A 226338-nucleotide genomic window follows, 5' to 3' on the forward strand; every position below is an offset into this window, starting at 1 on the left:
ATGCGGAAAAGGCGCTGTTCGCCGCACTTGATACAGCCGAGGCCGCGATCAAACCCGCCATGGAGATTGAGGATTTCGCCGCCGCCATGTCCGCCATGGCCGCGATGCGTCCGGCGGTCGATGGGTTCTTTGAGGCGGTTCAGGTCAATGCAGACAATGACATTCTGCGCCGCAATCGCTTGAACCTTTTGGGTCGTATCCGCGACATCTGTCTTAAGGTCGCCGATCTGACCAAGCTAGAGGGCTAAGTCCCGGTTTTGACGCCATGGCTTTTGATGTGAGCGCAAACCTTTCAGTTGCGCTCACGCCCCTCCCAAGCGTACCCTGCGCCACAAAGGGAGTGCCGCAGTGCAGCAAGACAATGAAAACCTCGGGTTTACCCGCATCCGCCGTGTCGCACCGATTGCCGTGACCACCCATGGCGGGCGGGCGAAATGTCTTCAGCGCCTGATCCGGCTTGACCTCCCCGTGCCTGAAACCATTGCACTGAGCTTTGATGCGGTGCATCGGCTGGCCGAGGGGCAGACGTTCGACAAACATGCGCTGTTGCGGGTGTTTGGCGATGCGCCGCTGCTTTCTGTACGGCCCTCGTCTGAGGACCCCGATTGGGGCGGTCCCGGTGCCATTCTCAACATCGGGATGAATGATGCCCGCCACGCCGAACTGACCAAAACCCATGGTCCAGAGGCGGCGGATGCGCTTTATCTTCGATTTGTGCAATCTTATGCCGTGCATGTCGAACGTTTAGACCCGGAAGTGTTCGAATTTGACACATCGATGTCGGTGTCCGACGCTTTGAAATCGGCTTTGAGCGCCCATGAGGACGAAACCGGCGATCCGTTCCCGCAAGACCCGGCGTTTCAATTGGGACAGGTGCTGCGCTCGATGGCGCGCGCTTGGGAGGGCACGACCGCGCGGCTGTTGCGTCAGGCCAAAGGCGCGCCTGCGGATGCCGGACTTGGCTTGATCGTTCAGGCGATGTCCTTGGGCATTGGGCCGGGCGAATCCGGGGCAGGGGTGATGCAACTTGTCGATGCCACCACCGGCGCGCCGTTGATCAAAGGCCGCTACAAACGTCAGGCGCAGGGGCGCGAGGCGCTCTCGGCGCAGAGCAACGCGATGTATCTGACGCAGGACGTGCGTGGCCCGTCACTTGAAGAAGAACAGCCAAGACTCTTTGCCGAATTGGTTGAGATGAGCAAACTCTGCCGTCAACGGCTGCGCGAAGAGATGCAGGTGGAATTCACCATTTCGGGTGGGAAATTGAGCGTGCTGGATGCGGTGCGGGTGCCACGCAGTTCGCGGGCCGCGCTGCGCATCGCCGTACAATTGGCCGAAGACGGCATTATTTCACGCGAAGATGCGATTTTGCGGGTGCCGCCGCGCTCGCTGACCGAATTGCTCCACCCTCAGGTCGATCCAAACGCCCCGCGTGACGTGATTGCCAAAGGCATCGCGGCCTCGCCAGGCGGCGCGGTTGGTCGGATCGTGTTCAACTCCACGGTGGCGCAAACCTATGAGGCGCGCGGCGAACCCTGTATCCTTGTGCGGCGCGAAACCACGCCGGAAGACATCCGGGGGATGCATTCCTCGGTCGGGATTTTGACCGAACGTGGCGGAGTGACCTCGCACGCGGCGGTGATCGCGCGTGGCATGGGGGTGCCCTGTGTGGTTGGCGCGTCGATCCGCATCAACTCGCGCGAACGCACGCTGACCCTGGAGGACGGGCGCAAGCTGGCCGAGGGGGATATTTTAACGCTCGATGGCTCGGCAGGCGAGGCCCTGGTCGGGGAGGCACAAATGTTGCCGCCGGTGAAGGACCATTGGTATTTGCAATTGATGGAATGGGCCGACGCGATCCGCGATTTGGGTGTGCGCGCCAATGCCGACACGCCGGCAGATGCCGCCATGGCCCGCGACTTCAAAGCCGAGGGCATCGGGCTGTGCCGCACCGAACATATGTTCTTTGAGGCCGACCGTTTGACGGTGATGCGCGAAATGATTTTCGCCTCCGCGCACGAAGATCGGTCCGAAGCCATCGCCCGACTGTTGCCGATGCAACGATCTGATTTCATTGAGTTGTTTCGGATCATGGAGGGCTTGCCAGTGTGCATTCGGCTGTTTGATCCGCCGCTGCATGAATTTCTGCCCTCCGATCGCGAAGGGGCCAAGGAACTGGCCGAAGCGCTCGATTTGCCGCTCTCCGATGTGACGCGCCGGATCGAATGGCTGTCCGAGTTCAACCCGATGTTGGGGATGCGTGGTGTGCGTTTGGGCATCACCTTCCCCGAGATTTACGAAATGCAGGCGCGGGCGATTTTTGAGGCCACGGTTGAGGCGTCCAAACATGGCGCGCCTGTGGTGCCCGAGATCATGATCCCGCTGGTGTCGGCGCGCCGCGAGGTGGAGATTGTCAAAACCCAGATCGACGGGGTGGCGGCGGCCGTGAAAAACGAAACTGGTGCCGCCTTTACCTATCGGCTTGGGGTGATGGTTGAAACGCCGCGCGCCGCGTTGCGTGCCCATGACATCGCCCAACACGCCGATTTCCTGTCCTTTGGCACCAATGATTTGACACAGATGGCCTATGGCCTGTCGCGCGATGATGCGGGTCGGTTTATGAACGCCTATGTGCAACAGGGCGTGTTCCCCGAAGATCCGTTCCATACGCTCGATATCGAAGGGGTGGGGGAGTTGTTGCGGATTGGTACGGAGCGCGGGCGGGGTAGCCGCCCGGACCTCACCGTGGCGGTCTGTGGCGAACATGGCGGTAACCCCGAATCTATCGCCTTTTGTCGGGCCATTGGGTTGGACTATGTGTCCTGTTCACCGTTCCGAGTGCCGGTCGCGCGCCTTGCCGCTGCGCAACTTGTCGCCGAAGAGGCAAAGTGATCACACTCCCCTTTCAACCTGCTGAAAATAAAGGCTCTTACTGGCCGTTTTTTGAGAATTTTATGGGTTTTTGCAACTGTGTCTTGACTGTCCAGAAACCCCTTGGAACGCACTAGACTGGACCTTTGAGGAAAATTACCCTATCCCGCCGTTCGAATGACACCCCGTGAGGCCCAAAGGTTGGGCGCAATGGAGGGATAAATGAGATCCTTAAACAAGCTGACGGCGCTTGCGCTTGTGGCTACACTTGGCTTTTGCGCCCTTCCCGGTGCAGGCCAGGCTGACGTCAAACTCAGCTCGTCAAACGACCCAAGCCTCGCGCTTGGCCTGCCGCTGACGGCGCTTTTGGACCAAGAGCGCAACGGTTTGAAAAATGTCGATGCGGATGCGATCGAACGGTTGTTGGCCAGCTTCAAGCCGAAGCCAAAGCCGACGCCCCCCGTGAGCGTCGAGTATTCCGACGCGTTCTTGTTGCAACAGCCCGAAGCCACGGGCGGCGAGCAATGGCAGTGCCTGTCTGAGGCGCTGTATTTCGAGGCCCGCGGCGAAAGCGTCAAAGGTCAGTTTGCCGTGGCCGAAGTGATCCTCAATCGCGTGTCCTCCCCGGCCTTTCCGAACACCGTTTGTGGCGTCATCCATCAGGGCACCGGCAAAAAATACCAGTGCCAATTCACCTATACCTGTGATGGCCGCGCCGAAGTGATTGCAGAGCCGGCGGCATGGGATCGGGTCAGCAAGGTCGCCCGCCTGATGTTGGATGGTGCGCCGCGCCCGCTCACCGAAGGGGCCACATTTTATCACACCCGTGCCGTAACGCCGAGCTGGGCGCGCAAATTCGCCCGCACAGCGCAGATCGGGGTTCACTATTTCTATCGCAAACCCAAAGTCTAACAGCGCAGATCACGGATTTGTTTCAAACCCCGCCCGTAAAACGGCGGGGTTTTGCCGTTCGGAAGCGGGGTGGGGGGCGAAAGGGACATTGGCCTTGGACGCGCCGGGAAAATAATTGTAGCAAGGCGAAAATAACCACGAAAGACCCAAACGTGTCCGAGATCCGACAGGCCTTTGAACATCCCGAAGTGCGCGCCAGCGCCACCGCCGCAGAGGCTCCACATGACCGTATTTCCCTGCGCGACCATGTGGTCGAGGTCGAAATCGGTGCCTTTCAGGTCGAGCGCGGGGTGCGGCAACGGGTGGTCTTCAATGTCGTGGTCGAATTGACACCCTTGAGCGGTCCGGTCGATGACGATGTGGATCGCATCTTGTCCTATGATCGCCTGACCGAAGCCATTCAGATCGAATTGGCCGCCGAGCGTCTCAACCTGTTGGAAACTCTGGCCGAACGCATCGCCCTGCGCATCCTGTCCGAGCCGCGGGCGTTTCGGGTCTTTGTCCGCATCGAAAAGCTGGACCGGGGGCCGGGCGCTTTGGGCGTTGAGATCGTGCGCAGCGCCTATCCCGCCACGGATCACCCGATAAGCGCGCAGAGTGTGACACCCGTGCCGCATCCGGTGATTGTACATCTTTCGCCCGAGGCGCTGGCCCATCCAAATCTCACAGCCTGGATCGACGCGATGGATGCCGACCCGCGTCCGGTGATTGTCACTGTTGGCCTGCCGTTGAGCGAACGGCCGCAGTCGGAGGCAAAGCCTGCGCAACGGCGGATTGACCTTTTGGCGATAGAACAAAACGCATGGACGCTTGCGGGCCGTGATCCGCGCTGTGTGGTGCGCGCCTCGCGCACCGAACTTGATTGGGCGGCGCGCCAAGGCCATATCTCGGTTTGGGCCCCGTCCAAAATGGTGCTTGATGCGGTGCACGGGCCAAAGGGCGATGTTGCCGATCTGGTCATGTGGTTGGCGCAAGAGATGTCTGCCGTAGCGCTTTTGACCTTGGGGGAACCCCCGATTGACGGCGCGCATGCGCTTGATCTGGCTGGCCCCTGTCAGCTTCCTGCGGGTCAGTGAGCCTAGCTATGTCCTCGCTCTATTATCGCCCCATCTGTTCTATTGATCCTTCGCGCCCCTCAGGCGCTTTGTCGCTGGCGGGCGGCTGGGTCTGGTTTTCGCAGGTCGAGGTGTTGTCGCGCACAGCCCCGCCGCAGATCATACCCGCCGCTGATCTACCCGAGGAGGTCAAAATCCGCCTGACCGTCCCCCGTGCGCCTTTGGCTGGGCTGGATCTCACTCGGCCAAACCTGATGGGCATTCTCAATGTCACGCCCGATAGTTTCTCCGATGGCGGGCTGTTTGACGCCCCCGAAGCCGCTCTGGCACGGGCGCAAATGATGGTCTCTGAGGGCGCGGATATTCTTGATATCGGAGGCGAAAGCACCCGCCCCGGTGCGGATTATATTGCCCCCGAGGTCGAAATCACCCGCACCGCGCCGGTGATTGCCGCCATTCGGGCGGGCTCCACTGTGCCAATTTCCATCGACACGCGCAAAGCCCCTGTGGCGGCGGCGGCCCTCGCGGCGGGGGCGGATTTGGTCAACGATGTCTATGCGTTTTGCCATGACCCGGAGTTGGCGGCGGTGACAGCGCAATCGGGCGCGCCTGTGTGTTTGATGCATGCCCAAGGCGATCCAGAGGTGATGCAAGAGCATCCCGAGTATGAAAACGTGTTGTTGGATGTCTATGATTTTCTTGCGGCGCGGATTGCCGTGGCGGAGGCGGCGGGCATTGCCCGCACGCGCATTCTGGTCGATCCTGGCATCGGATTTGGCAAGTCTCAGGATCATAATCTTGCACTTTTACACCGAATTTCGCTGTTTCATGCGCTTGGATGCGGCGTGCTTTTGGGCGTTTCGCGCAAAGGCTTTATTGGTCGGATCGGTCAGGCACCTGCGCCGCGAGATCGCGCGCCGGGCTCAATCGCTGTGGCTTTGGCCGCCGTGGCACAGGGGGTTCAGGTGCTGCGGGTCCATGATATCAAAGAGACAAAACAAGCGCTTGCTCTGTGGCAGGCAGTGAGTGGCGAGGGAGGTCAGCATGACGCGTAAACTTTTTGGCACGGATGGCGTGCGTGGGCGGGCCAACTCCGCACCGATGACGGCGGAGATGGCGCTGAAACTCGGGGCCGCTGCTGGGCGTTATTTTCGCCGCGATGGTTCGCGCGAACATCGCGTGGTGATTGGCAAGGACACGCGCCTGTCGGGTTACATGTTTGAAACCGCGATGACGGCGGGGTTTACCTCGACGGGCATGAACGTGTTTCTGCTTGGTCCGGTGCCGACCCCCGCTGTGGGCATGTTGACCACCTCGATGCGCGCTGACGTGGGCGTGATGATTTCCGCCTCGCACAACCCGGCCGAGGACAATGGCATCAAATTTTTTGGCCCCGATGGGTTCAAATTGTCGGACGAGGCCGAGAGTGAAATTGAACGTCTGATGGAGACCGAAATTGAGCCAGCGCAGGCCGACAATATCGGCCGCGCCAAGCGGATCGATGATGGTCGGTTTCGCTACAACGAACGGGTCAAATCGACCCTGCCGCGTGGGATGACCCTTGCGGGTCTCAAGGTGGTGATTGATTGCGCCAATGGCGCGGCGTATCGCACCGCCCCCGAAGTGTTGTGGGAATTGGGTGCCGAGGTGATCCCCGTGGGCACCCATCCCAATGGTCGCAACATCAACGATCACTGTGGTTCGACCTATGTCCAAACCGCAGCCGAAGCTGTGGTGGCGCATGGCGCCGATGTGGGCATTTGTTTGGATGGCGATGCCGACCGGGTGATGATTTTGGACGAGACCGGGCAGGTGGCTGATGGCGATCAACTTATGGGTCTGATGGCCAAATCCTGGGCCGATCAGGGCCGTTTGGCGGGCGGTGCTTTGGTCGCAACGGTGATGTCGAACCTTGGGTTGGAGCGGTTTCTGGAGGCGGAGGGCCTGCGCTTGGAACGCACTGCGGTGGGCGACCGCTATGTGGTCGAACGGATGCGTCAGGGCGGGTTCAACCTTGGCGGCGAACAATCCGGCCATATCGTGATGACCGATTATGCCACCACGGGCGATGGGTTGTTGGCGGGTCTGCAATTTCTGGCTGCCATGGTCGAGACCGGCAAAAAAGCCTCTGAAATGTCACAGGTGTTCGAGCCGGTGCCGCAGCTTTTGAAAAACGTGCGCTATGCCGCAGGCCAGCTTCCGTTGGAGAACGGCGGCGTGAAGGCGGCGATCGCGGATGCGGAGGCCAAGCTTTTGGGCAATGGCCGGTTGTTGATCCGTAAATCCGGCACAGAACCGTTGATCCGGGTGATGGCCGAAAGCGTCAGCGAGACGGTGCTGACCGGGGCTGTAGATCAGGTGGTGGCCGCGGTGGAGGCCGCAACCCGGTAAGCCGATATGTTGGATAAAGATAAGAAAAGGCGGCTCAATGGGCCGCCTTTTTGATAATATATCGTATTTGTACAAGCTGTTCGTTTACTGGCCCGCCACAAAAGGGGAATAGACGAGGCACATGCCAGCGTTCATCAAAGTCCAGATCACACCGAAGATACGCAGGCCGATCCCAGAATTCCCTTTGGGTTGAGCAACCGCGACGGCGCGCGCGACGCCCAAAAGGTAGACGCCAAAGACGACGAACGACGCGCTCAACAGTGGCGACAAGAGCGGAACGAATGAGGCAAGCGCTAAAAAAACAACCATGACGGGCAAAAACAACAGGCCTGCCAAATAATTGCCCGCCCAAAACGTGTCGCCAAGGCCCTCACGCCCGGCCAAAAGGCTTTTCCAAAACCCAAAAGTAAACATCCGCGCCCGTTCGGCTTGGATCTCGCCCTCATTCTTGGGGGTCAGATCGGCGGGGATATGATCGTCATGTGGCGTCTTGGTCATGGGAAACTCCTTTGGCCCATCTGCACATGAAAAAGAGCGCCCCGCAAGGCGCTCTTTCGACGCATTTGGACGTCACATTTGGCTCATCCGCGCAATTTATGGTGCAGGATGATGGGCACCACGAGGTCTTCTTCGTCGCTTAGATGCCGCGCCAAAAGGGCGCTGATGTCGCGGGCGCGGCTTTCAACATCGCCCACCTCAGTGCGCATATCGACAGGCGACAAATGCGCCAGTTGTACCACGCGGTTGGCGCTGCGTTGGAACCGATCCAATGTGGCGTCCAGTGCCGCGTGATCGGCCTCCAACATCTCAAGCCCTGCCATCAGACGCCCCTCAGCGGCCCCCAATTCGGGAAAGAATTTGCGGTCTTCCCAGCTGTGATGCCCATGCAGATTGCGCAACAAAAGATCGCCGTATTTGGCAAGCTTTTGAGCATAGATCTGATCGTCCATCTCTTTGTCAATAAAGGCCTCGGTGTCCTCCAAAACATAGGAAGACAGCGCGCGAAACATGGTGTGAGCGCCCATCCAATTTTGGATGGAGCTGGCGAAATTCGGGTGATCCGGCCAGACATCGCGCGGATAGTCCCGAAGCAGAAACTGCATCTCATCTGGCAGCCCCTGTCTTTTGTCCACTGTGTGTATCATGGGAGGAATGTGGGGGGGCGCAGAATTGTTACAACATAACATTTGCGCAGGGCTGCTCTGTCATCCACGCACAAAGATGCGTTTCACTGAGGCCCATTGCGAAATCGCCACCCCGCCAAGGATCAGCCCCAGCGCGATCAAAAGTGTGGGCGGCAAAGGTTCACCCAAAACCTGCGCGCCCAAGACGACGGACCACACGGGCACCTGATAATTGACCAAAGTCATAAAGGTTGGCCCGGCGGAGCGGATCACCAAAACGCGCAACTGGTTCATCGCCGCAGTCGAGACCACGCCAAGAAAAATCAACGCAACAAAGGCCTTGAGCGGTGGCAGACCCGGCGCGCCTTCGGCCAGGATCGAAAACGGCAGGGTGATCACCGCGCCGGTCGCCATCATGATCGTGGTTAAGGCGGTCGAGTTGATTGGCGGGATGCGACGGATGGTGATGGAGTTGAGCGCATAGCAAAACGCCACGGTGAGACAGGCCATGCGACCCCAAAACTCCAAATCCGCGCCGGTGCTGTCCAACGCAGATTTGCCGATCAGAAGCGCCACACCGCAAAACCCAAGTGTCACGCCAATGATCGCGCGCAGTGACAGGCGCTCGCCCGCCACCATGAAATGCGCCATCGGCAAGACCACCAAAGGCACGGCGGCCATCGAGGTTCCGGCAAAGCCCGAGGTCACATATTGCTGCCCCCAGTTGAGCAATAAAAACGGCACGCCCGAGGAAATCGCCCCGGCCCAGATCAACGCCATGGGACGCGGCCTGTTGTCCGGGTCGGTGCCCATTTTAAACCCGTCTTTGCCCCAAAACACCGCCATCACCATCGCTGCAATGGTCAGCCGGAAGGTTGCCAACCAAAATGGCGTGATCCCGGTCAGGGCGATCTCGATCACCATGAAAGTTGAGCCCCAGACAAAGCCTAAAACGCCAACCATGATCCATGAGGCGCGGGTGATATTGGGGAGAGGCGACATGGTTAATCCTCGTAGGGGGACTGGGCGGGCTGGCCATCCAATGTGGTGTAGTGGCGTGTTTTCACCTCGGTGGCACCGGGATCGCGGGTAAAGGTCAGGATGCGGTCACGGTCAGGATAGGTCACCGTGTCGCCCATGGAGCGGGTGCCGATCACCAGATAGCGCGCCTCTTGATCGCTGACATTGGTCAGGTAATGGCCTTTGGCGACCCCGGCCTTAAAGGTCGCGGCCTCTCCAGCGCGCAAAACGTATGTCTCGGCCCCTTCGATCACTTGCACCTCGCCTGTGACCACAAAGACCATTTCGTCCTCGGTTTGATGCCAGTGTTTGATCGACGACGCAGATCCCGGCGGCAGGATTTCAAGAAAGGCGCCAAACTGGGTCAAGCCTCCGCTGTCGCTGAACAAAAGGGCTTCATAGGACCCGCAGGCGGAGGAGGTGCCGCTGTCTTTGAGCGCGGTGTCTGGTGTGAACTTTGGCATGATGATCCTCTCATGAAAAAGGCCCCGACGCATCCGCCGGGGCCCTTCGTCTTGGAGAGAGTGGCGCTTAGTTGCGCGATTTGTCGACCATTTTTCCGGCGGTGATCCACGGCATCATGCCGCGCAGTTTCGCACCGGTTTCTTCGATCATGTGCTCGTCGTTGGCGCGACGCGATGCTTTGATCGTCGGCTGGCCCACAGCGTTTTCCAACATGAAATCGCGGACGAATTTGCCCTGTTGGATGTCGGTCAAAACGGCTTTCATCGCGGCTTTGGTCTGTTCGTAGGGCAGGATGCGCGGGCCGGTGACGTATTGGCCGTATTCTGCGGTGTTGGAGATCGAGTAATCCATGTTGGCGATGCCGCCTTCGTAGATCAGGTCAACGATCAGCTTCACTTCGTGCAGACACTCGAAATAGGCCATTTCCGGCGCGTAGCCAGCTTCGACCAGCGTTTCAAAACCGCAACGGATCAGCTCAACGAGACCGCCACAGAGCACAGCCTGTTCACCGAACAGGTCGGTTTCACATTCTTCGCGGAAGTTGGTTTCGATGATGCCCGAACGACCGCCACCGATGGCGGAGCAATAGGACAGGCCGATTTCAAGCGCTTTGCCAGTGGCGTCGGTGTCCACAGCCACGAGGCAGGGCACGCCGCCGCCTTTGGTGTATTCGCCGCGTACGGTGTGCCCCGGACCTTTGGGCGCCATCATGATCACGTCAACGCCCGCTTTCGGCTCGATGAGGCCAAAATGTACGTTCAAACCGTGAGCAAAGGCAATGGCGGCGCCTTCGCGGATGTTGTCGTGGACGTATTTTTTGTAGGTTTCGGCCTGCAATTCGTCGGGCATGGTGAACATGATCACGTCACACCACGCGGCGGCCTCAGAAATGCCCATGACTTTGAGGCCTTCCGCTTCGGCTTTCTTGGCCGAGGCAGAGCCTTCGCGCAAAGCGACGACAAGGTTTTTCGCGCCGGAATCGCGCAGGTTGAGCGCGTGGGCGTGACCTTGCGAGCCGTAGCCCAGGATGGCGACTTTTTTGTCTTTGATGATGTTCACATCGCAATCGCGATCGTAATAAACGCGCATATGGGCGCTCCTTCATTCTTTGTCTGTGTGCAAGCCTCTTTCGAGTCTGCGGGCACTATCGTTCAAATCTAACCTCTGTCGCGTACAAAATTTGACCTCATTTCTGGTTTGTGAAATACGATCATTCGTATAATCTTAAATTTGTGAAAAAATCATGCAAGTAGACGACACAGACCGGCGCATCCTGCGTCAAATACAGGCCGATCCCGAAGCACCCGCCTCTGAATTGGCCGAACGCGCCGGGGTGACCCCGGTCACATTCGCCCGCCGATTGGAGCGGATGCGCGAGGCTGGTGTGGTCAAAGCGATCCGCGAACAGGTCGATTGGCGCGCTTTGGGCTATGAGGTTGAGGTGTCGTTGCGCGTCACCTTGGACAAAACCGAACCGCGCGCCTTTGACGAATTCATCATCGCCGCGCGTGCTGTCCCTGAGGTGATTTCCATCGGTACATTCCTGGGCCGGGTCGATGCGCGGCTTTTGGTGATTGCGCGCGATATGTCTGATTATCAACGGATTTATCGCGAACACATTCTGTCCCTGCCGCATATGACCGACATTGAGGCCTTGATGCAGGTGGCGACCATCAAAGATGCGCAATCGGTGCCGCTATGAGCCAGGACGCGATGGAATTGGACGACATCGACCGCCGGCTGATCCGCGCTTTATGCGAGGATGCGACACAATCGGCGGGGGCCTTGGGGCGCGAGATGGGGCTGAGTCAACCGGCGACGTGGCGGCGGATCAAGCGGCTGAAAGAGCTGGGCATTTTCGGCCCGCGCCGGGTGGATTTGGATCTTGAGGGTTTGGGATTTGGCGTCACGGTGTTTTTGGGCATCAAATTGGCGACCAAGGGTCGGGTGTCCTTGGAGGATTTCGAACGCGCCGTGCAGGCGATCCCGGAGGTGCAGACCGTGCAGCACGTTTTGGGCCTGTTCGATTATCGGCTGCGCGTGGTGGCGCAAGACCTGCCGGATTTTGAACGCGTGCTCAGGCGGCGGATCATGACGCTGCCCGGTGTGGGCAACGTCGAGGCCAATGTGCTGTTGTCCGAGGAACGCCGCCCCGGCCCGATTTAGCGCCTGATCAATGCGGGATTTTGTCGGAGGGCAGATCGACATAGCCGGTGATCATCGGCTTGACCAAATTCTCGCCCTTGCGCTTTTTATACCAAAAAATCGCGGCGATATGCCCCAGAACCATCAGCAAAAGCAGGGTTGAGAGCGGTTCATGCAGCGACAGCGCCTTGCGCGCCACATCGCTTGAGACATACTGTGCCAGCGGGCCGACATTGATGAAATCTTCCGGGTCGGCCAAGAGCCCAGACATCACCTGCATTGCCAAAACGACCAAAACCCCGACGACAAAAATCGCGCCGACCGGGTTGTGACCATAGGAGCGTGACGGGGTGTTCAAAGGGAGCGTCCGGGCATAGGCCATGACCTTGCCCGGACCTTTGACAAATGTGGCGAACCGCGCCGTTTTGGTGCCAAACAGCCCCCACAGCAGCCGCAACACCACGATCCCGGCCACGGTGTAGCCCGAATAGAAATGCAACGTCATGATGTTTGGGCCAAATTTGCCCAAACCCCATGAGGTGGCGAAAGCGATCACCAAAGCCCAATGGAGGATGCGGACAACGGGGTCCCAAACATAGGTTTTGTTCAGCGGTTCTGACATCGGTTCGCCTCAGTCTTAGCGCTTAAAAATCTTTGGCGCGGTAGTCGTCGTGGCAGGCTTTGCAGGTGCCGCCGAGTTTGCCGACGGCGGGCTGAAGTGCCTCAAGGCCGTTGCCGGCGACAGCGTTCAAATCGGCCACAGCTTGGTAAAAGGCCATGCCTTTGTCCTGAACGCCGGGCATATCGGCCCAGATTTTAGCCTCAGCGCGGGTTTCACCGGGCAGGTCGTCGTTCGAGGTGCCGGGTGCGAAAAGGTCGGACATGGTGTAGCCGGTGAGAGCCGCAAGATCCTTTGCCGCTTGGCTTGCCACATCGGCGTCATAGTCGATTTTACCCTGTGCCATGGCGCCCAATGTAGACATTTCAAAGCCCACAAGGGTGAAATACGCGCGGCGTGCTTTGGCCACGTCAGAGGGGGATTGGGCAAACGCTCCGGTCGCGGCAGTGGCGGCGATGACGGTCGAGATAATGAGTTTACGCATAGATGATGTTCCCTGTCAGGTGACGTAATGAATGACGAATGTGTCCGCACGATTGGCCAATCATGTCATGGTATTGTGCAAAGTGAATATGACAATCTGTCCCGCCCGGCGATGTAAGCCCCGGAACCGGTTCAACTTTTTGTTATGATGGCGCTAACCGGGCACGATGTCGCACCCGGCTGCATGTTGTGCTTTACATAATCCGAGCGTCAGGCGGACAGAATGCGAGTCACCATTTCGGTCGTGTCGCGCGACAGGGTCGGGGTGGCCAGTATCCGCTCCAACTGGTCGCGTATCATGTCTTGGCGATCCGCGTCATAGCGTTTCCAGGTTTCAAATGCGCCGGACATCCGTGCCGTGGTTTGCGGGTTGAGCGCATCCAGCGCAATGAGGTGATCGGCCAAAAGCGCATAGGCTTTGCCATCAGAGGTGTGGAAGCCCGCGTGATTGCCCGCCAATGCGCCAAACACGGACCGGAATCGGTTCGGGTTTTTCATAGTGAAATCAGGGTGTTGGGTGAGGGATTTGGCAATGTCCGCGGCCTGATCAGGGGCGGCGGAGGCGACTTGCATCATGAACCATTTGTCCATGACCAAACGGTCGTCTTGCCACTGTTTGGCAAAATCCGCCAATTCATCCTCGCCAAGTCCCGCCGACAACAAGGCCTGCAACGCCCCCGCCTGTTCGGTCATATTGTCCGCGCGTTTGTAAAGCGCGCGCGCCGTGGCCCCGCCATCACTGAGTGTCAAAAGCGAGAGGGCAGACAGGCGCAGGCTGCGTTTGCCTGAGCCATTTGCGTCGGGCGTAAAGGCGCCTGCATCGTTTTCCACATAGAGTGCGGGCAGCACCTCGCGCAGGTGCGCCGCCAAAATCCGCCGTACCTCTTCGCGGGCGGCATAGATTTTATCCGGGTCCGGCGTGACGCCCGCATCATAGAGCGTTTGTGCCAAATCGTCCTGTGACGGCAGCCCAAGCGTCAGCGCCCGGAAGGCGGGATCGAGACTGTCATCGGTGAGCACGGTTTTGATCGCGTCGAGATAGGCGTTTGCGGGCGGTGTGCCCTCCATGATCATCGCGATCAACGTCTCTTTCGCCAACATCCGCCCCATTTCCCATTTCTGAAACGGGTCGGTGTCATGGGCCAACAGGAAGGCGCGGGTCTTGGCGCTCATCTCGCGTTCAAGCACCACGGGTGCTGAGAAATCGCGCAGGATCGAGGCGGTCGGGCGCGCGCCCAAACCCTCAAAGACAAAGCTTTGGGTCGCTTTGGTCATCTCTAAAATGGTGGTTGGGATAACCTCGTCGCCGTTCGGTCCAATCAGACCGACGGCAATGGGCAGGACCATCGGCGTTTTCGTCGTCTGGCCCGGTGTGGCAGGGGTCGATTGGGTGAAGGTCAGGGTGAATGTGCCGTCCTGCCAGTCCTCTTCAACACTCAAGCGCGGCGTGCCCGCCTGAGAATACCATTGTTTGAATTGTGCAAGATCGCGCCCAGTCGTATCGGCAAAGGCGGCGAGCCAATCTTCGATGGTCACGGCCTGTCCATCATGGCGCTCAAAGTAGAGATCGCAGGATTTTTTATAGGCCTCATCGCCCACAAGCCGTTTGAGCATCCCGATGATTTCCGCGCCTTTTTCATAGACGGTTGCGGTGTAGAAATTGTTGATCTCGACAAAACTTTCGGGCCGCACCGGATGGGCCAGAGGGCCGTTGTCTTCGCGGAACTGACGGGCGCGCAGGGTGAGAACTTCTTCAATCCTTTTAACGGCATGGCTGCGCATGTCGCCGGAGAACATCTGATCGCGGTAGACGGTCAGGCCCTCTTTGAGGCAGAGTTGAAACCAATCGCGACAGGTGATGCGGTTGCCGGTCCAGTTGTGAAAATACTCATGAGCAATGATGCCTTCGATCCGTTCAAAATTCGCGTCCGTCGAGGTCTCTTTCGAGGCCAAAACACAGGACGAGTTGAACACGTTCAGCCCCTTGTTTTCCATTGCTCCCATGTTGAAGTCATCGACAGCGACAATGTTGAATATGTCTAAGTCGTATTCACGACCATAGACCCGCTCGTCCCATGCCATACTGTCTTTGAGCGCCTGCATGCCAAAGGCGCATTTGCCCTCGTCGCCGGGCCGCACCCAGATGTTCAGTTCGACCTTCTTGCCGGATTTTGTGGTGAAGCCGCCGGGATGATTGATCAGATTTCCGGCCACCAAAGCGAACAAATAGGAGGGTTTCGGCCAGGGGTCATGCCACTCGGCAAAGCCCGGTCCAGAGGCCCCGGGATTGCCATTGGACAACATCACCGGCATGTCGGATTCAACGCGCACGGAGAAGGGGGCCATCACATCGGGACGGTCCGGGTAATAGGTGATCTTGCGAAAACCTTCGGCCTCGCATTGGGTGCAATACATGGCATTTTGTGCGAGCTGACTTTCGCGTCCGCCCTCTTCGGAGGCTTCCACGTTCAGCGGGGACATATAGAGGCCTTCCAGCGCCGTGTTGGTTTTGGGGCTGATCTCCACCTCGGCTTCAAAGGTAAAGGGGGCGGCCGGAAGATCGCCGGATTTGATCACCAGATGGGTGTCCGCGACCTCATAGGGCACGATGGCCTCATTCACGGCCACGGCGATGAGCCTCAGGCCCTCGCCATCCAAAATCAGATCGCCGGGATTTTGCACATTCGGCACAAAGGTGATTTTGGACAGAACCCGCGTGGCCCGAGGGGCCAGTCGAAAGGTCAGATGCACATCGCGCACCCAATGGTGCGGCTCTTGGTAATCTTTCAGGTGAATCGTTTGGGGGGCGGCGTCTTTCATTCTCTGTCCTTTCGCGGGTAGCGCGTCTTGGGCACGTTAGAGCGAGGGACAGGGGGCTTCAACACCCTCAGGTCTCAATGTGATCTTCTTGTGATCACGCGTGCGATGGTGCGCGTGCCTGGCAAGAGGGACAGCCTGTGATAAGGTTATGCCGCACCGACAAAGGCCGCGAGTTTGCCCAAGGTTTGCATCCCGAGTTCGACCGCGCCAAAGCCCTTGGCCTCTTGGTATTCGGCATCGCTCGAAAAGATCATCCGCAATGTGATCCGCGATCCGTGGCCGGTGGGTTCGAAAATCGCCGATGCCTCAGCATGTTTGGGGCCGTTTTCGCCCCAGAGAAGCTCGTACTCAATCCGCTCCATGGGGATCACACGGGTGTAGCGGTGATGATTTGGAAAGACGGTCCCATCCGGGCCGATCATGTCGAACACCCATTCGCCACCGTCGCGCAGGTCAATGCGTGTGGTGCGGCAACTGAACCCATCGGGCCCCCACCATTTGGGGAGCGCCTCGGGGTCGGTCCATGCGCTCCAGATCACCGCGACGGGTGCGGCGATGTCGCGTGAGAGGGTCATGGTGCGGTTTTCGGCTGAGCGGTCCATCAGAGCAAGCCCTTGGCATAGGTGGCGAGTTGATCCGCCACTGTGCCCCAACCGTCAAAAAAGCCCATGTCTTTATGGGTTTGCGCCGCCTCTTGCGAGCGGTGTCGGGCGGTGGCTGTATAGATCGTGCCGCCATCTGGCGCATCCGCAAAGGTCAGGATTGCGGTCATGAACGGGTCCGGCGCGGGTTTCCATCCTTCGGAGTAGCCATCTGTAAAGACAAGCTTTTCACCGGGGATCAGTTCAAGGTAGACGCCGGTGTTGTCCATCACTGCGCCGTCTACGTCAAAAACGGTGTTGAACCGCCCGCCCACACGCAGATCAATGTCACAGGCGGTGACTTTATGTGGGGCGGGGATAAAGAAATGCGGGATGTGTTCGGGCTGCGTCCAACAGTCCCAGACCAAGGCGCGGGGCACGGCCAGAGTGCGGGTAAAGCTGAGGTCAGTCTTTGGATCGAGGGTCATCTGTTTGCTCCTGATTGGGTTGGGCGAGTTGGGTGACATAGGCATCAAAGCGGTCAAGGCGGCTGGTCCAAAGGCTGCGCTGCTCCTCAAGCCAGCTTTGCACCGGGGTAAAGGCACCGGGGGTGAGGCGACAGGTTCGGATGCGGCCTTGTTTTTCGGTGGAAATCAGCCCGGCGGTTTCAAGTTTCTTCACATGAGCCATGAGGGAGGGCAGGGCCATGTCATGGGGAGTGTGCAGATCCGACAGGGTTGCCGGCCCGCGCGCCAACCGGGTCAGGATTGCGCGGCGGGTTGGGTCACTGAGGGCTGAGAACAGCGTGTCGAGATCGTTTGAATGCTTAGTCATACGACTAAGTATTCGGATTTTGTCGCGTGATGCAAGAAAAACTTAGGACTTTGACTAAGTTTTTGTCGAGTGACGTGTTTGGGAACGGGCTGGCCGGTATCGTCGCCACGCTGAATCGAAAAACCGCGTATGGTTACGCGTCATGACACGATTCAGGACCACGATGCACAGCTCTCAAAGGCCAGGTGAAGACAAGCGCGTCATCTTCGCTCCTCCCCTGACCTCACAAATGTTTTGGCCCGGGCGAGGCCAATCGTGGGCCTTTGCGTGGTTCGATATGGGTGCTCAAAACTCAGTCGTGATGCCGGATGTGATCAATAAAGGGGCAGCGGGCGCGATTTGGTGAGTATGTGAACAGCGCAAAGGTGTATGTGCGCAGGGATGCAGAGGCCTTGCGCACCCATGCCCCTTTTCTCTGCTCGCAAAGCAGGTATCCTTGGCCAAAAGGAGAGGCATATCATGAGCAGACCCATCGTTGGCGTGATCGGAAATTCGGACCTGCTGAACGGGCAATACCCGGCCTTTACCGGCGGCAAGATGAACGCCGAGGCCGTCTCCGATGTTGCGGGCTGTATGCCGCTTTTGATACCGGCGCATCCCAATTTCGTCTCCTCCGAGGAGCTGATGGGCGTTTGTGACGGTTTTTTGTTCACCGGCGGTCGGCCCAATGTGCACCCAGAGGAATATGGCGAACCTGAGACCGAAGCCCATGGGGCGTTTGATCGCTGTCGCGATGCGGTGACATTGCCGCTTATTCGCGCCTGTGTTGAGGTGGGTCTGCCGTTCCTTGGCATTTGTCGCGGCTTTCAGGAGGTCAATGTCGCCATGGGGGGCACGCTTTATCCTGAAATTCGCGATCTGCCGGGGCGAATGAACCACCGGATGCCGCCAGATGGCACGATTGAGGAAAAATTCGCCCTGCGCCACCCGGTGCGTCTGAGCGAGGGTGGAGTGTTTCATCGCTTGTTTGGCACAGATGAGGTGATGACCAATACGCTGCATGGGCAGGGGATCAAAACCCCCGGTGCGCGCATCGTGATTGACGGCTACGCCCCCGATGGCACGCCTGAGGCGATTTATGTCAAAGATGCGCCGGGGTTCACACTTTCGGTGCAATGGCACCCGGAATGGAACGCCTGTCAGGACCCGGTGTCGCGGCCGTTGTTTGCCGCCTTTGGTGAGGCGGTTCATGCTTATGCCGCGGCGCGCACAGGTGTCGCGAGGCCGCTGTCGAAGGCCGTTTAAGCGGTCAAATCCCTTTCAAAGCGCCTTTTCCATCCGAAAATTTTCAATCCCGACACCGTCGCGGATCACTGTTTGCCGGGCTGTCACCCGCCAGCCGCGTTTTTCAAAGAAACGCCGGGCCAGATGCGAGGCCTCTGTGTCCATACAGGGCAGGCCAAGACGACGCGCCTCCGCCTCGCAGGCGTCATAGAGCTTGGCGGCGGTGCCTTTGCCCATCTCCTCCAAGGCGACATAGGCAAAATCGATATGGCCATCATGTCCCATGGTGAAAAAGCCTTTGAGCCGTCCCCATCGCGTGGCGCAGATCGCATAGCCCGCGGTCAGCCGCGCGGGCCAGGTTTCGGGGGCATGGTCGCGGTCCGGTGCCCAAGCGGCGCGTTGTGCCGCCGTATAAAACGCGCCCGTGCCGTCGCGCACCGTGCGGTGAAACAGGGCGTAACAGGCGTCGGCGTCTTTGACGGTGATCGGACGTACTGTGATCGGACGCAATGTGAGGGCGCGTATTTTCATGTCCGAACTTGTAGCGCGCGGGCAGTGTCTCGGCTAGAGTGGCCGCTATGAAATATCTCGATTATCCCCCGGTTTGGCTTTTGGCCTTTATGTGCGCCGCTTACGCCTTGGCCGGTGTTGGGCTCGGTTTTACCGTGCCGCCGCTGGTGGCTCTGGTCGGGTGGATTTTGATCGCGCTGGGCGTGGGGCTTATGGGTGTGGCCGCCTTCACGATGTGGCGACACAAAACCACAGTCATCCCCCACAAACAGCCCTCGGCCATCGTCACCAATGGCGTCTATGCCCTGTCGCGCAATCCAATTTATCTGGGCGACGTCTTTACACTCGCAGGCTTTGCTTTACTTTGCGGCAGTTCGATGGGGATCGTGTTGGTTCCGGCCTTTATGGCCGTGATACAAAAGCGATTTATCATTGAGGAGGAACAAAAGCTCCGGGCGGGATTCCCACAGGATTTCTCCGCTTGGGCCAAAAAAACGCGACGTTGGGTGTAGTCTGCCATCACGGGTCAAAAATGTTAGCGCAATAATGTTGCGAAACATCGGCAGGATTGGGTAAGGATGCACCAAGAATGCGAATAGGACTGGGGAAAAGGAAAATCTCGTGAAATTTGGGGTTCCAAAGGAAGTCTTTGAGGGGGAGGCGCGCGTCGCGTTGACTCCTGAGAGCGCCAAGCAGTTGCAAAAGCTTGGATATGACTGTGCGGTTGAAACCGGGGCCGGTGTGCTCGCCGGATTCTCCGATAAAGACTATGCGGAGGCGGGCGTTGAGGTCATCAAGACCGCCGCCGCGCTTTGGAAGGACTGCGACATCGTCGCCAAGGTCCGCCAGCCGTCCGAGACGGAGATGAAGCGGCTCAAATCGGGTCAGACTTTGATCTCTTTCTTCAACCCAGGTGCCAATGAGGCCGGGATGGAGATGGCCAAGTCCAAAGGCGCCAACGTGATCGCCATGGAAATGGTGCCCCGGATTTCGCGCGCCCAAAAAATGGATGCGCTCTCTTCCATGGCCAATATCGCGGGCTACCGCGCGGTCATCGAGGCCTCCAACAATTTCGGCCGTTTCTTCACCGGACAAATCACGGCGGCCGGTAAAGTGCCGCCCGCAAAAGTGTTGGTTGTCGGTGCCGGTGTGGCCGGTCTTGCCGCCATCGGGACGTCCACCTCGCTCGGTGCGATCACCTATGCGTTTGACGTGCGTCCCGAAGTGGCCGAACAGGTCGAATCCATGGGCGCTCAGTTTGTCTACCTCGATTTCGAGGAAGAACAACAAGATGGCGCGGCCACGGGCGGCTATGCCTCTGTGTCCTCGCCCGAGTTCCGCGAAGCGCAGCTTGCGAAATTCCGCGAATTGGCCCCCGAAGTGGACATCGTGATCACCACCGCGTTGATCCCGAACCGCGAAGCGCCCGAACTTTGGACCGAAGACATGGTCGCGGCGATGAAGCCGGGGTCCGTGATCGTCGATCTCGCGGCGGAAAAGGGCGGCAACTGCAAGCTGACCAAAATGGACGAGAAAATCGTCACCGAGAATGGCGTGACCATCATCGGGTACACCGATTTCCCGTCGCGCATGGCGGCTCAGGCCTCGACGCTTTACTCCACCAACATCCGTCACATGATGACCGATCTGACGCCGGAAAAAGACGGCCAGATCGTGCATAACATGGAAGATGACGTGATCCGTGGTGCGACGGTGACCTATGCGGGCGAGATCACATTCCCGCCGCCGCCGCCGAAAATCAAAGCCATCGCCGCCAAGCCGAAAGAAGCGGCTAAAGTGTTGACGGCAGAGGAAAAACGCGCCGCAGAAACCGCAGCTTTCAAAGCCCAGACCAAACAACAGGTCACTTTGATGGCCATCGGTGCGGTGCTTTTGCTGGGGGTTGGTCTTGTTGCACCTGCCTCCTTCATGCAGCACTTTATCGTCTTTGTTCTCTCCGTCTTCATTGGCTTCCAGGTCATTTGGAACGTGTCGCACTCGCTGCACACGCCTCTCATGGCTGTCACCAACGCCATTTCGTCGATCATCATTCTGGGCGCTCTGATGCAAATCGGGTCGGGTTCTTGGCTTGTGATTGTGCTCGGTGCTCTGTCGGTCTTCATGGCCGGGATCAACATCTTTGGCGGCTTTATGGTCACACGGCGCATGCTTGCCATGTTCCAGAAATCTTAAGGGGTAGGGATCATGGAATACGGATTTACGACAGCGGCCTATGTGGTCGCAGCGGTGCTCTTCATCCTCTCTCTCGGGGGATTGTCGGGCCAGGAAAGCGCAAAACGCGCGGTGTGGTATGGGATTGTCGGCATGGCCTTGGCCGTGTTCGCCACCCTGATCGGGCCGGGCTCTGGCCTGTGGCTTTTGTCGCTCGTGCTGATTGCGGGCGGCGGGATCATCGGCTGGATGGTCGCCACCAAGGTCGAAATGACCGAAATGCCGCAACTTGTGGCCGCGATGCACTCGCTCGTTGGTCTGGCTGCGGTCTTCGTGGGCTTTAACGCCCATTTCGAGGCTTCCAATGTGGCCGGTCTGGACGCGGCCGCGCGTGATGGTCTTGACGGGTTTGCCGCCCTTTTGGCCCATAAAACTCTGGTCGAGCTGAACATCCTCAAGGTTGAATTGTTCCTCGGCATCTTCATCGGGGCGGTGACCTTTACCGGGTCTATCGTCGCCTTTGGCAAACTCGCCGGCAAACTGAACTCGAAAGCCACCAAACTTCCGGGCGGTCACATGTTGAACGCGGCTGCGGCGGCGATCTCTGTGCTGTCGCTGATCTGGTACTTCAACACCGGTGGCTTTTTGCCGCTGGCGATCATGACGCTGATGGCGCTGTTCATCGGTTACCACCTGATCATGGGCATCGGCGGCGCCGATATGCCGGTGGTGGTCTCCATGCTCAACTCCTACTCGGGCTGGGCGGCTGCTGCGATTGGCTTCTCGCTTGGCAACGATCTGTTGATCGTGGTCGGTGCGCTGGTGGGTTCTTCGGGTGCGATCCTGTCTTACATCATGTGTAAGGCGATGAACCGCTCCTTTGTCTCGGTCATTCTGGGCGGCTTTGGCGGCACCACGGGGCCGGCGATGGAGGTCGAAGGCGAACAGATCGCCATTGATGCCGACGGTGTGGCCACTGCCCTCAATGAGGCCGATAGCGTGATCATCGTTCCGGGCTACGGCATGGCCGTGGCTCAGGCACAGGCGGCTGTGTCTGAGTTGACCAACAAGCTGCGCTCCAAAGGCAAAAACGTGCGTTTCGCCATTCACCCGGTTGCGGGGCGTTTGCCGGGCCACATGAACGTGCTCTTGGCCGAAGCCAAAGTGCCCTATGACATCGTGATGGAAATGGACGAGATCAACGAAGACTTCCCGGACACGGATGTGGTCATCGTCATCGGCTCCAACGACATCGTGAACCCGGCCGCCCAAGAAGATCCGAACTCCCCGATCGCCGGGATGCCGGTTCTGGAAGTGTGGAAAGCGAAACAAGTGTTCGTGTCAAAACGCGGTCAGGGCACCGGCTATTCGGGCATCGAAAACCCGCTGTTCTACAAAGAGAACACCCGCATGTTCTATGGCGATGCCAAAGACAGCATGAACGCGCTGCTGCCGAAGCTCGACTAAGTTTCATCGCAGGACAAATACTCACGTAAGGGCGGCCCTCATAAGGCCGCCCTTTTTCTTTGAGTATTTTCGTCGCGATAAAGACGGCAGGCAGTGCGCAAAGCCTCTACGTCAGAGGCGATAACCCAAAGATTTCAAAGCCTTTTGCGGCCCCGCATGGATCGCGCTGACATTCGTTCAGGGGTGGTGATGGGGCGCGCCTGATTTGCGACCATGGTCTTGTATACGGAAGTATTCTGGCAAGTTATTGATATTGCGACAATTTATCTCTTTCCAGATTGGGTTTTGCCGCTATGCTGCGCAAAAATCGCACCTGTTCCGTATCTATAAAGGCGTCCTATGGCTCCCCTGACTGATCACCCTCGCCGTTATGAATTGGCCAATGAATTACACGCACGGCCCTTTCCCGAAATGCCCGGACAGGCGCGCGCGGCCTATTTTGCGATCCGTGCGGCGGGGGATGCGGCACGGCGCGACCGGGATTTGGACCGCGCGCATCTCTTGGCGCTGCTGGATCGCTATGGTGCGGCGCATCCGGCGCCGGGGGCGACGCATTACACCGGGCCTATGGGCAAATACCGGCTGAAATGGGAAAGCCACACCGAATTCGTCACCTACACGATCTTTGCCGACGGTGTTTCTGAGCGCGCCTATGACAAGGGCACGTTTGAGTTGTTCCCCGAGGACTGGTTGACCGAAGCTCCGGGCCAAAGGATCACCTCGGCGTTGATCCGGGTGGAAGCGGTGGCGGATGACGCCGCCGTGTCTGAGCGGATTGACCAGTGGTTCGAGCGCGAGAGCCTTGCGGTGGCGCGGGTGTTGGACGGGGCCATGGTGGTTGCGGGCGATTTCCGCATTGATGAGGCGGGGCACATGCGCTTTGCGCTGTTCCCGCAAGAGGACTGTGGCCAACGCCGGATCGGGCGGGTGGTTCAGCGGCTTTGCGAGATCGAAACCTACAAAGCCATGTCGATGCTGGGTCTCGTTCAGGCGCGCAAAGTTGTTGGCGAACTGGCCGATATCGAAAAGGAACTGTCGGAACTGATGACGGCGTTGACCGAGCGCAATGGCACCTCGGTTGAGGAGGTGTTGGACGATATTCTGGGGCTTTCGACCCGGATCGAAAATCTGGTGACACGCAGCAACTTTCGCTTTGGCGCGACCGGGGCCTATGAGGCCATCGTCACACAGCGGGTCGAGGTGTTGCGCGAGACGCGGTTCCTGGGGCGGCAGTTGTTTTCGGAGTTCATGATGCGGCGCTATGATCCGGCGATGCGCACGGTCAAGGCCGCCGAACGGCAATTGGAAAGCCTTGCCGAACGGGCGGCGCGCGCGGCCAATCTGTTGCGCACCAAGGTCGATGTCGGGCGTCAGGCCCAAAACCAAGCGCTGCTTGAATCCATGGACAAACGCGCCGATTTGCAATTGCGGCTGCAAGAGACGGTGGAGGGCCTGTCCGTGGTGGCAATCAGCTATTATGCGGTCAGTCTCGTCGGCTATCTGATCTACCCGTTTTTGGAGCCGCTGGGCCTCTCGAAAGGCTTAGCCTTGGCGATGGTCACGCCGCTGGTTGTTGTTGCTGTGTGGCTTGGCTTGCGGCGGATAAAGAAGCATCACCTTGGATGACGCGGGCGGTCAATGCGCCGCCCACCGCAATCGAGATCAGCGCTAAAATCGCAGCCAAAGACAGGGTCGGCACCCCCGAAAGCCCCGCGCCCACGGTGCAGCCGCCGGCCAAAACACCACCGACGCCCATCAAAGCCGCGCCTGCCATGTAGCGTCCGGTTTGGCGCGGGGTTTCAAAGCTTTGCCACTGGAACCGGCGGGCGGAGAGTGATGAAATCAGCGCCCCCAAGATCACGCCGCCGATCAGGCCCGTGCCGAACCCAGCGGGGATAGAGGAGGCCGCGACGGTCCAAAACAGGGTCTCAGCGGAGGGCGAGGTAAAGGACAGGCTTTCCATTGCGATCGGGTCGAATTCGTCGAACAAGACATAGCCGGTGCCGATCCAGGCCAAGGGCACCAAGAGGCCGATCAAGGCCCCCAGTGCAAGGTCGCGACCACGCGCCGAGAACCGCCAGGCGGCCAAGGCGGCACCTCCGGCCAACACGGCCGTCCAGATCAGCGCAGAACCGGGCAGCGCGGCGGATTGGAGGGGGAGGGTGAGCGCGCCAAGCGTGGTGCGTAGCGGTGCCAAGATGCCTTTGAGCGTGGCGTGGGCGACCACGGCGAAAACCACCAAGACAAGGGCCGCGCGCAGGTTGCCGGTGCCCGTCAAGACGGTGAGCCGGGACACACAGCCGCGAGTCAGAACCATGCCCGCGCCAAACATCAATCCGCCCAAAAGGATCGCCAGCCACGGCAGATCGGTGGCGAGGAAGCGATGATCGTCGAAGCTGATAAGACCTTGAGTGACGGCGAGTTGGGTGCCGATGATGGCGGTCGCAAGACCCGCAAGCCAAACCCCGGCGGCGGCGCGACGTTCGCCTTTGGGGCCGGCCACCGCGCGGCGGAAGCAGAATTTTGACACTTCGGCCAAGACACCAAAGGCAAGGCCAAGGGCCAAGCCCAAAAGGATCGCCGCTTGGCGTGGCAGAATGTCTAGCCCGAGGGTCTCATACATGGGTCCGTCTCCGAGGTCTGCTGTGCGTGGAATATTTGTCTTGATAAAGGCCGATTGTGCGGCTTTGCAATCTTACGCCCGTTCCAAATGGACGCATTGTCAGGAACGTTGTTCCAGATCGGGCCAAATTCCCCGGCCTGTCATTTCGCGGTCCTGCAGTGATGTGGCACAAAAAAACGCGCAGGCGAGACCTGCGCGTTTTTCGTTTTTATTATCGGGTCGGCTTAGCGACCGCGAATGCGTGGGTCCAAAGCGTCGCGCAGCCCGTCACCGATGTAATTCACCGCCAGAACGGTCAGCGAGATCGCCAGACCCGGCCAAATCACCCGCTCGGGATATTGCTGGATCATGTCCTTGGCATCAAACAACAGCCGCCCCCACGTTGGGAAATCGGGCGGAAAACCGAGGCCGAGGAAAGACAGCGCGGATTCGGTGATGATCGCATTGGCGATGCCCAACGTGGCGGAGACCATGATCGGCGACATGATATTGGGCAGGATATGGCGCAACACGACGCGGCGGCTTGGCGTGCCGATGGAGCGGGCGGCCAGCACATATTCGCGCTCTTTGAGGGCCAAAACATCGCCGCGCACGATCCGCGCGGTCTGCATCCACGAGGTGATGCCGATCACGAACACGATCAGGACGAAAATCCCGGTCTCAAGCCCGAACATCGCCCGCAACGGATCGCGAAACAGCATGATGATCACCAGCAAAAGCGGCAACAGCGGCAGGGCCAAAAACAGATCGGTGAAGCGCATCAATAGGCCGTCGAGCCGTTTCCAATAGCCGGCCAGAACGCCGACGAAGGTGCCCAAAACCAAGGACAGCCCCATCGCGGTCAGACCAACGGAGATCGAGGTCTGCCCGCCTTTGAGCATCCGGGCCAAGATGTCGCGGCCCAATTGATCGGCACCAAACGGATGCGCCAAAGAGGGGCCTTTGTTGCGGGCGCGGATGTCGATGTAGGTCGGATCAATTTTCCACAGATAGGGGCCAAGGTAAACGGCGGCGATGATAAAGATGAAAAAGATCAGCCCGGCCATCGCGCCTTTGTGGGTTTTGAACTGGTCCCACACGTCCCACCATTGATTGCGGGGCGGACGGGCGGCCTGGGTCTGTGCGGTTGCGTCAGTCATATGATGGGCCTCAGTCGTAGCGGATGCGGGGATCGAGGATGCCGTACAGAATATCCGCGATAAGATTGAAAAGAACGATGAGCACGGCGAAGATGAAGGTCAGCGTTTGCACCATCGGCGCGTCAGAGGCGTAGATGGCGGTGATCAACATCTGTCCCAGACCATTCACCTGAAACACTTGTTCGGTGATGATCGCACCGCCAAAAATTGTCGGCACACCCAGCGCAATGACGGTGACCACGGGGATCATCGAATTGCGCAGCACATGCGAGAGCACGACGACTTTTTCCGACATGCCTTTGGCACGGGCGGTGCGAACGTAATCCTGATTGAGGTTGTCCAACATAGACGCGCGCATGAAACGCGAGATTTGCGCGGCGTTATACAGCGCCAAGACCGAGACCGGCATGATCATCTGTTTGACCTGATACCAGAAACTACCCCAATCGGTGACGGTGTGGGTGGTGTCATAGATCGACGGGAACCATTGCAAGATCACCGAGAAGACCACGATCAACAACACGCCGGAAAAGAAGGTGGGGATCGAAAACCCGATCATCGAAATGAACGTGCCGATCTGGTCGAACCACGAATATTGTTTGTAGGCGGAAATAATGCCGATCGGCAGGGCGATCAGGATGCCGATGACATAGGACAGGCCGACAACCCAAAGCGTTTGCGGCATGCGTTCGGCCACCACGGTCATCACCGGCGAGCGCGATTGGAATGAGATGATCCGCTGTTTTCCCTCGGCAAAATCGGTGCCGAACAGGTGATCCCACGCGACTTGCGGCTCAACGACGAAGAATTGGTAGAGCCAGTTCAAAAACCGAATGTGAACGGGTTCGCCAAGGCCCAAGGCCTCGCGCATTTTTTCTTTGACCTCGGGCGGCACGGTGAGCGGGATCGAAGACATCGGATCCCCCGGTGCCAAGTCGAGCAAAAGGAAGATCACCAAAGAGATGAACAGAAGCGTCGGGATGGAGATCAGCAATCGACGGATCGTGTAATTGAGCATGGGCGGCGCCTCGGTTCAGGTCTTTGTCTTGGATGAAATAAAAAGGTGCCCCGCCATGATGTGACGGGACACCCAAAGATCAGCGCATTACTTTTCGCGATACCAATCGGCGGCATTCCAAAGCTCGGAATCCCACGAGTTCATGATCACGCCGCCCAAAGTGTTGGAGGCCGCAGAGACACGACCGCGATAGACCAGCGGGATAATCGCATAGTCTTGCATCAACATGTCGTTCATCGCTTTGGCAAGTTCCGCACGTTTCTCAAGCTCGCCGGTTTTGGCCATTTCAGCCACCAGCGCGTCGAACTCAGGGGTGCAGTAGCGCGGCATGTTGTTGCCCTGCCATTGGGTTTCCGGACGCGGTGCCTGTTTGCATTCCCAGTTCGCCATATAGGCTTCCGGGTCAGTGCCATCAAAGTTGTTGGCGTACATTTCGACGTCAGCAAAGAACTTTTGGAACGTATCGGGCGACCCCGCATCGCCGCCAAAGAACACGGAGCTGTCGATATTGCGCAGCTCGGTTTGGACACCGATTTCTTCCCACCACTGTTTGATGATCGCCTGGAAATCCTGACGCACGGCGTTGGTCGAGGACTGGAACAACAGTGCCAGTTTCTTGCCGTCTTTTTCGCGGATGCCGTCGCCATCGGAGTCAACCCAGCCGTCAGCTTCCAAGAGCGCTTTCGCGCCTTCGATGTCCTGCGTCATGCAGCCGTCATTGGCGGTGGAGGCGTAGATTGCCGGAGCGGGCAGCACGTTACAGGTCACTTTACCCGCCGCGCCATAGCCGATTTCGACCAACAATTCGCGGTCAATCGCCATGGACAGCGCCTGACGCACGGCTTTGTCGGAGAGGATCGGGTGCGGATGCGCTGCGGTGGCGCGCTCCTCCCCAAGGGCCGGATCGGGGTCGGTGTAGTTGACCATGATGCGTTCCACCAGCGTGCCGAAGGAGACCTCCAAATGGCCTTTGCCTTTGGATTCCATATCGGCCAACACGTCAGGCGCAAGCTGAAGGTTCCATGCGTAGTCAAATTCACCGGTTTCCAAAACCGCACGACCAGCGGCTGCGGCATCGCCACCGCCTTTGACGGTCGCGGTCGCAAAGGCCGGTTTCATCGGATCGCGGTAATTCGGGTTGGCGGACATCGACACAACATCGTTGGTCTTGAACTCATCCACCACAAACGGGCCGGTGCCGACGGGGGCAAAGTTTTGATCGGTACAAGAGGCCATCGCCGGACCGGTACAATCGGCAAACTGCGCTTTTTGAATGATCGGGGCCTGTGCGCCGACGAAAGGCCCATAGGGGAAGGGTTTGGCGACCGCAAAATGCACCACAACGGTCAGATCATCCGGGGTCTCGACGCTTTCAACGTCATTGTATTTCTCGGACTGCGCACAACCGCCACCTTCCGAGGTGCAATATTCCCAAGAGAATTTCACATCTGCGGAGGTCAGATCGGAGCCATCGGACCATTTCAGGCCTTCTTTGAGCTTCCATGTGATCGTTTTGAGGTCTGCGGAGACGCCACCGTTTTCAACGGTCGGCACGCTTTCGGCCAAGAACGGCACCATCGCGCCGGTTTCGTCATAACGCGCCAGTGGTTCGAGGACGAGTGACGCGACTTCAAGCTCCTTGGTGCCGCCCGACAGATAGGGGTTCATTGTGGAAGGGGCTTGCCAATAGATGATATTGACGTGGCCGTCCGCACCGCGTTCTGCGAAAGCGGCGGGAGCCATGGCGATACCCGCCACTGCGCCCATTAAGACTGTTTTGAAGTTCATAATTAACCTCTCCTTGTTGGATGCTCTTTTTGTCCTCGGTGGACCGGCGCCTTAACTGACGCTCTCTGTGTTTGTTGCGGAATAAAGATGGCAGGCGGTCACATGGCCGGGTGCGATCTCAAATGTCGGTGGCTCGTCCGTTTTGCAAATCTCCATGACCTGCGGACAGCGCGTACAAAAATTACAGCCCTTCGGCGGGTTGGCGGGGGAGGGCACATCGCCCTGCAAAATCACCCGCTCGATTTTATCCTCGATCCACGGATCGGGTTCGGGCACGGCGGATAAAAGCGCTTGGGTGTAGGGGTGTTTGGGCGCCGCATATAATTGCTCGCGGCTGGCCAATTCGACCACCCGGCCCAGATACATCACCGCCACCCGGTCCGCGATATGGCGCACCATGGAGAGGTCATGCGAAATAAACAGGTAGGTCAAGCCATGTTCGCCCTGCAAATCCTCCAAAAGGTTTACCACCTGCGCCTGGATCGACACATCAAGTGCTGCGATCGGTTCGTCACAGACGATGAATTTCGGATTCAACGCCAAGGCGCGGGCGATGCCGATCCGTTGTCTTTGACCGCCGGAGAATTCATGCGGATAGCGATTGGCAAAATCGCGGTTCAGGCCGACCTGATCCATCAGATCCATCACCTTGGCGCGCTTCTCAGTTTTGCTCATCTTGGTGTGCTCGTCCAATGGCTCGCCAATGATGGCGGACACCGACATGCGCGGATTGAGCGAGGCTTGCGGGTCTTGGAACACCATTTGCATCGTCGGACGCATGGTGCGCAGATCGGGCTGCGGCGTATGACCGATCTCGATGCCGTCGATTTTGACCGAGCCTTCGGTGATGTCATAGAGCCGCAAAATCGCCCGGCCGACCGTGGATTTGCCACAACCGGATTCGCCTACAAGGCCAAGCGTTTCGCCCTCGTAAATGTCAAAGCTGATGCCATCGACCGCCTTCACCTCGCCGACGCGTTTTTTCAAAACACCGGCGTGGATTGGGAAATGCATCTTGAGATCGCGCACTTCGACCAGGATTTTCGACACTTTCGGATCATCCAACATGTCGCGGGCCTCCGGCATCGAAATCATAAAAACAGGCGGCGTCGTGACCGGGGCCGACCTCAAAGCGGGCCGGGTTTTCACGCAGGCAACGCTCAAAGGAAAAGGGACAGCGCGCCGCGAAAGAACAGCTTGAGGGGGCGGCATGCAGGATCGGCGGCTGGCCTTCGATCACTTCCAAACGCTCGGCGCGTTCACCCCGCACCCGCGGCACGGTTTGCAACAAAGCGCGGGTGTAGGGGTGGCGCGGCTGTTTGAACAGGTCGCGCACATCGGCGTGTTCAACAATCTGCCCGCCATACATCACCAAAACCCGGTCCGCGATGCCGGCAATCACGCCCAGATCATGGGTGATCCAAATCACCGCCATGCCCAATTTGGCCCGCAGCTCATGCATCAATTCCAAAATCTGCGCCTGAATGGTCACATCGAGCGCGGTGGTCGGTTCATCGGCGATCAACACTTCGGGATCACAGGCCAGCGCGATGGCGATCATCACACGTTGGCGCATGCCGCCGGAAAACTGGTGCGGATAGTCTTTCAACCGCCGCTCGGCATCAGGAATGCCGACCAATTCCAAAAGCGCCTGCGCCCGTGCGCGCGCCTCCGGTTTGGTCATCCCCATGTGCTTTCTGAGTGGCTCCATGATCTGATGGCCGATGGTGAACACCGGGTTCAGCGAGGTCATCGGATCCTGGAAGACAAAGCCGATGCGTGCGCCGCGAATGCGCCGCAGCTCATCGTCGGTTGCGGTCAGCAAATCTAGGCCGCCAAATTCAACCGCCTCGCCCGACACGATCGCAGGCGGAGCGGGGATCAGCCCAATGAGCGACATCATCGTCACGGATTTGCCCGAACCAGACTCGCCAACAATGCCTAATAATTCACCGGGCTTAAGCGAGAACGAAACGGAATTCACGGCATGAACGGCCCCGGACCGTGTTTTAAAAACAGTCGTCAGGTCCCGGACATTCAGAACGGGTGCGGCCCCATCGGCCATGCGCAGACCCCCAAGTTGTTGGTGTTGTTGACTTTTGTTATGTTTGCTCCGGCTGTCCGGTGCTTGAATTGGTCAAACGGTATCACCTCGGACCGAGGCCGCAAGACCCAACGTGACGTTTTTTGTAACTTTTTTTACCACGCGATAAATTTTGTGGCACATTCCCTTGACCTTCGCACAAAGCACGATCACTTTCGCTTTATTCAATCGCGAACAGGGGGGCTGTGCGAAATCGGCACTTGCCTCTGGCGCGTCGCCGCCGTCCCTTAAACGCGACCTCAGGCCAGATGCCCCATCGGGCGGCCTTTTCACATGACCCTCGGAGTCCAAAATGCCGATCAAAAACCGCCTCGCAGAAATGCTTCCCGAAATCACCGCATGGCGACGGGACATCCACGAAAACCCTGAGTTGCAATTTGACTTGCCGCGCACGTCGAAAAAGGTGGCGGATTTGTTGCGTGAGTTCGGGTGTGACGAGGTGGTCGAAGGCATGGCCAAAACCGGCGTCGTGGGGGTGATCAAAGGCAAAACCGACACCAAAGGCCGCACCATAGGGTTGCGCGCCGATATGGACGCGTTGCCGATCTTGGAGGAAACCGGGGCGGATTATGCCTCCAAAAATCCGGGCGTCATGCATGCCTGTGGCCATGATGGCCACACCTCGATGCTTTTGGGCGCGGCCAAATATCTGTGTGAAACCCGGAATTTCGATGGCACGGCCGTGGTGATTTTCCAGCCTGCCGAAGAGGGTGGCGGCGGTGGTCGGGTGATGTGCGAAGAGGGGTTGATGGACCGTTTCGGCATTGACGAAGTGTATGGCATGCACAATTGGCCGAACTTGGAGACCGGCACATTCGCGATCCGTCCGGGCCCGTTTTTTGCCGCAGCCGACGAGTTCGACCTCGTGGTGCGTGGCAAGGGGGGGCATGCCGCCAAGCCGCATGAAACCGTCGACAGCACGGTGACTGCCGCGCATCTTGTGCTGGCGCTGCAAACCATCGCCTCGCGCAATGTCGATCCGACCGAACAAATCGTGGTTTCCGTCTGCACCATCGAATCCTCATCAAAGGCCCACAACGTGCTGCCCGCCAGTGTGCTGTTGAAAGGCACCGTGCGCACGCTCGACGCAGGCATTCGCGATCAGGCCGAAGAGCGGATCAAAGCGATTTGTGCGGGCGTTGGCGCCACTTACGGGGCTGAGATCGAGGTCGACTACCACCGTGGTTACCCGGTGATGATCAACCATGATCAAGAAACCGAATATGCCATTGAAGCCGCCACCAAAGTGTCGGGCGGCTGCGGGGAATACCCGCTGGTCATGGGGGGCGAGGATTTTGCCTATATGCTTGAGGAACGTCCCGGCGCTTATATCATCGTCGGCAACGGCCCCGGTGCCTCGGTGCATCACCCGAAATACATGTTCAACGACGAGGTTCTGCCTGCGGGCTGTTCATGGTATGCGGAAATGGTGGAAAGCCGCCTGCCTGCGGCGTGATGTGAGTAGCTGATCAGCAAAGGAAACAGGCGGTCCCGATCGGGGCCGTCAAAATCGGTTTTCGGGAGTGCGCATGTCTTTTATCGCCATTTTTCTGGCCGCCTTGGTCGCCTTGTTGCATGTTTATATTTTCTACTTGGAAATGTTCGCGTGGGAGCGCCCGCGCACCCGAAAATCCTTTGGCACCAGCGAAGAGTTTGCCAAATCGACCAAGGCTCTGGCCGCGAACCAAGGGCTCTATAACGGCTTTCTGGCCGCGGGGTTGATTTGGGGGCTGGTGGCGGCCAAGGCCGATGTGGTGGTGTTTTTCCTGCTTTGTGTGGCCGTGGCAGGGATTTATGGCGCGATCAGTTCGTCGCGCAAAATCCTGTTTATTCAAACCATTCCGGCGTTGGTCGCACTTGTGGCTGTGGTTTGGGTCTGAGCTTTCAAAGCTCACCCACCCGTGTGCGACATGTGGCGCGAGACCTGACCATCCGCCTTTTGGCGTGAATAATCAAAGTCATGGCCTTTGGGTTTGCGCAGGATTGCGGCCTCGATAGCTTTGATCAAAGGCGCGTCATCTTCAGGCGAGGCGCGCAGAATGTCACGCAGAGAGGCGTTGTCCTCCTGGCCCAGACACATGTACAATTCGCCGGTGCAGGTCATTCGCACCCGGTTGCAGCTTTCGCAGAAATTATGGGTCAAAGGCGTGATCAACCCGATCTTTTGGCCAGTTTCCTCAAGCCGAATATAGCGCGCCGGCCCGCCCGTGCGTTCCGCCAGATCGGTGAGGGTAAACTTTGTTGCAAGCTGTGCGCGCAGATCGTCCAAGGCCCAATATTGGCCCACCCGATCCTCATTGCCCAAATCGCCCATCGGCATGACCTCGATAAAGGTCAGGTCCATGTCCTCGCGGGCGCACCAGTCGGTGAGGGCGAACAACTCGTCTTCGTTAAAGCCCTTGAGCGCCACGGTGTTGATCTTGACCCGTAGCCCCGCCTTGCGCGCGGCGTCGATGCCCGACAGCACTTTGTCGAGCTTGCCCCAGCGCGTCACGCGTTCAAATTTCGCCGCATCGAGTGTGTCGAGCGAAACATTTATGCGCCGCACGCCCGCCGCATAAAGATCGCTGGCAAAACGGTCGAGCTGTGAGCCGTTGGTGGTCACGGTCAGCTCTTTCAACGCGCCGCTGTCCAAATGCCGTGACATTGCGTCGAAAAACGTCATGATCCCGCGCCGCACCAAAGGTTCGCCGCCGGTGATCCGAAGTTTTTCGACCCCCAAGCCGATGAAGGTCGAACACATCCGGTCCAACTCTTCGAGCGTGAGCAATTCTTTTTTCGGCAGAAACGTCATGTTTTCCGACATGCAATAGACACAGCGGAAATCGCACCGATCCGTCACCGACACCCGCAGATAGGTGATCGCGCGGGCAAATGGGTCGATGAGGCGTGGGGCGAGGGCGTTGGACATGTCAGACTATTTAGGGCGCGTGCCGGGTTCTGCCAAGGGCATTAGCTGTCGCTCGCGCGGCTTTGAACCACACGCCGCACCATCTTCGCCCGTTTGACATCGTGTTTGCCAAGGCTTTTCAGCCATGTTTCGGCGGTGCGCGACACGTCTTTGTCGGCATCTTGCAGCGCATAGGTCAGCCAAAACAGCACGTCATCAATGGCCAGTTTTTCCGCATCCGTCGGGTGGGCCAGTTTCGCCAAGGGCATGGACAACATCAAAGCGGCGCGGCGATCCAGACCACGTTCGGATTGGACCAAGGCGTGCACCTTGTCCATTTTGGACAGATCCACCACGATGCGACGACCGCCGGCGGCGGACAGCGCGTCTATGATCGGCCATGTCGTAGCCTGATCCAGCCAGTCACATATCTGCGCCCAAATCTCGGCATCGTCTTTGATCCGAGCCTGTGTCAAAAGCTTGGCCGCCATCAGTTGTGCATCAAACACGCCCGTGGCCCAAAGCCCGCGCGTCAGATCAAGCCGCGCAGGAAACGCCACCGCCTGACGCCAGTCGCGCGCCATCTCTTCGAGGGCTGCGGGGGCAACGCCAAGGTACGTGCCCTCACCAAACCGCGTGACCAAATCGGCGGCGCGGGTGGGGTCTGCGGTGGCGTTCAGCGCGCTCATTGCGTCCTGTGGCGTCATTGATCTTCTCCCAAATTGAGGCGCAGGATGTCGGTGTCAAACCCGTCAATCGTTTGCGTGTTTTTGCGACGCCAATAGTCATGAATATAGTCTTTGCCCCGCGTCTGTCCCCATTGGCTGAGCACCGGGCGGTCTTTGTCAAATGTCATAAACGGCACGGCAAAGCCACAGGAGCTTTGCACCAAATCGACCGTCATGTCACAGAATTGCCGCGTATGCGGTTCCACCGTAAACAGCGCGGCCATTTCCTGCCAATCGGGGTCGGTCATATGCACCGCGCGGGCGGTGCCATAGGCGCGCAGGATCAGCGGTTTTTTCTCAAATGAACACCACATAAGCGTCATCCGGTCCGCCCGCACCAAATGCCCCGCCGTCTCATTGCCAGACCCGGTGTAATTCATCCAAACGATCCGGTTTGGTCCCATAACGCGCAGGCTGTCCATGCCCTTGGGCGAGACATTGACCCGACCCTCAGGCGCCGCTGTGCCGACGAAATACAGGTGCTGCGCTTCGATAAAGGCGCGGTGCTCGTCACTGATGGTGGGGAACTGATCCGACATTTTGCGGTTACTCCACGGTCACAGATTTCGCCAAATTGCGCGGTTGATCCACATCCGTGCCCTTGGCCACCGCCGTGTGATAGGCGATCAATTGCGCCGGGATGGCATAGAGGATCGGGGCAAAAATATCTGGCACTTCGGGCATTTGCACCGTTTGCCACACGCCCTCGCGCGCCACCTCAAGTCCCTTTTTGTCCGACACCAACAACACTTTGCCGCCGCGCGCCATGACCTCTTGCATGTTCGACACGGTCTTGTCGAACAAGGCGTCATGCGGGGCGAAGACGATCACCGGGGTGTGGCTGTCGATGAGCGCGATGGGGCCGTGTTTCAATTCGCCTGATGCGTAACCTTCAGCGTGAATGTAACTGATTTCTTTGAGTTTTAATGCACCCTCCAGAGCCAGAGGAAACATCATCCCGCGTCCCAGAAACAACACATCCTTCGCCTCGGACAGTTCGTTTGACACCGCGTTCAATGTCTCATCCAGATCCAAGGCACGGGTCAAAAGCCCCGGCAATGTGCGCAACTCAGACAGCCGTGCGGCCAGCGTGTCAGCACTCATTTCGCCGCGTGCGCGGGCCGCCTCAAGCGCCAAAAGTGCGAGGACCGTCAACTGGCAGGAAAACGCTTTGGTCGAGGCCACGCCGATCTCGACACCGGCCAGGATCGGCAGCGCCATATCGCTTTCGCGCGCAATCGAACTTTCCGCCACGTTGACCACCGATAGGATGGTTTTGGCCTTGCCCTTCATATAGCGCAGGGCCGCCAAAGTGTCGGCGGTTTCGCCCGATTGGCTGACGAAAATTGCCAAAGTGTTGGGGGAGACAGGCGGTTCGCGGTAGCGGAATTCCGACGCCACGTCGATCTCAACCGGCAGGCGCGCCACCTGTTCAAACCAATATTTCGCGGTGTAACAGGCGTAAAACGCAGTGCCGCAGGCGACCATCACAATGCGGTCATATTGGGCAAAATCAAGCCCCGGATTGGGGAGGGTGATGCCCGCCCCGTCTTGCGACAGGTAGTAGGACAGCGCCTCCGCGATCACGGTCGGTTGTTCGGCGATTTCTTTCGCCATGAAATGTTTGTGCCCGGCTTTCTCAATCCGTGCGGCGTCCATGGCGATGGTGCGGCGCTCACGTTGGACCTGTGCGCCGGTGGCGTCAAAAATCGACACGCTCTCGCGGGTGATCACCGCGCGGTCACCTTCGTCCAGATAGGTGATTTGATCGGTCATCTGGGCCAAGGCAATCGCGTCAGAGCCGACAAAATTTTCGCCTTTGCCGTGACCGATGGCCAAAGGCGAGCCCTTGCGCGCGGCAACCAAAAGATCCTCTTCGCCGTCAAACAGGAAACACAGCGCAAATGCGCCCTCAAGCGCGTCAATCGTCGCCATGGCGGCCTCTACGGGCGACAGGCCCGCCTCAACATGGCTTTGCGCCAAAAGGGCAACGGTTTCCGTGTCGGTCTGGGTGACGAAATCATAGCCCTTGGTGGCGAGTTCTGCACGCAACTCACGGAAATTTTCGATGATCCCGTTGTGCACCACCGCCACAGGCCCGGCTTTGTGCGGATGGGCATTGGTCACCGAGGGTGCGCCATGGGTGGCCCACCGCGTATGGCCGATCCCGGCCTTGCCCGCCAATGGTTCATGCACCAGCAAATCCGACAGGTTCACCAGCTTGCCCACCGCCCGCCGCCGATCAAGATGACCGTTGTGAACGGTGGCAATCCCGGCGCTGTCATAGCCGCGATATTCCAGCCGTTTGAGCGCCTCGACAAGGATCGGGGCGGCTTCGTGATTTCCCAAAATACCGACAATACCGCACATTTTACTGCCCTTTTTGCTTTTTAGCTTTGAGAGACTTTAACTTTTCGAACATTCGCACCGCCAACATCGGTTTGTTCACTTGCTTGGCGCGCCCAATTGCCAAGGCGCCGTTCGGCACGTCAGAGGTGATCACAGATCCGCTTGCCGTCATTGCCTCATGGCCCACGGTGACCGGGGCGACCAGCATGGTGTTGGAGCCGATAAAGGCGTCGCGCCCCACCGTGGTGCGGTGTTTGAACACGCCGTCATAGTTACAGGTGATCGTGCCAGCGCCGATGTTGGTGCCATCGCCGATGTCGGCATCACCAATGTAGCTGAGGTGATTGACCTTGGTGCCTTCGCCAATCTGGGCGTTTTTAATTTCAACGAAATTGCCGATATGGGCGTTGTTCGCCAGTTCCGCGCCGGGGCGCAGCCGGGCATAGGGGCCGACGGTGGCCCCCATCGACACATGACAGCCTTCAAGGTGGCTGAACGCCCGGATGCGCGCAGTGCTTTCGACCGTCACGCCGGGGCCAAAGATCACATTCGGTTCAATCACGGCGTCCCGACCCAGATAGGTGTCGAGTGAGAAAAACACCGTCTCAGGGGCCATCAAAGTGACGCCATTCTCCAGGGCCTCTGCGCGTTTGGCGGCTTGGAAAATGCCATCGGCGCGGGCCAGCTCAGTGCGGGTGTTGACGCCCAAGGTTTCGGTTTCGGCGCAAGAGACGGCGGTGGCTGTCCGCCCGGATTTCCAAGCGATTTCAATAATGTCGGGCAGGTAATATTCCCCCGCCGCATTGTCATTGCCGACCTGGTCCAACAGGTCAAACAACACGTTAGCGTCTGCGGCGAGCAGCCCGGAGTTGCACAGGGTGATCGCGCGCTCGGATTCTGTGGCGTCTTTATATTCAACAATGCGGGTCAGCTTGTCACCGACCATCACCAAGCGCCCATACCGACCCGGATCAGCGGCCTCAAAGCCCAGCACCACAACGTCATGGGTTCGGCGGGCTTCGGCCATGCGCAAGATCGTGTCTTCAGACACAAAAGGCGTGTCGCCATAGAGGATGAAGACGTCGCCCTCGAACCCATCCAAAGCCTCCTTTGCCTGCAAGACCGCATGGGCGGTGCCCTGTTGTTCGTCTTGGCGGGCGATGAGGATGTCCTCGTCAATCTTATGCGCTTCGCGGGCGACCTGATCACCGCCGTGCCCCACCACGACCACCGTGCGCGCGGGGTCCAATGCGGCACCAGAGGCCAGCGCATGGGCAAACATCGGCGCGTTGCCGATGGGGTGCAAGACCTTGGGGAGGTCGGAGTTCATCCGCGTGCCTTGGCCTGCGGCCAAAAGAATGAGGGCTGTGGCCATGTGATTTGGGTCCCGATCTGCTCTTTTCTTTATCTGTCTGTCGTTTTACCCATGGGAGAGAGGGCCGCAAGGCCAGTTGCGGTGAAACCGCTTCACTTATTTTGACGCCACATTACAGCGATGCGCGACAGTTTGCCAAAGCGGGGTGAACAGGTCGGAGTTGCGACAGCAAAAAGAGACACAGGGAGAGACCATGCGCACGGTGATTTTCGATCTCGACGGCACCTTGGCGGACACCTCCGCCGATCTGATCGCCTCCGCCAATGCCTGTTTTCGCGGGCTCGGTCATGGCGATGTGTTGGACCCTGTGGCGGATGCGTCCACCGCCTTTCACGGTGGCCGCGCGATGCTCACGCTTGGGTTCTCGCGGGTTCAGCCGGGATTTTCCGAGGCCGATGTGATGGCGCAATATCCGCTTTTGCTGGCGGCTTATGGCGAGGCGATTGATGTGCACACCATGCTTTATCCCGGCGCGGTTGCCGCGATTGAGGGTTTGAAATCAAAGGGCTACGCGGTGGGCATCTGTACCAACAAGCCCGAAGATCTGGCGGATCGTTTGCTCACACGTTTGGGGGTGCGCGATTTGTTTGCCTCGATGATTGGCGCCAAAACGGTGGGGGTCTCGAAACCCGATCCCAAACCGTATCTTGCCGCTGTGACAGAGGCGGGCGGGGTCTTGGCGCAGAGCTTTTTGGTGGGGGACACCGACACGGATCGCAAAACGGCGCGGGCCGCAGGCGTGCCCTGCGCGTTGGTGACCTTTGGCCCGGATGGGGAGGGGGTGCGCGAGTTGGCGCCTGAGGCGCTGTTGCATCACTATGATGATCTGGCCCGCGTGACACAGGAGTTGATCGGATGACATCTGAGGTCTTTACCGGAAATTTCACTCAACAAGAGCCGATCCCGGAGGCGGCGATTGAGGCCGCGGTGGCGGTGATGCGTTCGGGACGGCTGCATCGTTACAACACTTTGCCGGGGGAGACGGGCGAGGTGGCGCTTTTGGAGGCGGAGTTTGCCGCCTTCACCGGGGCAAGATACGCACTCGCCGTGGCCTCCGGCGGTTATGCTTTGGGCTGTGCCCTGCGCGCGCTTGAGGTGCAGCCGGGGGAGCCGGTTTTGACCAATGCGTTTACCTTGGCCCCCGTGCCCGGCGCGATTGCCTCTGTCGGGGCGCGTCCGGTGTTTGTCGGCGTCACCGAGGGGTTGGTGATTGATCTCGATGATCTTCAGGTGAAAATCTCGGAGAGCGGGGCCAAGGTTTTGATGCTGTCGCATATGCGCGGGCATATCGCGGATATGGATGCGCTGATGTATATCTGTAACGGCGCGGGCGTGGCGGTGATTGAAGATTGCGCGCATACGATGGGCGCGGCTTGGGATGGGGTGCCCTCGGGGCGGCACGGGATCATCGGTTGCTATTCGACCCAGACCTATAAACACATCAATTCGGGGGAGGGCGGGTTGCTCGTCACCGATGAGGATGAAATCGCGGCGCGCGCCATCATGTTGTCCGGTTCGTACATGTTGTACCCCAAACATACCGCCGCTCCGCCGGCTGAAATGTTCGAAAAGGTCAAATATGACACGCCGAATGTCTCGGGTCGAATGGACCATTTGCGGGCGGCGATATTGCGGGTGCAGTTGCGAAACCTGACCTCTCAGGTGGACAAGTGGAACGCGCGCTACCGGGTGGTTGAGGACGGGCTGGCGGATGTGCCGGGACTGACGCGAATTGTGCGGCCGCAACAAGAAAGCTTTGTCGGCTCGTCGATCCAATTCCTTTTGCTTGATTGGCCCGATGCCAAAATCGAAGCGGTGGTGGCGGGATGCGGCAGGCGCGGTGTGGATTTGAAATGGTTTGGCGCGGCGGAGCCGGTGGCCTTTACCTCGCGCTATGATTCATGGCGCTACGCTGATCCTCAGCCTTTGCCCGACAGTGATCGGGTGTTGCGGGCGATTGTGGATATGCGCCTGCCTTTGACCTTTTCGCTTGCGGATTGCGCGACACTGGCGCGGATCATTCGCGATGAGGTGGCGGCGGTCGCAGAGCGCACTTAGGCGGTCACATCATATAGAGGTGGGGCACTCTCTATCTTTCTGGAGGGGATGCGGCCTTTATGTCTGAGTAAAACGATAAGGTAAAGCGCTTCGAATCGCGCGCAAGCTGAATTTCCCGCCACAAATCGCCCCAAGCCGCATTTCGATCAAAAAAACTTGTCAGCGGCCTCGAAACAAAGGGCTTTCTCCACCTCGGTTCGGTTGACCCCTCTGCCACAGAGGGCTAAACCACGACAAGCTAGCATTGCCGCGCGCCCGAGGTCGCTCCACTTTCAGAGACCTGCAAGCGCGCCTATCAAGGAGCCGCACGTGGACGTTTTGCTTCGGGACTACCTCCCCATCGTCATCTTCCTTGGCCTCGCCATTGCGCTGGGTCTTGTGTTTATTTTCGCCGCCCTCATCATTGCCGTACGCAACCCGGACCCGGAAAAGGTGTCGGCCTATGAATGTGGCTTTAACGCCTTTGACGACGCGCGGATGAAGTTCGACGTCAGGTTCTACCTTGTGTCGATCCTGTTCATCATTTTTGACCTCGAAATCGCCTTTCTCTTTCCCTGGGCCGTCGCCTTTAAGGATCTGAGCATGACCGGCTTTTGGTCGATGATGGTGTTCTTGGGCGTTCTGACCGTGGGCTTTGCCTACGAATGGAAGAAAGGGGCGCTGGAATGGGCGTGATGACCTCTGCAAATACCGCGGGCGTGGACAAAGAGAATTCCACCCAAGTGCTGAACAAAGAGCTTCAGGACAAAGGCTTTCTGTTGACCTCGACCGAGGATCTCATCAACTGGGCGCGCACCGGTTCGCTACACTGGATGACCTTTGGTTTGGCCTGTTGCGCCGTTGAGATGATGCACACCTCAATGCCGCGCTATGACCTTGAGCGTTACGGCACAGCACCGCGCGCCTCTCCGCGTCAGTCTGATTTGATGATCGTTGCGGGCACCCTGACCAATAAAATGGCCCCGGCGCTGCGCAAGGTGTATGACCAGATGCCAGAGCCGCGCTATGTGATTTCCATGGGCTCCTGCGCCAATGGCGGCGGCTATTATCATTATAGCTATTCGGTTGTACGTGGCTGTGACCGCATTGTGCCCGTCGACATTTATGTCCCGGGCTGCCCGCCGACCGCTGAGGCGTTGATGTATGGCATCCTTCAGTTGCAACGCAAAATGCGCCGCACTGGCACGATTGCGCGCTAAGGAGATTGATGATGAGCGAAGCCCTTCAAGAACTCGGCGCCCATATTGAATTGAAACGCCCGGAGGATGTGCTCTCGACCGAGATCACCTTTGGCGAATTGACGATCACGGTGACACCGGCGGGGATTGTGGATTTCGTGGAGTTTTTGCAACTCGACGGCACCTGCAAATTCTCCTCGCTGGTGGACATCACCGCGGTGGATCACCCGAGCCGCGAGGCGCGGTTTGACGTGGTTTATCACTTCCTGTCGATGTACCAAAACCACCGCATCCGGATCAAAACGGCCGTGCGCGAAGATGAGACGATCCCCTCGATCATCTCCGTTCACCCTTCGGCAGGTTGGTTCGAGCGCGAAGTGTTCGACATGTTTGGGATCATTTTCTCCGGTCACCCGGATCTGCGTCGCATCCTGACGGACTACGGTTTCCGTGGTTACCCGCTGCGCAAGGATTTCCCAACCACCGGCTACACCGAAGTGCGCTATGACGATGAACTCAAGCGCGTGGTCTATGAGCCGGTGTCTCTGGTTCAGGAATATCGCCAGTTTGACAACCTTTCTCCGTGGGAAGGGGCCAAATACATCCTTCCCGGTGATGAGAAGGGAGCATGACGTGAGCGGCGATCCGGCGATTATGATATGTGCGGGAGCGACGAAAGCGGGCACCAGCTCGCTTTACCGCTATTTGCTCGATCACCCGGACGTCTATGCGCGGTCCATTAAAGAGATTCACTATTTCGACACGGTGGACTTTGATACTTATCAGTATCAGTTGAAAACCTTAGCTCGACGGCGGGCCGATCTCGAACGGCAACTGGCCGCGGCCGAAGCTGATCTGGATGTGTGGAAAAGCCTGAATATTCAACGCCAGATTGCCGATGTGGCCGCCGTGATGAGCATGTTGGAGCGTGGTGAAGACGGGGTGGAAGAGTATCTCGCTTACCTTCTGGAGGGACTCGACGAGCGCAAAGTTGCTTGTGACATCACGCCTGGCTATGCGCTTTTGTCCGAGGAGCGGCTGCGACGGATGGCGCAAATGGCGCCCGATGTTCGCTTTGTCTTTTTGATGCGTGACCCGGTGGGGCGGTTGTGGTCGCATGTGCGTATGCAGGCGATACACCAGCTACAGCCCGGTGAACAAATCTCAGATAAGGCGCACCGGATCATGAACCGCGTCGTGAAACAAGGGCTTGAAACCCAAATTACGTCACGTGGCGATTACGTGGCGATCGCGGAAAAGCTCAAACGCGCGGTCCCCGAAGACAAGCTTTTGGTGGGCTTTACCGAAGACCTTTTGACGGGCGAGGGGCTTAAGACGCTCTGCGCCTTTTTGGGGATTGCGGAGAAACCCGTGAAAAAAGAACTGCGTGCCCATCAGGGCGTGAAACTGCAACTGAGTGACAAGCAGCGGCGTGAAGCGGCGGAATTTCTGGCCCCGCAATACGCCTATGTGGAAAAGACATTTGGCCAGCTGCCTTCCCGGTGGCAGGCGAATATGGCGAGGATCTGAATGATGGACGGCGACATCCGGCAAAATACCTATGATGATGGTTCGCGGGACGCCCAACCGGGCGAACAAAAGATCCGCAATTTCAACATCAACTTTGGCCCCCAACACCCGGCTGCGCACGGCGTGTTGCGGATGGTGCTTGAGCTTGATGGTGAGATTGTGGAACGCGCCGACCCGCATATTGGGTTGTTGCACCGCGGCACCGAAAAGCTGATGGAAAGCCGCACCTATTTGCAAAACCTGCCGTATCTCGACCGCCTCGACTATGTGGCGCCGATGAATCAGGAACATGCATGGTGCTTGGCGATCGAGCGTCTCGCAGGTGTCGAAATCCCGCGACGCGCTTCGCTCATCCGGGTGCTTTATTCCGAGATTGGCCGCGTGCTCAACCACCTGTTGAACACCACCACCGGCGCGATGGATGTGGGCGCTTTGACGCCGCCGCTTTGGGGCTTTGAAGAGCGCGAAAAGCTGATGATCTTTTACGAGCGCGCCTGTGGTGCGCGTCTGCACTCCGCCTATTTCCGCCCCGGCGGCGTGCATCAGGACCTGCCGCCGGAGCTTTTGGTGGATATTGACGCCTGGGCCGATCACTTCCCGAAAATTTTGGACGACATCCATTACCTGCTGACGGAAAACCGGATTTTCAAACAGCGGACCGTGGATATTGGTGTGATCTGCGAACAAGAGGCGCTGGATTGGGGCTTTTCCGGTGTGATGGTGCGCGGCTCTGGCATGGCGTGGGATTTGCGCCGGGCACAGCCATACGAATGCTATGACGAATTCGATTTCCAAATTCCGGTCGGCACCAATGGCGATTGCTATGATCGTTACCTGTGCCGGATGCAGGAAATGTACGAGTCGACCAAGATCATCAAACAGGCAGTGGCCCTGCTGCAATTGCCGGAAAACCAAGGCGATGTTTTGGCGCGCGGCAAATTGACTCCACCAAAGCGGGCTGAGATGAAAACCTCGATGGAGGCGCTCATCCACCACTTCAAACTCTACACCGAGGGTTTCAAATTGCCCGAGGGCGAAGTGTATGCCGCCGTCGAAGCGCCCAAAGGCGAATTCGGGGTCTATATGGTCTCGGACGGCACCAACAAACCCTACCGCGCCAAACTGCGCGCGCCCGGCTATCTACATTTGCAGGCGATGGATCATATGGCGAAAGGTCACCAATTGGCTGACGTCTCCGCTCTCATCGCCACCATGGACATCGTGTTTGGGGAGGTCGACCGCTAATGCTGCGCCGTCTTTATCATGAACAACCGGCCTCTTTCGCATTCACCCCGGCAAACCTTGCCTGGGCCGAGGGCCAAATCGCGAAATATCCCGAAGGGCGTCAGGCCTCTGCGGTCATCCCGCTGTTGTGGCGGGCGCAGGAACAGACCGGTTGGTTGACCAAACCGGCGCTGGAAACGGTCGCGGATATGTTGGGCATGCCCTATATTCGCGTGCTCGAAGTCGCGACCTTCTATTTCATGTTCCAACTCGCGCCCGTGGGTTCGGTGGCGCATATTCAGGTCTGTGGCACCACCACCTGTATGATTTGTGGCTCTGGCGACATCATCTCTGTGTGCAAAGAAAAAATCTCTCCCAAACCGCACACGGTCTCTGCCGATGGCAAGTTTTCGTGGGAAGAGGTCGAATGTCTGGGCGCTTGCGCCAACGCGCCAATGGCTCAGATCGGCAAAGACTATTATGAAGACCTGACGGCGGAGAATTTCTCCAAACTCTTGGACGACATGGCCGCTGGCAACGTGCCGCTTCCCGGCTCTCAAACTGGCCGTTTCTCCTCTGAGCCTGCGGGTGAATTGGTGACTTTGGCCGAGTACAAAGGCACGGGCACACAGTACAACGGCTCCGTGCAGCGCGCAGTGGACATTGGCGACACGATCAAACGCATCGACGGCACAGAAGTGCCGCTGTTGACGCCGTGGATTTCCAAAGGCGGATCAAAACCGACCCCGCCGAAACCCGCAGCACCGGCGAAATCCGCCGTGCAACAGGTGGCCGAGGCGAAGAGGGCGGCCCCGAAAGCTGCGCCGAAAGACGTTGCGCCTAAGGTTGACGCCGCTGCGGCAGACGCGCCCGCGCAAAAGAAACCCCGCACCATGAAAGCCCCGCGCAAAGCCGGGGCCGATGATCTCAAGATGCTCAAAGGTGTGGGCCCGAAATTGGAAGAAACGTTGAATGCCATGGGATTCTGGCATTTCGACCAAATTGCCAAATGGACCGCTGAGGAAATTGAATGGGTCGATGAAAACCTGAAATTCAAAGGCCGCATTGCGCGCGACGGTTGGGTCGATCAAGCCAAGATTTTGGCGGCAGGCGGCAGCACCGAGTTTTCCAAACGCGCCAAATACGACTGACCTAAGAGGCCAAAAGGCCCGTATGGTATTGAACCAACAGGGATTAAAGGAGCGATGCGATGACTGAGACGACTTCGGGGAAAACCCTTAAGATTGGGCTGATTTCAGCCATCATAGGCGTTTTGGCCTTTATGGCGCTGTTGTGGATTGCGGGCTATTCCACGGCGGCCTCTTTGATCGTTGGCGTTCTTGTGGCGCTTTTGGTGGCGATCCTGTTGTGGATCGGCTGGTATGAGGACACGGAGACTGAGGACACGCAGACAATGCGTTCCGTGGACAACGGTCATCCTGAGGCGGATGTGACCACGGCTGGCCTGATGGCGGCGACTTCCGTGGGCGATGAACCGATGTCTGCGGCACCGGAGATTGCGGTGGAGCATCACGCGGCGGACACGCGCGAGGTCCGTTCAGCCGCGGCGGCCGCCTCGGAACGGGCAAGGCCTGTTGCGGATGAGCCTGCGGTTGAAACTGTGGCCGAAACGGTCGTTGAGCCAGTCGCAGAGACCGTGGCCGAGGTGGCTGTTGCTGGCGATGGTGCGGATGACCTGAAAGCGATCAAAGGCGTGGGGCCGAAGATCGAGGTGCAACTGCATGAACGTGGCATCGTGACCTTCGCCCAGGTTGCGGCCTTGAGTGCCGCCGAGATCGAAGAACTGGGGGCGGCACTCAAAGGCACCTCGGCGGCACAGCTGAGCAAATGGGCCGAACAGGCCAAAATCCTTGCCGCAGGCGGCGAGACAGAGTTTTCGAAACGCGTCCAAAAGGGCGACGTCTACTAAGGAAGAAATATGGCCCCCGATAAAGACCAAGCATTGGCGAAGAAGGCACGGATGGTCTCCGTGGTGATCGCCGTGACGATGCTGGTGTGGCTCGGGGCGCAATGGTTGGGTGGGAAATTCGCGATGCAAACGCGTTTCGTTTTTCTCCTCGATCTGGCAGCGCTCGCGGCATTTGTCTGGGCGTTTGTGGTGATTTATCAGATCTGGCGCGACCGGCGTCAGCAGGACTGAAGGGACGAGAGCTATGCTCAAGGATCAGGATCGGATCTTTACCAACCTCTACGGCATGAATGACCGTAGCCTTGCGGGCGCGCAAAAGCGTGGCCACTGGGATGGCACGGCTGGCATCATGGCCAATGGCCGGGATTGGATCATCGACCAGATGAAGGCCTCCGGCCTGCGGGGTCGTGGCGGTGCGGGTTTCCCGACGGGTCTCAAATGGTCGTTTATGCCGAAAGAGTCCGACGGGCGTCCGGCCTATTTGGTCATCAACGCCGATGAATCCGAACCCGCGACCTGTAAGGACCGCGAAATCATGCGTCACGACCCGCATACGCTGGTCGAAGGTGCGCTGATCGCCGGGTTCGCCATGGGCGCTTGTGCCGCGTATATCTACATTCGCGGCGAATATATCCGCGAACGTGAGGCGCTTCAGGCGGCGATTGATGAAGCCTATGATGCCGGTCTGATCGGTCGCAATGCCTGCAAATCCGGCTATGATTTCGACGTCTACCTGCACCACGGGGCAGGGGCCTATATCTGTGGTGAAGAAACCGCGTTGCTCGAAAGCCTTGAGGGCAAAAAGGGCATGCCGCGGATGAAACCGCCCTTCCCGGCGGGCGCGGGTCTTTATGGGTGCCCGACCACAGTGAACAACGTGGAATCAATTGCCGTTGTCCCGACCATTCTGCGGCGCGGCGCGGAGTGGTTCTCGTCCTTTGGACGTCCGAACAACGTTGGCACCAAATTGTTTGCCCTCACCGGCCACGTCAACACCCCTTGCGTGTTCGAGGACTCGATGTCCATGCCGGTGCGCGAGTTGATCGAACGCCACGGTGGTGGCATTCGCGGCGGTTGGGACAATCTCAAAGCCATCATTCCGGGTGGGGCGTCCTGCCCGATCTTGCCGAAAGATGCGCTTGACGGCGCGATCATGGATTTCGACTGGATGCGGGAGAATAAATCCTCTTTCGGCACCGGCTGTATGATCATCATGGACAACTCTGTCGATGTGATCAAAGCCGTGTGGCGCTTGGCGTCGTTTTTCAAACACGAGAGCTGTGGTCAATGTACGCCCTGCCGCGAAGGCACGGGTTGGATGATGCGCGTCATGGATCGTTTGGTGACGGGTGATGCGGAGATCGAAGAGATCGACATGTTGCTTGATGTCACGAAACAGGTCGAAGGCCACACCATTTGTGCGCTTGGCGACGCCGCCGCCTGGCCGATCCAAGGTCTCATCCGCCACTACCGCGAAGAGATCGAAGACCGGATTAAAGCCAAGAAAACCGGGCGCATGGGCGCCATGGCGGCGGAGTAAGTGACGTGATGAAACGCCTCGCCCTTCTTTCCCTTCTGACGCTCGGTCTCGCGGCGCCTGCTTTTGCGGAGCCGGTAACCTTGACCGTCGACTTCGGGCACTTCCCGAAAGGCACCACCTGTCAAGTCTTTGGCACCACGGGTCGCGTGTCGCTCAAGACCGGGAAAGAGATCGAATACAAGATCAAGGGGGACACCGGAAACGTCTCTTTCCGCTGCATGCAACCGGATGGACGTCGCTTCGATGTGGCGACCGGATCGCTTTTGCCGCAGGGCAATTTCAAACTGGTGGCGATGCAGATCAACCAAGACAATCATGCACATGTTTTCTGGGATCAGGGCGGGCTTCAACGCCGGACCATCCCGGGTATTCTGAACTGGAACTGAACCGACCATGACCTCGACCCACCATATCGGAGAACTCAACGTTGGGCGTCTTATCGCGCCCACCGATGATCCGCGCGTGGCGGAGTTCATGGGCGCGCTGGACCGGATCAACGGGCTTGGCAAACGGATGCCGGGTTTCGTGTGGATGATGGAGGGCTCGGGCGAACCGGGCACTGGAAACACCGAAACCGCCATCGGCGGAGATGCGCAATTCGTCTCCAACCTGACCGTGTGGGAAGATGTCCAATCTTTGGAAAACTTCGTCTTTAATACGGTCCACAAACAATTTTATGACCGCCGCCAAGAGTGGTTTGAGATCATGGGCAAACAGCATTTTGTGATGTGGTTTGTCGAGAAAGGGCACAAGCCCACATTGGACGAGGCGCTCGAACGCCTTGCCTACAAAGACACACATGGGGACAGCGACCATGCCTTTGGCTGGTCGTATCTGACGCAGGCCACGCTTTTCAAAACGAAAAGCTGTCGGCCCATAGCCGCGGAGTGACCCGATGACATCTTTCAAACATATCGCTTTTGCCTTTGCCTTGATCGCGGGGCCCATGATCGCTGGACCTGTGGCCGCAGCCGATCTGCCGCCTCTGCGCGAGGTCAAAGAGATTGACCAAAACATGCTTTGGGCAGGGCTCGCGATTGAGGTCGCGGATGAATGCCCGACCATCGACGTGAAGAAAATGAAAGGCCTGTCCTTTCTGTGGGGGCTGAAAAACAGAGCCTCCGCCCTGGGCTATTCGGACGATGAAATCCGCGCCTATGTCGATAGCGACGCCGAAGAGGCGCGCATTCGCGACCTTGGAACCGCCTATATTCGCGCCTCTGGCTTTGACCCGACCACATCGGAGGGGCTTTGTGCCTTTGGCGCATCGGAGATTGCACGCGGCTCGATCATTGGGTCATTTTTGAAGGACAAATCATGAGTGCGCGTTTGACATATCATGCTGCTTTGGTCGCGATGGCGCTTTTGGCCGCGCCCGCAGTGGCGCAGGCGCAAAAGCTGATCACCGAGGATGCCAAGGTCAAAGAGATCATGGTTCAGTCACTGATTTCGACCCGGTTGATTTCAGAGTGTGACACGATTGCGCCGCGCAAGGCGCAGCTTAAAAAACAGACGGCTGAGATGGTCGCCTATATCGACGAGACCGGGTATGGCTCGGCTCAAATCATTTTGCTGCGTGACGAATCCTATCTTGCGCAACTGGCACAAGCGGCGGACGACATGCTGTCGGCGCGCGGTGTCAATCCTAACAATACAAAGGCGCTCTGTGCCTTTGGAACAGCTGAGATTGCGGGCAAGACAGCGCTTGGCAAACTCATGAAAAACAGGTGATTAGAACATGGCAGATACGCGCAAAATCATCATTGACGGGACCGAGATCGAGGTCGATCCGCGCCTGACACTGCTTCAGGCCTGCGAACAGGCTGGTGTCGAAGTGCCGCGGTTTTGCTACCACGAACGGCTCTCTATTGCGGGCAACTGCCGCATGTGTCTGGTCGAAGTCGTCGGCGGCCCGCCGAAACCCGCCGCAAGCTGCGCGATGCAGGTCAAAGATTTGCGTCCGGGGCCGGAGGGCGCGCCGCCGGTGGTGAAAACCAATTCGCCGATGGTCAAAAAGGCCCGCGAAGGGGTGATGGAATTCCTGCTGATCAACCACCCGCTCGATTGTCCGATTTGCGACCAGGGTGGCGAATGCGATTTGCAGGACCAAGCCATGGCCTATGGTGTGGATTTCTCGCGCTACCGCGAACCGAAACGCGCGACCGAGGATCTTGATCTTGGCCCGCTCGTCGCGACCACGATGACGCGCTGCATTTCCTGCACCCGCTGTGTGCGCTTTACGACCGAGGTCGCGGGCATCACCCAGATGGGCCAGACCGGGCGCGGCGAAGATGCCGAAATCACCTCTTATCTGAACGAAACACTGGTTTCGAACCTTCAGGGCAACATCATTGATCTTTGCCCGGTCGGTGCGCTGACCTCGAAACCCTACGCCTTCACCGCCCGTCCGTGGGAATTGACCAAGACCGAATCCATCGACGTGATGGACGCGCTTGGGTCCAACATCCGCATTGACACCAAGGGGCGCGAAGTGATGCGCATCTTGCCGCGCAACCATGATGGCGTGAACGAAGAATGGATTTCCGACAAGACCCGTTTCGTTTGGGACGGTCTGCGTCGTCAGCGTTTGGACACGCCGTACATCCGCGAAAACGGTAAACTGCGCAAAGCCACCTGGGCTGAGGCGCTCTCCGCCGCCGCCGTTGGTCTCAAGGGCAAAAAAGTCACCGCTCTGGTGGGTGATTTGGCCCCGGTTGAGGCGGTTTTCGCGCTCAAACAGATGGTTGAAACTCTGGGGGGCTCGATTGAATGCCGCATTGATGGCGCGAAACTCCCTGCGGGCAACCGCGCCGCCTATGCCGGCACCGCGACGATCGCCGACATTGATGATGCGAAATTCATCCAACTCATCGGCACCAACCCGCGCGACGAAGCGCCGGTGTTGAACGCCCGTATCCGCCGTGCTTGGGCCAATGGCGCCAATATCGGTCTGGTCGGAGAAGCCGTTGACCTGACCTATAAATATGCCCATGTCGGCACCGACCGTGCGGCTTTGGACAGCCTTTTGAACAAAGACTATGGCGCGGTGTTGGAACAGCCTTCACTCGTGATCGTCGGCCAAGGCGCAATCAACGAAGCCGATGGCGAGGCCGTTTTGGCCGCCGCGATGAAACTGGCGGAAGCCACCAAATCCAAGCTGATGATCCTGCACACCGCCGCTTCGCGCGTCGGTGCGATGGATGTGAATGCCACCACCGAGGGCGGCCTTGCGGCGGCGCTCGACGGGGCCGAAGCGATCTACAACCTCGGCGCGGATGAGGTCGAAGTGGGCGAGGGCGCGTTTGTCATCTACCAAGGCAGCCACGGCGACCGCGGCGCGCACCGCGCTGACGTGATCCTGCCGGCTGCGGCCTATACCGAAGAAAACGGGGTGTTCGTCAACACCGAAGGCCGTCCGCAGCTTGCGCTGCGCGCCGCCTTCCCTCCGGGCGAGGCGAAAGAAAACTGGGCGATCATCCGGGCGTTGTCTGCGGAAGTCGGGGCCAAATTGGGCTACGACTCACTGGCGCAACTGCGTAACGCTTTGATCGCTGAGGTGCCGCATCTGGCGCGGATCGACGAGGTGGCTGAGAACGCATGGTCGGCGCTGGCCGCCAAAAAACTTGGCACCGCGACCTTCCGCAATGCGGTCAAGGATTTCTACCTGACCAACCCGATCGCACGGGCATCCGTATTGATGGCCGAACTGTCGGCGCAGGCGAAAGCCCGCAAAGACACAGCAATGGCTGCGGAATAATGACCGCACCCACCGCATATCCCACCGCCGTTCAGGCGCTGGCGCTGGCTGCGCTCATCCCGCTTGCGGGCTGTGCGATGGCGGCTCCTGCGACCCCGAACGCGCAGGTGGGCCGTGCGGCGCAGGCGCGTGAGTATCTTGGTGTTGAGACCCGGCTTTTGGACGGTGATCTGGTCAATTTTCTTGTGTCCTTTCGGGGCCATGAGGGCGAAAAAAATGTGGTGGCTTATGCAGAATGCGCCGCCGCGCAATATACGCTGATCCGTGGTTTCGGATTTGCACGACATGTGCGCACGAATGTCGCACAAGAGGCTGGAATTTGGCGCGCGGATGCTGTTTACACCATCTCGCCAGCGCTCCCCGATGGTGTAAGCAAACTCGACGCTGAGGTCGTGGTGGCAAACTGCCGGGAAAATAGAATACCGATGGTGTGAGAGGCTAAGACATGGTCGAATTTTTCACGACAACAAATCTGGGCATTGCGCTCCTGGTCCTCGGACAATGTCTGTTGGTCTTGGTGCCTTTGTTCGTCGCACTCGCCTTCTTGATGTATGGCGACCGTAAAATCTGGGCTGCGGTCCAGATGCGTAAAGGCCCCAATATCGTGGGCATCTTTGGTTTGTTGCAGTCCTTTGCGGACTTTATCAAATACATCGTGAAAGAGGTGGTTGTGCCTGCGGGGGCGGACAAATTTGTCTTTTACCTCGCGCCGATGATCACCTTTGTCACCGCCTGTATCGCCTGGGTTGCGATCCCATGGAACGAGGGTTGGGTGATTGCCGATTTGAACGTAGCGATCCTTTATATCTTCGCCATCTCCTCGCTTGAGGTTTACGGCGTGATCATGGGCGGTTGGGCGTCGAACTCGAAATACCCGTTCTTGGGCGCGCTGCGCTCTGCGGCGCAGATGATTTCCTATGAGGTCTCCATCGGCTTGATCATCATCGGTGTGGTCATCTCCACCGGCTCGATGAACTTTGGCGACATCGTCGCCGCGCAGGACGGGGCCGGGATTTTCTCTTGGTACTGGTTGCCGCATTTCCCGATGGTGGTGTTGTTCTTCGTCTCCGCCCTGGCCGAAACCAACCGCCCGCCGTTCGATTTGCCCGAAGCGGAATCGGAACTCGTCGCGGGCTATCAGGTTGAATATTCCTCCACGCCGTTTTTGTTGTTCATGATGGGCGAATTGATGGCCGTGGTGCTGATGTGCGCGCTTGTGTCGATCCTGTTCTTCGGCGGCTGGAACTCCCCGGTTGAATTCCTGCCGGACGGTATCCTCTGGCTCGTCGGCAAGATGTTGTTCTTCTTCTTTATCTTCTCGATGGTCAAAGCCATCGTGCCGCGCTACCGCTACGATCAATTGATGCGCATTGGTTGGAAAGTCTTCCTGCCGCTGTCGCTGTTCTGGGTCGTTCTGGTGGCATTCCTTGCAAAATTCGAAGTCTTCGGTGGGTTCTATGCCCGCTGGGCGATTGGAGGCTGATCATGGCTCAAACCGACACTCCCTTCGACTACAGCCGCGCTGTGAAATACTTCCTGATGACCGACATCATTGCCGGTTTCAAAATCGGGTTGCGGTATTTCTTTGCGCCGAAAGCGACGATCAACTACCCGCATGAAAAGGGGCCGTTGTCGCCTCGCTTCCGGGGGGAACATGCGTTGCGTCGCTATCCGAACGGCGAAGAGCGTTGCATTGCCTGTAAACTGTGCGAAGCGATTTGCCCGGCGCAGGCGATCACCATTGATGCCGAACCGCGCGAGGACGGCTCGCGCCGCACCACGCGCTATGACATCGACATGACGAAATGCATCTATTGCGGCTTCTGCCAAGAGGCCTGTCCGGTGGATGCCATCGTCGAAGGTCCAAATTTCGAATTCGCCACGGAGACCCGCGAAGAGCTGTTTTACGACAAGGAAAAACTGCTTGAAAACGGCGAGGTGTGGGAAGCGGAAATTGCCCGTAACCTCGAATTGGATGCACCGTATCGGTAAGGGATCCCCATGAATGATTTCACCAAACTTTTCGCAGAGATGATTGAGCAAAGCCAAAAGATGGCCGCCTCTTTCAATCCGGCTTTGGAAAATTTCCAGATGCCGGCGTTCGACAAACTGTTCCCGACCATGTCGAAGGAACAGTTGGAAATGTTTTGGGGAAATGCGTTCAACAAGGACGGCTTGGATGCCAAAACCCGCCTGCTCGTCGTGCTTGCCGGGCAAACGGTTTTGGGAGCTCAGGCCGAGGTTCCGTTTAAAATGACCGTGCGCCACGCGATACAAGCGGGGGCTACACAAAAGGAGATCGCGGAAGTGATCTATCAAATGTCGATGTTGGGCGGTGTGCCCGCAATGTCAAAGGCACTGGAGTTGGCGCAGGCCGTCTTCTCCGAGACGCAGGAGGGCAGTGAATGACTGTCGTAGATTTCGCTTTTTACACCTTCGCCATCGTGATGTTGGTGGCCGGGCTGTTCACCGTGGTTTCCAAAAACCCGGTGCATTCGGTGCTTTGGCTGATCCTGACCTTCCTTTCGGCCTCCGGGCTTTTCGTGCTGTTGGGCGCGGAATTCGTCGCGATGTTGTTGATCATCGTCTATGTCGGGGCCGTCATGGTTCTGTTCCTCTTCGTGGTGATGATGTTGGACGTGGACTTTGCCGAGTTGAAAGCCGGGATGGCGAAATACCTGCCGTTTGCTTTGCTGATCGGTGTGGTGTTGCTGTTGCAGATGGGCCTTGCCTTTGGTGACTGGACCACGGCCGAGGGCGCACAGGCGCTGCGCCAGTCGGTGACGCCGGACGCGGCAGAGATCCACAACACCGCCGCTTTGGGCCTGTTGATGTATGACCAATATCTGATGTTGTTCCAACTTGCGGGTCTGGTGCTTTTGGTCTCGATGATCGGTGCCATCGTATTGACGCTGCGCCACCGTTCGGACGTCAAACGCCAAAACGTGTTGCAACAGATGTACCGCGATCCGGGCAAAGCCATGGAACTCAAGGACGTCAAACCGGGGCAGGGGCTTTAAGCCTGCCTGACGAAATTACGAAGGGCGCGCCTGAGCGCAGCGCGCCCTGAACCAAAAGCCGCGATACGCGGCGTGAGAGAAAGAACTGAGGGACGGCATGGTCGGACTTGAACATTACCTGACAGTCGCAGCGGCGCTGTTTGTCATCGGCATTTTCGGGCTCTTTTTGAACCGAAAGAACGTCATCATCATTTTGATGTCCATCGAGATGATCCTGCTGTCGGTCAATATCAACCTTGTCGCTTTCTCCTCGTATCTCGGGGATTTGACGGGGCAGATTTTCACGATGCTGGTGCTCACCGTGGCCGCCGCTGAAGCGGCGATCGGGTTGGCCATTCTTGTGAGCTTCTTCCGCAACCGCGGCACGATCGACGTCGAAGACGTCAACGTGATGAAAGGGTAAAGTCCATGGAAACGATCATCCTTTTTGCGCCTCTTGTGGGCGCGATCATCGCGGGCTTTGGCTGGCGTGTGATTGGCGAAAAGAGCGCGCAATATCTGACCACGGGTCTTTTGTTCTTGGCGGCTTTGCTGTCTTGGGTCGTGTTCCTCGGCCATGACGGGCAAACGCATCACATCACCGTGCTGCGCTGGATTGAATCCGGGGCGCTGTCGGTTGATTGGGGCATCCGGGTCGACCGTCTCACCGCGATCATGTTGATTGTGGTCAACACGGTCTCCGCCCTCGTGCACCTCTACTCCTTCGGCTACATGGCCCATGACGAGAATTTCAAAGACAGCGAACCGTACCGCGCGCGCTTCTTTGCCTATCTCTCGCTCTTCACCTTCGCCATGTTGATGCTGGTCACCGCCGACAATCTCGCCCAAATGTTCTTTGGCTGGGAAGGCGTGGGGCTGGCCTCTTACCTGCTGATCGGCTTTTATTTCAAAAAGCCCTCTGCCGGGGCCGCCTCGATGAAAGCCTTTATCGTCAACCGTGTGGGTGACTTTGGCTTTTCTCTCGGCATCTTTGCATTGTTCTTCCTCACCGACAGCATTCGTTTGGACGATGTCTTTGCCGCGGGTCCGATGTTGGCCCAAACGCAATTGCATTTCCTCTGGACCGACTGGAACGCGGCCAATCTGATCGCATTCCTGTTGTTCGTCGGCGCGATGGGCAAATCGGCGCAGTTGTTCTTGCACACATGGTTGCCGGACGCGATGGAAGGCCCGACGCCTGTGTCCGCTCTCATCCACGCCGCGACCATGGTCACCGCCGGTGTGTTCCTGGTCTGCCGCATGTCGCCGATCTTTGAATACGCGCCGCAAGCGCAGATGTTCGTGATCTACATCGGGGCCACCACGGCGTTTTTTGCCGCCACCGTCGGCCTTGTGCAAAACGACATCAAACGCGTCATCGCCTATTCGACCTGTTCGCAACTCGGCTACATGTTCGTGGCCGCAGGTGTCGGCGCTTATGGTCCGGCGATGTTCCACCTTTTGACGCATGCCTTCTTTAAAGCCATGTTGTTCTTGTCGGCGGGGTCCGTGATCCACGCGATGCACCACGAACAAGACATGCGCAATTATGGCGCGCTGCGTAAGAAAATCCCGTTCACCTTCTGGATGATGATCATTGGTACGCTGGCGATCACCGGGGTCGGCATTCCGTTGACGCATTTTGGCTTCGCGGGCTTCCTGTCGAAAGACGCCATCATCGAAAGCGCTTATGCCTCCGGTGTGGGCTATGCCTTCTGGATGCTGGTCATCGCGGCGCTGTTCACGTCCTTCTACTCGTGGCGTCTGATTTTCATGACCTTCTACGGCAAAGCCCGTGGCGATCATCAGGCCCATGATCATGCCCATGAAAGCCCGCTTGTCATGCTGGTGCCGCTTGGCGTCTTGGCGCTGGGTGCGGTGTTCGGTGGGATGATCTGGTACAACAGCTTCTTTGGCGATCATGAGACATTCACCGAATTCTTCGGTCTTCCCATGCAACATGAAGTGGCCATGGCCGAGGGCGAAGCGGCTCCGGCGCATGGTGAAGCTGCCGCTCCTGCGGCACATGGCGAAGCGGTGGCCGCGACAGGCTCCGCCCCGCAGGGTGCGATCTTTGTTGGGCCAGAGAACACCGTGCTTGATGACGCGCACCACGCGCCGACCTGGGTCAAGGTCTCGCCCTTCATCGCGATGCTCATCGGCTTCATCACCGCTTGGATTTTCTACATCAAAAGCCCGAGCCTGCCGAAACGTCTGGCCGACAGCCAACCCGTCGCCTACCGGTTCTTGCTGAACAAATGGTATTTCGACGAGATCTATGATGCGCTCATCGTGCGCCCGTTTTTGGCGCTGGGTCGGTTCTTTTGGAAACGCGGCGACGAGGACACCATTGACGGTGCGATCAACGGCGTCGCCATGGGCATCGTGCCCTTCTTCACCCGCCTTGCTGGCCGGGCGCAGTCGGGCTTTATCTTTACCTATGCATTTAGCATGGTCTTGGGGATTGTGATCTTGATTACCTGGATGTCGATCAACGGGGGGACACACTAATGGATAACGTCCTCTCCTTTGTCACCTTCCTGCCCACTGTGGCGGCTCTTGTTCTCGCGCTGTTTTTGCGGGGCGATGATGCGGTGGCGCAACTGAACGCCAAACGGCTTGCGCTGTTTGCCACCGTCATCACCTTTGTGATCTCGCTCTTTATTCTCTTTGGCTTCGATGCGTCTGACACCGGCTTTCAGATGGTCGAAGAAGCTGAGTGGATCATGGGGATGAAGTACAAAATGGGCGTCGACGGGATTTCGGTCCTGTTCGTCATGCTCACCACAGCTTTGATGCCTTTGGCGATCTGGTCCGCGTGGGATGTGAAGCTGCGGGTCAAGGAATACATGATCGCGTTTCTGTTGTTGGAAACGCTTATGCTTGGCGTGTTCTGTGCGCTCGACCTGATGCTGTTCTACCTGTTCTTCGAAGGCGGCCTGATGCCGATGTTCCTGATCATCGGCATTTGGGGCGGCAAAAACCGCATCTACGCGGCGTTCAAATTCTTCCTCTACACCTTCTTGGGCTCGGTGCTCATGTTGGTGGCGATGGTTGCGATGTATATCGACGCAGGCACCACCGACATCGTGCAATTGCTGGCCCATGATTTCTCTTCCGAGACGATCAAGGTGCTGGGCTTTAACATCGTTGGCGGTTTCCAAACCCTCGCGTTCCTGGCCTTCTTCGCCTCTTTCGCGGTGAAAATGCCGATGTGGCCGGTGCACACCTGGTTGCCCGACGCCCACGTTCAGGCCCCGACGGCGGGCTCCGTGGTTCTGGCGGCGATCCTGTTGAAAATGGGCGGCTACGGCTTCCTGCGCTTCTCGATCCCGATGTTCCCGGTGGCCTCCGCCAATCTGGCCGATTTCGTCATGGTCCTCTCGGTGATCGCGATTGTCTACGCCTCGCTGGTGGCCTTGGTGCAAGAGGACATGAAAAAGCTCATCGCCTATTCCTCGGTCGCGCATATGGGCTATGTCACTGCCGGTATCTTTTCGCTGAACCAACAAGGCCTCGATGGTGCGATCTTTCAAATGATCTCGCACGGCTTTGTCTCTGGTGCGCTCTTCCTTTGCGTTGGCGTGATCTATGAGCGGATGCACACCCGTGAGATCGACGCCTTTGGCGGTCTGGTGAACCGGATGCCCGCCTACGCGCTGGTGTTCATGTTCTTCACCATGGCCAACGTCGGCCTGCCGGGCACCTCGGGCTTCGTCGGTGAATTCCTCACCCTCATCGGCATGTATCAGGCCAATACGTGGATCGCGCTGGTCGCGACCTCGGGCGTGATCTTCTCCGCCGCTTACGCGCTTTGGCTCTACCGCCGCGTGGTCTTGGGCGATCTGATCAAAGAAAGCCTCAAGGCGATCACCGATCTGAGCGCGCGCGAAAAATGGATCTTTGCGCCGCTGATTGCCATGACCCTTCTCCTGGGCGTTTACCCCGCGCTGGTGCTGGATATCATCAGCCCGTCGGTCACCGCCCTCATCGACAATTATCACGCAGCTCTGCCGGCCGATCTGGTCGTCGAAGCGGCAAGCCACTAAGGGATCAGGACCATGACCTCCAACGATTTCTCCATCGTCCTCCCAGAAACCTTGCTTGCCATTTACGGCATGCTCGCGCTCCTCTTCGCGGTCTACACCGGCAAAGACAAACTGGCGGGGCTGATCACCTGGGTGACGGCTGCGGTCTTTGTCATTGTTGCTTTGCTCATCGGTTTGGGCGGGGGCGGGGCCACCCCGGCCTTCCACGGCATGTTCATTGACGACGCCTTCTCGCGCTTTGGCAAGGTTGGCATCCTCTTGGCCGGGGCCGCCGTTTTGGTGATGTCTTATGACTTCCTCGACAAACGCGGCTTCGCCAAATTCGAATATCCGATCCTTGTGCTGTTCTCGACAATCGGCATGATGGTGATGGTCTCTGCAGGCGATTTGATGGCGCTCTACCTGGGCTTGGAGCTGATGTCGCTGTCCTTGTATGTCATCGCGTCCTTCCGCCGTGACAGCGTGAAATCGACCGAAGCGGGTCTGAAATATTTCGTGCTGGGCTCGCTCTCGTCCGGGCTTTTGCTCTACGGGTCGTCCTTGGTCTACGGCTTTGCCGGCACCACGTCTTTCGCCGGTATCCTCTCGGTCGTCTCTGTTGACGCGCCGCTCGGGGTGCTCTTTGGTCTCGTCTTCATCATGACCGGTCTGGCATTCAAAGTTTCCGCTGTGCCGTTCCACATGTGGACCCCGGACGTCTACGAGGGTGCTCCGACACCGACCACCGCCTTTTTCGCCACCGCGCCGAAATTGGCCGCGATGGCTCTTTTCGCCCGCGTGTTGCATGACGCCTTTGGTGGCATCACCGCCGACTGGCAACAGGTGCTTGCGGTCATCGCCGTGGCCTCGATGTTCTTGGGCGCGATTGCCGGGATCGGTCAGACCAACATCAAACGCCTGATGGCCTATTCCTCGATCTCCCACATGGGCTTTGCGCTTATGGGTCTGGCGGCGGGCAATGCCGAAGGTGTGCAATCGGCGCTGATCTACATGGCGATCTATGTCACCATGAACATCGGCACCTTCGCCTTTATCATGACCATGGAACGCGATGGCCAGCCGGTCACAGACATCGCCTCGCTGAACTTGTATTGGCGCAATTCCCCGGCCAAGGCTCTGGCTTTGCTGGTGCTGATGTTCTCGCTCGCCGGTGTGCCGCCGATGCTCGGGTTCTTCGGGAAACTGGCCGTGCTTCAGGCCGCTTGGGGGGCAGGTCTCATCTACCTCGCCATCTTCGGTGTGATCGCATCGGTGATCGGTGCCTTCTACTACCTGCGCATCGTCTATTACATGTATTTTGGCGTTGAGACCGATCCTTTGGACAAAGTGTCTTCGCCGGTGACCTTTGCGCTGTTGACCCTCTCTGCGCTGATCATGTTGGTCGGGATCGTCAATATGTTTGGCGTCGATGGCATGGCTGCGCTCGCGGCCGAAGCCCTTGTCAAATAATCTGTACAGATGGCCCGAAGGGGTAGGGCGCACCGTCCTGCCCTCCGTGGACAGCACCATGTCGGAGGCCGCGCGTGTCGCGGCCTCTTCCACATTTTCGCAATGGATTTTGGCCCTGTCGCAAACCGCCGCCCACGGTCGGCGCGGTCGGGCCTGGGCCATGCCCGAGGGCAATTTTGCCGCCACCTTGCTGATGTTTCCAACGGAACGGCCAGAATTGGTGGCTTTGCGCTCCTTCGTGGCCTCGCTTGCGCTTTATGACGCTTTCGTCGCCGCCACCGGGCGGACCGATCCGTTTTCACTGAAATGGCCCAATGACGTTTTGCTCAATGGCGGCAAGGTCGCGGGCATCCTTTTGGAACGTGGGCCCGTGCATTTGGCCATCGGCATTGGCATCAATCTTGTTGCGGCCCCTGTTCCGGCACAGCTTGAAGAGGGCGCGGTGGCCCCGGTCTCCTTGGCGGATGAAACCGGCGCTCTGGTTGTGCCCGAAGACTTTCTGGACCTGCTTGCCCCCGCTTACGCCCATTGGGAGGCGCAATTTGTCACCTATGGCTTTGCGCCGATCCGCACCGCCTGGCTCGCGCGGGCCGCGCGTTTGGGCCAACCGATCCGGGCGCGTACCATGCGCGAAGAGCATCATGGCACGTTTGAAACCGTCGATGCCTTTGGCAATCTTGTGCTCGCCACATCCAATGGCAAACTCACCATCCCCGCCGCTGAGGTTTATTTTTAAATGCTTCTCTGTATCGACACCGGCAACACCAACACCGTCTTTTCCATCTGGGACGGAACCGATTTCATCGCCACATGGCGCACCTCGACCGAACATCAACGCACGGCGGATCAATATTATGTCTGGCTGGCGACCTTGATGAATTTTCAAAAAATCGAGGCCGACATCACCGAGGTGATCATTTCCTCCACCGTGCCGCGGGTGGTGTTTAACCTGCGGGTTCTGGCCAATCGTTACTTCGATTGTCGTCCCCTTGTGGTCGGCAAACCCGAATGTCTTTTGCCCCATGCGCCGCGTGTGGACGAGGGGACAACGGTCGGCCCCGACCGTCTGGTCAACTCCGCCGCCGCGTTTGATACATTCGGTGGCGATCTGATCGTGGTTGATTTCGGCACGGCCACCACATTTGATGTCGTGGCCGAAGATGGCGCTTATGTCGGCGGCGTGATTTCGCCCGGCGTCAACACCTCGCTTGAATCCCTGCACCTCAAAGCCGCAGCATTGCCGCATGTGGACGTGACCATGCCGGATAAAGTGATTGGCACCAACACGGTGGCCTGTATGCAATCGGGGGTATTTTGGGGCTATGTCGGCCTCGTGCGCGAAACCTGTAACCGGATTAAGGTCGAATATGACCGCCCGATGCAAGTCATCGCCACCGGAGGCCTTGCGCCTTTGTTCAATCAGGGCCACAAACTCTTTGACGCATTTGACGAATTCCTGACCATTCGCGGCCTCGTGGTCATTCACCAATATAATAAGGATCAGGGCAACATATGAGCGATAGACTTCTTTACCTCCCGTTAGGCGGCGCCGGCGAAATCGGCATGAACTGTTATGTGTACGGCTATGGCCCGGCGGGCAGCGAACGCTATATCGTCGTCGATCTCGGCGTGACGTTCCCCTCGATGGATGGCACCCCCGGTGTCGATCTCATCTTTGCCGACATTGCGTGGCTGGTGGAGCGCAAGGACCGGATCGACGCTATTTTCATCACCCATGCGCATGAGGATCACGTTGGCGCGGTCGGTCATCTTTGGCCCCGTCTCGGCGCGCCGATCTATGCCCGTGCTTTCACCGCCCACCTCGCGCGGCTGAAATTCGAAGAGCACGGTCATGATGAGTTGATGATCAAAACCGTCTCGAAATGGCCGGACACAACGACCGTTGGGGCCTTTACCGTCGGCTTCCTGCCGATCTCGCATTCGATCCCCGAAAGCTCGGCCTTGGTCATCGACACGCCTGCGGGGCGGATCATCCACACTGGCGATTTCAAACTCGACGAGACCCCGGTGGTGGGCGAGGCCTTTGATCGCGCGCTTTGGGAAGAGGTGTCGAAAGACGGCATCAAAGCCATGGTGTGCGATTCCACCAACGTGTTTTCGCCCAATCCTGGCCGCTCTGAATCCGAAGTCATCGGCCCGCTCACCGAGCTGATCGCCGGACTTGACGGCATGGTCGCCGCCACGACATTTGCCTCCAACATCGCTCGGGTCAAAACCTTGGCTGTTGCGGGCGCGAAAGCGGGACGTTCCGTGGTGCTTTTGGGCCGCGCGATGCGCCGGATGATCACCGCCGCGATTGAAACCGGGATCATTTCCGATTTCCCCGCCACGGTGTCGCCGGAAAATGCCACCGATATTCCGCGCGAAAACCTGATGTTGCTGACCACCGGGTCGCAGGGCGAACATCGTGCGGCGACCGCACAATTGTCGCGTGGCAAATACCTCGGCCTGAAATTCGCCGCCGGTGACACGATGATTTTCTCCTCGAAAACCATCCCTGGCAACGAAGTTTCTGTCGGTCGGATCGTCAACGCGTTTTCCGAGATGGACGTCAATGTGATCTCTGACCAGGATGGCTTGTTCCACGTCTCAGGTCACGCCAATCGTCCCGATCTTGCGACCCTGCACGAGGTTGTTAAACCGCAGGTCGTCATCCCGATGCACGGCGAACACCGCCATCTGCGCGAACATGCGAAACTTGCGGAATCCAACGGGTTTCAGGCTGTGGTTGCGCCGAATGGTGTCTGTCTTGATCTGTCGGGCAATGCGCCGCGCGTGGTTGAATATGTCGAAACCGGGCGGACGTATCTTGATGGGTCAATCCAGATCGGCGCGATGGATGGCATTGTGCGCGACCGGATTCGCATGGCCATGAACGGGTTGATTGTTGCCACGGTGATCATTGAGGACAACGAGCCTTTGGGCGATTGCTGGTGCGAAGTGCGTGGCCTGCCCGAGGTCGGCCTGTCGCGTGCGCCGTTGGTGGATGTGTTGGAAGAGGATGTGAACCAATTCCTGATGCGCGCCAAGCCCAAGACCCTTTCGGATGACGGCAAACTCGAAGAAGAGATGCGTCGCATCATTCGCAAATCGACCCATGAAGAGACCGGCAAAAAGCCGGAGGTCCAAATCGTGATCTCCCGCCTGTCCAATTGAATTTTCCCCCGTAGCAGTTTTGGCTGCGGGGAGGTTTTGGGCCGAATCTGCAAATGCACAAAACAAAACCCGCGCCATGGCGCGGGTTTTTGAATTTTTGCAAAGGATGCTTTGGCTTTAACTGGCGCTGCGTTCGTCAAAGCTTAATGCAATGAAAGAGGGCAGGTGATCGCCCAGACCCACAACCTTTTTATCATCGTCGCGCCGACCGCGGCTGCGCGAACTGCTGTTGCGGTCCCGGTTCTCGGAGGATTTGCTATCAGAGGCGGCCTGTGATGTGCGCTGCTCGCGCTGCTCGCGGGGTTCACGCGGAGCGCGTTCTCTGGCGCGCGATTCCGGCTTTGCCTCCACAGTCTTTGCCGCCACAGTGGCCTCTTCTCGGGCCTCGGGGGCCTCTTGCGTCTGGCTCTCAGAGGCCTTCGCTTCTGTCGCCTCAACCGCCGTCTCCGGCTTGTCGGATTTGCGGCTTCTGCTGCTGCGCGAGCGGGTCCGTTTCGGTTTGTCCTCAGATTTGACCTCAACAGGGGCGTGATGCGAGGTCGTGCTCTCCGCCTCGGCAACGGTGCCCAAAGGATTGTCCAAACGCGGGATTTCTTTGCCAATCAGACGTTCCACATCCGCGAAATTCTTTTCGTCGCGCGGCTCACAGAGCATGATCGTTTTGCCATCTCGGCCTGCACGCCCCGTGCGCCCGATCCGGTGGACATAGTCCTCGGCGTGGCTTGGGACATCAAAGTTGAACACATGGGTCACAGACGGCACATCCAAACCGCGCGCGGCCACATCAGAGGCCACGAGGATTTTCAATTTGCCGTTGCGGAACCCGTCCAATGTTGCGTTGCGTTGACTTTGCTCCAGATCGCCATGGATTGGTGCCGCGTCATAGCCGTATTTTTTCAGGGATTGCGAGACGATATCGACATCGGTCTTGCGGTTACAAAACACGATTGCATTGTCGAGCTTTTCGCCCTCTAGGTCGATTAACGTACGCAAAAGATGACGTTTTTCCGAGGCCGCGCGGTCGCGACGCGAGGCTTTGAACATCACCACATGCTGTTCGATGTTTTCGCCAGAGGTGGCTTGGCGCGCCACTTCGATGCGAGCCGGGGCCGACAGGAAGGTGTTGGTGATCCGCTCGATTTCCGGTGCCATCGTGGCCGAGAAAAACAGCGTTTGGCGGGTGAACGGCGTGAGGCCAAAGATGCGTTCGATGTCGGGGATGAACCCCATGTCGAGCATCCGGTCGGCCTCGTCCACCACCATGACTTTGACGTCAGAGAGGATCAATTTGCCGCGTTCGAAATGATCGAGCAACCGGCCCGGTGTGGCGATCAAAACGTCCACGCCCTTGTCGATCAGGATATCCTGTTCTTTGAACGACACCCCCCCGATCAACAGAGCTTTGGTCAGCTTCATGTATTTGGTGTAGGTGTCAAAGTTCTCCGCCACCTGCGCCGCCAATTCGCGGGTCGGACAGAGTACGAGCGAGCGCGGCATCCGGGCGCGGGCGCGGCCACGGCTGAGCAGGGTGATCATCGGCAAAACGAAGGAGGCGGTTTTGCCGGTCCCGGTCTGGGCGATGCCCAAGACATCCCGGCCCTCAAGGGCGGGGGGAATCGCACCGGCCTGAATCGGGGTCGGAGATTCGTAGCCAGCGTCCTCGATGGCTTTGAGAACTTTGGGAGCAAGGTTTAAGTCGGAAAATTTGGTCAAGTCGTGCCTTTCGCGATATTGCGGCTGTTTTTTCGGCCGCAAATCCCGCGCGGCCCGTTCGGCCATATTGCCGATACGTCTGTGGAACGCCTCATACGCTTCAATCACGAAAAGGTCAAGGAATGCTGCGATTTGCGCACTGATTGCAACTGTGAATCTCTTTGTGCGTCTGGCACAGTGGGGTCAGAGGAAACCAAAGAGGAGACGCACGATGATTAAAAAACATGGATCCGCGACATGGAGTGGTGATCTGAAAGAGGGCAAAGGGCTTGTTTCGACGCAAAGCGGCGTGCTCTCAGACGCGCGCTATGGTTTCAACACCCGTTTCGAAGACGGCATGGGCACCAACCCCGAAGAGTTGATCGGTGCGGCCCATGCGGGCTGTTTCTCGATGGCGCTGTCCGGCCAATTGGCCGAACGTGGCATCACCGCCGATCAGATCGAAACCAAATCCACCATTCACTTGTCGATGGAGGGCGGGCCGAAGATTGTGAAAGCGCATTTGACGGTTTCGATCCGCGCAGAGGGCGACAAGGCGCTGATCGAAGAGGCGGCAAAGGCGGCTGAAACCGGCTGTCCCGTGTCCAAGGTTTTGGACTGTGAGATCAGCATGGATCTGACGATCGCATAAATCGGGTTTTGGACGAGAATGTTCGATTTCAAATGGTAAAGGCTGACCGCATTGCTGTGGTCAGCCTTTTTGGTTCGGTTTGTGCAATTTCAGAAACGGCGTCAAACCATCATTTCCTTGGTCGCCGACAGGGTCAGCGCCGGGTAGTCGCGCACGATTCGGTCAATGTCCCATTGTAGGCGGGTCAAGAACACCGGGTCGCCGTCGTGGTCATAGGAGATATGTTGTTTGTTGGTGTTGATGAACTTGTCCATCTCGGCTTTGGGCCCCGTGACCCAGCGCGCCGAGGTGAATTGCGACGCGTCAAACCGCACCGGCAGCCCGTATTCCAATTCAATCCGGCTGGCCAAAACCTCGAACTGCAAGGCACCGACCACGCCGACGATGAAACCGGACCCAATGGCGGGTTTGAACACTTTCGCGGCCCCTTCTTCGGCGAATTGCATCAAAGCCTTTTCCAAATGCTTGGCCTTCATCGGGTCGCCCGCGCGCACGGTTTGCAACAGCTCGGGTGCAAAGCTTGGGATGCCGGTGACGCGGATGTCCTCGCCTTCGGTCAAGGTGTCGCCGATGCGCAATTGGCCGTGGTTCGGGATGCCCATGATGTCGCCAGCCCAGGCTTCTTCGGCCAATTCGCGGTCAGAGGCCAAAAACAGCACCGGGTTGGAGATCGCCATCGGCTTTTTCGTGCGTACATGGGTGAGTTTCATACCGCGTTTGAAATGCCCCGAGGCCAAGCGCACAAAGGCCACGCGGTCGCGGTGTTTCGGGTCCATATTGGCCTGCACCTTGAACACATAGCCCATGACCTTGGTCTCATCCGGGCTGATCGGTCGTGGTGTGGCCTTTTGCACCTGCGGCTCGGGGCCAAATTTGGCGATCCCGGCCATCAATTCCTGGACGCCAAAGGAGTTGATCGCGGAGCCGAACCAGATCGGCGTCATGGTGCCGTCCAAGAACGCCTGACGGTCAAACGCGGGCAACAATGCGCGCGCCATTTCCAATTCTTCTTTAAGCTGCTCCAACAGATGCGCAGGCACATGTTCGGCCAGTTTCGGGTCATCGAGGCCCTTGATCTTAATGCTGCCTGCGACCTTGTTGCGGTCCGCCCGGTCCATCAGTTCAAGGCGATCATTGATCACATCGTAACAGCCAACAAACTCGCGGCCCACGCCAATGGGCCAGCTTGCCGGGGTCACGTCAATCGCCAGGTTCTCTTGAATTTCATCAATGATATCAAAAGTATCCCGGCTCTCACGGTCCATCTTGTTACAAAAGGTCAGGATCGGCAGGTCGCGCATCCGGCAGACTTCAAACAGCTTGCGTGTTTGGCTTTCAACACCCTTCGCCCCGTCGATTACCATCACAGCCGCATCCACCGCCGTCAGCGTGCGGTAAGTGTCTTCGGAGAAATCCGAGTGACCGGGCGTGTCGACAAGATTGAAGCGATAGCCATCAAAATCAAAGGACATGGCCGAGGCCGACACGGAAATCCCGCGGTCCTTTTCCATTTGCATAAAGTCCGAGCGCGTCCGCCGCGCTTCGCCTTTGGCCCGCACCTGACCTGCCATCTGGATCGCGCCCCCGTACAACAGGAACTTCTCCGTCAACGTCGTTTTACCGGCGTCCGGGTGAGAAATAATGGCAAAGGTGCGCCGACGCGCAATTTCGTCAGGCAGAACAAGGGCGGTATGTGTGGCGTTTGACATGAGGGCGGATATAGCGGGGCAGGGGCGAGGCGGCAATGGGGATATGCAGCCTGTTGCCGCCCACCGTCGCCAAAACGATCAGGGGCGTCCTCCCATTGGAATAGGCGGTGGTCTGTGGCGTTGGGGGGGATGGGGCATCTTCACGGCATTGGTCCTGTTTCAGGTCCCCTTGCCAAATTCTCCTTGCCAAACGAAAAACGCCCCCAAAAGGGAGCGCCATTTAGGTTTCATTGCAGCTTAAATACTCAATTACGCCGAGGCCGAGCGCAGCAGTTCCGCCGCAACAGAGGGCTCCAACATGCCATCATGCAATTCAAACGCGCGTGGCGACTCAGCGACGGCGTGGGTGGTTCTGATCCGGGCCTGTATGTCTGCGGGGAGGGCGGATCGCACCTGCCCATCAACAAACATGCTCTCGGCGGCGATGCCTTCGGCGTAGATGATTTCATGGCTGTCAAACAGCAATTGGAAGTAATCGACAAACCCACCCTCGGTCTGAACGACATTGACGCCATTGACCAAAAGTTTTGCCTTTACAAGAACTTCGGCACGTCCTGCGCGGGCATGGTCACGGCGTTGATAGATGAAAATCCGGTGGTTTGGCGAGACAATCAGATCATGTTCGTTGTTCAAAGCGCCCTGTTTGATCACAATGGGGGCAAAGGCACCGGTGGCGCGGACGGTTTGTTGACCGATCCAACGGATTTCACGCGGTCCATGGTCGCGGGTCAAAACACGGTCGCCCACGGCCAACTCTTCGATTGGTTTTTGTAGCCCATTGGCCAATGTGATCCGTGTGCCTCGGGTAAAGGCGACATAGGCGACCTCTGCCAGACGCGCCCGCGCGCTGTCTCGGTCGATTTTGACCAACACATATTCGATGTCGGGATCAATCGGGGCAAAAGGCAACAGATAGGTGTCTTCGATCAGGCCCGTTGCATCGGTCTCAATCAGAATCAGCGCCTCAACTGTCGCGCCTGAACCGGCCATAAACGTGGCCACACAATCGAGGTGAAGCGCGGCCCCGGTTTGGTGGCCCAATTGGGAGTTAGCCGCAATGCTCAAACCCGTTTCATCCACCACAATGGACAGGCGCTCACGCTTGGCGGTTTTTTTCAGGCAATAGGCATCGGCCAGTTCAATTTCATCAGCATGTCCAATGGGTTCGCCAAGGTTGATGCCATGTCTGACACAAAAATCAATGGCGCGGTACACCGGAAGTGTCTGCACGGGGCCGGTCGGGGCCATGTGGTTTTGTGTTTTGCCTCTCATCTGCGTGTTCATCACTCCCCCCGACCACATTCTTTGACAGTTGCACGGATGAAAGCGGTCACACAGGGCCTACTGTGCCGACGCATCTCGAATCCGTTCTGTTCCACCACCATCAGGCAGGTATTATGTCTGGAAAAGCCTTGTTTGTACACTGTTCTACTCCGCACCCTCGTGACACCAACACTCATCACAACGCATTCAAGCTATTTGGAACAAGCTATTTGGAAACAGTGGCAGGATTTTGTCAGGACTGGTTCAATGTTGGGGGAATTGGGCGGAAATCGTGCCATTTTGGTGAACGCGTGAGTGCCAATGTATCGGTCGCATATGACGGATATTCGACTCGGCCTCGTCGAGGCCTGTGGTCCGAAGAGAGTGATGAAAGGTGACATCCGACGGGGGTAGCCCTAAAACAAGGCGATATGCGACGACATCAACGCGACGATCACGAAGGGAAGATAAGGATGGATCTTGGGATCAGTGGAAAGCGGGCTTTGGTCTGTGCCTCCTCCAAAGGGCTTGGTCTGGGCTGTGCCCGTGCCTTGGCCGAGGCGGGGGTGGATTTGGTGATGAATGCGCGCGGAAGCGAGGCGTTGGAGCGTGCCGCCGCCGGGATTCGCCAAGATTTCGGCGTTTCGGTCACCACCGTTGCCGCCGATGTGACCTCGGACGATGGCCGCGCCGCCTTGCTCAAAGCTGCGGGAGAGGTCGATATTCTGGTCACCAATGCGGGTGGCCCGCCGCCGGGCATGTGGACCGATTGGGACCGCGAGGATTTCATAAAGGCGTTGGATGCCAATATGTTGACGCCGATTGCGTTGATCAAAGCGCTGGTGCCGGGGATGATGGACCGGGGCTGGGGCCGGGTGGTGAATATCACCTCCGTCTCCGTCAAGGCGCCGATTGCCGTTTTAGGCCTCTCGAATGCTGCGCGCACCGGGCTGACGGGGTATGTTGCCGGGACCTCACGGCAAGTGGCGGCCAAGGGCGTGATCATGAACAACCTGTTGCCGGGGCTTCATGCCACCGACCGTACGGTGTCCTTGGACAAGGCGGCCTCGGAGGCCTCTGGCAAACCCGCAGCAGAGATTCGCGCCGCAAAAGTAGCGGCCATTCCCGCCGGGCGTTACGGCACGGCTGAGGAGTTTGGCGCCACATGTGCGTTCATGTGTTCGCAATTTGCGGGCTTTATGGTCGGGCAAAACATCCTCTTGGATGGCGGGGCAACGACGACCACGATGTGATCCGCTCCGCCGCCCGCACTTTGGGCGGCGGGCATCACGGCTTTGGCATGTTTTGGCATGTGCGGTGTTTTTACTTGCGCTTGTTCCATGAGTCGCGAAATCTAAGACCGCGACAATGGGGGAGGCCAGCATGAGCCACGCAGATGTTCAGGACTATTACGGCAAGGTGCTTCAGGGCAGTTCGGATTTGAAAACCAACGCCTGCTGTACCGCTGGGGACATGCCTGATGCGCTCAAAAAGGCGCTCTCCAACATTCATGACGATGTGCTCACGCGCTATTATGGTTGCGGTCTGATTGCTCCCGATGTGCTTGAAGGCACACGGATTTTGGATCTTGGCTGCGGTGCCGGGCGCGATGTCTATGCGCTGGCGCAGATGGTGGGCGAGGCCGGGTTTGTCGCCGGTGTCGATATGACCGAAGAACAATTGGCCGTGGCGCGGGCCCATCAGGGCTATCACGCCGAAGCCTTTGGCTACGCCGCCTCAAACGTGGCGTTTCACGAGGGCTACATCGAAAAACTCGATGATTTGCCGCTGGATGCGGGGTCTTTTGACATCATCGTCTCCAATTGCGTTTTGAACCTCGCGATGGACAAACCTGCCGTGTTGCGTGAGGCCTATCGGTTGTTGAAGCCGGGCGGCGAGATGTATTTTTCCGACGTTTATGCCGACCGACGCGTGCCTGAGGCGCTGCGGGCCGATCCGGTGCTGTATGGTGAATGCCTCTCCGGCGCGCTGTATTGGAAGGATTTCGAACATATGGCGCGGGCGGCCGGGTTTGCCGATCCGCGCCGGGTCACCCATCGCGCTTTGACGGTGGAAAATGCGGAACTGGAGGCGAAGGTCGCGCCGATTTCGTTCATGTCCGCCACCTATCGCCTGTTCAAACTTGATCTTGAACCGGAGTGCGAAGACTATGGTCAGGCTGTGATGTACAAAGGCACCGTGCCCGGCGCGCCCCATGCCTTTGCTCTGGATGCGGGGCATGTGATGGACACGGGGCGGGTGTTTCCGCTCTGCGGCAACACGTTCAAAATGCTCAAAGATACGCGCTTTGCACCGCATTTCGCCTTCATCGGCGATTTTTCAACCCATTTTGGCCTGTTCACGGGCTGTGGTGGCACCAGCCCATTTGACAGTTTGATCGCAAGCACCGCGGACGCCCCCGCGTCCTCCTGTTGCTAAGGCGGGTTTGGACTGATAGGGAGCCTTAGAGTTTTCGTCAGACAAACCATATATGCGCAACCGATCCTGTGACTGATCCCGTGACCACCCCCCGGTTAGAAATCCGCAACATCACCCGCACCTTTGAGGGGCGCGAGGTGGTGTCTGATGTGTCGCTCACCGTCATGCCGGGGCAGGTGACCTGTCTTTTGGGGCCGTCTGGCTGTGGCAAATCGACGACGCTGCGGATCATCGCGGGCGTCGATATGCAGGATACGGGCGAGATTTATGTCGATGGGAGCCTGGTCTGTGACACCCAGTTTCGGGTGCCGCCGGAGCGCCGTTCGATTGGTTTGATGTTCCAAGACTTTGCACTTTTCCCGCATTTGTCGGTCGAAGACAACGTGGCCTTTGGGTTAAAAGGCGACAAATCGAACAAAAGAGCGCGAGTGCGTGAGTTGCTTGAAAAGGTCGATCTTTTGCGCGCGATTGACAAATACCCGCATGAATTGTCCGGCGGTGAACAGCAACGGATCGCGCTTGCACGCGCCTTGGCCCCGCGCCCGTCGATCATGTTGATGGACGAGCCGTTTTCAGGCCTTGATGAGCGCCTCAAAGATGACATTCGCGACAGCACTCTGGATGTGCTCAAGGCCGAAAACACCGCTGTTCTGCTGGTCACCCACGAGCCGCATGAGGCGATGCGGATGGCCGATGAGATCGCCCTGATGCGAGACGGCAAGATCGTCCAACAGGGCGCGCCCTATAATATTTACAACGCTCCGGTGGACCGTCAGGCCGCCGCGTTTTTCAGCGATATCAATGTGATCCGCGGCACGGTTCGCAATATGGCCGTGACCACCGCCTTTGGCGAATTCCTCTGTCCGCCGCGCCCGGATGGCACGGAGGTCGAGATTGTCATTCGGCCACAACATCTGCGCATCGACTTTGATCGTGACGGGCGCGGGCCCAATCCGACGCCGCAAGACGGCGCACCCGCGCGTGCCATTGTCGAACGCGCACGGTTCATGGGACGTGAGAGCCTTGTGGAATTTCGGATGGATTTTGACGGCTCGATGTTGAAAGCCACGGTGCCCTCGGTGTTTTTGCCCAAACCGGGCACGCCGATGTGGCTGATGATGCGCCGGGATCGGTGTTTCGTCTTTCCGGTCGCCTCCTGATACTTGGCTAACATTTGGCCTTTTGCAGGGCGATAAATTCCGCAAGCGTTTTCCCCGGCTCATCGACAAACTGCGCCCCGGTGTCGATCACCCGCTCGATCCGATCCACCCGGAACACCCGAAAGTCCTGCCGCGTTTCGCACCAGGCCGAGAGGGTCCAAACACGCCCCCAATATTCAAGCTGAAGCGGGCGGACAACGCGGGTGCTGATCTGATCGTCGAGCGCTTTATAGGTGATCCGCAGCCGCTTTTTCTCCCGCACCGCCTCGCGCAATCCGGGCATATGGCGAAATCCAGCGGCGGCATCGGCAAAGGGAAACACCGCAAACCCCCACCCGGCACTGGGCGGGCCGGAGTTTTCGGGCAGCACGGCGTCGATCTTGGCGGCAAGGCTTTGGGCGTTTTGCGCCAGTTCCGGGTCGGTCGCCTCGCTCAAAATCGCCACCGCCAAATGCAGCGCCTCCAATTCCCCCATACTCAGGTTCATTGGCGGCAAGGTGATCGGGGAGGTGACCATATAGCCGACGCCGCGCTCGCCCTCGACCGGCACACCAGAGGCGCGCAGCGTGGCCATATCGCGCCAAATCGTGCGTTCCGACACCTCAAGTTTTGCGGCCAGTTCATGGCCTTTGTGGAGCTTTCCATCCCGCAGGATTTGAATAAGATCAAACAGGCGGTCACTGCGCCGGATACCGGTTTGTTTGCGACCGCCTGCCATGGTTATGCCGCCTCAGGAGATATGATGCGCGCAAGGGTGATGGGGGCGTGGCCCATGCTCACCGTGTCGCGGTCCACCAGCGCCATGAACGCCTGCGCCTCAGGGGCGGCCATGAATCCGGCATCCGCCGCCTTGGCTGCGGCGTCATTGGCCCAGACATAGTGCTCATGCCAAAGCCCGCTTGCGTCCTTGTAAAGCGTGCGGGCGCGAAAGCCCTCGCACCGATCCAGATAGGCGTTCAGACCCTTGGCCACCGCAGTGAGGTCGCTGTCGCTCACCCCGGCAATGGTGCGGAAGGTAACAGTTTCAATGATTTGAATATCAGACATGATGTCTCCGATTCGAGTTTCAACACCGTCACCATGGGCAGTTTCAACTGACATAAACCTGTCAGTAGCGTTTTTCCACCCCTGCCCATCGCGCCAATGTTGTGCATCGGGGGAGAATCCGTCGTTTTGGCCTTTTCCTTGGTCTCAGAGCCGCCTAATCCTAATCCTCGCGAGATTTGATCACCGGGCGCATCGCCCGCACCGATGGAGAACCACATGCTCAACAATATCGGCCTTCCCGGCCTCCTGCTCATCGCTGTCGTCGTTTTGGTCCTGTTTGGCCGCGGCAAGATTTCCGGCCTCATGGGCGAAGTCGGCAAAGGCATCACCTCCTTCAAAAAAGGCGTCTCTGAGGGCTCCAAAGAGATCGAAGACGAGGCCGCACAGGTTGCCAAAGACGTCACCCCCGAAGAAGAAAAAGACAAGGTCTAAGACCTGTCTTTGGGCGGGACCTGTCTCGCCTTCGCCGGATCTGGGCCTCGTTTGGGGTCGGGATGATCCGCTTCTTTTGGGTTTTTGTGAAAAAGGCGTGTGCGCATGAGTGCTATCGTGATGCCGTCCATTCCGCTCTTCTTTGACATGGGCATGTCAGAACTTTTGGTCATCGGGGTCGTGGCGTTGATCGTCGTCGGCCCAAAGGACCTGCCGGGGATGTTCCGAACGCTGGGACGGTTCACGGCGCGGGCGAAATCCATGGCGCGGGAGTTTTCGCGGGCCATGGAAAGTGCTGCCGATGAGAGTGGGATCAAAGAGGCCACAGACGCCTTCAAAGGCGCGACAAACCCGAAGAAATTCGGGCTTGATAAGCTCAACGATGCGGCATCGACCTTTGAAAAATGGGACCCTCTGAAGTCTTCTGATGGCAAGGCTGCGCCGAAAACGACGGCGTTGCAAAAGGATGAGCTGAGCCCCGAGCGAGCTGAGGCGGCCAAGAAAATTTCAGAGAGTGCGGCAAAGAAAGCGGCCGAGCGCAAAGCGGCTGAGGCGGCTGAGGCAGAGGCCGCTGCGGCACCTGCGAAGGCGACTGCAAAGGCGACTGCCGCGAAGAAACCGGTGGCAAAAAAGCCTGCCGCGAAGAAGCCTGCACCTAAGACGACGGCGGCCAAAACAGCGGCCAAGCCGACAGCCAAGCCGACGGCGGCCAAACCTGTCGCTGCAAAAAAGGCAACGGCCCCGAAAGCCACGCCTAAAAAGGCGGTGGCCAAATCGACCAAGATGAGCACATCGAATGAGGGCGAGGCATGAGCCAAACTGACAGCGATATCGAAGACAGCTCCGCACCGTTGGTCGAACATCTGGCCGAGCTGCGGAGCCGGTTGATCCGGGCCGCTTTGGCCTTTGTCGTTGCCATGGTGATCTGTTTTACCGTGGCCAGTCCGATCCTTGATTTTCTGTTGATCCCGATCGAAAAATCCATGCGCGCCTTGGGCAACCCGAACCCGGTGATGCAATACACGGCACCGCAGGAATATTTCTTTACCCTGATCCGCATTTCGATGGTCGGCGGCTTGATGCTGTCCTTCCCTGTCGTCGGCTATCAGCTTTGGCGCTTTGTCGCGCCGGGGCTGTACCGCAATGAAAAGAATGCGTTTTTGCCGTTTCTCATCGCCTCACCGATGTTGTTCCTCGCGGGCGCGGCCTTTGCGCAATATGTGGTTGTGCCGCTGGCGATGACGTTCTTCTTGGGCTTTGCCGATCTGCCCTCTTTTGTCGGCGCACTTGTCGCCAATGGCGGCGATGTGGCAACCGCGACCCAGGACACGGGCATCAACATCGTGTTCAACGGGAAGGTGAATGAGAGCCTCGATATCACGTTGAAAATGATTGTGGCCTTCGGGCTGTGCTTTCAGCTTCCGGTGCTGTTGACCCTGATGGGCAAGGCCGGATTGGCCACGGCGCACGGGCTGCGCTCAACCCGTAAATATGCGGTTGTGGGCATCCTGACCGTCGCCGCCTTGGTCACGCCACCGGATGTGACGACCCAGTTGATCCTGTTTGTCGTGGTCTATGGCCTCTACGAAATCTCCATCTTCCTCGTCGCCCGCGTTGAAAAGAAACGCACCGAAGAACTGCGCGCCGCTGGCGTTTTGGACGAAGACGAAGACCTGTTCGGCGATTTTGACGACGATAAATAAGCGAGGTTGCCATGAGCAAAAAGACCCTCAAACGTATTGCGGAGGCCTTGGAACGCATGGCCCCCGCGCCTCTGGCCGCACCTGATTTTGACGGGGCAGATGCCTATGTCTGGCACACCGAACCGGACGCGCTTGTGCCGGTTCAAAACGTGTCGCGGGTCGATCTGTCGCTGCTTGTCGGTGTGGATCGCTCGCGTGACACGTTGCTTGAGAACACCCGCCAATTCGCGCGCGGCTTGTCGGCCAACAATGCGCTGTTGTGGGGGGCACGGGGGATGGGCAAATCATCCTTGGTGAAATCCGTTCATGCGGCTGTGGTGGCCGAGGGCTTGGACCTAAAGATTGTTGAAATGCAGCGCGAAGACCTTGGCTCTGTGTCGCGGCTTTTGGCGCTTTTGCGCGGCTCCGAGCATCGGTTTTTGCTATTCTGTGATGATCTGTCCTTCAGCCATGATGACGACCATTACAAATCCCTCAAAGCCGTGCTGGATGGCGGGATCGAAGGTCGGCCAGACAATGTTTTGTTCTATGCCACCTCAAATCGCCGCCACCTGATGCCTCGCGATATGATTGAAAACGAACGCTCTTCTGCGATCAATCCCTCGGAGGCGGTAGAGGAAAAAGTCTCGCTTTCGGATCGCTTCGGTCTATGGCTGGGCTTCCATCCCTGTTCGCAGGATGAGTATCTGACGATGATCCGCGGCTATTGTGACGCCTATGGGGTTCAGATCGACGCCGATACACTGCGTGCCGAGGCGGTGGAATGGCAAGCCACCCGCGGCTCGCGCTCTGGCCGGGTGGCGTGGCAATATTTCACCGATTTGGCTGGGCGCAAAGGTATCGCGCTCGGATAAGTGAGTATTTAAATCACGATAAAGCCAAATCACGGTAAAGCGGAAGGCCCGCAGGGCTGCATCCCGGCCGCCGATCCATAGCGCAGTGGCGTCTTCGGAAGGGTTTTGGTCCCACGGGCCGGGATGTCTTTACCGCGAACGGTCATCGGCGCTCCCGCCTGTACCGTGATTGAGATAGATCAGATCAAGGTTAAGACAGGGTTTCCAAACGCAAAGAGGCCGCGCCTTTTCGCGCGACCCCTTGTTTTTACCGTTGTGTCTTTACCGTGCTGTTTTTACCGTGAAAAAATACTCAAACCCGTCAGTTCAAATAGGGCGTCGGGTCCACGGTTTGTGTGCCTTTGAAGACCATGAACTGCAACGCGTTGAATTCGTTGGCTGTCACTTTTGCGATGGTCTGACCGCGTTTGACGCTGGCGCCCTTTTTCACCGAAATGCTGTCGATAAAGCTATAGGCGGTTTGCAGGCCGTCGCCGTGATCGACCACCATGATTTTCACCCCATCGGCGTTGGTCGAGATCAATTTGACCGTCCCGTCCTTGGCCGCTTTCACCGGCGTGCCTGCGGGGGCGGAAAACAGGATGAATTTCGATTTGGTCTTGTCGTAATCGCGGATGATCGCGCCGGAGACCGGTTTGGCCATCTCTGAGTTTGACGTCTGTGTCGCGCCAAGGTCGGCGGCCGGTTTGGTGACCGCAGGGGCCGGTTTGGCCAAGTCTGGATCGGGCAGGGGGGCCGCGGCAGAGGGCGGTGTGGGTGTGGCCGACCCTTTGCCCGGCTCGGTCGTGATGGCGGTCTCAGAGACGCCCTCGGATGTTTTCACCGGGATCAAAAGATAGCGGCCTTCGGTGACAGCAAGGTCAGATCCAAGCCCGTTCCAATCGGCCAAGGCGCGTACGGAGACACCGTATTTACGGGCGATGGAATAGGCGGTTTCGCCGCGCTGCACTTGGTGGCGGATCGGTTCCATGCCAGCCACCGGTTCGGACGGATTGCTCTGTGCAATCGTTGTGGTGGTTGTTTTGGTCTCAGCGTCGGTGATGGCCTCATCTGCCAGAGCCGCGATGTCGATACGTTCGCCCGTGGCAATGGTGCCGGTTGGGGTCACGGTGGATTGGCCGTCACCGATCCGGCGGGGCAGGGCGATCACTTCGCCGGGGCGCAGGGCCACGTCCACCGGGATGCCGTTGTAGCGGGCCAATTCCGTCACGGGAAGGCCGACACGCGCCGCGACAGAACCGATGGTGTCGCCACGTTTGGCCACAACCACTTGGTAATTCGGATAAGAAATCACACCCTGCGCATTGGGGATCGGCTTGGCGGCGGTTTTGGCCTCATTGGCGGCAGGTGCCGTCGAGAATGCATCGGTCAGACCGCGCATGTCAAAGTCGATCGGTTTGTCGCACGCACTCAGCGCCAAAAGCGCCGACCCCAGCAAAAGGGCGCGCCCCCGGTTTTGCGCATTTCCACGCCTTTGTACCAAAGATGAAATCGTCATGGCTCTATCCTCAAGTCCTTGGGCATTGCCCTGTGTTGGAGATTGGCCCCATGGCCGCCCCTGTCACCCCCTCTTGAACGGAGGGTTCGTTTACTCCTGACCCATCCCCTCGACGAGGGGCACGAAGCGCACGGAACGGAGTTCTTCGTAGTCAAACCCGGTCTCGGTGCGTGTCACTTTGATAAGGCTTTGGACCGCGTCCGACTGCCCCACTGGTAAAACCATGATACCGCCTGTTTTGAGCTGCGCCAAGAGCGGGCCGGGAGGGTCCTCTGCGGCGGCGGTCACAAGGATGCGATCAAACGGTGCCTGATCGGGCAGGCCATAGCTGCCATCAATCGCCATGGCGGTGATATTGACGATGCCGAGGCTGTCAAACACGACCTGAGCCTCGCGCACAAGGCGCAGGTAGCGATCCACGGTATAGACGCGGCGGGCCAGTTGGCTGAGGATCGCGGCCTGATAGCCGGAGCCGGTGCCAACCTCCAACACCTTATCGCGCGGCTGCACATTGAGCGCCTGTGTCATCAGCCCCACCACGGAGGGTTGAGAAATCGTTTGGCCACAGGCGATGGGCAGCGGCATATCCTCATAAGCGCGGGTGGCAAACAGGCCTTTGACAAAGCCGCCGCGGTCGATTTTTTCCATGGCCTGAAGCGTGCGCCCATCGGTCACCCCCTTGGATCGGAGGGTGTAGAGGAACTGCATCTGCGCTTCGGGGTTCATGGTCATCAGAGGGCTTTTTCCAAGGCGGAGAGGCCTTTGATCATGTCATGCGCGGTCAGATCGGCGCGCATCGGTGTGACCGAGATATGGCCGGCCAAATTGGCCGCCACATCAGTGCCGGGGCCGGTGTCGACCGATTGCTCGGACCCGCGCACCCACAAAAACCGTCGTCCGGTGGGCGAGACTTGGCCTTCGATGCCAAAGCCCGGCGTTTTACGTCGACCTTGGCGGCAAATGGCGAGACCTTTGGTCTCAGAGGCCGGAAGAGGTGGAAAATTCACGTTGTAAAACAAGGTGTAATCCGCGCCTTCGCCCCAGGGTGCTTGGGTCAGAAGCGTGTTGACGACATCGGCGCCATGCATGGCAGCGCTTTCAAACATATCCTCAAGTGTGGCGTTTTGCGGTCCGAAAAATTGCGACAGGGCGATGGCTTTCACGCCCTGCAATGCCGCTTCCATCGCGCCGCCGATCGTGCCGGAATACATCACGTTTTCGCCCGCGTTATTGCCCCGGTTGACGCCAGAGAGCACCAAATCCGGCCGCTCCGGCAATATGTCATGCAACCCGGCCAAAACGCAATCGGCGGGCGAGCCTTCGGCAGCCCAACGGCGCGGGGCAAGCTCGGTGATCATGGTCGGGTGAGAATAGGAAATGCAATGCGCAACGCCGGATTGTTCGAACGCGGGGGCGACGACCCAGACCTCACCTTCGGGACCGGCAACCGTATGGGCGATGGCCTCAAGCGTTTTGAGGCCCGGCGCATTGATGCCGTCATCGTTGGTGATCAGGATGCGCATGGAGGGGCCCTTTTGTCTGACTGGCACTTGTCTTCCTTTCCTCCTTAAAGCAGGCTCGGAATCGCGGCAAGGTCAGTGGCCCACCGCAGCCCTGATATTTATGGCGTTTCGGGAAAAACCTGAGGTCTAAAGGTGCCACGACACGCTTATCGTGAATTGGAGAGAGAGTATGTCTGTAACCGCCCCACGCCCCGTGCTCGACGCAATCGCCGTGACCGCCACTGACATGGCGCGGTCTGTGGCGTTTTATCGCCTATTGGGGTTTGATTTCGACGGGGTCGAGACCAATGCCGATCACGTCGAACCCAACACCGCGCCGGGGTCGGTGCGGTTGATGATCGACGCGGCGACATTGTCGGAAACACTGATTGGGGAAAAGCCGCGCCCCGCGAACCATTCCGCCTTTGCCATGCTCTGTGCCACGCCGACAGAGGTGGACCGGGTGGCGGGTGAGATTGCAAACGCCGGGTTCACCGTGGTGGACGCGCCTTGGGATGCGTTTTGGGGGCAACGTTATGCCACGGTGGTGGACCCGGATGGCTACAAGGTCGACCTGTTCGCGCCCTTGTAATCCGTGGCCGTCATCAGCGGCGCTCAGATCACCCCGATCTCTTTGAGCAAACGCGGCGCTTCGTCGCGCGGATGGGTCAGCGTGGCTTTGTCTTCGCCGGGAAAGAACCGCGCGCGGGTGCCTGTCGGCATCGGGCGCGGGGACAGCACATGAATGCGCGGCGCTTTTTCGACATGCGCGACCTCGGCCTGCCAACTTTTGGCCATGGCGATCTGCGCGGCTTTCGAGGCCCCGTAAGCGCCAAAGAATTTCTCGCCCGCATGCGGATCATCGAAAAACAGGACATCGGCGGGGGCGGCGGCCATGGTCAACAGCGGTGAAATCATCGGCATCAGCTTGCCGGTGGCGGTCACATTGGTGCCGATGGTGCGGTCGAAATCCTTGGGGTCGATGTGATCGGCGGGCGACAGGAGTTGCGCGTAGATCGCCGTGTGCGCCCAAAGGTCGAGATGCCCCCAACGGTCATAGATGCCGCGGCACAGATGCGCCATCGCGTCTGGGTTGGTCACGTCCATCGGGGCCAATGTGGCGTCGCCGCCCTTGGCTTTGATCCGGTCGTCCAACTCTTCGAGCGCGCCTGTGGTCTTGGCCACGGCGACGATGTGATAGGTCGGGGCCAACGCTTCGGCGAGGAAAAAGCCAAGGCCGCGCGATGCGCCGGTGATGAGGGCGACTTTTGTGTGGTCTGTCATGTTCTCTTCCCAGTCATCAGGGGCCGTGTTGCGGCCCATTTGGAGCGATGTGTGCGGGGAAAACGTGGTGCGGTCAAGGGGCGGTCAACTCGGCGCGCGCAAGTGTCCCACTGGCCTCATAGAGCGCCAGAAGATCGTCAAAGGACATATCCGCGATGCCCGTCAGGGTGACGCTGGGCCGCTCAGAGCCATCGCCAAAGCTCAGCGTCAGGGCGCTGTCTTGGGCGGCCAGAGGCGACAGATCATTGGCCAGACTGGCCAACGTGTCCTCGGGCAGGGGGCCGCCGTCAAGATGTTGAAGATAGGCGTAAAACACCGGATGCGGCACCTCGGCCCAAAGCGCGATCACCAACGCATCCTCCGCGCCGCGAATGGGCAGGGTGAGTGTGGCGCGCAGATAGCGCGCCTCACCCAAGCGACACAGTTCAGAGACCAATTGATCCGCGCCCTCTTTGACAAAGGCCAGATCGCCACGCGGCGCATGGGGCCACTCGGACGGATGATCAAAACCGATGTCGATCACCCCGCCGAATGGTCCGTTCGTGTCCATGAGCGCGCGCCAGCGGGGATCGAGATCGAGGATGGAGGCCACTTATTCGGCGGCCTTCAGTTGAAAGCCTTTGTCGATCATGTCGGAAGGCACCACCGGGTATTCGCCAGAGAAACAGGCGTCGCAATAGCGCGGGGCCTTGGCGTCGCGGCCTTCGGGGACGCCCGCAGCGCGATACAAGCCATCGAGCGAGATGAACTGAAGGCTATCAACGCCCAAATGCACGCGCATTTCTTCGACCGACATGTAAGCCGCCAGCAATTTATCGCGATCCGGCGTGTCGACGCCGTAGAAACAGGGCCACATGGTCGGCGGCGACGCAATGCGGAAATGGACCTCGGCCGCGCCCGCGTCCAACAGCATGTCTTTGATTTTTTGCGAGGTTGTGCCGCGCACCACCGAGTCATCGACCAGAATGATCCGCTTGTCACGGATCAGCGCCCGGTTGACGTTGAGTTTCAGACGCACACCCATGTTGCGGATTTGCTCTGAGGGTTCAATAAACGTCCGCCCCATATATTGGTTGCGGATGATGCCCATGCCGTAGGGGATGCCGGATTGGAACGCATAGCCGATGGCGGCGGGGGTGCCGGAGTCAGGCACCGGACAGACCAGATCGGCCTCCACAGGCGCTTCAATCGCCAATTCCACACCGATCTGACGGCGCGTCTCATAAACGGAACGGCCCCCTAAGATACTGTCAGGGCGAGAAAAATACACATGCTCAAAGATGCAAAAGCGCGAAGGCTTTGGTTCAAACGGTTTTGAACTTTGGACTTTGCCATCCGAGATCACGACCATTTCTCCGGGCTCAATTTCGCGCACAAATTCCGCACCGATGATGTCGAGCGCGCAGGTTTCGGACGAGAGAATATAGCCTTTGTCGCCAATCTTGCCCAATACGAGCGGACGCACACCGCGCGGATCGCGCACGCCGATCAGTTTGGTGCGGGTCATGGCAACGACGGAAAACGCGCCTTCCACCCGGCGCAGCGCATCTTTCATCCGCTCAGGGATGTTGCGTTGCAGCGAGCGCGCCATCAGGTGAATGATGCATTCCGAATCCGAGCTGGATTGGAAAATCGAACCGCGTTCAATCAATTCACGACGCAGGGCAATGGCATTGGTGATATTGCCGTTATGGGCAATCGCAGCTCCGCCCATGGCGAATTCGCCAAAGAACGGCTGCACGTCGCGGATCGCCGTGTTGCCTTTGGAGCCTGCCGTGGAATAGCGCACATGGCCGATGCCGATCGGGCCGGGCAGGGTTTCCATCACTTTTTGGCTGGTGAAATTGTCGCGGACATAGCCAAAGCGGCGTGCCGATTGAAATCCGGCCTCGGTATCATAGGTGACGATCCCGCCAGCTTCTTGGCCGCGATGCTGAAGCGCATGCAGACCAAGGGCGATAAAAGAGGCGGCATCGGCAACGCCAACGGCGCCGAAAACGCCGCATTCCTCTTTTAATTTGTCATCGTCAAAAGGGTGAGCGGGGGGCATTTCGAGCATCTCGGTCAAGCTCCGAATCCTACGCTGTGCGGTTCGTCCCACCCTTTAAGACCTAAGAGGCCCAGTGTCACGAAAGGATCACAAAAGATTTCATCACTTCTTGTGCTCCAGTCGTGAGACGGGCGGGTTTCGTGGCTCTTAAGGTGGGGTTTGTGAAAAGGGCGGCTGCTTTTGATCGGCGCCGCCCAAAGGGATGGTGATTTACTCAGTACAGGTCGAAACCAAGGATTGATAGCTCGAGGTGATCCAATCTGGCGCATCCTCGGGCAGGCTCTCGTCCAGCTTGTCTTGCGAGCGGGCAAAAACTTTGGCGGTGCGCGAGTTTTCCAACACCTCAATCGGATCGCCGGTGGAGACGCGGTCAACGATCACCAACGCGATGGCGACCAAAATGATGCCTCGGATCACGCCGAACAGGAAACCAAGCCCCTGATCCACCCCGCCCAAGGCGGAGCGTTGCACGGCGGAGGAAAACAGGGGCGAAAAGATCGACACGACGATCAATGCCACGGCAAAAACCGCAAAAAAACCGGTGATCACCGAGAGTTCGCAAGATCCAGAGATGTAATCTCCAAGATAGGGCACTTCTTTGACCAAAGGCACGGCCTTGGGGGCAAACATATAGCCCAGGATCGCGGCCACGATCCATCCGGCAATCGCCATGCCTTCGCGCACAAATCCGCGTGAATAGGCCAGGATCGCCGATACGACGATGACCAATGCGACGATGCCGTCGATGATTGTAAAGCCTTCCATGGCGCCTCTCTTTTGAACTCTGTGCGCGTTAGCCCGCGCCAAAAACCTCTCCGACAAACCCCACCAGATCGCTCATCTGCCGGACGTCCATGCCGCTTTTTTCCCCAGCCTTGGAACGGGCGGGGGCGATGGCCGATGAAAAACCAAGTTTTTTGGCTTCTTTCAACCTGTTTTCGGTCTGGCCGACGGGTCGCAAGCTCCCTGAGAGCGAAAGTTCCCCGAAAACCACACAATCTTTTGGCAAAGCCTGATCTTCGCGGGCCGAAATCAGCGCCGCCGCCACCGCCAGATCGGCGGCAGGTTCCGACACTTTCATCCCGCCCGCCACGTTCAGATAAACGTCCAGCCCGGCAAAGGGAATACCACATCGGCTTTCCAATACCGCGAGGATCATCGCCAAACGCGATCCGTCCCAGCCCACAACCGTGCGCCGGGCCTGGGCGTGGGGCGAGGGGGCGACGAGGGCTTGGAATTCGACCAACACCGGCCGCGTGCCTTCGATGCCGGCAAAAACCACCGATCCGGGCACAGGTTGATCGCGTTCCGAGAGAAAGAGCGCGGAGGGGTTGGTCACTTCGCGCAACCCGTCACCGGTCATTTCAAACACGCCGATTTCATGCGCCGGGCCAAACCGGTTTTTGACCGCGCGCAACAGGCGGAAATGATGTCCGCGCTCGCCCTCAAAATACAAAACCGTGTCGACCATATGTTCGACCACGCGGGGCCCCGCGAGTTGCCCGTCCTTGGTGACATGGCCGACCAAAACCACCGAGACGCCGCGCGATTTGGCGAAAGTCACCAATTCATGCGCCGCCGCGCGCACCTGCGACACCGATCCCGGCGCGCTTTCGACATTGTCGGCCCACATGGTTTGGATCGAGTCAATGATCACCAAATCGGGCATTTCCGCCTCAAGCGTCGTCAAAATATCGCGCAGGTTGGTTTCCGCCCCGAGCCGCACCGGTGCATTGCCAAGGCCCAGCCGTTGTGCCCGCATCCGCACTTGGGCGGCGGATTCTTCGCCGGAAATATAGATGACCTTCAGCCCGGCCATGGCAAATTTCGCCGCCGCTTGCAGCAAAAGCGTCGATTTGCCGATGCCCGGATCACCGCCGACCAAAATGGCCGACGACGGCACCAAGCCACCGCCCAAAACCCGGTCAAATTCGGTCAGCCCGCAGGAGGTGCGTTTGGGCGGGGCCTCTTTGTCGGACAGCGCCGAAAGTGGAATTTCCTTGCCGCGCAGCCCGCCCAGCGTCTTTTTCGCCGGACCCGAGGCCGACAACGGTTTTTCCTCGGAAATGGAGTTCCATTCACCACAGCCGTCACAGCGCCCGGACCATTTGGTCGTCACGGCGGCGCAATTGGAACAGACGAAATTCTTTTGTGCCTTGGCCATTCTGGCGCTCCCTGCTCGTTCTTGCTTCGTTCTAGTCCTTCAAGGGGCCGCTGCGCAAGCATTCGGTTTTTACCGTGGTGAAAATACTCACAGCCAGACTGAGCAACACACAAAACGTGAACAGGTAGAGCCCCCAACCGATCTCAAGCCGTCCAACGCCGATGCCTTTGATGACCGTGATGTAAATCGCGATCAAAAACACATCCGCCATGGCCAGCCGTCCAAGGTGAAACAGCCAGGGTTTGACCCGCGCGGGGAGGCGGTTCGAGATCAGCGCTTCGAGGGACAGCACCTTGGCGATGGGGGCGAGAATGGCGAAAAGCACAACGATGAGGGCAAGAAAGACGTCTGTCTGCCAAAGACCCGCAATGCCAGAGAGAACCGAAATTTCGGAAAGGCCAAACAGCGGCAAAAACCCCGCCCGCATCAGCGGCGCGACCCAAGCGATGGGAAACAGGACCAACAAGGTGAGATTGAGACGGCGGAGGGTAAGCTGGGTGCTGCGAGACAAGGGCAACCTCACCGAACCGTTTCAATCGGCCCATGCGCCGAGCCGGTGATGAATTGGGTGAGGTATGGGTCTTCTGCCACGTCCAGTTGCGCCACGGGGCCGTGCCAACGGATTTTGCCGCCGTGCAACATCGCCACCTTGTCGGCGATCGCGCGCACCGAGGTCATGTCATGGGTGATGGTCAGCGCCGTCGCGCCCATTTCCACCACGATCTCGCGGATCAATTCATTGATCACACCGGCCATGATCGGGTCCAATCCGGTGGTCGGTTCGTCAAAGAAAATGATCTCGGGATCGGCGGCGATGGCGCGGGCGAGGCCCACACGTTTTTGCATCCCGCCCGACAGTTCGGCGGGAAATTGATCGGCCACATCGGGGGACAAACCGACCCGGCGCAGTTTTTCGATCGCGATCTCGCGGGCCTCATGGCGAGGCCGTTTCAACGAGCCGCGCAACAGGCGAAAGGCGACGTTTTGCCAGACCGGAAGGCTGTCAAACAGGGCGGAGCCTTGAAACAACATGCCAAACCGGGCCAGAAACGCATCGCGGTCGCCACTGGCGGTGACCTCTTCGCCATCGACCGTAATCGTGCCTCGGTCCGGGGTCACAAGGCCCAGAATGCATTTGAGCATCACCGATTTCCCGGTGCCCGATCCGCCGATGATGACACAGCTTTCGCCGCGCTCCACCGTCAGGTTGACACCGCGCAGGATCTGTTTTGCGCCAAAGGATTTATGAACGTCGGTGAGCGTGATCATGCGGCAAAAAACGCCTGTGTCAAAAGGAAGTTGGCAGCCAGAATCAATACGGCGGCGGCGACGACCGAGGATTTGGTCGCCTGACCCACGCCCTGTGCGCCTCGGCCCGAATTCATCCCGAAATAACAGCCCATCAACGTGGCGATGACGCCAAACGCTGCGCCCTTGACCAATGAGGACACGATGTCGGGCATCTCAAGGAAATCTATGGTGTTTTTGAGGTAGGTGGCGGAGTTGAAATCAAGCGATTTGATCGACACGAACCAGCCGCCAAACACCCCTACTGTGTCGCCCACCGCGACCAGAAACGGCACGGTCAACAGCCCGGCCAAAACGCGCGGAGCGGCGAGGTATTTCATCGGGTTGGTCGAGAGGGTGACCAGCGCGTCGATTTGTTCGGTGACTTTCATCGTGGCGATTTCGGCAGCAATCGACGAGGTGACCCGTGCCGCCATCATCAAACCGACCATCACCGGGCCAAGTTCGCGGACCACGCCCAGGGCGACGATTTGCGGCACCACCTGTTCGGCCGAAAACCGCGCGCCACCGGCATAGATTTGCAACGCCAAAGCCCCCCCCGTAAACAGCGCGGTCAGGCCGACAACGGGCAAGGACAGATAGCCGACATTCATCAAGGCGTGAAAGAATTCGCGGCTGTAGAACGGCGGCGTGAGGATGTGGCGAAAGGTCGAGAGCGTGAACAGCGTCAAGCGGCCCACGGCGGCAAACGTCCCCAACACCGCAGCCCCCAAACGGGCCAGCAGGTGCAAGATTGGATTGGCCGCGCGTGTGGTGCTCATCCGATATACCGCCGCATATAGCGCCCCCCCAAAGAGGTCAGGATTTCATAGCCAATCGTGTCTGCCACATCGGCCAGATCATCGACCGTTTGGTGGGCGCACAAGAGATCAAGCGATTTGGGCACATGGTCCAAATGAGTGATGTCCACGGTGATCAAATCCATCGACACCCGGCCGACCAGCGGGCAGGGGGTGTCGCCGTCAAACAGCACCGCCGTGTTGGAGATTTTGCGCGAAATACCATCGGCGTAGCCGGCGGAAATCGTGGCGATGCGGGTGGGGGCCTCGGCGGTCCATGTGTTGGAATAGCCGACGGTTTCATTGGGCGCGACATCGCGGGTCTGGATCACCGGACATTCGAGGCGCACCACGGGTTTGCTGTCTTCAAACGGCAAGCCACCATAAAGGCCGACGCCGGGACGCACCAGATCGAAATGATAGTCCGGCCCAAGCAAAATGCCGCCCGTGGCCGACAAGGCGCGGGGCACGGACAGGCCCTCGGTCATCTCGCGGAAGGTCGCCAGTTGGTGCGCATTCATCGGATGCTTTGGCTCATCGGCACAGGCCAGATGCGACATGATCAGATCGGGGCGGGCTTTGATCACCAGATCTTTCACCGCGTCCCATTCGGGTGCTTCAAGGCCCAGACGATTCATCCCGGTGTCGAGTTGAATGCCGAAGGGCGCGCCGGGGAGGGCTTCGAAATGGCGGGTGATTTGATCGAGGGAATTGAGCATCGGCACAAGATGCATATCCGCGATCATGTCGGTGTCACCGGCCATATGACCGCCAAACACCCCGATCCACGGCGAGGGACCGATGGCCGCGCGCAGGGCCACACCCTCTTCGGCGGCGGCCACGAAAAACTTTTTCACCCCGGCTTTGACCAGCGCCCGCCCGACCTTGGCCACGCCAAGCCCGTAAGCGTCCGCTTTGATCACGGCGGCGGTTTCCACAGAAGGTGCGGTCAAACGATCCAGCGCCCGCCAATTGTCGGTCAGAGCAGTGAGATCAATATGCAAAACAGATGTAGCCATGGCGTTTTTTGACCCTCCACGCGCCTCTGTGCAAGCGTAAAACTATACGCAAGCTCAAAACGCGCGGGCGGTCCAATGTCCTTATGTCGGGGTTAGTAGTCGGGTTCGCTTTGTTGCCAAGGCTGAACAAGGTTGCCAAAGCGGGTGAATTCCGCCTCAAAGCTCAGTTCCACCGTGCCAATCGGACCGTGACGTTGTTTGCCAAGGATGACTTCGGCCTTGCCGTGCAGCCGCTCCATATCCTCGACCCAGCGCGTCGTGGCCTCCATATCATGCTCTTCGGGCTTTTCGCGCTCTTTGTAATATTCGCCACGATAGACAAACATCACCACGTCAGCGTCCTGCTCGATCGAGCCGGATTCACGCAAATCCGAGAGCTGTGGCCGTTTGTCGTCGCGGCTTTCCACCGTCCGACTGAGCTGCGACAGTGCGATCACCGGGATGTTGAGTTCCTTGGCGATGGCTTTGAGACCCATGGAAATCTCGCCGATCTCCTGCACCCGGTTGCCTTGGCTGCGCGCCGTGCCGCGCACCAGTTGCAGATAGTCGATGATCAACAGGTCCAACCCATGTGTGCGCTGCAACCGCCGCGCGCGCGCCGCCAATTGCGAAATCGGAATGGCCGGGGTGTCGTCGATATAGAGCGGGCAGGTCTCAAGCGTTTTGGCAGCCTCGACAAAGCGGCGGAACTGATCCTCGGTCATGTCCCCTTGGCGAATTTTATGCGACGAAATCTCAGACGCCTCGGCCAAAATCCGCGCCGCCAACTGTTCGGCGCTCATCTCAAGCGAATAAAACCCGACAACCCCGCCCTCGACCGCGCCCGTGCGCCCGTCCGGCAGCGTGCCCTTTTTATAGGCCTTGGCGATGTTGAAGGCGATGTTGGTGGCGAGCGAGGTTTTGCCCATCGACGGACGCCCGGCCAAGATGATCAAGTCGGATTTGTGCAGACCGCCCATCTTTTTGTCGAGGTCGTTGAGGTGGGTCTGAATCCCGGCCATGCCGCCGCCGCGCTCATAGGCGGCATTGGCGTTGAGCACGGCTTGGGTGACGGCGGAGAGGAAGGAGGTGAAGCCCGTCTCGCCCTTGCCCTGTTCGGCCAGCGTGTAAAGCCGCTGTTCGGCGGCCACAATTTGTTCGCCCGGATCGCGAATATCCGCGCCCGAGGCGGCAGAGCCTGCAATCTCATTGCCAAGCTCAATCAACTGTCGGCGCAAGAACAGATCATAGATCAACTGGGCGTAATCACGCACCGCATAGGTCGAAATCGCACTCGCCGCCAGACGCGCCAAATAGGCCGGGCCGCCGAGTTCTTTGAGGCCCTCATGGTCCTCCATATAGGCTTTCAAGGTCACCGGGGAGGCGAGCATATTCTTTTGAATGCGCTCCTGAGCCTTCTCGTAAATATCCTTGTGCACCGGGTCGAAAAAATGGTCGGGCGAGATGATTGAGGCGATTTTGTCGAACACATCGTTGTTGGTCAAAAGCGCGCCCAGGAGTTGCTGTTCGGCCTCGATGTTATGCGGCACGGCACCGGCATAGGAGGTGATCACCGAAGATGTGGTCGCGCCCGATTTGTCGTTGCGTGCATCCTGAAGTGTGGCGATGTCATTCATCCGGCTGGCCCTCTTTATGATCCTGCGAGTCGCGTGATGCTCGCGGGTTTGGATTTCATAGCTGCCTGCGCGCCGGGTTTCAAAATGTATAACTTGTGGATAAGTGTCCGGTGGGGAAACGACGTCGGCTAACCCGGCTGTTTGCAAAGAAAAACGCCGCCCTTGAGGACGGCGCATAAATTTCGCGCGCGGATTATTGCCGATTTATGCCTTTTTATTGGCCTCTTGCCACTCGCGCGGGGCGTTTAGGAATTTTTCCACCTCCGAAAGAGTCTCCGCATCAAAGGCACCTTGGCGTTTGGCTTCGGCCAAAACATCCCACCATGTGCACAGGCTGATGAGTTTCACGCCATGATCGCCCAGCGTCTTTTCCGTCTCCGGGAAAATTCCGTAGTAAAAAATCACCGCCGTCCAGCCGCAGGTCGCGCCCGTTTCGCGGATTGCATCGACAAAGGACAGTTTCGAGCCACCATCGGTGGTCAAATCTTCGACCAACAACACCCGCTCGCCTTCGCTCATCTGCCCTTCGATCCGGGCATTGCGCCCGTAACCTTTGGGTTTTTTGCGCACATAGGTCATTGGCAGGGCCAGACGTTCGGCCACCATTGCGGCAAAGGGGATGCCCGCCGTTTCGCCACCCGCGATGTTGTCAAAGGCCTCAAATCCAGCCTCGCGCATGACGGAAACCGAGAGAAAATCCATCAGTGTGGAGCGAATGCGCGGGTAGGAAATCAGTTTGCGACAGTCGATATAGGTCGGGCTGGGCAGGCCGGAGGCCAGCGTAAATGGCTCGCGCGCGTTGAAATGCACGGCCTTGATTTCCAACAGCATTCGCGCCGTCAAACGGGCGATTTCGGTCTCGTCAGGAAAGGAGGAGGGGATCATCTGGCGGTCTCTTTCGTCTTAGGCCTCGACGCTCCAATGGAGCGGCATTTGCGGGTCAAATACGGTCACGGGACCGTTTTCGGTGTCGATTTTGGCGGGGTAGCGGACCGGGTTGCCCCGGCGCAGCGTGATCGTCGCCTCATTGAGCGGCAGGCCATAGAATGTCGGCCCGTTGATCGAGGTGAAGGCTTCAAGAGCATCCAGTTTTCCCTCTTTTTCAAACACTTCGGCGAGAATCGACATGGTGTTCGTGGCGGTGAAACAGCCCGCACACCCACATGCGGTCTCTTTCGCCCCGTCCACATGCGGTGCGGAATCGGTGCCCAAAAAGAACTGTTTGTCGCCAGAGGTCGCCGCCTCCACCAAAGCCAGACGGTGCGTTTCGCGTTTGGCCACGGGCAGGCAATAATAATGCGGTTTGATCCCGCCCACGAGGATATGGTTGCGGTTGATCACAAGGTGATGCGTGGTGATCGTCGCGCCCAGACCCTCATCCACAGAACGGGCGTACTCCACGCCGTCCTTCGTGGTGATATGTTCCATCACCACTTTGAGGCCGGGGGTGGTGCGGCGGATTGGGTCGAGCACGGTGTCGATGAACACTTTCTCACGATCAAAGATGTCCACGTCCGGCGTCACCACCTCGCCATGGATGCACAGCGGCAGGCCGATCTCGGACATTTTTTCCAAAACCGCGCGCACGTTTTCAAAATTCGTGACACCCGAGGCCGAATTGGTCGTCGCCCCCGCCGGATATAATTTCACCGCTTTCACCAAGCCGCTGGCATGGGCCATGGCCACATCATTCGGGTCGGTGTGTTCGGTCAAATAGAGCGTCATCAATGGCTCAAACTGACCTTTGCGTGGGTTCGCCTTGAGGATGCGCTCGCGGTAGGCGGCTGCATCGTCGCCGGTGACCACGGGGGGCACAAGGTTCGGCATCACGATTGCGCGGGCAAAATGGCGTGTGGTTTCGGGCAAAATGGCGTTGAGCATCGCACCATCGCGCAGATGCAAATGCCAATCGTCGGGGCGGCGGAGTGTGAGTGTATCGGTCATGTCCCTGAATTACCGCGTTCCGTTGCAAAGCACCAGATGGCAGATCGTGCTTATTTTTTAAGCGGATGGTCAGTTTTCGCGACGATTGTGTACAATCGGGCGGCTCCGGGATTGAAGCCTCTGCCGGGCCAAGGCTAGCGTGGTGACGACTTGGAGACTTGGATGCTCGATACCTCACTTCAAACCCTGCCCCAACCCGCGGTGCCAACCATGCAGCGTGTGCGGGGTCGTGCGCTTGTGGTCATGGGCGTGAACGGGTTGAAGGATTTGCACCAATCTGGCTCCGCCAAAGCGATGTTGCCACGGGTGCACACCAAGGTGCCGGAGGTGGTTTTTCTCAACACATCCGGGGGCTTAACCGCCGGAGATCGACTGGATTACACGCTTGAGGTTGAGGATGGCGCATCGCTTGTGGGCACCACTCAAACCGCCGAGCGCGCCTATGCTTCTGTCGCCCATGGCGCGGATGCGGATGTATCGGTTCGGCTCATCGCCGGGGCGGGCGCGTGGCTCGATTGGCTGCCGCAGGAAACCATCCTGTTTGAAAATGCGCGATTGAACCGTCTCACCTGTGCAGAGATCGCCGGGGAAGCACGGTTCACCTTTGTGGAGACGCTGATCTTTGGGCGTGCCGCGATGGGGGAGACGCTGCAAACGTTGCATTTGACGGACCGCCGTGAAATCCGCCGTGCCGGGCGGCTTGAATTCTTGGAACCGCTGGAAATCGACGCTGCCCTTTTGGCCGCGCGCGATCATGCGGTGACGCTCGGCGGGGCGCGCGCCGTGGCGACCATCGGGATGTTCGCGCCGGGTGCCGAAGCCTTGGCCGATCTGGTCAAACAGACGGTCCAAGAGGGCGTCACGGCGGGTGTCTCGGGCTGGAACGGCAAACTTGTGATCCGGGCGATGGCGCCGGATGGCTATCCGCTGAGGCGCTATGTGGCGCGGGTTTTGAATCAGATCAGAGGCGTGGACCTGCCGCGCGTCTGGCAAATGTGACTTGAATTGAACGAGGGACGACCATGAACCTGACCCCGAGGGAAAAGGACAAACTTTTGATCTCTTTGGCCGCGATGGTGGCGCGTGGGCGCCTTGCGCGTGGCGTAAAGCTGAACCACCCTGAGGCCATCGCATTGATCACCGATTTCGTCGTCGAAGGCGCGCGGGACGGTAAAATGGTGTCCGAACTGATGCAATCGGCGGCGCATGTTGTGACCAAAGCCATGTGTATGGAGGGCATCGCCGAGATGATCCCCGAGGTGCAAGTTGAGGCGACCTTTCCGGATGGCACCAAATTGGTCACCGTCCATCACCCCATTCGTTAAGGAGACCGCCATGATCCCCCCCATGATCCCAGGAGAGTATTTCATCACAGAGGGCGATATCGAGTTGAACGCGGGCGCTGAGGTGACTGTGCTTGAGGTTTCCAACACCGGCGATCGTCCGGTGCAAGTTGGCTCGCATTATCACTTCTATGAAACCAACGCCGCGCTGGCTTTTGATCGCGAGGCGGCGCGGGGCAAACGGCTCGACATTGCCGCGGGCACGGCTGTGCGGTTTGAGCCGGGACAAACCCGCGAAGTCAGCCTTGTGCCGCTGTCCGGCAAACGCGAAGTCTATGGGTTCAATCAGAAAGTGATGGGTGCGCTGTGATCCGTAAGATTCTGATTTTGATTGCATTCTGCGGTCCCGCTTTGGCGGAAGAGCCGCAGGTGGATTGCGACAATGCGATGACCCAAACCGATATGAACATCTGTTCCTATCAGGACTATCAGGCCGCCGATGCCGTGCTCAATGAGACCTACGCATGGGCCATGGATCGCGCCAAAACCTATGGTGACACCGCCGCCGACGCCCTGCGCAGCGCACAACGGGCGTGGATTCCCTATCGGGACGCCGCCTGCGACGCGGAGGCCGTGCTTTATGAGGGCGGGTCGATCCAGCCGCTGATCATGAACAGTTGTTTGGCAAATTTAACACGGCAACGCACGGATGAGATGCGCTCTGCCTATCAGACGTACTGAGAGGGACCGAGATGCCTGCAAAAATTTCCCGCGCCACCTATGCCGATATGTTTGGCCCGACCACGGGCGACAAGGTCCGGTTAGCCGATACCGATTTGATCATCGAAGTCGAACGCGACCTGACGGGCCCTTATGGCGAAGAAGTCAAGTTTGGCGGCGGCAAAGTGATCCGCGATGGCATGGGCCAATCGCAATTGTCGCGGGCCCAAGGTGCCGTTGACACGGTGATCACCAACGCGTTGATTTTGGATGTGACCGGGATTTTCAAGGCCGACATTGGCCTCAAAAGCGGGCGCATCGCCGGGATTGGCAAGGCCGGAAACCCCGACACGCAGCCGAATGTTGACATCATCGTCGGTCCCGGCACAGAGGTGATCGCGGGCGAGGGCCGGATCATCACGGCGGGGGGCTTTGACAGCCACATCCATTTTATTTGCCCGCAACAGATTGAAGATGCTCTACATTCTGGCCTGACCACCATGTTGGGCGGCGGCACCGGGCCGGCGCATGGCACGTTGGCCACCACCTGTACCCCTGGTCCATGGCATATCGGTCGGATGTTGCAGGCGCTCGATGGCGTGCCGATGAACATCGCGTTGGCGGGCAAGGGCAACGCGAGCCAACCGCAGGCTTTGGTTGAAATGGTCAAGGCGGGTGCGGCGGCGCTCAAGCTGCATGAGGATTGGGGCACGACGCCCGGCGCGATTGATTGCTGTCTCTCAGTGGCCGATGACATGGACGTTCAGGTGATGATCCACACCGATACGCTCAACGAATCCGGCTTTGTCGAGAACACGGTCAAGGCGATGAAAGGCCGCACGATCCACGCCTTTCACACCGAGGGCGCGGGCGGGGGGCACGCTCCCGACATCATCAAAGTTGTGGGCGAAGAGCATGTGATCCCGTCCTCTACCAACCCGACACGGCCCTATACGATCAACACGTTGGAAGAGCATCTCGACATGCTCATGGTCTGTCACCACCTCGACAAATCCATTCCCGAAGATGTGGCTTTTGCCGAATCCCGCATCCGCAAAGAAACCATTGCCGCCGAAGACATCCTGCATGATATGGGCGCGTTTTCCATCATCGCCTCCGACAGTCAGGCCATGGGCCGGGTGGGCGAGGTCTTGATCCGCACCTGGCAAACGGCGGATAAGATGAAAAAACAACGCGGTCGCTTGTCGGATGAGACTGGCGACAATGACAACGTTCGGGTGAAACGCTACATCGCGAAATATACGATCAATCCGGCGATTGCCCATGGGATGAGCCGCGAAATCGGGTCGATCGAGGTCGGCAAGCGTGCCGATCTTGTGATCTGGTCACCGGCGTTCTTTGGCGTGAAACCGGAGATGGTGCTTTTGGGCGGCTCGATTGCCGTGGCGCAAATGGGCGATCCGAATGCCTCGATCCCGACGCCGCAACCCGTCTATACCCGACCGATGTTTGGTGCCATGGGCCGCGCGGTGGAACACTCCGCCGTGTTGTTCGTCTCTGCCGCCGCTCAGGCCGAAGGCATCGGCGCCTCTTTGGGCCTCCACAAACAAACCGTAGCGGTGGAGAACACCCGCAAGATTGGCAAATCGTCGATGGTGATGAACACGGCAACGCCCAAGATCGACGTCAACCCGGAAACATACGAGGTGCGCGCCGATGGCGAGCTTTTGACCTGTGAACCCGCCTCTGAGTTGCCGATGGCGCAGCGCTATTTTCTGTTTTGAACGACCTGCTTGGCTGATCTGCGGGTGGAGATTTCAATGGTGTTCGATCACGTCAAACTCTTCTCCCGCGGTTTGCGCCAGCATGAACGCGTCGGTCTCATCGCGCGGTTCGGTGCGGATCGAGGTGACGTGTTTGGTCGCGTAAAAGCGGTCGTCGTTGAGGATGCTGTCCGGCAGTTTCGAAATGTCGAACACTTGATACGCGGTGCACGACACCACGACATCGTAGGAAAATCCGACAAAGCGTCCGGTGTCGTTCATCTCTATAAACCGCGCCTCCAGCGCGGTTTCGCGGGCGCGCAATTCGGCGATTTTGGCGCGTATACTGGCCAATTCGTCGGCCGGGGATCGGGTCATGAACATCGTGTGTCTCCTTCTGGATACATCATGGCGTGGTTGGGCGGGGTAGTGCGCACGGGTCAAGCGCCCGAGATCGCGCGGGATGTGGAAAAGGCCGCGGGCAGGTCTTCACTCAGATCAAATTTGCCAAGCTCCACCTGTAAATCCATTTGGTTTTCAAGCCTTTGGGCCTCGCTCAGCGCTTCGGACAAGGTCACCGGATCAAGCGGGGCATCCGCATCGTCAAGGGCCTGTGCGATCTCTTCTTCGTGCAGACCGGCCATAGGTTGCAGATGTGCATGGGCCGTGGGACGCAGATCGCGCGGGGTCTCACATTCGGGCGCTTCATCCGCAGTTACATCCAGGTATGTTGCGGCGCTCGGCGTTGGGGTCGCGCCTTTGAGGCCAAATGGATCCTCGCTGGCGACGGTGATCCTTTCCTCCCGCCGGGGGACATGCGCGTCACGCGCTAAAGGGGGGAGAACAGGTGCTGCAACATTGACGTCCACAGGGCTGTCGACCTCTTCAAATCTGTCGCTGAGGTCGAGCATGTCACCGATCGGGTCCCCTTCCTCCATGGGAGCCCCGATGGTGCGCATTTCGGTGGGGGACGGTGTCACAGAGCCTATGGCTGTCGTCGCGGGCTCTGATGCAATGTTGAATTCAATGTGGCGATCATCCGACGCCGTGGCGCACTCCTGGAGGAGCGTTGGCATCGTCACGGGCGCGCCCTCCATGTCTACGATCATGTCCACGATTTCCTCCAAACCTTCGAACCCGACGTCCATCTCTTTGGTCTCGGAAACATGGTCTCGCGGCAGATCATCTGTGATCTCGGGACGATCCATGGGGTCGGCCCTCTGCTCAGGGGGCACATCGACAGGCCCATCAAAGGGGCGCGCCTCCGGGGTGTCGGTGGGATCCGCGTGTGAGACCGATGCGGGGAGGGCGGCGGGCACAGCGGTGAGACCTGATTTGGGCCAGATCAGCACAACGGTTTCGGTCTGGCCGAGGAGAAGACCCGGATCGAGAAACACCTCTTTTGGCAATTTGCCAAGATCCACGCGACGCGGGCGGCGTCGTTCGATTACCGCATCGCGGGTCGCGCCACAGACACGCAGACCGCCGGATTGGGTTGCAAAGCTACGGATTTCGTCACAGAGCTCCGCCTCGCGGTTGCGCAGGCGTTCGATATGCGCGCGTACCGTGGCCAATTCATCCACGGCCTCTAAGGCGGAATGATCATGCGGGGGCAAAGTCATGGCGTTACAACGATCATGTCGGCAAAGGTCATGTCGGCAAAGGTCATGGGGTTAAGGTGCATGGGGTCAAAACTCATGGTCAGGGTCTCCTTGGCCTCCATTTGGGGGCGAGTCGGTTAAGAAAGTCCCAATTCTTGAAGGAGAGTATGAAATGAGCGCGATGAAAGCCTTTGACGTGCTGCCCGGTGGCGGCTCTGGGGCCATGAACGCAGTCAGCGACACCGTTGCGTTAACCTATGATCAACGGTTGGTGCGCCGTAAAAAGCTGATGACAGCGGCGGGGGAGGCGATTTTTCTCGATCTGCCTCAAACCACCTCGTTGCTGGCCGGCGATGGTCTCCGGCTTGAGGACGGGCGGATCATTGGTGTGGTGGCCGCAGAGGAGGCGCTTTTGGCGATCACGGGCGACACGGTGACACGCTATGCATGGCACATCGGCAACCGCCATACGCCCTGCGAAATCGCGCCGGATCGGTTGGTCATTCAGCGTGACCCGGTGCTGAAGGCGATGTTGGAACAGTTGGGGGCCGAGGTGAACGACATTGTTGCGCCGTTTAACCCGGAAGGCGGGGCCTATGGCCATGGCCGCACGATGGGTCATGACCATGGCGGACATGACCGGGCGCACGCGCATGGAGCGCATGGAGCGCACGCGCATGGCGGGCATGACCACCATCATGACCATTCCCACGCCCACGATCATCCCCATGACTCCCATGACTGACCAAAGCCTGCTCACCCTGACCCAATGGCTCTCGCCGGCGTTCCCTTTGGGTTCTTTCGCCTATTCCCATGCGCTGGAATTGGCGGTCACGGAGGGAGTGGTGAGCGATGGTGCAAGCCTTGAGATGTGGTTAACGCTGACGCTGCAAAAGGGCGGGGGCCGGGTTGATGCCTGGCTGTTGTCAATGGTGGTGCAAGGCGCGGATGCCGATGAGATGGCGGCGCTGGCGGAGGCTTTGGCGGGCACGCGCGAGCGTTGGAGCGAGACCTATGAGCAAGGCGCGGCCTTTGCCAAAACCGTGGCCCAGATGGGCGGTGTCGCGGCCCCGGCACGGGCTTTGCCGGTGGCGGTGGGGGTGGCGGCACGCGCGCTTGATCTGCCGGTCAAAACGGTGATCTCTCTTTACCTTCATAGCTTTACCTCCAATCTTGTGTCCGCTGCCGTGCGCTTTGTCCCTTTGGGGCAGGCGGCAGGGCAGACGGTGTTGTCCAATATGCACAGGGTGATTGCCTCAGTGACCGACGAGGCGTTGTCAGCGACGGAGGCGGGGTTGACGACCGGGGCTTTTGCCGCCGACCTGATGGCGGCGCGGCACGAAGACATGGACGTGCGCATTTTTAAAACCTGAGAGCGCATCAGGATCACCACTTAAGATCAACAGGAGACAGATGATGGCATCCCCAAACGGACCTTTGCGCGTTGGAATCGGCGGCCCAGTGGGGGCGGGCAAAACCACATTGACCGGGGCTTTGGCCAAGGCTTTGTCAGAGACTTACTCGGTCGCGGTGATCACCAATGACATCTACACCCGCGAGGATGCGGAGGCCTTGATGCGGCAACAAATCCTACCGATGGAGCGCATTCGCGGCGTGGAGACGGGCGGTTGCCCGCATACGGCGATCCGCGAAGATGCCTCGATCAACTTGGCCGCCGTGGCGGATTTGAACGCGGCCTTCCCGGATCTCGATGTGATTTTGATTGAAAGCGGCGGCGACAATCTGGCCGCGACCTTTTCGCCGGAACTGGCGGATTTGACGATCTATGTGATCGACACCGCCGCAGGCCAGGACATTCCGCGCAAACGCGGGCCGGGGGTGACACGGTCTGATTTATTGGTCGTGAACAAGGTCGATCTTGCGCCCTATGTCGGCGTCGATCCGGATCTTTTGGAGGCGGACACCAAACGCGCGCGTGGGGAGCGGCCTTATATCATGGCCTCGCTGCGCAACGGTTTGGGCGTGGCCGAGGCGGTGCGGTTTGTCGAAGACGAGGGCGGGTTGGGATAGGCGAGGGGGCTAAAGCGTTTTGCCTTTGATCTGAGCCAGATCATAGGTGAAACGCCCACACCATCGACGGCTCGTGAGCCTTTGCTGCATGTCCTGATTCAGGAAAAATGCAAAAGGCTTTAGGCGTCCAGCCCCTCTGCCTCTTTTTCCCACGGCAATGTCACGCCTTTCTCTTCCAAAGCGGTTGTCGCAGTTTGCAACGCACGGCGGAACCGGCGTGCGCCGGGGCGGGTTTTGACCACATGGCGGCACAAAAGCGCGGTTTGCATCGGGCGATTGTCCGGGGCCAATTCGCCCAAAAGCCGCCGCAAATAGCCCAAATGCTCGCGCCGCATCCGCAACGCCTGTGTCATGCGGCGTTGATCGAGATTGCCCTGCATCGCGGCCACAAGGATCGGCGCCAAAGCCCCCATTTCCATCATCTCAAATTCCGGGTCGGTGCCAAACAGGCGGCAGGGGACGCGGGTGACATGGGGTTGATGGAACAAGGCGGCGTGCATCGCGTCCATTTCGATCTTTGGATCATAGAGGACAAAAGCCCGATCCGCGCCATCGACCATATCGGGGGCAAAGCCATAGCGGGAGGTGAAATCCATGCGCCGAGTGGCCGGGAAACGCGGGTCCCATGAGGCCAAACGGCCATCCAGAGTGGCTTGGGGCGCAATGGCGATCACGGTCGCGCCGGGGGCGACCACGCAATAGGCCGCTGCGGCATAACCACAGGCACCGGCACCGTAAAACACCACCTGATCGAAATCTTCAAAAAAGCCTTCGTCGACAAGACGGTCGAAATAGCGGGTGATTTCAGGGGCGCGGAACCAGGCGTTTTTGGGGTCAGGACCATGGGCGATCAAGGTGAGCGTGGACCAGCCGTGATGGGCGGCCAGCATCATCCCGTGCGGATAGCCCAGATCGGTGCGCTCGGTGGCGCGTTCATAGGTGTCAAAACAGACCAAAAGCCGGGGTTTCTCATCAAGGAACGCGGCCGAGAAATCGGAGCCGAGCGGCTGATAATAGCCGAGCTCTTCGGACAGATCCTCAATCGCCTCGCACCATTCAACGCGCGAAAAATCGGAGATGTCTTCTAAATCGGCCACGGCCTTTTGCAGGTCAGTCTCCAGATCATCCATCGTGCGGGTCTCTCCTTACGTCGCGTTTCACCGGCGTCACGCGGTTCATGGTCTTTGCGTTACGATCTTTTCAGTCACCGTAACACGCCTCTGCTGCCTCGCATATCCGCCCCTCTTGCGGGGCCGGGTGTGTGGCATCAGAAAGCGTGAAATTGGTTAATGACCTGTTATCCAAATAGGGTGTTTTGGCGGCGATCAAAAGAAATTCTCTGGGAGATACGCGGACTGTTGCCCATGGCGAAACGATGTGCGTTTTGGCAACGTTTTGATGACGGAGCGCTGTGAGTTGTGGCAAAGAGAGGGAGCGTTTGGAGAAAGAGGCGACTCGTTTTGGATCAACGCGGGTGGCCCACGCGGGGCCACGTCGTTGTGCGCATGCTCACCCTAAAATGTTGTGCGCATGCTCACCCTAAAATGATGCCAATCGTCACCGCACCAAGGCCAATGGCGGAAATCATCAAGGCGACAAGATTAAGCGCCACGACCTTTTGCAAACGGGCACGGATGTCATCGTCGGTGCCGCCGATTTTTTTGGCCTTCAAAGCCGCAATGATGCAATAGATCAACAGCGCCACACCCAAAAGCGCAAGGGCTGCACCGGTCCAAATCAGCCACTCCATCGGGCTCTCCTTTATCCGTCCAAAACTCTTTGGCTTTCGCCTAGCGGCTTCGGCGACATGAGGCAAGTCTGTGGTGGCAAAAGAGCGCCGCCATGTGCGATCCGAAGGCTTGCTTTGGGGCACCCGGGCGGGTAGGGATCAGGCTCATTTCGACATTTGCGCATCAGGAAGGTCCCGACATGATGGACGACGAATATACCCCCGGCCCCGACAGCTCTTACCGTGTCACGGCAGAGGAGCTGCGCCAGTTCATCGAACGCTTTGAGCGTCTTGAAATGGAGAAAAAGGACATTGCCGATCAACAAAAAGAGGTGATGGCCGAGGCCAAAGGGCGCGGTTACGACACCAAGGTGATGCGTAAAATCATCGCGCTGCGTAAGAAATCCTCGGATGAGATTGCCGAAGAAGAAGCCATTCTCGATATGTATAAAGAAGCGCTGGGCATGAGCTAAGGCGCGTCCCGTGGCTTGGGGCAGGACCCGGCGCTGGGGTCAACGCCTTGTCCTGTCCCTGATCGCGCTGAGTGCGGGGTTTGGGATCGGGCTTTTGGCGCTTGGCTATACGCCGGTCCTCGCCGCGTTTTGCCCCGGATGTTTTGGCTTTCAAACCATTGGCCCAAATGTGTTCAGCGAGGTCAATACCCCGGCGGCGGATCAGGAATTCCTGCGCCGTTTGGCTCTGGCCGAAGCGCGGGTGAGTGCGGCGTTTGGGCCGGTGGCGACCGATAAGCGTCCGCGTATTTTCCTGTGTTATACCCAGACCTGCAACACCGTCATGGGCGGGCACCACGCCCGTGCCCTGACCTATGGTGCGCAGTTGTTTTATTTGGGTCCGACCGGGCATGACACGGAAATCATTGCCCATGAATGGGCCCATGTGGCGCTGCACCGCCAGATTGGAGTGCGCGCTCTGCGGCATTTCCCGGCTTGGGTGGACGAGGGCATCGCCACCTATGTGTCGCGCGATCCGCGGTTTGATTTGAACCCTGTAAGCTGTGATCCGGGGGCGGGCGCTTTGCCACAGACGGCGGCGGAATGGCGTCACTCAGACGGCGCGCGCGAGGCGGTGTTTTATGGCCAGGCCGGTTGCCGTGTGGCGCAGTGGGTCCGGGCACATCCGGTCAGCGGTCTGGAGGAGTTGTTTGCGATGCGCATGTCGGCTGGCTGACGGTCCTTGCTTGGGCAGCGCCGAGTCAGGGTGCGATGAAATGCACGCCTTCCATCGTCTCGATCAGATCAAGGTCGTCCTCGTAAAGCTCCGTCAGACGTTCGATCAAAGCCTCATCCCAACCCGGCAGATCAATCTCTTCCTCAAGCGCGTCTTCGTCGACGTATTTGTCGAGAAAAGCCGTCAAAATCCGCCGACGTTGCACTTCGTTTTGCGGCCGATGGGTGTTGAGATAGGTGCGCAGGCGTTTCATGCCCTCGCGTTTCATGATCGTCGCCAAAATATCAAGCCCGCCTGAGATCGGCACCATCGGCCCGATCCCGGCGATGTCACGCATGATCTGTGCCCAGGTCAGCGGTGTGTCCTCATAGGCGAAACAGGTGACCGCGGCATTCGGGCAGGATTTGCGGATCAGGGTCAACACATCCGACCAACGCAGGCTCTCAAGATCGGCGGTGTCGATAAAGCTTTCATAAGTCAGATTGGGGCCGCATTGGCTGAATGCGGCGGGGATAAACGTCGCCGGATTGCGCAGGCCGATAAAGAATTCGACCTCATGATCGGCAAAGACATTGCACAGCCAAGGCAATTTGAAACTGGCCTTTGTGTACAATCTGCCCTTGTCAAAGATAAAGGCGGGAAGGCAAATCACATCCTCATAGCTTAGCACCAGCCGCGCACAGTCATCGCTTTCGAGCATGTGGTCGAGCAACATCTCCTGAGTCTCGGGCGTGGCGCGGGCACTTTTGACCTTGCGCATCACGTCGGGGAGCACATCACGGTAGAGCGACGGGTTCGGCACGGCAACGCCATGATCGGCCAAAACGGCTTTGTTTTTCAACAGCCCTCGCATGAGTTGCGCCCCATTGGTGCTATGTGCCCCGATATGGATGGAGATGATCATGGGTTTGGCTGCTTTCCTGTTTTGCTCTGATCCAGTGCGGTTCCACAGCCGCCCGGTTTGGCCCCCGGTTTGGCTATGGTGCAACATGTGCCCCTCTGTCACCGCTCTGTGGCGGTGTTTGGGACGTGCCCCAATATAGGCAGTTTTCTGGACAGGGAAACCGATTTCGCTTATGGCTCCGGAATGACCAACCAAATGACTCAGTTTCCGCCGCAAAGCCTCCCATGTTCCGAGGCTCAGCCCGAGCCTCGGCCCGAGCCTCGACATGGCGCGCTCACCCGTGTGTCCAAGGTTTCGCCTTGGTCGGTGGGGGCCTTTGTGATTGCCGCTGTGGTGTTGATGCCGCTTATGGCCGTGATCTGGATCGCCTTTCATCCCAGTGACAATATCTGGCCGCATCTGTTGGCCACGACCTTGCCACGTTATCTGGCAACAACGGCATGGTTGGCCTTTGGTGTGGCCGCTTTGGCGGGGGCTGTGGGCACAGGTGCGGCGTGGCTTGTCACCATGTATCGCTTCCCCGGCTCGCGCGCGCTGGAATGGCTGTTGCTTTTGCCCTTGGCGATCCCGGCCTATGTCGGCGCCTATGCTTTGGTCGATTTCTTTGAATATGCCGGGCCGGTTCAAACCTTGATGCGTCAGATTTTTGGCTGGCAAAGTTCCCGTGACTATTGGGTGCCGGAGATCCGCTCTTTGGGCTCCGCGATCATCGTTTTGGCCGCCGCTTTGTCCCCCTATGTCTTTCTTATGGCGCGTGCCGCTTTTCGCGAACAATCCGGATCGGTTTATGAAACCGCGCGCGCGCTGGGGGCGGGGGCATTTGCGCGGTTTTTCCGCGTCGGCTTGCCCTTGGCGCGTCCTGCCATTGCGGCGGGCACGGCGATTGTGATGATGGAAACGGTCTCAGACTATGGCACGGTCAATTATTTTTCGGTCCAGACCCTCACCACCGGCATTTTCTCCACATGGCTTGAGGGCGGCAATGCGGGCGGTGCTGCGCAAATCGCTTCGGTGGTGTTGGTTGTGGTGTTTCTTTTGGTCGGTCTTGAAAAAACCTCGCGCGGGCGGGCGCGGTTTCATTCCGGTGCGCGCCATCCCCGTCCAATTTCTCAGATTCAACTGGTCGGTTGGCAGGGGCTTTTGGCGACGTTGTTATGCGCCGTGCCGTTCTTGATCGGTTTTGTGTTGCCTGTGTCCGTCATGGGCTATCACGCGTTGGGCGAGCCGGATCAATGGCTGGCCCCGGGGCTTTTGATCGCGCTCAAAAACACCTTGGTCGTGGCCGGGTCTGCGGCGGTTTTGACCGTGCTTGCGGCGCTGTTCATGGTCTACGGCGTGCGCATGACCGGGCGCAAATTGCCTCGGATGATCCTGCCTTTGACCACGCTGGGTTATGCCGCCCCCGGTGCTGTTTTGGGCATTGGCATCCTGATCCCGCTTGCAGGCCTCGACAATATCGTCGCCGATGCGATCGAGGCGATGACCGGGCGCGATGTCGGCCTGTTGCTCACCGGCTCCGCCTTTGCCATCGTGCTGGCCTATATGGTGCGGTTTTTCGCCATCGCCCAAGGTGCCGCCGACGCGGCGATGGGGCGGGTCGCACCCTCCCTGCCAATGGCGGCACGTTCGCTGGGCCAAACCCTCGGCGGGACGTTGCGCCGGGTCTATGTGCCGCTGATCCGAAGCTCCGTCGGCACCGCCCTTTTGCTGGTCTTTGTCGATTGCGTCAAGGAGCTCCCCGCCACGCTGCTGCTGCGCCCGTTCAACTACAACACGCTCGCCACCCGGGTGTTTGAAAAGGCTTCGCTTGAACATCTCGAAGAGGCCTCGCCAGCCGCGCTTTTGGTGATTTCCGTCAGCCTGTTGGCGGTGATCCTCATGGCCCGCTCAGAAAATGCCGCCGATTTGACCTGACGGGACATGTCAGTGAATTTTCCGTCACAAATCGCTTGCACCCGCGAAACCCAACGCTTAAATGAGCGCCGTGTGCCCCTATAGCTCAGCTGGTAGAGCAACTGATTTGTAATCAGTAGGTCCGCGGTTCGAGTCCGTGTGGGGGCACCATTTTTATCAGTAAAATCAATATTTTGCGTAATCACTCGGCGTTCGCGTTTATTCCGTTTTTAAAAATGGGAAGCACGGGGATGTAAGAATCTCGGTGTGGTTTGTGGGCAACGTAGTTTTCGTAAAAGTTTGTGGGACTCTGTCTGCGCTAAGCGGATGCTCAATCGGATAAATTTTCAAACGTTGATTGGAGGCAAGCCAGTGAGTGCATATGGGGGAGAATGTGAAAATATCTGCGCCTTTAAACTGGCCGTTACGCACCTCGCCATCAAACATGTCTTTGAACGCCTGAGCGTCGATCAGTTTCTTCCACTCGGGCGCAATCACGGGAGCCTTCAAACGCGAATTTGATAGCGCGCGATCTTGTCGTTGAGGGTGCGTCGCGCGATGCCCAAGGCCTGCGCCGCGCGTTCCGTATTGCCGCGGCACCGTTCCAAAGTCGCGGCGATTTCACGTGCCTCATAGGCCGCAACACGGTCTGCCAAACTGCCCGCCTCTTGCGCTGAGGGTGCCGCCTCAGGCAGATCCAACCCCAAGGCAAACCGCTCCGCCGCCGCCTTCAACTCGCGCACATTGCCCGGCCATCCGCGCTTTGCAAGGTGCTGGCGAAACCCGTAGGAGATTGCAGGCGTGTCCCGCCCATACCGTGCGGCCGCCGCTTGCACGAAATGGCTGAACAAAAGCGTGATATCGTCGCCCAAGCCGCGCAGCGGGTCGAGGGTGATCTGCGCACCGGCCAAGCGGTAAAACAGATCGGCGCGAAAGCTGCCATCAAGCGTTCGCTTGCTCAGGTCGCTCTTGGACAGCGCGATGATCCGCAGATCGAGCGGGCGCAGCACATTCTCGCCAAGTCGCTCCACTTGTCGCTCTTGCAAGGCCCGCAACAGCTTGGGCTGCAATGCTGCGGGCATCGCCTCGATTTCATCGAGAACCAGCGTGCCGCCCGCCGCCGCCTCCAGCTTACCGATTTTATCGTGCGCGCCCGGAAAGGCCCCTGCGACATGGCCGAACATTTCCATCTCGAACAGGCTTTCCGGCAGCGCCGCGCAGTTCACCGCAACGAAAGGTCCCTGCGCGCGCGGGCTGGCGGCATGAAGCGCGCGGGCCACCAATTCCTTACCCGTGCCGGTCTCTCCGGTCACGATCAGATCCAGATCGAGCGGCCCCAATGCCGCGATCCGATCCCTCAGCGCGGTGATCGAGGTGGATTGCCCCAGAATCTCCGTGCTGTCACGCGCGGCAATCTGGGAGCGAAGCTGCGCCAATTCGGCCCGCATCTGTCCCGCTTTGAGGGCCCGCGCGATCACCGCCATCAGATGCGAGGCATCATAGGGTTTTTCCAGAAAATCCTCGGCCCCCTGGCGCATCGCGCGCACCGCGTGCGGCACATCGCCATGCCCTGTGATCACGATCAGTGGCAGATCCGCCGCGCGGTCTTTCCACTGACGCAGCACCTCGAACCCGTCCATACCCGGCATCCGCAAATCGGTAACGACCAGATCGGGCACGCGCTGCGTCGCCAGTGCCTCTGAGCCGTTCAAAAACCCCTGTGCATGGTAGCCGCTTGCCTCGATCAAATCACAGAGAGCCGCGCAATGATCGACGTCATCCTCGACCACATGGATCATTGCCGTCATGCCACATCCCCCTGATATCTTGGTAAAATCGCCGTCATCACCGTTCCCGTTTCCGGTGTGGAGCAGATCTCGAAACGCCCGCCGAACTCGGCCAGGATCGCCTGTGAAATCGCCAGTCCGAGGCCCAGCCCCTCGCTGTTGGTCTTGGTCGAGAAGAATGGTTCTGTCACCCGCGCGAGATCTTCGGGCGCGATGCCGGTCCCCGTGTCGCTGACCGAAATGAGCAGTTCACCCGCCCTCTCCTCCAGCGTCACTTCGATCTTGCCTCCGGCCTCGCCTTCCACGGCATCCATCGCATTCAGGAGCAGATTCACCAAGACCTGTTCCAGTCGCACCCGGCCCGCACGCACCAGCATTGGCTCCGCGGGTCGGATCAGCCGCGGCGTCACCCCGACGGCGCGCGCGCGCGGCTGCACCAGATCAAGCGCACTTTCCACCACCAAAACCGCATCAATGACTTCAAGACGTCCCTCCTCTTTGCGGGAAAAGGATTTGAGGTGCTTGGTCGTGCGCTGCATCCGCCGGATCAGATTGCGCGCCGTCTCGATCCGGGGCGCGGTCTTTGCGGGGGCCGTTTGCAATGACAGCTCGGCTGCCGCCAAACTGGCCTCCATCGCCGCCAGCGGTTGGCTGATCTCATGCACGATCGCCGCGGACATCCGTCCGAGGGCGGCCATTTTTTCCGAATGGATCAGGGTTTCCTGGGCCGCGCGCAGCTCGGCCTCGATCTGTCGCCGTGCCTCGATTTCCAGCGCCAGACGTTCCGTGCGCTCCGCCACTTTTCGCTCCAACATATCCGATTGCCGCAGCCTCAGCGTCACCAGTTGCCGCCTTTGACGCTGGATTTTGGCCAGCCCGATCCCGAAACCACATAAAAGCGCCATGCCGGTGCCCCAGCCAAGCGCCGCATAGAGCGCCGGCGTCACGGGTTCTGCCGCGACCACCCGCCAGCCGCCGCTGAAGGCCGCCGAGCGCGCCCGCAGCCGCCCCGCTTGACTGTCGAAAATCCAATCCGGTGATCCGCGTTGCAGCGGCTTTGCCGCCGCCAGATCCACCCCGACATAGGCGCGATCCTCGTCGATCCGGGCCAAAATATCCGGTGTGAGCGGCGCAAGCGGGCGGTAGAGCCAATCGGGTTTGCCGGAGAGGAACACCACCCCGTCCGGGTCAACGACCGCTGTTGCCAAATCCGCCGCGATCCATGCGCGTTCCAATGCGGTGAGGTCGATCTTTACAACAACGACGCCCACATCGGCCCCCGCTACGATCTTGGCGGCGAGGAAATACCCCGGCGTCCCCGTGGTGACGCCAATCGCATAGAACGCGCCATCCCCGTGCGCGATGGCCTGCTGAAAATAGGGCCGGAAACTGTAATCATGGCCGACAAAGCTCTCCGTCAACGCCCAGTTCGACGCGGCCAGTGTGATCCCCACATCATCCATCAGATAGAGATGGCTTGCTTCGGCAAGCGCGGTGATTTTTTCCAGATAGCGGTTGGTGGCGGCGATGCCGAGCGAATCAGCCGGGCTGCGAATGGTCGCGGCGATCCGCGCATCCTGTCCTGCAACCTGCGGCAGATAGCGGAAGCGGTCGATCTCGGTCTCCAAAGCGCGCAGTGTCAGGATCAGGCTTTGTTCCAGGCGCGCGTCAATCGTGCGCAGCGCTGCCCGCCACGCAAGCCCGCCCGCCAGCATCGCGACACAGGTCAGCAGCACCATTCCCGCCAAAGCGGGGCTGCGCGCGCGCCGCACCTGTGTCGTGATCATCCGCCGTCTCCCGCTGGCTCCTCACAAGGTCGTAACACTATAGGCGCGCCTGCGCCCGCGCCAAGGGTCATGCAGTCTGTCCCGCAGATCGTCCAGCCTGAAACCGTCTCCCCCGAGGAGGCAAGCACGAGTTCCTTTACCCCCAAAGGTTTGGGTTCCCAAATCCAGTAGCCGTCTTTGAGCCATCCGTCCGGGCCCGGTTCCATCCCCGCGCCGGACCCTTTGACCGCCGCGCGGCGCAGCCATAGCTTGCCGCCTTCGACCGCCCAAGTTTCGCGCCATGTTTCTTTCTCGACGGAATGTGTCCATTCCAACCGGAATTCCCCCGTGCCACTCAGCGCGAGGGAGAGTGCACCCGCCATCAGGCAAGCGCTCATGTCCGTTTGCGCCACAAGAGGACGGCAAAGGCAAGGGCCAGGCCAAAGCCGATCTCATCCGTGATCGCGAAGGCCGCAACGAGGCAGAAGCCACTTGCCATTGCGATCGCGCGCTCCCAAACCGCGAGTGGTCGCCCGAGCCAGCCGATCACGGCCGCGCCCCAAAGCGCCAGCGCAATCACCGCTTTGGTGATGACATAGGCCACTGCAGGCCAATAGCCGATGGCCTCTGCCATAGGTCCGCCATCCTGCAACATTAACGCAGGCGTGTAGACCGCCATGAACGGCACCACAAAGCCCGCCGCCGCGACCTTGACCGCCTCGAAACTGATCCGCAGCCCGCTTTCCTTCGCAATCGGGGCGGCGGCAAAGCAGGCCAGCGCCACGGGCGGCGTCAGATCGGCCAAAATGCCGAAGTAGAACACGAACATATGGCTCACGAGGAGCGGCACGCCGAGTTCCAACAGCGCAGGCCCGGCGATGGACGAGGTGATGATGTAATTCGGGATCGTCGGGATACCCATGCCCAGCACAATACAGGTGATCATTGTCAGCACCAGCGAGAGGAACAGGCTGCTCTGGCCGACGCCGACGATATATTGCCCGAAAGTATTGGCCGCCCCGGTCAGGGTCATCACGCCGATGATCACGCCGACAAGCGCACAGGCAATCCCCACCGGAAGTGCGGTTTTCGCACCATCGGCCAAGCTGTCACGACAGAGCGCCAGCGTTTCGCGCCCGCCTTTGGAGGCCGCGTTGATGCCGATCAGAATGAGCAGAGCGAGGAGCACAACCTCCAGCCCGAATTTAAAGAACGCCGCCGCAACAAAACCAAGCACGACCCAGAAGACCACGCGGATCACCCCCGCAGGCAGGCCCAAAGCCACTGTCCCCCCAAGGATCAACCCGCCCGTCAACGCCAGACCAACCGTCCCTGCAAAGAGCGGCGTATAGCCCGAGAACAGCAGATAGACGAGCACCCCGAGCGGCAGGATCAGGAACCACCCCTCCTTGAGCGCGCGCAGTGCGGAGGGCATTTCCGCTTTCGAGAGGCCCCGCAGATCGCGTTTGCCTGCCTCTAGGTGCACCATCCAGAACACGCCCATGAAATAGAGGATCGCGGGGATCAGCGCGGCTTTGACCACTTCGACATAGTCAACACCCAAGGTTTCAGCCATCACAAAGGCCACCGCCCCCATGACGGGCGGCATGATCTGCCCGCCCATCGAGGCGGTCGCCTCCACCCCACCTGCGAAGGCAGGCCGATACCCAAAGCGTTTCATCAGGGGGATGGTGAATTGCCCCGTGGTCACCACATTGGCCACACCAGAGCCGGAAATCGTGCCCATCAACCCCGAGGACAGCACAGAGACTTTTGCAGCCCCGCCCATCTTATCGCCCACCAGCCCGAGCGAGACATCGGTGAACAGCTTGATCATCCCTGCCTTTTCCAGGAACGCGCCGAACAGGATGAACAGGAAGATATAGGTCGAGGACACATAGGTCGGGATACCGTAAATCCCTTCGGTTCCGTATGAGAGATGTTCGATCACTTGGCGCATATCATAGCCGCGATGATCGAGCGGCGCGGGCAGATATTCCCCCCAAAGCGCGTAGGACAGGAACAGGCCGGAGATGATCGGAAGCGCAGGCCCCATCAGCATCCATGCGGCCGCAAAGATCGAGGCCAGTGCCACCGCTCCAAAGGCGATATCAATCGGCAGCGGATCACCGGCACGCAGCAAGAGTTCGGTATATTCAGCCCATTGGTAGATCGCGATAGCAACCCCGGCGAGGGCGATCGCATAGCCAAGCGCGCGGCCCAAAGGCCCGTAGCGCTTGGCCAAAGCCAGCAAAGGCATCCCGAGCGCGAGCAGGAATCCGACGTGAATGACCCGCGTCACTTGGCTCGGCAGATCAATCAAATGCGCGGCAATGGAGATCTGAAAGGCCGAAAACGCCACGGCGAGCCAGAAGAGCGCGCGGCCCTCCCGCGTTGCGGGGAAGTTTTCGGTCAAGGGGTCATGCAACCCGAGATCAGCGGTCTGATCGGGGCTGTTGGAAGTCTCTGTCATGGGAATGATCCTTTTGCAAAGGCGGCCCGACCCAGCCGGACCGCCTCAAAAGCGTCAATTGGGAACGTGGAGCGCTTACAGGAGGCCTTGCTCTTTGTAATAGCGTTCTGCCCCCGGATGCAGCGGGATCGGCGAGCCTTTGACCGCGTCTTCCAAAGTGATGCCGCCCGCCGCCGAATGCGCCGCTTTCAGCGTATCGAGATGCTCGAACATCAGTTTGGTCATCTGATAGGCGGTTTCTTCAGACACATCCTCATGCGTCACGAGGAAGTTGACCACAGCCACCGTCGGCACGTCAGCCTCTTGGCCGGCATAGGTTCCGGCCGGAATGACACCCGCAATATAGGGCGCGCCAAGGGCTTCTGCGGTCTCTTTCGGGACCGAAAGAAAGGTGATCTCTTGCGAGGAAGAGAGATCCTTCAACGCCGCATTGCCAAGGCCGGAGGATTGCAGCGTTGCATCCAACTGGCGGTTTTTCATCAGCTCGACCGATTCCGAGAATGGCAGATATTCGAGCTTGCCCAGATTGTCATAGCTCATTCCCGATGCGCCAAAAATCGCCCGCGCGTTCAACTCGGTTCCCGATTTCGCCGCGCCAACGGACAGGCTTTTGCCCTTGAGATCCGCAACTGTCGTGGCACCTGTTTCGCCCAAAGCGGCGATTTGCACGTAGTTCGGATAGATCGCAGCAATGGCGCGCAGCTTGGTCAGCGGTGCTTTGAAACCTGCATCCGCATTGCCTTCCCACGCATATTTTACGGAATCTCCAAGTGCAAAGGCCAGTTCACCCTTGCCCTGTTGCAGCAGGTTGAGGTTCTCGACAGAGGCCTTCGTCGATTGCACCTGCGTGCGTGCGCCCTCAATCCCCTTCCCGTAGAGAGTCGAAAGCGCCACGCCGAGCGGATAATACACGCCCGAGGTGCCTCCGGTCAGAATATTGATGAATTCGCTGGCCTTCGCGGCAGGTGCCGAAGCGACGGTGGAAACGGCAAGTGCTCCGGCGAACAACGCGCCGAACTTGATCTTGTTAAACATTCTTAATCCTCCCAGAAATTACCCCGCCTCCCGCGGGTCCCTGTCAGGGGGCCGCAAATTGCCCCGCCGATCAACCAATTTTATTCGGGTTTTGCAAAAAGCTGGCGGGGCCCCGCCACGGCTCTGGCAGATATTCGCCTCGGACCTGCGCCGCAGCCGCCTTTGCAGCGCCAGAGGGGCAGGTCACGCTACAGGTCACGCTAGGGGGGAGCCCGGTTTGCGCGCATGTGTGGCTTTGGCCGATATCAACGCGCCCGCCGCGCAGGCCAGCGGCGGCAATCGAAGCGGCGGGTGGCCACGTCGCAAGGGACGTCGCAAGGGACGATGCCGCATGGATTTCAGTAAAGAATAAAGGGAGGTAAATGGTGGGCGACCCTGGAATCGAACCAGGCGTGGGTCTCCCCGGCGGAGTTACAGTCCGCTGCCGCACCTTGCAGCCCGTCGCCCACGAAGGATGCCTGAGGCATCAAGGTGCGCATTGCACCGCGTCGTGTGGGGGGCTGGATACAATCGGGATCGGGGGGCGTCAACAGGAAAAATGCCAAAAGGATGCTTGTGCTTGGAGATTGCGCGCGGCAGGAAGGGGAAAGCCTTTTGCAGAGGAAAGAGAGTGCCATGAAAAAGCCCCAGTGGGTCGTCGAAAAAGAGCAAGCCAAGCGCAAAGCGGAGGCTGCGACCGTGTGGTTGTTTGGGCTTCATGCGGTGCGCGATGCGCTGCGCAATCCGGCGCGTGAAAAATTGCGCCTCGTGGTGACCAAAAACGCCTATGACAAATTGGCCGAGGATATTGAGGCCTCTGGCATGGAGCCCGAACTGACCGATCCGCGCAAATTCAACGTGCCGATTGATCCAGGCTCCGTGCACCAAGGCGCGGCACTGGAGGTCAAACCGCTCAATTGGGGTTCGGTCGAAGAGGTTTGTTTGGCCTCGGGTGCGGGCCAAAGCGGCGCGCCGACGGTGGTGTTGCTTGATCAGGTCACCGACCCGCATAACGTCGGCGCGGTGTTGCGGTCTGCCGAGGTGTTTGGTGCCGAAGCGGTGATCGCCACCGCACGCCATGCAGCACCCGAAACCGGGGCCTTGGCGAAAACCGCCTCCGGCGCGCTGGAACGCCAACCCTATCTGCGGGTGCGCAACCTGTCCGATACGATCGTCAAATTGCAGGAAATGGGCTTTGTCTGTCTTGGCCTCGATGGCGAGGCAGAGGTGACATTGGATGAGGCGCTGACGGGCTGTGCGGGCCGGGCCGTGGCGCTGGTGATGGGGGCCGAGGGGCCGGGCTTGCGGCAAAAAACCAAGGAGACGGTGGATCAACTGGTGAAAATCCCGTTTGCGCGCGATTTTGGTTCGCTCAACGTGTCCAATGCCGCCGCTGTGGCGCTGTATGCTGCGTCAAAGCGCTGACATCGGCGTTTGGGGGCGACGAGTTCACATTGTGTTCACGTTTTTCTTACAAGCTCTTAACATCTGAGACGCACACCCTATCTTTGAGTGTGAGACGCGCATCGGAACACGCGCGTTGCTCTCAACTGTCCCTCGTTCCACACCTTATGCCCGGGCCTTGTGCCCGGGCTTTTTTCTTTTGCCAATCTGGGCTATGATTTCTGCATGAGCACAATAGACCAACTGACCGACGCCGACATCATCCGCATCCTGCAGGACACAAAGGTGATCGCCCTTGTGGGGGCAAGCCCGCGCCCTGAACGCCCGTCGCATCAGGTCGGGAAATTTCTGGCGGCGCGGGGTTATAAAGTGATTCCGGTGAACCCCGGGCAGGCGGGGCGCGAGCTGTTTGGTCAGACCTGTGTGGCCTCTTTGTCCGACATTCATGAGCCGGTCGATATGGTCGATATTTTCCGCCGCTCTGAAGAGGTGGCTCAGGTGGTGGACGAGGCGCTACACGCGCTCAAAGGGTTGAAATACGTCTGGATGCAGCTTGGCATCATCAGCGACAAAGCCGCCGCCTTGGCCCGCGCCCAAGGTGCCGAAGTGGTGATGGACCGCTGCCCGGCGATTGAGATCCCGCGATTGGGGATGTGAGGGGGTCCTTCTACCCCCGGCTGGCGGCGATATAGGCTTTGATGGCAGTGAGCGTCTCCGCCATCTCGCCCGCGTCCTTAAAGGCGGTTTTGGGGATTGCAAGACACTCAATATCGGCCAAAAGCAAGGCAATGCCTTCGTTTGTTTGTTCTGCCGCGATGAATGCGTTCCAGCGAAACGTCATGCTGTGCAACGCGCTTTCTTCGGAATATCCATCCTCTGCGAGAGTAAAGCGTGTGCCCGCCAGACGATAGGGAGCAGATTGAAAGCCGGCAAACATCTGTCTGCGCCAGACGAAGCCCGCCCCAAAATACAGCGCTGTAATTGCAAAGATCAAGATCGGGGCAAAGGTCACGAATTTTGACGGATAGGCGAGGGCGCTCCCAAAGAGCAAAGCTATGGCGCCAGCGTACCAAAGTGCACGGGTCCGAATGTACAGGGGGGCGCGTTTGCGATGAAGCTCTGCCAAGCCTTTGCGTATTTTGAAATCGGTGGGTTTGGCAAAAAAGGTTTTGGTCATAAAATCTATCCTAGGTCTTAGGGTTTGCGCGCGGCTTTCTCGGCAATTCCCGAAAGACCCTGACGCCGCGCCAACTCAGTCAAGACATCATCGAGCGCCACATCGCGCGCAGCCAGCATGACCAGCAAGTGATAAAGCACATCGGCGGCCTCATAGGTGAGGTTCTCGCGGTCGTTTTTGACCGCGGCGATAATGGCCTCAATCGCCTCTTCGCCAAATTTCTCGGCGCATTTCTCCGGGCCTTTGGACAGAAGTTTTGCGGTCCAGGAGCTGTCTGGATCGGCGGATTTGCGCGACAGGATGACCTGTTCAAGATCGTGCAGGATGGACATGGAATGTTCCTTAATTCAGCCGCATCGGGATGCCTTTGGCGGCCATATATTCTTTGGCCTCCTGAATCGTGTAATCCCCGAAGTGAAAGATGGAGGCGGCGAGAACGGCGCTGGCGTGGCCTTCGGTGACGCCTTCGACGAGGTGATCGAGCGTGCCAACACCGCCCGAGGCGATCACCGGGATGTTGACCGCATCGGCAATGGTGCGCGTCATCGCAAGGTTAAACCCCGCGCGCGTGCCGTCGCGGTCCATGGAGGTGAGTAAGATCTCGCCCGCGCCTTTGCGCTCAATCAGCTTGGCAAATTCCACCGCATCAATCGGATTTCCCTCCGCATCCAGTGCAGCTTTGCGCCCGCCATGGGTGAAAATCGTCCATTTCACTGGCGTGCCGTCTTCGTCCCACTCGGTGGTTTTGGCGTCAATCGCACAGACGATACACTGGCTGCCAAAGCGGTCGGCAGAGCGTGCGATCACGTCCGGGTCAGCCACGGCGGCGGAGTTGAACGACACCTTGTCGGCCCCTGCCAAAAGCAGATCACGCACATCATCAGGCGTGCGCACGCCGCCACCGATGGTCAGCGGCATGAAACATTGCTCGGCGGTGCGGGTGGCCAGATCATACATGGTGCCGCGGTTCTCATGGGTGGCGTGAATGTCGAGGAAACACAGCTCATCGGCACCGGCCAAATCATAGGCCCGCGCACTTTCAACAGGATCGCCCGCGTCGATCAGGTCGACGAAATTGACGCCTTTGACCACACGGCCATCGGCCACATCGAGACAGGGGATGATACGGGTTTTGAGCATGATGCGCCTATTCGTCCGAGAGAAAGGGGCGTTCGCGCCCCCTCTGGCTTCGCCATTCACCCCCAAAGGTTTCAATGTGGATATTTGGGGACAAAAGAAGATGAAGGTGTCTTTGACGTTTCTTAGCCATGCGCGCGCGGTGATGCAAACATTGGATTGGTGATGCTGCGGTTTCTTGGTCAGCGCACCTGCGCGATGCGGCGCATGGCATCGCGCACGATCAGCACATGAAAGGGTTTCACCAGCATAAGATAGGCGTATCCCAGCGCGTTGTTGCGATGAACCCATGTCGCCATATGGATGTGACCCGCCTCTTGGCGGATGCAGATCCGGAAATTGAGATGCGTGTCGTTGGTCCCGATGATCAGCTCGTCCGCGCCTTCATATTCGACGGGGAAAACGGCCTGCTCACCAACCTCTGAGGTGTTGGTTTTGAGGCCAAAAGGTGTGACGATCCTGTTGCGCAGGGCCAAAAGCGCATCGGCCCAGCCGGGCATGGAGAGGCCGATCTTTGCCGCATCGCGTGGCGACAGCGCACTTTCGACCGCATAGCCATCTATGAAATCGCCTTGGGTGACATGGGACCATAGGCGTGATTGGGCGGGGAGGGGGCGTTTGTGAACCTGTACCATCGTGACGACCTGTGCATTGGGGTTTTGGAACATCAAACGTCACAATGCGCGCTGAGGAAAGGGCGCAGAGTGTCGCGGATCAGCCCTTGAGCACAGCCAAAGCCTGGGCCAGATCAATCGCACCATCATACAAAGCGCGGCCTGAGATCGCGCCATTGAGCGCCGCGCCGCAGTTTTTGAGGTTGCGCAGATCGTCCAGGGACGACACGCCGCCCGAGGCAATCACCGGGATCGACACAGCGCGGGCGAGGGCGGCGGTTTCTTCGACATTAGGGCCTTTCATCGCGCCATCGCGGTTGATGTCGGTGTAGATGATCGCGGCCACGCCCGCGTCCTCAAAGGATTTGGCGAGATCGGTGGCGGTCACGTTGGTTTCTGTCGCCCAGCCTTTGGTTGCAACCATGCCTTTGCGCGCGTCAATGCCGACGGCAACATGCCCCGGAAAGGCCCGTGCAGCCTCGCGCACCAGATCGGGGTTTTCCACCGCCACGGTGCCAAGGATCACGCGCTCCAGGCCCTTGGACAACCACCGCTCGATCGTGGCCATATCACGGATGCCGCCGCCAAGCTGGGCGGGGACTTTGCACTGTTTGAGAATCTCCTCAACGGGTGCTGCGTTCACCGGCTCACCGGCAAAAGCACCATTCAGATCGACCAAATGCAACCATTCACAGCCCGCGTTTACAAAATCCAGCGCCTGAGCGGCCGGGTTTTCATTAAACACTGTGGCTTGATCCATTTCGCCCTTATAAAGGCGCACGGCATGGCCGTCTTTCAAATCAATGGCGGGGTAGAGGATCATCGGGCGCGGCCTTTCATAAAACTGTCGCCGACCCTTTGCCATGAATGTAGGATGAATGCAAAACCTCTTGCGCGCGTGCTGCAATAGGATTTGCCCCAACGTCAGACTTGCCAGATCATAGGTGCCGCTCGCAGGATGCGGACCAGAATAGGGAGGATATATCAATGAAGACATTCGCATTCGCGGCACTTGCTGCTGTCGCTTTTGCCGCCCCGGCCTTTGCCGCCGATCCGGTGGTCGGAACATGGAAAACTCAGGTCGATGACGGGCATTACGCCTATGTCGACATCGCGCCATGCGGGGCCCAGATTTGTGGCACCATCGCCAAGGCATTTGATGCCAACGGCCCGATCAAGTCGGACAACATCGGCAAACCCATCGTTTGGGACATGATGGCCCAAGGCGGCGGTGGCTATGGCAAGGGTAAAATCTGGCAGCCTTCAACGGGCAAAGTGTTCAGCTCCAAAATGGCGTTGAATGGTGACACGCTCAAAGTGGCGGGCTGTGTCGGGCCGATTTGTAAGAAACAGACCTGGACACGGGTGAAGTGATCCAACACAAGGGCCGCGCTCAATCTGGCGCGGCCCTTGTCTTTATCGTGATCTAAATACTCACCTTTACGGCACCCAGCCGAGAAAATTCGACACGATGCGTAGCCCCGCCCGTTGGCTTTTTTCCGGGTGAAACTGACAGCCGATCATATTGTCACGCCCGACAATGGCGGTGATGTCGCCTGCGTAATCGACATGGGCGAGGCGATGCGCCGGGTTTTCGACTTTGAAGTGGTAGGAGTGGACGAAATAGGCGTGATCGCCACTGTCCACGCCATCAAGCACCGGGTGAGGGTGATCGACCACCAGATCGTTCCACCCCATATGCGGCACTTTCAGAGACGGATCGGAGGGGGTGATTTTGACCACCTCGCCGGGAATCCAGTCAAAGCCGGTGGTGTCCTCATATTCACGGCCCCAAGACGCCATCATCTGCATCCCGATGCAAATTCCCATAAAGGGGCGGCCCTTTTGCACCACGGCCTCCTCAATCGCTTCAAACAGGCCGGAATAGGTGAACAGGTGATTTTTACAGGCCGGAAACGCGCCATCGCCGGGCAACACGATGCGGTCGGCCTTGGCCACCACATCGGGTTCCGAGGTCACAACGATGGTGCCCGCACCGCGTTCGCGCGCCATGCGTTCAAAGGCTTTGTGGGCGGAGTGGAGGTTTCCGCTGTTGTAATCAACGAGGGCTGTGAGCATGTCTTTTGCTGTCCTGAAAGGGGGACGGAGAGGGCGCGCGCGTTAGAGCGCGCCTTTTGTGGAGGGCAGGCTGTTCGCCATCCTCGGGTCGATCTCGACCGCCATGCGCAAAGCGCGGGCGACGGATTTAAAGGCGGCTTCGGCGATATGGTGCGAATTGATCCCATGCACCAGATCGACGTGCAAGGTGATGCCGCCATGGGTGGACAGCGCCTGAAAGAATTCGCGCACAAGCTCGGTGTCGAACGTGCCGATCTTGGCGGTCGGGAAATCGACGTTCCAGACCAAAAATGGCCGCGCCGACAGGTCCAGCGCGGTGGCGACCTGGGTGTCATCCATGGCCAGAGCAAAATGGCCATAGCGGCAAATGCCCTTTTTGTCGCCAACCGCCTTGACCAAGGCCTGACCAATGGCGATGCCCGTGTCCTCGACCGTGTGGTGATCGTCGATATGGGTGTCGCCCTCGGCGCGGATCGTCATGTCAATCAACGAATGTCGCGACAGTTGATCGAGCATGTGGTCGAAAAAGCCCACGCCGGTTTGGTTGTCATAGACTCCGGTCCCGTCGAGGTTGATCTCAACCGTGATCTTGGTTTCCGCCGTGTTGCGGGTGATGGTCGCTTGGCGCATGGGGGCCTCATGTTCTGTTCGCGCCCCTTATAGGCCCGCCTTTGGCGTTTTGCCAAGATGGCCTGTGCCACGCCTGTCCCGGACTGACGTTCAAAGAGCTTGAAATCGGGATATGAATCTTCGTTCTCACCGCCATGGTGCGGTTCAGGGGCGCGCTGTCCGAAAATGTGCCGCAGATATGGAACTTGGCACCTTTGGGACAGGTGTTGCCTATGTGGCTCGGTCCCAAAAGGTTTCCAAAAAGTTGAGACGTTATTAGGACTTTGTTAAGCATAATCGCGTTTCATGGAGGGGTTCATAGCAAATGGTGGCCCACATGCGTGTGCTCGTCTGGCATGGTAACATAGAAACAACGGCGCGTTGGCAGGTTGCGTTTGGTCAAAATGGCCATACTGTTCGGCGTGCGCGTTCTTCCGAAACGGCCATGGACTATTTGCGCGCTGAACCCTTTGATATGCTTATTTTCGATTTGGTGGTTGGGCGTGAAAGTGGCCTTGCCGTTGCTTTGATGGCGGAATTTCACCAACCCAACATGTGTTCGATCCTGATCGCGGGCCACCAAGAGGGCACACATAAGGATATCGAAATCGAAAGCGGTCTTTTCGCCCGTCTGGCCAGTTTGCGCTGTGTGCTTGGGGTCGAGACGCCGGTTCGTGATCTGGTCACCATCGCCGAAGAAATCCTGCGCAAGCCGCAGGACAGATGTGACCTGTTGCGCCAAAGCGTCCCGCAGATTTGCGCGTCTTGTGAGGTGAGTGCCGGTTGTCTGGCCCGGTCTGAAACCTCCGTCTCACAGATGGCCGCGCCAGCGGTTCCGATGGTCGCTCCCTTGCGCCGCCGCCGCCAGCAACAGGCACAAAGCATGCTTTCAGAACCGATGTCATAACATCGGACACGCGCCGCGACTTCGTTGATCCCAGGCGGACACAGTATCGCCTGTTCCATAACAGACGCAGTATCGCCTGTTCCATCAAGGAGACATTGTGAGAAAGAATTGGAGCGGGCGAAGAGATTCGAACTCTCGACCCTAACCTTGGCAAGGTTATGCTCTACCCCTGAGCTACGCCCGCTCGGCGTGTCCCGTAACGTGGGTCTGACGTTTCCCTTGGGGTTCCGATTTGGGATCGGAGGGAAATTGACCCCTCTCCATATGGAGAGAGTTGGAGCGGGCGAAGAGATTCGAACTCTCGACCCTAACCTTGGCAAGGTTATGCTCTACCCCTGAGCTACGCCCGCTTCCTTGGGTGAGGCGTGAGATATGAAATCCCGCCCGAAGCTGCAAGAGGAAAATGGGCCTTTGGTCGGATTTTTTCGATTTGCTACGATTTGCGGCGGTTTGGCCTATGGGAAAGGGCACAGAGGGCGGGGGCGTCAGATGCGGGGGCATTCTGCCGCAGTGTATTTGGTATTTTTAAAATATATCTTTGATTTGGATTAAAGACAGCACGGTCCGATCCCGCGCATGTCAGTGATGAACCTGAACACCTATGCGCCCATGTCCGCCTCGGCCTGTCCAAGAGCCATGCGGGGATGGGTCCCCGGAGACCGTAAATGACCCATATCATGATCCTTGGCAGCGGCTTTGGCGCGCTCACCGCCGTGCGCGAGATTCGCAAGGCCAAGATGGACGCGCAGATCACCGTTGTCTCGCCCAACACCCACCTCACCTATTTGCCCAGCCTGATCTGGATGCCCTCCGGCATTCGCACCGCCAAAGACATCGACGTCGATCTGTCGCGGTTCTTTGCCCGCGAGCGGGTCGATTGGCATGAGGGCCGCGTGGTCTCTGTGTTCGACAATGGCCGCACGGTCGAAACCGATACGGGCACTTTGACCAACGATCACCTGATCATCGCCACCGGCGGGCGCTACCTCAAAAAGCTCCCCGGTCTGGCCGAACATGCGATCATTCCCTGCGAAGGGGCGATCAACGGCCAGATCATCCATGACCGCATCCGCGATATGGCCGGCGGCACCATCGCGCTGGGCTTTGGCACCAACCCGAAAGAGCCGCAAGCGGTGCGCGGCGGACCGATGTTTGAATTCCTCTTTGGCATCGACACGATGCTGCGCCAGCAGGGGCGGCGTGACCGGTTCAAGCTGGTGTTTTTCAACGGCTCGGATCGCCCCGGTCAGCGCTTGGGGGATCGCGCCGTCGAGGGGCTTTTGAACGAGATGCGCAAACGCGATGTCTCGATCCATATCGGCGCAAAACCCATTCGCATTGAGGCCGACAAGGTGGTGACCGAACGCGAAGAGATCCCCGCCGATCTGGTGCTGTTCATGTCCGGGCTGACCGGGCCGACATGGCTGGACAACACCGATCTACCGCGCTCGGAGGGGGGCTTTATTCAGGCCGATGAAAAATGCCGCGTGGTCGGATGGCCCGATACCTATGTGGTGGGCGACACGGGCTCGTATCCCGGGCCGTCGTGGTTGGCGAAACAGGCACATCAGGCGGATTTACAGGCGGTGGCGGCCGTGGCCAATATCGGTGATGTGTTGGCCGGGCGCGAGGCGAGCCATACATTCAAGGCCGAACTGGTGTGTATTGTCGATTCCGTGAACAAGGGTATCCTTGTGTTTCGCAATGAAAAACGGGCGTTCACCCTGCCAAGTTGTCGGCTGTTTCATTGGGCCAAACGCTATTTTGAATGGCATTATTTACGGGCCTATCGCCACTAATCGCCGCTAAAGGGACGCACGCGTGCGCGCATAGTGCAACGTGTTGTGAAACTGCGCGGGCTGTTTGGTTGGGTTGCGATAGCTGTGCGGTTGATCGGCGGCAAATCGCACCGCGTCGCCCTCGCCATAGCGGGTCCATTCCCCTGTCAGCAAAAGCTCGATCGCGCCTTTGGTAACAAAAATATCCTCGACCACACCGCTGTCATGGGGCTGAGACACATGGGTTTGCCCCGGCTCCAACCGGATCAAAAATGTCTCTGAGCCAAAAATCGGATCAAAGGCGAAAATCGGGTGAAAGCTGATGCTGTCCTCAAACCGCACCTCGGGTCGGGGGCGCGGTCCTGTGCGGGCGGTTGTGGGCGTCACCCGGTCCTCGATCAGCGCGGTGAGCGGCAGGTGAAACCCCTTGGCCAATTTCCACAGCGTTGCCAGCGTCGGTGAGGATTCGCCACGCTCGATCTGTCCCAACATCGCCTTGCTCACCCCGGTCAACTCCGCCGCCTGCGACAGGCTGAGGCCGACCTCGGTGCGGATGGATTTGAGGTTGAGTTGGATGGGCAGGGCAGAGGGGGAATTTGGCATTTTGATCGGCTGTCCTCTCAAAGAGCTTGTGCGCTATAACGTCCGTGCGCTATAGCGTCCACATTAAGATGGCGCAGGCCCCAACGCAAGCCCGCGCCAAACACTCCCGGTCAAAAGGCTTAAATCCATGTCAGGATTGAAACTCTCCCATCTCGTCTCCGGCGCCATCGCCGTGCTATTGGGCTACACAAGCAGCGTCGCGATCATCTTTCAGGCCATCGACGTTTTGGGCCTGAGCCATGCGCAGGCCAGCAGTTGGATGTTGGCGCTGGGGCTTGGCATGGGCCTCTCGACCCTGATTCTCACCCTGCGCTACCGGATGCCGATCCTGACCGCATGGTCCACTCCGGGCGCAGCCCTTTTGGTGCTTAGTCTACAAGGTGTGAGCGTGTCTGAAGCCATTGGTGCCTTTCTGTTTTGTGGCGCGCTTTTGACCCTGACGGGCCTCAGCGGGTGGTTCGAAAAACTCGCGCATCTGATCCCCGAAGCCATCGGCAGCGCGATGTTGGCGGGCATTCTGTTTCGCTTTGGCCTTGGGGTGTTTTCCTCGATGGAAGACAACCTGCCGCTTGTGGCGCTGATGTGTGCGGTTTATCTGGCCGGGCGGCGCTGGTTTGCGCGGTTTGCCATTCCCTCGGTGCTCTTGGCGGGCATCGTGTTTTGTGCGCTCACCGGGGCGTTTGTCACCGACACGGTGTTCGAATTTTCCCTTGCCATACCTGTCTTTACCTTGCCCAGTTTCTCGCTCTCGGCGCTGATCGGCATCGGCGTGCCGCTTTATATCGTCACCATGACCTCGCAAAACATGCCCGGCGTCGTCACGATGAAGGCGGCGGGATACGCGCTCCCGGTGTCCTCCGCCATCACCGTAACCGGGCTGACCACGCTCATCCTCGCGCCGTTTGGCGGCTATGCCTTTAACCTGGCGGCGATCACGGCGGCGATTTGTGCCGGGGCTGAGGCCGATGAAAATCCGACGACCCGGTGGAAAGCGGCCATGGTCACCGGCGTGCTTTATTGCATGGTCGGCCTGATGGGGGCAGCAGTGATCAGCCTGTTTGTCATCGCACCAAAAGCCCTTGTCGTCACCATCGCCGGGCTTGCGCTTTTGAACACGATCAGCGCGAGCCTGAGTGCGGCACTGGCCGCGCCCGCGCATCGCGACGCCGCTTTGGTGACCTTTATGACCACCGTGTCGGGCATCAGTTTCATGAGCATTGGCGCACCTGTCTGGGCCTTGCTGTTTGGCGCTTTGACCTCATTGGTTTTGACGCAGAGCCGCGCCCGCGCATAAAAAGCCCCGCTGGAGCGGGGCTTTTAAATGGGTTTTCAGAGACTTATTCGAATTCGACCAAAAGGTCCTTGGCGTCGATCTGGCTTGCCGGGTTGACGTTGACCGCCTTGATCACGCCATCTTGGTCGGCGTTGATCGAGGTCTCCATTTTCATCGCCTCGATGGTCAGCAATACGTCGCCCTTTTTGACCTTTTGGCCCGCAGCCACGGCCACAGTCGCCACAACGCCGGGCATCGGCGCGCCGATGTGTTTGGGGTTGCCCAACTCGGCCTTGGGCCGTGCGGTGGTGGTGGAGGCGGCGGAGCGGTCTTTGACGCGCACGGTGCGCGGCTGGCCGTTCAGTTCAAAAAACAGTTTGACCTCGCCCTTTTCATCCGGTTCGCCCAGAGCCTGACAGCGGATTTCCAAGGTCACGCCGGGATCAATCGACACCGAAATCTCTTCGCCCATTTCCATGCCGTAGAAAAAGTTTTTCGTCGGCAGAGTGCGCACCGGGCCGAAGTGGTCGTGGCGGTCCATGTAATCGGTGAAGACTTTGGGGTACATCAGATAGCCATTCAGGTCTTCGTCATCAATCACGCTGTCCTCAAACTTGGCGGCCAGTTCTTTGCGCGTCGCTTCCAAATCCACTGGCGGCAGGTGTTTGCCGGGGCGTTCAAGGTTGGGTTTCTCTTTACCCAGAACCTTTTTCAGGATCGTGTCGGGGAAGCCATTCGGCGGCTGGCCCAAATTGCCCCGCATCATGTCGATCACCGACTCCGGGAAGGCCACATCATGTTTCGGGTCCTCGACCTGAGCACGGGTCAGGCCTTGGGAGACCATCATCAGCGCCATGTCGCCGACCACTTTCGAGGAGGGCGTGACCTTGACGATGTCGCCGAACATCATGTTCACATCGGCGTAGGCCTGTGCGACCTCATGCCATTTTTCCTCCAAACCCAGCGAGCGCGCCTGGGCTTTGAGGTTGGTGAACTGACCACCGGGCATTTCGTGTAGATAGACCTCGGAGGCGGGGGCTTTGAGGCCGCTTTCAAACGCCGCATATTGGCCGCGCACCGCTTCCCAATAGTTGGACAACTCGCGGATGGCGGAAATATCAAGTCCGGTGTCGCGTTCGGTGAACCGCGTGGCTTCGACGATGGAGCCCAAACAGGCCTGCGAGGTGCCACCAGAGAAGGCGTCCATCGCAGCGTCGATTGCGTCCACGCCGGCGTCGGCTGCGGCCAGAATCGTCGCGGCGGCTGCGCCCGAGGTGTCATGGGTGTGGAAGTGGATCGGCAGGCCGACCTCTTCTTTCAGCGCCTTGACCAAAATCCGCGCCTGCGCCGGTTTCAACAGGCCCGCCATGTCTTTGAGACCCAAGACATGCGCGCCCGCGGCCTTCAAATCCTTGCCCATCTGGACATAGTATTTCAGGTCATATTTGGCGCGCGCCGGATCGAACAAATCACCCGTGTAACAGATCGTGCCTTCGCAGACCTTGCCCGATGCGATCACCGCATCCATTGCCACGCGCATGTTTTCGACCCAGTTGAGACTGTCGAACACGCGGAACACATCGACGCCGGTTTCCGCCGCCTGTTTCACAAAACTCTGCACCACATTGTCGGGATAGTTGGTGTAACCAACGCCGTTTGACGCGCGCAACAGCATTTGCGTCATCAGGTTTGGCATCTTTTCGCGGATGTCGCGCAGGCGCTGCCACGGGCATTCCTGCAAGAACCGGTAAGCCACGTCAAAAGTCGCGCCGCCCCAACATTCGACCGAGAACAGGCCCGGCAGGTTGGCGGCATAGGCGGGGGCGGCGTTGATCATGTCGATCGAGCGCATCCGGGTGGCCAAAAGCGATTGATGACCATCGCGCATGGTGGTGTCGGTGATCAAAAGCTGCGGTTGCGCGAGCATCCAATCGGCCACCGCTTGCGGGCCTTTTTCGTCCAAAAGCTGCCGCGTGCCGGGTACGGGCGTTTCCACCCGCAACGCCGGGATCACCGGCTGGCGCGCATCGGCTGCGGGTTTGGGGCGGCCCAAGGTTTCGGGGTGGCCGTTGACCGTGATCTCCGAAAGATAGGTCAGGATTTTCGTCGCACGATCCCGGCGCGGTTTGAAATCAAACAGCGACGGCGTGTCGTCGATGAATTTGGTGGTATATTCATTGCCGAGGAAAATCGGGTGTTTCAAAAGGTTTTCGACAAAGGCGATGTTGGTGGACACGCCACGGATGCGGAATTCGCGCAACGCCCGGTCCATCCGCGCAATCGCCGCCTCAGGGGTCGGCGCCCATGCGGTCACTTTGGTGAGCAAGCTGTCGTAATAGCGGGTGATCACCGCGCCCGAATAGGCCGTGCCGCCATCCAAACGGATGCCCATGCCGGTGGCGGAGCGATAGGTGGTGATGCGGCCATAATCGGGGATGAAATTGTTCGTGGGGTCTTCGGTCGTGACCCGGCATTGCAGCGCGTGACCGTCGAGTTTCACGTCATATTGCGACGCCACACCCGTGGCCTCGACCAAGGATTTGCCCTCGGCAATCAGGATCTGTGCCCGCACGATGTCGATGCCGGTGACCTCTTCGGTCACCGTATGTTCGACCTGCACGCGCGGGTTGACCTCGATGAAATAGAATTTGCCCGTGTCCATATCCATCAGGAATTCGACCGTGCCAGCGCATTCGTAATTCACAAATTCGCAGATGCGTTTGCCGAGGTTACAAATCTCTTCGCGCTGGGTCTCAGAAAGGTAGGGGGCGGGGGCGCGTTCGACGACCTTTTGGTTGCGGCGCTGGACCGAACAATCGCGCTCATAGAGGTGATAAATGTTACCTTGGCTGTCGCCCAGGATTTGCACCTCGACGTGACGCGCGCGGATGATCATCTTTTCAAGATAACCTTCACCATTGCCAAAGGCCGATACGGCTTCGCGCCGCCCCTCTTTGACCTTTTCTTCCAACTCCTCGGCGTTCATGATTGGACGCATCCCGCGCCCGCCGCCGCCCCAAGAGGCCTTGAGCATCAAGGGAAAGCCGATCTCGGCCGCCTCTTTGCGGATCGCGTCCCAATCATCGCCCAACACATCCGTCGCCGGGATCACCGGCACGCCCGCCTGCACCGCGACTTTGCGCGCGCTGGCCTTGTCGCCCAATTGGCGCATGGTTTTGGCTTTGGGGCCGATGAAGGTGATGCCCGCTTCGGTACAGGCATCGACGAAATCGGGGTTTTCGGACAAGAGACCATAGCCGGGATGGATCGCATCCGCGCCAGATAATTTGGCGACGCGGATGATTTCCTCGATCGAGAGATAGGCCGCAACAGGCCCCATGCCTTCACCGATTTTATAGGCCTCGTCGGCCTTGAACCGGTGCAACGACAACTTGTCCTCTTCGGCGTAGATGGCGACCGTGCGTTTGCCCATTTCATTGGCGGCGCGCATGACGCGGATCGCGATCTCGCCCCGGTTGGCTATCAGGACTTTTTTAAAGTTCGCCATCTCGCAGTCTCCCCTGTGACGCTGAAATTTTCATCAGGTTAGGGATTTCTGCAGTGCAGTAAATCCCCAAAACAACGGATGGTCGCCGAGGCATTGGAAACAGGTGTTCAAAAGCTGCACAAAGGTGCCGTAACTGGATGTGTCGGTACAATAATTTGCAGTTTAGCAAAATATATTCAGCTCATTAGCAAATAAGGCCTGCGAAGGTGCCGCATTTTGCAAACCTGCCATTTGATCAGATTTTGCAGGGCAAAAAAGGGGGAATCGCTGCCCCAAAGAGATGAAAAATTCCCCTTTGGGGCTAGGGTTTGGATCGGTCTGCGATCCCGTCTTCGAACCTAGCTTTGGCGCGAGGTCAGGGGGATTTCTTTTAGCAAAAAGGCGATGAGCAAGCCGCCTGCGGAGACTCCGGCGGCGATCCAATAGACGGGGTGCAGCGCCATCGAAACCGCATCGGCGACCAGCCCCCGCGCCTCACCGGAAAGACCTGCGAGCATCTGCGGTCCCAGTTCGGCAACATTGGCCAGCCCGTCCACAGGCGCCCCGCCCATCAGATGTGCCATCCGCGTTGCAAAGAGTGCCCCAAACAGGGCCACAGCGATCGAGGCCCCGACTTGGCGAAACATCAACCCGGCGGCGGTGGCCGTACCGATCTGTTGGCGCGGCACGGCGTTTTGCACCGCGGTGGTGACCACCGGGAAGATGCAGCCCATGCCCGCGCCAAGCCCGACCAGCGCCGCCCACAACGCCGGGGCGGGCAGGGTGGGAGAGAGCCGGGTCAGGGTCAAAAGCGCCACGGTGGTAAGGCTCAGGCCGATCAGCGGCAGGATGCGGTAGCGCCCGGTGCGGCCCATATACTGGCCGGAAATCGTCGAGGCCAAAAGGATGCCAAAGGTCATCGGGATCAGTTGCAGACCGGAGCTTGTGGCGGTTGCCCCTTGTGCCATTTGCAAAAACACCGGGATAAAGGTCAGCGCCCCAAACATCAGCGCGCCGGAGACGAATGAGATCGCTGAGGTCACGGCAAAGGTGTTCATCGCGAACAGTTGCAATGGCAAAATCGGTTCGTCGGCGCGCCGTTCGATGGCGATAAAACTGAGCACGGAGAGGACAAACAGAGCCATCAAGCTCAGGCCAATCGGGCCGGTCAGATCAAATTCCTTGCCACCCAGAGCGGTGAGCAAGACGATGGAGGACAGGGCCAAGGTCAAAGCCGCAGCCCCCGCATAGTCGATTTTATGACTGACGCGGTCGGGGTGGGCTTTGAAGCCAAAGACAAAGCCTGCGAGCGCCAAAAGACCGAAGGGCAGGTTGATGAAGAAGATCCAGTGCCAGGAGAGCGCATCGACAAACCAGCCGCCCAACAGCGGACCGGCGACGGAGGAAATGCCAAAGACGCCCGCAAAGACGCCTTGGATTTTGCCGCGTTCTTTTGGCGGGATCACATCGCCAATGATCGAGAGGGCCAGCACGAAAAGACCGCCACCGCCCAAGCCTTGTATCGCGCGGGCACCGATCAAAAAGCCCATGGAGCCGGACAGGCCACAGAGCACCGAGCCGGTGAGAAAGAGCGACACCGAGACAAAGACCATGTTGCGCCGCCCATAAAGGTCGCCAAGTTTGCCATAAAGCGGCGCGACGATGGTGGAGGCGAGGATATAAGCGGTGACCACCCAAGAGAGATGTTCAAGGCCACCAAGATCGGCAACGATGGTGGGAAGCGCGGTTGAGACGATGGTTTGATCAAGTGCCGCCAGCAACAACAGCACTGCCACGGAGGCAATGACGAGGCGAACAGAGCTGTGCTCATCCGCCGTGTTGGGGGCGGGCTCTGTGAGGGGGTCTGTGAGGGGCGGTGTGTGCGATTGCGACATGGGGACTCCTTTTGACCCGTCACACCCCCGACGACTCGGCCGGGGGGAACGGGCTTTGGGGAGAGAGGTAGTGCGGATTTATTTATGTGTCAACATCACATAAATGCGATTGTCACATAGTTGACATGCACACATAAAAGTGCAATTCCACGCCGCATGACCGAGAATGCCATGACAGATACATCCAAACCCCGCTTCTTTGATCCCCGTATCCATGCGGGCATCCCGCAGTTTCTTGAAGGCAAAGGGTTTAGTCCCGATGCCTCTGAGGCGCTTTTGCAATTGGATATGGCGTTGTTTCAATGGCGGCGCATGGCCGAGAAGGGCGAATTCAAGGGCAAGGTGTTGGAGGGTGTGACCGAGACATTGGAACCGGCACTGCTTCAGGGTCTGTTGTCCATCGCGCAATTGTCCGCTGGTATCGGTCGCACCGAGCCGGTTCAACCCACGATCGGCATGGTGGCCGAGGTGATGGCGGTGGACCCGTCCCGCGCTTCTCGGATTGTGTCCGAACTGGTGTCGCGCGGCTTTGTCGAACGGCGCGCGGCGCAAGAGGACGCGCGGCGCTCGGTTTTGGTGGTCACGCCGAAGTCGCGTCAGTTCCTTGGCGAATTCACCCTGTCGAAATGGCGCATACTCTCCGAGGTGTTTGAGGGCTGGGAGGGCGAAGACATCGCCACGTTTTCGCGCCTGTTTGCGCGCTATGTCTCGGGCCTTGTGCGGGTTGTGTCCGGGGGGCAAGAGGCCACGCAGGATGTGGTCAAACCCAAAGTTTAATTGATTTTCGCAGGCCGGGTCAGCGGGGCGGGTGTGATGCCCGACATTGCACGCCGCGCGGCTTCGCGGGCCAAAATCGCCCGCGCTGGGCTTGCGGCAATTGGTCGGCTGAGATCAGACGAAATTTCGCCCATTGCGATCAACGCATGGTAGCGGGCGCAGCACACGCGCAAAAACGAGGTGAAATTGCCCAGATCGTGATCGGCATCCATCGCCTCATGCCACAGTTTCGTGATCAACTGCGCAAGCGAGAGACCATCGCGCGCGCCGATCTCTTCGAGGGTTTCCCAAAAATGCGTCTCGATCCGAATGGAGGTCGCCACCCCATCAATGCGCAGGCTCCGGGTCCGGCTTTGCCAAAGCGTTGGGTCCGCGCCAATGAAAAGTTCACACATCTCAGGTCCTCCCTCCTGTTTGGTGATGCTCGCGTGCTGATCGGCGGCGACACACAGGCCCCCGCCGATCCCCCGATCTTACAGCAATTTCATAAACTGCGCGAGCCAGTCAGGATGAGCGGGCCACGCGGGCGCGGTGACCAGATTGCCGTCGGTGACGGCCGCACTCACCGCGATGTCGGCATAGGTGCCCCCGGCGGCTGTGACCTCAAAGGAACAGGCGGGATAGGCGGAACAGGTCCGATCTTTCAACACCCCGGCTGCGGCCAAAAGCTGTGCACCATGACAGATCGAGGCCACGGGTTTGTTCGCCTCAAAGAAATGCCGGATCATGTCCAATACCGAGGCATCAAGGCGCAAATATTCCGGCGCGCGCCCGCCCGGAATGACCAAAGCGTCATAGTCAGACGCGTCAATCTCCGCATAGGTCGCGGTCAGGGCAAAGTTGTGACCGGGCTTTTCCGTATAGGTCTGATCGCCCTCAAAATCGTGGATTGCGGTTTTCACCGTCTCCCCCGCTGCCTTGCCGGGACACACCGCATCCACCGTATGTCCGCAGGCCAAAAGGCACTGGAACGGCACCATTGTTTCATAGTCTTCGGTGAAATCACCTGTGATCATTAGGATCTTGGCCATGGTCTCTCCTCCCGTGATTGTCCATTTCGTGCGATCAGCCTAGGTCAGAGCGGGCCGTCGTGGGTGTTATTGGGATACTACGGTGAGGCGCACAGGAAAGATGTCCCTTGTGATGAGAACATATAAAGAACGTGCTTTTCCTTGGCGCGGCTCTTCTGTATCGTCATGTGCATGAGCAGTTTCAATGAAGATGACGCCTTCGAGGCGGCCGTCACCCGCCCCTCCGCGGACCCGTCTTCGGGTCAATCCCTGTCGCAACTGGCGATGCAGGGGGCGCGGGAGGCTGCGTTTGGTCCCCCTAATACCGAATACCTCGGTGATTTAAATCCTGCCCAACGTGAAGCCGTAGAGGCACTGGATGGGCCAGTTTTAATCCTTGCAGGCGCGGGGACAGGTAAAACTAAGACGCTGATGGCGCGCGTTGCACACTTAATTACTGTGGGGCGCGCACGGGAAAATGAAATTCTTGCTGTGACCTTTACCAACAAGGCGGCAAAGGAGATGCAAGATAGGTTGGGCAAGACGCCGTTCAATCTGAAGGAGAATGTGCGGTGGATGGGAACATTTCACTCGGTCTGCGCCAAACTTCTGCGCCGTCATGCCGAGATGGTTGGGCTGAAATCGAATTTTACGATTTTGGACACGGATGATCAGAAACGTCTTCTTACTCAGCTTGTTAAGCTCGTCGGAATCGATGAAAAACGACATCCTCCCAGATACTTACTTGGACTGATAGATAGTTTTAAAAACCAAGTATGGACGCCAGGAAAAGTTCCTGCGAGTGCAGACCTGGAGCTTTGGGCAGAAAGGATTTTTGATCCGCAAGACCTCCCGTCAGCACGCAGATCGTATCAGTTTAAACACCGAAACCCCGCAAGTGGTGCCGTCGGTCGGCATATCGTGATGCTTTCGGAACTCTACGAGGTATATCAAACCCGCCTTCAGACCCTCAATGCGGTGGATTTCGGCGATCTCCTCTTGCATATGGTGACGATTTTCCAAACCCACCCGGACCTGTTGGAGCAGTATCAGCGCTGGTTCAAATACATCCTCGTGGACGAGTACCAAGATACCAACGTGGCGCAATATCTGTGGCTGCGGCTCTTGGCGGGCGGGCATAAAAACATCTGTTGCGTCGGCGATGACGATCAGTCGATCTATGGCTGGCGTGGTGCCGAAGTGGGCAATATCTTGCGGTTTGAAAAGGATTTTCCCGGCGCCAAAGTCGTGCGTCTGGAACAAAACTACCGCTCCACCCCGCATATTTTGGCCGCGGCGTCGTCGGTGATCGCGGGCAATCGGGACCGCCTTGGCAAAGAGCTTTGGACGGCTGAAACCGAAGGCGAAAAAGTCCGCTTGATCGGCCATTGGGACGGCGAAGAAGAGGCGCGTTGGGTTGGCGAAGAGATCGAGGCGATGCATGGCGGCTCGCGCACGCGTTTGCGGCAATTCTCCCTTGATGACATGGCCATCCTCGTGCGCGCCTCGCATCAAATGCGGGCCTTTGAGGATCGGTTTTTGTCCATCGGCCTGCCGTATCGCGTCATCGGCGGCCCACGCTTCTATGAGCGGATGGAGATCCGCGATGCGATGGCCTATTTCCGCGTGGTGATTTCGCCCGAGGACGATCTGGCCTTTGAGCGCATCATCAACACACCCAAACGCGGGGTGGGCGATAAGGCGCTGCAAGACATCCAAATCGCGGCGCGCTCGAATGGTGTGAACTTGGTCGAAGGCGCGCGAATCGCCATCGCCGATGGGTTACTCAAGGGCAAAGCCAAGTCCGGTGTGGCGGGGCTTTTGGCCGATCTCGACCGCTGGTCCGGGCTTTGTGCACAGCAAATTCGTTACCCCGGCGCGGCCGATGAGGACGCGGTGGTGGAGGACGTGAGTGATGAACCCGCCGAGATCAGCCACATTGAATTGGCCGAAATGATCTTGGATGAATCCGGCTACACCACCATGTGGCAAAACGACAAAACGCCGGAGGCGCCGGGGCGGCTTGAGAACCTCAAGGAACTCGTCAAGGCCTTGGAACAATTCGACAATCTTGCGGGGTTTTTGGAACACGTCGCGTTGATCATGGACAATGACAGTGGCAAAGATGGCGAGAAAGTCACCATCATGACCCTGCATGGGGCTAAGGGGCTTGAGTTCCCCGTGGTGTTCCTGCCGGGGTGGGAAGAGGGGCTTTTCCCGTCGCAACGGTCGATGGATGAAAGCGGTCTCAAGGGCTTGGAGGAAGAGCGCCGTCTGGCCTATGTCGGCATCACCCGCGCCGAGGAAGTGTGCACCATAACCTTTGCCGCCAACCGGCGCGTTTATGGCCAATGGCAATCGCAACTGGCCTCGCGGTTTATCGACGAATTGCCGGTCGATCATGTGGACGTCATGACGCCTTCGGGGCTTTCAAACACGCCGGGCGGCTTTGGCTCTATGGGTGGGCATCGGGACGATGACCTGCCGCGCGCCTCCTTCCATGATCGTGTGTCTAATGCCGATGCCTATGAGTCCCCCGGCTGGCGGAGGATGCAAAACCGCACCCATCAGGCAAAAGCGGGACAACGCGGGGTGTCGCAATCCATCGGTAAACATCCCACCGTGATCGACGCCAAAGCCGTCGTCGCCTTTGCCATCGGTGATCGGGTGTTTCACAAAAAATTTGGCTATGGCGAGGTGATGGAGATCGAGGGTGACAAGCTTGCCATTGAGTTCGATCATTCCGGTTTGAAAAAGCTGGTGGCGGGCTTTGTCTTGCCCGCTGAAAAGGCCTCTGATGTGCCGTTTTGAACCGCCTTTTTGAGCCGCATTGGTCGCGAAATACGTCAAAATTAGCTGGATTTTAACCGTGCTGACTTAGCGTCCTGCCATCCACAGGGGGTGACTGGACGATGACGATAATCATCAATGCAATTGACAGCCAATTTGCGGCGTCAACCGGGGCGAATGTGAATTCATCGCCGGAGCTATCGAAATTTGACTACCCGCCCACCTCGACCAACAGCTTGATCATCGAATCGCAACCGGGTGATGACAGCCCGTTCATTTTTTCTCCCGGTGACACTTACACGCTGACCTTTTCGGGGCAGGGCGGGGATACCATTGAAAATGCCACGGTTGTGCGCTCCGATTATATCAACACGGGCGGCGATGAAGGCCATGCGGTGGTGTTTGAGGGCTATGACAGCAATGGCGAATTGGTCCAAGTGGTCTGGACCCCCGAATTCGACCTCGAATCATGGTATTTCAACAATTTTGTCGGCGGGCAACCGCCTGAATTTTATAATACCGATATAGATCCGGCCACCACCTATCAAGCCGTGTGTTTCGAGGCCTCCATGCCGATCGACACCCCGTCTGGGCGGATCCCTGCGGCGCACATTCGCCCCGGTGATTGGGTTTTGACCCATGATCATGGCCCGCAAGAGGTGCGTTGGGTCGCGGCCCGCGACGTGCGTGGGTGGGGACGCCATGCGCCCGTTGTGTTTGAACCCGGTGCAATTGGGAATTCTGGCCCGCTTTGTGTCAGTCAACATCACCGGGTGCTGGTGCAGGGCGACGAAGTGATGCAAAAACACGGTGTTTCTCAGGCGCTTTTGCCTGCGGTTTGCTTCGTAGACGGCACCCATGTGCGGCTACGACCGCAGGACAGCATCACCTATGTGCATCTGTTGTTTGCGCGTCACGAGTTGATTTCCTGTCAGGACGTGGTGTGTGAAAGCCTTTATCTTGGCCGAGTGGCCTGTGAGGTCATGGATACAGCATCTGTCACGCAAAAAGGCGCGCCTGAAAGTGGGGCGTCTGAAACTCTGATGGGTGTTTTGGGCATGTCAGGCGGGCAAACTCCGGCCCGACGGTTTTTGTCGGTGCGTGAGGGGCACGCGCTTTTGGCGCAGATTTCGGGTCACACCAGACAGAAACCAAAACTGTTCTTGTCGCCGGGGCGCAAGCACAGCCGACCTTATCATTTGGATCTGTTGAAGGGGCCGGGATGGTCAGGCGGCGGTTTACCCGCATTTGAGAGCGTGATGCACTCAGACGCGCTCCACGTCTAAAGCCTTTTCGCCTTTTGCCGAGTCAGAATAAGCGCAAACGGCGCTTATCCGACATTTCAAAATCCAAAGGCCAGATATGAAAACACCCGCGCCAGGGAGGAGGAGGGCGCGGGTGTCTCAGTATGCGGGCCACGAGGGAGGAGAAGGACCCGTATCAGAAAGAAATGCGGCGGTGTCAGGGAGGAGGAAGACACCGCCGCCTTCAGTAACGGCCCCTCAGGGAGGAGGAAGAGAGACCGCATATCGAGGGCTTTCACCCGGTATAGGTGCGACGATGCAGGGAGGAGGAAGCATCGCCGCTCTGGTCTTTGGGGTCCAAGGGAGGAGGAAGAACCCCAAATTCCGGTATCTGCGCGGCGACGTCAGGGAGGAGGAGAGACGCCGCCGCTTTTATCAGGGCCCAGGGAGGAGGAAGGGCCGTGATGTCGTAAACTTATTTGCCGTAAGCGGCCTCGTAGGCCACGGCGTTGATCGATGCGCGGGACATGCCCAGATCGGCCAGATCACGGTCGGTCAGACCGGACAGCTCAAGCATTGTTTCGCGGTAAACTTTGTAGCGTGCGAACCGTTCTGCCAAAGATTTGAACAGACCGCCGAAAGAAGCGGAGGAGGCCGGTGCGGCACTGCGAATGTCGTTTGCGTAAGTCATGTGACTTTAACCTTAGTATGCGTTCAGGCGATTTGCCCGGAGTGAGTGCGATCTGACTTTGGCCGGTTCCGCTTTTCGAACTACCCTTGCGGGGGTCGGTTTAAAGCGGTTTGGGCTTTGGCGCTGTCGCTCGTTGCTTGAGTACAATTTGGGGGAATTGCTGCGAATGCACAATCCCTTGCCTCGTCAATGCTGCCATGCAGAAAATGCATGACCCATGCTGACCTATTTACACGCCAGGATTGCGCTACCAGCGGGGCGGGGCGAAAAGCGGCAGATTGAGTGGTGGAATTGGGTCAGCAAAGGGCCTATTTCGGAGGGAGAGCAAAAGAGGGATAGGATCTATGCCCGTAGAACACGACAGTATCATGACGGTCTTGAGGGGCATTGTTTTGCCTGATGGCACGAATCTTGTGGATTCGGACCGCGTGCGTGCCCTGAATGTTGAGGGTGACGTGGTGCGTTTCGTTATTGAAGCCCCCGATGCGACAGCGGCGCGCGCCTGGTCCGGGATTGAGGCCGAAGCCAAAGCGCGGCTTGAGGCCTTGGAGGGGGTTGGCAAGGTCTCCATCGTGATGACCGCCCATGGCCCGGCCGGGTCCACGCCGCCGCCAGCCGCGACTGGCAAAGAGCCGCCCAGCCTCAAAATCGGTCGTCACCCAACGCCACAACAGGGCAAGACCAAGCCCGCAGGCGTTAAAAACGTCATCGCCATTGCCTCGGGCAAGGGCGGTGTGGGCAAATCCACCGTTGCCGCCAACCTTGCTGTTGCCTTGGCCAAAATGGGTCGCAAGGTCGGGCTTTTGGATGCGGATATTTATGGCCCGTCGCAGCCGCGGATGATGGGGGTGAACAAGCGCCCCGCCAGCCCGGATGGCGAAACCATCGAGCCGCTTCATGCCCATGGTGTCACTTTGATGTCGATCGGCTTCATGATCCCGGATGGTGAGGCCGTGGTCTGGCGTGGGCCGATGTTGATGGGCGCGATGCAACAGATGCTGGGGCAGGTGGCTTGGGGCGAGTTGGATGTGCTTCTGATCGACATGCCGCCGGGCACGGGTGATGTGCAGCTCACGCTGGGGCAAAAAACCGACCTGACCGGCGCGCTTGTGGTGTCGACACCACAGGATGTGGCCCTGATTGATGCGCGGCGCGGGATTTCGATGTTCAACAAATTGAACATTCCGGTGCTGGGCCTGATTGAGAATATGTCGATGTATATCTGTCCGAACTGCGGCCATGAGGCACATATTTTTGGTCATGGCGGCGTGGCGGAAGAGGCCGAAAAGATCGGCGTGCCGTTCTTGGCGCAGCTGCCTTTGGCGCTTGAGGCGCGGATCGCCGGGGATGAAGGTGTGCCGATTGCCGCGACCGACAGCCCGCTGGCCGAGCCCTATATGCAACTGGCGCAGCGCTTGGTGGCGGGTGGCATGGCCTGATCACGACATTGGCGGCGGTTTGTAACGCGCGGGGCGAGGGCTCCGCGCGTTTTTGTTTGGGCGGCGCAGTCGTCTTTTGGGATTTCATGAGAGCGGTGGGATTTTATGGTACTTTTGGGAATTCATGACATTTTACGGGGATCTTATCCCAATTCATCCTCACGGCGAATCACTTACCTGTGGATAACTCGGTGGAGTTTTGTGATTTTGCTGGGGGCATGTGGATTTTTTCGCTCCTCTGATCTGTGTGGCGGTGGCTTCCGTTTTGTCTATATGTAGTTGGATTGATCTATGCTTAACCAACATGCGGTAAAATACCTGTGATCTCGGGGTGCAACATCTGGTTTTAATCCAGCCCTGTGGGCAACATCTGGGGGCTGTGTGTAAGAAATCCATTGATTACCATGAATTCCCGTGCCAAATTGAACGCATCAGATGAGACGGGAATGAGCGGCGCATTCAAGACCGCAAACAAAACCCCAAAGTCAGGTTTCATACAGGCCCCGCTTTCATCCGTACAAAGAGATTCGACGCGCATGCGAGCAGACATCCCCCCAGATGGCGCGCGCAGTCGGACAGCCCGGATACCGGGACGAGGGCGGCGGATCGAGCAGTGGCAGCAGCTCGGTCCGCCGTTTCGCATTCAAAGGCCCCGACATTGGGGTGGACAGGTAAAGGAGCGCCGCGTGGCCGGCATGTTCATTGGCGAACACACCTTTAAGGTGGACGGAAAGGGACGCGTGTCGATCCCTGCCGATTTTCGTCGTGAACTCGAAGAGGGCGACCCCCTTGCCACGCAATCCGGACGTCCGCGCATGGTCATCGTCTATGGCCATGACAAACAAAAGCAACTCATCGTGCACACCTATGACGGCTATCGCCGCCTTGCCGCCGATATTGCCGCGCTCCCGCGCGGATCGGAAAAGCGCAAGATCATGGAGCGCATGATCCTGAACCGCGCTCGCCCGACCGAAGTGGATGCCGATGGCCGTTTGGTGTTGCCGCAGCCGTTGCGTGACAAGATTGACCTCGACGGCACCGCCTATTTTGCCGGTCTGGGTGAGACATTTGAGATTTGGAAGCCCGAAACCCACGCCGAAGTCGATGCGGCTGTGACGGAAAAATGGCTGGACGAGCAGGGGGATGATTTCGATCCTCTGAGCCTTTTGGACGATATGGGGGTCTAAAATGACCACAGATATCCCTCCCGTCGAAGCGCCTGACAAAAAGCCCCATATCCCCGTTCTGTTGCGTCCGCTGTTGCGCGAATGCGCGCCGATCCGTGGGCGTTGGTTGGATGGCACCTTTGGCGCGGGCGGCTATACCAAGGGTCTGATCGCTGAGGGCGCAGAGATGGTTTACGGTGTCGACCGCGATCCTTTGGCGCATGAGATGGCGCAAAGCTGGATCAATGAACCGGCCTATGCGGGTAAGATCAAATTGGTGCTTGGCACGTTTTCCAAGCTTGATGAGTACGCCTCGGAGCTGGATGGCGTGGTGTTGGATTTGGGCGTCTCGTCCATGCAACTCGACATTGCCGAACGCGGCTTTTCGTTCATGCGCGACGGGCCGTTGGACATGCGCATGTCCCAAGACGGCATGACCGCGGCGGAGTTTGTCAACACGGCGGATGAGGGCGAAATCGCGGCGGTGCTGTTTCATTACGGCGAAGAAAAGCAGTCGCGCAAAATCGCCCGTGCTATCGTTCAGGATCGCGCGGAAAAGGCACCGTTTGAAACCACGTTGCAATTGGCGGGGCTGATCGAACGGCTTTTGCCACGCAAGAAACCGGGTCAAAGCCACCCGGCGACGCGCACGTTTCAGGCCATTCGCATTGCCGTGAACGACGAGTTCGGTGAGTTGATCGAAGGGCTTGAGGCGGCCGAGCGCGCGCTCAAACCGGGCGGGCAATTGGCGGTCGTCAGTTTTCATTCGCTCGAAGACCGTGTGGTCAAACGGTTTTTGCAACAGAGGGCCTCGACGGGCGGGGGCGGGTCGCGCTATGCCCCGGTTCAAGAGGCGAAAACGCCCGGATTTGAGCAGTTGTCCAAGGCAATCGGTCCCGATGAAGACGAGTTGGTAGACAACCCGCGTGCCCGCTCGGCGCGCTTACGGGTTGCGCGGCGCACGGATGCGCCGGCCCTCGGTGTGGATCGGTCCGATCTTGGCCTGCCAAAATCCGTAATCAGTTCAAGGTGAGGTCCGGTGAGAAATGCGTAGCTTTTATTTTATCGTTTCTGCTCTGATGGTTATGGCGTTGGCCTTTTGGGCCTACCAAGAAAACTATGCGACGCAACAGGTGCTGCGTGATGTCAGCCAAATCCAACGCGAGATCGGTCATCAGCGCGAAGAATTGGCCGTGCTCAAGGCTGAATGGGCCTATCTGAACCGTCCCGAACGTCTGCGCGATCTGGCGGAGATCAATTTTGACCGGCTGGGTCTTTTGCCGTTTTTGCCCGAACAATTCGGGCGTGTTGATCAGATCAGCTTTCCAGTGGAGGAGGATCTGTTGTTTGAGCTGAGCAATCCCGTCGATGTGGTGGGCTCTTTGGAGGCGATCGAGCCATGAGCATACGGACCCCTTTACGCCCTCTGGCCCGCGTTTTGTCCGCCCGCTCCAAGGGCGAAAATCCCGACGCGATTGAGCGCGAAAACCTGCGTTTGCGCCACGAAGAGATGCGCGACAGTTCGCGGTTGCGTGCCGAGGGGCGGCTTTTGGTGTTGGGCCTGTGCTTCGTCTCGGCTTTTGTCGTCGTCGGCCTTAAAATGGGGCAGGTCTCGGCCACTGTGCCCGAAGAACCGCGCGCCGAGGCCTCTGGCACGCCGATCCTGGCACAGCGCGCCGATATTGTGGACCGCAACGGGCGTATTCTGGCCACCAACCGGGTGACCAATTCGCTTTACGCCCAACCGCGAGAGATGGTCGACCCGGTGCATGCCGCGCAAGAATTGGCGCGTATTTTTCCCGATCTCGATCAGGATCGGTTGATCCGCGATTTCACCGGCAAGCGTAAGTTCCTGTGGATCAAGAAAAAAATTGCCCCTGAACAACAACAAGCCGTGCATGACATTGGTGAGCCGGGCCTGTTGTTTGGCCCGCGCGAAGAGCGGCTTTATCCCAACGGCAAATTGGCGGCGCATATTTTGGGCGGCACCAAATTTGGCCGCGAAGGCGTGATGAGCGCCGAGATCGTTGGTCAGTCCGGGATTGAAAAGGCGCGCGACAGCTATCTGAGCGACCCGTCGAATGGCGACAAGCCACTGCAATTGTCGATTGATCTGACCGTGCAATCGACCGTGCGCGAAGTGCTCTATGGCGGGATGCGGATGTTGGATGCCAAGGGTGCGGCCGCCGTGATGATGGACGCGCAGACCGGCGAGATCATCGCCATGGTGTCGCTGCCGGATTTCGACCCCAATTCACGCCCGACCTTTGCCGGGCAAAAAGACGGCGAAAACCCGCGGTTCAACCGCGCGGTGCAAGGGGTCTATGAGCTTGGCTCGACCTTTAAAATCTTTGCTGCCGTGCAGGCGATGGAGATCGGTCTTGCCACCCCGGAGACTTTGATCCCGGCCAAACCGCCGTTTCGCTGGGGCAAATACACCATTGGCGAATTCGAGGGCCACAATTACGGGCCGACGTTGAGCCTCAATGATATGATCGTCAAATCCTCGAACGTGGCGACCGCGCATGTGGCACAGCAAATCGGGGTGGAGCGGCAACAGAGCTTTCTCAAATCTCTGGGCTTTTTCGAAGCCACCCCGGTGGAACTGTCCGAGGCCCCCTCGGGCAAGCCACTTTTGCCGCCGCATTGGTCGGAACTTTCGACGCTGACCATCGGTTTTGGTCACGGCCTGTCGGCTTCGCCGCTGCATCTGGCCTCCGCCTATGCCTCCGTGCTCAATGGCGGCACGCGGGTGGAGCCGACCTTGATCAAGCGCACGGGTTTTACCCCCAAAGGCCCGCGCGTCGTGCGCGAAGAGGTCTCAATCGCGGCGCGCTCCATGTTGCGCCAAGTGGTGTCAAACCCGGCAGGTACGGCCAGTTTTGCCGAAGTGCCGGGCTATCACGTCGGTGGCAAAACCGGCACAGCGAACAAACCCAAACCCACGGGCGGCTATTATGACGACCGCAACATCAACACCTTTGCGTCGATCTTTCCGGCGGAAAATCCGAAATATGTGCTGATCGTGACCATGGATGAGGCGTCCGACACCTCTGGCCCCAAACCGCGCCGCACTGCCGGTTGGACCGCTGTGCCGGTTGCCGCTGAGGTGATCCGTCGCACAGCCCCCTTGATGGGAATGCGACCCGAGATTGAAACCGGTGCCCAAGCTGCGCTAACACTGACCGCATCACGTTAAAGCGTTTTGCTTTGATCCCGTTCGGGTCTTTATGCGGATCAAAATGCGGATCAAATCGAAACCAAAGTCGCAAAAAGGGCGGGTGTTGCCATGATGAAAACGCTATCCGAGCTTGGATTGACCGCGCAGGGCGGGCGGGAGTGTACGATCACCGGCCTTTCTGTTGACAGTCGGCAGACCATGGAGGGGCATTTGTTCGCCGCTTTGCCCGGCGCGCGGGCGCATGGGGCGGAGTTTGTGCAAATTGCTTTGCGTATGGGCGCGCGGGCGATTTTGACCGATCCCGAAGGCGCGCGCATCGCGCACGAGGCGATCAAGGATCACGATCCCGCCTTGGTTGTGGTCGAAGATCCGCGTCAGGCGCTGGCCTATGCGGCGGCGCTTTATTATGGTCGCCAACCGGAGGTCATGGTGGCGGTCACCGGCACCAATGGCAAAACCTCGGTGGCGACCTTCACCCGGCAGATTTGGCAGATTTTGGGGATGCGTGCGATCAACATCGGCACCACCGGCGTTGAAGGCGATTGGCAAGCGCCAAGCCCACACACCACGCCCGAACCGATCACTCTGCACCGGATGTTGTCGGAGGCCGCAAACGCAGGCGTCACCCATGGCGCGATGGAGGCGTCGAGTCACGGTCTGGCACAGCGCCGTTTGGACGGGGTCGGGTTGACGGCGGCGGCATTCACCAATTTCACCCAGGACCACTTGGATTATCACGCCACGTTCGAGGCCTATTTTGCCGCCAAAGCCGGGCTGTTTACGCGGATTCTGCCCGAAGACGGTGTGGCCGTGGTCAATATCGACGATGCGCGCGGGATGGAGATCGAGGGCCTCTGCGCCGAGCGTGGCATTGACGTGATGCGGGTCGGGCGCTCGGACGCTGCCGATCTGCGCGTTATGGGGCAACGGTTTGATCCGACGGGGCAGGACCTGCGCGTCGATTTCGTTGGCAATATCTATCAAATCCGGCTTGATCTGATCGGCGGGTTTCAGGCCGAAAACGTCTTGGCGGCGGCGGGTTTGGTCATGGCCTCGGGCGCGGACCCGGAGGAAGTGTTTTCCTGTCTGCCCGAACTCACAGGTGTGCGTGGACGGATGCAACATGCGGCGACGCGGGGCAACGGCTCGGCGGTGTTTGTCGATTACGCCCATACGCCCGACGCAGTTGCCACCGCGATCAAGGCGCTGCGCCCGCATGTCATGGGGCGGATCATTGCCATCGTCGGCGCGGGCGGCGACCGTGACAAAACCAAACGCCCGTTGATGGGCCGCGCGGCACAAGAGCATGCCGATCTGGTGATCATCACCGACGACAATCCCCGCTCCGAAGACCCCGCGGCGATCCGCGCCGAGGTCATGGCAGGCGCGCCTGATGCGATGGAAGTGGCGGATCGCGCCGAGGCGATCCTGCGCGGTGTCGATGCGTTGCAGCCCGGCGATGCCCTGTTGATTTGTGGCAAAGGCCATGAGAGCGGGCAGGTGATTGGCGACGATATTTTCCCGTTTGATGATGTGGAACAGGCATCTCTGGCGGTGTCTGCATTGGATGGCGCGCTGTGAACGGGGTTTTATGGACCTCGGATGAGGCGGTGGCGGCCACGGGTGGCCGCGCCACGCAAGGTTTTGAGATCACAGGCATTTCGATTGACACCCGGACGCTTCAGCCGGGGGATTTGTTCGTCGCTCTGGCCGATGTGCGCGATGGTCATGACTTTGTCGCACAGGCTTTGGCCAAAGGCGCTGCGGCGGCTTTGGTGTCGCGTTTGCCCAAAGGTGTCACAGAGGCTGCGCCGCTGTTGATTGTCAACGATGTCTTGCCCGCGCTCGAACGTCTGGGCGTTGCTGCCCGCGCCCGCGTCACGGGCAAGGTGATTGGCGTCACCGGCTCCGTTGGCAAGACCTCGACCAAAGAAATGCTGCGCGCGATCCTTAGCCAACAGGGCAAAACCCACGCCGCCGAGGCCAGTTACAACAACCATTGGGGCGTGCCTTTGACCTTGGCGCGGATGCCGCACGACACCGAATTTGCCGTGCTTGAGATCGGCATGAACCACCCCGGCGAGATTGCACCCCTGGCCCGTATGGCCCGCCCCGATGTGGCGATGATCACCACCGTTGCCCCGGCGCATTTGGCGGCCTTCGAGAATATCGAAGGTATTGCCCATGAGAAGGCCGCGATCTTTGACGGGCTGGAGCCGAATGGTGTGGCGGTGATCAATGGCGATCTGGCTGTCACCGATATTTTGGCCGCGGCCTGGTCCGGCGACATGATCCGGTTTGGCGAAGACGAAGCCTGTGCCGCGCGTCTGATTTCGGTCGATCTTGAGGACGGGGCAACGCTTGCCCATGCTAAATTTGCCAATGTGACATTGGCCGGGGCCGAGATCGACACCCAAAGCATCGACTTTCGTCTTTCCACCGCCGGTCGTCATTTTGCCGCCAATGCGGTGGGCTGTTTGGCGGTGATTTCTGCGCTTGGCGCCAATGTGGCGCAGGCGGCGCGGGATTTGGCGCTTTGGGCGCCCCCTGCGGGACGCGGCGCGCGCGAAACGGTGACAGTGCCTTTGGGCGCGCCGATTGAGTTGATTGACGATGCGTTCAACGCCAACCCCACCTCCATGGGCGCAGCACTTGAGGTTTTGGCTAAAGCCACGCCCAACACAGGCGGTCGGCGGGTGGCGATTTTGGGCGATATGTTGGAATTGGGCCCGCAAGAAACGGCGATCCACAAAGGCCTCGCCGCCTTGCCGTGGTTTGCGGTGATCAACGTGGTGCATTGTGTCGGACCGCTGATGCGCGGACTTTATGAGGCCTTGCCAGAGGCGCGACGGGGCGCGTGGTTTGCGACCGCTGTTGAGGCCCGCGAGGCGCTCAATAGCTTGGTCGGGCCGGGTGATGTCGTCCTGATCAAAGGCTCAAAAGGCGCAAAAGTCAGCCTTCTGGTTGACGCGCTTCGTAAATTGGGGCACGGCCTGCCCAACGGCTCATAAGAGGTAAACACAGATGCTGTATTGGTTAACCGGACTGTCCGACGGGGGCGATGTTTTCAACCTCTTTCGCTATATCACCATGCGGTCGGGCGGCGCGTTTTTCACCTCTTTGATCTTTGCGATGCTCTTTGGCCGCCCCTTGATCAACATGCTGCGCCGCCGTCAGGGAAAGGGTCAGCCGATCCGCGATGACGGCCCTGAAACTCATTTTGCCAAGGCGGGTACGCCGACAATGGGCGGGCTTTTGATCCTGACCGCGCTGTTGCTTTCGACGCTTTTGTGGGCGCGGCTCGACAATCCCTATGTCTGGATCGTGCTGTTCGTGACCTATGGCTATGGCCTGATCGGGTTTGCCGATGACTATGCGAAAGTCTCGAAAGCCAACACCAAAGGCGTTTCAGGCAAGGTCCGTTTGGGTCTTGGGTTCCTGATCGCAGCGATTGCCGCGATCTGGGCCTCGATGGTGCACCCGGATGAATTGGCCTATCAATTGGCCCTGCCGGTGTTCAAAGATGTCTTGGTCAACATGTCCTTCGCCTTCATTCCTTTCGCGATGATCGTCATCGTTGGTGCGGCCAATGCGGTGAACCTGACGGATGGTCTCGACGGCCTTGCCATCATGCCGGTGATGATCGCGGCGGCGACGCTGGGCGCGATTGCCTATGTCGTCGGTCGGGTCGATTTCACCGATTACCTCGGCCTGCATTACGTGCCTGGCACGGGGGAAATCCTTGTGTTCACCGCGGCTTTGATCGGTGGCGGTTTGGGCTTTTTGTGGTTCAACGCTCCTCCTGCGGCGGTGTTTATGGGCGACACCGGCTCACTGGCGCTTGGCGGCGCTTTGGGGGCGATCGCTGTGGCCACGAAACACGAGATCGTTTTGGCCATCGTCGGTGGCCTCTTTGTGGTCGAGGCGCTGTCTGTGATCATCCAGGTGCTCTATTTCAAACGCACCGGAAAACGCGTGTTCCTGATGGCCCCAATCCACCACCATTACGAGAAAAAAGGCTGGTCGGAACCGACCATCGTGATCCGATTCTGGATCATCTCTCTGGTGCTGGCGTTGATCGGTCTGGCGACGCTGAAACTGCGCTGATTGCCTGGCTTTGAGGGGGGGGGGGCGGCCCCTCTGCGCAAAGCGCATTCACCCCGGGATATTTTCAGACAAAAGAAGGGCGGGGGCAACTCTGCCCTTTTCTCATTGGGGACGCGGGGCTTTGACCTCTTGCGCCACTGGTCATTTACGTCGGCCCGCGACATAAAGCGTTCCGCCATAAACCTGACTCAGGGGTTTATGGCGGAACGCCCACAACATTGATATGTCTGGCAGCGTCACGCCTTTCCCCTGCCTCAGGTTAAAGGCGTGACGCTTTAGTCGAACGCAAAGAGAGAGACGGTGAAAACATGATTCCTGTATATGGATATGAGGGCCGCAAGGTGGCGGTTTTGGGGTTGGGGCGCTCTGGTCTTGCCACGGCGCGCGCGCTTGAGGCAGGCGACGCCTTGGCGCTGTGTTGGGACGACTCGGTGGAGGCGCGCGAGGTGGCTGAGGCCGAAGGGCTGACCCTCCATGACCTGACCAAAGCCGATGCGTTCGAGGGCGTGTCCGCGCTGATTGTTTCGCCCGGCATTCCGCATCTGTACCCCGAACCGAACAGGATCATCGCGCGGGCCTGGGACGCGGGCGTGCCGGTCGACAATGACATCGGGCTGTTTTTCCGCTCGCTTGGCGCGGGCGATTGGATGGACAATGACACGCCGCCGCGCGTCATTGCCGTGACCGGGTCGAACGGCAAATCCACCACTTCGGCGCTCATTCACCACATTTTCGAGAGTGCGGGCCATCGCACCCAATTGGCCGGGAACATCGGGCGTGGCGTCTTGGACATCGAGACGCCGGAGGAGGGGGAGGTGATTGTGCTGGAGCTGTCGAGCTACCAGACCGATATTGCCCGCTCGCTCACCCCCGATGTGGCGGTGTTTACCAATCTGTCGCCCGATCATCTGGACCGTCACGGCGGGATGGGCGGATATTTTGCCGCCAAACGTCGGTTGTTTGCCGAGGGCGGGCCGGACCGCGCGGTGATTGGCGTCGATGAGAATGAGGGCCGATATTTGGCCAATCAATTGGTCGAAGGGTTCGAGGACAGCCGCCTGATCCGTGTGTCTTCGGGGCAGAAATTGGCTGGGCCGGGGTGGAATATTTTCGCGCGCAAAGGGTTTTTGTCTGAATGGCGCAAGGGGCGGCAAGCGGCCTCGATTGATCTGCGCGAAATGTCGGGTCTGCCCGGCGCGCATAACCATCAAAACGCCTGTTGTGCCTATGCCGCCGCGCGGGCGCTGAATCTGCCGCCAAAGATCATCGAAACGGCGCTGGCGTCCTTTAAGGGGCTGCCGCACCGGTCGCAGCTTGTGCGAGAGTTGAACGATGTGCGCTATGTGAACGACAGCAAGGCGACCAATGTCGACGCCGCCGCCAAAGCGTTGCAAGCCTTCCCCCGCATCCGCTGGATTGCAGGCGGGATGGGCAAAGAGGGCGGCATATCGGCGCTACAACCGCATTTGGGCGCGGTGGCCAAGGCCTATCTCATCGGCTTTTCAGCCCGCGATTTCGCGCTGCAAATTGGCGATACACCCTATGAGATTTGCGAAACCATGGAGGTTGCCGTGGCAAAAGCGCGTGCTGAGGCGGAGCCGGGCGATACGGTTTTGCTGGCCCCTGCGGCGGCCTCATTTGACCAATACCCGAATTTTGAAAAACGCGGCGAAGCCTTTGCTGCTGAGGTTGAAAAGCTGATGTGAGGCGCGCGGAGACTTTGCGCCCGGATCAAGGCACAGGCCACATGTCAGCGCCGGGCGGTGATCAGGCCGGCGGGCCAATGTGCTGCGCCTGCCAGTCCCTTGGGTTTGTGCCGGTCACGCGCAAGAATTCCCGGTTGAAGTTTGACTTGGTGTTGAAGCCGCATGACAGCATCGCGTTGGTCACATTTTGCCCTGCGGCCAGCGCCTCCTGCGCCGCTTTGATCCGCGCGCCATTGATATAGCGCGACACGTTTTCGCCGGTCACACGGTTGATCGCGGCGGACACTTGTTTTGCGGGCACGAGCAATTTGCGCGACAAATGCGCCAATGTCAGATCGGGGTTGAGATAGAGGTGCTGGTTTGCCATCAGCGTTTCTAATTTTGCCACGATTTCGATGTCGTGATCTGAGAGGGGGAGCTCTTGCTCGGGGTCCTCGTCGGACGGGCTGGTTTCGAGGGAGGTGGAGAGGCTGAGCGCGCCGATGATCAGGATGATCCCACTTGAATACACGCTGATGATCCAAGGTTGCAGGCCGGGCACGCCCAATATTTGTACCGCGACGATCAAGACATCGCTCAACCCCGACGCAATGAGGGTTGCGCCCATCACTTGCCAAATCCGTCCCGGCAGATCCCCCGCGGCGATCCGCATCCGGGGCATGGCATCGGCGCCTTGCAAACTGACCCAAAGAAGGGCGATGCCATAGCCGCAAAACAGCACAGGGATCAGCGTATCAAGACCGTTTGGCGCGACAGCAAGGCTTACCAGCGCACAGAGCGGCCCGAGCAGGTTGAGAAGGTCTGATGTGGCAAAGGACCGGATCGCCGTGGTTTGAAACGCCACCCACGCCATTGGTGGAATCAAAGTGGCGGTGATCGGTTGGATGTGTCGAAACCCCGGCACATGGTAATGCTGGGCCAGAGAGATGATCAAACCTTGCAGGGCACAAAGCGCCAAAAGAAGAACCAAAGGTTCGTGTCGGCGGCCATTGATCCACACGCGCAACAGCAAAAAGCCCAAAACAAGCGAGGAGATCAGCGGAATGGGCAGGCTGGGCATGGCGGCGGTCCTTTGGAGCGGGTGTCGGGCATTCTCTACGTCCTAAAACCCGATCTTGGCGACCTAAAACAGGTTTTAGGACGCGCAATAGGCCAGAACAGGTCACCTGTCCGTCATGTCCTTTCAAATGGAGTAACCAATGACGTATTTCATGCCCCGTCTCTTCGCCCTCAGCCCCATCCTCAGCCTTGCACTCGCGGCATCAGGGGCCGCCGCCGATCCGGCGGGCTACAAAGCGTTCACCATATATGCACCGCATCACCAACGGGATATGGAGGGTGCGGTTTGGTCTCCGACAGACGGTGCAGGGCGCAGCGCGGTCTTTGCCGAAAATCCGATCTTTTACGGCGTGGATATTGTGGAAGACGCCCCGGTTCTGGAAGGTCTTCATCCGGTTGTGGTGTTGAGCCACGGCATGGGCGGGACGGTCCGGTCCCTGGCATGGTTGGCCTCGGGGCTGGCCGAACAGGGGGCGGTGGTCATCAGCGTCAATCACCCAAATTCAACATGGGGCGATTTTGATTTGGCGGCGAATTTGCATCACTGGACGCGGGTCCAAGACCTGAGTCTCGCGCTTGATACGGTCATGGCAGATCCCGAATTTGCGGGGCATTTGGACATAAACCGCGTGATGGTTGCGGGCTTTTCCTACGGTGGCTGGACGGCACTTTCGATGGGGGGTCTGCGGGGCAATCGCGCGGGATATATCGCCCATTGCGACAGCTATGGCGCGGCGTCCGTTCATTGCGGGGATGTGCAGGCTGCGGGGCTTGATCTGACCGATGTCGATGAAACGGCTTGGAACGCATCTTATGCTGATCCGCGCATCACGCATGTGAGCGCGATTGATCCGGGGCTTGTTTGGGGGGTGGACAGTGCCGATGTTGCAGGCCTGTCGGAACACACTCGGCTGATCGGGTTGGGTGCGGGCGCTGACCGTCTTTTGGCGGCTGATTTCGACACAAGCGGCTTTGCCGCCTTGCTGCCAGATGCGAGGATCGACCGGATTGTTCCAGCCACGCATTTCAGCGCAATGCCGCTGTGCAAACCGATGGGGGCGGCCATTTTGGCCGAAGAACAAGACGATCCGGTGTGCACAGATCCCGAAGGCACCGACCGTGCGCAGGTTCATGCCGAGATCATTGATCACATATGGGCGGATCTGAGCCGCTGACGCGGGTTCTCCCTGATTTTGACGATCGAAGATTTTGACGATCTAAACGTTGGCCGCGAAGCCGCCCGTCCCTGCGGGCGGCCCCCTCAATACTCCAAGGCATCCAATGTGGTTTTGAGCAATCGCGCCGACGCCCCAAGCGCTTCGTGTTCGGCATCATTGAGTTCCGGGAACAGGTCCGCGACCACGCCCTGCGCGCCGACGATGCGGGGGATGGAGAGGGCGACGTTGGACACGCCTTCGACCTTTGGCGTCACGATGGACACGGATAAAACCGTCTGTTCATCACGCGCAACGGCGCGGAACAGCCGTTCAAGCCCGGCCCCAATCCCGTACCATGTCGCGCCTTTGCCGTTGATGATCGTATAGGCGGCGTTGCGCACGCCATCGTCGATTTTGGCCTTGATGCCTTCGGTCAAGGGCACGCGCATCTGGGCGGAAAACTCTTTGACCGACAAGGCCCCGGCACGGGCGGAAGACCAACACAAAACCTCACTGTCGCCATGTTCCCCCAAAACATAGGCATGGACCGAACGGGGCGAGACGCCCAGATGTTCGCCGATCAAATGCCGAAACCGCGCCGTGTCCAAGATCGTGCCCGACCCGATCACACGGGTGGGGGGCAGACCGGACAGCTCCGTGGCGATCTGGGTCATGATGTCGACCGGGTTGGTGGCAATCAGCAGCACCGCGTCAGGGGCGGCGTCCAAAACTTTGCCGATGATTTGCCGAAACACCTCGGCGTTGCGGGCCAAAAGTTGCAACCGGCTTTCGCCCGGCTTTTGGCCAACGCCCGCCGCCAAAATCACCGCCCCGGCCCCTTTGAGGTCCGCATAATCGCCCGCTGTCACCACGGTGGAGGAGGCAAAGGGCACGGCATGGGCGATGTCTTCGGCCTGCGCTTTGGCCAAGGCGGCATTGTAATCGACAAAGACGATTTTGCTGGCGGTGCCTTTCAACGCAATGGCGTAACCTGCCGCCGATCCGACCATACCCGCGCCAACGATGCCTATTTTCATATTTTGTCTCCGCTTCTCTCGCTGCAAAATCTGTTAGCGCCACCATGGGGTGGTTCGCCCACCAGATCAATGACCGGGATCAATGACCGGGATCAATTCGGTTTCCCGGATATGTCCCCAAGAGGCGGGTGGCGTCAGCAAAGGACCGCACAGCACCGTCAAAGCGCGCAATCTGTAGTAGCGCGGGGCGTCAAAACACGCTAGATTGGTGAGATAGACCCGAAAAATCGGGCAGATGAGTAAAAACGAGGCAGTAGGCGGTCCCATGACAGAAATGGTGTATGGCTCCATCCCGGATCGGGTTGGCGAGCCGGTTCTTCCGCGTTGGTGGCGGACAATCGACAAATGGGCGCTGTCATGCGTTTTCATCTTGTTCGGCATTGGGCTTTTGTTGGGGCTCGCGGCCTCACCGCCCTTGGCGCAGAGAAACAATTTTGCCTCGTTCTATTACGTCCAGCGTCAGGCGTTCTTTGGCTCAATCGGCTTGGCCGTGATGATCCTGATCACCATGATGGACCCGGCCCGCGTGCGCCGTTTCGCCGTGGTGGGCTTTGCCGCCGCTTTTGTGTCGCTGCTGTTGTTGCCCTTCTTTGGGACGGATTTTGGCAAAGGCGCGACCCGGTGGTTTTCCTTTGGTTTCGCCTCGGTGCAGCCCTCTGAGTTTCTCAAACCCGCCTTTGTCATCACCGCCGCATGGCTGATGGCCGCCGCTCAGGACATTGGTGGCCCTCCGGGGCGGCTCTATTCCTTTATGTTGGCCGCCGTGATCGTCGTGGCATTGGCATTGCAGCCGGATTTCGGTCAGGCCGCGCTGATCCTTTTTGCTTGGGGCGTGATGTATTTTGTTGCGGGTGCGCCGATGTTGTTGCTTGCGGGCATCGCCGGGATGGTGGTTTTGGGCGGCATGTTTGCCTATAACAATTCCGAACACTTTGCCCGGCGCATCGACGGGTTTCTGAACCCTGCCATCGACCCCACCACCCAGATCGGCTATGCCACCAACGCCATCCGCGAGGGCGGGTTTTTTGGCGTCGGTGTGGGCGAGGGGACGGTAAAATGGTCGCTGCCCGATGCGCATACCGATTTTATCATCGCTGTGGCCGCCGAAGAATACGGGCTGATCCTCGTGCTGATCATCATCGCGCTTTACGCCACGATCACCGTGCGCTCGCTCTGGCGGCTGTTGCGCGAACGCGATCCGTTCATTCGCCTGGCGGGCACCGGGCTGGCCTGCGCCTTTGGCATTCAGGCCTTTATCAATATGGGCGTGGCGGTGCGGCTTTTGCCCGCCAAGGGCATGACACTGCCGTTTGTGTCCTATGGTGGCTCATCTGTGATCGCCTCAGGCATTGCACTTGGCGCGCTTTTGGCCTTTACCCGCACCCGGCCGCAAGGCGAGATCGGGGACCTCCTGCTCCGGCGCGGTCGCTGAAAAGAGAGTTTCCATGACCCAATCTGCCCCCCTCATCATCATCGCCGCTGGCGGCACTGGCGGCCATATGTTCCCGGCCCAAGCCCTCTCTGAGGTGATGTTGGCGCGTGGCTGGCGGGTCAAATTGTCGACTGATGCGCGCGGGGCGCGTTACACCGGGGCCTTCCCGCAAGCCGTCGAGATCGACACTGTGCCCTCCGCCACCTTTGCGCGCGGCGGTCTTTTGGCCAAGGCGATGGTGCCTGTGCGCATTGTCGGCGGGGTGTTCTCCGCCATGACCAAATTCCTGCGCGACAAACCCGCCGTTGTGGTCGGGTTCGGCGGCTATCCGGCGATCCCGGCGGTGGCAGCGGCGACGTTGATGAAACTGCCGCGGATGATCCACGAACAAAACGGCATTTTGGGCCGGGTCAACGAGGTCTTTGCCAAACGGGTCGACCGCGTCGCCTGTGGCACTTGGCCGACCAACCTGCCCGAAGGGATCAACGGCATACATGTTGGCAATCCGGTGCGTGCGAGCGTGTTGGACAAATACGCCGCCCCCTATATTGCGCCGGGCGATTATCCGATGGAGATTTTGGTGATCGGCGGCTCTCAAGGCGCGCGCATTCTCTCGGATGTGGTGCCCGCCGCGATTGCGGCGCTGCCCGAAGCGATGTTGGCCAATTTGCGGATCAGCCAACAGGCGCGCCCTGAGGATTTCGACCGGGTTGTGGAATTTTATCAGACCCAAGGCATCCAGGCCGATGTGCGGCCATTTTTTGACGACATTCCGAAACGGATGAGCGAGGCGCAATTGGTGATTTCGCGGGCCGGGGCCTCGACCGTGGCGGATATTTCCATCATCGGGCGGCCTTCGATCCTGATCCCCTATGCCGCCGCAGCAGGCGATCACCAATCGGCCAATGCGCGCGGGTTGGTCGAGGCGGATGCCGCAATCATGATCCCCGAAAGCCAGTTGACGGCAGAGACATTGAGCGAACAGATCGAAATGGTTCTGGGCCATCCTGAGGGCGCTTTGATGATGGCGCAGGCGGCGCTGTCTGTGGCCAAACCGCAGGCGGCGTATGATTTGGCCGATATGGTCGAACATCTCGCCAGCCACCCGCAATAAGACCTGATCCGATAACAATAAGACAAGTGACGAAACGAGGACCGAGATGAACGCCAGTGCCACCAAACTTCCCATTGAAATGGGCGCCATCCATTTTGTCGGCATTGGCGGCATCGGCATGTCGGGCATCGCCGAAGTCTTGCTCAACCATGGCTATCAGGTGCAAGGCTCCGATCTGAAGGCCAGCAAAATCACCGACCGTTTGAAGGAACTCGGTGCGGTGATTTACGAGGGCCAGCGGGCGGAGAATTTGGACAATGCCGAGGTGGTGGTGATTTCAAGTGCGATCAAACCGGGCAACCCGGAATTGGACGCCGCCCGTCTCAAAGGCCTGCCGGTGGTGCGCCGTGCCGAGATGTTGGCGGAATTGATGCGCCTCAAATCCAACGTCGCCATCGCCGGCACCCATGGCAAAACCACGACCACCACCATGGTTGCAACGCTTCTGGATGCGGGGGGCTTGGACCCGACGGTGATCAACGGCGGCATCATTCACGCTTACGGCTCGAACGCCCGTGTCGGGCTTGGTGAATGGATGGTGGTGGAGGCTGACGAGTCAGACGGGACATTCAATCGCCTGCCCGCGACCATCGCCATTGTCACCAATATCGACCCCGAGCATATGGAGCATTGGGGCACGATCGAAAACCTGCGCCAAGGCTTTTATGATTTCGTCTCCGGCATCCCGTTTTATGGCCTTGCCGTCTGTTGCACCGACCACCCGGAAGTGCAATCTTTGGTCGGCAAAATCACCGACCGCCGGGTTGTGACCTACGGGTTCAATGCCCAGGCCGACGTGCGCGCGATCAATCTGACCTACAAAAAAGGTGTCGCGCATTTTGACGTGGTGCTGGCCGCTGAGGATAGGGTGATCGAGGGCTGCACCCTGCCGATGCCGGGCGATCACAACGTCTCAAACGCGCTGTCTGCGGTTGCCGTGGCGCGGCATTTGGGGATGAAAACCGCCGAGATCAAAGAGGCTCTGGCGCATTTTGCCGGGGTCAATCGTCGTTTCACCAAAGTGGGCGAGGTGAATGGCGTCACCATCATTGACGATTACGGCCACCACCCGGTCGAGATTGCCGCTGTGCTCAAAGCCGCGCGTCAGGCCTCTGAGGGCCGTGTGATTGCCGTGCATCAGCCGCATAGGTATTCGCGCCTTCACAGCCTGTTTGACGATTTTTGCACCTGTTTCAACGAGGCCGATGTGGTTGGCATCGCCGAAGTCTATGCGGCGGGCGAAGAGCCGATCCCCGGTGCCTCGCGCGATGATTTGGTTGCAGGCCTGATCCGTCACGGCCACCGTCATGCCCGCGCTGTGACCTCTGAGGAGGATCTTGAACGGCTGGTGCGCGAACAGACGCGGCCCGGCGATATGGTCGTCTGTCTTGGGGCCGGGACGATTTCGGCCTGGGCGCATGGCTTGCCCGCACGGCTCGAAAAGGCATAACTTAAAGGTCAAAGATCGCCGTCTTGATCCGCGTCACGGGGCCGTGGCACGGGCCGCGCTATTTTGCGGTTTATGACAGCGACAATGCCTATCGCATGATACCTGTCGCATGAAAGAGGTCACCATGGCTGAGATCCTCAAACGGCGCATTGGTCCCGGATTGCTCACGGCCTATGGCGTGGGCGTCATGGTTGGGGCGGGCATCTATGTTTTGGTCGGCGCGGTGGCCGCCGAGGCCGGGCTTTACGCGCCCTTGGCGTTTTTATTGGCGGGTCTTGTCGCTGCCCCTTCGGCCCTGTCTTATGCCGAACTGTCCACCCGTATCCCAGAGGCCGCGGGCGAGGCCGCCTATGTCGAGGCGGGGTTTGGTGCGCGGTGGTTGGGGCGGATTGTCGGGCTGGCGATTGTGGCCGGGGGGGCGGTCTCCGCCGCGGCCGTTTTACGCGGCGGGGCGGGCTATCTGACCAGCTTTTTTGATGTTCCGCAGATCTGGGCGATCATCGGCCTTGGGGTGTTCCTTGTTGTCGTTGCCGTGGTTGGCGTGTTGGAAAGCCTCGCTATGGTGGCGGTTTTCACTCTGGTCGAGGTGGCAGGGCTGGCTTTGGTCGTTTGGGCTGGCTGGCACGCACCCGTGTCGCCGGACTGGTCCATGCCCGCCGCGCCCTATGTGCCGGGCATCGGCGTGGCGGCGACGCTGGCGTTTTTTGCCTTTATCGGCTTTGAGGACATCGTCAACATGGCCGAAGAGGTCAAGCGCCCCGAGCGCAGCCTGCCGATTGCCATCATCGCCTCGTTGATCATCACCACATTGCTCTACGCGGGGGTCACCGTGATCGCCGTGCGCGCCGTTCCGATCGAAGACCTTGCCGCCTCAGAGCGCCCGCTTGCGCTGGTGTTTGAGGCCGGGGGCGGGCCGATTGCGCTGTTGTCTTTGATTGCGGTGATCGCGGCGCTCAATGGTGTTTTGGCTCAGATTGTGATGGCCGCGCGGGTGATGTTTGGTCTTGGCAAAAGCGGCGGTGTTTTATCCGTCTTTCGCCACGCCCATCCGCGTTTTGGCACCCCGGTTTTGGCCACGGTGCTGATCGGCGGTTTTGTCATCTGCGCGGCCTTGGCTTTGCCGGTGTCAAACTTGGCGGGGGTGACCTCGACCATCCTGTTGCTGGTCTTCACCTTGGTCAATGCCAGCCTGATTTTGCTCAAACGCCACACGCCCAAAGCGCCGTTTCGCCCCGCGCCCAAAGCGCCGTTTTGCATCGCGCCTTGGGTGCCTTGGGTCGGGTTGATCTTTGCGCTCTTGGCGTTGGCGGCCTTTGCTTTGGGCGGGGCCGTATGAGTGCGCTGGTTTTGTTTGGCGTCATGCCATGGACGCCGATTGTGGCGTTGTGCCTTTGGGCTCTTGCCACCATGGCCCTTGCTCCGTTACCTTTGCGCCACCAAATCGGTCCGGGATTCGCACTTCTGCTGGTGCTTCCCGTGCTGTTGATTTGGACAGGGCGGGTTTACGGACCTTGGCCTGTTGTGTGTGCATGTGCTGCTGCCGTGTCTTTGTTTCGAAAACCGCTGTGCGTTCTTGCGAAACGCGCCAAGCGATGGTTCCGGAAAAGCTGACAGAAAGTGGCTTGGCTATGACGATGACGACCTCCCTCATATTGGCCTGTGTTTGGGCTATTTTGGCGAATGTGATCGCCATGTTTCCGTCCAAACGCGCCCATTGGCCCGCAGCCTGTGGGTTGATCGTGCTTGGGGTTCCCCTTTTGGGCTATGTCACTTATGAAAACGGCCCATGGATCGGGCTCATCGTCTTTGCGGCGGGGGTGTCGATCCTGCGCTGGCCGATGATTTATCTGGGCCGGGGAATAACACGGAGCATCAAACGCGTGATGACAAAAGGCCCAGCCGAATGACCTATCCTGATGTGCGTGGCACGTTGAGCGAACAGCGCCCTTTGGCCGATCTGACATGGTTGCGCGTCGGCGGACCGGCGGATGCACTGTTTCAGCCGGCGGATTTGGCGGATTTACAAAGCTTTTTGGCCGCTCTCGATCCCGCTGTGGCGGTGTTTCCGATGGGCGTGGGGTCCAACCTGATCGTGCGCGATGGTGGGTTGCGCGCTGTGGTGATCCGCATGGGGCGCGGCTTTAATCACATCGCCATCGACGGCACCCGCATCACCGCCGGTGTCGCCGCCCTTGACGCCCATGTGGCACGTAAAGCCGCCGCGGCGGGACTTGACCTGACCTTCCTGCGCACCATTCCGGGGGCCATCGGGGGGGCTGTGCGGATGAATGCAGGCTGTTACGGGTCCTATGTGGCGGATCATTTCGTTTCGGTCAAGGCGGTGACGCGGGCAGGCGCGTTGGTCACGCTCACGGCCGATGATTTGCAATTTCAGTACCGTCAAACCGAGCTGCCCGAAGGCTGGGTGATCGTCGAGGCCACGTTTGACGCCGAAGCCGCCGATCCAGAGATGTTGGAGGCGCGCATGGCCGATCAATTGGCCAAACGCGATGCGACACAGCCGGTCAAAGAGCGCTCGGCAGGCTCAACCTTTCGCAATCCGGCAGGATTTTCCTCGACCGGACAGGCGGATGACACCCATGAGTTGAAGGCGTGGAAAGTGATTGATGACGCGGGCCTGCGCGGCTTTGCCATCGGCGGCGCACAGATGAGCGAGAAACATTCCAATTTCATGATCAACACCGGTGTGGCCACCGCGCATGATCTTGAAACTTTGGGAGAGACGGTGCGAAAAAGGGTATTCCAAAACGCCGGTCTCGCGTTACAATGGGAAATCAAGCGCGTTGGTGAATTTTTAGGCGATCCTGTCGAAGATGGGCTTGCATCCGAATCATCCACAGAGCAAAACGCGTAAAAGAGCATTCCCCACAAACGGGGAGTTGAAAAGAGCCGCAAAATCAGGCTCTTTCAAGACAGGGGTTAAAAATACCCCTGAAAGACAGGGCCAAACAACGGGCTCGTTTATAAAAAGAGATCGAAACAGATCTCACACCTAAAGGGGCCACCATAAGGCTCCAGATATTTGAGGCACAAGTGGGCATGTCGAGCAGGCAATCCCCTAAAGTGGCGGTACTCAAAGGCGGACCCTCGGCTGAGCGCGAGGTGTCTTTGGTCTCCGGGCGTGAATGCGCCAATGCACTTCGGGGTGAAGGATATGACGTTATCGAGATCGACGCAGGCGAAGACCTCTGCGCGCAACTGACCGCCTGTCAGCCCGATGTCGTGTTCAATGCGCTGCATGGCCGGTACGGCGAAGATGGCTGTGTCCAAGGCATTCTGGAATGGATGCGCATTCCCTATAGCCACTCCGGCGTTCTGGCCTCGGCTCTGGCCATGGACAAGGAAAAAACCAAAGAGATTTACGTCCGTGCGGGCCTCCCCATTGTGGCGTCCGTTTTGGCGCGCCGCGAAGAGGTCGAGGCCAGTCATGTGATGGACCCGCCCTATGTGGTGAAACCCTATAACGAAGGCTCCTCTGTGGGCGTCTATTTGGTCCATGAGGGCACAAATGCCCCGCGTCTTGCCGCCGACATGCCGCCGGTGGTGATGGTCGAACAATTCGCGCCCGGACGTGAATTGACCTGTTCGGTGATGGGTGATCGTGCGCTGTGCGTGACCGATATTCTCACCGATGGTTGGTACGATTACGACGCCAAATATACGACGGGCGGGTCGCGCCATGTCTGTCCCGCCGAAATCCCTGATGAGATCACCGAAGCCTGTAAAGACTACGCCCTGCGCGCCCATAATGCTTTGGGGTGCCGGGGCGTGTCGCGCACCGATTTTCGCTGGGATGAAAGCAAGGGCCTTACGGGGCTGATCTTGTTGGAAACCAACACCCAGCCGGGGATGACGCCGACCTCGCTGTCGCCCGAGCAAGCGCAGATATGCGGTATGACATTCGGTCAGTTTGTGGCCTGGATGGTGGAGGACGCCTCATGCGACCGATAGACCCGGTTGAGTTTGCCAAAGCGCCGACCACGGGCGGATCGGCGCGCGTGTCCGAAGCCGTGGCGCGGGCCTTGCGCGCCCGTCTGGGCGACACATCCGCACATGCTCCGGCCCGTCCACGTGACCCGGCGCCCTCGCGTGCCGCTTATCGGTTCAACCGGCTGTGGCTGACCCCGTCTTTCCGGTTTTTCATGCGTCGCATGGCCCCGGTTTTGGCGATTGCGGGCTGTGTTGGGCTGTGGTTTGTCGATACCGACAACCGCATGGCGTTTCATGACACCGTGGCCGAGGTCAAACGCGACATCCAAAACCGCCCGGAATTCATGGTCAAACTCATGGCCATTGATGGCGCATCGGGGGAGCTGTCCGAGGACATTCGCGAAATCACCTCGCTGGATTTCCCGCTGTCCTCTTTTGATCTCGACCTGCCGGGGATGTTGGAGCAAATCGAAGGTCTGGATGCCGTGGCCGAGGCGGGTCTTCGGGTGCGCGCGGGCGGGATTTTACAGATCGACATCACCGAACGCACCCCCGCCGTGGTCTGGCGCGGGCCGCATGGGCTTGAGATGCTCGATGTCGATGGTCACCGCGTCGCCGCATTGGAACACCGGGTGGATCGGCCTGATCTGCCGTTGATTGCAGGCGTTGGTGCCGAACGTGACGTGGCCGAAGCCCTGGCGATCCTAAAAGCCGCCGCCCCGATCATGCCGCGTTTGCGTGGGTTGGTGCGGGTTGGTGAGCGGCGCTGGAATGTGGTGCTGGACCGCGATCAAGTCATCCTGTTGCCGGAAGAAAAACCTCTGGGCGCTATGGCGCAGGTGATGGCATTGGATCAGGCCAAAGATATTTTGAGCCGCGATGTCAAAGCGGTGGATATGCGCCGGCCAGATCGGCCGACGTTACAATTGACTGAGGCGGCGCAAGACGAGATGCGCAGGCTTCAGGGCGTGGAACTTGGAGTGTCGTTCAGATGACTGATCTTTATGCAGCCCAGCGGGCCATGCGGAACATGCGCAAAGCCGCGTTGCAACGCGGGGTCGTTGCCATTTTGGATGTTGGCACCTCTAAAATCGCCTGTCTTGTGTTGCGCTTTGATGGCGACGGCTTTGTTGGCGGCGAGGGCGTGGGCGCTTTGGCCGGGCAATCGTCGTTTCGGGTGATTGGGGCGGCGACCACACGCTCGCGTGGGGTGCGCTTTGGCGAGATTGACGCCATGGCCGAAACAGAACGCGCCATCCGCACCGCCGTGCAGGCGGCACAGAAGATGGCCCAGACCCGCGTCGATCACGTCATCGCCTGTTTCTCTGGCGGTCATCCGCGTTCTTATGGCTTGGACGGTCAGGTCGAAGTCGAACAAAACATCGTGTCCGAACAAGATGTCGCGCGCGTGTTGGCCGCCTCTGAGGTGCCCGATTATGGCCCTCATCGCGAGGTGCTTCATGCTCAGCCGGTCAACTTTGCGCTGGATCACCGGTCGGGTCTGTCTGATCCGCGCGGTCAAGCCGGGCAAAACCTTGCCGTCGATATGCATATGCTCACCGTCGATGGCGCGGTGATCCAGAACCTTTTGTATTGCATCAAACGCTGTGACCTCGAGGTCGCGGGTGTGGCCTCTGGCGCCTATGTGTCGGGCATCTCGGCGCTGGTTGAGGACGAACAAGAGCTGGGCGCGGCCTGTGTCGATATGGGCGGCGGCTCGACCGATGTGTCGATCTTCATGAAAAAACACATGATCTATGCCGATAGCGTGCGCATGGGCGGTGATCATGTCACCTCTGACATCGCGATGGGATTGCAAATCCCGGCGGCGACCGCAGAGCGGATCAAGACCTTTTACGGCGGCGTTGTCGCCACCGGGATGGACGACCGCGAGATGATCGAGGTTGGGGGTGACAGCGGTGATTGGGAGCGCGACCGGCGCACCGTGAGCCGCTCTGAAGTGATCGGGATCATCCGTCCGCGTGTCGAAGAGATTCTGGAAGGCGTGCGCGATTGTCTGGACGCCGCCGGGTTTGAACATCTGCCCAGCCAACAGATCGTGTTGACGGGCGGCGCGTCGCAAATTCCGGGGCTTGATACGTTGGCACCGAAGATTTTGGGCCAACAGGTGCGCATCGGGCGGCCTTTGCGCGTCCAAGGCTTGCCGCAGGCGGCGACCGGAGCGGCCTTTGCCTCGGCTGTTGGTCTGTGCCTGTTTGCCGCCAATCCGCAAGACGAATGGTGGGACTTTGAAATCCCGACCGAACGCTATCCGGCGCGCTCGCTCAAACGGGCGATGCGGTGGTTCAAAGACAATTGGTAAACGGATTGCAGTGCCCTACGGGGCTATGCTAATTGAAAAGCAGAGCGGGCGAGTCAACGTCCGCCGAGAGGCAGAAACGATACCCTTTGACGTCAACGACCCTTTAAATCGGCGCGGATAAGGCAAGACACGGCAAAAGTGGCACTGAAAAATGGCACCGAGCAGTGCCCCGACATGATAGCGCGATACGCGCAACGATCGCCTCTTTCGAGAGGGTTTGGAGCGGATTCAGTCCGTTCCATAGGTATGGTTTCTTCAATACCCCCTAAATCTGGGGTTTTGCGCAAAATCCCGCCGAGTTTAGCGGGGTTAACCCTATATTTTGTGGCGAAATCATGTTTTTGGGATGACGAACCGTCATAAACCTCCTAAGATTCAACGTGAACAGGTAAATTTTGCCCCGATTCAGGGGTGGGGACAGTTATACGGGCAGCACGGGCAGAAGCACGCGCGCTCGCATAGGAAAGCAGGCGGTAGATCATGGCTTTGAATCTGACGATGCCCGATCGGGACGAGTTAAAACCGAAAATCACAGTGTTTGGTGTGGGCGGGGCCGGTGGCAACGCGGTCAACAACATGATCGAAAAAGAGCTTGAAGGTGTCGATTTCGTCGTTGCGAACACCGATGCACAAGCTTTGCAACACGCCAAGGCCGCGGCCCGCATCCAGATGGGTGTGAAGGTCACCGAGGGCTTGGGCGCAGGCGCACGTCCCTCCGTGGGGGCCGCCGCTGCCGAAGAAAGCATCGAACAAATCGTTGATCACCTTGCAGGCGCTCACATGTGTTTCATCACCGCCGGTATGGGCGGTGGCACGGGCACTGGGGCCGCTCCGATCATCGCCCAGGCGGCGCGTGAACTGGGCGTGTTGACCGTGGGTGTTGTGACCAAACCGTTCCAATTCGAAGGCGCAAAACGAATGCGTCAGGCCGAAGAGGGCGTTGAGGCGCTGCAAAAGATGGTCGATACGTTGATCATCATTCCGAACCAGAACCTGTTCCGTCTGGCCAATGAAAAAACCACCTTTACCGAAGCCTTCTCTATGGCCGATGACGTGCTCTATCAGGGCGTCAAAGGCGTGACCGATCTCATGGTCCGTCCGGGCCTGATCAACCTCGACTTCGCCGACGTGCGCGCGGTGATGGATGAGATGGGCAAGGCGATGATGGGCACGGGCGAAGCGTCCGGTGAAAACCGCGCGATTGAAGCCGCTGAAAAAGCCATCGCCAACCCGTTGTTGGACGAGATTTCTCTGCGCGGTGCAAAAGGCGTGTTGATCAACATCACCGGCGGCCACGATTTGACCCTGTTCGAATTGGACGAAGCCGCCAACCGCATCCGCGAAGAGGTGGACCCGGAGGCCAATATCATCGTCGGCTCGACCATGGATTCCACACTCGAAGGCATGATGCGCGTGTCCGTTGTGGCCACGGGCATCGACGCCAACCAGTCTTATGGCGAAATGCCGGTGGCACGTCGTCGCTTGTCCGAGCCATTGGCCGCTCCTGCCGTGGTCGAAGAAAAAATCGAACACGCCCCTGCGGCTCCTGTCGCGGTACAGCCAGCGCCCGTCGAAGAGCCGGCCCAGCCGACGCTCGACGTGTTCGACCCGCAAGTGAATGCGCGCTCTGAGCCGCAACATGCCGCCCGTTATGAGCAGCGTCAGGCCGATTTCCGTGCCATGGAAGACGATGTTCCGGCTCCGGCCTATCAACCGCGTCCGCAACCCGCGCCGCAACCGGCGATGTATGAACCCGAAGCCGATGCGTTTGTCGCACCGCGCGCTCCGTCTGCGGGCACGCCGTCGCCCGAAGCTTTGGCACGTTTGCAGGCCGCTGTGGCCAAACAACCGCGCGCTGATATGCGCGCCGACCCGCATCCGCAGGCTGATCCGAATGCGGGCAAGGCCGGTCGCTTTGGCATCAACTCCTTGATCGGTCGCATGACCGGCCATGGTGCCGAGGGGGAAGCCCGTCCCGTTCAACCGCAGGCCCAGCCGCAAGCCCGGTTTGGCGCGCAGCCGCAAGTGCGCCCGCAAGTCCATCAGGCCTATGACGAAGACCAGGATCCGAATCCCGAAGCGGAAAAGATCGAGATTCCGGCTTTCCTGCGTCGTCAGGCCAACTGACATAAATCTGTGATCACGCGTCTGATAACCGCAGAATTCAGGTCACATTTTTAGAAAATCATCAGAGTAAGAGGTCGCCTTTGGGCGGCCTTTTTCTTTTTATAACAGTGAGTTGCTGCGATGCGGCGTGAATGTGCGCGAAAATCTGCCTTTCAGGGGGTGCTCATGTTTCAATCCGTTACAAAGATTGAGTTGAGGCTATGGCCCATTGTTGGTTAGGAGACTGTAAACCAAGCACCGGGGTGGTGTGAGGAGCCGATATCTGCAGCCAAGCAAGGGACTTCCCGCAGAGCGCAGTACGAGATCGGCATGATTATAACCCGCGAGAAACGCCATCTGCGTGGGAAAATGAATGTGAGGCCTCTGGTGCAGACCACGGTAGCAAGCAAAGTTCGGTTCGACGGGGTGGGTCTCCATTCCGGTGCGCCTGTGTGTATGGTTGTCGCGCCTGCACCGGCCAATACCGGCATCACCTTTGTGCGCTCTGATATTCACGCCGACGTCTCTGATCCGCGTGACGCGATCATTCCGGCGCGGTGGGACCATGTTGTCCCCTCGCAGCTCTGCACCCTGATCCGCAACGAAGATGGCGCAGAGGTTTCGACCATTGAACATATCATGGCTGCGCTTGCGGGCTGTGGCATCTCCAACGCCACCGTCTTCGTTGATGGGCCTGAGGTGCCGATCGTTGATGGCTCTGCCGCTCCTTTTGTGGATGGCTTGCTGGCTGTGGGTCTGGTCAACCAGGAGGGTCCGACCCGCGCGCTGAAAATTCTCAAACCCGTTGAGGTCACCAATGGCTCCGCCAAAGCGCGTCTTGAGCCAGCAGAGACCCTGGAAATTGATTTCCACATTGATTTTGTGGACGAAGCCATCGGCGTGCAGGACAAGCGGTTGGTCATGGCCAATGGCGCCTTTGTGCGTGAACTGTCGAATTGCCGCACCTTTTGCCGTAAGGCGGATGTGGATCATATGCAGCAAAACGGTCTGGCGCTTGGTGGCACCTTTGAAAACGCCGTTGTCGTTGATGGTCAGGACGTGTTGAGCCCCGGCGGTTTGCGCCGCGCGGATGAACCCGTGCGCCATAAAATGTTGGACGCTTTGGGTGATTTGTACCTCGCGGGAGCGCCCATTTTGGGGCGCTATATTGGTGAAAAATCCGGTCACGCGATGACCAACGCCTTGTTGCGCGAACTCTTTGCGACTCGCGGTGCTTGGGCCTATGTCACCGTTGATGCGCCCACGGCGGCGCGTCTTCCGGGGGCGGGGGTGTCGCGCTCTGATCTGGCGTTTTGCGCCTAAACCACACGCCGTGGGGAAGAGTTCAGAGCTTTTCAAAATCCCCCGATAGAGGAAAAACACAAAAGCCTCTACACCGTGACGTTATTTCCGGTGTAAAGACGTTTTGCACCGGATTTTTCTGTGTTAGGAGTGAGGTCACGGCCCAGTTTTAGGGGCTGATGACTGGTGTAGGTAGGACCTTTCATGACGGCACGTATCAAACGCGGATTGGGTGTAACGCTTGGACTTTCCATGGCTTTTCTCGTGGCCTGTGGGGATAATCCGCCCACGACCGATCTTGAAGGCTACCCGGCGGAAGAGATCTACAAACGCGCAGAATATGAGATCACCCAAAAGGATTTCGGCGACGCCGCCTTCTATTTTGGCGAGGTCGAGCGCCTTTATCCCTATTCCGATTGGGCCAAACGCGCTTTGATCATGCAGGCCTTTTCTTATCATCGTGATCGCGACTATGAAAATGCCCGCGTGTCCGCCCAACGTTTCCTTGATTTCTATCCCGCCGACGAAGACGCCGCCTATGCGCAATACCTCCTCGCGCTGTCTTATTATGACCAGATCGACGACATCGGTCGCGATCAGGGCCTGACCTTTCAGGCGCTTCAGGCGCTGCGGGTGGTGATCGAACGCTATCCTGACAGCGAATATGCACGCTCGGCGATTCTGAAATTCGACCTCGCCTTTGACCACCTTGCGGGCAAAGAGATGGAGATCGGGCGCTATTATTTGAAACACAAACATTACACGGCGGCAGTGAACCGGTTCCGTGTCGTGGTCGAGCAATTCCAAACCACCCGGCACACGCCAGAGGCGCTGCACCGGTTGGTCGAATCCTACCTGTCGCTTGGTTTTGTCGAAGAGGCACAAACCGCGGCGGCGATTTTGGGTCACAATTACCAATCGACCGAGTGGTATCAGGACAGTTACAAACTGCTGACCGGGCAGGGGCTTGAACCAAAGGTCTTTGAGAACAACTGGCTCGGCGCGGTGTATCGTCAGATGATCCGCGGCGAATGGCTCTGAGGGACGGAGCGCCCATCTCATGTTAAGAAGTCTCGACATCCGGGACATGTTGATCATTGACCGGCTGGAACTTGAGTTTCAGCCGGGTCTCAATGTGTTGACCGGCGAAACCGGTGCGGGCAAATCCATCCTGCTTGACAGTCTCGGCTTTGTGCTGGGCTGGCGCGGGCGCGCCGATTTGGTGCGCGCGGGGGCGGCGCAGGGCGAAGTGACGGCGGTGTTCGATTTGCCGCGCGGCCATGACGCCGAGGATGTGCTGAAAGAATTGGACATCGAGGCCGAGGATGGCGAGCTGATCCTGCGCCGGGTCAATGCCGCCGACGGGCGCAAAACCGCATGGGTCAATGACCGCCGGGTGTCGGGCGATGTGTTGCGCCGACTCTCGGACGTGCTGGTGGAATTGCACGGCCAACATGATGATCGCGGGCTGTTGAACCCGCGTGGCCACCGCACGCTTTTGGACAGTTTCGGCGGGCTTGAGCCCATGGTGACTGCCACACGCCAGGCTTGGAAAACGCTCTCTGAGGCGCGCAAAGCCTTGGTCAAAGCGACCAGGGAGCAAGCCGCGCTCAAGAACGAAGAAGAGTTCCTGCGTCATGCCGTGGCCGAATTTGATGCGCTCAATCCCGAGCCCGGTGAAGAGGCCAAACTCGACGCCCAACGTCGCCTGATGCAGTCCTCTGAAAAGATCGCCGCAGATGTCGCCAAGGCCCATCAAGCCCTGTCCTATGATGGCGGCGAGGGGATGTTGGCGGATGCTCTGCGTTGGCTTGAGGGCGCGGCGGAAAAGGCCGAAGGGCGGCTTGAGGGCGCGATTGAATCCTTGGGTCGGGCGCTCAATGAATTGGCCGATGCGCAGTCTGGCGTCGAATCCTGTATCGACGCGCTGCGGTTCAACCCGCATGAGTTGGAAAATGTCGAAGAGCGGCTGTTCGCCATTCGTGGACTGGCGCGCAAACATTCGGTTTTGGCCGATGATCTCGGCGGTTTTGCCGATGCGCTGCGGCTGAAACTGGCCGCTCTTGATCGTGGTGAGGGCGATCTCGTGGCGCTGACCAAAGCGGTTGAGACGGCTGAAGCCACCTATGACAGCGCCGCTGACATCCTGACGCAGGCCCGCACCAAAGCCGCCGCCGAGTTGGATGTGATGATGGCCAAGGAACTCGCCCCACTCAAAATGGAACGTGCGGTGTTTTCGACCCAAATCACATTGGGCGAGCCGGGCGCGGAGGGTCGCGACTCCGTGGCCTTTACGGTCGCCACCAACCCCGGCGCGCCTGCTGGTCCGATCGGAAAAATCGCCTCTGGCGGGGAATTGTCGCGCTTTCTTTTGGCGCTCAAAGTTTGCCTCACCCGCGATCAATCCGGCGTCACGATGATCTTTGACGAGATCGACCGTGGTGTCGGCGGTGCCACGGCGGATGCGGTCGGGCGGCGGCTCAAAGCCCTGGCCTCAGATGGGCAGGTCTTGGTCGTCACCCATAGCCCGCAAGTGGCGGCCTTGGGCGGGCATCATTGGCGCGTGGCCAAACGGGTCGAAGGTGGCATGACGCTTTCCGAAGTCACGCCTTTGGACGAGATGGCAAGGATTGACGAATTGGCGCGGATGTTGGCGGGTGATACGATCACCGAAGCCGCGCGTGACGCCGCCCGCGCGCTTTTGATCGGCTAAGACTACAGGCACGAGACGAAAGCCGCGCGCCTGTCTTTACCGTGATGAAAATACTCAAATCTTAGGGGACGATCTTGCCCGGATTAAGGATATTCTTCGGGTCCAGTGCCGCCTTGATCGCACCCATCATCGCCCAAGCCTCGCCGTGTTCTTCGATCATCAGGCTCTTTTTGCCCATACCGATGCCATGTTCGCCGGTGATCGTGCCGCCCAACCTCAGCGCCCGTTCGGCCATCAGATGCGCCAAGCGTTTGGCTTCTTTGATCTCGGCCTCGTCATTGGGGTCGACCAGCAAAATGGCGTGAAAATTGCCGTCTCCGACATGGCCCAAAATCGGCCCGTCCAAGGGCGAGGCCTTGATGTCTTCCGCTGTTTCTTCCACCGCCTGAGCCAGTTTCGAGATTGGCACACAGATGTCGGTGACCACGGCTTTCGCACCTTTTTTGAGCGCCAAACAGGCCCAATAGGCGTGGTGACGCATGGTCCAAAGCGCGGTGCGGTCCTCAGCTTTGGTGGCCCAGTTGAAATCCGAGCCGCCGAAATCGTGGACGATCTCGCCAAACAGATCGACCTGCTCAGACACCGCCTGTTCCGAGCCGTTGAATTCGACGAACAAATGCGGCTTCAGCGGAAAATCTGAGCCGGAATAGAGGTTCACGGCATTCACGGAATCCGCGTCCAAAAATTCGATCCGCGCCATCGGCAGGCCGATCTGGATCGTCGCAATCACCGCCTCGACCGCAGGCCCCATCTCGTCAAAGGCACAGACCGCTGCCGACACCGCTTCGGGTTGCCCATGCAGCCGCAGGGTCAGTTCGGTGATCAGGCCCAATGTGCCCTCGGACCCGACCATCAAAGCGGTCAAATCATAACCCGCCGCCGATTTGCGCGCCCGCGATCCGGTGCGCACAATCGTGCCATCGGCCAAGACGACCTCAAGCCCGATGACATTGTCGCGCATGGTGCCGTATTTCACCGCCGTGGTGCCCGACGCGCGGGTCATCGCCATGCCGCCGAGCGAGGCATTCGCGCCCGGATCGACCGGGAACATCAACCCGGTGGTGCGCAATTCGACATTGAGCGCCTCGCGGGTCACGCCCGGTTGCACCACCACATCCATATCGGCGTCATTGATCCGCAACACCCGATTCATCCGGGAAAAATCCACCACAATCCCGCCGTGAATCGCCAAAGTTTGACCCTCAAGCGAGGTGCCCGCGCCAAAGCCCGTGACAGGGATGTCATGGGCGTGGCACAGTTTCATCAGGGCTGCGACCTCTTCGGTGGTTTCGGGATAGGCCACGGCTTCGGGCGGGGTCAGCGGAAACCACGTCTCGGACTGGCCGTGTTGATCCAAATCGGACTTGGAACGGGTGAAGCGACCCTCTAGAACGGAGGAAAGCTCGGTGAAGAGAGTATCTGAGATCATATCGGAATCGCTGTCTGTTGCGGCTGATCGACCTTAGAGGATGCGGCGGGGCAGTGAAAGCGCAGGACCCGCCTGACAGAGGATAAAATCCGCCGATCAAAGGCGATTGGGCGCGAAAAAACGCCGATAATTGAGGGCAGGGGGACAGCGTCGGGCATGTCTGACGATAAAATTTCATACCCAAAACGTGCCATTGGTGAGATCCGGGAGGGCCTTGCCGAGACCGTGGCCCTGATCCGCAGGCGCGGCCCCAGCCAAATCCAATTTTGGTTCATCGCGCTGTGCATCGGTGTTGCCTCCGGCTTTGCCGCTTTGCTTTTCCGTAAAGGGATCAACCTGTTACAAGGTTTTTTCTACGGCACGGATGATCTGCGCCACCTGCATAGTTTTGCCGGAGGCCTGCCATGGTATTGGGTTTTGGCATTGCCGGTCTGTGGCGGGCTGGTGGTTGGGGTGATCCTCAACTGGTTCACGCCGGACGGGCGGGTGCGCTCGGTGGCGGATGTGATCGAAGGTGCGGCGTTAAACGAGGGGCGTGTGGAAAAACGCGCAGGTCTGGCATCGGCCGCCGCCTCACTGATCACGCTGTCCACCGGCGGATCGTCGGGGCGCGAGGGCCCCGTGGTCCATTTGGCGGGGGTGATTTCCAGTTGGGTGTCAAACCGATTGCATGCCGATGGTATCACCGGGCGCGACCTTTTGGGCTGTGCTGTCGCCGCCGCCGTGTCGGCGTCTTTCAACGCGCCGATTGCCGGGGCCTTGTTTGCGCTCGAAGTCGTCTTGCGCCATTTTGCGGTCCATGCGTTTGCGCCGATCGTCATTGCCTCGGCGGCGGGCACGGTGATCAACCGGTTGGAATTCGGCGGTGTCACTGAATTCACCTTGGCCGCCGAAGGGGCGCTGACCTTTTACGTCGAACTCCCGGCGTTTTTGCTGTTGGGGCTGATCTGCGGTCTCGTCGCCGTGGTGATGATGCGGGCGATTTTCATGGCCGATGATTTTGGCTCATGGGCGCAAGAGCGGATGCATCTGCCGCCGGTTTTGCGCCCGGCGGTGGCGGGGTTTTTGCTCGGCGGGATTGCGATCTTTTTTCCGCATATCATCGGCGTTGGATACGAGACCACGTCTTACGCGCTCACCGGGCAATTGCTGATTTGGCAGGCCATCGTCTTTGCCGTGATCAAGGTCATCGCCGTCGCCATCACCATGGCCGGACGGATGGGCGGGGGCGTGTTTTCGCCCGCTTTGATGGTGGGGGCTTTGACCGGGCTGGCCTTTGGCCTGATCGCCACGGCAGTGTTCCCGAATGTGTCGGGCACGGCCACGCTCTATGCTTTGGCGGGGATGGGGGCGGTGGCAGCGGCCGTTTTGGGCGCGCCGATTTCGACCACTTTGATCGTGTTCGAACTGACCGGGGATTGGCAAACCGGATTGGCAGTGATGGTCGCGGTGTCGCTGTCCACCGCACTGGCCTCACGGTTGGTGGATCGCTCGTTTTTTCTCACATTGTTGGAACGGCGTGATGTGCATTTGGCGGCAGGTCCGCAGGCTTATCTTTTGGCGACGGTGCGGGTGCATCAATGTTATCGTGCCCCGGATGCGCCACGCGCAGCCTCAGAAGAGGCCTGTAAGGAATTGATCAATCAGGGGATTTATCTGTCGCCCAATATGACTCTGGAAAAGGCGATGCCTTTGTTTGAGGCGCATAATCTGGTGTTTATTCCTGTGGTCACGCTGCATGAGGAAAGCGGAGCCGAACTTCACGGTGCACTGTTTCAGGTCGATGCGCTTCGGGTGTTTAGCAAGAAATTGGCGGACACGGCGGCGGAAGAGCACAGTTAGAACGAAAACGCAGGCCCGAGAGCCTGCGTTTTCGATGACGGTTTTTGCGATGGTATTAGGGCTTAAAGCTGCTCGACAGCGGCCTTTTGTGGATAAAATGCAATATAGTCTTTGAGGCCCGTGACAAGCGGCTTGGGGTCCTCATAGGACCATGCCGCATCCGCAATCACCACGGATTTCGTGTGGATCGCATAATAGGTGGCCTCGCCTTTGAACGGGCAGACGGAGACAGTGTCGGTCTTGTCCAAAAACGCCATCGCCAAGTCTTCGCGCGGGAAATAAATCACCGGCGGATAGTCCCCTTCGCTCAGTTCCAAAGCCCGCGATGTTTCTCCCAAAACGGCACCGCCCGCGCGAACCACATAGGTCCCCGGGGCTGTGCGGATCTTGATATGATCTGGCATGTCTCGTATCCCTCTGTTGATTTTCGCAGACCTTATCAGGCTTCTTGCGACAGGTATATGTCAGACGGGTGCAACCGCGTGTCGCAGCCAGTCGCGGGCCGTCTCTGACACGCGCGGCGCGATCTTGTCCCAGACCTCTGCGTGATAGTCATTGAGCCAATCGCGCTCCCATGGTGCCAATTCATCGACCAAAATCAACGAGCGATCAATCGGGACAAAGGTCAGAGTTTCGAAATCCAACATGTCACGACCATCTGCGCCCGACATTTCAGCGGCGGTGCGCACCACAATCAGGTTTTCGATGCGGATGCCGTAAGCGCCTTCGCGATAATAGCCGGGTTCATTCGAGAGGATCATCCCCTCGCGCAGCGCCAAATTCGAGCTGCGCGAAATGCGTTGCGGTCCTTCGTGCACCGACAGGAACGCGCCAACGCCGTGGCCGGTGCCGTGATCATAATCGCGCCCCATCCGCCACAATGGCGCACGCGCCAAAGCGTCCAGATGCCCGCCCGACACATCGCGCGGAAAGCGCGCGGCTGAGATCGCGATCATGCCCTGAAGCACCGCGGTAAAACTCACCCGCTCTTCGCCTGCCACATCGCCAAGGGCGATGGTGCGGGTGATGTCAGTGGTGCCGTCTTGATACTGGCCGCCACTGTCAATCAGTAGCAATTCACCACGTTTGAGCGCGCGGTTGGTGTCTTCGGTCACGCGGTAATGGACAATCGCGCCGTGCGGCCCCGCGCCGCAAATCGTATCAAAGGAAATCTCTTTGAGCTGATTGGTGGCGGCGCGGCAGGCCTCAAGCTGTTTGACCACTTCGATCTCGGTCAGGTCTTCGGGCATTTGCTCGGAGAGCCAGCACAAAAACTCAACCATCGCCGCGCCATCGCGCAGATGCGCCTCGCGCATCCCCTTGATTTCCGCCTCCGTCTTACAGGCTTTCGGCAGGATACAGGGGTCATCGCCCTCGACAATCTCCGCCTCTGACATCATGGTTTTGACCGCATGGGGCGCTGTGCCGGGATCGACCAAAACCGGGCCTTGCAGGGTCTCAAGCGCGGCGGCAAAGGCCTCTCGCGGCTCGATCGTGATGCGCGGATCGGGGCCAAGATGGGCGTATTTTTCGGCGGCGTCAAACAGGGTCAGCTTGCCGCCCGTGTCGCTTGTCGTGTCGCCTGTGGTGGTCAAAATTCCAAAGGCTTGCACCACCGGATTATGCGCAATATCCGTGCCGCGGATGTTCAAAAGCCAACACAGGCTGTCCGGGAGGGTCAGAACAACGGCCTCAGCCCCGGCCTTTTTCACGGCTGCACCGATCTCAGTAAACTTGTCTTCGGAGGTTTTTCCCGCCAGTGCAAAGGGCTGTACACTCACGGGGGACATCCCACGTTCGGGCCGGTCTGACCAGATTTTGTCGACCAGATTGACCGTCGCCACAATTTCCTTCGAGGTGTCGGCGAGTGAGCGGCGCAGCCCGTCGATCTCGCGGATCGTGTGCAGCCAGGGGTCAAAACCGATCTTCTCCGCACCCGCCTCTTTCAACCATGCGCCAAGGCTGGTCTGTGGCCAGGCGACGAAATCAAACACCGCCGGATCACATTGGGCGCGGACCTGAACCGTGTAGCGGCCATCGGTGAACATCACCGCGCGGTCACGCAGGATCACGGCAAAGCCCGCCGACCCGGTGAACCCGGTCAACCACGCCAAACGTTCATCACAGGGGGCAACATATTCGCCCTGATGGGCATCCCCACGCGGCACGATAAAGGCGTCCAATCCGGCGTCCACCATTGCGGCGCGCAGGGCGGTGACGCGCGGGGCGGCTTGGTCGGGGCGAGAGGTCGCGTCAAAGCTTTGGAACATGGTGCCATGTGCCTTTTCTATTTAAAATAATCATTTGGTGCGCGCAGGGCCGCGCCGCAGCACTTAGGACGCGCGGCGAATGCCCATCACCCGCGCCCGTGCACGCGGGTCGCTGTCAAACAGCGAGGCCAGTTGTTCGGTCATCGCGCCGGCCAATTGTTCAACATCGGTGATGGTCACGGCGCGATCATAATAGCGCGTGACGTCATGGCCGATGCCGATGGCCAAAAGTTCAACCTGTTTGCGTTTCTCGATCATCCCGATCACATCGCGCAGGTGTTTTTCAAGGTAATTGGCCGGGTTGACCGACAGCGTGCTGTCATCCACCGGTGCCCCATCCGAGATCACCATGAGGATTTTGCGCGCTTCAGGTCGTCCCATCATCCGCCGATGCGCCCATTCCAACGCCTCGCCGTCGATGTTTTCTTTCAACAGGCCCTCTTTCATCATCAGACCCAAATTGGCCCGTGTCCGCCGCATCGGTGCGTCGGCGGATTTGTAGATGATGTGGCGCAGATCGTTCAAACGGCCCGGTTGCGCCGGACGCCCAGCGGCCAACCACGCTTCGCGCGCCAATCCGCCCTTCCACGCGCGGGTGGTAAAGCCCAGCACCTCGACCTTGACGTTGCAACGCTCCAGCGTGCGGGCCAAGACATCGGCACAAATCGCCGCGATGGAGATCGGGCGACCGCGCATCGAGCCGGAGTTGTCGAGCAGGAGCGTCACCACCGTGTCGCGGAATTCGGTGTCTTTTTCGACCTTGAACGACAAAGGCGTGGTTGGGTTGGCGATCACACGGGCCAAGCGGCCAGCGTCCAAAATCCCCTCTTCGCGGTCAAATTCCCATGAGCGGTTTTGTTGCGCCTGAAGGCGGCGTTGCAGTTTGTTGGCCAAGCGCGACACAGCGCCTTTGAGCGGCTCCAACTGTTGGTCCAAATAGGCGCGCAGGCGTTCCAATTCGGCCGGTTCGGCCAGATCTTCGGCGGCGATCTCTTCATCGTTGGCGGTTGAAAACACTTGGTAATTCGGATCGGCGTCGGAATAGGGCGCGGGTTGCGGTGGTTCGACCTCGGCCTCATCTTGCGGCAGCTCAACCTCATCAGAAAACTCATCTTCGGCCATGTCATCCGAGGACATCGAGGCCTCTTGCATGTCCTGCTGTTCGTCCTGCGCGCTCTCGGGGCTGGCCTCTTCTTCGTCCGAGCTGTCCTGCTCTTCGCCGGTGGAGTCGGGCTCTTCTTCTTGCTCGTCCGTTTCGGCGGATTGATCGTCTTCGGGGTCAGTCGCGTCCGGGTCATCACCCAATTGGTCGCCGTATCCCAGCTCTTCGATCACGCGCCGCGCCAGACGGGCAAAGCCGCGCTGATCTTCCAACAGATCGCCAATATCTTCGAATGTGCCTTGGGTTTGACCCTCGATGAAATCGCGCCACAGATCCAAAACCGTGTTGGCACCTTTTGGCAGTTCACGCCCGGTGGACAGTTCGCGCAGGTAATAGCCCATGGCCTGTGCCAAGGGGGCATCCTCGCGTTTGGTGATGCCATCATAGCCACGGCGCATCGCCTCATTGCCGATTTTGGCATTGATGTTTTTGGCCGTGCCGGGCATGTGCCGCGCCCCCGCCGCCTCACAGCGCGCGGTTTCCAAGGCGTCGTAAATCTCAAACGCCATCTGGCCCTGCGGCGCGTAGCGTTGGAACGTCGGTTGGTCGTGAAACTTGTGACGCAGAGCCAGCGCATCGGCGGTGCCGCGCGCGATCAACACTTCGTCTTTGGTCATCCGCCGCGACACTTGCGGCAGGCGCACAGTGTCACCCGACAGACCAGAGGGGTCCATCGAATAGGTGATCGTCAGGTCCGCATCGTCGGCGAGCACTTTCGTGGCTTCGGCCAGCGCCTTTTTGAACGGATCGGCAGGGTTGTCAGAGGGCTTGTTCATGCGCTCGTTAAATCATGCGCGCGCAGGTCGGGCAAGAGAAAGACATGCGACACAGGGCGCATATGTGTTTGCACAGGAATTGCGCGATGGCGCACATATATTTGGATTGAAGTCATTGTGGGTGCGAATTTATGTAGGCCTCAAAGCCGCGGACCTTTCCTCCCCCTCATCCCCCGCGTGCAGATCAGGAGTTCCCCATGACCACCTTGCAGTCTAACCCGAAAATCGCCATCATCATTGGTTCCACCCGCGATGCCCGGTTTGCAGATAAACCGGCAAACTGGCTTTTGGAAAAAGCCAAAGAGATCAGCACCGATCTCGATTTCGAACTGGTCGATCTGAAAGACTATGCGTTGCCGATGTTCAACGAAATGGCCTCCAACCTGTGGATGCCGTCCGCGGACGCAAAAGCCGTGGCGTGGCAGGAAAAAATGGCCGAATTTGATGGCTATATTTTCGTCACCCCGGAATACAACTCCTCGATCCCGGCTTCGTTGAAAAACGCGTTGGATCAAGCTGGCAAGGAATGGGTGCGCAAACCCGCCGCCGTCTTTGGCTATGGCTCGGTCGGTGCGGCCCGTGCGGTCGAACATTTGCGCGCCGTGACGATCAACCTGTCGATGGTACCGGTGCGCGCCGCCGTTTACATTTCCGGTTCGGATTTTTTCAAAGTCTCACCTCTGGGCGCCAATGCCGAAATGTCGGAGATCGAAGCCAACATCCTGCCCTCTGTCACCGCGATGTTGGGCGATTTGGCGTGGTGGACCAAGGCGACCAAAGCGGCGCGATAATCCAAAGTTTTGATATATTTGGGAAAGGCTCGCGTTTTGCGGGCCTTTTTCATGCCCGGATTCATTCTTGGATCATGCGCCCAAAAGCATGGCGCGGCAGTGACGGATGCTGTCTTGGGCAAGTTGACTGGCGCGGTCGGCCTCACCTTGGTCAAAGGAAAACCGCGACAGCGCCAAAAGTTCGCTTTGCGCCACATGACCGGCCAAGCGCAATTCTTCGTAGGCCTCGGCTTCTTCGGGGGCGATCACAGCGGCCAAAAGTTCCTGCATGGCGTGTTTGAGCTCATTGAGGCTTTGGTCTTCGCGGTGCTGCGCCTCGGCGGACAGACGTCCGGCACAATAGGCGAAATCACGAGCAAGCGGGGAGGCGGCGGCGGGCAGGGCCTGAAGCGGGGTCGCAGCACAGAGGCTGAGCGCGCTCAAAAGGGCGCTCATGATGGCAAGGGATGTCCGGGCTTGCCTGTGGATAACTCTGTGGACTCTCTGTGTCATAGCCTCACTTTGTCGTAAAACCGTTACAATAACGTAAGCGCGACAAGCGAGTCGTGACAAGCCATTTTTGTCTATCGGACGTATATACGTTTGAGGACGTGATCTGGTTTGTATCAAGGCCGGTCTCTGAAAGCCCACACCACGATGCGCGCGATGTGGGCCAGAGGGCCTTATGTCATGGGCCTGTCATTAGTGCGCGAGCATTTCATGGACGATCGCGTCGCCATCCATTGAGGCCGGGTAATATGTCGGCCAGTTGGTCACTTCTGTGAGGAGGGCCGCACGGTCATTGCCCCAATAGAGGTGGTAGTGATCGGCGCTCGCGGGAGAAATCCGGTGATCGCTAAACTGAATATACGCTGGGGCTGCCGCATCCCCGTCAGCTTTCTCAAAGATGTAGCGCACGCCCCGGTTGCCCTTGGCATAGGTGAGGACTTCGTAGCCATCGCTTTCATACTGGGCCGAAAGGGTTTTCCCATCACGGACAAAGCGCACCGTGTTGCCGTCTATGTCGATCTGGTCCACATCGGTTTTGTACCCTGTGTCATAATAGCTGCGATAGGCGTCGGCGGTTTTGTCGCCCTGTTCGGCCTTGTGTTGCATCACAGGGTCAAGCGTTCCGTCCTGCAAGTAAGGGTAGACCGATTGCCATGCCCCGGCCCAATCGGACAGGGGGCGATCTTTGATTTGAGAGTCCTCAAAGTAGCCGTTGTAGATGTCTTGATCCACGTCATGGGTGTGGGCGTGTTCCGGGCTTGCATCGTGGGATTTGGCATCATGTGCCATCGTTTGTGTGGCGAAGATCAACAGAGTGGCAGTGGCCAGTGCGGTGATCGTATTCGAACTCATGCGGTGCATTCGTGGGACTCTCTTTCTTTGTGTCGTTAAGGTCGAATTGGAATCGTTACGTTATAACGTAACAATCTTGTGTAGGCGAGATATCGACACAGGACAAGAGACCCACACAAGGCATCCCATACAGACAAAAGAAAACGGACCCCAAAAGGGGCCCGTTTCAGTCTCATGTTTTAAAAGACGCGCTATCAGCTTGCGACAGAGGCCGCAGATTCCGGTAGCTCTTCGTCAAAACAGCGCTGATAGAATTCCGCCACGGTCTGACGTTCCAACTCATCGCATTTGTTGAGGAAGGTCAGGCGGAACGCATAGCCGATGTTGCGGAAAATCTCGGCGTTTTGCGCCCAGGTGATCACGGTCCGGGGGCTCATCACGGTCGAGAGGTCGCCATTCATAAAGGCGGTCCGGGTCAGATCGGCCACGGTCACCATTTGCGAAATGTCGCGGCGGCCTTTTTCGGTGTTGTAATGCGGGCATTTGGCCAAAACGATATTCGCCTCGGCGTCATGGCTGAGATAGTTCAACGTCGCCACCAAAGACCAGCGGTCCATCTGCGCTTGGTTGATCTGTTGCGTGCCGTGATACAGCCCGGTGGTGTCGCCAAGGCCAACCGTGTTGGCAGTGGCAAACAGGCGGAAGGACGGGTGCGGGGTGATCACCTCGTTTTGGTCCATCAACGTCAATTTACCATCGGCTTCCAACACCCGTTGGATCACAAACATCACATCCGCACGGCCCGCGTCATATTCGTCAAACACGATGGCGCAGGGGTTGCGCAGAGCCCAGGGCAGGATGCCCTCTTGGAATTCGGTCACCTGTTTGCCGTCGCGCAGTTTGATCGCGTCTTTGCCGATCAAATCAATGCGCGAGATGTGGCTGTCAAGGTTGACACGCACAGAGGGCCAGTTCAGGCGGGCGGCGACTTGTTCGATATGGGTCGATTTGCCGGTGCCGTGGTAGCCCTGAATCATCACGCGGCGGTTGTGGGCAAAGCCCGCAAGAATGGCCAGTGTCGTGTCCGGGTCAAATTTATAGGTCGGGTCTTCGTCCGGCACCCGGTCGATGCGCTCGGCAAAGCCTTTTACGGTCATGTCAGTATCAATGCCAAAGACATCGCGTACAGAAATGGTTTCGGTCGGTTTTGCGTTCGCGTCCATGGTTTGGCCCGTTTTCTTTGGTGTTCACTTAAACTGTTCCGCCGCAAACCGGTATCGCAGGATTTTGGCAAAACGCTTTAGGTGACTTCGTGCCCTATCGGCGCGTCAGGTGCAAGGGGCGAGGCGTCGCGGGGGCGTGAGCCAGCGCACAGAATGCCGCGTGGCGCAAAAAAGCACCTCACGCCTGCGTGACTGAACGTGAAAGGCGCGTGGTGATCCATGCGGTGATCCGCCCCGTACCCCTTACAACCTCGACACTGGGTCGGGGCGTGTTCTTAAGGGAGACTTATGATGAAACGCACAATTTTTGCCGTTGCCACGGCCGCTCTTCTCGCCACCACCGCCTATGCGGACAACCACAGCATGAAAAACCCGATGGTGGGCGGGGCTGAGATGTTCCCCGAGAAAAACATCGTGGAAAACGCGGTAAACTCCGCCGATCACACCACTCTGGTCGCAGCTGTTCAGGCCGCTGGTCTCGTGGATGTGCTCGCGGGCGAAGGTCCGTTCACCGTTTTCGCCCCGACCAATGACGCCTTTGCCGCTCTGCCCGAGGGCACGGTCGAAACGCTTTTGAAGCCTGAAAACAAAGACCAGTTGACGAAAATTCTGACCTGCCATGTGGTGGCCGCTGATGTGATGTCCGAAGCCCTTGTGGGCATGATCGAAGAGGACGGTGGCGTGCATGATGTGCCGACCGTGGGGGGGTGTACGCTTAAAGCCATGGTCAAAGACGGTATGGTGATGATCGAAGACGAACAGGGCAACGCCGCCACGGTGACCATTGCTGATGTCGACCAATCCAATGGCGTCATCCATGTGATCGACAAGGTGCTTTTGCCGGCGATGTAAGCCAGCCCAAGAGATTCTCATCCCTTTGGGGATCATGCGGGTGGGGCGTCCTTTGGGGCGCCCCGCTTTTTTTAGACGGGGTTTGCCTGTGCGTGGATTCATGACTACATAGCCTCAAATGTAAGATGAAAACGGGGACACGAGCATGAGCGGCCTTTTGGCATTATTGGACGACGTGGCGGGCATCGCCAAAGTGGCGGCGGCCTCGGTCGATGACGTGGCGGGCCAAGCGGCGAAAGCCTCCGCCAAGGCGGCGGGCGCGGTGATTGATGATGCCGCCGTGACGCCGAAATACGTCCATGGCTTCGCCGCCGCGCGCGAATTGCCGATCGTGGGCAAAATCGCCCTCGGTTCAATCCGAAACAAATTGCTGATCCTTTTGCCTCTGGCCTTGCTTTTGTCGGCCTTCGCACCGTGGATGGTCACGCCTTTGTTGATGATCGGCGGGTCGTATTTGTGTTTTGAGGGGGCGGAAAAGGTCTATCACCTGTTCAAACCCCACGCGCCGCATGCCGATGGCCAACCTGCCGAGCAAGGCGATCCGGCCCATCTCGAAGCCACCAAAGTGGCGGGCGCGGTCAAGACCGATTTCATCCTCTCCGCCGAGATCATGACCATCATTTTGGCCGCCCTTGATCCCAGCACCGGCATCGTCTTTCGCGCCTTCACCTTGGCGCTTGCGGGGGTGATCATCACCGTGGTGGTGTATGGCAGCGTTGCTTTGATCGTCAAAGCCGATGATGTGGGCCTGTGGTTGGCGCGGGTCGGGCGGCTTTCCATGACGCGGGCTTTGGGGCGTGGGATCGTGAAATTCATGCCGATCCTGATGACCCTTTTGATGATTGTGGGCACGGCCGCGATGATTTGGGTCGGCGGTTCCATCGTGATCCATGGCCTGTCCGAATTGGGCCAACCGCATCCCTATGAGGACATCCACCACATCGCCGAACTGGCCGCCCATGCCTTTGAGGGGGCGTCCGGCTTTATCGCTTGGTTCGTGACCGCGTTTTTCGATGGCATCCTTGGGCTGATCTTTGGCCTGATCCTGATCCCCATCGTGGCCCGGATCATCAACCCTTTGATCCGTTTGGTGACGGGCAAAAAAGCGGGCGTGGCGCATTAAAGCGTCACGCCTTACGCCATCAAAAAAGCCGCCCCATATGAGGCGGCTTTTTCTATTTTGAGGCTGTTTTGACCCGGTCTGAACCCAGAGTTTACTTAAACCAACGGCTCTCTTTGAGCTGATCCCAGGCCCAGACGACCTGTTGCAATTGCTCTTCTTGCGAGCGATCACCGCCGTTCACGTCCGGGTGCAGCACTTTGATCAAAGCGCGATATTGTTTCTTGATCTCGGCCTTGGTCCAATGATCCTTGGCCTCCAAAATATCAATTGCCTGCCGCTCCACCGGCGGCAGTTTGCGCGTCGAGGCCGCCGGGTCAGATTTGCCGGGGTTCTGTGTCGCGTTTTCGCCCAGCACCTCATGGGCGTCATCAATGCCAAGACGTTCCCACGCCCTCTGTTCGACCGATTTTTTGCCAAACGGCTTGGTCGGACGTTCGCCGGTTTGGGACGCTTTGATTTGCTCGTCCATTTCTTCCGGTGTGGCGTTGGTGAAAAAATTCCATTTCAAATTGTATTCGCGCACGTGGTCCTTACAAAACCATTTATACTCGTCCAGATGATCAGGCGAACGGGGCGCGCGATATTGGCCCGCTTCCTGACATCCGTCATGTTCGCAGACCCGTTTAGAGGTCTCAAATGCCCCCGACATGCCGCGTCTGCCACCACGTTTGTTCTTTTTTGATGACGTGACTGACATATCAAAACCGAAGGGATCGTTTTTATCCATGTGCCTCAACCTTTTCGACTCGGACGCAGGACTTTAGATGAAGAATGCAAAATGGGAAAGGCCTTGGGGCCGAAAACTGGGAGAGAGAGATGACAATTGCCGATGAAATGCGCGTCAGGTTACAGGCGGCCTTTGCGCCAAAAACCTTAAAGATCGAAGATGATAGCGCCTCACACGCCGGACATGCCGGAAACCCCGGCGGGGCGGGGGAGACGCATTTTAATGTGATGATCCGCTCAGAGGCCTTCGCCGGACAATCGCGGGTGGCGCGTCACCGGATGGTGCACAAAGCGCTTGGCGATTTGGTGCCGCGCATTCATGCGCTGGCGCTGGATCTGGATGTGTGAGCGCGGGATTATGATTCGCGGTCTTCGGCGATCTCGTCGGCCACGTCGGGCGAAAGGCGGCGCGCATTGGCACCCGCGCCTTTTTCGGCATGGGCCGGAAAGGGCACAGAGGGCGGCGGCGTGTTGCGGTCCGCGACCGGGGATTTGCGCGTCTGCACGGCGGTCTGTTCCGTCGTCGATTCCGTCGCCAATACAGTGGCACCGCGTTCCCGGCGAAACACCAAAACCGTGTGATAGGTGATCGCCTTTGAGGTCAGCCCGGAGCGCTCTTCCATCGGCAAAAGATCGGCGCGGATATATTCCCAGCCCTCAGCCCCTTTGTCATTGAGCACGCTTTGCATCGCCAGTGCGATCCGCGCCTCAGGGGTTTTCGCGCCTCGGGTTTTCTCGCCTTTGCGCGGGGCGGGCACGGTGAGGTACTCATAAAGGGGCATATGCGTCTCCTGTGGCGACCGCATTGGGCGGCACGTTTTGTTGGCACAGGTTTAGCGGATGGGCACCGGAGGTCAAGGCGCGCCAAAGGGGTGCTTCGCCCATACTCAGCCCATGTTCAAGCGGGGATCAGCCTGTTTTGGGCCTCACTCGGCGGCTTCTGGCCCGAAGGTGCCAAAGCTGGGCTTGTCCTGTTTGAACATGCCAAAATCGCTTTCGCGCCGAAACACCAAAACCGCCTGTTTGCCTGCCACCCCGGTGAGGGTGAATGCGTCGGAGCGCAGATAGGTCCAGCCCTCTTTCGCCATGGCATTGAGCCGCACGGTCACCGCATCGGCCAATCGCGCCTCGGGCGTTTGCGAGGCGGAGGTGGCTTCGCTTTCATGCGGGGCGGGGATGGCTTTGTACTCGTAATGGGACATGGTGGACTCCTTCCATGTGTCCCAGTGTAACCCTCTTATGTTAATGGCGGGTTGACGACAAAAGGCGCCCTCGCGGGACGCCTTTCTCATGTCTCAATCGCGGGGCGTTTAAAGCCCGAGTTTGGCCTTTACCAACGCATCCACCGCGCCGGGATTGGCCTTGCCGCCCGTGGCTTTCATCACTTGGCCCACAAACCACCCAGCAAGTTTCGGGTTTTGTTGGGCTTTTTCGACCTGGCCGGGGTTGGCGGCGATCACGTCATCGACCGCTTTTTCAATCGCGCCAGTGTCTGTGACCTGTTTCATGCCACGCGCCTCGACGATCTCGGCCGGGTCGCCGCCCTCGGTATAGACGATCTCGAACAGGTCCTTGGCGATCTTGCCGGAGATGTCGCCGGATTTGATCAGCTTGACGATGCCACCCAGTTGCGCGGGGGAAACGGGTGAGGTTTCGATGTCTTTGTCGTCTTTTTTGAGACGACCAAAGAGTTCGTTGATCACCCAGTTCGCGGCCAGTTTGCCGTCGGTGCCCGCCGCCACACCTTCGAAATAGCTGGCATTGGCGGTGTCCGCGGTCAACACGTTTGCGTCATATTCGGAAAGGCCGAACTCTTTGACAAAGCGGGCTTTTTTCTCGTCGGGCAGCTCGGGCAAGGTTTTCGCAATGTCATCGACCCAGCCCTGTTCGATTTCCAAAGGCAAAAGATCAGGGCAGGGGAAATAGCGGTAGTCATGCGCCTCTTCTTTGGAGCGCATCGAGCGGGTCTCGTTCTTGTCGGCATCATAGAGACGGGTCTCTTGATCGACCGTGCCGCCATCTTCCAAAATCGCGATTTGACGCCGCGCCTCGTAATCAATCGCCATCTGAATGAACCGGGTCGAGTTCATGTTCTTGATCTCACACCGCGTGCCGAGATGGGAGAAATCCTGGGTCGCTTGGTATTTTTCATACTGGCCCGGACGACAGACGGAGACGTTCACATCGGCGCGCAGGTTGCCGTTTTGCATGTTGCCATCGCAGGTGCCCAGATAACGCAGGATTTGGCGCAGTTTGAGCACATAGGCGGCGGCTTCTTCGGGCCCGCGAATGTCAGGACGTGACACGATTTCCATCAAGGCCACGCCGGTGCGGTTCAGGTCGACGAAGGACATGTTCGGGTCCATGTCGTGGATGGATTTGCCGGCGTCTTGTTCCAAATGGATGCGCTCGATGCGCACCAAACGCGCCACACCGGGTTCCATGTCGACCAAAACTTCGCCTTCGCCGACGATCGGGTGATACAGCTGCGAAATCTGGTAGCCCTGCGGCAGATCCGGGTAGAAATAGTTTTTGCGGTCAAAGGCGGAGAACAGGTTGATCTCGGCCTTCAGGCCCAACCCCGTACGCACCGCCTGTTCGACACAGAATTCGTTGATCACGGGCAACATGCCGGGCATGGCCGCGTCCACGAAAGAGACGTTCGAATTCGGCTCATTGCCGAATTTCGTCGAAGCGCCTGAGAACAATTTGGATTTGGAGGCGACCTGAGCGTGGATTTCCATCCCGATCACCAGTTCCCAGTCGTCTTTTGCCCCCGAAATGACTTTCGGCTTTGGCGTGGTGAATTCGAGATGATCGAGCATGTCGCGGCTCCCTGCGTATCCTGTTGTCCTGCGTTCTAAACGCAGCCGCAGTCAGGGGCAAGTGTCAGCTCGCGTGTCTAAGCGCCTGCGCCTCCCAGGCTTTCAATTCATAGCGCGACAGTTCCGTCTGCTGCGGCCCGTGTTCGAAGTCGGGAAATAGCGTCAAAATCTCGGCCCGTGCCTCTGGGTCCACCGCCCCCAAGGCCTCTTGGCCGGGGTAGAGGCTTTCGGTTGGGCAGCCCTCGGCAAAAATGATTTGATGGCTGTCAAACAGCATGTGGAAATAGTCCACCGTGCCGCCGGACACGCGGCGGATCGTGTCATCATTGACCAAATGTTTCGCCGCGACCAAGACATCGCGCTCGCCAAACAGCATTTCGGCCTGCGGGCCACGGATCATCATCCGGTGGTTGGGCGAGACGGTGAGGTCGCGGAAATTGCCCAAAGCTCCGGCTTTGATGCGGATCGGGGCGAGTTTGCCCGTGGCCTCGACGCGGCGCGATCCGATCCAGCGGATCGGTTGCGGCCCATCATCGAGCGTATGCACAAGATCACCCTCGCTCAGGGTTTCGATGAATTTTGGCCCCTCGGGCGTGTCAATCAACGTGCCGCGGGTCAAACAAATCGCCGCCGCGATTTCATTTTCGGCAAAGAGGTTGTTGTCGACGGTAAAGACCCCGTCTCCGACCTCGCTGCCCGAAATGTTGCCATTCTCGTTATAGTCGATGCTGGTTTCATGCGAGAGCCAGACCGGGTAGGCTTCGGATAAATCCACACCGGGGGCCAGGAACAGGTAATCCAGATCCGGCGCGCCGGGGTCTGAGCTGACAAAGCCATCGGCGGGGAAATGCAGATAGGCATCGCCCATGTTGTGTACGGTCGTGGAGACATCGCCGCTGCCTGTGTTGTGCCCCCAGCCCCATCCGCCGTCCTTTTCCAGCTCATAGGTGTATTTGGGGACGCCATTCACATAGTCGGCGGCATTGTCATAGACCTCGATCCCCATGATCTGGGTCTGGTTGTCAAACGTTCCGTCATGGTTGACCTTTTGCACGGTGAAAACGATCACGTCATCATCGTCAAAAACGCTGTCGCCGCCGGTGATATAGGCCCCGTCATTGGCGTTTCCCCAAGGGTCTTGGGAATAGCCAATCGGATTGTTGATGAGGGAGGACCCCATCACAATAAGATTCTCTGTTGGCATGACTGCTCTGCCTGTCTGGTTTGGGCCGTGACCCGGATCTGCCTCAATGCGCCGATGCGGTTTGAACCGCTTGTGTTTTCGCCCGTCCGGTGCTCTTTTTGGCCCGATCCGTGGCGTGACGCTTGGGCAAGTGTTGTTAACCTTAGGGCACTTGTCCAGACGTTTGTGCGCCCACCCCCCGAACGGACCGACAAATGTGTCGCTTTGGCACCGTTTGATATGATTGATATGACTTTAAGGAGGCTTCATGCCCGCATTGCGCTCTGATATCGACCCCGATGGGTTGATGGAATTTTCCGTGGTCTTCACCGATCGCTCGCTCAACCACATGTCGAAAGCCTTTCAAAAGGTGATGACCGACATCCACGCCACCCTGTGCGAGGTCTATCATGCCGACACCGCCGTGGTCGTTCCCGGCGGCGGCACCTATGCGATGGAGGCGGTGGCGCGCCAAATCGCCGGCGGTGAGGACGTTATGGTCATCCGCAACGGCTTTTTTTCCTTTCGCTGGAGCCAGATTTTTGAGGCGGGCGCGATCCCCAAATCGCAGACCGTGCTCAAAGCCCGGCGCACCGGCAACGAAATCACCGCACCTTTCGCCCCGGCGCCGCTGGAAGAGGCCGTGGCCGAAATTCACGCGCTCAAACCCGCGGCCGTCTTTGCGCCGCATGTGGAAACTGCCTCTGGCATGATTTTGCCGGACGGCTATATCCGCGCGCTGTCTGACGCGGTGCACGAAGAAGGCGGTTTGATGGTGCTCGACTGCATCGCGTCAGGCTGTGCCTGGGTCGATATGAAAGCAACGGGTGTCGATGTGTTGATCTCCGCGCCGCAAAAGGGCTGGTCAGCGCAACCCTCCGCCGGGTTGGTGATGCTGTCTGAGCGGGCCACCTCCGTGGTGAAATCCCGCCAATCGTCGTCTTTTGCGATTGATCTGGGCAAATGGTTGACCATCATGGAGGCCTATTTGGCGGGTGGTCACGCCTATCACGCGACGATGCCGACCGATGCGCTGCGCGCCTTTCGCGATGCGATGCTGGAGACCAAAGATTACGGGTTTGCCAAACTCTCCGAGGCGCAATGGGAACAAGGCCGCCGGGTGCGCGCCCTGTTGAAAGCGCGCGGGTTTCAATCGGTGGCCGCCGAGGGCGTCGAGGCGCCCGGCGTGGTGGTCTGTTACACGGATGATGCCGAGATCCAATCGGGCCGGGCATTCGCGGCATTGGGCATGCAAATCGCCGCTGGCGTGCCGCTGCAATGCGATGAGGGGCCGGAGTATAAATCCTTCCGGCTGGGGCTGTTTGGTCTGGATAAACTGTACGATGTGGACGCGTCCGTCGCGCGTCTTGAGGCGGCATTGGATGCGGTTTTGGCAAAATAAGCCTTTGGTATCACATCAAAAACGGCGCGTCCTTGGTGTGGGCGCGCCGTTTGAGTATTTGGGTCACGGTAAAAGCACGGTAAAAGCACGGTAAAGGGGCGCGGGGTTAAATTGGCCCAAGCCCCGCCTTCATGATCCCCTGACGCAGCGGTTTGACATCATGCACGGCTTTCAGCCCCAACAGGCGCAGCGCTTGCAAGATGTCGCTTTCTGAGCGGGTGACGCGGTTGAACACATCGACCACTTTGGCCCGTGCGGTGATGTCGCGGTGCCGGGTTTTGGCATAGGCGTCCAACATGACCTGCCCGCCCACATCCGTGCGATGGGCCTCCGCGAGGGCCAAAAGTTCGGCCAGGTCATTGAGCGACGTGTTCAGCCCCTGCGCCCCGATCGGTGGCAGAACATGTGCGGCCTCGGCAATCACCGCAACGCGTTCACCCGACAGACGTTCGGCCACTTGGGTGATGATCGGAAAGATCGCGCGCCCGGAGGCCAGGGTCAGTTGGCCAAACAGCCCGGCCGAGCGGGTGGTCATCACCGCGTTGAACGCCTCAGGCTCCATGGTCAAAAGCTCGGTCGCATAGGGGCCTTTGTTCATCCAGACAATCGCAGAGGCGGGTTTGCCGTCGATGTCCGCCAAGGGCACCATGGTGAAGGGGCCGCCTTCGCGGTAAATTTCGGTCGAGACATTGTGATGCGGCACTTCGTGCGTGGCGGTGAAGGCCAGAGATTTTTGACCGTAGCGCGTGGTTTTGACGCCAATCCCCGCCGCCTCGCGCACGGGGGAGTTGCGACCATCGGCAGCGATGACCAATTTGGCGCGCAGCTGTGCGCCATCGGTGAGGGTGACGATCGCCTCATTGGTGCGGGTGAGCATGGATTTAAACCCGGTGCCATAGCGCATGTCGACATTGGGGATGTTGGGCAGGGCTTTCAGAAGCTCGCGGCGGATCACCCAGTTGAGAAAATTCCAGCCAAAGGGCTCATCGCCGGTTTCGCGGCCTTCGAACTGGCGCTCGGCGCGGATGTCGGACGGTTGCCCTAACGTGTCGACGATGCGCAGCGCCTCAAGCGGCGTGGCATGGGGGGCGAGCGCGTCCCAAATCCCAATACGGGCAAAGAGATCGCGCGCGGGGCGCAAGAATGCGGTGGAGCGCAGATCGGATCGGTCCTCTGTGCCGCTGGTGATCGGCGGGGTTGGGTCGATCATCAGGGTTTTGAACCCGGAAGCGCCAAAGGCCGCCGCCGCGATCATCCCGGCGATGCCGCCGCCTGAGACCAAAACATCCACGGTTTCGCGCGGTGGAAGCGAGGGGGATTGGTTCGGCATGATCATCTCCTTTGCGCCCGCTCTGTGGGCATAGCCAAGAGATAGGCGCAAAGGCGGGGATTGTCCAAGGGACAGGCTGTCTCAGGGGAATCTCATGCGCCGTGCAGGGGGGTGATTCATTTCGCCGCTTATTTGCCAGTGGTGAGCAAGATCAACACAACATAGATCACCGGAACCGTCGCCAGCGCGGTCACGCCAAGCACCCATGGGCCGATGGCGAACATGCCATAGACAATGGCCGCAATCACGACGAGCACGAAGAGCAAAAACAAGACGACGCCGCGGGTCGTGGCCACGCCGTCTTCGTGAGAGGAGGAAGAATGGTCAAGATTGGTGTCAGACATGTGCGATCTCCGGGGTGCGCGCTGTGTTCAGCTGCGTTTTGAGTGAACCTGTCAGATAGGGCGCAGCGCAGATCAGGTCACGGTGGCGGGATGCCGCGCGGCATATGGGCGCAGGTATGGGTGATCAGGTATGGGTGATCAGGCACGGGTGAGCAGGTTGGGCGGTCACGTGAGTCTTGGCGTCAGACTGAATCTCAGCCGGTCAGCGCACGCAAAAAGGCCGAGAGGTTGTCGGTGTGGTGATGGATATGCGGCGCGGGCGGATCGAGCGGCGCGGGGGCGACATAGACCGTCTTCATCCCCAGATCATGCGGGACTTTGAGGTTGCGCGGATCGTCTTCGAACATCGCGGCGGTTTCAGGCGTGACCCCGTCGAGGGTGAGCACGGTGTCAAAGGCGACGGCCAAGGGTTTGGGATGAAATTTGGCGTGTTCAATGCCGTAGACGGCGTTGAAAATCCCGGTCAACCCGCGCGCCTCCAACACCCGCTCGGCATAGGGGGCGGAGCCGTTGGTGTAAACGATTTTGCGTCCGGGCAGGGCGGTGATCGCCGCTTTGAGCTCGGCATCAAGCTGCAGGCCGGAAAAGTCGATGTCATGGACATAGGTGAGATAGGGCAGCGGGTCGGTGCCATGTTGGGCCATCATCCCCGAGAGGGTGGTGCCATAGTCACGCCAATACGCGCTGCGCAAGGCATTGGCCGCCTCTAAACTCACGCCCAATTCGCGCGCCACCCAATCGGCCATTTTGACCTCGATCTGGGCAAAAAGCGCGGCCTCTGGCGGATAAAGCGTATTGTCGAGGTCAAAGACCCATGTGTTCACGTGAAAGAATTGATCAGCTACCATGACATCGTGTTAGGCAATGAGCGATAGCAACGCAAGGCGAGACGTGGTCTTGAACGCGCCTGGCGGTCGGCGGATATTTCGGCGTGTGTTCGGATATTGGCCGACCTGCGGCGATGTTAGCGCTTGATCGTCAGGGGCAGGGCTGTCTATGGTCTCCCCCTGTTGACCTGAGAGGCACATGATGAAAGATCCGCGCGCTGGGCAAAAGGACGCTTATGGGCTGATCCTCGAAGCCATCGACACCGGGGTGTATCGCCCCGGCGACCGGCTTGTTGAAAGTGAGCTGGCCGACCGCTTTGGTGTGTCGCGCACTCCGATCCGCGAGGCGTTACAGCGGCTGGAGACCCAATCCATGCTGACGCGCGATGGGCGCTCACTGATTGTGGCCTCATTGGATCACAATCAGATGGCGGATCTCTATGTGGTGCGCACCGAACTCGAAGGCCTTGCGGCCCGTCTTGCGGCGCGCCACGCGACCTCTGAGGAGGTGCGGGTGCTGCGCGATATGGTCGAAGAGGATCGTGGCCTGATCGGCAAACCCGACGCCATGTCGCGGGCCAATCGCCGGTTTCACAAACAAATCCACCTCGCCTCGCACAACCGCTATCTGGTGCAACAGCTTGATCTGGTGCATCGCTCCATGGCCTTGCTTGCCACCACGTCTTTGGCCGCCGAAGGCCGGGGCGAGGAGGCAATCAAGGAACATGATCAGATCGTTTCCGCGATTGAAGCCCGCGATGGTGACGCCGCGCATAAGGCGCTGTCTGAACATATTTCCAAGGCTTTTGTGACCCGATTGAAAATCGACGCCGATAAGGTGCGCTAAACCTCACGCCTCCCCCGGTCCGCCGGACGTTCCGCTCAAACGGCGCGCCTCTTCGGGTGGCGCGGCAGGAAGAAACGCAGGCACCTCAACAAAGGCTGCCATATGCGCCCAATCTGGCGCGCCGGCTGAGTTGCCCGGAATGCGCGCGGCCGGGTCTTTGATCTGATGCGGCAAGGCTAGGACGGTTTCGGTGTGATCTGGACGCGCGTTTTTTGAATCTGGCTTCGGGTCTGGCTTTGAATCTGGCTTTGGTGCGGGGCGCAGACGTTCGGGGTCAAAGGCCACCGCAGCCGCCTCCAACGCGCGCCGCAGCGCGGGGGTGTTGGAGGTGTTTTCAAGATCAAGGCCAAAGGTCAAACGACGCCCCGGCTTGGGCACCGATCCGGTCGCATCGTGTTCAAGGCGCTCAAACACAAAGGCCCTAGGAGCCTCCCCAAAGGCCCGGACGCGCTCTGCGCCGATCTTATGGCTGTTTTGCATGGGTTTTGCGGCAGGATAAAGGATCAATGGGCTGGCGGGGTTTTGCGAGGTGGGGCCTTCTGACACGCTTGCAGCGGTGCGTTGCGCCGGGCCAAGCACCAAGGGGGCGGGGGGCATTGGGGACACCGGGCTGAGGGCCGCGGCGGTCTCCGCCTCGTCTTCGTGAAAGCCCAGATCATGCACCCCATGGGCGGTTTTGTCCCAATAATAGGGCTTGGTCACCATCTCCCACAGCCCCTTGAGCGCCGCCAAAGTGGCCAGCGGATAGTAGAAATGCAACGTCGGCACCCAGGGCCAGAGCCATTTGTGTTTCGAGGTCGAAGTCGCCACCATGCCTACAGCTACCGTCACCACTTCGGACAGGAGGAAAGTTGCGCCCAAAACGACCAAGACATCATGGGGTAAAATCCCGCGCAATGGATGCGGCAGGCCCAAGGGGAAGAGCCAAAACGACCACAAGAACGGCGCCAGCACAAATTGCGACAAGGCGCCCAGAAACAGCGCCTGAACCCCGAAAAACCGCCATGCGCCCAAGTCACGCCAGAGTTGTCGCGGGTTTTGCATGTGCATCGCATAGGTCATCGCATAGCCTTTGAGCCAGCGAGAGCGCTGTTTGACCCAAGGCCAGAGGCGGCAATTGGCCTCTTCCTCTGTCACCGTATGCAACAATTCGGTACGGTAACCATGACGCGCCAAACGAATGCCCAAATCGGCATCTTCAGTCACGTTATGCGCGTCCCATCCGCCCAGTTCCTCGATTGCCTCGCGTCGGAAAAACAAGGTGGTGCCGCCCAAAGGCACGGCCAGCCCCATACGCTCATAGCCCGGCAAAATCACCCGAAACCATGTCGCATATTCGACCGTGAAACAACGCGACAACCAATTGGTGCGGGCGTTGTAAAAGTCCAGAATGCCCTGAACACAGGCCACCTCTGGTCCGGTTTGAGCGAAATGGGCGACGACTTTGTGAATCTGTTCCGGCTCGGGCGCGTCCTCGGCGTCATAGATGCCAATGATCGAGCCACGACAGAAATCGAGGGCAAAATTCATCGCCCGTGGTTTGGTTTTGACACCGCCGCGTGGCACGATGATCTGCCGCATCCAACGCGGCAAATCCGTGCTGGCAATGGCCTCTTGGGTGACGGTGTCATCCTCTTCGACGACAAGGCAAATATCCAAAAGTTCGCGTGGATAGGTCAGCCGCGACACCCGTTTGATCAGCCGGGTCGCGACCTCGCGCTCTTTGAACAGGGGCAACATGATGGACACGGTTGGCAGGGCGGTTCTGGTGCGGCGACTGCTAAACGTGCTTTGCCGGGTGCGCGCGGTGCTGGCCTGTGCGAAAGCGGCGGCGATTTTGAGGCCGGTGGAGACGACGAGGGTCAAAACCGCCCATGAGGTCAACAGGATCGCGGCGCTTATCGGTGACAAAAGCGCCAGAATGAGCCCGAATACCGCCAAAGATGACATCATCCGCGTCAGTTTGCGGATGTCCATTTCGCGACAGCTTTCATGTGCCGCCACGCGGGTTTCGGCGCAGAGCGCAAGTTTGCGTTGGCGTGAACGCAACAGCGCCTCATGCATCGCGGTTTCCGAGGCCACGGCCATCCGCACCGGACCAAACAACGCGCTCAGTCGCGGACGCAGGTCTTCGAATTGTTCGGGGCGGCATGAGGCGATGATCACCGTTCCGCCGACCTGACGCCATGGCAAAAGCCCGCGGCGCAGACATTCATCCGCCCCAAGAATATCAATCAGGCGCACGTCTGGTGCGGTCTTGCCGAAATCGGCGACGGCGGCGTGATGTTGATGTGCCAAGGCCCGGTAGAGGGTGGCCTCATCGACCATGCCGTGGGCCAAAAGAATATCACCGATGCGCGCATCTTCGCGTTGGCGCATGGCGGCGGCGCGGACCAGATCGCCGGGATCGACCGCCCCCATATCGACAAGGATTTGTCCGATCGGCCTGCGTGTGGGTTTATGGGGACCATGGCGGGGCGCGTCAGGCCCCGGCACGGTCGCATTCTCTGGCGCCGTGTGGAGTTTTGTGTTTGAAAAAAGCGGATGTCTGACAAAGGACATCTAAATATTCATCCTGACGCAACTGTCCCAATGGCTCGGGTTTACCCCCAGACCTCTGTGGACAAGTTTGATCAGGCAAGGTTAATAAGGCGTTAACCAAGACTTTAAATGTGGGTGATAAACGCAAAAAGGCGGGAAAACCCCGCCTTTGCGTCACGTAATATGGATGGATCAGGCGTCCGCGCGCGCTGCCATTGCCGCCGCAAACCGTTCAAACAGATAGTAGCTGTCCATCGGGCCGGGGCTGGCTTCGGGGTGATATTGCACCGAAAAGATCGGCTTGTCCTCGACCGCGATGCCACAATTCGACCCATCAAACAGCGACACATGGGTTTCTTTCACGCCTTTGGGCAGGCTCTGCGCATCGACGGTAAAGCCATGGTTCATCGAGGTGATTTCAACCTTGCCCGTGTCGAGATCCTTCACCGGATGGTTGGCACCATGGTGGCCGTGGTTCATTTTGATCGTCTTGGCCCCCAAAGCGAGCGCCAACATTTGGTGGCCCAAACAGATGCCAAACACCGGAAGATCGGCGTCCAAAACGCCTTTGATCATCGGTACGGCATAGGTGCCCGTGGCCGCCGGATCGCCGGGACCATTGGACAGGAACACGCCGTCGGGCGCATGGGCCAAAACCTCCTCCGCGGTGGCGGAAGCGGGCAGAACGGTGACGTCACAGCCCGCCGAGGCCAAGCACCGCAGGATGTTGCGTTTTGCGCCGAAATCAATCGCCACGACCTTAAAGCCTTTACCTTCCCGTTTTGGAAAGCCATCCGGCCACGCCCACCGCATTTCGTCCCATTGATAGGACTGCGCGCAGGTGACGTCTTTGGCCAGATCAAGCCCGACCAGACCAGAAAAGGCGCGGGCCTGTTTGACCAGCGCTTCGATGTCGAAATTGCCCGCGGGATCGTGCGCAAAGGCGACATGCGGCGCGCCTTGTTGGCGGATGGCGCGGGTCAGACGGCGGGTGTCGATCCCGCCCATGCCGATGCGGCCGCGTTTTTCAAGCCAAGGGCCAAGTTCCTCTTGAGCGCGCCAGTTCGATGGCTCGGTCGGGTCCCATTTGACGATCATGCCTGCGGCAACCGGGTCGGCGGTTTCGTCATCCTCGGCGTTGACGCCGGTGTTGCCAATATGGGGGAAGGTGAAGGTGACGATCTGACCTGCGTAAGACGGGTCGGTCATGATCTCTTGGTAGCCCGTCATGGCGGTGTTGAAACACAGCTCTGCGGTGGTGGTTCCGGTCGCCCCGAACCCCTTACCGTAGAAGAGTGTGCCATCGGCCAAAGCCAGACACGCGGTTGGTTTCTCGGACGACTGAGCGGATGCCATGGCACGACTCTCCTGATGTGGGCAAAATTCACCGGAACCTAAGGAAAGGGGCAGGCGGCGTCAAGGTCGGGTGATGGATTTTCGCTCACTTTATGTAACGTAGCGTTTTCAATGGGTTACGGAAATTATCAACGGTTGAGAACGGATGCGTCTTTCGCTATGTTGTCCACTTGCGACATCATGAGGGATGAGGCCCATATGGATATGCGAAACCGGCTCAATGCGGCATTGAAAACGGCGATGAAAGACAAGGACAGCGAACGCTTGTCCACCTTGCGTCTGATCAATGCGGCCATCAAGGATCGCGAAATTGCGGCTCGGGGTGAGGGCAAAGAAGAAAGCGTGTCTGACGCGGATGTGCTTGGTATTCTTGGCAAAATGGTCAAGCAACGCCAAGAGAGCGCCAAAGCGTTTGAAGAAGGCGCGCGGCTTGAATTGGCGGAAAAAGAACGTTCTGAGATCACTGTGATCGAAGAGTTTTTGCCGCGTCAATTGTCAGAGGGTGAGGTGGCTCAGGCCATCTCTGCGGCCATTTCTGAGACCAGTGCGGAGAGCATCCGTGACATGGGCAAGGTGATGGGGGCTCTGAAAACGAAATACACCGGCCAGATGGATTTTGGCGCGGTGGGTGCACAGATCAAAGCCAAATTGGGGTAACCCCTGAGGCTCTATCCTTGAAAAGGCCGCTCTTTTGGGCGGCCTTTTTATTTTGGCTTATGAGTTGTAGCGTGGTTCGTCCTTGAGCCGCCCCAAAACCAGCGCAAGATCATCGCGTAGCTGCGCACGTTCTTCGGGCGTTAAAAATGCGCCAAGTTCCACTTCGCGCGTCTGTGCCGGGCCACCGCCCTTCAGCGTCAGGTATTGTTCGACCTTCCCCTCCGTCGGGTGCAGCGACAGTTTCACCCAATAGGGGTTCGCCTGCCACTCCATCGCGGCTCCCTTGGCGGGCCAATGAGTCAGATGGATGCGATCCGGCCAGATCAAAAGCTCTTCACGCAGATGATCGCGATCTGACCGCCTCAGCGCCAGCCAAAGGGCCGCCAGAGCCGTCATCATGAAGATCAGCAAAATCCAAAACGCGATTGTACCGATAAAGGGCACAACCGGGATCAACCCGCCGAAGAACATCAGCCAAATGGTGGCGGAAAAGCCTTTGCCCTTGAGGCTGCGATGCGGCCACAGGTCAAGCCGCACCAAAGGCGCGTCATCCGAAGTGGCCCGCTGCGGCAGGCTGCGATGGTCCGGGGTCCATTGATAGGGCATATGCGTTTCTTACATGTGTTTTGGGAAGTCTATGCGGCATCAACAGGGCTGCAAAGCCCCCTGATGCGCGGGCGGCCCCCGTCTCTGCCCGGCGGTCTTTACGGCGATAAAAATACTCAAAGAAAAGGCCCCACCGGTGAAGTGGGGCCTTTGGTTCGTGTGATCCGTCAGATCCGCTTAGTGCGAATGCTGGTGATCCCAGTCTTCCTGCTTCGGGAGCGTTTCAAACGTATGCTCCGGCGGCGGGCAGGGCAGGGTCCACTCAAGCGTGTCTGCGTATTCGTTCCAGTAGTTGTTCTGGGTCACGCGGCGACCGGCCAGCAGGGTGTAGAACACGATGCCGATGAACAACAGGAAGGACGCGAAGGACAAGAGCGCGCCGTAAGACGAGATTTTGTTCCAGTAGGCGAAGGCTTCCGGGTAGTCGATGTAACGACGCGGCATGCCCTGACGACCCAAGAAGTGCTGTGGGAAGAAGGTCAGGTTGACGCCGATGAAGAACATCCAGAAGTGCAGCTTGCCGGCCCATTCCGGGTACTGACGCCCGGACATTTTGCCGATGTAAAAGTAAATCCCGGCAAAGATGGTGAATGCTGCACCCATCGACATGGTGTAGTGGAAGTGCGCCACGACGTAGTAAGTGTCATGGTAGGCGCGGTCGATGCCCGCCTGCGACAGAACGATGCCGGTCACGCCGCCGATGGTGAAGAGGATCAAGAACCCGAAGGCAAAAAGCATCGGTGTTTTGAACTCAATCGAGCCGCCCCACATGGTTGCGATCCAAGAAAAGATTTTCACCCCTGTCGGCACCGCAATGACCATGGTGGCCATCATGAAGTAGGACTGTTGAGTCAGCGACAGACCCACAGTGTACATGTGGTGGGCCCAAACGACGAAGCCCAGAACCCCAATCGCGATCAGCGCCCAAACCATCGGAAGGTAGCCAAACACGGCTTTCTTCGAAAAGGTTGCGATGATGTGCGACACCAGACCAAAGCCCGGCAGAACGACGATGTAGACTTCGGGGTGACCGAAGAACCACAGGATGTGCTGGTACAGGATCGGATCGCCGCCACCGCCCGGTTGGAAGAAGGAGGTGCCAAAGTTACGGTCTGTAAGCAACATGGTGATCGCGCCTGCCAAAACCGGCAGGGACAACAGGATCAGCCAGGAGGTGACAAAGATCGACCAGGCAAACAGCGGCACTTTGAACATGGTCATGCCCGGTGCGCGCATGTTGAGCATGGTGGTGATCATGTTGATCGCGCCCAGAATCGAGGACGCCCCAGAGACGTGCACCGCGAAAATCGCGAGGTCCATGGAATAGCCGCCCTCATTGGTGGACAGCGGCGGGTAAAGCACCCAACCGACGCCAGAGCCAAGCTGACCATTGCCACCCGGTGCAAAAAGCGACGCGATCCCCAAAGCCACACCACAGACATAGAGCCAGTAGGACAGGTTGTTCAGGCGCGGGAAGGCCATGTCCGGGGCACCGATTTGCAGCGGCATGAAATAGTTGCCGAAACCGCCAAACAGCGCCGGAATCACCACGAAGAACATCATCAAGACACCGTGATAGGTGATCATGACGTTCCAAAGGTGGCCGTTGGGCGCACAGTTTTCGGCACCAAAGCCCGAAATCAGTCGCGCGGCGGCTTCGCCGGATTCGTTGAGGCACATGAACTGAACCCCCGGATCCATGAGCTCAAGGCGCATGTAAACGGTGAAACAGACGGAAATGAACCCCACCACGGCAGCCGTGAAGAGGTACAGAATCCCAATGTCTTTGTGGTTTGTAGACAGGAACCAGCGGGTGAAAAAGCCCCGGTTGTCCCCATGTTCGTGGCCGTGGATGGCTGCGTCTGCCATGCGGTCCTCCCGATTTGTGCGTGGTCTATGCGTGTATGCGTCACATCCGCCGGTTCCCTTAGAGGGGAGTCTTGGGGCGGAATTACCATATGTTTTAGAGGGTCACGAACCCGAGAGCAATCAGTCAACGCGTTTTGAAGACAGAAAAATGCGTGAGGTGAGGGGGATGGGCTATAATCTGGCTCTGCGGGTGGGGTTGGGGGCTTGGTTTGGCGTGCCTGCGGATTGCTTGTGGTTGCGATCCGGGCACATGTTGCGCATCCCGACATGCAAAAACGCCGCCCCCGATAAGGAGCGGCGTTTGATCTTGTCGCGGGGTGAAATCCCGATCAGTTGGAGCCGCCAGCCTGATTGCGCTCGCCCTCTTGGTTGTGTTCCTGACCTTTGGTCTCATCCATATCATCGTCCATGGTCTCAGCGGCCTCAGCCCCCTCATCGGATGCACCCTCGTCGGACATCGTCGAGAAGGTGGCCAGATAAGCGACCACGTTGCTGCCATCTTTCAGTTTAAAGGTCATTTTCGAACGGCCAGAGCCACCATGGGTGTCGATATAGGCGGTCGGATCGGCGACGTATTCGATCAAAGACGCTTCGTCCCAAACCATGCCGGTTGCGCCCACGGCCAAGATGCCGTCACCGTATTTGAAGCCATCAAAGGAGGCGACCGGACGACCCACCACGCCGTACAGGTTCGGGCCGGTTTTGCCGCCTTTGACGATGGTTTCATCGGCGCTTGCAATCATGTGGCAGGATTTGCATTTGTTGAACTCTTTCGCGCCGGCTTGCGCATCACCGGCGAACGCGGCGGTGGAGGTTGCCATCAGGGCGGCGGCTGTGAGGGCAAAAAGTTTGGTCCCGGAAAGTTTGGTCATAGGGTTGTGTCTCCCGACTGATTCATGTGTCCAGTGGTCACAATAGCGCGTCTGGGCCGCTGTGCCAGTCCAGTAATGTCGCACCTTCGACCAATGTCGCATCTCCCTATGTCAGGGCCTCACGCGCCAAAAACCTCAGAAAAGGCGCGTTTCAGGGCGACATCCACGTCCTCCATTGTCACCGGCAAGCCCAGATCGACCAGTGATGTCACGCCGTGTTCGCGGATGCCACAGGGCACGATGCCGTCAAAATGGCTCAAATCCGGGTCGACATTGATCGACAGCCCGTGAAAGGACACCCATTTGCGAATGCGCAATCCGATGGCGGCGATCTTGTCTTCGGGTTTTTGGCCAGTGATGGTCAGCGGCTTGTCCTCGCGCACCACCCAAACGCCGACACGGCCCTCGCGGATTTCGCCCGTGACGTTGAATTCGGCCAGCGCGGCGATCACCCAAGCCTCCATATTGGCGACGAATTTGCGCACGTCTTTGCCGCGTTTGTTGAGATCCAGCATCGCATAGGCCACCCGTTGGCCGGGACCGTGATAGGTATATTGTCCGCCGCGCCTGGTGTCATAGACCGGGAAACGGTCCGGGTCGACCAAGTCCTCGCGCTTGGCGGAACTCCCTGCCGTGTACAAAGGCGGATGTTCCAACAGCCAAATCAACTCCTCCGCCTCACCGCGCGCGATGGCATCGGCGCGCGCTTCCATTTCGGCGGCAGCAAAGTTGTAATCGGTCAAGCCGTCTGAAATGCGCCATTCCACCATGTCTCTCGATCCTTCGCGCCTGACTGTGTGTCTGGGGGTGTGTCTGGGGGTGTGTCTGGGTGTCTGCGTTCGGGTTTATCGCGCGTGGCACGGACAGAAAAGAGGAGGCGTGGGGAAACTCGTGTTTTGCTTACGATTTGCTAACCCGGAATATGCAATGAAGGCGCTGCGGGAAATGCTGCGGTGAATAAATTCTTTGGATCACGAAAGCCTGTGCTATCCTTTCTCAGGTTTAGTGAGTCATTTTGCGGGGAGGGACCAGTATGTCCAAACACAAAGCTTTCAAACATTTTGTATCTGCTGCACTTGCGGCGGCGATGATGCTGGGCACAACGACGCGTGTTCAGGCCGATGGTGGCGATTTTATTGCCGGTGCGGTGATCGGCGGGCTGCTTGGTGCGGCCAGTCAGCAACCGAAAAAGAAAACCAGTACCGCGCCCAGAACCTATTCGCGCCCAAGCTTGCCGTCGACGCAAGAGGGCAAAGAAATTCAGGCGTCGCTCAATTATTTCGGCTTTAATGCCGGCTCCGTCGATGGCCAGCTTGGTAAAAAGACCCGCGATGCGGTGTCCGCCTATCAGGTCTATCTTGGCTATCCGATCACCGGCCAGTTGTCGCCTTTTGAGCAGGAGCTTTTGATTTCGTCGTACAATCGCGCACAGGCGGGCGGCTATCAAACCACGCAGCTTGTGGCCTCCAATCCCGAGGGCACGCGCGGTTTGTTGAAAATGTACCGCTCTGAAATGGCTTCGGGCGGGGCAGGGGGCGCGACGATGGCCACCGTGCCCGGCACCTCCCCCGGCACCACCGTTGTGGTGAACCCGGTCATGCCTGCGCCGCAAGCGCCCGCGGCGGCCACCATGCCCAGTTTTGCGGCGGCCACGCCGGAGCCGACCCTGCCCAGCTTCCTTGGGGCGGGCACGCAGGTGTCGCTGGCTTCGCATTGCAACACAGTCAGCCTGTTGACCAATTCCAATGGCGGGTTCGTCACCGAAGCCTCCATGGTGGATGCCAATCAGGCCTTGAACGAACAGTTTTGCTTGGCGCGCACCTATGCGATTTCGCAGGGCGAGGACATGATTTCCAAGGTTCAGGGCTTTACCCCGGACCAAATCGCCGCGCAATGCGAAGGTCTCGCCCCGCCGATGGCGGCGCAGGTCGCGGCCCTCTCGATCAAGCCGCGTGATGCGGTCTTGGCAGAGACGTCGACTTTCGTGCTGAACTCCGGCATGTCTCCGGCACAACTGGCGGGAACGGCGAAAATCTGTCTCTCCGTGGGCTACCGCACCGACAATATGGATGTGGCTTTGGCCTCGTCTCTGATGTTGGTGGCTGTGGGCGAACGCGCATATGGCGAACTTTTGGGCCATCACCTGAGCCAAGGCGTTGGGGTTACCCAGCGGCCCGATTTGGCGCAGGCATGGTATGAGGATACGCTCACAGCGCTGGCAACGGGCGTGCCCGCCGTCTTCGCACCGGGGCAGGCGGAGCGTGCGGGTCTGTTGCGCAAAGCGTCGATGTCTTTGAACGGTGGTGCGGCGCTTGCGGCCCCGACTGCGGTGGTTCCGGCCTCTGGCACCGCTTTGCCCGCGTTTTCGATCACAGAATAAGAGCCCCAATCGCGGGAGGCTCTCATGTCTTGAAAGGTCGCCCATTGGGTGGCCTTTTTTGTAACGCCGCCGCCCGTGTTGTCGTGGGCCTGTCCCGCCGACACGCGTCAAAGATCACGCGTCGTTGCGCCGCCTGAGACCAGCGTTTTTCAAGCGATTTGTGCGCCAAAGCCCGCCGTTTGAAAAAAATCAGAAAAAGTGAGGGTCGTCCGATTTTTCCTCTTCACTTCCCCGAACCGCTTCGCTACATAGCCCCTCACCAAGTCAAGACTGTGCGGTCGTGGCGGAATTGGTAGACGCGCAGCGTTGAGGTCGCTGTGGGGTAACACCCGTGGAAGTTCGAGTCTTCTCGACCGCACCAACACTTTCCGATTAGGACTGTGTTATTTCCCCTCCCCCTTTTTTACACAATGGGCCTGTTGTCTTTACACAATGGGGCTGTCGTTTTCGACCAGATCAACTGTGTTGGATCGCGCACGCTTGTGCCGTGCCCAGGCCGCCAAAGGCCGTATGCCGCACGCGAATTTCCCGGACAATTTGGCGGTCTTGTCATGAAATCGTGACCCGTATCCACATAGATGGCACAGCCCTTAAAGCGTTTCGGGACAAACTCGTTATTCAAGTTAATCCCGAAACGCTTTAGGGGCGCGGGCTTTCCTTGTGGTGGATAAAAGATATACTGAAAATAAAGCATAAAACGCGCCTCAATCGGCTCTCACTTGAGGTGGATTAAGGAATGCATCAGGAAATGACTATAAACAGAGCAATAGCAGTGCCAGCGACCGTCTAGGATTTGCCATAGCTTGCTTTCCTAAGCTGATGTGGCTTAGGAAAAATGACCCTCCCCCATAAGATCCGTTTTGGGTCTTAACATAATTTAAGGTGACCCATGGCCGGCAAAGCCCCTACGTCCTCCCAAGATTTCCGCCACGCCCTCCTGCAACACCTCACCTATACGATGGGCAAAGACCCTGAACATGCGCAGTTTTTTGATTGGCGGATGGCACTGTCCCATGCGGTGCGCGACCGGATTGTCGATCATTGGGTCGCCTCCACGCGCAAGACCTATGAACAAGACGGCAAGCGGGTCTATTACCTGTCGATGGAGTTTCTGATCGGGCGTTTGCTTGAGGACGGGATCGTCAACCTTGGGCTGGCCGAGGAGGCGAAAGAGGCGCTCGACAGCTTTGGTCAGGACTACCGCACGATTTTGATGGATGAACCGGACGCAGCGCTTGGCAATGGCGGCTTGGGCCGGTTGGCGGCCTGTTTTCTTGACAGTCTTTCGACCATCGGCTGCCCGGCCTATGGCTATGGCATCCGCTATGAAAACGGCCTGTTCAAACAAAGTTTTGTCGACGGGCGGCAAGTGGAAGCGGCGGAAACATGGCTGCAAGAACCGCATCCTTGGGAATTTGAGCGCCCCGAAGTGCGCTTTACCCTTGGGTTTGGCGGTGATGTGGTCTCTGAGAACGGCAAAACCATCTGGAAACCCTCGGAGTTGATCCAGGCCGAAGCCTTTGACACGCCAATCGTTGGCTGGCAGGGGCGGTGGGCCAATACGCTGCGGCTTTGGGCCGGGCGCGCGGTCGATCCGTTTGATTTGGGCCTGTTCAATTCCGGTGACTTTGCTGCGGCGTCCGAACACGAAGCCTTGGCCCGGTCGATTTCGCGCGTGCTCTACCCCGAGGACAGCAATGAGGCGGGCAAGGAGCTGCGCCTGAAACAGGAATATTTCTTCTCCGCCGCCTCGATCCGCGACATCCTGCGCCGCTTTGACAGCAAACATGATGACATCCGCCTGTTGCCGACCAAGGTGGCGATCCAGTCGAACGACACCCACCCGGCGATCGCAGGCCCTGAGCTTTTGCGCATTCTGCATGACGAACGCGGCTTGTCCTTTGAGGAGGCGTTTGACATCACCCATCACTGTATGAATTACACCAACCATACGCTGTTGCCGGAGGCGTTGGAGCGCTGGGACGAACGCCTGTTTGGCCGCCTTTTGCCGCGCCATTTGCAGATCATCGACCGGATTGATGACGCCCATTACAAAGCCCACCCGCATCGCACGCTCTCGGCGCGCTCGGACGGGCAGGTCAAAATGGGCGAGCTGTCGTTTATGGTGTCAAACCGCGTCAACGGCGTCTCGGCACTGCACACCGATCTGATGAAAAAGACCGTGTTCAAAGAGCTCAACGCACTGCATCCCGGTCGGATTGTCAATGAAACCAATGGTGTGACCCCGCGCCGTTGGCTGCATTCATGCAACCCGAAACTGTCTGCCCTGATCACCGAGACGATTGGCGAGGACTGGGTGGCCGATCTGGAACAGCTCAAAAAGCTGGAACCGGCGATTGAGGATGCGGGCTGGTTGGAGCAGTTCACTCAGGTGAAAACCGACAACAAGGCGGCGCTTTGTGACTATGTGTCCAAGGCGCATGGAATCAATCTGAACCCAGAGGCGATGTTCGACATTCAGATCAAGCGGATGCACGAATACAAGCGTCAGCACCTCAATATTTTGGAGACCATCGCCCATTGGCTGGAAATCAAAGACAACCCGTCGGCCAACTGGGTGCCGCGGGTCAAACTCTTTGCCGGTAAGGCGGCACAGGGCTATTATTTCGCCAAGGACATCATCCGCCTGATCAATGATTTCGCCAAAGTGGCGAATGCCGATGTGGACACGCGCGACGTGCTTCAGGTGGTGTTTTTGCCGAACTACAACGTCACATTGGCCGAGCGGCTGATCCCGGCGGCGGACCTGTCCGAACAGATTTCGACGGCGGGCAAAGAGGCGTCTGGGACGGGCAACATGAAATTTGCCCTCAACGGCGCGCTCACGATCGGCACGCTCGATGGGGCCAATGTCGAAATTCGCGAACAGGTCGGCGCGGAGAATTTCTTTCTCTTTGGCATGTTGGCCGATGAGGTGATGCAGCGCCGGATGATGCATGATCACGCGCAACAGGCGATCCATGCCGATCCGCGTTTGGCGCGGGCGCTCGATGCGCTGCGTTCGGGCCGCTTTAACCCCGAAGATCCGGGTCGCTACACCCATATCGCCGACAATCTGACATGGTCGGATTACTTCCTCGTCTGTTCCGATTTTACCGACTATTGGCGCGCCCAGCGTGAGGTCGATCAGGTCTACACAGACCCGCAAACATGGGCCAAAATGGCGGCCCTCAATGTGGCGCGATCCGGGTGGTTTTCCTCTGATCGCACCATTCGGGGTTACATGTGCGATATCTGGGGGGCCAAGAGCCTTATCCCCTAAAAATCAAACAGTTGATTGGTTCCTGGAATCCCCTAAGATGCTTTTGAATAAAGGAAAATCAGATGGCCCAGGCAGATCAGAAGAGTTTCGCGGATGACACGGTTCTGGCGCAGATCTGTGCAGGCCGGTTTGATGACCCTTTCGCCATTCTAGGCCCCCATAAAAAGGGCCGGATTCGCACAGTCACCTGTTATGATCCGGGGGCGCAGACGATGTCGGCGCTCAGTGCGGGCAAGCTGTCGCCTCTGGCGCAGGTCTCGGGCCATCCCGGCCTGTTTCACGGGGCCGTATCTGGCACCAAGCCCTATGTTTTGGTCGGCCAAAAGGGCAAGGTCGAGTGGCAGGTCGAAGATGCCTATCGTTTCGGTCCTGTGTTGGGCGAGCTTGACGAATATCTGTTGGGCGAGGGCAATCACAACCGGCTCTGGACCGCGCTTGGCGCGCATGTGATGACCCATGAGGGCGTCCAAGGCACGCATTTCGCCGTCTGGGCGCCGAATGCCAAACGGGTCTCGGTTGTTGGTGATTTTAACGCCTGGGACGGGCGGCGGCATGTGATGCGCAAACGCGGCGGCACCGGTGTTTGGGAAATTTTCATGCCGGGCGTGGGCGAGGGCGCGGCCTATAAATACGAGATTTTGGGCGCGCAGGATGCGCTGCACCTCAAGGCCGATCCGGTCGGTTTTGGCGCTCAGCACCCGCCCGAAACCGCCTCAGTCGTGCGTGATATTTCGGGCTATGGCTGGTCCGATGGGCCGTGGATGGAGCGCCGCGCCGAGGCGCAAAAGCGCGATCAGGCCATCTCGATCTATGAGGTGCATCTTGGCTCTTGGCGGCGCAAGGATGACGGGCGTCCGATCTCCTATAAAGAGGCCGCCGTTGAGCTGATTGACTATGTGAAATACATGGGGTTCACCCATATCGAATTGATGCCGATTTCCGAGTATCCGTTTGATGGCTCTTGGGGCTATCAACCTGTCGGGCTTTTCGCCCCCACCATTCGCTTTGGCCCGCCACATGAGTTCCGCGATCTGGTTGAGGCGGCGCATGAGGCCGGGCTTGGCATTCTGCTCGATTGGGTGCCGGGGCATTTCCCGACCGATGTGCATGGTTTGGCGCAATTCGACGGCACGCCCCTGTACGAACATGCCGATCTGCGTGAGGGGTTCCATCAGGATTGGAACACGCTGATCTACAATTACGGTCGGCACGAGGTCGAAAATTTTCTGACCTCGAATGCGCTCTATTGGTTTGAGGAATATCACATTGACGGGCTGCGGGTCGATGCCGTCGCCTCGATGATCTACCGCGATTATTCGCGCAAAGAGGGCGAATGGATTCCCAATATTCACGGCGGGCGGGAGAACCTTGAGGCGATCCATATGCTGCAGAGCATGAACACGCTGTCTTATGGTGAAGTGCCCGGCATCATGACTGTGGCCGAGGAAAGCACCGCCTATTCGGGCGTTTCCGCGCCGGTGGATGCGGGCGGGCTTGGCTTTGGCTACAAATGGAACATGGGCTGGATGAACGACACGCTGTCTTACATGGCGCTCGATCCGGTGCACCGCAAACACCATCATCACCAGATGACCTTTGGTCTGCATTACGCGTTTTCGGAAAACTTCATCCTGCCGATCAGCCATGACGAGGTGGTGCATGGCAAAGGCTCGATGATCAATAAAATGCCCGGCTCGGAATGGGAAAAATTTGCCAATCTGCGGGCCTATTATGGGTTTATGTGGGCGCATCCGGGCAAGAAGCTTTTGTTCATGGGGCAAGAATTCGCTCAATGGCAAGAATGGAACCATGATGGTGAGATTGATTGGGCCTGTCTGGTCTATCACATGCATCAAGGCGTCCAGGATGTGGTGCGCGATCTGAACGCGCTCTACCGCGCCACGCCGGCGCTTTACGCCAAGGATTGCGACCCGGACGGGTTCCAATGGATCGAGGCCAATGATGCGGCGCAGTCGGTCTATGCCTGGATCAGGCGCGGCGGCCCCGAGGATGCAGAAGTCGTCGTGGTCTGTAATTTCACGCCGCTTGAGCGCAGCGCATATAAACTCGGCTTTCCGCAAGAGGGCGTCTGGCGCGAGGCGATCAATACAGATGCAGAATGTTATGGTGGCGGAGGCCGTGGCAATCTGGGGCGGATCACCGCCACGCGTGGCGAGTGGCACGGACAGCCTGCGGGCGCAGAGATCACCGTGCCGCCGCTCTCAACAATGGTCTTTATCAAAGACAAAGCATAACGGGCGGGGCCGAAAGGCGGGGGCTCGGGGTGCGGAAAGGTGGAGGAATGACACAGACACAAACACAGACGCGCAACAGGTTGGCCAATCGGACCATGGCGTTCGTTTTGGCGGGGGGGCGCGGCTCGCGGCTTCAGGAACTGACCAATTCGCGGGTGAAACCGGCGGTCTATTTTGGTGGCAAAACCCGCATCGTCGATTTCGCGCTCTCCAATGCGCTCAATTCCGGCATCCGCAAAATGGCGATTGCGACGCAATACAAAGCCCATTCGCTGATCCGCCACATCCAACGCGGCTGGACGTTTTTCCGCGCTGAACGCAACGAATTTTTGGACATTCTGCCTGCCTCACAGCGTTACGAGGAAAGCACATGGTATCGCGGTACAGCCGATGCCGTGGCGCAAAACATCGACATCATCGACAGCTATGATGTCGATTACATCCTGATCCTCGCGGGCGATCACATCTATAAGATGGATTACGAGTTGATGATCCAACATCACGTCGACAGTGGCGCGGATGTGACCATCGGCTGTCTGACCGTGGACCGCAAACAGGCCTCGGCCTTTGGCGTGATGGCGGTGGATGGCACGGACCGGATCACCGAATTTTTGGAAAAACCTGCCGATCCGCCGGGCATCCCGGGCGACGAGAAAAACGCGCTCGCCTCGATGGGCATCTATGTGTTCAATTGGAAATTCCTGCGTGAACGCCTGTTGGAAGACATGGAGGATCAAACCTCCAGCCACGATTTTGGCAATGACATGATCCCCGATCTTGTCGCCAAGGGCAAAGCCCAGGCGCATCGCTTTACCGACAGTTGTATCCGCCACCCCGACGCGCCCGCCTATTGGCGCGATGTCGGCACGATTGATGCCTATTGGAAGGCCAATATCGACCTGACCGATTTCACCCCCGAGCTTGATCTATGGGACCGCAGTTGGCCGATCTGGAGCTATTCCGAGAACACGCCACCGGCAAAATTCATCCATGACCGCCCGGATCGGCGCGGCACGGCGGTGAGTTCGATGGTCTCGGGCGGCTGCATCATTTCGGGGACGGAAATCCGCGAAAGCCTGTTGTTCACCCATGTGACCACCAATTCCTATGCCTCCTTGGAGGGGGCTGTGGTGTTGCCCTATGTCAACGTGGCGCGTCATGCCCGGCTTAAAAACGTGGTGATTGATCGCGGTGTACATATCCCCGAGGGGCTGGTGGTGGGCGAAGATCCCGAGGTCGACGCCAAATGGTTCCGGGTGTCGCCGGGCGGGATCACCTTGATCACCCAGGATATGTTGGACCGGAGGGCCAAAGGCGTATGACACGGGTTCTGTCAGTCACGTCCGAATGTGTGCCCTTGGTGAAAACCGGGGGATTGGCCGATGTGGCGGGGGCTTTGCCCGGCGCATTGGCGGCGTATGGCGTAGACATGCGCACGCTTTTGCCGGGCTACCGCGCGGTTTTGGCGGCCCAACCGGACGCTGCGCCGGTGTTTGACATCCATGACTTTTTCGGCGGTTCGGCCCAAATTCGGCGCGGAACATTGGGCGATACCGTGCTTTATATCCTGGACGCGCCGCATCTCTATGACCGTGACGGATCGCTTTACACCGGTCCCGGCGGCTATGATTGGGCCGACAACCCACAACGCTTTGCGGCGCTCTCATTGGCGGCGGCGATGATTGCCGCGCATGGGATCGAAGGCTGGACGCCAGAGGTGTTGCACCTGCATGATTGGCAGGCCGGATTGACCCCGGTGTATCTGCGCGAATTGGGGGCGGCGGAGCGGGTCAAGACCCTGATGACCATTCACAACATCGCCTTTCAGGGCTGTTGTTCGGCCGATCTGATCGACACGCTGGGCCTGCCGCGCCCCGGATTTAGCCCCGGCGGCTATGAATATTGGGGTCAGATTTCGGCGCTCAAAGCCGGGATCGTGGGGGCCACCAAGGTCTCCACCGTCTCGCCCACCTATGCCGCCGAATTGATGACGGGCGAGTATGGCATGGGGATGGAGGGCGTTTTGGCCGCGCGCGGATCGGATTTTGTCGGCATTCTCAATGGCATCGACGAAGAGGTCTGGTCGCCAAGTTACAAAACCCCGAAAGGCAAAGCCAAATTCAAAGCGGCGCTGCGCGACGAGCTTGGCCTGCCAAATTCCGGTCCGGCCAGTGAGGGACCGCTGTGCGTGGTGATCTCTCGATTGACCGGGCAAAAGGGCTTTGATCTCTTGCTCGAAGCGCTGCCGACCCTGTTGGAGCAGGGCGGGCAATTGGCGCTTTTGGGGTCGGGCGACAGTGCGTTTGAATCTGCGTTTCGTGACGCCGCCCTGCGCCATGCGGGCGTTGCGGTGCGGATCGGCTATGACGAAGCTTTCGCCCGCCGTCTGATCGAAGGCGGGGATGCGATTTTGGTGCCCTCGCGCTTTGAGCCCTGCGGCTTGACGCAAATGTACGGGCTGCGGTTTGGCACCTTGCCGTTGGTCTCGCTGACCGGCGGGTTGGCCGACACGGTGATCAATGCCAATGCCGCCGCCTTGGCGCAAGGCGTGGCCACGGGCATCCAATTTCACCCGGTCACAGCCTTGGCACTGACCCAAGCGCTGAACCGTCTTTGCGCGCTCTACCGCAAGCCCGATGTCTGGACCAAAATGATGGACAATGCCATGGCGCAGCCTGTGGGGTGGGACAGCTCTGCGGGCACCTATGCCGATCTTTTTGAGACGATGACAGGAGCTGCGCACCCTAAATGAGGCAATATTCGATCCTGGGCGGCCATGCCGCGCCGCTGGGGGCCACAGTGGATGGCGAAGGTGTCAATTTCGCGGTTTTTTCCCAACACGCCCGCCGGATCACCCTGTGTTTGTTCTCGGACGACGGTCAGACCGAGACTCAGAGGATTGATCTGCCGGAACGTGACGGCGATGTCTGGCACGGGTTTGTGCCGGAGTTGCGTCCGGGGCAACTGTATGGCCTGCGCGCCGATGGACCCTATGCGCCGGACCAGGGTCATCGGTTCAATTACAACAAACTCTTGATGGACCCCTACGCCAAACGCGTGACCAAACATCCTGACTGGCATGACGCCTTGATGGGCTATGAGGTCGGGCACGAGGCCGCCGATCTGTCTTTTGACACCCGCGACAGCGCCAAATACATGCCGCGCTCGGTCGTCGAAGATGTGCTTTTCGCTTGGGGCAAAGATCAACCGCCGCATCGGCGCACCTCGCAAACGGTGATCTATGAGGCCCATGTCAAAGGCCTGACCGAGCTGCACCCGGATGTGTTGCACAAGGGCAAATTCTTGGGGCTCGCGTCCGATGCGATTTTGGATCACCTCGTGAATCTGGGCATCACCGCGATCGAGCTTATGCCGGCGCAGGCCTTTCTCAACGATCGGTTTCTGGTTGAAAGGGGCTTGGTGAATTACTGGGGCTATCAGACGCTCAGCTTCTTTGCCCCCGATCCGCGCTACCTCGCCTATCACCAGATCGCTGAGTTCCAACATATGGTCGCGCGGCTGCATTCGGCGGGCATCGAGGTGATCATGGATGTGGTGTACAACCACACCGGCGAGGGCAATGAACAGGGGCCGACGCTGTCGTTTCGAGGTCTCGACAACAAAAGCTATTACCGCCTCACCGACAATCCGCGTTATTACATCAATGACACGGGCACCGGAAACACGCTCAATATTGATCACCCGATGGTGCTGCGCATGGTCTTGGATTCCTTGCGCTATTGGGTCGAGGTGATGCATGTCGATGGCTTCCGCTTTGATCTGTGCACCACGTTGGGCCGCACGCCCACGGGGTTTGACCGCGGCGCGTCTTTCTTTGATGCGATCCGGCAGGACCCGGTTCTGACCAAGGTCAAACTCATCGCTGAACCATGGGACATTGGCCCCGGCGGTTACCGCGTGGGTGGGTTTCCTCCGCCGTTTTTGGAATGGAACGACAAGTTTCGCGATGGTATTCGCCGGTTTTGGCGCGGCGATGCGGGCCATGTGCCGGTCCTGGCCGACCGCCTGACCGGATCGGCTTTGCAGTTCGATCATTCGGGGCGTCCGGCCACATCATCGGTCAATTTTGTCACGGCGCATGACGGGTTCACCTTGATGGATGTGGTCAGCTACACCGGCAAACACAATGAGGCCAATGGCGAAGACAACCGCGACGGCCACAATGACAATGCCTCCGACAACATGGGCGTGGCCGGGCCGACGGAGGATGTCAAAATCAATGCGGCGCGCGCGCAACGGCGGCGCAACCTCTTGGCCACACTGTTGTTTTCCCAAGGCACGCCAATGCTTTTGGCAGGGGACGAGCTGGGCAACAGCCAGCGGGGCAACAACAATGCCTATTGTCAGGACAATGAGATCGGTTGGATTGACTGGAGCGTGGTGGACCCGGAGTTTTTGGAGTTTACCAAACGCCTGATCGCCTTTCGCCGCGACCACCCGATTTTGCGTCAAAAGCGGTTTTTGCATTCGCGCGAACGGTTGATGGACGGGATCGAAGACCTGTTTTGGTGGCGACCTGACGGGGTTTTGATGCGGGATCAGGATTGGACAGCACCGGAGTTGAAAACGCTCTGTGCCGAAATGCGCATCGCCTCCGGCACACCGCTTTATGCCCAACGCGAAGAGGCTTTGTTCCTGATTTTCAATCGGGGCGAGGCGGTGAGTGTGCATCTTCCGGCCTGTATGCCGGGGCGGCGCTGGCGGCTTTGGATCGACACCGGCCACCCGGACATTGACGGCGAGGTGATCGACGGGTCCCTCATCCTGGCCGGGCGCGAAACCACTTTGGCGCTTGAACTGGAGGCCTTTTGATGACGGATTTGCGGCTTGAACTCTCTGCCCGGATCGGCATCCATGGCCAGTTTTATGATCAATTGGGCGTATTGCGCGAAACCTCGGTGGAGACCGCCGTGGCGCTGATGCGAGCGCTCGGGTTTGAGGCCGAGTCTGAGGAGGCCGCGCGCGCGCATCTTGAGGCGGGTTGGGATGCGGGCCTGCCGTGGGACGTGGTCTGTGAGGCGGGCACCTCGCCTTGGGTCGATATTGGCGACAGCGCGTGGGTGTTGACCTATGAAGACGGTCAGACCTGTGAGGGTCGGGGCGGGGACAGCCTGCCAAAACTGCCGATGGGCATCCATCATCTGGCCGCCGGGCCGATCCGCATCACGCTTTTGGCCGCCCCCGCGACCCTGCCGTTGCCGGAGCGCTGTTGGGGGCTGATCGCGCCGCTTTATGGCCTGTCCGAACGCGGTATCGGCACTTATGAGGGCTTGAGTGCGCTGGTGCGCGGGCTTGGGCCGCATGGTGCGGCATTTTTGGGCATCAACCCGGTTCATGCCGGGTTTCCGACCGTGCCAAATATGTTCAGCCCCTATTCGCCGTCGCATCGCCGCCGGTTGAATGTTCTGCATCTGGCGACCAAAACCGGCGTGGCGGGGGCGTTGATCGACTATCACACCGACACGCCCGCACGCATGGCGGCGCTGCGTCAGGCCTTTGAGGCCCACCCGACATCGCCCGAGTTTCTGGCCTATCTGGCGCAAGAGGGCACATCGCTTGAAACCTTTGCCCTGCATCAGGCGCTGTCTGCCATTCATGGCCCGTTTTGGTGCGATTGGCCCGAAGAGTTGCAATGTCCCAACAGCGTCAGCGCACAGGCCGCGCGCCGCGATTTGCGGGATGAGATTCTGTTTCACGCTTGGCTGCAATGGCGCGCGGATACCGATTTGTCCGGGGCGCAGGCACAGGCAAAAGCCGCCGGGATGGCACATGGGCTCTACCTCGATTTGGCCGTGGGCACCCACCCGCATGGCGCGGAAACATGGGAGGATCGCGACAGTTTCGCCTATGGTGCCTCCTTGGGGGCACCGCCCGATGCGTTTTCGGCCGAAGGGCAAAATTGGGGTCTTGCTCCGTTTAATCCTTTGAATTTGCGTAAAAATGCCTATGCGGCCCTGCGCGACACCTTCGCCCGACAACTGCGCTTTGCGGGTGCGATACGGATTGATCACATCCTTGGGTTTGAGCGCACCTTTTGGGTGCCGGAAAACGCCCCCGGTGCCTATGTGCAAATGCCGCGTGACGCGATGTTGGCCGTGGCGCGCATGGAAGCGGCACGGGCAGGCGGCCTCATCATTGGCGAAGATTTGGGGCTGATCCCGGACGGGCTGCACGATGCTTTGGCCGCATCGGGGGTTTTGGGCTGTCGGGTGATGATGTTTGAGCGCGAAAATTGGCATGACCCGGAGTTCAAGCCGGCAGAGCGCTATGACGAGGCGGCGATTGCGTCGTTTTCGACCCATGATTTGCCAACGTGGCAAGGCTGGCGTCAGGGCGCGGATGTCACGGCGCGGCAAAAAGCCGGGGGGCTGGATGCGGCGCAGACCACGCATGAATTGGGCCATCGGGCGCGCGAAGTGGCGGCGATGGATCGACTGTTGCCGGACGCGGGTTCAGATACGGGACAAGACGCGCTGCACGCGTTTTTGGCCCGAACACCCTCGCGATTGGTTGCGGTTCAGGCCGAAATCATGCTCGACATGGTGGACCAGCAAAATCTACCCGGAACCACCACCGAATATCCAAATTGGCGCATTCGTTTGCCCGAAACTTCTGATACCCTCACCATGAACAGTGACATCGTGCGCGTGGCCGAGATCATGCGCACACACGACCGATAGGAAGGACATCATATGACCCGCCACATGGTTGAAACCCATGCGATCGACGGCCAAAAACCCGGAACCTCGGGGCTGCGCAAGAAAACTCCGGTCTTCATGCAGCCGCAGTATCTGGAAAATTTCGTTCAGGCGATTTTCAACGGGATCGGGGGCGCTGCGGGCAAAACCTATGTGTTGGGCGGCGATGGTCGGTATTTTAATGACCGCGCCGCGCAGGTGATGTTGCGCATGGCTGCCGCCAATGGCGCGAAAAAGGTGATTGTTGGGCAAAACGCATTGCTCTCTACGCCTGCGGCCTCGCATTTGATCCGCAAACGCGGCACGGATGGCGGCATTATCATGTCCGCCTCGCACAATCCGGGTGGGCCGAAAGAGGATTTCGGGGTGAAATTCAACACGCCAAACGGTGGCCCCGCCGCCGAGGGCGTGACCGAGAAAATCTTTGAAGCCACCAAAACCATCACTGAATATGCCATCATGGACGCGCAGGATGTGGACCTCTCCACCATCGGCACGACGTTGTTGGGCGAGATGGAGGTCGAGGTCGTCGATCCGGTCGCCGATTACGCGCTGATGATGGAAGAGATTTTCGATTTCGACAAAATCCGCGCGCTGTTTGCCGGTGGGTTTACCCTGCGCTTTGACGCGATGCATGCGATCACCGGCCCCTATGCCAAGGCGATTTTGGAAGACACGCTGGGCGCGCCGAAAGGCTCGGTGGTCAATGCCGTGCCCTTGCCGGATTTTGGCGGCGGGCATCCTGATCCAAACCCGATTTGGGCCAAGAGTTTGATGGATTTGATGTTTTCGGGTAAAGCCCCGGATTTTGGTGCGGCCTCGGACGGTGACGGTGACCGCAACATGATCGTGGGCCGCAACGCCTATGTGACGCCCTCGGACAGTTTGGCGGTTTTGGCGGCCAATGCCACTTTGGTTCCGGCCTATGCGGGTGGGCTTAAGGGCGTGGCGCGTTCGATGCCAACCTCGCGCGCGCTCGACCGCGTGGCCGAGGCGCTGGACATCCAGTGCTATGAAACACCAACGGGCTGGAAATTCTTTGGCAACCTGTTGGATGCGGGTCGCGCGACGCTGTGCGGCGAGGAAAGTGCGGGCACCGGATCAGACCATGTGCGCGAGAAAGACGGGCTTTGGGCGGTGTTGTTTTGGCTCAATATCCTGGCCGAACGGAAACAATCCGTGGCCGCGATCATGGCGGATCATTGGGCGCGCTATGGTCGCAATTACTATTCGCGTCACGACTATGAGGCGGTCGACAGTGCGGCGGCCAATGGGGTGATGGAGGCGCTGCGTGGCAAGTTGCGCCATTTGCCGGGGCAGGTGATCGAGGGCATGACCATCGAGGCCGCCGATGAGTTTGCCTATGACGATCCGGTCGATGGCTCGCGCTCTGAGGGGCAGGGCATTCGGATTATGTTCATCGGCGGTGGGCGCATCGTGTTCCGGCTTTCGGGCACAGGGACCGAGGGCGCGACGCTGCGGGTCTATCTTGAGCGGGTGGAAACGGCGGCGGCAGTGCTTCAGGACAATCCGCAACATGCGCTCTCGGCGGTGATCGCGGCGGCGGACGGGTTGGCCGAAATCCGCAGCCGCACGGGCCGCAACGCACCGAATGTGATCACCTAAAGCGTCACGCCTTTAACTTGAGACAGGGAAAGGCGTGACGCTTTAAGCGACGCAAGATTTGCGAGACACTCGGTCGGGGCGCGTTCCCGGCCATTTTTTATGAGAGGACAAGGTATGAGAGCGAGCCTTCGCGCCAAGATCATCGCCACCTGCGACGCCAAAATCGCCCAGAAAGGCGCGGGGGTCGGCCTGTCGTTTTATGCGTTTTTCGCCAATAAAAACGACGACCCCGAGACGCTGATGGAGGCGGCAGAATGGTGGATCAAAACCCACCAGTTGGATCATTTTGAGAAGGCGGTGAAGGTGCGGGAGATGGTGGTGCAGGGGATGTAAGGGGGCGTTTGAGCGTCTCCCAGACAACCAAAAACGGCCGGGGTTTAAGCCCGGCCGTTTCCATATCTATGTGTCGCGCCTGAACCTCAGGCGGCGGGTTTTTTACGGCCAAAGACTTTCATCACCAGCACAAAGAACAGCGGCACGAAGATGATGCCAAACACTGTGCCGGCGATCGTCCCGCCCAGAACCGCGGAGCCAACCGCGCGGCGGCCACCGGAGCCTGCGCCCGAGGACAGGACCAGCGGCACAACCCCCAAGGAGAAGGCCAGCGAGGTCATGATGATCGGGCGGAACCGTTGGCGCGCAGCGGTCAGCACCGCGTCGATCACATTGGCCCCGGCGTCATATTGTTCGCGGGCGAATTCCACGATCAAAATGGCGTTTTTCCCGGTCAGACCGATCACGGTCAACAGGCCGACCTGAAAGAACACGCCGTTTTGGAAGTTGAACAGATAGGCCGTGGACAGCGTGCCCAAGATACCAACTGGCAGGGCCAACATGACCGAGAACGGGATCGCCCAGCTTTCATAAAGCGCCGCAAGACAAAAGAAGATCGCGGCCAAAGAGAGCGCATAGAGCATCGGCGCTTGCGAGCCGGAGTCGCGTTCTTCCAGTGACAGGCCGGTCCAGGCCACGGCAAATCCCGGCGGCAGGTTGCCGACCAGACGCTCGATTTCCGCCATGGCTTCGCCGGTGGAGACACCGGGGGCGGGGGAGCCCTGGATCTGCATCGCGGGGATGCCGTTGTAGCGGTTCAGACCTTGGGGACCATAGACCCAACGTTCAGAGGAGAAGTTGGAAAAGGCCACAAGGTCGCCGGTGCTGTTGCGGACCCGCCATTTTTGCAAATCGGTCGGGGTGGCGCGGGCATCGGCTTCGCCTTGGACATAGACGCGTTTGGTTTTGCCATTGTCATCGAAATCGTTGACGTAGGTCCCGGCCATGGCAATCGAAAGCGTGTTGCCGACATTGGTGGGAGACACGCCCATCGCACCCGCAGCGCGCCAGTCGATGTCCAGTTTGAACTGGGTCGCATCCTCAAGACCCGAGGGGCGCGCGGAGGCGATCAGCGGGCTTTGCGCCGCCATTCCCAGCAACATGTTGCGGGCTTCCAGGAGTTGTTCATGGGTCTGGCCGCCGGGGGCCTGCAGGTAAAAGTCAAAACCCGAAACGTTGCCAAGCTCGGTGACCGCAGGTGGCACGATCGGGAAAGCCATGGCTTCCTGGATGCCCATGAAGGCACCATAGGCACGGCCCGCAATGGCCTGAACCGATTGCGCCGGGCTGAGACGCTCGTCCCAATCTTTCAGGCGCACAAAGGCCAAACCATTGTTTTGCCCGGCACCGGCAAAGGAGAAGCCGACGATGGTAAAGATCGAATCCACGGCCTCTTTTTCGGCGTTGAGGAAATACTCCTGGATTTGCATGTTGGCTTTGGCGGTGTTTTCGGCGGTGGACCCCGCCGGGCCTTGCACCAGCGCCAACATGATGCCCTGATCCTCATCGGGCAAAAAGCCGGTGGGGGTTTGCAGGAACAACCACACAATGCCGCCGCCCATGACGGCATAAATCATCAACATGCGCAGTGGACGCCGCACCGTATAGCCTACGGTTGCGCCATAGCCGCCGGTGATTTTTTCAAACATCCGGTTGAACAGGCCAAAGGGGCCGCGTTTGGTGTGATGGGCGTCTTTGCCACGCAACAAGGTGGCGCAAAGCGCGGGCGTCAGGGTCAAAGCCACAACGACAGACAGCAACATGGCCGAGACGATGGTGATCGAGAACTGGCGGTAAATCACCCCGGTGGAGCCACCGAAAAAGGCCATCGGAATGAACACGGCAGAGAGCACCAAGGCGACGCCGATCAGCGCGCCGGTGATCTGATCCATGGATTTGCGCGTGGCCTCGCGCGGGCTCAGGCCCTCTTCTTCCATGATCCGTTCGACGTTTTCGACCACCACGATGGCGTCATCGACCAAAAGACCGATGGCCAGAACCATCGCCAACATGGTCAGCACGTTGATCGAATAGCCAAACAGCGACAAGATCGCGAAAGTCCCAAGCAAAACGACAGGCACAGCCAAGGTCGGGATCAACGTGGCGCGCAGGTTTTGCAGGAACAAAAGCATGACGAAGAACACCAAAACGATGGCTTCCATCAGGGTTTTCTGGACTTCGTGGATCGAGATTTCGACAAAGGGCGTGGTGTCATAGGGGATGACGTAGCTCACGCCTTCGGGGAAATATTGCGCATATTCGCCAATCTTTTCACGCACCAATTTCGAGGTGTCGAGCGCATTGGCACCGGGGGCAAGCTGGATCGCCATGCCGGAGGCGGGATTGCCATTGTATTGCGCAATCGTAGAGTAGTTTTCCGCGCCGACTTCGACACGGGCCACGTCTTGCAGCAACACAATGCCGCCGCCGCCTTCGGAGCGCAGGATGATATTGCGGAAATCTTCCGGCGTTTTCAAAAGCGATTGCGCAGTGATGGTGGCGTTCAGGGCCTGACCCTCGGGGGAGGGCAGACTGCCAAAGGCCCCCGCCGAAATCTGGGCGTTTTGCGAAGAGATCGCGGTGACGACATCGGAGGGCGTCATGTCAAAAGCGGCCAGTTTGGAGGGATCGAGCCAGATTCGCATGGCATATTGCGCCCCAAAAATCTGGGTGCCGCCGACACCTTCGATCCGACTGAACGCGTCGACAAGATTGGTGTTGAGATAATCGGCAAGATCAGCCTGATCCAACTGGCCATCTTCGGAAATCAGACCGATCACCATCAAGAAACCCGCCGAGGATTTTTGAACGGTCACGCCTTGGCGCTGCACCGCTTCGGGCAAAAGCGCCGTGGCCTGGGCCAATTTGTTTTGCACCTGAACCTGCGCGATGTCCGGGTCAATCCCGGTTTCAAAGGTCATGGTGATCGAGGCCGACCCCGAGGAGGTCGAGCTTGATGACATATACCGCATCCCGTCCAACCCGGTCATCTGTTGTTCGATGACTTGGGTGACGGTGTTGGCCACGGTTTCGGCCGAGGCACCCGGATAGGTGGCGTGGATCGAGACCGAGGGGGGCGCGATTTGCGGGTATTGGGCAATGGGCAGGGTGACGATCGACAGCGCACCAATGCCCATGATCAGGATCGAGATAACCCAGGCAAATACCGGGCGGTCAATGAAAAAACGGGCCATGAGGGGTCCTTCCGGGCTTTGCTCAGTTGCTGTCGCTGGAGGCGGGGACGGCCTCTTGCGGTTGCGGGGCGACGGTCATACCGGCGGAGACTTTTTGCAGCCCGGCCACGATCACCATCTCACCGGAGGCGACACCCTCGGTCACCACCCAATTCGCGCCTTGATCGCTTTGCACCGTCAGCGTGCGCTGTTCGACGACATGTTCGGGCGTGACGACAAAGGCCATCGGGCGACCGCGCCGATCCCGTGTCACCGCCTCTTGCGGCACCAGGATCGCGTCCTTGATCAGACCTTGCGGCATCTCGACCTGAACATACATGCCGGGCAGCAGGAAATGATCCGGGTTCGGGAAGGACAGGCGCAACAGGATTGAGCCGGTTTGTTCATCGACATGGGGCTCTGCGGCGGACAATTCGCCTTTTTGTTCATAGGTGCTGCCATCGGTCAGCCGCAGCTCGACCGTTTGGCCGATGTTGCCAGCAAAGACCGCATCGCTTCCGGCGCGCTGCCAGCGCAGCATTTCTGCCGCCGCCTGGGTCACATCGACATAGACCGGATCAAGCGCGCGGATCACGGTGAGCGGGCTGGCCTGACCGGAGGTGACAAGCGCACCTTGGGTGATTTGGCTCAGACCAACCACGCCGGAGATCGGTGCGCGGATCGTGGCGCGGTCCAGATCAATTTCGGCGGACAAAAGATTGGCTTCGGCCAGTTTGATCGCGGCCTCTGCGGAATCGCGGGCGGCAATGGCACTGTCGAGGTTTTGCTGTGCCACGACATTGCGCGATTTCAATTCTTGCTGACGATCATATTCGATCATCGCCGATTTCAGCGAGGCCTTGGCCTGGGCCAAACCGGCCTCGGCCACTGCCTTTTGCGCCTCATAAGAGGCGGCGTCGATTTCATAAAGCGCATCGCCTTTTTCAACCGGGCGACCCTCTTCAAACAGACGGGCGCGGATGATGCCATTGACCTGCGGACGCACTTCGGCGGCACTTGAGGCGGCAACACGACCGGGCAGAGGGGCCGTCAGGGTGATGTCTTTGGCCTCCAGCGTGACCACGGTCACGGGTGTCGGCGGGGGTGATTCTTGCGCAACGGCGGGCATCGCGGCGCAGAGGGCAAATGCAAAGGCGGTGGACATCCGGCGCAGCGACACAGGCAGGCTTTGGGGGAGGAGGGTGTTAGGCATGGAGGTCTCCGGCAAGGGGATTGGGGTACGCGTACGAACGGCCCAGTCTCAGGAATGATGCGTTTGCGATGGCTCTGTTTATCACACAGGTGTATGTCGCTCTTGAATTTTCATTAAAGAAACGGGATGGTTTTGTAAAGTTCGTGATCGGCGCACTCTCTGTGCACAAATGCAGGACAGCTGTGGGCGAAATGGGGGCGATCATGGTAAGGATCATGGCGAGCAGGAGGAGCGCAAATGGCGAAAGAGACAGATATGAACGCGTGTGAGCCTCACCGCCGCCGCGGCCGCCCGGTTCAAATGGACAGTGCCGCGCGCGAAGAGGAAATTGTGCGCGCCACCAAAGCGCTGTTGATGAGTTCGTCCTTGGACGAGGTCACGATGGCGGCGATTGCGCGCGAAACTGGCATGTCAAAGCGCACGATCTACGCTCATTTCGACAGTCTCGAAGCGCTCCTGCGTCGCAGCATGGCCGAGATTGGCAAGGTGATTTTCCTGCCCTTGAATGAGGTCGAGAAAACCAAGCCTTTGAAGGAGCGTTTGTCGCTTTTGCTCACGCTGAACAAGCCCCCGGTCAGTGAAGACCGCAAGCGGGAGTTCCTGCGCACCCTGATTGCCAAGGCGCATGTTTACCCCAATCTGGCGCGTGAAATGTGCCAGAATGGCCGCGGCATCTTGCGGGGGTACATTTGTGCCGAGCTGGAGGAGGCGGTGCGCGAGGGTGTGCTTGAAATTGCCCCAGATCGGGTGGCGCTGGCGGCGGAGATTTTGATGGATATGGCGTTTTGGGACCCGGTGCCAAGCCTGCTCGACCCGGACTATGCCTATCCGGTCGCGGGCGATATGGCCCTACGCCGGGAGGCCGCGATTGAGATTTTCCTCAACGGCTGCAACGGCTGCCTGAGACATACGCCTTAGGGCCGGCGGAAAATTATGCGCCTGTGCCTCATTTTAGGGCGCAGACGAGCATGCGCGATACGGCCATTGGGTCAGGGGCGGTTTTCGCGGGGCTTTCTCAACAGGGCGTTTTAGGTCTTGAGGGGATCGGATGTGAGAGGGACCAATGAGCCGTTTTCAAACCATTTTGGCAGGCGAACTTCACGCCTTTGGCACTCTGGCAGAGGTGATGGCCAAGGCCACGCCCGCGCGCTCTGGCGATGCTTTGGCGGGGGTGATTGCCGAGAGCGATGTCGAACGGGTCGCGGCGCAAATGGTGCTGGCTGATCTACCGCTCAAGCTGTTTTTGACCGACCTGCTGATCCCCTATGAGATCGACGATGTCACCCGGCTGATTGTTGACAGTCACGATACGGCGGCCTTCGCGCCGGTGTCTCACATGACCGTCGGTCAGTTTCGCGATTGGCTGTTGTCCGATGCCGCAGACGGACCGGCGCTGAGCGCGCTCGCGCCGGGAGTGATGCCGGAAATGGTCGCCGCCGTCTCGAAACTGATGCGCAACCGCGATCTGATTGCTGTCGCGCGCAAAATCCGCGTGGTCACGGCGTTTCGCACCACTCTGGGCCTTGAGGGACGCATTGGCTCGCGTCTGCAACCCAACCACCCCGCCGATGATCTCAAAGGCATCGTTGCCTCGACGCTCGACGGGCTGTCTTTTGGCGTGGGCGACGCGGTGATCGGGATCAACCCGGCCACCGACAATATCCCCACCGCCATGGCGCTGTTGCAGATGTTGGACGAGCTGCGGCAAAGCTACGACATCCCAACCCAAAGCTGCGTTCTCACCCATGTGACCAACGCCATCGAGATCATCAACCGCGGTGCGCCGGTTGATTTGGTGTTTCAATCGGTGGCCGGAACCCAAGCCGCCAATGAGGGCTTTGGTGTGACCCTGCCGATGCTGGCAGAGGCGCATGAGGCGGCGCTCTCATTAAGGCGCGGCACGGTGGGGCAAAATGTGATGTATTTCGAAACCGGGCAGGGGGCGGCACTCTCCGCCAATGCCCATCATGGCATTGATCAACAAACCCTTGAGACCCGCGCCTATGCGGTCTGCCGCACCTATGATCCGTTGATTGTGAACACGGTCGTCGGCTTTATCGGCCCTGAGTATTTGTATGACGGTAAAGAGATCATCCGCGCCGGGCTTGAGGACCATTTTTGCGGCAAACTTTTGGGTCTGCCGATGGGCTGTGACGTGTGTTACACCAATCATTCCGAGGCGGATCAAAACGACATGGATGTGCTGATGACGCTTCTGGCCGAGGCGCGGGCGCATTTCCTGATCGGGGTGCCGGGGGCCGATGACATCATGCTCAACTACCAAAGCCTGTCGTTTCATGACATCGCCTATCTGCGCAACAGCCTTGGGTTAAGGGCCGCGCCGGAGTTTGAAGCCTGGCTCATGGCGATGGGGATCGTGTCTGAGACCGGACATTTGATTGAGAGTGGAGCGGGGGCGCTGCGGCTTTTGGAGGCGGCGCAATGAGTGATGTCCCGAGCCATGATCCATGGGCGAAACTGCGCGCCGCCACGGTGGCGCGGATCGGGCTGGGCCGCTCTGGTGCGGGTCTGCCGACCGGGGCGCATCTGACCTTTCAATACGCCCATGCCCGCGCCCGCGATGCGGTGCAATCGGCGCTGGATGTCGATGCTTTGGCGCGGGATTTGGCACCGCAAGAGGTGATCCGCGTCGCCTCTGCCGCGCCAGATCGCGCCACCTATCTGCGCCGCCCGGATTTGGGCCGAAGGCTGGCATCAGGCGAGGCGGAAACCCTCAATGCCCGCGCGCCCTGTGACGTTGTCTTTGTCATCGCCGATGGGCTGTCTTCGGCCGCCGTGCAGGCGCATGCGGCGGCGGTGGTTCATGCCTGTGTGCCGAAAATGTCGGGGCTGAGCATCGGCCCGGTTGTCATCGCCGCGCAGGCCCGTGTGGCGATTGGCGATGAGATCGGCAATCTCTTGGGCGCGCGGCTGGTGGTGGTCTTGGTCGGTGAGCGACCGGGGTTGAGCGTGGCCGACAGTTTGGGCGCTTATCTGACCTATGATCCGCGTGTCGGACGGCGTGACAGCGACCGCAATTGCCTGTCCAACATCCACGCAAAAGGCGGGATGAGTCCGCAGGAAGCAGCGCGAAAAATCGCATGGCTGACCCACGCGGCGCTCACATTGGGCCTCACGGGCACAGGGCTTAAAGAGGACAGCGGACAGATTGAAACGGAAAATGCCCCGCGCATTGGCGGGGCATAGTTTATTTTAGATCAATATTTTAGATGAGACTGTTAAAGTGCCGCCTCAACCGTGGTCAAGCCGTTGTCCACCGCATCCAAAATCCGGTCGATCTCCGACGGCCCGGAGATCAGCGCCGGTGAGAAACACAGCGTGTTGTTGAAACCGGGGATCGAACGCATGGTCGCGCCGATGATCACGCCCTGCTTGTCGCATTCGGCCACAACCGCCTGCACCAGCTTTTCGGCCAATGGCTCTTTGGTCTCCCGATCTGCCACCAATTCGGCGCCACAGAACAGGCCCTTGCCGCGAATATTGCCGATCAGCGGGTGTTTGTCTTCGAGCATTGCCAAGCCTTCCATCAGGCGCGCGCCCATGGCTTTGGTGTTGGCAAGCAAGCCCTCTTCTTCGATGATCGCCATGTTCTCGATCGCTGCCGCCGGACCTGCCGTGCAGCCACCAAAGGTGGAAATGTCGCGGAAGTGGTTGAGCGGATCTTCGGGGGCATCTTTGAACATCGAAAACACCTCATCCGTGGTGATCAATACCGCAATGGCGGCATAGCCCGAGGCCACGCCTTTGGCGGCGGTGATGAAATCCGGCGTGATGCCATAGTTTTGGTAGCCAAACCATTCGCCGGTCCGGCCCATGCCACACACCACCTCGTCGATATGCAGCAAGATGTCGTATTTTTTACAGATCTCCTGGACCTTTTCCCAATAGCCAACGGGGGGCGCGATCACGCCGCCGCCGGCGGTCACGGGTTCAAGGCAGAGCGCGCCCACGGTGTCCGGGCCTTCGCGCAGGATCACCTCTTCGATCGCCTCGGCGGCACGTTCGCCGTAATTCTCCACATCCCATTGTTTGCGGTACTCAAGGCAATGCGGCACCTGGACGAAATCGGGCACGAAGGGGCCGTAATGCGTGGCGCGTTGTTGTTGGCCACAGGCCGACAGCGTGGCGATGGTGGTGCCATGATAATCGCGGTCGCGGTAGAGGATTTTGGATTTCTTGCCGCCATAGCGTTGATGCGCGATCTGGCGCACCATTTTAAACGCCTTTTCATTGGCTTCCGAACCGGAGTTACAGTAATATACACGGCTCAGACCGGGGGTTTTCTCGGTCAGTTTTTCGGCAAATGTCGCCGCAGGGATCGACCCCGCAGACCCCGCGAAATAGTTCATTTTGATCAATTGATCGCGCACCGCATTGGCGATGCGTTCGCGTCCGTAGCCGACGTTGACGGTCCAGACACCGCCCGACACCGCGTCCAGGAATTCGCGGCCATTTTGATCCCAAACCAACATGCCCTTGCCCTCGACGATGATCCGAGGATCGCGGCTTTCAAGCAGTTGGTGTTGAAACATATGGTGCCACACATGAGCGCGATCAGCGCTGACGACGGCAGAGAGATCATTGTCATACATTGGGGACTCCGTGGCAAAATGGGGGCAAAATGGGGTGTTCAAACCGGCCTCTTGAGGCGGTGCATGTGGCCAGCGGAAACGATTTGGCGGTCCAGATCAAGGCAGAAGCCAATCTGGCCCTATTGAATCATTTGGCTGGCTCTGTCCGGGTCTGATTTTTCCGGCAATGGATGGGGGATGAACAGCATCGCATCCACTTTCCCCGACGCCAGCGCCGTCATCGCGCATTACCACAACCTCAATCTTGTGGGCGGCGAACGCGTGCCTGTGGGGGTGGGGCTGGATGTGTTGAACCCGGCCACAGGCGCAGTTTTGGGGCAAGCCGCCGCGTCAAAAGCCACCGAGGTTGACGCCGCCGTACAGTCCGCCAAGGCCGCCGGGGGCGCCTGGGCCGCGATGCCTGCCCGCGAGCGTGGCAAACGGGTCGCAAGCGCTGGACGTGCCTTGGCCGAACACGCCGAGTTGGTGGCGCAGGTCTTGGCGCGCGAGACCGGCAAAGCCATCCGCACCGAATGCCGCGGCGAGGTCGCGGTCTCCGCTGACATCATGGAATTTTACGGCGGGCTGGGGTCGGAACTCAAAGGCGAAACCATCCCGTTCAACCCGCGCATGTTGACGATGACGGTGCGCGAACCCTTGGGCGTTGTGGCGGCCATTGTGCCGTGGAACGTGCCTTTGGTGTTGATGATGCTGAAAATCGCACCGGCTTTGGTGGCGGGCAATACGGTGGTGGTGAAAGCCTCTGAGGAAGCGCCCTTTGCCACCTATTTGGCCGCAGAGATCGTGATGGAACACCTGCCTGCGGGCGTGTTGAACGTGATCAACGGCACGGGCCCGGACTGTGGCGCGGCGCTGACCGCGCATCCGGATGTGGCGAAAATCACCTTTACCGGATCTGAGGCCGTGGGCGAAACCGTCTACAAAGCCGCCGCCGAACGGATCGTGCCCGCCTCCTTGGAATTGGGCGGCAAAAGCCCGATGATCATCTGCGCCGATGCCGATCTGACCAAATCCGTGGCGGGGGCGATTTCTGGCATGCGGTTCACCCGTCAGGGCCAAAGCTGCACCGCCTCGTCGCGGATTTATGTGCATGAAAGCCTGTATGACGGGTTCCTCACCGCCTTGACCGCCAAACTCGACGCGCTGGTGATTGGCGATCCCTTGGATGAAGCCACCGACATCGGCACAATCATCAACGCCAAACAGGCCAAGGTGGTGGCGGAGTATGTGGCTTTGGCCGAGGCCGCGCCGGGGGCAAAGGTTGTCCGCTGTGGCAAGATGCCAGAGGGCGCGGGCCTGTCGCCGGATCTGTTTGCGCGGCCGACGCTGTTGCTCGGTCTGTCCGAAGATCATCCTTGCGTGCAAAATGAGATTTTCGGCCCTGTGGCGGTGATCCAAACATGGTCCGACTATGAGGACGTGATCGCGCGCGCCAATGACAGCCGCTATGGTTTGGCCGCAACGGTGTGGACCCAAAGCCTGTCCGTCGCCTTGGATGCGACGGCGCGGCTCAACGCGGGCTATGTGCAGGTGAACCAAAACCTGACGATCCAACCCAATGTGTCTTACGGCGGGTTCGGGCGATCGGGATTGGGCAAAGAGGCGTCCTTGGAGGCGATGTTGGCGCATTTCACCCGCTCGAAGACCATCGTGATGAGTTTCGATTAACGCAGGCTGTCAATCGCCAGTTTCAATTCGCCGATCCCCGGCGCAATCTTGGCCAGATCAATCGCCCCAAACCCCAGTCGCAATTGATTGCGCGGCGGGTTGGGGCGCAGGTAATGCAGCGTGCCGTTTTCCACCAAAACCCCGCGCGCCTCGGCAGCGGTGAACACCTCGCCCGCATCCATGCCCTCGGCCAGGGCCATCCAGACGCCGGAGCCGCCAGTGGTCATCGTCGCCTGACAGTCGGGCAATTGCCGGTCTATTTCGCGCAGCATCATGTGCCATTTCTCCGACATGGCGCGGCGGTGGCGGCGGATATGGGCGTCATAATGCCCCTCAGAGAGAAACAGCGCCATCGCGCGCTGCGCCAGTGCCGACGGGTGACGATACATCAACCGCCTCAGCGCGCGCAGCTCTTTGATCACCGCGCGGTCGGCGGCGATAAAGCCAAGCCGGATGCCCGGAAACAGCGGTTTCGTGAGCGAGCCGACATGGATCACCCGACCGCAGGGGTCAAGCGCCTTCAAGGTCGGATGTTGAGCGCCCAAGAAATTCAGCTCATGTTCGTAATCGTCTTCCAGGATCAGGAAATCATGGAGTGAAGCCGCCTCGATCAAGGCCAAACGCCGCTCCATCGGCATGGTCACATTGGTCGGCGATTGATGCCCCGGCGTGACGTAAACCATATCGGCCGTTGCCAATTCTGGACCGGGTTTCAATCCCTTGCGATCCACCGGCGTGGGCACAATCCGCGCACCATGGGCGGCAAAGATGTTGCGGGCATCGACATAGACCGGGTCTTCGATATGGATTTCCTTGCTGGCATCGGCAAACAATTCCGCCACCATCCACAGCGCGTTTTGCGCCCCCACCGTGATCAACATCTCGTCGGGGTCGGCGCGAAACCCGCGCTGGGGCAGGACGCGCCGCGCGATCTGTTCCAACAAAAGCGGATCGTCGCTGTCGACCAGATCATCCGCCCATGTGCCGACATGGCGCGAGGTGCCCGCACGGCGCAAACAATCGCGCCAGCGCGCCACCGAGGTCTCATCGCGCCCGACCTGACCATAGACGAACGGGTAGGGAAATGTGCGCCAGTCGCTGCGTTTGGCGATATTGGGTTGGGTGGTGTAGCGCCGGGCATAGGCACGGGTGAAATCGGGGGCAACGGCGCGTTCTTGCGAGCGGTGCGGCGGTGAGACGTTGAGTTTTTCGCGCACGAGGTTTTCGTCGATGAAATAGCCACGCCGGGCTTTGGCGGTGATGAACCCGTCTTGGTTCAGCCGCTCATAGACGATGGAAATGGTGTTGCGTGACACACCGATGGCGGCCGCGAAGGCGCGCGACGAGGGCAGCGGATCGACGGGTGACAGCGCGCCGTCGAGGATCGCCTGAATGAGCCGTTCCTGGATCTGATGCTGCAAGGATGCGCTTTGATCAAAGGCGGGGGTAAAATAGCGTTCCAACATGGGGGCGCACCGTTTCTTTCATTGTCTCTTTCATTGCCGCTGTCATTGCCGCTGTGTTTGACCAACTGGATCATATTTTCGCCCGCATGCTGGGCAGGGCTGGCCCCTAAGCGCCATTCTATTGAGCATCGCGGCGAGGTACAGGGGCGAAACGCGTTCTGGACCCATATTTTTCTACAACTGGCTCTAAATACGTCAGACGGGCGACCCCTAGGCTTTTCTGATAAGCGGCAATGGGATGATCCCGTGCCGTGGCTCGACCAAATGATCCTTTAACATGGCGCAAAAGCGCGGCGAGCCAGCCAACCAAGTTCACGGGGAGTGACATGAAGACACCCAATTTCACCAAATCCGAAGGCGTCGCTCGACGCGGTTTCCTCAAAGGCTCCGCCGCAGTGCTGGGCGGTCTGGCGGCACCTGCGCTGGTCAGCCGATCCGCGCTTGCCTCCTCGGGCGAAATCAACGTGATGATGTGGTCCGATTACCTGCCGGAAAGTTTCGTGACGGCCTTTGAGAGTTCTACGGGCATCAAGCTCAACTTCACCGGCATCGGCTCCAATGACGAGATCATCAACAAACTCAAAGCCACCGGCGGCGAGGGGTTTGACATCGTGTCCCCGACCGTGAACCGCAATCTGTTGTGGGCCGAACTGGGCCTGTTGCAACCGTTTGACATGTCCAAAATCGCCATCGACAAAGTCAATCCGGCGATGGCTTTGGGTGAGAAACATTGGAATTTTGAGAGCAAAGGCACGTTCTGGGTGCCGCATATCTGGGGCACCGAAGGCGTGGCATGGCGCACCGATCAATTCACGCCCGCGGGCGAATTTCCGTCCTATTACGACATCTGGGATGATGCGAATGCGGGCAAGACCATGGGCCGGGGGCATTCGATGATGCTGGGGCTTGGTCTTGGCATGGAACGGCTTGG

At 58.9% G+C, this 226338-nt stretch carries 210 protein-coding genes, 5 tRNA genes and 1 pseudogene (2 of these 216 cut by a window edge); 120 read left to right on the forward strand and 96 right to left on the reverse strand.

Features of this window, described 5'->3' with window-relative positions; translation table 11 throughout:
- The 6 genes from glyS to glmM form a co-directional block, all read left to right on the forward strand.
- Nucleotides 1-248, forward strand: the final stretch of a protein-coding gene (glyS, locus tag BLT54_RS05160; protein WP_074641913.1) for a glycine--tRNA ligase subunit beta. It extends 2029 nt beyond the left edge of the window; the window shows 248 of its 2277 coding nt (coding positions 2030-2277); its start codon lies off the left edge, out of view; the stop codon is at nucleotides 246-248.
- Between the two features lie 100 nt (nucleotides 249-348).
- Entirely contained in the window at nucleotides 349-2892 is a 2544-nt protein-coding gene (locus BLT54_RS05165) for a putative PEP-binding protein (protein ID WP_074641915.1), read from the forward strand.
- Between the two features lie 201 nt (nucleotides 2893-3093).
- Nucleotides 3094-3783 carry a cell wall hydrolase gene (locus BLT54_RS05170; RefSeq protein ID WP_083351697.1) on the forward strand — a complete coding sequence of 230 codons (690 nt, stop codon included), beginning with the start codon at nucleotides 3094-3096 and terminating at the stop codon, nucleotides 3781-3783.
- 152 nt (nucleotides 3784-3935) lie between these two features.
- Nucleotides 3936-4859: a dihydroneopterin aldolase gene (locus tag BLT54_RS05175; RefSeq protein WP_074641918.1), complete on the forward strand. Its 924-nt coding sequence runs from the start codon at nucleotides 3936-3938 to the stop codon at nucleotides 4857-4859.
- Nucleotides 4860-4867: 8 nt separating this feature from the next.
- Nucleotides 4868-5893, forward strand: a complete 1026-nt coding sequence (gene folP / locus BLT54_RS05180) for a dihydropteroate synthase (RefSeq protein ID WP_074641921.1) — start codon at nucleotides 4868-4870, stop codon at nucleotides 5891-5893.
- Nucleotides 5883-7229: a phosphoglucosamine mutase gene (gene glmM, locus BLT54_RS05185; RefSeq protein ID WP_074641924.1), complete on the forward strand. Its 1347-nt coding sequence runs from the start codon at nucleotides 5883-5885 to the stop codon at nucleotides 7227-7229. The genes folP and glmM overlap by 11 nt, the downstream gene beginning before the upstream one ends.
- Nucleotides 7230-7313: 84 nt before the next feature.
- Here glmM and BLT54_RS05190 read toward each other — a convergent pair whose 3' ends face one another.
- The 5 genes from BLT54_RS05190 to ilvC all read right to left on the reverse strand — a co-directional run bounded on the left by BLT54_RS05190 (nucleotide 7314) and on the right by ilvC (nucleotide 10927).
- Nucleotides 7314-7727: a hypothetical protein gene (locus tag BLT54_RS05190; protein WP_074641926.1), complete on the reverse strand. Its 414-nt coding sequence runs from the start codon at nucleotides 7725-7727 to the stop codon at nucleotides 7314-7316.
- Between the two features lie 83 nt (nucleotides 7728-7810).
- Nucleotides 7811-8332 carry a hemerythrin domain-containing protein gene (locus BLT54_RS05195; protein WP_083351698.1) on the reverse strand — a complete coding sequence of 174 codons (522 nt, stop codon included), beginning with the start codon at nucleotides 8330-8332 and terminating at the stop codon, nucleotides 7811-7813.
- A gap of 102 nt (nucleotides 8333-8434) precedes the next feature.
- Nucleotides 8435-9355: a DMT family transporter gene (locus tag BLT54_RS05200; protein ID WP_074641931.1), complete on the reverse strand. Its 921-nt coding sequence runs from the start codon at nucleotides 9353-9355 to the stop codon at nucleotides 8435-8437.
- Between the two features lie 2 nt (nucleotides 9356-9357).
- Nucleotides 9358-9837 (reverse strand): cupin domain-containing protein, encoded by a 480-nt coding sequence (locus BLT54_RS05205; protein ID WP_074642453.1) that lies wholly within the window; start codon nucleotides 9835-9837, stop codon nucleotides 9358-9360.
- A 67-nt stretch (nucleotides 9838-9904) separates the two neighbouring features.
- On the reverse strand, nucleotides 9905-10927 hold the full coding sequence (gene ilvC / locus BLT54_RS05210; protein WP_074641933.1) for a ketol-acid reductoisomerase: 1023 nt from the start codon (nucleotides 10925-10927) through the stop codon (nucleotides 9905-9907).
- 154 nt (nucleotides 10928-11081) lie between these two features.
- Between ilvC and BLT54_RS05215 the strand changes: the two genes are divergently transcribed.
- Both BLT54_RS05215 and BLT54_RS05220 read left to right on the forward strand, forming a co-directional pair.
- Nucleotides 11082-11540, forward strand: coding sequence for an Lrp/AsnC family transcriptional regulator (locus tag BLT54_RS05215; protein WP_074641935.1), 459 nt, complete (start codon nucleotides 11082-11084; stop codon nucleotides 11538-11540).
- On the forward strand, nucleotides 11537-12004 hold the full coding sequence (locus BLT54_RS05220; protein ID WP_074641937.1) for an Lrp/AsnC family transcriptional regulator: 468 nt from the start codon (nucleotides 11537-11539) through the stop codon (nucleotides 12002-12004). The genes BLT54_RS05215 and BLT54_RS05220 overlap by 4 nt, the downstream gene beginning before the upstream one ends.
- Nucleotides 12005-12011: 7 nt before the next feature.
- Here BLT54_RS05220 and BLT54_RS05225 read toward each other — a convergent pair whose 3' ends face one another.
- The 6 genes from BLT54_RS05225 to BLT54_RS05250 form a co-directional block, all read right to left on the reverse strand.
- Nucleotides 12012-12605 (reverse strand): cytochrome b/b6 domain-containing protein, encoded by a 594-nt coding sequence (locus BLT54_RS05225; RefSeq protein ID WP_074641939.1) that lies wholly within the window; start codon nucleotides 12603-12605, stop codon nucleotides 12012-12014.
- Nucleotides 12606-12627: 22 nt separating this feature from the next.
- Nucleotides 12628-13086, reverse strand: a complete 459-nt coding sequence (locus BLT54_RS05230) for a c-type cytochrome (protein ID WP_074641941.1) — start codon at nucleotides 13084-13086, stop codon at nucleotides 12628-12630.
- Between the two features lie 209 nt (nucleotides 13087-13295).
- Nucleotides 13296-15905, reverse strand: a complete 2610-nt coding sequence (gene pepN / locus BLT54_RS05235) for an aminopeptidase N (RefSeq protein WP_074641944.1) — start codon at nucleotides 15903-15905, stop codon at nucleotides 13296-13298.
- A 146-nt stretch (nucleotides 15906-16051) separates the two neighbouring features.
- Entirely contained in the window at nucleotides 16052-16507 is a 456-nt protein-coding gene (locus tag BLT54_RS05240) for an SRPBCC family protein (RefSeq protein WP_074641946.1), read from the reverse strand.
- Nucleotides 16507-16974, reverse strand: a complete 468-nt coding sequence (locus BLT54_RS05245) for an SRPBCC family protein (protein WP_074641948.1) — start codon at nucleotides 16972-16974, stop codon at nucleotides 16507-16509. The genes BLT54_RS05240 and BLT54_RS05245 overlap by 1 nt, the downstream gene beginning before the upstream one ends.
- Nucleotides 16952-17320 (reverse strand): ArsR/SmtB family transcription factor, encoded by a 369-nt coding sequence (locus tag BLT54_RS05250; protein WP_074641951.1) that lies wholly within the window; start codon nucleotides 17318-17320, stop codon nucleotides 16952-16954. The genes BLT54_RS05245 and BLT54_RS05250 overlap by 23 nt, the downstream gene beginning before the upstream one ends.
- Before the next feature lie 459 nt (nucleotides 17321-17779).
- Between BLT54_RS05250 and BLT54_RS05260 the strand changes: the two genes are divergently transcribed.
- A complete protein-coding gene (locus tag BLT54_RS05260; protein WP_074641956.1) occupies nucleotides 17780-18565 on the forward strand; it encodes a gamma-glutamyl-gamma-aminobutyrate hydrolase family protein in 786 nt (261 codons plus the stop codon).
- Nucleotides 18566-18580: 15 nt separating this feature from the next.
- On the opposite strand, the gene BLT54_RS05265 is transcribed toward BLT54_RS05260, so the two are convergent.
- Nucleotides 18581-19075 (reverse strand): GNAT family N-acetyltransferase, encoded by a 495-nt coding sequence (locus BLT54_RS05265; RefSeq protein ID WP_074641958.1) that lies wholly within the window; start codon nucleotides 19073-19075, stop codon nucleotides 18581-18583.
- Between the two features lie 47 nt (nucleotides 19076-19122).
- Between BLT54_RS05265 and BLT54_RS05270 the strand changes: the two genes are divergently transcribed.
- From BLT54_RS05270 to BLT54_RS05285, 4 genes are all read left to right on the forward strand, one after another.
- Entirely contained in the window at nucleotides 19123-19566 is a 444-nt protein-coding gene (locus tag BLT54_RS05270) for a methyltransferase family protein (RefSeq protein WP_074641960.1), read from the forward strand.
- Nucleotides 19567-19675: 109 nt separating this feature from the next.
- On the forward strand, nucleotides 19676-21247 hold the full coding sequence (locus BLT54_RS05275; protein WP_074641962.1) for a Re/Si-specific NAD(P)(+) transhydrogenase subunit alpha: 1572 nt from the start codon (nucleotides 19676-19678) through the stop codon (nucleotides 21245-21247).
- Nucleotides 21248-21259: 12 nt separating this feature from the next.
- Nucleotides 21260-22693 (forward strand): NAD(P)(+) transhydrogenase (Re/Si-specific) subunit beta, encoded by a 1434-nt coding sequence (locus BLT54_RS05280; RefSeq protein ID WP_074641964.1) that lies wholly within the window; start codon nucleotides 21260-21262, stop codon nucleotides 22691-22693.
- Nucleotides 22694-23032: 339 nt separating this feature from the next.
- Nucleotides 23033-24319 carry a DUF3422 family protein gene (locus BLT54_RS05285; RefSeq protein ID WP_074641967.1) on the forward strand — a complete coding sequence of 429 codons (1287 nt, stop codon included), beginning with the start codon at nucleotides 23033-23035 and terminating at the stop codon, nucleotides 24317-24319.
- Here the strand turns inward: BLT54_RS05285 and BLT54_RS05290 are convergent.
- From BLT54_RS05290 to BLT54_RS05315, 6 genes are all read right to left on the reverse strand, one after another.
- Nucleotides 24252-25316, reverse strand: coding sequence for a YeeE/YedE family protein (locus BLT54_RS05290; RefSeq protein WP_074641969.1), 1065 nt, complete (start codon nucleotides 25314-25316; stop codon nucleotides 24252-24254). The genes BLT54_RS05285 and BLT54_RS05290 overlap by 68 nt on opposite strands.
- Before the next feature lie 224 nt (nucleotides 25317-25540).
- A complete protein-coding gene (locus tag BLT54_RS05295; RefSeq protein ID WP_009570885.1) occupies nucleotides 25541-26455 on the reverse strand; it encodes an ABC transporter permease in 915 nt (304 codons plus the stop codon).
- A 10-nt stretch (nucleotides 26456-26465) separates the two neighbouring features.
- Entirely contained in the window at nucleotides 26466-27473 is a 1008-nt protein-coding gene (locus BLT54_RS05300) for an ABC transporter permease (RefSeq protein WP_074641971.1), read from the reverse strand.
- 87 nt (nucleotides 27474-27560) lie between these two features.
- On the reverse strand, nucleotides 27561-29261 hold the full coding sequence (locus tag BLT54_RS05305) for a peptide ABC transporter substrate-binding protein (RefSeq protein WP_074641973.1): 1701 nt from the start codon (nucleotides 29259-29261) through the stop codon (nucleotides 27561-27563).
- 51 nt (nucleotides 29262-29312) lie between these two features.
- Nucleotides 29313-30329 (reverse strand): ABC transporter ATP-binding protein, encoded by a 1017-nt coding sequence (locus BLT54_RS05310; protein WP_074642456.1) that lies wholly within the window; start codon nucleotides 30327-30329, stop codon nucleotides 29313-29315.
- Nucleotides 30319-31326 (reverse strand): ABC transporter ATP-binding protein, encoded by a 1008-nt coding sequence (locus BLT54_RS05315; RefSeq protein ID WP_074641975.1) that lies wholly within the window; start codon nucleotides 31324-31326, stop codon nucleotides 30319-30321. Before BLT54_RS05315 ends, BLT54_RS05310 begins: the two co-directional genes overlap by 11 nt.
- Nucleotides 31327-31657: 331 nt before the next feature.
- Here BLT54_RS05315 and BLT54_RS05320 point away from each other — a divergent pair, with 331 nt between their 5' ends.
- The gene (locus BLT54_RS05320) at nucleotides 31658-32821 is read left to right on the forward strand and encodes a M20 aminoacylase family protein (RefSeq protein ID WP_074641978.1); all 1164 of its coding nucleotides are present in this window, start codon (nucleotides 31658-31660) and stop codon (nucleotides 32819-32821) included.
- Nucleotides 32822-32894: 73 nt separating this feature from the next.
- Nucleotides 32895-33245 carry a DUF1304 domain-containing protein gene (locus tag BLT54_RS05325; RefSeq protein WP_074641981.1) on the forward strand — a complete coding sequence of 117 codons (351 nt, stop codon included), beginning with the start codon at nucleotides 32895-32897 and terminating at the stop codon, nucleotides 33243-33245.
- 11 nt (nucleotides 33246-33256) lie between these two features.
- On the opposite strand, the gene moaA is transcribed toward BLT54_RS05325, so the two are convergent.
- The 5 genes from moaA to glmU are packed head-to-tail and all read right to left on the reverse strand — an operon-like array spanning nucleotide 33257 to nucleotide 38707.
- On the reverse strand, nucleotides 33257-34276 hold the full coding sequence (moaA, locus tag BLT54_RS05330; RefSeq protein ID WP_074641983.1) for a GTP 3',8-cyclase MoaA: 1020 nt from the start codon (nucleotides 34274-34276) through the stop codon (nucleotides 33257-33259).
- 41 nt (nucleotides 34277-34317) lie between these two features.
- Complete coding sequence (locus BLT54_RS05335) at nucleotides 34318-34962, reverse strand: DNA alkylation repair protein (protein ID WP_083351700.1); 645 nt, start codon at nucleotides 34960-34962, stop codon at nucleotides 34318-34320.
- Nucleotides 34959-35522, reverse strand: a complete 564-nt coding sequence (locus BLT54_RS05340; protein ID WP_074641987.1) for a pyridoxamine 5'-phosphate oxidase family protein — start codon at nucleotides 35520-35522, stop codon at nucleotides 34959-34961. Before BLT54_RS05340 ends, BLT54_RS05335 begins: the two co-directional genes overlap by 4 nt.
- Before the next feature lie 7 nt (nucleotides 35523-35529).
- A complete protein-coding gene (glmS, locus tag BLT54_RS05345) occupies nucleotides 35530-37353 on the reverse strand; it encodes a glutamine--fructose-6-phosphate transaminase (isomerizing) (protein WP_074641989.1) in 1824 nt (607 codons plus the stop codon).
- A gap of 1 nt (nucleotide 37354) precedes the next feature.
- Nucleotides 37355-38707: a bifunctional UDP-N-acetylglucosamine diphosphorylase/glucosamine-1-phosphate N-acetyltransferase GlmU gene (glmU, locus tag BLT54_RS05350; RefSeq protein WP_074641991.1), complete on the reverse strand. Its 1353-nt coding sequence runs from the start codon at nucleotides 38705-38707 to the stop codon at nucleotides 37355-37357.
- A gap of 193 nt (nucleotides 38708-38900) precedes the next feature.
- Between glmU and BLT54_RS05355 the strand changes: the two genes are divergently transcribed.
- The 28 genes from BLT54_RS05355 to BLT54_RS05490 all read left to right on the forward strand — a co-directional run bounded on the left by BLT54_RS05355 (nucleotide 38901) and on the right by BLT54_RS05490 (nucleotide 63598).
- Entirely contained in the window at nucleotides 38901-39566 is a 666-nt protein-coding gene (locus BLT54_RS05355) for an HAD-IA family hydrolase (RefSeq protein ID WP_074641993.1), read from the forward strand.
- The gene (locus BLT54_RS05360; protein ID WP_074641994.1) at nucleotides 39563-40765 is read left to right on the forward strand and encodes a DegT/DnrJ/EryC1/StrS family aminotransferase; all 1203 of its coding nucleotides are present in this window, start codon (nucleotides 39563-39565) and stop codon (nucleotides 40763-40765) included. Before BLT54_RS05355 ends, BLT54_RS05360 begins: the two co-directional genes overlap by 4 nt.
- Nucleotides 40766-41074: 309 nt before the next feature.
- Nucleotides 41075-41440: an NADH-quinone oxidoreductase subunit A gene (locus tag BLT54_RS05365; protein ID WP_009570871.1), complete on the forward strand. Its 366-nt coding sequence runs from the start codon at nucleotides 41075-41077 to the stop codon at nucleotides 41438-41440.
- Nucleotides 41431-41964: a NuoB/complex I 20 kDa subunit family protein gene (locus BLT54_RS05370; RefSeq protein ID WP_009570870.1), complete on the forward strand. Its 534-nt coding sequence runs from the start codon at nucleotides 41431-41433 to the stop codon at nucleotides 41962-41964. Before BLT54_RS05365 ends, BLT54_RS05370 begins: the two co-directional genes overlap by 10 nt.
- 11 nt (nucleotides 41965-41975) lie before the next feature.
- The gene (locus tag BLT54_RS05375) at nucleotides 41976-42575 is read left to right on the forward strand and encodes an NADH-quinone oxidoreductase subunit C (RefSeq protein WP_074641995.1); all 600 of its coding nucleotides are present in this window, start codon (nucleotides 41976-41978) and stop codon (nucleotides 42573-42575) included.
- Between the two features lies 1 nt (nucleotide 42576).
- Nucleotides 42577-43473 carry a sulfotransferase gene (locus tag BLT54_RS05380; RefSeq protein ID WP_176832829.1) on the forward strand — a complete coding sequence of 299 codons (897 nt, stop codon included), beginning with the start codon at nucleotides 42577-42579 and terminating at the stop codon, nucleotides 43471-43473.
- Nucleotides 43474-44718, forward strand: coding sequence for an NADH-quinone oxidoreductase subunit D (locus BLT54_RS05385; RefSeq protein WP_074641999.1), 1245 nt, complete (start codon nucleotides 43474-43476; stop codon nucleotides 44716-44718).
- Entirely contained in the window at nucleotides 44718-45848 is a 1131-nt protein-coding gene (locus BLT54_RS05390) for an NADH-quinone oxidoreductase subunit E (RefSeq protein ID WP_074642002.1), read from the forward strand. The genes BLT54_RS05385 and BLT54_RS05390 overlap by 1 nt, the downstream gene beginning before the upstream one ends.
- A 59-nt stretch (nucleotides 45849-45907) precedes the next feature.
- Nucleotides 45908-46627: a helix-hairpin-helix domain-containing protein gene (locus tag BLT54_RS05395; protein ID WP_074642004.1), complete on the forward strand. Its 720-nt coding sequence runs from the start codon at nucleotides 45908-45910 to the stop codon at nucleotides 46625-46627.
- A gap of 9 nt (nucleotides 46628-46636) precedes the next feature.
- Nucleotides 46637-46858: a DUF5337 domain-containing protein gene (locus BLT54_RS05400; RefSeq protein WP_009570864.1), complete on the forward strand. Its 222-nt coding sequence runs from the start codon at nucleotides 46637-46639 to the stop codon at nucleotides 46856-46858.
- Nucleotides 46859-46871: 13 nt separating this feature from the next.
- Entirely contained in the window at nucleotides 46872-48167 is a 1296-nt protein-coding gene (gene nuoF, locus BLT54_RS05405) for an NADH-quinone oxidoreductase subunit NuoF (RefSeq protein ID WP_074642007.1), read from the forward strand.
- A gap of 8 nt (nucleotides 48168-48175) precedes the next feature.
- Nucleotides 48176-48553 carry a hypothetical protein gene (locus BLT54_RS05410; protein ID WP_074642010.1) on the forward strand — a complete coding sequence of 126 codons (378 nt, stop codon included), beginning with the start codon at nucleotides 48176-48178 and terminating at the stop codon, nucleotides 48551-48553.
- Nucleotides 48554-48560: 7 nt separating this feature from the next.
- Nucleotides 48561-49058: a DUF3291 domain-containing protein gene (locus tag BLT54_RS05415; RefSeq protein WP_074642012.1), complete on the forward strand. Its 498-nt coding sequence runs from the start codon at nucleotides 48561-48563 to the stop codon at nucleotides 49056-49058.
- A gap of 4 nt (nucleotides 49059-49062) precedes the next feature.
- Nucleotides 49063-49488, forward strand: a complete 426-nt coding sequence (locus BLT54_RS05420; protein WP_074642015.1) for a DUF5333 domain-containing protein — start codon at nucleotides 49063-49065, stop codon at nucleotides 49486-49488.
- Nucleotides 49485-49898: a DUF5333 domain-containing protein gene (locus tag BLT54_RS05425; RefSeq protein WP_074642018.1), complete on the forward strand. Its 414-nt coding sequence runs from the start codon at nucleotides 49485-49487 to the stop codon at nucleotides 49896-49898. Before BLT54_RS05420 ends, BLT54_RS05425 begins: the two co-directional genes overlap by 4 nt.
- 7 nt (nucleotides 49899-49905) lie before the next feature.
- Nucleotides 49906-51924 (forward strand): NADH-quinone oxidoreductase subunit NuoG, encoded by a 2019-nt coding sequence (nuoG, locus tag BLT54_RS05430; RefSeq protein WP_074642021.1) that lies wholly within the window; start codon nucleotides 49906-49908, stop codon nucleotides 51922-51924.
- Nucleotides 51924-52358, forward strand: a complete 435-nt coding sequence (locus BLT54_RS05435) for a hypothetical protein (protein WP_074642023.1) — start codon at nucleotides 51924-51926, stop codon at nucleotides 52356-52358. The genes nuoG and BLT54_RS05435 overlap by 1 nt, the downstream gene beginning before the upstream one ends.
- Nucleotides 52359-52369: 11 nt before the next feature.
- A complete protein-coding gene (gene nuoH / locus BLT54_RS05440; RefSeq protein WP_074642026.1) occupies nucleotides 52370-53407 on the forward strand; it encodes an NADH-quinone oxidoreductase subunit NuoH in 1038 nt (345 codons plus the stop codon).
- A gap of 2 nt (nucleotides 53408-53409) precedes the next feature.
- Complete coding sequence (nuoI, locus tag BLT54_RS05445; RefSeq protein WP_074642028.1) at nucleotides 53410-53916, forward strand: NADH-quinone oxidoreductase subunit NuoI; 507 nt, start codon at nucleotides 53410-53412, stop codon at nucleotides 53914-53916.
- A gap of 9 nt (nucleotides 53917-53925) precedes the next feature.
- Nucleotides 53926-54333, forward strand: a complete 408-nt coding sequence (locus tag BLT54_RS05450; RefSeq protein WP_009570855.1) for a carboxymuconolactone decarboxylase family protein — start codon at nucleotides 53926-53928, stop codon at nucleotides 54331-54333.
- Complete coding sequence (locus BLT54_RS05455) at nucleotides 54330-54944, forward strand: NADH-quinone oxidoreductase subunit J (protein WP_074642031.1); 615 nt, start codon at nucleotides 54330-54332, stop codon at nucleotides 54942-54944. Before BLT54_RS05450 ends, BLT54_RS05455 begins: the two co-directional genes overlap by 4 nt.
- A gap of 97 nt (nucleotides 54945-55041) precedes the next feature.
- Nucleotides 55042-55347 carry an NADH-quinone oxidoreductase subunit NuoK gene (gene nuoK, locus BLT54_RS05460; RefSeq protein WP_009570853.1) on the forward strand — a complete coding sequence of 102 codons (306 nt, stop codon included), beginning with the start codon at nucleotides 55042-55044 and terminating at the stop codon, nucleotides 55345-55347.
- 5 nt (nucleotides 55348-55352) lie between these two features.
- Complete coding sequence (nuoL, locus tag BLT54_RS05465; protein WP_074642033.1) at nucleotides 55353-57434, forward strand: NADH-quinone oxidoreductase subunit L; 2082 nt, start codon at nucleotides 55353-55355, stop codon at nucleotides 57432-57434.
- Complete coding sequence (locus tag BLT54_RS05470; RefSeq protein WP_074642036.1) at nucleotides 57434-58972, forward strand: NADH-quinone oxidoreductase subunit M; 1539 nt, start codon at nucleotides 57434-57436, stop codon at nucleotides 58970-58972. Before nuoL ends, BLT54_RS05470 begins: the two co-directional genes overlap by 1 nt.
- Nucleotides 58973-58984: 12 nt before the next feature.
- Nucleotides 58985-60421, forward strand: coding sequence for an NADH-quinone oxidoreductase subunit NuoN (gene nuoN, locus BLT54_RS05475; RefSeq protein WP_074642038.1), 1437 nt, complete (start codon nucleotides 58985-58987; stop codon nucleotides 60419-60421).
- Nucleotides 60381-61157, forward strand: a complete 777-nt coding sequence (locus BLT54_RS05480; protein ID WP_074642040.1) for a biotin--[acetyl-CoA-carboxylase] ligase — start codon at nucleotides 60381-60383, stop codon at nucleotides 61155-61157. Before nuoN ends, BLT54_RS05480 begins: the two co-directional genes overlap by 41 nt.
- A complete protein-coding gene (locus BLT54_RS05485; protein ID WP_074642042.1) occupies nucleotides 61158-61937 on the forward strand; it encodes a type III pantothenate kinase in 780 nt (259 codons plus the stop codon).
- On the forward strand, nucleotides 61934-63598 hold the full coding sequence (locus tag BLT54_RS05490) for a ribonuclease J (protein ID WP_074642044.1): 1665 nt from the start codon (nucleotides 61934-61936) through the stop codon (nucleotides 63596-63598). Before BLT54_RS05485 ends, BLT54_RS05490 begins: the two co-directional genes overlap by 4 nt.
- Nucleotides 63599-63715: 117 nt before the next feature.
- On the opposite strand, the gene BLT54_RS05495 is transcribed toward BLT54_RS05490, so the two are convergent.
- Nucleotides 63716-65311, reverse strand: coding sequence for a DEAD/DEAH box helicase (locus BLT54_RS05495; RefSeq protein WP_074642458.1), 1596 nt, complete (start codon nucleotides 65309-65311; stop codon nucleotides 63716-63718).
- Nucleotides 65312-65522: 211 nt separating this feature from the next.
- On the opposite strand from BLT54_RS05495, the gene BLT54_RS05500 reads away from it, so the two are divergent.
- The gene (locus BLT54_RS05500; protein ID WP_143026749.1) at nucleotides 65523-65942 is read left to right on the forward strand and encodes an OsmC family protein; all 420 of its coding nucleotides are present in this window, start codon (nucleotides 65523-65525) and stop codon (nucleotides 65940-65942) included.
- Between the two features lie 101 nt (nucleotides 65943-66043).
- Here BLT54_RS05500 and BLT54_RS05505 read toward each other — a convergent pair whose 3' ends face one another.
- Both BLT54_RS05505 and BLT54_RS05510 read right to left on the reverse strand, forming a co-directional pair.
- On the reverse strand, nucleotides 66044-67651 hold the full coding sequence (locus tag BLT54_RS05505; protein WP_074642047.1) for a peptide chain release factor 3: 1608 nt from the start codon (nucleotides 67649-67651) through the stop codon (nucleotides 66044-66046).
- Between the two features lie 249 nt (nucleotides 67652-67900).
- Nucleotides 67901-68923 carry a Hint domain-containing protein gene (locus BLT54_RS05510; protein WP_245707954.1) on the reverse strand — a complete coding sequence of 341 codons (1023 nt, stop codon included), beginning with the start codon at nucleotides 68921-68923 and terminating at the stop codon, nucleotides 67901-67903.
- Nucleotides 68924-69387: 464 nt separating this feature from the next.
- Between BLT54_RS05510 and BLT54_RS05515 the strand changes: the two genes are divergently transcribed.
- The 3 genes from BLT54_RS05515 (at nucleotide 69388) to BLT54_RS05525 (ending at nucleotide 72513) form a co-directional block, all read left to right on the forward strand.
- Nucleotides 69388-70167, forward strand: a complete 780-nt coding sequence (locus BLT54_RS05515; protein WP_009570842.1) for an SDR family oxidoreductase — start codon at nucleotides 69388-69390, stop codon at nucleotides 70165-70167.
- A 130-nt stretch (nucleotides 70168-70297) separates the two neighbouring features.
- Complete coding sequence (locus BLT54_RS05520) at nucleotides 70298-71353, forward strand: methyltransferase domain-containing protein (RefSeq protein ID WP_074642466.1); 1056 nt, start codon at nucleotides 70298-70300, stop codon at nucleotides 71351-71353.
- An 80-nt stretch (nucleotides 71354-71433) separates the two neighbouring features.
- Nucleotides 71434-72513 (forward strand): ABC transporter ATP-binding protein, encoded by a 1080-nt coding sequence (locus tag BLT54_RS05525; protein WP_074642469.1) that lies wholly within the window; start codon nucleotides 71434-71436, stop codon nucleotides 72511-72513.
- 7 nt (nucleotides 72514-72520) lie between these two features.
- Here BLT54_RS05525 and BLT54_RS05530 read toward each other — a convergent pair whose 3' ends face one another.
- Together BLT54_RS05530 and BLT54_RS05535 are read right to left on the reverse strand one after the other, a co-directional pair.
- Nucleotides 72521-73231 carry a helix-turn-helix transcriptional regulator gene (locus BLT54_RS05530; protein ID WP_245707955.1) on the reverse strand — a complete coding sequence of 237 codons (711 nt, stop codon included), beginning with the start codon at nucleotides 73229-73231 and terminating at the stop codon, nucleotides 72521-72523.
- A gap of 2 nt (nucleotides 73232-73233) precedes the next feature.
- Nucleotides 73234-73560, reverse strand: a complete 327-nt coding sequence (locus tag BLT54_RS05535; protein ID WP_074642476.1) for a hypothetical protein — start codon at nucleotides 73558-73560, stop codon at nucleotides 73234-73236.
- Nucleotides 73561-73776: 216 nt separating this feature from the next.
- Here BLT54_RS05535 and BLT54_RS05540 point away from each other — a divergent pair, with 216 nt between their 5' ends.
- The 4 genes from BLT54_RS05540 to BLT54_RS05555 all read left to right on the forward strand — a co-directional run bounded on the left by BLT54_RS05540 (nucleotide 73777) and on the right by BLT54_RS05555 (nucleotide 76549).
- Entirely contained in the window at nucleotides 73777-73992 is a 216-nt protein-coding gene (locus BLT54_RS05540) for a twin-arginine translocase TatA/TatE family subunit (protein WP_074642049.1), read from the forward strand.
- A 105-nt stretch (nucleotides 73993-74097) separates the two neighbouring features.
- Entirely contained in the window at nucleotides 74098-74805 is a 708-nt protein-coding gene (gene tatB / locus BLT54_RS05545; protein ID WP_083351704.1) for a Sec-independent protein translocase protein TatB, read from the forward strand.
- Complete coding sequence (tatC, locus tag BLT54_RS05550; protein ID WP_074642051.1) at nucleotides 74802-75695, forward strand: twin-arginine translocase subunit TatC; 894 nt, start codon at nucleotides 74802-74804, stop codon at nucleotides 75693-75695. Before tatB ends, tatC begins: the two co-directional genes overlap by 4 nt.
- 11 nt (nucleotides 75696-75706) lie before the next feature.
- Nucleotides 75707-76549 (forward strand): ATP-binding protein, encoded by an 843-nt coding sequence (locus BLT54_RS05555; protein ID WP_074642053.1) that lies wholly within the window; start codon nucleotides 75707-75709, stop codon nucleotides 76547-76549.
- Between the two features lie 301 nt (nucleotides 76550-76850).
- Here BLT54_RS05555 and BLT54_RS05560 read toward each other — a convergent pair whose 3' ends face one another.
- From BLT54_RS05560 to surE, 3 genes are all read right to left on the reverse strand, one after another.
- Nucleotides 76851-78047, reverse strand: a complete 1197-nt coding sequence (locus tag BLT54_RS05560) for a LysM peptidoglycan-binding domain-containing M23 family metallopeptidase (RefSeq protein WP_074642055.1) — start codon at nucleotides 78045-78047, stop codon at nucleotides 76851-76853.
- A gap of 90 nt (nucleotides 78048-78137) precedes the next feature.
- Nucleotides 78138-78779, reverse strand: coding sequence for a protein-L-isoaspartate(D-aspartate) O-methyltransferase (locus BLT54_RS05565; protein ID WP_074642058.1), 642 nt, complete (start codon nucleotides 78777-78779; stop codon nucleotides 78138-78140).
- Nucleotides 78779-79570 carry a 5'/3'-nucleotidase SurE gene (gene surE, locus BLT54_RS05570; protein ID WP_074642060.1) on the reverse strand — a complete coding sequence of 264 codons (792 nt, stop codon included), beginning with the start codon at nucleotides 79568-79570 and terminating at the stop codon, nucleotides 78779-78781. The genes BLT54_RS05565 and surE overlap by 1 nt, the downstream gene beginning before the upstream one ends.
- Nucleotides 79571-79739: 169 nt before the next feature.
- Between surE and BLT54_RS05575 the strand changes: the two genes are divergently transcribed.
- The gene (locus BLT54_RS05575; protein ID WP_074642062.1) at nucleotides 79740-80141 is read left to right on the forward strand and encodes a VOC family protein; all 402 of its coding nucleotides are present in this window, start codon (nucleotides 79740-79742) and stop codon (nucleotides 80139-80141) included.
- 23 nt (nucleotides 80142-80164) lie between these two features.
- On the opposite strand, the gene BLT54_RS05580 is transcribed toward BLT54_RS05575, so the two are convergent.
- From BLT54_RS05580 to pyrC, 12 genes are all read right to left on the reverse strand, one after another.
- Nucleotides 80165-80833, reverse strand: coding sequence for an SDR family NAD(P)-dependent oxidoreductase (locus BLT54_RS05580; RefSeq protein WP_074642483.1), 669 nt, complete (start codon nucleotides 80831-80833; stop codon nucleotides 80165-80167).
- 73 nt (nucleotides 80834-80906) lie between these two features.
- Nucleotides 80907-81383 (reverse strand): DUF2199 domain-containing protein, encoded by a 477-nt coding sequence (locus BLT54_RS05585; protein WP_143026750.1) that lies wholly within the window; start codon nucleotides 81381-81383, stop codon nucleotides 80907-80909.
- A gap of 42 nt (nucleotides 81384-81425) precedes the next feature.
- Nucleotides 81426-82892 (reverse strand): amidophosphoribosyltransferase, encoded by a 1467-nt coding sequence (gene purF, locus BLT54_RS05590; RefSeq protein WP_074642485.1) that lies wholly within the window; start codon nucleotides 82890-82892, stop codon nucleotides 81426-81428.
- A 201-nt stretch (nucleotides 82893-83093) separates the two neighbouring features.
- A complete protein-coding gene (locus BLT54_RS05595) occupies nucleotides 83094-83648 on the reverse strand; it encodes a CvpA family protein (RefSeq protein ID WP_074642066.1) in 555 nt (184 codons plus the stop codon).
- Between the two features lie 28 nt (nucleotides 83649-83676).
- Entirely contained in the window at nucleotides 83677-85047 is a 1371-nt protein-coding gene (radA, locus tag BLT54_RS05600; protein WP_074642068.1) for a DNA repair protein RadA, read from the reverse strand.
- Between the two features lie 31 nt (nucleotides 85048-85078).
- Nucleotides 85079-85558, reverse strand: a complete 480-nt coding sequence (locus tag BLT54_RS05605; protein ID WP_074642488.1) for a paraquat-inducible protein A — start codon at nucleotides 85556-85558, stop codon at nucleotides 85079-85081.
- Between the two features lie 8 nt (nucleotides 85559-85566).
- Nucleotides 85567-86316, reverse strand: a complete 750-nt coding sequence (locus tag BLT54_RS05610) for an ABC transporter ATP-binding protein (RefSeq protein ID WP_074642070.1) — start codon at nucleotides 86314-86316, stop codon at nucleotides 85567-85569.
- Entirely contained in the window at nucleotides 86313-87116 is an 804-nt protein-coding gene (locus BLT54_RS05615) for an MlaE family ABC transporter permease (protein WP_074642072.1), read from the reverse strand. The genes BLT54_RS05610 and BLT54_RS05615 overlap by 4 nt, the downstream gene beginning before the upstream one ends.
- On the reverse strand, nucleotides 87113-88153 hold the full coding sequence (alr, locus tag BLT54_RS05620; RefSeq protein ID WP_074642074.1) for an alanine racemase: 1041 nt from the start codon (nucleotides 88151-88153) through the stop codon (nucleotides 87113-87115). The genes BLT54_RS05615 and alr overlap by 4 nt, the downstream gene beginning before the upstream one ends.
- A gap of 92 nt (nucleotides 88154-88245) precedes the next feature.
- Complete coding sequence (locus BLT54_RS05625) at nucleotides 88246-89769, reverse strand: replicative DNA helicase (protein ID WP_074642076.1); 1524 nt, start codon at nucleotides 89767-89769, stop codon at nucleotides 88246-88248.
- A gap of 204 nt (nucleotides 89770-89973) precedes the next feature.
- A complete protein-coding gene (locus BLT54_RS05630) occupies nucleotides 89974-90654 on the reverse strand; it encodes an orotate phosphoribosyltransferase (protein ID WP_074642078.1) in 681 nt (226 codons plus the stop codon).
- Between the two features lie 18 nt (nucleotides 90655-90672).
- Nucleotides 90673-91713 (reverse strand): dihydroorotase, encoded by a 1041-nt coding sequence (pyrC, locus tag BLT54_RS05635; RefSeq protein WP_074642080.1) that lies wholly within the window; start codon nucleotides 91711-91713, stop codon nucleotides 90673-90675.
- Between the two features lie 162 nt (nucleotides 91714-91875).
- Between pyrC and BLT54_RS05640 the strand changes: the two genes are divergently transcribed.
- The 5 genes from BLT54_RS05640 to ureC are packed head-to-tail and all read left to right on the forward strand — an operon-like array spanning nucleotide 91876 to nucleotide 95461.
- Nucleotides 91876-92712, forward strand: a complete 837-nt coding sequence (locus BLT54_RS05640; protein WP_074642082.1) for an urease accessory protein UreD — start codon at nucleotides 91876-91878, stop codon at nucleotides 92710-92712.
- A gap of 23 nt (nucleotides 92713-92735) precedes the next feature.
- Entirely contained in the window at nucleotides 92736-93038 is a 303-nt protein-coding gene (locus tag BLT54_RS05645) for an urease subunit gamma (protein WP_074642084.1), read from the forward strand.
- 22 nt (nucleotides 93039-93060) lie between these two features.
- Nucleotides 93061-93366 (forward strand): urease subunit beta, encoded by a 306-nt coding sequence (locus BLT54_RS05650; RefSeq protein WP_074642491.1) that lies wholly within the window; start codon nucleotides 93061-93063, stop codon nucleotides 93364-93366.
- Entirely contained in the window at nucleotides 93363-93737 is a 375-nt protein-coding gene (locus BLT54_RS05655) for a lysozyme inhibitor LprI family protein (protein WP_074642086.1), read from the forward strand. Before BLT54_RS05650 ends, BLT54_RS05655 begins: the two co-directional genes overlap by 4 nt.
- Before the next feature lie 11 nt (nucleotides 93738-93748).
- Entirely contained in the window at nucleotides 93749-95461 is a 1713-nt protein-coding gene (ureC, locus tag BLT54_RS05660; RefSeq protein WP_074642088.1) for an urease subunit alpha, read from the forward strand.
- Nucleotides 95462-95494: 33 nt separating this feature from the next.
- Here the strand turns inward: ureC and BLT54_RS05665 are convergent, their stop codons facing one another.
- Nucleotides 95495-95818, reverse strand: coding sequence for a hypothetical protein (locus tag BLT54_RS05665; RefSeq protein ID WP_143026751.1), 324 nt, complete (start codon nucleotides 95816-95818; stop codon nucleotides 95495-95497).
- Nucleotides 95819-95880: 62 nt separating this feature from the next.
- Nucleotides 95881-97062 carry a hypothetical protein gene (locus BLT54_RS05670; RefSeq protein ID WP_074642092.1) on the reverse strand — a complete coding sequence of 394 codons (1182 nt, stop codon included), beginning with the start codon at nucleotides 97060-97062 and terminating at the stop codon, nucleotides 95881-95883.
- 151 nt (nucleotides 97063-97213) lie between these two features.
- Between BLT54_RS05670 and BLT54_RS05675 the strand changes: the two genes are divergently transcribed.
- The 3 genes from BLT54_RS05675 to ureG are packed head-to-tail and all read left to right on the forward strand — an operon-like array spanning nucleotide 97214 to nucleotide 99072.
- On the forward strand, nucleotides 97214-97786 hold the full coding sequence (locus tag BLT54_RS05675; protein ID WP_083351705.1) for an urease accessory protein UreE: 573 nt from the start codon (nucleotides 97214-97216) through the stop codon (nucleotides 97784-97786).
- Nucleotides 97779-98414: an urease accessory protein UreF gene (locus BLT54_RS05680; RefSeq protein WP_074642094.1), complete on the forward strand. Its 636-nt coding sequence runs from the start codon at nucleotides 97779-97781 to the stop codon at nucleotides 98412-98414. Before BLT54_RS05675 ends, BLT54_RS05680 begins: the two co-directional genes overlap by 8 nt.
- Before the next feature lie 43 nt (nucleotides 98415-98457).
- A complete protein-coding gene (ureG, locus tag BLT54_RS05685; protein WP_074642496.1) occupies nucleotides 98458-99072 on the forward strand; it encodes an urease accessory protein UreG in 615 nt (204 codons plus the stop codon).
- Between the two features lie 119 nt (nucleotides 99073-99191).
- Here ureG and BLT54_RS05690 read toward each other — a convergent pair whose 3' ends face one another.
- The gene (locus BLT54_RS05690; protein WP_083351706.1) at nucleotides 99192-100202 is read right to left on the reverse strand and encodes a hypothetical protein; all 1011 of its coding nucleotides are present in this window, start codon (nucleotides 100200-100202) and stop codon (nucleotides 99192-99194) included.
- A 404-nt stretch (nucleotides 100203-100606) separates the two neighbouring features.
- Nucleotides 100607-100822, reverse strand: a complete 216-nt coding sequence (locus BLT54_RS05695) for a hypothetical protein (protein ID WP_074642097.1) — start codon at nucleotides 100820-100822, stop codon at nucleotides 100607-100609.
- A gap of 179 nt (nucleotides 100823-101001) precedes the next feature.
- On the opposite strand from BLT54_RS05695, the gene BLT54_RS05700 reads away from it, so the two are divergent.
- Entirely contained in the window at nucleotides 101002-101274 is a 273-nt protein-coding gene (locus BLT54_RS05700) for a DUF2312 domain-containing protein (RefSeq protein ID WP_009570805.1), read from the forward strand.
- Nucleotides 101275-101284: 10 nt separating this feature from the next.
- Nucleotides 101285-101989, forward strand: coding sequence for a hypothetical protein (locus BLT54_RS05705; RefSeq protein WP_074642099.1), 705 nt, complete (start codon nucleotides 101285-101287; stop codon nucleotides 101987-101989).
- A 25-nt stretch (nucleotides 101990-102014) separates the two neighbouring features.
- Here the strand turns inward: BLT54_RS05705 and BLT54_RS05710 are convergent, their stop codons facing one another.
- Nucleotides 102015-102980 carry a hypothetical protein gene (locus BLT54_RS05710; protein ID WP_143026752.1) on the reverse strand — a complete coding sequence of 322 codons (966 nt, stop codon included), beginning with the start codon at nucleotides 102978-102980 and terminating at the stop codon, nucleotides 102015-102017.
- Nucleotides 102981-103232: 252 nt separating this feature from the next.
- Between BLT54_RS05710 and BLT54_RS05715 the strand changes: the two genes are divergently transcribed.
- Together BLT54_RS05715 and BLT54_RS05720 are read left to right on the forward strand one after the other, a co-directional pair.
- On the forward strand, nucleotides 103233-104807 hold the full coding sequence (locus BLT54_RS05715) for an ABC transporter permease (RefSeq protein WP_245707961.1): 1575 nt from the start codon (nucleotides 103233-103235) through the stop codon (nucleotides 104805-104807).
- Nucleotides 104808-104881: 74 nt separating this feature from the next.
- Nucleotides 104882-104957 (forward strand) — tRNA-Thr (locus tag BLT54_RS05720).
- Nucleotides 104958-105292: 335 nt separating this feature from the next.
- Here the strand turns inward: BLT54_RS05720 and BLT54_RS05730 are convergent.
- The 6 genes from BLT54_RS05730 to BLT54_RS22490 all read right to left on the reverse strand — a co-directional run bounded on the left by BLT54_RS05730 (nucleotide 105293) and on the right by BLT54_RS22490 (nucleotide 112294).
- On the reverse strand, nucleotides 105293-106594 hold the full coding sequence (locus BLT54_RS05730) for a sigma-54-dependent transcriptional regulator (RefSeq protein WP_074642105.1): 1302 nt from the start codon (nucleotides 106592-106594) through the stop codon (nucleotides 105293-105295).
- Entirely contained in the window at nucleotides 106591-108360 is a 1770-nt protein-coding gene (locus tag BLT54_RS05735; protein WP_074642107.1) for an ATP-binding protein, read from the reverse strand. The genes BLT54_RS05730 and BLT54_RS05735 overlap by 4 nt, the downstream gene beginning before the upstream one ends.
- On the reverse strand, nucleotides 108357-108722 hold the full coding sequence (locus BLT54_RS05740) for a DUF1850 domain-containing protein (RefSeq protein ID WP_245707956.1): 366 nt from the start codon (nucleotides 108720-108722) through the stop codon (nucleotides 108357-108359). Before BLT54_RS05740 ends, BLT54_RS05735 begins: the two co-directional genes overlap by 4 nt.
- Nucleotides 108723-108733: 11 nt before the next feature.
- Nucleotides 108734-110812 (reverse strand): TRAP transporter permease, encoded by a 2079-nt coding sequence (locus BLT54_RS05745; RefSeq protein ID WP_074642111.1) that lies wholly within the window; start codon nucleotides 110810-110812, stop codon nucleotides 108734-108736.
- A gap of 75 nt (nucleotides 110813-110887) precedes the next feature.
- Nucleotides 110888-111847, reverse strand: coding sequence for a TAXI family TRAP transporter solute-binding subunit (locus BLT54_RS05750; protein ID WP_176832830.1), 960 nt, complete (start codon nucleotides 111845-111847; stop codon nucleotides 110888-110890).
- 363 nt (nucleotides 111848-112210) lie between these two features.
- Nucleotides 112211-112294, reverse strand: a tRNA-Tyr gene (locus BLT54_RS22490).
- 168 nt (nucleotides 112295-112462) lie between these two features.
- Between BLT54_RS22490 and rlmB the strand changes: the two genes are divergently transcribed.
- The gene (gene rlmB / locus BLT54_RS05755) at nucleotides 112463-113251 is read left to right on the forward strand and encodes a 23S rRNA (guanosine(2251)-2'-O)-methyltransferase RlmB (protein WP_074642505.1); all 789 of its coding nucleotides are present in this window, start codon (nucleotides 112463-112465) and stop codon (nucleotides 113249-113251) included.
- Nucleotides 113252-113455: 204 nt separating this feature from the next.
- Complete coding sequence (locus BLT54_RS05760) at nucleotides 113456-113887, forward strand: CoA-binding protein (RefSeq protein WP_074642508.1); 432 nt, start codon at nucleotides 113456-113458, stop codon at nucleotides 113885-113887.
- Nucleotides 113888-113897: 10 nt separating this feature from the next.
- Here BLT54_RS05760 and BLT54_RS05765 read toward each other — a convergent pair whose 3' ends face one another.
- The 5 genes from BLT54_RS05765 to hisA form a co-directional block, all read right to left on the reverse strand.
- Nucleotides 113898-114407 (reverse strand): YcxB family protein, encoded by a 510-nt coding sequence (locus tag BLT54_RS05765; protein ID WP_074642114.1) that lies wholly within the window; start codon nucleotides 114405-114407, stop codon nucleotides 113898-113900.
- A gap of 17 nt (nucleotides 114408-114424) precedes the next feature.
- Nucleotides 114425-114739: a phosphoribosyl-ATP diphosphatase gene (locus tag BLT54_RS05770; protein ID WP_009570786.1), complete on the reverse strand. Its 315-nt coding sequence runs from the start codon at nucleotides 114737-114739 to the stop codon at nucleotides 114425-114427.
- 10 nt (nucleotides 114740-114749) lie between these two features.
- Nucleotides 114750-115547, reverse strand: a complete 798-nt coding sequence (gene hisF, locus BLT54_RS05775; protein WP_009570785.1) for an imidazole glycerol phosphate synthase subunit HisF — start codon at nucleotides 115545-115547, stop codon at nucleotides 114750-114752.
- A gap of 179 nt (nucleotides 115548-115726) precedes the next feature.
- Complete coding sequence (locus BLT54_RS05780) at nucleotides 115727-116179, reverse strand: DUF2867 domain-containing protein (RefSeq protein ID WP_074642116.1); 453 nt, start codon at nucleotides 116177-116179, stop codon at nucleotides 115727-115729.
- A 79-nt stretch (nucleotides 116180-116258) separates the two neighbouring features.
- Nucleotides 116259-116981: a 1-(5-phosphoribosyl)-5-[(5-phosphoribosylamino)methylideneamino]imidazole-4-carboxamide isomerase gene (gene hisA / locus BLT54_RS05785; RefSeq protein ID WP_074642119.1), complete on the reverse strand. Its 723-nt coding sequence runs from the start codon at nucleotides 116979-116981 to the stop codon at nucleotides 116259-116261.
- Nucleotides 116982-117145: 164 nt separating this feature from the next.
- On the opposite strand from hisA, the gene BLT54_RS05790 reads away from it, so the two are divergent.
- On the forward strand, nucleotides 117146-117532 hold the full coding sequence (locus BLT54_RS05790; RefSeq protein ID WP_074642122.1) for a DUF2147 domain-containing protein: 387 nt from the start codon (nucleotides 117146-117148) through the stop codon (nucleotides 117530-117532).
- 66 nt (nucleotides 117533-117598) lie between these two features.
- Here the strand turns inward: BLT54_RS05790 and hisH are convergent, their stop codons facing one another.
- Both hisH and hisB read right to left on the reverse strand, forming a co-directional pair.
- Nucleotides 117599-118237: an imidazole glycerol phosphate synthase subunit HisH gene (hisH, locus tag BLT54_RS05795; protein ID WP_074642124.1), complete on the reverse strand. Its 639-nt coding sequence runs from the start codon at nucleotides 118235-118237 to the stop codon at nucleotides 117599-117601.
- Between the two features lie 42 nt (nucleotides 118238-118279).
- The gene (gene hisB / locus BLT54_RS05800) at nucleotides 118280-118867 is read right to left on the reverse strand and encodes an imidazoleglycerol-phosphate dehydratase HisB (protein WP_074642126.1); all 588 of its coding nucleotides are present in this window, start codon (nucleotides 118865-118867) and stop codon (nucleotides 118280-118282) included.
- A 316-nt stretch (nucleotides 118868-119183) separates the two neighbouring features.
- Here hisB and BLT54_RS05805 point away from each other — a divergent pair, with 316 nt between their 5' ends.
- Entirely contained in the window at nucleotides 119184-119753 is a 570-nt protein-coding gene (locus tag BLT54_RS05805) for a response regulator (protein ID WP_218129372.1), read from the forward strand.
- A 109-nt stretch (nucleotides 119754-119862) separates the two neighbouring features.
- On the opposite strand, the gene BLT54_RS05810 is transcribed toward BLT54_RS05805, so the two are convergent.
- Nucleotides 119863-119937 (reverse strand) — tRNA-Gly (locus BLT54_RS05810).
- 91 nt (nucleotides 119938-120028) lie between these two features.
- A tRNA-Gly gene (locus BLT54_RS05815) sits at nucleotides 120029-120103 on the reverse strand.
- A gap of 315 nt (nucleotides 120104-120418) precedes the next feature.
- Between BLT54_RS05815 and BLT54_RS05825 the strand changes: the two genes are divergently transcribed.
- Complete coding sequence (locus BLT54_RS05825) at nucleotides 120419-121552, forward strand: NAD(P)/FAD-dependent oxidoreductase (RefSeq protein WP_074642134.1); 1134 nt, start codon at nucleotides 120419-120421, stop codon at nucleotides 121550-121552.
- A gap of 6 nt (nucleotides 121553-121558) precedes the next feature.
- Here BLT54_RS05825 and BLT54_RS05830 read toward each other — a convergent pair whose 3' ends face one another.
- Complete coding sequence (locus tag BLT54_RS05830) at nucleotides 121559-122134, reverse strand: helix-turn-helix domain-containing protein (RefSeq protein ID WP_074642137.1); 576 nt, start codon at nucleotides 122132-122134, stop codon at nucleotides 121559-121561.
- Between the two features lie 127 nt (nucleotides 122135-122261).
- On the opposite strand from BLT54_RS05830, the gene BLT54_RS05835 reads away from it, so the two are divergent.
- Nucleotides 122262-123428, forward strand: a complete 1167-nt coding sequence (locus tag BLT54_RS05835) for a benzoate/H(+) symporter BenE family transporter (protein ID WP_074642139.1) — start codon at nucleotides 122262-122264, stop codon at nucleotides 123426-123428.
- Nucleotides 123429-123471: 43 nt separating this feature from the next.
- On the opposite strand, the gene BLT54_RS05840 is transcribed toward BLT54_RS05835, so the two are convergent.
- Both BLT54_RS05840 and BLT54_RS05845 read right to left on the reverse strand, forming a co-directional pair.
- Entirely contained in the window at nucleotides 123472-126915 is a 3444-nt protein-coding gene (locus tag BLT54_RS05840) for a pyruvate carboxylase (protein ID WP_074642142.1), read from the reverse strand.
- 338 nt (nucleotides 126916-127253) lie between these two features.
- Nucleotides 127254-128789 carry an MDR family MFS transporter gene (locus tag BLT54_RS05845; protein WP_074642145.1) on the reverse strand — a complete coding sequence of 512 codons (1536 nt, stop codon included), beginning with the start codon at nucleotides 128787-128789 and terminating at the stop codon, nucleotides 127254-127256.
- A gap of 171 nt (nucleotides 128790-128960) precedes the next feature.
- Here BLT54_RS05845 and BLT54_RS05850 point away from each other — a divergent pair, with 171 nt between their 5' ends.
- Nucleotides 128961-129566, forward strand: a complete 606-nt coding sequence (locus BLT54_RS05850; protein ID WP_176832831.1) for a MarR family winged helix-turn-helix transcriptional regulator — start codon at nucleotides 128961-128963, stop codon at nucleotides 129564-129566.
- On the opposite strand, the gene BLT54_RS05855 is transcribed toward BLT54_RS05850, so the two are convergent.
- Together BLT54_RS05855 and BLT54_RS05860 are read right to left on the reverse strand one after the other, a co-directional pair.
- On the reverse strand, nucleotides 129563-129961 hold the full coding sequence (locus BLT54_RS05855; RefSeq protein ID WP_074642150.1) for a ribbon-helix-helix domain-containing protein: 399 nt from the start codon (nucleotides 129959-129961) through the stop codon (nucleotides 129563-129565). The genes BLT54_RS05850 and BLT54_RS05855 overlap by 4 nt on opposite strands.
- A gap of 78 nt (nucleotides 129962-130039) precedes the next feature.
- Nucleotides 130040-130597 carry a DJ-1/PfpI family protein gene (locus BLT54_RS05860; protein WP_074642153.1) on the reverse strand — a complete coding sequence of 186 codons (558 nt, stop codon included), beginning with the start codon at nucleotides 130595-130597 and terminating at the stop codon, nucleotides 130040-130042.
- Between the two features lie 171 nt (nucleotides 130598-130768).
- Here BLT54_RS05860 and BLT54_RS05865 point away from each other — a divergent pair, with 171 nt between their 5' ends.
- Together BLT54_RS05865 and BLT54_RS05870 are read left to right on the forward strand one after the other, a co-directional pair.
- Complete coding sequence (locus BLT54_RS05865) at nucleotides 130769-133387, forward strand: ATP-dependent helicase (protein WP_074642511.1); 2619 nt, start codon at nucleotides 130769-130771, stop codon at nucleotides 133385-133387.
- A 101-nt stretch (nucleotides 133388-133488) separates the two neighbouring features.
- Nucleotides 133489-134652, forward strand: a complete 1164-nt coding sequence (locus BLT54_RS05870) for a Hint domain-containing protein (RefSeq protein WP_074642155.1) — start codon at nucleotides 133489-133491, stop codon at nucleotides 134650-134652.
- 433 nt (nucleotides 134653-135085) lie between these two features.
- Here BLT54_RS05870 and BLT54_RS05875 read toward each other — a convergent pair whose 3' ends face one another.
- Nucleotides 135086-135301, reverse strand: a complete 216-nt coding sequence (locus BLT54_RS05875) for a DUF1127 domain-containing protein (RefSeq protein WP_074642158.1) — start codon at nucleotides 135299-135301, stop codon at nucleotides 135086-135088.
- 344 nt (nucleotides 135302-135645) lie between these two features.
- Between BLT54_RS05875 and BLT54_RS05880 the strand changes: the two genes are divergently transcribed.
- The 9 genes from BLT54_RS05880 (at nucleotide 135646) to murD (ending at nucleotide 146900) form a co-directional block, all read left to right on the forward strand.
- Nucleotides 135646-136740 carry an Mrp/NBP35 family ATP-binding protein gene (locus BLT54_RS05880; RefSeq protein ID WP_074642161.1) on the forward strand — a complete coding sequence of 365 codons (1095 nt, stop codon included), beginning with the start codon at nucleotides 135646-135648 and terminating at the stop codon, nucleotides 136738-136740.
- A 695-nt stretch (nucleotides 136741-137435) separates the two neighbouring features.
- Complete coding sequence (gene mraZ, locus BLT54_RS05890) at nucleotides 137436-137927, forward strand: division/cell wall cluster transcriptional repressor MraZ (protein WP_342707843.1); 492 nt, start codon at nucleotides 137436-137438, stop codon at nucleotides 137925-137927.
- A 1-nt stretch (nucleotide 137928) separates the two neighbouring features.
- Complete coding sequence (rsmH, locus tag BLT54_RS05895; RefSeq protein ID WP_074642164.1) at nucleotides 137929-138939, forward strand: 16S rRNA (cytosine(1402)-N(4))-methyltransferase RsmH; 1011 nt, start codon at nucleotides 137929-137931, stop codon at nucleotides 138937-138939.
- Between the two features lie 13 nt (nucleotides 138940-138952).
- Nucleotides 138953-139309: a cell division protein FtsL gene (gene ftsL / locus BLT54_RS05900; RefSeq protein WP_074642166.1), complete on the forward strand. Its 357-nt coding sequence runs from the start codon at nucleotides 138953-138955 to the stop codon at nucleotides 139307-139309.
- Nucleotides 139306-141105 carry a peptidoglycan D,D-transpeptidase FtsI family protein gene (locus BLT54_RS05905; protein ID WP_074642168.1) on the forward strand — a complete coding sequence of 600 codons (1800 nt, stop codon included), beginning with the start codon at nucleotides 139306-139308 and terminating at the stop codon, nucleotides 141103-141105. Before ftsL ends, BLT54_RS05905 begins: the two co-directional genes overlap by 4 nt.
- Nucleotides 141106-141195: 90 nt before the next feature.
- Complete coding sequence (locus BLT54_RS05910) at nucleotides 141196-142668, forward strand: UDP-N-acetylmuramoyl-L-alanyl-D-glutamate--2,6-diaminopimelate ligase (RefSeq protein ID WP_074642170.1); 1473 nt, start codon at nucleotides 141196-141198, stop codon at nucleotides 142666-142668.
- Nucleotides 142665-144098, forward strand: coding sequence for a UDP-N-acetylmuramoyl-tripeptide--D-alanyl-D-alanine ligase (locus tag BLT54_RS05915; RefSeq protein ID WP_074642172.1), 1434 nt, complete (start codon nucleotides 142665-142667; stop codon nucleotides 144096-144098). Before BLT54_RS05910 ends, BLT54_RS05915 begins: the two co-directional genes overlap by 4 nt.
- 13 nt (nucleotides 144099-144111) lie before the next feature.
- Entirely contained in the window at nucleotides 144112-145194 is a 1083-nt protein-coding gene (gene mraY / locus BLT54_RS05920) for a phospho-N-acetylmuramoyl-pentapeptide-transferase (RefSeq protein WP_074642174.1), read from the forward strand.
- A 308-nt stretch (nucleotides 145195-145502) separates the two neighbouring features.
- Nucleotides 145503-146900, forward strand: coding sequence for a UDP-N-acetylmuramoyl-L-alanine--D-glutamate ligase (murD, locus tag BLT54_RS05925; RefSeq protein ID WP_074642176.1), 1398 nt, complete (start codon nucleotides 145503-145505; stop codon nucleotides 146898-146900).
- A gap of 61 nt (nucleotides 146901-146961) precedes the next feature.
- Here murD and BLT54_RS05930 read toward each other — a convergent pair whose 3' ends face one another.
- Complete coding sequence (locus BLT54_RS05930) at nucleotides 146962-147960, reverse strand: helix-turn-helix domain-containing protein (protein WP_074642178.1); 999 nt, start codon at nucleotides 147958-147960, stop codon at nucleotides 146962-146964.
- A 151-nt stretch (nucleotides 147961-148111) separates the two neighbouring features.
- Between BLT54_RS05930 and BLT54_RS05935 the strand changes: the two genes are divergently transcribed.
- Nucleotides 148112-149134 (forward strand): alpha/beta hydrolase family protein, encoded by a 1023-nt coding sequence (locus tag BLT54_RS05935; RefSeq protein WP_074642516.1) that lies wholly within the window; start codon nucleotides 148112-148114, stop codon nucleotides 149132-149134.
- An 86-nt stretch (nucleotides 149135-149220) separates the two neighbouring features.
- Here BLT54_RS05935 and BLT54_RS05940 read toward each other — a convergent pair whose 3' ends face one another.
- Nucleotides 149221-150153, reverse strand: coding sequence for an L-lactate dehydrogenase (locus BLT54_RS05940; RefSeq protein ID WP_074642180.1), 933 nt, complete (start codon nucleotides 150151-150153; stop codon nucleotides 149221-149223).
- Nucleotides 150154-150418: 265 nt separating this feature from the next.
- Here BLT54_RS05940 and ftsW point away from each other — a divergent pair, with 265 nt between their 5' ends.
- The 14 genes from ftsW (at nucleotide 150419) to recN (ending at nucleotide 166544) form a co-directional block, all read left to right on the forward strand.
- Nucleotides 150419-151585 (forward strand): putative lipid II flippase FtsW, encoded by a 1167-nt coding sequence (gene ftsW, locus BLT54_RS05945; protein ID WP_074642181.1) that lies wholly within the window; start codon nucleotides 150419-150421, stop codon nucleotides 151583-151585.
- A gap of 13 nt (nucleotides 151586-151598) precedes the next feature.
- Complete coding sequence (murG, locus tag BLT54_RS05950; RefSeq protein WP_074642183.1) at nucleotides 151599-152699, forward strand: undecaprenyldiphospho-muramoylpentapeptide beta-N-acetylglucosaminyltransferase; 1101 nt, start codon at nucleotides 151599-151601, stop codon at nucleotides 152697-152699.
- 46 nt (nucleotides 152700-152745) lie between these two features.
- Nucleotides 152746-154149 (forward strand): UDP-N-acetylmuramate--L-alanine ligase, encoded by a 1404-nt coding sequence (gene murC, locus BLT54_RS05955; RefSeq protein WP_074642184.1) that lies wholly within the window; start codon nucleotides 152746-152748, stop codon nucleotides 154147-154149.
- 124 nt (nucleotides 154150-154273) lie between these two features.
- Nucleotides 154274-155485: an APC family permease gene (locus tag BLT54_RS05960; RefSeq protein ID WP_074642518.1), complete on the forward strand. Its 1212-nt coding sequence runs from the start codon at nucleotides 154274-154276 to the stop codon at nucleotides 155483-155485.
- Between the two features lie 71 nt (nucleotides 155486-155556).
- Nucleotides 155557-155760 (forward strand): DUF2484 family protein, encoded by a 204-nt coding sequence (locus BLT54_RS05965; protein ID WP_245707962.1) that lies wholly within the window; start codon nucleotides 155557-155559, stop codon nucleotides 155758-155760.
- A 23-nt stretch (nucleotides 155761-155783) separates the two neighbouring features.
- Nucleotides 155784-156056 (forward strand): DUF2484 family protein, encoded by a 273-nt coding sequence (locus BLT54_RS05970; protein WP_074642523.1) that lies wholly within the window; start codon nucleotides 155784-155786, stop codon nucleotides 156054-156056.
- Nucleotides 156053-157024, forward strand: a complete 972-nt coding sequence (gene murB, locus BLT54_RS05975; RefSeq protein WP_074642186.1) for a UDP-N-acetylmuramate dehydrogenase — start codon at nucleotides 156053-156055, stop codon at nucleotides 157022-157024. The genes BLT54_RS05970 and murB overlap by 4 nt, the downstream gene beginning before the upstream one ends.
- A 185-nt stretch (nucleotides 157025-157209) precedes the next feature.
- Nucleotides 157210-158121, forward strand: a complete 912-nt coding sequence (locus BLT54_RS05980) for a D-alanine--D-alanine ligase (RefSeq protein ID WP_074642188.1) — start codon at nucleotides 157210-157212, stop codon at nucleotides 158119-158121.
- Entirely contained in the window at nucleotides 158109-159095 is a 987-nt protein-coding gene (locus BLT54_RS05985; RefSeq protein WP_083351711.1) for a cell division protein FtsQ/DivIB, read from the forward strand. The genes BLT54_RS05980 and BLT54_RS05985 overlap by 13 nt, the downstream gene beginning before the upstream one ends.
- Nucleotides 159092-160423: a cell division protein FtsA gene (gene ftsA / locus BLT54_RS05990; protein WP_074642190.1), complete on the forward strand. Its 1332-nt coding sequence runs from the start codon at nucleotides 159092-159094 to the stop codon at nucleotides 160421-160423. The genes BLT54_RS05985 and ftsA overlap by 4 nt, the downstream gene beginning before the upstream one ends.
- A gap of 480 nt (nucleotides 160424-160903) precedes the next feature.
- Nucleotides 160904-162550: a cell division protein FtsZ gene (gene ftsZ, locus BLT54_RS05995; protein ID WP_074642192.1), complete on the forward strand. Its 1647-nt coding sequence runs from the start codon at nucleotides 160904-160906 to the stop codon at nucleotides 162548-162550.
- 366 nt (nucleotides 162551-162916) lie between these two features.
- Nucleotides 162917-163852, forward strand: a complete 936-nt coding sequence (gene lpxC, locus BLT54_RS06000) for a UDP-3-O-acyl-N-acetylglucosamine deacetylase (protein ID WP_074642529.1) — start codon at nucleotides 162917-162919, stop codon at nucleotides 163850-163852.
- A gap of 183 nt (nucleotides 163853-164035) precedes the next feature.
- Complete coding sequence (locus BLT54_RS06005) at nucleotides 164036-164872, forward strand: outer membrane protein assembly factor BamD (RefSeq protein WP_074642194.1); 837 nt, start codon at nucleotides 164036-164038, stop codon at nucleotides 164870-164872.
- 19 nt (nucleotides 164873-164891) lie between these two features.
- Entirely contained in the window at nucleotides 164892-166544 is a 1653-nt protein-coding gene (gene recN, locus BLT54_RS06010) for a DNA repair protein RecN (RefSeq protein WP_074642196.1), read from the forward strand.
- 61 nt (nucleotides 166545-166605) lie between these two features.
- Here recN and BLT54_RS06015 read toward each other — a convergent pair whose 3' ends face one another.
- On the reverse strand, nucleotides 166606-167973 hold the full coding sequence (locus BLT54_RS06015) for an FAD-binding oxidoreductase (RefSeq protein WP_074642198.1): 1368 nt from the start codon (nucleotides 167971-167973) through the stop codon (nucleotides 166606-166608).
- A 156-nt stretch (nucleotides 167974-168129) separates the two neighbouring features.
- On the opposite strand from BLT54_RS06015, the gene BLT54_RS06020 reads away from it, so the two are divergent.
- Entirely contained in the window at nucleotides 168130-169815 is a 1686-nt protein-coding gene (locus BLT54_RS06020) for a chloride channel protein (RefSeq protein WP_074642200.1), read from the forward strand.
- Nucleotides 169816-169877: 62 nt separating this feature from the next.
- On the opposite strand, the gene BLT54_RS06025 is transcribed toward BLT54_RS06020, so the two are convergent.
- The 3 genes from BLT54_RS06025 to cobT all read right to left on the reverse strand — a co-directional run bounded on the left by BLT54_RS06025 (nucleotide 169878) and on the right by cobT (nucleotide 174023).
- Entirely contained in the window at nucleotides 169878-170219 is a 342-nt protein-coding gene (locus BLT54_RS06025; protein WP_074642202.1) for a DUF427 domain-containing protein, read from the reverse strand.
- A 60-nt stretch (nucleotides 170220-170279) separates the two neighbouring features.
- On the reverse strand, nucleotides 170280-172085 hold the full coding sequence (locus tag BLT54_RS06030) for an aminopeptidase P family protein (RefSeq protein WP_074642204.1): 1806 nt from the start codon (nucleotides 172083-172085) through the stop codon (nucleotides 170280-170282).
- Between the two features lie 63 nt (nucleotides 172086-172148).
- Complete coding sequence (gene cobT, locus BLT54_RS06035; protein WP_074642207.1) at nucleotides 172149-174023, reverse strand: cobaltochelatase subunit CobT; 1875 nt, start codon at nucleotides 174021-174023, stop codon at nucleotides 172149-172151.
- Between the two features lie 197 nt (nucleotides 174024-174220).
- Between cobT and BLT54_RS06040 the strand changes: the two genes are divergently transcribed.
- Nucleotides 174221-174814: an NADPH-dependent FMN reductase gene (locus BLT54_RS06040; RefSeq protein ID WP_074642210.1), complete on the forward strand. Its 594-nt coding sequence runs from the start codon at nucleotides 174221-174223 to the stop codon at nucleotides 174812-174814.
- Nucleotides 174815-174886: 72 nt separating this feature from the next.
- On the opposite strand, the gene BLT54_RS06045 is transcribed toward BLT54_RS06040, so the two are convergent.
- The 3 genes from BLT54_RS06045 to cobS all read right to left on the reverse strand — a co-directional run bounded on the left by BLT54_RS06045 (nucleotide 174887) and on the right by cobS (nucleotide 177318).
- Nucleotides 174887-175249, reverse strand: a complete 363-nt coding sequence (locus BLT54_RS06045) for a hypothetical protein (RefSeq protein ID WP_074642212.1) — start codon at nucleotides 175247-175249, stop codon at nucleotides 174887-174889.
- A 246-nt stretch (nucleotides 175250-175495) separates the two neighbouring features.
- Entirely contained in the window at nucleotides 175496-176164 is a 669-nt protein-coding gene (locus BLT54_RS06050; protein WP_074642215.1) for a metal-binding protein ZinT, read from the reverse strand.
- A gap of 185 nt (nucleotides 176165-176349) precedes the next feature.
- Nucleotides 176350-177318, reverse strand: a complete 969-nt coding sequence (cobS, locus tag BLT54_RS06055; protein ID WP_074642218.1) for a cobaltochelatase subunit CobS — start codon at nucleotides 177316-177318, stop codon at nucleotides 176350-176352.
- Between the two features lie 291 nt (nucleotides 177319-177609).
- Between cobS and BLT54_RS06060 the strand changes: the two genes are divergently transcribed.
- Nucleotides 177610-178170, forward strand: coding sequence for a fasciclin domain-containing protein (locus tag BLT54_RS06060; RefSeq protein WP_176832833.1), 561 nt, complete (start codon nucleotides 177610-177612; stop codon nucleotides 178168-178170).
- Between the two features lie 145 nt (nucleotides 178171-178315).
- Nucleotides 178316-179293: a DUF808 domain-containing protein gene (locus tag BLT54_RS06065; protein WP_074642222.1), complete on the forward strand. Its 978-nt coding sequence runs from the start codon at nucleotides 178316-178318 to the stop codon at nucleotides 179291-179293.
- A 91-nt stretch (nucleotides 179294-179384) separates the two neighbouring features.
- On the opposite strand, the gene BLT54_RS06070 is transcribed toward BLT54_RS06065, so the two are convergent.
- Nucleotides 179385-180020 (reverse strand): J domain-containing protein, encoded by a 636-nt coding sequence (locus BLT54_RS06070; protein WP_009570722.1) that lies wholly within the window; start codon nucleotides 180018-180020, stop codon nucleotides 179385-179387.
- Nucleotides 180021-180109: 89 nt separating this feature from the next.
- Between BLT54_RS06070 and BLT54_RS06075 the strand changes: the two genes are divergently transcribed.
- Nucleotides 180110-180367, forward strand: coding sequence for a BolA family protein (locus tag BLT54_RS06075; RefSeq protein ID WP_074642532.1), 258 nt, complete (start codon nucleotides 180110-180112; stop codon nucleotides 180365-180367).
- 8 nt (nucleotides 180368-180375) lie between these two features.
- On the opposite strand, the gene BLT54_RS06080 is transcribed toward BLT54_RS06075, so the two are convergent.
- The 4 genes from BLT54_RS06080 to BLT54_RS06095 form a co-directional block, all read right to left on the reverse strand.
- Nucleotides 180376-180801, reverse strand: a complete 426-nt coding sequence (locus tag BLT54_RS06080) for a DUF4177 domain-containing protein (RefSeq protein WP_074642224.1) — start codon at nucleotides 180799-180801, stop codon at nucleotides 180376-180378.
- A gap of 144 nt (nucleotides 180802-180945) precedes the next feature.
- Entirely contained in the window at nucleotides 180946-181221 is a 276-nt protein-coding gene (locus BLT54_RS06085; protein ID WP_074642226.1) for a hypothetical protein, read from the reverse strand.
- 108 nt (nucleotides 181222-181329) lie between these two features.
- The gene (gene gatB / locus BLT54_RS06090) at nucleotides 181330-182844 is read right to left on the reverse strand and encodes an Asp-tRNA(Asn)/Glu-tRNA(Gln) amidotransferase subunit GatB (RefSeq protein WP_074642228.1); all 1515 of its coding nucleotides are present in this window, start codon (nucleotides 182842-182844) and stop codon (nucleotides 181330-181332) included.
- Nucleotides 182845-182908: 64 nt separating this feature from the next.
- On the reverse strand, nucleotides 182909-184048 hold the full coding sequence (locus BLT54_RS06095) for a Hint domain-containing protein (protein WP_074642230.1): 1140 nt from the start codon (nucleotides 184046-184048) through the stop codon (nucleotides 182909-182911).
- A gap of 247 nt (nucleotides 184049-184295) precedes the next feature.
- Between BLT54_RS06095 and BLT54_RS06100 the strand changes: the two genes are divergently transcribed.
- Entirely contained in the window at nucleotides 184296-185429 is a 1134-nt protein-coding gene (locus BLT54_RS06100) for an aminotransferase class V-fold PLP-dependent enzyme (RefSeq protein ID WP_074642231.1), read from the forward strand.
- 106 nt (nucleotides 185430-185535) lie between these two features.
- On the opposite strand, the gene BLT54_RS06105 is transcribed toward BLT54_RS06100, so the two are convergent.
- From BLT54_RS06105 to BLT54_RS06115, 3 genes are all read right to left on the reverse strand, one after another.
- Nucleotides 185536-186765, reverse strand: coding sequence for an FAD-dependent monooxygenase (locus BLT54_RS06105; protein WP_074642232.1), 1230 nt, complete (start codon nucleotides 186763-186765; stop codon nucleotides 185536-185538).
- 122 nt (nucleotides 186766-186887) lie between these two features.
- Nucleotides 186888-187103 (reverse strand): hypothetical protein, encoded by a 216-nt coding sequence (locus BLT54_RS06110; protein ID WP_074642234.1) that lies wholly within the window; start codon nucleotides 187101-187103, stop codon nucleotides 186888-186890.
- A gap of 194 nt (nucleotides 187104-187297) precedes the next feature.
- On the reverse strand, nucleotides 187298-187951 hold the full coding sequence (locus BLT54_RS06115) for a pyrimidine 5'-nucleotidase (RefSeq protein ID WP_074642235.1): 654 nt from the start codon (nucleotides 187949-187951) through the stop codon (nucleotides 187298-187300).
- Nucleotides 187952-188132: 181 nt separating this feature from the next.
- On the opposite strand from BLT54_RS06115, the gene BLT54_RS06120 reads away from it, so the two are divergent.
- Entirely contained in the window at nucleotides 188133-188777 is a 645-nt protein-coding gene (locus tag BLT54_RS06120) for a GntR family transcriptional regulator (RefSeq protein WP_074642237.1), read from the forward strand.
- Nucleotides 188778-188780: 3 nt separating this feature from the next.
- Here BLT54_RS06120 and BLT54_RS06125 read toward each other — a convergent pair whose 3' ends face one another.
- Nucleotides 188781-191339 (reverse strand): glycosyltransferase family 2 protein, encoded by a 2559-nt coding sequence (locus BLT54_RS06125; RefSeq protein WP_074642239.1) that lies wholly within the window; start codon nucleotides 191337-191339, stop codon nucleotides 188781-188783.
- A gap of 171 nt (nucleotides 191340-191510) precedes the next feature.
- A complete protein-coding gene (gene carA / locus BLT54_RS06130; RefSeq protein WP_074642240.1) occupies nucleotides 191511-192674 on the reverse strand; it encodes a glutamine-hydrolyzing carbamoyl-phosphate synthase small subunit in 1164 nt (387 codons plus the stop codon).
- Between the two features lie 198 nt (nucleotides 192675-192872).
- On the opposite strand from carA, the gene BLT54_RS06135 reads away from it, so the two are divergent.
- Complete coding sequence (locus BLT54_RS06135) at nucleotides 192873-193331, forward strand: GatB/YqeY domain-containing protein (RefSeq protein WP_074642242.1); 459 nt, start codon at nucleotides 192873-192875, stop codon at nucleotides 193329-193331.
- 57 nt (nucleotides 193332-193388) lie between these two features.
- Here BLT54_RS06135 and BLT54_RS06140 read toward each other — a convergent pair whose 3' ends face one another.
- The 4 genes and pseudogenes from BLT54_RS06140 to lipB form a co-directional block, all read right to left on the reverse strand.
- Nucleotides 193389-193937 carry a DUF2244 domain-containing protein gene (locus tag BLT54_RS06140; RefSeq protein ID WP_074642244.1) on the reverse strand — a complete coding sequence of 183 codons (549 nt, stop codon included), beginning with the start codon at nucleotides 193935-193937 and terminating at the stop codon, nucleotides 193389-193391.
- Nucleotides 193938-194114: 177 nt separating this feature from the next.
- Entirely contained in the window at nucleotides 194115-195806 is a 1692-nt protein-coding gene (locus tag BLT54_RS06145; protein WP_009570707.1) for a cytochrome c oxidase subunit I, read from the reverse strand.
- Nucleotides 195807-196135: 329 nt separating this feature from the next.
- On the reverse strand, nucleotides 196136-196678 hold the full coding sequence (locus BLT54_RS06150; RefSeq protein ID WP_074642245.1) for a c-type cytochrome: 543 nt from the start codon (nucleotides 196676-196678) through the stop codon (nucleotides 196136-196138).
- Between the two features lie 119 nt (nucleotides 196679-196797).
- A pseudogene (lipB, locus tag BLT54_RS06155) lies at nucleotides 196798-197460 on the reverse strand (lipoyl(octanoyl) transferase LipB); the annotation flags it as partial.
- A gap of 251 nt (nucleotides 197461-197711) precedes the next feature.
- Here lipB and BLT54_RS06160 point away from each other — a divergent pair.
- From BLT54_RS06160 to BLT54_RS06205, 10 genes are all read left to right on the forward strand, one after another.
- Nucleotides 197712-199058 carry a peptidoglycan-binding domain-containing protein gene (locus BLT54_RS06160; protein WP_143026754.1) on the forward strand — a complete coding sequence of 449 codons (1347 nt, stop codon included), beginning with the start codon at nucleotides 197712-197714 and terminating at the stop codon, nucleotides 199056-199058.
- Between the two features lie 274 nt (nucleotides 199059-199332).
- Nucleotides 199333-199419, forward strand: a tRNA-Leu gene (locus tag BLT54_RS06165).
- A gap of 528 nt (nucleotides 199420-199947) precedes the next feature.
- Nucleotides 199948-202341 (forward strand): glycogen/starch/alpha-glucan phosphorylase, encoded by a 2394-nt coding sequence (locus tag BLT54_RS06170; RefSeq protein WP_074642249.1) that lies wholly within the window; start codon nucleotides 199948-199950, stop codon nucleotides 202339-202341.
- Between the two features lie 62 nt (nucleotides 202342-202403).
- Nucleotides 202404-204596, forward strand: coding sequence for a 1,4-alpha-glucan branching protein GlgB (gene glgB / locus BLT54_RS06175; RefSeq protein ID WP_074642250.1), 2193 nt, complete (start codon nucleotides 202404-202406; stop codon nucleotides 204594-204596).
- Between the two features lie 47 nt (nucleotides 204597-204643).
- Nucleotides 204644-205918 carry a glucose-1-phosphate adenylyltransferase gene (glgC, locus tag BLT54_RS06180; RefSeq protein ID WP_074642252.1) on the forward strand — a complete coding sequence of 425 codons (1275 nt, stop codon included), beginning with the start codon at nucleotides 204644-204646 and terminating at the stop codon, nucleotides 205916-205918.
- Nucleotides 205915-207348, forward strand: a complete 1434-nt coding sequence (gene glgA / locus BLT54_RS06185) for a glycogen synthase GlgA (protein ID WP_074642253.1) — start codon at nucleotides 205915-205917, stop codon at nucleotides 207346-207348. Before glgC ends, glgA begins: the two co-directional genes overlap by 4 nt.
- Entirely contained in the window at nucleotides 207345-209429 is a 2085-nt protein-coding gene (gene glgX / locus BLT54_RS06190) for a glycogen debranching protein GlgX (RefSeq protein WP_074642255.1), read from the forward strand. The genes glgA and glgX overlap by 4 nt, the downstream gene beginning before the upstream one ends.
- Nucleotides 209429-211297 carry a 4-alpha-glucanotransferase gene (gene malQ, locus BLT54_RS06195; protein WP_074642257.1) on the forward strand — a complete coding sequence of 623 codons (1869 nt, stop codon included), beginning with the start codon at nucleotides 209429-209431 and terminating at the stop codon, nucleotides 211295-211297. Before glgX ends, malQ begins: the two co-directional genes overlap by 1 nt.
- Before the next feature lie 12 nt (nucleotides 211298-211309).
- A complete protein-coding gene (locus BLT54_RS06200; RefSeq protein ID WP_074642259.1) occupies nucleotides 211310-212941 on the forward strand; it encodes an alpha-D-glucose phosphate-specific phosphoglucomutase in 1632 nt (543 codons plus the stop codon).
- A gap of 114 nt (nucleotides 212942-213055) precedes the next feature.
- Entirely contained in the window at nucleotides 213056-213274 is a 219-nt protein-coding gene (locus BLT54_RS06205) for a DUF6500 family protein (RefSeq protein ID WP_074642261.1), read from the forward strand.
- A gap of 86 nt (nucleotides 213275-213360) precedes the next feature.
- Here the strand turns inward: BLT54_RS06205 and BLT54_RS06210 are convergent, their stop codons facing one another.
- Nucleotides 213361-216468 carry an efflux RND transporter permease subunit gene (locus BLT54_RS06210; RefSeq protein ID WP_074642263.1) on the reverse strand — a complete coding sequence of 1036 codons (3108 nt, stop codon included), beginning with the start codon at nucleotides 216466-216468 and terminating at the stop codon, nucleotides 213361-213363.
- A gap of 22 nt (nucleotides 216469-216490) precedes the next feature.
- Complete coding sequence (locus tag BLT54_RS06215; protein ID WP_083351712.1) at nucleotides 216491-217660, reverse strand: efflux RND transporter periplasmic adaptor subunit; 1170 nt, start codon at nucleotides 217658-217660, stop codon at nucleotides 216491-216493.
- Between the two features lie 237 nt (nucleotides 217661-217897).
- Here BLT54_RS06215 and BLT54_RS06220 point away from each other — a divergent pair, with 237 nt between their 5' ends.
- The 3 genes from BLT54_RS06220 to eutC all read left to right on the forward strand — a co-directional run bounded on the left by BLT54_RS06220 (nucleotide 217898) and on the right by eutC (nucleotide 220867).
- Nucleotides 217898-218578: a TetR/AcrR family transcriptional regulator gene (locus BLT54_RS06220; protein ID WP_074642268.1), complete on the forward strand. Its 681-nt coding sequence runs from the start codon at nucleotides 217898-217900 to the stop codon at nucleotides 218576-218578.
- Nucleotides 218579-218723: 145 nt separating this feature from the next.
- Nucleotides 218724-220106, forward strand: a complete 1383-nt coding sequence (locus BLT54_RS06225; protein WP_074642270.1) for an ethanolamine ammonia-lyase subunit EutB — start codon at nucleotides 218724-218726, stop codon at nucleotides 220104-220106.
- Nucleotides 220103-220867: an ethanolamine ammonia-lyase subunit EutC gene (eutC, locus tag BLT54_RS06230; RefSeq protein WP_074642273.1), complete on the forward strand. Its 765-nt coding sequence runs from the start codon at nucleotides 220103-220105 to the stop codon at nucleotides 220865-220867. Before BLT54_RS06225 ends, eutC begins: the two co-directional genes overlap by 4 nt.
- A gap of 32 nt (nucleotides 220868-220899) precedes the next feature.
- Here eutC and BLT54_RS06235 read toward each other — a convergent pair whose 3' ends face one another.
- The gene (locus tag BLT54_RS06235) at nucleotides 220900-222273 is read right to left on the reverse strand and encodes an aminotransferase family protein (protein WP_074642275.1); all 1374 of its coding nucleotides are present in this window, start codon (nucleotides 222271-222273) and stop codon (nucleotides 220900-220902) included.
- A 177-nt stretch (nucleotides 222274-222450) separates the two neighbouring features.
- Between BLT54_RS06235 and BLT54_RS06240 the strand changes: the two genes are divergently transcribed.
- On the forward strand, nucleotides 222451-223941 hold the full coding sequence (locus BLT54_RS06240) for an aldehyde dehydrogenase family protein (protein ID WP_074642278.1): 1491 nt from the start codon (nucleotides 222451-222453) through the stop codon (nucleotides 223939-223941).
- Here BLT54_RS06240 and BLT54_RS06245 read toward each other — a convergent pair.
- Nucleotides 223938-225407, reverse strand: a complete 1470-nt coding sequence (locus BLT54_RS06245; RefSeq protein WP_074642280.1) for an aminotransferase-like domain-containing protein — start codon at nucleotides 225405-225407, stop codon at nucleotides 223938-223940. The genes BLT54_RS06240 and BLT54_RS06245 overlap by 4 nt on opposite strands.
- 326 nt (nucleotides 225408-225733) lie before the next feature.
- On the opposite strand from BLT54_RS06245, the gene BLT54_RS06250 reads away from it, so the two are divergent.
- A protein-coding gene (locus BLT54_RS06250; protein WP_074642282.1) for an extracellular solute-binding protein crosses the window boundary here: on the forward strand, nucleotides 225734-226338 show its 5' portion. 541 nt of this gene lie beyond the right edge of the window; only the first 605 of its 1146 coding nucleotides appear in the window; its start codon is at nucleotides 225734-225736; its stop codon lies off the right edge, out of view.

It is taken from the genome of Celeribacter baekdonensis (assembly GCF_900102315.1).
Classification (GTDB): Bacteria; Pseudomonadota; Alphaproteobacteria; order Rhodobacterales; family Rhodobacteraceae; genus Celeribacter; species Celeribacter baekdonensis.

What these genes read in the sequence shown, in the direction of transcription:
- BLT54_RS05170 (WP_083351697.1), top strand. Translation starts at nt 3,094, where the DNA reads ATGAGATCCTTAAACAAGCTGACGGCGCTTGCGCTTGTGGCTACACTT.
- folP (WP_074641921.1), top strand. Translation starts at nt 4,868, where the DNA reads ATGTCCTCGCTCTATTATCGCCCCATCTGTTCTATTGATCCTTCGCGC.
- glmM (WP_074641924.1), top strand. Translation starts at nt 5,883, where the DNA reads ATGACGCGTAAACTTTTTGGCACGGATGGCGTGCGTGGGCGGGCCAAC.
- BLT54_RS05190 (WP_074641926.1), bottom strand. Translation starts at nt 7,727, where the DNA reads ATGACCAAGACGCCACATGACGATCATATCCCCGCCGATCTGACCCCC.
- BLT54_RS05195 (WP_083351698.1), bottom strand. Translation starts at nt 8,332, where the DNA reads ATGCAGTTTCTGCTTCGGGACTATCCGCGCGATGTCTGGCCGGATCAC.
- BLT54_RS05200 (WP_074641931.1), bottom strand. Translation starts at nt 9,355, where the DNA reads ATGTCGCCTCTCCCCAATATCACCCGCGCCTCATGGATCATGGTTGGC.
- BLT54_RS05205 (WP_074642453.1), bottom strand. Translation starts at nt 9,837, where the DNA reads ATGCCAAAGTTCACACCAGACACCGCGCTCAAAGACAGCGGCACCTCC.
- ilvC (WP_074641933.1), bottom strand. Translation starts at nt 10,927, where the DNA reads ATGCGCGTTTATTACGATCGCGATTGCGATGTGAACATCATCAAAGAC.
- BLT54_RS05215 (WP_074641935.1), top strand. Translation starts at nt 11,082, where the DNA reads ATGCAAGTAGACGACACAGACCGGCGCATCCTGCGTCAAATACAGGCC.
- BLT54_RS05220 (WP_074641937.1), top strand. Translation starts at nt 11,537, where the DNA reads ATGAGCCAGGACGCGATGGAATTGGACGACATCGACCGCCGGCTGATC.
- BLT54_RS05225 (WP_074641939.1), bottom strand. Translation starts at nt 12,605, where the DNA reads ATGTCAGAACCGCTGAACAAAACCTATGTTTGGGACCCCGTTGTCCGC.
- BLT54_RS05230 (WP_074641941.1), bottom strand. Translation starts at nt 13,086, where the DNA reads ATGCGTAAACTCATTATCTCGACCGTCATCGCCGCCACTGCCGCGACC.
- pepN (WP_074641944.1), bottom strand. Translation starts at nt 15,905, where the DNA reads ATGAAAGACGCCGCCCCCCAAACGATTCACCTGAAAGATTACCAAGAG.
- BLT54_RS05240 (WP_074641946.1), bottom strand. Translation starts at nt 16,507, where the DNA reads ATGGACCGCTCAGCCGAAAACCGCACCATGACCCTCTCACGCGACATC.
- BLT54_RS05245 (WP_074641948.1), bottom strand. Translation starts at nt 16,974, where the DNA reads ATGACCCTCGATCCAAAGACTGACCTCAGCTTTACCCGCACTCTGGCC.
- BLT54_RS05250 (WP_074641951.1), bottom strand. Translation starts at nt 17,320, where the DNA reads ATGACTAAGCATTCAAACGATCTCGACACGCTGTTCTCAGCCCTCAGT.
- BLT54_RS05260 (WP_074641956.1), top strand. Translation starts at nt 17,780, where the DNA reads ATGAGCAGACCCATCGTTGGCGTGATCGGAAATTCGGACCTGCTGAAC.
- BLT54_RS05265 (WP_074641958.1), bottom strand. Translation starts at nt 19,075, where the DNA reads ATGAAAATACGCGCCCTCACATTGCGTCCGATCACAGTACGTCCGATC.
- BLT54_RS05270 (WP_074641960.1), top strand. Translation starts at nt 19,123, where the DNA reads ATGAAATATCTCGATTATCCCCCGGTTTGGCTTTTGGCCTTTATGTGC.
- BLT54_RS05280 (WP_074641964.1), top strand. Translation starts at nt 21,260, where the DNA reads ATGGAATACGGATTTACGACAGCGGCCTATGTGGTCGCAGCGGTGCTC.
- BLT54_RS05285 (WP_074641967.1), top strand. Translation starts at nt 23,033, where the DNA reads ATGGCTCCCCTGACTGATCACCCTCGCCGTTATGAATTGGCCAATGAA.
- BLT54_RS05290 (WP_074641969.1), bottom strand. Translation starts at nt 25,316, where the DNA reads ATGTATGAGACCCTCGGGCTAGACATTCTGCCACGCCAAGCGGCGATC.
- BLT54_RS05295 (WP_009570885.1), bottom strand. Translation starts at nt 26,455, where the DNA reads ATGACTGACGCAACCGCACAGACCCAGGCCGCCCGTCCGCCCCGCAAT.
- BLT54_RS05300 (WP_074641971.1), bottom strand. Translation starts at nt 27,473, where the DNA reads ATGCTCAATTACACGATCCGTCGATTGCTGATCTCCATCCCGACGCTT.
- BLT54_RS05305 (WP_074641973.1), bottom strand. Translation starts at nt 29,261, where the DNA reads ATGAACTTCAAAACAGTCTTAATGGGCGCAGTGGCGGGTATCGCCATG.
- BLT54_RS05310 (WP_074642456.1), bottom strand. Translation starts at nt 30,329, where the DNA reads ATGTTGGATGATCCGAAAGTGTCGAAAATCCTGGTCGAAGTGCGCGAT.
- BLT54_RS05315 (WP_074641975.1), bottom strand. Translation starts at nt 31,326, where the DNA reads ATGGCCGATGGGGCCGCACCCGTTCTGAATGTCCGGGACCTGACGACT.
- BLT54_RS05320 (WP_074641978.1), top strand. Translation starts at nt 31,658, where the DNA reads ATGCCGATCAAAAACCGCCTCGCAGAAATGCTTCCCGAAATCACCGCA.
- BLT54_RS05325 (WP_074641981.1), top strand. Translation starts at nt 32,895, where the DNA reads ATGTCTTTTATCGCCATTTTTCTGGCCGCCTTGGTCGCCTTGTTGCAT.
- moaA (WP_074641983.1), bottom strand. Translation starts at nt 34,276, where the DNA reads ATGTCCAACGCCCTCGCCCCACGCCTCATCGACCCATTTGCCCGCGCG.
- BLT54_RS05335 (WP_083351700.1), bottom strand. Translation starts at nt 34,962, where the DNA reads ATGACGCCACAGGACGCAATGAGCGCGCTGAACGCCACCGCAGACCCC.
- BLT54_RS05340 (WP_074641987.1), bottom strand. Translation starts at nt 35,522, where the DNA reads ATGTCGGATCAGTTCCCCACCATCAGTGACGAGCACCGCGCCTTTATC.
- glmS (WP_074641989.1), bottom strand. Translation starts at nt 37,353, where the DNA reads ATGTGCGGTATTGTCGGTATTTTGGGAAATCACGAAGCCGCCCCGATC.
- glmU (WP_074641991.1), bottom strand. Translation starts at nt 38,707, where the DNA reads ATGGCCACAGCCCTCATTCTTTTGGCCGCAGGCCAAGGCACGCGGATG.
- BLT54_RS05355 (WP_074641993.1), top strand. Translation starts at nt 38,901, where the DNA reads ATGCGCACGGTGATTTTCGATCTCGACGGCACCTTGGCGGACACCTCC.
- BLT54_RS05360 (WP_074641994.1), top strand. Translation starts at nt 39,563, where the DNA reads ATGACATCTGAGGTCTTTACCGGAAATTTCACTCAACAAGAGCCGATC.
- BLT54_RS05370 (WP_009570870.1), top strand. Translation starts at nt 41,431, where the DNA reads ATGGGCGTGATGACCTCTGCAAATACCGCGGGCGTGGACAAAGAGAAT.
- BLT54_RS05375 (WP_074641995.1), top strand. Translation starts at nt 41,976, where the DNA reads ATGAGCGAAGCCCTTCAAGAACTCGGCGCCCATATTGAATTGAAACGC.
- BLT54_RS05385 (WP_074641999.1), top strand. Translation starts at nt 43,474, where the DNA reads ATGATGGACGGCGACATCCGGCAAAATACCTATGATGATGGTTCGCGG.
- BLT54_RS05390 (WP_074642002.1), top strand. Translation starts at nt 44,718, where the DNA reads ATGCTGCGCCGTCTTTATCATGAACAACCGGCCTCTTTCGCATTCACC.
- BLT54_RS05395 (WP_074642004.1), top strand. Translation starts at nt 45,908, where the DNA reads ATGACTGAGACGACTTCGGGGAAAACCCTTAAGATTGGGCTGATTTCA.
- BLT54_RS05400 (WP_009570864.1), top strand. Translation starts at nt 46,637, where the DNA reads ATGGCCCCCGATAAAGACCAAGCATTGGCGAAGAAGGCACGGATGGTC.
- nuoF (WP_074642007.1), top strand. Translation starts at nt 46,872, where the DNA reads ATGCTCAAGGATCAGGATCGGATCTTTACCAACCTCTACGGCATGAAT.
- BLT54_RS05410 (WP_074642010.1), top strand. Translation starts at nt 48,176, where the DNA reads ATGAAACGCCTCGCCCTTCTTTCCCTTCTGACGCTCGGTCTCGCGGCG.
- BLT54_RS05415 (WP_074642012.1), top strand. Translation starts at nt 48,561, where the DNA reads ATGACCTCGACCCACCATATCGGAGAACTCAACGTTGGGCGTCTTATC.
- BLT54_RS05420 (WP_074642015.1), top strand. Translation starts at nt 49,063, where the DNA reads ATGACATCTTTCAAACATATCGCTTTTGCCTTTGCCTTGATCGCGGGG.
- BLT54_RS05425 (WP_074642018.1), top strand. Translation starts at nt 49,485, where the DNA reads ATGAGTGCGCGTTTGACATATCATGCTGCTTTGGTCGCGATGGCGCTT.
- nuoG (WP_074642021.1), top strand. Translation starts at nt 49,906, where the DNA reads ATGGCAGATACGCGCAAAATCATCATTGACGGGACCGAGATCGAGGTC.
- BLT54_RS05435 (WP_074642023.1), top strand. Translation starts at nt 51,924, where the DNA reads ATGACCGCACCCACCGCATATCCCACCGCCGTTCAGGCGCTGGCGCTG.
- nuoH (WP_074642026.1), top strand. Translation starts at nt 52,370, where the DNA reads ATGGTCGAATTTTTCACGACAACAAATCTGGGCATTGCGCTCCTGGTC.
- nuoI (WP_074642028.1), top strand. Translation starts at nt 53,410, where the DNA reads ATGGCTCAAACCGACACTCCCTTCGACTACAGCCGCGCTGTGAAATAC.
- BLT54_RS05450 (WP_009570855.1), top strand. Translation starts at nt 53,926, where the DNA reads ATGAATGATTTCACCAAACTTTTCGCAGAGATGATTGAGCAAAGCCAA.
- BLT54_RS05455 (WP_074642031.1), top strand. Translation starts at nt 54,330, where the DNA reads ATGACTGTCGTAGATTTCGCTTTTTACACCTTCGCCATCGTGATGTTG.
- nuoK (WP_009570853.1), top strand. Translation starts at nt 55,042, where the DNA reads ATGGTCGGACTTGAACATTACCTGACAGTCGCAGCGGCGCTGTTTGTC.
- nuoL (WP_074642033.1), top strand. Translation starts at nt 55,353, where the DNA reads ATGGAAACGATCATCCTTTTTGCGCCTCTTGTGGGCGCGATCATCGCG.
- BLT54_RS05470 (WP_074642036.1), top strand. Translation starts at nt 57,434, where the DNA reads ATGGATAACGTCCTCTCCTTTGTCACCTTCCTGCCCACTGTGGCGGCT.
- nuoN (WP_074642038.1), top strand. Translation starts at nt 58,985, where the DNA reads ATGACCTCCAACGATTTCTCCATCGTCCTCCCAGAAACCTTGCTTGCC.
- BLT54_RS05480 (WP_074642040.1), top strand. Translation starts at nt 60,381, where the DNA reads ATGGCATGGCTGCGCTCGCGGCCGAAGCCCTTGTCAAATAATCTGTAC.
- BLT54_RS05485 (WP_074642042.1), top strand. Translation starts at nt 61,158, where the DNA reads ATGCTTCTCTGTATCGACACCGGCAACACCAACACCGTCTTTTCCATC.
- BLT54_RS05490 (WP_074642044.1), top strand. Translation starts at nt 61,934, where the DNA reads ATGAGCGATAGACTTCTTTACCTCCCGTTAGGCGGCGCCGGCGAAATC.
- BLT54_RS05500 (WP_143026749.1), top strand. Translation starts at nt 65,523, where the DNA reads ATGATTAAAAAACATGGATCCGCGACATGGAGTGGTGATCTGAAAGAG.
- BLT54_RS05505 (WP_074642047.1), bottom strand. Translation starts at nt 67,651, where the DNA reads ATGTCAAACGCCACACATACCGCCCTTGTTCTGCCTGACGAAATTGCG.
- BLT54_RS05510 (WP_245707954.1), bottom strand. Translation starts at nt 68,923, where the DNA reads ATGAGAGGCAAAACACAAAACCACATGGCCCCGACCGGCCCCGTGCAG.
- BLT54_RS05515 (WP_009570842.1), top strand. Translation starts at nt 69,388, where the DNA reads ATGGATCTTGGGATCAGTGGAAAGCGGGCTTTGGTCTGTGCCTCCTCC.
- BLT54_RS05520 (WP_074642466.1), top strand. Translation starts at nt 70,298, where the DNA reads ATGAGCCACGCAGATGTTCAGGACTATTACGGCAAGGTGCTTCAGGGC.
- BLT54_RS05530 (WP_245707955.1), bottom strand. Translation starts at nt 73,231, where the DNA reads ATGGCAGGCGGTCGCAAACAAACCGGTATCCGGCGCAGTGACCGCCTG.
- BLT54_RS05535 (WP_074642476.1), bottom strand. Translation starts at nt 73,560, where the DNA reads ATGTCTGATATTCAAATCATTGAAACTGTTACCTTCCGCACCATTGCC.
- BLT54_RS05540 (WP_074642049.1), top strand. Translation starts at nt 73,777, where the DNA reads ATGCTCAACAATATCGGCCTTCCCGGCCTCCTGCTCATCGCTGTCGTC.
- tatB (WP_083351704.1), top strand. Translation starts at nt 74,098, where the DNA reads ATGAGTGCTATCGTGATGCCGTCCATTCCGCTCTTCTTTGACATGGGC.
- tatC (WP_074642051.1), top strand. Translation starts at nt 74,802, where the DNA reads ATGAGCCAAACTGACAGCGATATCGAAGACAGCTCCGCACCGTTGGTC.
- BLT54_RS05555 (WP_074642053.1), top strand. Translation starts at nt 75,707, where the DNA reads ATGAGCAAAAAGACCCTCAAACGTATTGCGGAGGCCTTGGAACGCATG.
- BLT54_RS05560 (WP_074642055.1), bottom strand. Translation starts at nt 78,047, where the DNA reads ATGACGATTTCATCTTTGGTACAAAGGCGTGGAAATGCGCAAAACCGG.
- BLT54_RS05565 (WP_074642058.1), bottom strand. Translation starts at nt 78,779, where the DNA reads ATGACCATGAACCCCGAAGCGCAGATGCAGTTCCTCTACACCCTCCGA.
- surE (WP_074642060.1), bottom strand. Translation starts at nt 79,570, where the DNA reads ATGCGCATCCTGATCACCAACGATGACGGCATCAATGCGCCGGGCCTC.
- BLT54_RS05575 (WP_074642062.1), top strand. Translation starts at nt 79,740, where the DNA reads ATGTCTGTAACCGCCCCACGCCCCGTGCTCGACGCAATCGCCGTGACC.
- BLT54_RS05580 (WP_074642483.1), bottom strand. Translation starts at nt 80,833, where the DNA reads ATGACAGACCACACAAAAGTCGCCCTCATCACCGGCGCATCGCGCGGC.
- BLT54_RS05585 (WP_143026750.1), bottom strand. Translation starts at nt 81,383, where the DNA reads ATGGACACGAACGGACCATTCGGCGGGGTGATCGACATCGGTTTTGAT.
- purF (WP_074642485.1), bottom strand. Translation starts at nt 82,892, where the DNA reads ATGCTCGAAATGCCCCCCGCTCACCCTTTTGACGATGACAAATTAAAA.
- BLT54_RS05595 (WP_074642066.1), bottom strand. Translation starts at nt 83,648, where the DNA reads ATGGAAGGCTTTACAATCATCGACGGCATCGTCGCATTGGTCATCGTC.
- radA (WP_074642068.1), bottom strand. Translation starts at nt 85,047, where the DNA reads ATGGCCAAGGCACAAAAGAATTTCGTCTGTTCCAATTGCGCCGCCGTG.
- BLT54_RS05610 (WP_074642070.1), bottom strand. Translation starts at nt 86,316, where the DNA reads ATGATCACGCTCACCGACGTTCATAAATCCTTTGGCGCAAAACAGATC.
- BLT54_RS05615 (WP_074642072.1), bottom strand. Translation starts at nt 87,116, where the DNA reads ATGAGCACCACACGCGCGGCCAATCCAATCTTGCACCTGCTGGCCCGT.
- alr (WP_074642074.1), bottom strand. Translation starts at nt 88,153, where the DNA reads ATGGCTACATCTGTTTTGCATATTGATCTCACTGCTCTGACCGACAAT.
- BLT54_RS05625 (WP_074642076.1), bottom strand. Translation starts at nt 89,769, where the DNA reads ATGAATGACATCGCCACACTTCAGGATGCACGCAACGACAAATCGGGC.
- BLT54_RS05630 (WP_074642078.1), bottom strand. Translation starts at nt 90,654, where the DNA reads ATGATCCCCTCCTCCTTTCCTGACGAGACCGAAATCGCCCGTTTGACG.
- pyrC (WP_074642080.1), bottom strand. Translation starts at nt 91,713, where the DNA reads ATGACCGATACACTCACACTCCGCCGCCCCGACGATTGGCATTTGCAT.
- BLT54_RS05640 (WP_074642082.1), top strand. Translation starts at nt 91,876, where the DNA reads ATGCTCGATACCTCACTTCAAACCCTGCCCCAACCCGCGGTGCCAACC.
- BLT54_RS05645 (WP_074642084.1), top strand. Translation starts at nt 92,736, where the DNA reads ATGAACCTGACCCCGAGGGAAAAGGACAAACTTTTGATCTCTTTGGCC.
- BLT54_RS05650 (WP_074642491.1), top strand. Translation starts at nt 93,061, where the DNA reads ATGATCCCAGGAGAGTATTTCATCACAGAGGGCGATATCGAGTTGAAC.
- ureC (WP_074642088.1), top strand. Translation starts at nt 93,749, where the DNA reads ATGCCTGCAAAAATTTCCCGCGCCACCTATGCCGATATGTTTGGCCCG.
- BLT54_RS05665 (WP_143026751.1), bottom strand. Translation starts at nt 95,818, where the DNA reads ATGACCCGATCCCCGGCCGACGAATTGGCCAGTATACGCGCCAAAATC.
- BLT54_RS05670 (WP_074642092.1), bottom strand. Translation starts at nt 97,062, where the DNA reads ATGACTTTGCCCCCGCATGATCATTCCGCCTTAGAGGCCGTGGATGAA.
- BLT54_RS05675 (WP_083351705.1), top strand. Translation starts at nt 97,214, where the DNA reads ATGAGCGCGATGAAAGCCTTTGACGTGCTGCCCGGTGGCGGCTCTGGG.
- BLT54_RS05680 (WP_074642094.1), top strand. Translation starts at nt 97,779, where the DNA reads ATGACTGACCAAAGCCTGCTCACCCTGACCCAATGGCTCTCGCCGGCG.
- ureG (WP_074642496.1), top strand. Translation starts at nt 98,458, where the DNA reads ATGGCATCCCCAAACGGACCTTTGCGCGTTGGAATCGGCGGCCCAGTG.
- BLT54_RS05690 (WP_083351706.1), bottom strand. Translation starts at nt 100,202, where the DNA reads ATGGATGATCTGGAGACTGACCTGCAAAAGGCCGTGGCCGATTTAGAA.
- BLT54_RS05695 (WP_074642097.1), bottom strand. Translation starts at nt 100,822, where the DNA reads ATGGAGTGGCTGATTTGGACCGGTGCAGCCCTTGCGCTTTTGGGTGTG.
- BLT54_RS05700 (WP_009570805.1), top strand. Translation starts at nt 101,002, where the DNA reads ATGATGGACGACGAATATACCCCCGGCCCCGACAGCTCTTACCGTGTC.
- BLT54_RS05710 (WP_143026752.1), bottom strand. Translation starts at nt 102,980, where the DNA reads ATGTTGCACCATAGCCAAACCGGGGGCCAAACCGGGCGGCTGTGGAAC.
- BLT54_RS05715 (WP_245707961.1), top strand. Translation starts at nt 103,233, where the DNA reads ATGCCGCTTATGGCCGTGATCTGGATCGCCTTTCATCCCAGTGACAAT.
- BLT54_RS05730 (WP_074642105.1), bottom strand. Translation starts at nt 106,594, where the DNA reads ATGACGGCAATGATCCATGTGGTCGAGGATGACGTCGATCATTGCGCG.
- BLT54_RS05735 (WP_074642107.1), bottom strand. Translation starts at nt 108,360, where the DNA reads ATGATCACGACACAGGTGCGGCGCGCGCGCAGCCCCGCTTTGGCGGGA.
- BLT54_RS05740 (WP_245707956.1), bottom strand. Translation starts at nt 108,722, where the DNA reads ATGGCGGGTGCACTCTCCCTCGCGCTGAGTGGCACGGGGGAATTCCGG.
- BLT54_RS05745 (WP_074642111.1), bottom strand. Translation starts at nt 110,812, where the DNA reads ATGACAGAGACTTCCAACAGCCCCGATCAGACCGCTGATCTCGGGTTG.
- BLT54_RS05750 (WP_176832830.1), bottom strand. Translation starts at nt 111,847, where the DNA reads ATGTTTAACAAGATCAAGTTCGGCGCGTTGTTCGCCGGAGCACTTGCC.
- rlmB (WP_074642505.1), top strand. Translation starts at nt 112,463, where the DNA reads ATGAAAAAGCCCCAGTGGGTCGTCGAAAAAGAGCAAGCCAAGCGCAAA.
- BLT54_RS05760 (WP_074642508.1), top strand. Translation starts at nt 113,456, where the DNA reads ATGAGCACAATAGACCAACTGACCGACGCCGACATCATCCGCATCCTG.
- BLT54_RS05765 (WP_074642114.1), bottom strand. Translation starts at nt 114,407, where the DNA reads ATGACCAAAACCTTTTTTGCCAAACCCACCGATTTCAAAATACGCAAA.
- BLT54_RS05770 (WP_009570786.1), bottom strand. Translation starts at nt 114,739, where the DNA reads ATGTCCATCCTGCACGATCTTGAACAGGTCATCCTGTCGCGCAAATCC.
- hisF (WP_009570785.1), bottom strand. Translation starts at nt 115,547, where the DNA reads ATGCTCAAAACCCGTATCATCCCCTGTCTCGATGTGGCCGATGGCCGT.
- BLT54_RS05780 (WP_074642116.1), bottom strand. Translation starts at nt 116,179, where the DNA reads ATGGTACAGGTTCACAAACGCCCCCTCCCCGCCCAATCACGCCTATGG.
- hisA (WP_074642119.1), bottom strand. Translation starts at nt 116,981, where the DNA reads ATGATCCTCTACCCCGCCATTGATTTGAAAGACGGCCATGCCGTGCGC.
- BLT54_RS05790 (WP_074642122.1), top strand. Translation starts at nt 117,146, where the DNA reads ATGAAGACATTCGCATTCGCGGCACTTGCTGCTGTCGCTTTTGCCGCC.
- hisH (WP_074642124.1), bottom strand. Translation starts at nt 118,237, where the DNA reads ATGCTCACAGCCCTCGTTGATTACAACAGCGGAAACCTCCACTCCGCC.
- hisB (WP_074642126.1), bottom strand. Translation starts at nt 118,867, where the DNA reads ATGCGCCAAGCGACCATCACCCGCAACACGGCGGAAACCAAGATCACG.
- BLT54_RS05805 (WP_218129372.1), top strand. Translation starts at nt 119,184, where the DNA reads ATGCGTGTGCTCGTCTGGCATGGTAACATAGAAACAACGGCGCGTTGG.
- BLT54_RS05825 (WP_074642134.1), top strand. Translation starts at nt 120,419, where the DNA reads ATGACCCATATCATGATCCTTGGCAGCGGCTTTGGCGCGCTCACCGCC.
- BLT54_RS05830 (WP_074642137.1), bottom strand. Translation starts at nt 122,134, where the DNA reads ATGCCAAATTCCCCCTCTGCCCTGCCCATCCAACTCAACCTCAAATCC.
- BLT54_RS05835 (WP_074642139.1), top strand. Translation starts at nt 122,262, where the DNA reads ATGTCAGGATTGAAACTCTCCCATCTCGTCTCCGGCGCCATCGCCGTG.
- BLT54_RS05840 (WP_074642142.1), bottom strand. Translation starts at nt 126,915, where the DNA reads ATGGCGAACTTTAAAAAAGTCCTGATAGCCAACCGGGGCGAGATCGCG.
- BLT54_RS05845 (WP_074642145.1), bottom strand. Translation starts at nt 128,789, where the DNA reads ATGTCGCAATCGCACACACCGCCCCTCACAGACCCCCTCACAGAGCCC.
- BLT54_RS05850 (WP_176832831.1), top strand. Translation starts at nt 128,961, where the DNA reads ATGACAGATACATCCAAACCCCGCTTCTTTGATCCCCGTATCCATGCG.
- BLT54_RS05855 (WP_074642150.1), bottom strand. Translation starts at nt 129,961, where the DNA reads ATGTGTGAACTTTTCATTGGCGCGGACCCAACGCTTTGGCAAAGCCGG.
- BLT54_RS05860 (WP_074642153.1), bottom strand. Translation starts at nt 130,597, where the DNA reads ATGGCCAAGATCCTAATGATCACAGGTGATTTCACCGAAGACTATGAA.
- BLT54_RS05865 (WP_074642511.1), top strand. Translation starts at nt 130,769, where the DNA reads ATGAGCAGTTTCAATGAAGATGACGCCTTCGAGGCGGCCGTCACCCGC.
- BLT54_RS05870 (WP_074642155.1), top strand. Translation starts at nt 133,489, where the DNA reads ATGACGATAATCATCAATGCAATTGACAGCCAATTTGCGGCGTCAACC.
- BLT54_RS05875 (WP_074642158.1), bottom strand. Translation starts at nt 135,301, where the DNA reads ATGACTTACGCAAACGACATTCGCAGTGCCGCACCGGCCTCCTCCGCT.
- BLT54_RS05880 (WP_074642161.1), top strand. Translation starts at nt 135,646, where the DNA reads ATGCCCGTAGAACACGACAGTATCATGACGGTCTTGAGGGGCATTGTT.
- mraZ (WP_342707843.1), top strand. Translation starts at nt 137,436, where the DNA reads ATGTTCATTGGCGAACACACCTTTAAGGTGGACGGAAAGGGACGCGTG.
- rsmH (WP_074642164.1), top strand. Translation starts at nt 137,929, where the DNA reads ATGACCACAGATATCCCTCCCGTCGAAGCGCCTGACAAAAAGCCCCAT.
- ftsL (WP_074642166.1), top strand. Translation starts at nt 138,953, where the DNA reads ATGCGTAGCTTTTATTTTATCGTTTCTGCTCTGATGGTTATGGCGTTG.
- BLT54_RS05905 (WP_074642168.1), top strand. Translation starts at nt 139,306, where the DNA reads ATGAGCATACGGACCCCTTTACGCCCTCTGGCCCGCGTTTTGTCCGCC.
- BLT54_RS05910 (WP_074642170.1), top strand. Translation starts at nt 141,196, where the DNA reads ATGATGAAAACGCTATCCGAGCTTGGATTGACCGCGCAGGGCGGGCGG.
- mraY (WP_074642174.1), top strand. Translation starts at nt 144,112, where the DNA reads ATGCTGTATTGGTTAACCGGACTGTCCGACGGGGGCGATGTTTTCAAC.
- murD (WP_074642176.1), top strand. Translation starts at nt 145,503, where the DNA reads ATGATTCCTGTATATGGATATGAGGGCCGCAAGGTGGCGGTTTTGGGG.
- BLT54_RS05930 (WP_074642178.1), bottom strand. Translation starts at nt 147,960, where the DNA reads ATGCCCAGCCTGCCCATTCCGCTGATCTCCTCGCTTGTTTTGGGCTTT.
- BLT54_RS05935 (WP_074642516.1), top strand. Translation starts at nt 148,112, where the DNA reads ATGCCCCGTCTCTTCGCCCTCAGCCCCATCCTCAGCCTTGCACTCGCG.
- BLT54_RS05940 (WP_074642180.1), bottom strand. Translation starts at nt 150,153, where the DNA reads ATGAAAATAGGCATCGTTGGCGCGGGTATGGTCGGATCGGCGGCAGGT.
- ftsW (WP_074642181.1), top strand. Translation starts at nt 150,419, where the DNA reads ATGACAGAAATGGTGTATGGCTCCATCCCGGATCGGGTTGGCGAGCCG.
- murG (WP_074642183.1), top strand. Translation starts at nt 151,599, where the DNA reads ATGACCCAATCTGCCCCCCTCATCATCATCGCCGCTGGCGGCACTGGC.
- murC (WP_074642184.1), top strand. Translation starts at nt 152,746, where the DNA reads ATGAACGCCAGTGCCACCAAACTTCCCATTGAAATGGGCGCCATCCAT.
- BLT54_RS05960 (WP_074642518.1), top strand. Translation starts at nt 154,274, where the DNA reads ATGGCTGAGATCCTCAAACGGCGCATTGGTCCCGGATTGCTCACGGCC.
- BLT54_RS05965 (WP_245707962.1), top strand. Translation starts at nt 155,557, where the DNA reads ATGGCCCTTGCTCCGTTACCTTTGCGCCACCAAATCGGTCCGGGATTC.
- BLT54_RS05970 (WP_074642523.1), top strand. Translation starts at nt 155,784, where the DNA reads ATGACGACCTCCCTCATATTGGCCTGTGTTTGGGCTATTTTGGCGAAT.
- murB (WP_074642186.1), top strand. Translation starts at nt 156,053, where the DNA reads ATGACCTATCCTGATGTGCGTGGCACGTTGAGCGAACAGCGCCCTTTG.
- BLT54_RS05980 (WP_074642188.1), top strand. Translation starts at nt 157,210, where the DNA reads ATGTCGAGCAGGCAATCCCCTAAAGTGGCGGTACTCAAAGGCGGACCC.
- BLT54_RS05985 (WP_083351711.1), top strand. Translation starts at nt 158,109, where the DNA reads ATGCGACCGATAGACCCGGTTGAGTTTGCCAAAGCGCCGACCACGGGC.
- ftsA (WP_074642190.1), top strand. Translation starts at nt 159,092, where the DNA reads ATGACTGATCTTTATGCAGCCCAGCGGGCCATGCGGAACATGCGCAAA.
- ftsZ (WP_074642192.1), top strand. Translation starts at nt 160,904, where the DNA reads ATGGCTTTGAATCTGACGATGCCCGATCGGGACGAGTTAAAACCGAAA.
- BLT54_RS06005 (WP_074642194.1), top strand. Translation starts at nt 164,036, where the DNA reads ATGACGGCACGTATCAAACGCGGATTGGGTGTAACGCTTGGACTTTCC.
- recN (WP_074642196.1), top strand. Translation starts at nt 164,892, where the DNA reads ATGTTAAGAAGTCTCGACATCCGGGACATGTTGATCATTGACCGGCTG.
- BLT54_RS06015 (WP_074642198.1), bottom strand. Translation starts at nt 167,973, where the DNA reads ATGATCTCAGATACTCTCTTCACCGAGCTTTCCTCCGTTCTAGAGGGT.
- BLT54_RS06020 (WP_074642200.1), top strand. Translation starts at nt 168,130, where the DNA reads ATGTCTGACGATAAAATTTCATACCCAAAACGTGCCATTGGTGAGATC.
- BLT54_RS06025 (WP_074642202.1), bottom strand. Translation starts at nt 170,219, where the DNA reads ATGCCAGATCATATCAAGATCCGCACAGCCCCGGGGACCTATGTGGTT.
- BLT54_RS06030 (WP_074642204.1), bottom strand. Translation starts at nt 172,085, where the DNA reads ATGTTCCAAAGCTTTGACGCGACCTCTCGCCCCGACCAAGCCGCCCCG.
- cobT (WP_074642207.1), bottom strand. Translation starts at nt 174,023, where the DNA reads ATGAACAAGCCCTCTGACAACCCTGCCGATCCGTTCAAAAAGGCGCTG.
- BLT54_RS06040 (WP_074642210.1), top strand. Translation starts at nt 174,221, where the DNA reads ATGACCACCTTGCAGTCTAACCCGAAAATCGCCATCATCATTGGTTCC.
- BLT54_RS06045 (WP_074642212.1), bottom strand. Translation starts at nt 175,249, where the DNA reads ATGAGCGCCCTTTTGAGCGCGCTCAGCCTCTGTGCTGCGACCCCGCTT.
- BLT54_RS06050 (WP_074642215.1), bottom strand. Translation starts at nt 176,164, where the DNA reads ATGCACCGCATGAGTTCGAATACGATCACCGCACTGGCCACTGCCACT.
- cobS (WP_074642218.1), bottom strand. Translation starts at nt 177,318, where the DNA reads ATGGACGCGAACGCAAAACCGACCGAAACCATTTCTGTACGCGATGTC.
- BLT54_RS06060 (WP_176832833.1), top strand. Translation starts at nt 177,610, where the DNA reads ATGAAACGCACAATTTTTGCCGTTGCCACGGCCGCTCTTCTCGCCACC.
- BLT54_RS06065 (WP_074642222.1), top strand. Translation starts at nt 178,316, where the DNA reads ATGAGCGGCCTTTTGGCATTATTGGACGACGTGGCGGGCATCGCCAAA.
- BLT54_RS06070 (WP_009570722.1), bottom strand. Translation starts at nt 180,020, where the DNA reads ATGGATAAAAACGATCCCTTCGGTTTTGATATGTCAGTCACGTCATCA.
- BLT54_RS06075 (WP_074642532.1), top strand. Translation starts at nt 180,110, where the DNA reads ATGACAATTGCCGATGAAATGCGCGTCAGGTTACAGGCGGCCTTTGCG.
- BLT54_RS06080 (WP_074642224.1), bottom strand. Translation starts at nt 180,801, where the DNA reads ATGCCCCTTTATGAGTACCTCACCGTGCCCGCCCCGCGCAAAGGCGAG.
- BLT54_RS06085 (WP_074642226.1), bottom strand. Translation starts at nt 181,221, where the DNA reads ATGTCCCATTACGAGTACAAAGCCATCCCCGCCCCGCATGAAAGCGAA.
- gatB (WP_074642228.1), bottom strand. Translation starts at nt 182,844, where the DNA reads ATGCTCGATCATCTCGAATTCACCACGCCAAAGCCGAAAGTCATTTCG.
- BLT54_RS06095 (WP_074642230.1), bottom strand. Translation starts at nt 184,048, where the DNA reads ATGCCAACAGAGAATCTTATTGTGATGGGGTCCTCCCTCATCAACAAT.
- BLT54_RS06100 (WP_074642231.1), top strand. Translation starts at nt 184,296, where the DNA reads ATGCCCGCATTGCGCTCTGATATCGACCCCGATGGGTTGATGGAATTT.
- BLT54_RS06105 (WP_074642232.1), bottom strand. Translation starts at nt 186,765, where the DNA reads ATGATCATGCCGAACCAATCCCCCTCGCTTCCACCGCGCGAAACCGTG.
- BLT54_RS06110 (WP_074642234.1), bottom strand. Translation starts at nt 187,103, where the DNA reads ATGTCTGACACCAATCTTGACCATTCTTCCTCCTCTCACGAAGACGGC.
- BLT54_RS06115 (WP_074642235.1), bottom strand. Translation starts at nt 187,951, where the DNA reads ATGGTAGCTGATCAATTCTTTCACGTGAACACATGGGTCTTTGACCTC.
- BLT54_RS06120 (WP_074642237.1), top strand. Translation starts at nt 188,133, where the DNA reads ATGAAAGATCCGCGCGCTGGGCAAAAGGACGCTTATGGGCTGATCCTC.
- BLT54_RS06125 (WP_074642239.1), bottom strand. Translation starts at nt 191,339, where the DNA reads ATGTCCTTTGTCAGACATCCGCTTTTTTCAAACACAAAACTCCACACG.
- carA (WP_074642240.1), bottom strand. Translation starts at nt 192,674, where the DNA reads ATGGCATCCGCTCAGTCGTCCGAGAAACCAACCGCGTGTCTGGCTTTG.
- BLT54_RS06135 (WP_074642242.1), top strand. Translation starts at nt 192,873, where the DNA reads ATGGATATGCGAAACCGGCTCAATGCGGCATTGAAAACGGCGATGAAA.
- BLT54_RS06140 (WP_074642244.1), bottom strand. Translation starts at nt 193,937, where the DNA reads ATGCCCTATCAATGGACCCCGGACCATCGCAGCCTGCCGCAGCGGGCC.
- BLT54_RS06145 (WP_009570707.1), bottom strand. Translation starts at nt 195,806, where the DNA reads ATGGCAGACGCAGCCATCCACGGCCACGAACATGGGGACAACCGGGGC.
- BLT54_RS06150 (WP_074642245.1), bottom strand. Translation starts at nt 196,678, where the DNA reads ATGACCAAACTTTCCGGGACCAAACTTTTTGCCCTCACAGCCGCCGCC.
- BLT54_RS06160 (WP_143026754.1), top strand. Translation starts at nt 197,712, where the DNA reads ATGTCCAAACACAAAGCTTTCAAACATTTTGTATCTGCTGCACTTGCG.
- BLT54_RS06170 (WP_074642249.1), top strand. Translation starts at nt 199,948, where the DNA reads ATGGCCGGCAAAGCCCCTACGTCCTCCCAAGATTTCCGCCACGCCCTC.
- glgB (WP_074642250.1), top strand. Translation starts at nt 202,404, where the DNA reads ATGGCCCAGGCAGATCAGAAGAGTTTCGCGGATGACACGGTTCTGGCG.
- glgC (WP_074642252.1), top strand. Translation starts at nt 204,644, where the DNA reads ATGACACAGACACAAACACAGACGCGCAACAGGTTGGCCAATCGGACC.
- glgA (WP_074642253.1), top strand. Translation starts at nt 205,915, where the DNA reads ATGACACGGGTTCTGTCAGTCACGTCCGAATGTGTGCCCTTGGTGAAA.
- glgX (WP_074642255.1), top strand. Translation starts at nt 207,345, where the DNA reads ATGAGGCAATATTCGATCCTGGGCGGCCATGCCGCGCCGCTGGGGGCC.
- malQ (WP_074642257.1), top strand. Translation starts at nt 209,429, where the DNA reads ATGACGGATTTGCGGCTTGAACTCTCTGCCCGGATCGGCATCCATGGC.
- BLT54_RS06200 (WP_074642259.1), top strand. Translation starts at nt 211,310, where the DNA reads ATGACCCGCCACATGGTTGAAACCCATGCGATCGACGGCCAAAAACCC.
- BLT54_RS06205 (WP_074642261.1), top strand. Translation starts at nt 213,056, where the DNA reads ATGAGAGCGAGCCTTCGCGCCAAGATCATCGCCACCTGCGACGCCAAA.
- BLT54_RS06210 (WP_074642263.1), bottom strand. Translation starts at nt 216,468, where the DNA reads ATGGCCCGTTTTTTCATTGACCGCCCGGTATTTGCCTGGGTTATCTCG.
- BLT54_RS06215 (WP_083351712.1), bottom strand. Translation starts at nt 217,660, where the DNA reads ATGCCTAACACCCTCCTCCCCCAAAGCCTGCCTGTGTCGCTGCGCCGG.
- BLT54_RS06220 (WP_074642268.1), top strand. Translation starts at nt 217,898, where the DNA reads ATGGCGAAAGAGACAGATATGAACGCGTGTGAGCCTCACCGCCGCCGC.
- BLT54_RS06225 (WP_074642270.1), top strand. Translation starts at nt 218,724, where the DNA reads ATGAGCCGTTTTCAAACCATTTTGGCAGGCGAACTTCACGCCTTTGGC.
- eutC (WP_074642273.1), top strand. Translation starts at nt 220,103, where the DNA reads ATGAGTGATGTCCCGAGCCATGATCCATGGGCGAAACTGCGCGCCGCC.
- BLT54_RS06235 (WP_074642275.1), bottom strand. Translation starts at nt 222,273, where the DNA reads ATGTATGACAATGATCTCTCTGCCGTCGTCAGCGCTGATCGCGCTCAT.
- BLT54_RS06240 (WP_074642278.1), top strand. Translation starts at nt 222,451, where the DNA reads ATGAACAGCATCGCATCCACTTTCCCCGACGCCAGCGCCGTCATCGCG.
- BLT54_RS06245 (WP_074642280.1), bottom strand. Translation starts at nt 225,407, where the DNA reads ATGTTGGAACGCTATTTTACCCCCGCCTTTGATCAAAGCGCATCCTTG.